Origin of the sequence: Ruegeria sp. R14_0 (genome assembly GCF_017743975.1) — a bacterium.
Taxonomy (GTDB): Bacteria; Pseudomonadota; Alphaproteobacteria; order Rhodobacterales; family Rhodobacteraceae; genus Ruegeria.
The window spans coordinates 504595-735280 of the sequence record NZ_JAGHRC010000002.1; the positions used below are offsets into that span (position 1 = coordinate 504595).

The 230686-nt window shown below is 58.0% G+C and carries 215 protein-coding genes, 3 tRNA genes and 3 riboswitches (2 of these 221 running past the window's edge); of the genes, 92 read left to right on the forward strand and 126 right to left on the reverse strand.

The window, feature by feature from the left end; genetic code table 11:
- A protein-coding gene (gene recQ, locus J7416_RS08605; protein WP_209224305.1) for a DNA helicase RecQ crosses the window boundary here: on the forward strand, positions 1–1858 show its 3' portion. Its footprint begins 182 nt before the window's first position; the window shows 1858 of its 2040 coding nt (coding positions 183–2040); the start codon falls outside the window, past its left edge; the stop codon is at positions 1856–1858.
- A gap of 33 nt (positions 1859–1891) precedes the next feature.
- On the forward strand, positions 1892–2662 hold the full coding sequence (yaaA, locus tag J7416_RS08610) for a peroxide stress protein YaaA (RefSeq protein WP_209224306.1): 771 nt from the start codon (positions 1892–1894) through the stop codon (positions 2660–2662).
- Here yaaA and J7416_RS08615 read toward each other — a convergent pair.
- The 6 genes from J7416_RS08615 to J7416_RS08640 form a co-directional block, all read right to left on the reverse strand.
- A complete protein-coding gene (locus J7416_RS08615) occupies positions 2653–3114 on the reverse strand; it encodes a VOC family protein (protein ID WP_209224307.1) in 462 nt (153 codons plus the stop codon). The genes yaaA and J7416_RS08615 overlap by 10 nt on opposite strands.
- Before the next feature lie 9 nt (positions 3115–3123).
- Positions 3124–5340: a response regulator gene (locus J7416_RS08620; protein ID WP_209224308.1), complete on the reverse strand. Its 2217-nt coding sequence runs from the start codon at positions 5338–5340 to the stop codon at positions 3124–3126.
- A 98-nt stretch (positions 5341–5438) separates the two neighbouring features.
- Entirely contained in the window at positions 5439–7481 is a 2043-nt protein-coding gene (locus J7416_RS08625) for a hypothetical protein (RefSeq protein WP_209224309.1), read from the reverse strand.
- Positions 7478–10240, reverse strand: a complete 2763-nt coding sequence (locus J7416_RS08630) for a DUF4159 domain-containing protein (protein ID WP_209224310.1) — start codon at positions 10238–10240, stop codon at positions 7478–7480. Before J7416_RS08630 ends, J7416_RS08625 begins: the two co-directional genes overlap by 4 nt.
- Complete coding sequence (locus tag J7416_RS08635; RefSeq protein WP_209224311.1) at positions 10237–11112, reverse strand: DUF58 domain-containing protein; 876 nt, start codon at positions 11110–11112, stop codon at positions 10237–10239. The genes J7416_RS08630 and J7416_RS08635 overlap by 4 nt, the downstream gene beginning before the upstream one ends.
- The gene (locus J7416_RS08640; RefSeq protein WP_209224312.1) at positions 11109–12116 is read right to left on the reverse strand and encodes a MoxR family ATPase; all 1008 of its coding nucleotides are present in this window, start codon (positions 12114–12116) and stop codon (positions 11109–11111) included. The genes J7416_RS08635 and J7416_RS08640 overlap by 4 nt, the downstream gene beginning before the upstream one ends.
- A 64-nt stretch (positions 12117–12180) precedes the next feature.
- Here J7416_RS08640 and J7416_RS08645 point away from each other — a divergent pair, with 64 nt between their 5' ends.
- Positions 12181–12759, forward strand: coding sequence for a DUF1285 domain-containing protein (locus tag J7416_RS08645; protein WP_209224313.1), 579 nt, complete (start codon positions 12181–12183; stop codon positions 12757–12759).
- Here J7416_RS08645 and J7416_RS08650 read toward each other — a convergent pair.
- Complete coding sequence (locus J7416_RS08650; protein ID WP_247744175.1) at positions 12756–13697, reverse strand: DMT family transporter; 942 nt, start codon at positions 13695–13697, stop codon at positions 12756–12758. The two genes, J7416_RS08645 and J7416_RS08650, sit on opposite strands and share 4 nt — an antisense overlap.
- A 176-nt stretch (positions 13698–13873) precedes the next feature.
- On the opposite strand from J7416_RS08650, the gene J7416_RS08655 reads away from it, so the two are divergent.
- Positions 13874–14623, forward strand: a complete 750-nt coding sequence (locus J7416_RS08655; protein WP_209224314.1) for a TIM barrel protein — start codon at positions 13874–13876, stop codon at positions 14621–14623.
- Positions 14624–14702: 79 nt separating this feature from the next.
- Positions 14703–14933, forward strand: coding sequence for a DUF2798 domain-containing protein (locus J7416_RS08660; protein ID WP_209224315.1), 231 nt, complete (start codon positions 14703–14705; stop codon positions 14931–14933).
- Between the two features lie 42 nt (positions 14934–14975).
- Here J7416_RS08660 and polA read toward each other — a convergent pair whose 3' ends face one another.
- The 3 genes from polA to J7416_RS08675 form a co-directional block, all read right to left on the reverse strand.
- Positions 14976–17774: a DNA polymerase I gene (polA, locus tag J7416_RS08665; RefSeq protein WP_209224316.1), complete on the reverse strand. Its 2799-nt coding sequence runs from the start codon at positions 17772–17774 to the stop codon at positions 14976–14978.
- 70 nt (positions 17775–17844) lie between these two features.
- The gene (locus J7416_RS08670; protein WP_209224317.1) at positions 17845–18315 is read right to left on the reverse strand and encodes a hypothetical protein; all 471 of its coding nucleotides are present in this window, start codon (positions 18313–18315) and stop codon (positions 17845–17847) included.
- An 82-nt stretch (positions 18316–18397) separates the two neighbouring features.
- Positions 18398–18574, reverse strand: coding sequence for a zinc-finger domain-containing protein (locus J7416_RS08675; RefSeq protein WP_209224318.1), 177 nt, complete (start codon positions 18572–18574; stop codon positions 18398–18400).
- Between the two features lie 87 nt (positions 18575–18661).
- Between J7416_RS08675 and J7416_RS08680 the strand changes: the two genes are divergently transcribed.
- Positions 18662–19654: an ABC transporter ATP-binding protein gene (locus J7416_RS08680; protein ID WP_209224530.1), complete on the forward strand. Its 993-nt coding sequence runs from the start codon at positions 18662–18664 to the stop codon at positions 19652–19654.
- Here J7416_RS08680 and J7416_RS08685 read toward each other — a convergent pair.
- The gene (locus J7416_RS08685; protein WP_209224319.1) at positions 19651–20115 is read right to left on the reverse strand and encodes a DUF1203 domain-containing protein; all 465 of its coding nucleotides are present in this window, start codon (positions 20113–20115) and stop codon (positions 19651–19653) included. The genes J7416_RS08680 and J7416_RS08685 overlap by 4 nt on opposite strands.
- A gap of 109 nt (positions 20116–20224) precedes the next feature.
- Here J7416_RS08685 and J7416_RS08690 point away from each other — a divergent pair, with 109 nt between their 5' ends.
- From J7416_RS08690 to J7416_RS08700, 3 genes are all read left to right on the forward strand, one after another.
- Complete coding sequence (locus J7416_RS08690) at positions 20225–23143, forward strand: error-prone DNA polymerase (protein WP_209224320.1); 2919 nt, start codon at positions 20225–20227, stop codon at positions 23141–23143.
- Between the two features lie 48 nt (positions 23144–23191).
- The gene (locus J7416_RS08695; protein WP_209224321.1) at positions 23192–23605 is read left to right on the forward strand and encodes a group III truncated hemoglobin; all 414 of its coding nucleotides are present in this window, start codon (positions 23192–23194) and stop codon (positions 23603–23605) included.
- Positions 23606–23710: 105 nt separating this feature from the next.
- The gene (locus J7416_RS08700) at positions 23711–24712 is read left to right on the forward strand and encodes a DMT family transporter (RefSeq protein WP_247744177.1); all 1002 of its coding nucleotides are present in this window, start codon (positions 23711–23713) and stop codon (positions 24710–24712) included.
- Positions 24713–24769: 57 nt separating this feature from the next.
- Here J7416_RS08700 and J7416_RS08705 read toward each other — a convergent pair whose 3' ends face one another.
- Positions 24770–25882, reverse strand: a complete 1113-nt coding sequence (locus J7416_RS08705; protein WP_170453530.1) for an S-(hydroxymethyl)glutathione dehydrogenase/class III alcohol dehydrogenase — start codon at positions 25880–25882, stop codon at positions 24770–24772.
- Between the two features lie 130 nt (positions 25883–26012).
- Here J7416_RS08705 and J7416_RS08710 point away from each other — a divergent pair, with 130 nt between their 5' ends.
- Positions 26013–26300 carry an I78 family peptidase inhibitor gene (locus tag J7416_RS08710; protein ID WP_209224322.1) on the forward strand — a complete coding sequence of 96 codons (288 nt, stop codon included), beginning with the start codon at positions 26013–26015 and terminating at the stop codon, positions 26298–26300.
- 61 nt (positions 26301–26361) lie between these two features.
- The gene (locus J7416_RS08715) at positions 26362–28014 is read left to right on the forward strand and encodes a DUF6504 family protein (RefSeq protein WP_209224323.1); all 1653 of its coding nucleotides are present in this window, start codon (positions 26362–26364) and stop codon (positions 28012–28014) included.
- 17 nt (positions 28015–28031) lie between these two features.
- On the opposite strand, the gene J7416_RS08720 is transcribed toward J7416_RS08715, so the two are convergent.
- A complete protein-coding gene (locus J7416_RS08720; RefSeq protein WP_209224324.1) occupies positions 28032–28757 on the reverse strand; it encodes an SDR family NAD(P)-dependent oxidoreductase in 726 nt (241 codons plus the stop codon).
- A 229-nt stretch (positions 28758–28986) separates the two neighbouring features.
- Here J7416_RS08720 and J7416_RS08725 point away from each other — a divergent pair, with 229 nt between their 5' ends.
- Genes J7416_RS08725 through J7416_RS08745 form a run of 5 tightly spaced genes read left to right on the forward strand, consistent with a single transcriptional unit; the run spans position 28987 to position 33193 of the window.
- Positions 28987–30318: an FAD-dependent oxidoreductase gene (locus tag J7416_RS08725; protein ID WP_209224325.1), complete on the forward strand. Its 1332-nt coding sequence runs from the start codon at positions 28987–28989 to the stop codon at positions 30316–30318.
- A gap of 19 nt (positions 30319–30337) precedes the next feature.
- Positions 30338–30817, forward strand: a complete 480-nt coding sequence (locus J7416_RS08730) for a hypothetical protein (RefSeq protein WP_348540258.1) — start codon at positions 30338–30340, stop codon at positions 30815–30817.
- Positions 30817–32040, forward strand: a complete 1224-nt coding sequence (locus tag J7416_RS08735) for an MFS transporter (RefSeq protein WP_209224327.1) — start codon at positions 30817–30819, stop codon at positions 32038–32040. Before J7416_RS08730 ends, J7416_RS08735 begins: the two co-directional genes overlap by 1 nt.
- Entirely contained in the window at positions 32037–32654 is a 618-nt protein-coding gene (locus J7416_RS08740) for a DUF3833 domain-containing protein (RefSeq protein WP_209224328.1), read from the forward strand. Before J7416_RS08735 ends, J7416_RS08740 begins: the two co-directional genes overlap by 4 nt.
- Positions 32651–33193, forward strand: a complete 543-nt coding sequence (locus J7416_RS08745; protein ID WP_209224329.1) for a DUF3833 domain-containing protein — start codon at positions 32651–32653, stop codon at positions 33191–33193. Before J7416_RS08740 ends, J7416_RS08745 begins: the two co-directional genes overlap by 4 nt.
- A gap of 54 nt (positions 33194–33247) precedes the next feature.
- Here J7416_RS08745 and J7416_RS08750 read toward each other — a convergent pair whose 3' ends face one another.
- The 12 genes from J7416_RS08750 to J7416_RS08805 form a co-directional block, all read right to left on the reverse strand.
- Entirely contained in the window at positions 33248–34261 is a 1014-nt protein-coding gene (locus J7416_RS08750) for a porin (protein WP_209224330.1), read from the reverse strand.
- A 379-nt stretch (positions 34262–34640) separates the two neighbouring features.
- Positions 34641–35783, reverse strand: coding sequence for an energy transducer TonB (locus J7416_RS08755; RefSeq protein WP_209224331.1), 1143 nt, complete (start codon positions 35781–35783; stop codon positions 34641–34643).
- Positions 35780–36157, reverse strand: coding sequence for a biopolymer transporter ExbD (locus J7416_RS08760; protein ID WP_209224332.1), 378 nt, complete (start codon positions 36155–36157; stop codon positions 35780–35782). The genes J7416_RS08755 and J7416_RS08760 overlap by 4 nt, the downstream gene beginning before the upstream one ends.
- Positions 36154–36519 carry a biopolymer transporter ExbD gene (locus J7416_RS08765; RefSeq protein ID WP_247744178.1) on the reverse strand — a complete coding sequence of 122 codons (366 nt, stop codon included), beginning with the start codon at positions 36517–36519 and terminating at the stop codon, positions 36154–36156. The genes J7416_RS08760 and J7416_RS08765 overlap by 4 nt, the downstream gene beginning before the upstream one ends.
- Positions 36512–37177, reverse strand: coding sequence for a MotA/TolQ/ExbB proton channel family protein (locus J7416_RS08770; protein ID WP_209224333.1), 666 nt, complete (start codon positions 37175–37177; stop codon positions 36512–36514). Before J7416_RS08770 ends, J7416_RS08765 begins: the two co-directional genes overlap by 8 nt.
- Positions 37174–37602 (reverse strand): hypothetical protein, encoded by a 429-nt coding sequence (locus tag J7416_RS08775; RefSeq protein WP_209224334.1) that lies wholly within the window; start codon positions 37600–37602, stop codon positions 37174–37176. The genes J7416_RS08770 and J7416_RS08775 overlap by 4 nt, the downstream gene beginning before the upstream one ends.
- 127 nt (positions 37603–37729) lie before the next feature.
- Positions 37730–40210, reverse strand: coding sequence for a glycoside hydrolase family 9 protein (locus J7416_RS08780; RefSeq protein ID WP_209224335.1), 2481 nt, complete (start codon positions 40208–40210; stop codon positions 37730–37732).
- A 23-nt stretch (positions 40211–40233) separates the two neighbouring features.
- Positions 40234–41166, reverse strand: a complete 933-nt coding sequence (locus J7416_RS08785; RefSeq protein ID WP_209224336.1) for a glycosyltransferase — start codon at positions 41164–41166, stop codon at positions 40234–40236.
- Between the two features lies 1 nt (position 41167).
- Positions 41168–42133 (reverse strand): glycosyltransferase, encoded by a 966-nt coding sequence (locus J7416_RS08790; protein ID WP_209224337.1) that lies wholly within the window; start codon positions 42131–42133, stop codon positions 41168–41170.
- On the reverse strand, positions 42123–43094 hold the full coding sequence (locus J7416_RS08795; RefSeq protein WP_209224338.1) for a sulfotransferase: 972 nt from the start codon (positions 43092–43094) through the stop codon (positions 42123–42125). Before J7416_RS08795 ends, J7416_RS08790 begins: the two co-directional genes overlap by 11 nt.
- Before the next feature lies 1 nt (position 43095).
- Positions 43096–43977, reverse strand: a complete 882-nt coding sequence (locus tag J7416_RS08800) for a sulfotransferase (protein WP_209224339.1) — start codon at positions 43975–43977, stop codon at positions 43096–43098.
- A gap of 79 nt (positions 43978–44056) precedes the next feature.
- Positions 44057–44857 carry a WecB/TagA/CpsF family glycosyltransferase gene (locus tag J7416_RS08805; RefSeq protein ID WP_209224340.1) on the reverse strand — a complete coding sequence of 267 codons (801 nt, stop codon included), beginning with the start codon at positions 44855–44857 and terminating at the stop codon, positions 44057–44059.
- A gap of 269 nt (positions 44858–45126) precedes the next feature.
- On the opposite strand from J7416_RS08805, the gene J7416_RS08810 reads away from it, so the two are divergent.
- Complete coding sequence (locus J7416_RS08810; RefSeq protein WP_209224341.1) at positions 45127–47349, forward strand: Wzz/FepE/Etk N-terminal domain-containing protein; 2223 nt, start codon at positions 45127–45129, stop codon at positions 47347–47349.
- Between the two features lie 57 nt (positions 47350–47406).
- Here J7416_RS08810 and J7416_RS08815 read toward each other — a convergent pair whose 3' ends face one another.
- The 4 genes from J7416_RS08815 to J7416_RS08830 form a co-directional block, all read right to left on the reverse strand.
- Entirely contained in the window at positions 47407–48714 is a 1308-nt protein-coding gene (locus J7416_RS08815) for a polysaccharide biosynthesis/export family protein (protein WP_209224342.1), read from the reverse strand.
- A 34-nt stretch (positions 48715–48748) separates the two neighbouring features.
- The gene (locus J7416_RS08820) at positions 48749–49324 is read right to left on the reverse strand and encodes a sugar transferase (protein ID WP_247744179.1); all 576 of its coding nucleotides are present in this window, start codon (positions 49322–49324) and stop codon (positions 48749–48751) included.
- A 497-nt stretch (positions 49325–49821) separates the two neighbouring features.
- Positions 49822–50034, reverse strand: coding sequence for a hypothetical protein (locus tag J7416_RS08825; protein ID WP_209224344.1), 213 nt, complete (start codon positions 50032–50034; stop codon positions 49822–49824).
- A 300-nt stretch (positions 50035–50334) separates the two neighbouring features.
- Positions 50335–51744 carry an oligosaccharide flippase family protein gene (locus J7416_RS08830; protein ID WP_209224345.1) on the reverse strand — a complete coding sequence of 470 codons (1410 nt, stop codon included), beginning with the start codon at positions 51742–51744 and terminating at the stop codon, positions 50335–50337.
- A 284-nt stretch (positions 51745–52028) separates the two neighbouring features.
- Between J7416_RS08830 and J7416_RS08835 the strand changes: the two genes are divergently transcribed.
- The 3 genes from J7416_RS08835 (at position 52029) to J7416_RS22625 (ending at position 55345) form a co-directional block, all read left to right on the forward strand.
- A complete protein-coding gene (locus J7416_RS08835) occupies positions 52029–53342 on the forward strand; it encodes an O-antigen ligase family protein (protein WP_209224346.1) in 1314 nt (437 codons plus the stop codon).
- A gap of 151 nt (positions 53343–53493) precedes the next feature.
- Positions 53494–54408: a sugar phosphate nucleotidyltransferase gene (locus J7416_RS08840; protein WP_209224347.1), complete on the forward strand. Its 915-nt coding sequence runs from the start codon at positions 53494–53496 to the stop codon at positions 54406–54408.
- On the forward strand, positions 54335–55345 hold the full coding sequence (locus J7416_RS22625; RefSeq protein WP_348540259.1) for an SDR family oxidoreductase: 1011 nt from the start codon (positions 54335–54337) through the stop codon (positions 55343–55345). The genes J7416_RS08840 and J7416_RS22625 overlap by 74 nt, the downstream gene beginning before the upstream one ends.
- A gap of 15 nt (positions 55346–55360) precedes the next feature.
- Here the strand turns inward: J7416_RS22625 and J7416_RS08845 are convergent, their stop codons facing one another.
- From J7416_RS08845 to rfbC, 3 genes are read right to left on the reverse strand one after another with little or no spacing between them, the layout of a single operon-like run.
- The gene (locus J7416_RS08845; RefSeq protein ID WP_209224348.1) at positions 55361–56683 is read right to left on the reverse strand and encodes an NAD(P)-binding protein; all 1323 of its coding nucleotides are present in this window, start codon (positions 56681–56683) and stop codon (positions 55361–55363) included.
- A 1-nt stretch (position 56684) separates the two neighbouring features.
- A complete protein-coding gene (locus J7416_RS08850; RefSeq protein WP_209224349.1) occupies positions 56685–57623 on the reverse strand; it encodes an NAD(P)-dependent oxidoreductase in 939 nt (312 codons plus the stop codon).
- 35 nt (positions 57624–57658) lie between these two features.
- Positions 57659–58189 carry a dTDP-4-dehydrorhamnose 3,5-epimerase gene (gene rfbC / locus J7416_RS08855; RefSeq protein WP_209224350.1) on the reverse strand — a complete coding sequence of 177 codons (531 nt, stop codon included), beginning with the start codon at positions 58187–58189 and terminating at the stop codon, positions 57659–57661.
- 319 nt (positions 58190–58508) lie between these two features.
- Here rfbC and J7416_RS08860 point away from each other — a divergent pair, with 319 nt between their 5' ends.
- Entirely contained in the window at positions 58509–59660 is a 1152-nt protein-coding gene (locus J7416_RS08860) for a glycosyltransferase (RefSeq protein ID WP_209224351.1), read from the forward strand.
- 67 nt (positions 59661–59727) lie between these two features.
- Here the strand turns inward: J7416_RS08860 and J7416_RS08865 are convergent, their stop codons facing one another.
- From J7416_RS08865 to J7416_RS08885, 6 genes are all read right to left on the reverse strand, one after another.
- The gene (locus tag J7416_RS08865) at positions 59728–60624 is read right to left on the reverse strand and encodes a zinc ABC transporter substrate-binding protein (RefSeq protein WP_209224352.1); all 897 of its coding nucleotides are present in this window, start codon (positions 60622–60624) and stop codon (positions 59728–59730) included.
- A complete protein-coding gene (locus J7416_RS08870) occupies positions 60621–61523 on the reverse strand; it encodes a metal ABC transporter permease (RefSeq protein WP_247744180.1) in 903 nt (300 codons plus the stop codon). Before J7416_RS08870 ends, J7416_RS08865 begins: the two co-directional genes overlap by 4 nt.
- The gene (locus J7416_RS08875; protein WP_209224353.1) at positions 61516–62274 is read right to left on the reverse strand and encodes a metal ABC transporter ATP-binding protein; all 759 of its coding nucleotides are present in this window, start codon (positions 62272–62274) and stop codon (positions 61516–61518) included. The genes J7416_RS08870 and J7416_RS08875 overlap by 8 nt, the downstream gene beginning before the upstream one ends.
- A complete protein-coding gene (locus J7416_RS22780) occupies positions 62274–62408 on the reverse strand; it encodes a hypothetical protein (RefSeq protein ID WP_280636827.1) in 135 nt (44 codons plus the stop codon). Before J7416_RS22780 ends, J7416_RS08875 begins: the two co-directional genes overlap by 1 nt.
- Before the next feature lie 156 nt (positions 62409–62564).
- A riboswitch (cobalamin riboswitch) is annotated at positions 62565–62776 on the reverse strand.
- 80 nt (positions 62777–62856) lie between these two features.
- Positions 62857–63816 carry an AraC family transcriptional regulator gene (locus J7416_RS08880; RefSeq protein WP_247744181.1) on the reverse strand — a complete coding sequence of 320 codons (960 nt, stop codon included), beginning with the start codon at positions 63814–63816 and terminating at the stop codon, positions 62857–62859.
- A 35-nt stretch (positions 63817–63851) separates the two neighbouring features.
- Complete coding sequence (locus J7416_RS08885) at positions 63852–64466, reverse strand: TetR/AcrR family transcriptional regulator (protein WP_209224354.1); 615 nt, start codon at positions 64464–64466, stop codon at positions 63852–63854.
- 106 nt (positions 64467–64572) lie between these two features.
- Here J7416_RS08885 and J7416_RS08890 point away from each other — a divergent pair, with 106 nt between their 5' ends.
- From J7416_RS08890 to J7416_RS08900, 3 genes are read left to right on the forward strand one after another with little or no spacing between them, the layout of a single operon-like run.
- Positions 64573–65721 carry an efflux RND transporter periplasmic adaptor subunit gene (locus tag J7416_RS08890; RefSeq protein ID WP_209224355.1) on the forward strand — a complete coding sequence of 383 codons (1149 nt, stop codon included), beginning with the start codon at positions 64573–64575 and terminating at the stop codon, positions 65719–65721.
- A 3-nt stretch (positions 65722–65724) separates the two neighbouring features.
- Positions 65725–68853: an efflux RND transporter permease subunit gene (locus tag J7416_RS08895; protein ID WP_209224356.1), complete on the forward strand. Its 3129-nt coding sequence runs from the start codon at positions 65725–65727 to the stop codon at positions 68851–68853.
- A complete protein-coding gene (locus J7416_RS08900) occupies positions 68850–69269 on the forward strand; it encodes a DUF2141 domain-containing protein (protein ID WP_209224357.1) in 420 nt (139 codons plus the stop codon). Before J7416_RS08895 ends, J7416_RS08900 begins: the two co-directional genes overlap by 4 nt.
- Before the next feature lie 222 nt (positions 69270–69491).
- On the opposite strand, the gene J7416_RS08905 is transcribed toward J7416_RS08900, so the two are convergent.
- Positions 69492–69567: transfer RNA gene (locus J7416_RS08905), tRNA-Lys, on the reverse strand.
- Positions 69568–69777: 210 nt separating this feature from the next.
- Between J7416_RS08905 and dapF the strand changes: the two genes are divergently transcribed.
- Both dapF and mtaB read left to right on the forward strand, forming a co-directional pair.
- The gene (dapF, locus tag J7416_RS08910; protein WP_209224358.1) at positions 69778–70620 is read left to right on the forward strand and encodes a diaminopimelate epimerase; all 843 of its coding nucleotides are present in this window, start codon (positions 69778–69780) and stop codon (positions 70618–70620) included.
- Positions 70617–71873, forward strand: a complete 1257-nt coding sequence (gene mtaB / locus J7416_RS08915; protein WP_209224359.1) for a tRNA (N(6)-L-threonylcarbamoyladenosine(37)-C(2))-methylthiotransferase MtaB — start codon at positions 70617–70619, stop codon at positions 71871–71873. The genes dapF and mtaB overlap by 4 nt, the downstream gene beginning before the upstream one ends.
- A 143-nt stretch (positions 71874–72016) precedes the next feature.
- Here the strand turns inward: mtaB and J7416_RS08920 are convergent, their stop codons facing one another.
- From J7416_RS08920 to petA, 3 genes are read right to left on the reverse strand one after another with little or no spacing between them, the layout of a single operon-like run.
- Complete coding sequence (locus tag J7416_RS08920; protein WP_209224360.1) at positions 72017–72802, reverse strand: cytochrome c1; 786 nt, start codon at positions 72800–72802, stop codon at positions 72017–72019.
- Positions 72803–72820: 18 nt separating this feature from the next.
- On the reverse strand, positions 72821–74152 hold the full coding sequence (gene petB, locus J7416_RS08925) for a cytochrome b (protein WP_209224361.1): 1332 nt from the start codon (positions 74150–74152) through the stop codon (positions 72821–72823).
- 14 nt (positions 74153–74166) lie between these two features.
- Positions 74167–74751, reverse strand: a complete 585-nt coding sequence (petA, locus tag J7416_RS08930) for a ubiquinol-cytochrome c reductase iron-sulfur subunit (RefSeq protein ID WP_209224362.1) — start codon at positions 74749–74751, stop codon at positions 74167–74169.
- 397 nt (positions 74752–75148) lie between these two features.
- Here petA and J7416_RS08935 point away from each other — a divergent pair, with 397 nt between their 5' ends.
- From J7416_RS08935 to J7416_RS08945, 3 genes are all read left to right on the forward strand, one after another.
- Entirely contained in the window at positions 75149–75709 is a 561-nt protein-coding gene (locus tag J7416_RS08935; protein WP_247744182.1) for an XRE family transcriptional regulator, read from the forward strand.
- Positions 75706–76239 carry a GNAT family N-acetyltransferase gene (locus J7416_RS08940; RefSeq protein WP_209224363.1) on the forward strand — a complete coding sequence of 178 codons (534 nt, stop codon included), beginning with the start codon at positions 75706–75708 and terminating at the stop codon, positions 76237–76239. Before J7416_RS08935 ends, J7416_RS08940 begins: the two co-directional genes overlap by 4 nt.
- A gap of 187 nt (positions 76240–76426) precedes the next feature.
- Positions 76427–76870 carry a cytochrome C gene (locus J7416_RS08945; RefSeq protein ID WP_209224364.1) on the forward strand — a complete coding sequence of 148 codons (444 nt, stop codon included), beginning with the start codon at positions 76427–76429 and terminating at the stop codon, positions 76868–76870.
- Between the two features lie 52 nt (positions 76871–76922).
- Here J7416_RS08945 and J7416_RS08950 read toward each other — a convergent pair whose 3' ends face one another.
- Positions 76923–77531 carry a glutathione S-transferase gene (locus J7416_RS08950; protein WP_209224365.1) on the reverse strand — a complete coding sequence of 203 codons (609 nt, stop codon included), beginning with the start codon at positions 77529–77531 and terminating at the stop codon, positions 76923–76925.
- Positions 77532–77587: 56 nt separating this feature from the next.
- On the reverse strand, positions 77588–78217 hold the full coding sequence (locus J7416_RS08955) for an FMN-binding negative transcriptional regulator (RefSeq protein ID WP_209224366.1): 630 nt from the start codon (positions 78215–78217) through the stop codon (positions 77588–77590).
- A gap of 53 nt (positions 78218–78270) precedes the next feature.
- A riboswitch (FMN riboswitch) is annotated at positions 78271–78470 on the forward strand.
- A gap of 71 nt (positions 78471–78541) precedes the next feature.
- On the opposite strand from J7416_RS08955, the gene J7416_RS08960 reads away from it, so the two are divergent.
- From J7416_RS08960 to cobO, 5 genes are all read left to right on the forward strand, one after another.
- Positions 78542–78982: a 6,7-dimethyl-8-ribityllumazine synthase gene (locus tag J7416_RS08960; RefSeq protein ID WP_209224367.1), complete on the forward strand. Its 441-nt coding sequence runs from the start codon at positions 78542–78544 to the stop codon at positions 78980–78982.
- A gap of 126 nt (positions 78983–79108) precedes the next feature.
- A complete protein-coding gene (gene aroC, locus J7416_RS08965; RefSeq protein WP_209224368.1) occupies positions 79109–80209 on the forward strand; it encodes a chorismate synthase in 1101 nt (366 codons plus the stop codon).
- Positions 80193–80855 (forward strand): HD domain-containing protein, encoded by a 663-nt coding sequence (locus tag J7416_RS08970; RefSeq protein WP_209224369.1) that lies wholly within the window; start codon positions 80193–80195, stop codon positions 80853–80855. Before aroC ends, J7416_RS08970 begins: the two co-directional genes overlap by 17 nt.
- A 44-nt stretch (positions 80856–80899) precedes the next feature.
- Positions 80900–81835 (forward strand): DMT family transporter, encoded by a 936-nt coding sequence (locus J7416_RS08975; RefSeq protein ID WP_209224370.1) that lies wholly within the window; start codon positions 80900–80902, stop codon positions 81833–81835.
- A 57-nt stretch (positions 81836–81892) separates the two neighbouring features.
- The gene (gene cobO, locus J7416_RS08980) at positions 81893–82492 is read left to right on the forward strand and encodes a cob(I)yrinic acid a,c-diamide adenosyltransferase (RefSeq protein ID WP_209224371.1); all 600 of its coding nucleotides are present in this window, start codon (positions 81893–81895) and stop codon (positions 82490–82492) included.
- A gap of 33 nt (positions 82493–82525) precedes the next feature.
- On the opposite strand, the gene J7416_RS08985 is transcribed toward cobO, so the two are convergent.
- The 3 genes from J7416_RS08985 to J7416_RS08995 all read right to left on the reverse strand — a co-directional run bounded on the left by J7416_RS08985 (position 82526) and on the right by J7416_RS08995 (position 85523).
- Positions 82526–82723: a hypothetical protein gene (locus J7416_RS08985; RefSeq protein ID WP_209224372.1), complete on the reverse strand. Its 198-nt coding sequence runs from the start codon at positions 82721–82723 to the stop codon at positions 82526–82528.
- 208 nt (positions 82724–82931) lie between these two features.
- Positions 82932–84500 carry an alkaline phosphatase D family protein gene (locus J7416_RS08990; protein WP_209224373.1) on the reverse strand — a complete coding sequence of 523 codons (1569 nt, stop codon included), beginning with the start codon at positions 84498–84500 and terminating at the stop codon, positions 82932–82934.
- A gap of 156 nt (positions 84501–84656) precedes the next feature.
- Entirely contained in the window at positions 84657–85523 is an 867-nt protein-coding gene (locus J7416_RS08995; protein WP_209224374.1) for a branched-chain amino acid aminotransferase, read from the reverse strand.
- Positions 85524–85681: 158 nt separating this feature from the next.
- Between J7416_RS08995 and J7416_RS09000 the strand changes: the two genes are divergently transcribed.
- From J7416_RS09000 to J7416_RS09030, 7 genes are all read left to right on the forward strand, one after another.
- A complete protein-coding gene (locus J7416_RS09000) occupies positions 85682–86194 on the forward strand; it encodes a MarR family transcriptional regulator (protein ID WP_209224375.1) in 513 nt (170 codons plus the stop codon).
- Positions 86191–86892, forward strand: coding sequence for a response regulator (locus J7416_RS09005; RefSeq protein WP_209224376.1), 702 nt, complete (start codon positions 86191–86193; stop codon positions 86890–86892). The genes J7416_RS09000 and J7416_RS09005 overlap by 4 nt, the downstream gene beginning before the upstream one ends.
- Before the next feature lie 69 nt (positions 86893–86961).
- Positions 86962–87888 (forward strand): histone deacetylase family protein, encoded by a 927-nt coding sequence (locus J7416_RS09010; RefSeq protein WP_209224377.1) that lies wholly within the window; start codon positions 86962–86964, stop codon positions 87886–87888.
- Positions 87885–88127 carry an exodeoxyribonuclease VII small subunit gene (locus tag J7416_RS09015; protein ID WP_058272726.1) on the forward strand — a complete coding sequence of 81 codons (243 nt, stop codon included), beginning with the start codon at positions 87885–87887 and terminating at the stop codon, positions 88125–88127. The genes J7416_RS09010 and J7416_RS09015 overlap by 4 nt, the downstream gene beginning before the upstream one ends.
- On the forward strand, positions 88128–88994 hold the full coding sequence (locus J7416_RS09020; protein ID WP_209224378.1) for a polyprenyl synthetase family protein: 867 nt from the start codon (positions 88128–88130) through the stop codon (positions 88992–88994). It begins immediately after the preceding gene.
- Between the two features lie 14 nt (positions 88995–89008).
- Complete coding sequence (dxs, locus tag J7416_RS09025) at positions 89009–90937, forward strand: 1-deoxy-D-xylulose-5-phosphate synthase (protein ID WP_209224379.1); 1929 nt, start codon at positions 89009–89011, stop codon at positions 90935–90937.
- Positions 90938–91189: 252 nt separating this feature from the next.
- Complete coding sequence (locus J7416_RS09030) at positions 91190–91624, forward strand: hypothetical protein (protein ID WP_209224380.1); 435 nt, start codon at positions 91190–91192, stop codon at positions 91622–91624.
- A gap of 438 nt (positions 91625–92062) precedes the next feature.
- On the opposite strand, the gene J7416_RS09035 is transcribed toward J7416_RS09030, so the two are convergent.
- Together J7416_RS09035 and J7416_RS09040 are read right to left on the reverse strand one after the other, a co-directional pair.
- The gene (locus J7416_RS09035; protein ID WP_209224381.1) at positions 92063–92683 is read right to left on the reverse strand and encodes a cysteine hydrolase; all 621 of its coding nucleotides are present in this window, start codon (positions 92681–92683) and stop codon (positions 92063–92065) included.
- Complete coding sequence (locus J7416_RS09040; RefSeq protein ID WP_247744183.1) at positions 92680–93141, reverse strand: MarR family winged helix-turn-helix transcriptional regulator; 462 nt, start codon at positions 93139–93141, stop codon at positions 92680–92682. The genes J7416_RS09035 and J7416_RS09040 overlap by 4 nt, the downstream gene beginning before the upstream one ends.
- Positions 93142–93517: 376 nt before the next feature.
- On the opposite strand from J7416_RS09040, the gene J7416_RS09045 reads away from it, so the two are divergent.
- Both J7416_RS09045 and J7416_RS09050 read left to right on the forward strand, forming a co-directional pair.
- Positions 93518–94477 (forward strand): TauD/TfdA family dioxygenase, encoded by a 960-nt coding sequence (locus J7416_RS09045; RefSeq protein ID WP_209224382.1) that lies wholly within the window; start codon positions 93518–93520, stop codon positions 94475–94477.
- A 95-nt stretch (positions 94478–94572) separates the two neighbouring features.
- A complete protein-coding gene (locus tag J7416_RS09050) occupies positions 94573–95184 on the forward strand; it encodes a class I SAM-dependent methyltransferase (RefSeq protein ID WP_209224383.1) in 612 nt (203 codons plus the stop codon).
- Here the strand turns inward: J7416_RS09050 and J7416_RS09055 are convergent.
- The 3 genes from J7416_RS09055 to J7416_RS09065 all read right to left on the reverse strand — a co-directional run bounded on the left by J7416_RS09055 (position 95115) and on the right by J7416_RS09065 (position 96757).
- Entirely contained in the window at positions 95115–95840 is a 726-nt protein-coding gene (locus J7416_RS09055; RefSeq protein ID WP_209224384.1) for a tyrosine-type recombinase/integrase, read from the reverse strand. The two genes, J7416_RS09050 and J7416_RS09055, sit on opposite strands and share 70 nt — an antisense overlap.
- Positions 95807–96538 carry a DUF6538 domain-containing protein gene (locus J7416_RS09060; protein WP_348540260.1) on the reverse strand — a complete coding sequence of 244 codons (732 nt, stop codon included), beginning with the start codon at positions 96536–96538 and terminating at the stop codon, positions 95807–95809. The genes J7416_RS09055 and J7416_RS09060 overlap by 34 nt, the downstream gene beginning before the upstream one ends.
- A gap of 143 nt (positions 96539–96681) precedes the next feature.
- Positions 96682–96757, reverse strand: a tRNA-Thr gene (locus J7416_RS09065).
- Positions 96758–96932: 175 nt separating this feature from the next.
- Here J7416_RS09065 and J7416_RS09070 point away from each other — a divergent pair.
- From J7416_RS09070 to J7416_RS09100, 7 genes are all read left to right on the forward strand, one after another.
- Complete coding sequence (locus tag J7416_RS09070; RefSeq protein WP_209224386.1) at positions 96933–97766, forward strand: helix-turn-helix domain-containing protein; 834 nt, start codon at positions 96933–96935, stop codon at positions 97764–97766.
- Entirely contained in the window at positions 97763–98761 is a 999-nt protein-coding gene (locus J7416_RS09075) for an ArsJ-associated glyceraldehyde-3-phosphate dehydrogenase (protein ID WP_209224387.1), read from the forward strand. Before J7416_RS09070 ends, J7416_RS09075 begins: the two co-directional genes overlap by 4 nt.
- Positions 98758–100023, forward strand: coding sequence for an organoarsenical effux MFS transporter ArsJ (arsJ, locus tag J7416_RS09080; RefSeq protein ID WP_209224388.1), 1266 nt, complete (start codon positions 98758–98760; stop codon positions 100021–100023). Before J7416_RS09075 ends, arsJ begins: the two co-directional genes overlap by 4 nt.
- Positions 100020–101051 carry an ACR3 family arsenite efflux transporter gene (gene arsB, locus J7416_RS09085; protein WP_209224389.1) on the forward strand — a complete coding sequence of 344 codons (1032 nt, stop codon included), beginning with the start codon at positions 100020–100022 and terminating at the stop codon, positions 101049–101051. The genes arsJ and arsB overlap by 4 nt, the downstream gene beginning before the upstream one ends.
- 327 nt (positions 101052–101378) lie before the next feature.
- Complete coding sequence (locus J7416_RS09090) at positions 101379–103172, forward strand: DUF4422 domain-containing protein (protein ID WP_209224390.1); 1794 nt, start codon at positions 101379–101381, stop codon at positions 103170–103172.
- A 371-nt stretch (positions 103173–103543) separates the two neighbouring features.
- Positions 103544–108028 carry a glycosyltransferase gene (locus tag J7416_RS09095; protein ID WP_209224391.1) on the forward strand — a complete coding sequence of 1495 codons (4485 nt, stop codon included), beginning with the start codon at positions 103544–103546 and terminating at the stop codon, positions 108026–108028.
- Positions 108021–109361, forward strand: coding sequence for a class I SAM-dependent methyltransferase (locus J7416_RS09100; RefSeq protein ID WP_209224392.1), 1341 nt, complete (start codon positions 108021–108023; stop codon positions 109359–109361). The genes J7416_RS09095 and J7416_RS09100 overlap by 8 nt, the downstream gene beginning before the upstream one ends.
- A gap of 83 nt (positions 109362–109444) precedes the next feature.
- On the opposite strand, the gene glf is transcribed toward J7416_RS09100, so the two are convergent.
- Genes glf through J7416_RS09115 form a run of 3 tightly spaced genes read right to left on the reverse strand, consistent with a single transcriptional unit; the run spans position 109445 to position 112282 of the window.
- The gene (gene glf / locus J7416_RS09105) at positions 109445–110593 is read right to left on the reverse strand and encodes a UDP-galactopyranose mutase (protein ID WP_247744184.1); all 1149 of its coding nucleotides are present in this window, start codon (positions 110591–110593) and stop codon (positions 109445–109447) included.
- 1 nt (position 110594) lies between these two features.
- Positions 110595–111485 (reverse strand): hypothetical protein, encoded by an 891-nt coding sequence (locus tag J7416_RS09110; protein WP_209224394.1) that lies wholly within the window; start codon positions 111483–111485, stop codon positions 110595–110597.
- Entirely contained in the window at positions 111482–112282 is an 801-nt protein-coding gene (locus J7416_RS09115; RefSeq protein ID WP_209224395.1) for a glycosyltransferase family 25 protein, read from the reverse strand. The genes J7416_RS09110 and J7416_RS09115 overlap by 4 nt, the downstream gene beginning before the upstream one ends.
- Before the next feature lie 549 nt (positions 112283–112831).
- Here J7416_RS09115 and J7416_RS09120 point away from each other — a divergent pair.
- Together J7416_RS09120 and J7416_RS09125 are read left to right on the forward strand one after the other, a co-directional pair.
- Positions 112832–114628 (forward strand): ABC transporter ATP-binding protein, encoded by a 1797-nt coding sequence (locus tag J7416_RS09120; protein ID WP_209224396.1) that lies wholly within the window; start codon positions 112832–112834, stop codon positions 114626–114628.
- Positions 114629–114890: 262 nt separating this feature from the next.
- A complete protein-coding gene (locus tag J7416_RS09125) occupies positions 114891–118079 on the forward strand; it encodes a matrixin family metalloprotease (RefSeq protein ID WP_209224397.1) in 3189 nt (1062 codons plus the stop codon).
- A 286-nt stretch (positions 118080–118365) separates the two neighbouring features.
- Here the strand turns inward: J7416_RS09125 and J7416_RS09130 are convergent.
- A tRNA-Arg gene (locus tag J7416_RS09130) sits at positions 118366–118442 on the reverse strand.
- A gap of 114 nt (positions 118443–118556) precedes the next feature.
- On the opposite strand from J7416_RS09130, the gene J7416_RS09135 reads away from it, so the two are divergent.
- Both J7416_RS09135 and J7416_RS09140 read left to right on the forward strand, forming a co-directional pair.
- Positions 118557–119582 carry a LacI family DNA-binding transcriptional regulator gene (locus tag J7416_RS09135; RefSeq protein ID WP_209224398.1) on the forward strand — a complete coding sequence of 342 codons (1026 nt, stop codon included), beginning with the start codon at positions 118557–118559 and terminating at the stop codon, positions 119580–119582.
- A gap of 3 nt (positions 119583–119585) precedes the next feature.
- Positions 119586–120800, forward strand: a complete 1215-nt coding sequence (locus J7416_RS09140) for a crosslink repair DNA glycosylase YcaQ family protein (RefSeq protein WP_209224399.1) — start codon at positions 119586–119588, stop codon at positions 120798–120800.
- A gap of 7 nt (positions 120801–120807) precedes the next feature.
- Here the strand turns inward: J7416_RS09140 and J7416_RS09145 are convergent, their stop codons facing one another.
- Positions 120808–121500: a fumarylacetoacetate hydrolase family protein gene (locus J7416_RS09145; protein WP_209224400.1), complete on the reverse strand. Its 693-nt coding sequence runs from the start codon at positions 121498–121500 to the stop codon at positions 120808–120810.
- A 431-nt stretch (positions 121501–121931) separates the two neighbouring features.
- Complete coding sequence (gene hpaR / locus J7416_RS09150; protein WP_209224401.1) at positions 121932–122366, reverse strand: homoprotocatechuate degradation operon regulator HpaR; 435 nt, start codon at positions 122364–122366, stop codon at positions 121932–121934.
- 196 nt (positions 122367–122562) lie between these two features.
- Here hpaR and J7416_RS09155 point away from each other — a divergent pair, with 196 nt between their 5' ends.
- A complete protein-coding gene (locus J7416_RS09155; protein ID WP_209224402.1) occupies positions 122563–123333 on the forward strand; it encodes an HpcH/HpaI aldolase/citrate lyase family protein in 771 nt (256 codons plus the stop codon).
- A gap of 4 nt (positions 123334–123337) precedes the next feature.
- Here J7416_RS09155 and J7416_RS09160 read toward each other — a convergent pair whose 3' ends face one another.
- The gene (locus J7416_RS09160) at positions 123338–124480 is read right to left on the reverse strand and encodes a DUF3095 domain-containing protein (protein ID WP_209224403.1); all 1143 of its coding nucleotides are present in this window, start codon (positions 124478–124480) and stop codon (positions 123338–123340) included.
- 141 nt (positions 124481–124621) lie between these two features.
- Here J7416_RS09160 and J7416_RS09165 point away from each other — a divergent pair, with 141 nt between their 5' ends.
- The 3 genes from J7416_RS09165 to J7416_RS09175 all read left to right on the forward strand — a co-directional run bounded on the left by J7416_RS09165 (position 124622) and on the right by J7416_RS09175 (position 127986).
- Positions 124622–125794 carry an MFS transporter gene (locus tag J7416_RS09165; RefSeq protein ID WP_209224404.1) on the forward strand — a complete coding sequence of 391 codons (1173 nt, stop codon included), beginning with the start codon at positions 124622–124624 and terminating at the stop codon, positions 125792–125794.
- A gap of 23 nt (positions 125795–125817) precedes the next feature.
- Complete coding sequence (locus J7416_RS09170; protein ID WP_209224405.1) at positions 125818–126852, forward strand: glycosyltransferase family 4 protein; 1035 nt, start codon at positions 125818–125820, stop codon at positions 126850–126852.
- Between the two features lie 111 nt (positions 126853–126963).
- Positions 126964–127986, forward strand: coding sequence for an aspartate-semialdehyde dehydrogenase (locus J7416_RS09175; RefSeq protein ID WP_209224406.1), 1023 nt, complete (start codon positions 126964–126966; stop codon positions 127984–127986).
- Positions 127987–128090: 104 nt separating this feature from the next.
- Here the strand turns inward: J7416_RS09175 and J7416_RS09180 are convergent, their stop codons facing one another.
- Positions 128091–128627 carry an SRPBCC family protein gene (locus tag J7416_RS09180; RefSeq protein ID WP_209224407.1) on the reverse strand — a complete coding sequence of 179 codons (537 nt, stop codon included), beginning with the start codon at positions 128625–128627 and terminating at the stop codon, positions 128091–128093.
- A 103-nt stretch (positions 128628–128730) separates the two neighbouring features.
- Positions 128731–129381: a carbonic anhydrase gene (locus tag J7416_RS09185; RefSeq protein ID WP_209224408.1), complete on the reverse strand. Its 651-nt coding sequence runs from the start codon at positions 129379–129381 to the stop codon at positions 128731–128733.
- Between the two features lie 144 nt (positions 129382–129525).
- Between J7416_RS09185 and J7416_RS09190 the strand changes: the two genes are divergently transcribed.
- The 3 genes from J7416_RS09190 (at position 129526) to J7416_RS09200 (ending at position 132095) form a co-directional block, all read left to right on the forward strand.
- Positions 129526–129915 carry a hypothetical protein gene (locus tag J7416_RS09190; RefSeq protein ID WP_209224409.1) on the forward strand — a complete coding sequence of 130 codons (390 nt, stop codon included), beginning with the start codon at positions 129526–129528 and terminating at the stop codon, positions 129913–129915.
- Positions 129916–129978: 63 nt separating this feature from the next.
- Complete coding sequence (locus J7416_RS09195; protein WP_209224410.1) at positions 129979–131361, forward strand: leucyl aminopeptidase family protein; 1383 nt, start codon at positions 129979–129981, stop codon at positions 131359–131361.
- The gene (locus tag J7416_RS09200; RefSeq protein WP_209224411.1) at positions 131358–132095 is read left to right on the forward strand and encodes a C40 family peptidase; all 738 of its coding nucleotides are present in this window, start codon (positions 131358–131360) and stop codon (positions 132093–132095) included. The genes J7416_RS09195 and J7416_RS09200 overlap by 4 nt, the downstream gene beginning before the upstream one ends.
- On the opposite strand, the gene J7416_RS09205 is transcribed toward J7416_RS09200, so the two are convergent.
- From J7416_RS09205 to J7416_RS09275, 15 genes are all read right to left on the reverse strand, one after another.
- A complete protein-coding gene (locus J7416_RS09205) occupies positions 132092–132442 on the reverse strand; it encodes a DUF2794 domain-containing protein (RefSeq protein WP_170426184.1) in 351 nt (116 codons plus the stop codon). The two genes, J7416_RS09200 and J7416_RS09205, sit on opposite strands and share 4 nt — an antisense overlap.
- A 76-nt stretch (positions 132443–132518) precedes the next feature.
- The gene (locus tag J7416_RS09210; protein WP_209224412.1) at positions 132519–134183 is read right to left on the reverse strand and encodes an iron ABC transporter permease; all 1665 of its coding nucleotides are present in this window, start codon (positions 134181–134183) and stop codon (positions 132519–132521) included.
- A 120-nt stretch (positions 134184–134303) separates the two neighbouring features.
- A complete protein-coding gene (locus J7416_RS09215) occupies positions 134304–135521 on the reverse strand; it encodes a phenylacetate--CoA ligase family protein (RefSeq protein WP_209224413.1) in 1218 nt (405 codons plus the stop codon).
- Between the two features lie 19 nt (positions 135522–135540).
- The gene (locus tag J7416_RS09220; RefSeq protein WP_209224414.1) at positions 135541–136374 is read right to left on the reverse strand and encodes an ABC transporter ATP-binding protein; all 834 of its coding nucleotides are present in this window, start codon (positions 136372–136374) and stop codon (positions 135541–135543) included.
- A gap of 70 nt (positions 136375–136444) precedes the next feature.
- Complete coding sequence (locus J7416_RS09225) at positions 136445–137728, reverse strand: ABC transporter substrate-binding protein (RefSeq protein ID WP_209224415.1); 1284 nt, start codon at positions 137726–137728, stop codon at positions 136445–136447.
- 74 nt (positions 137729–137802) lie between these two features.
- Positions 137803–138879, reverse strand: coding sequence for a branched-chain amino acid ABC transporter permease (locus J7416_RS09230; protein WP_209224416.1), 1077 nt, complete (start codon positions 138877–138879; stop codon positions 137803–137805).
- 3 nt (positions 138880–138882) lie between these two features.
- Positions 138883–139140: a hypothetical protein gene (locus tag J7416_RS09235; RefSeq protein ID WP_209224417.1), complete on the reverse strand. Its 258-nt coding sequence runs from the start codon at positions 139138–139140 to the stop codon at positions 138883–138885.
- Positions 139141–139142: 2 nt separating this feature from the next.
- Positions 139143–140129 carry a branched-chain amino acid ABC transporter permease gene (locus J7416_RS09240; protein WP_170426197.1) on the reverse strand — a complete coding sequence of 329 codons (987 nt, stop codon included), beginning with the start codon at positions 140127–140129 and terminating at the stop codon, positions 139143–139145.
- Positions 140130–140158: 29 nt separating this feature from the next.
- Positions 140159–140977, reverse strand: coding sequence for an ABC transporter ATP-binding protein (locus J7416_RS09245; protein ID WP_170426199.1), 819 nt, complete (start codon positions 140975–140977; stop codon positions 140159–140161).
- Positions 140967–141230 (reverse strand): hypothetical protein, encoded by a 264-nt coding sequence (locus J7416_RS09250; protein WP_209224418.1) that lies wholly within the window; start codon positions 141228–141230, stop codon positions 140967–140969. Before J7416_RS09250 ends, J7416_RS09245 begins: the two co-directional genes overlap by 11 nt.
- Positions 141227–143200, reverse strand: coding sequence for an AMP-binding protein (locus J7416_RS09255; RefSeq protein ID WP_247744185.1), 1974 nt, complete (start codon positions 143198–143200; stop codon positions 141227–141229). The genes J7416_RS09250 and J7416_RS09255 overlap by 4 nt, the downstream gene beginning before the upstream one ends.
- A gap of 203 nt (positions 143201–143403) precedes the next feature.
- Positions 143404–143799, reverse strand: coding sequence for a hypothetical protein (locus J7416_RS09260; protein ID WP_209224420.1), 396 nt, complete (start codon positions 143797–143799; stop codon positions 143404–143406).
- Positions 143800–143874: 75 nt separating this feature from the next.
- Positions 143875–144273: an 8-oxo-dGTP diphosphatase MutT gene (gene mutT, locus J7416_RS09265; protein WP_209224421.1), complete on the reverse strand. Its 399-nt coding sequence runs from the start codon at positions 144271–144273 to the stop codon at positions 143875–143877.
- Entirely contained in the window at positions 144270–145496 is a 1227-nt protein-coding gene (argJ, locus tag J7416_RS09270) for a bifunctional glutamate N-acetyltransferase/amino-acid acetyltransferase ArgJ (protein ID WP_209224422.1), read from the reverse strand. Before argJ ends, mutT begins: the two co-directional genes overlap by 4 nt.
- Positions 145497–145501: 5 nt before the next feature.
- A complete protein-coding gene (locus J7416_RS09275; protein ID WP_209224423.1) occupies positions 145502–146350 on the reverse strand; it encodes a peptidylprolyl isomerase in 849 nt (282 codons plus the stop codon).
- Positions 146351–146526: 176 nt separating this feature from the next.
- Here J7416_RS09275 and secA point away from each other — a divergent pair, with 176 nt between their 5' ends.
- From secA to J7416_RS09290, 3 genes are all read left to right on the forward strand, one after another.
- Positions 146527–149244 carry a preprotein translocase subunit SecA gene (gene secA / locus J7416_RS09280; RefSeq protein WP_209224424.1) on the forward strand — a complete coding sequence of 906 codons (2718 nt, stop codon included), beginning with the start codon at positions 146527–146529 and terminating at the stop codon, positions 149242–149244.
- 99 nt (positions 149245–149343) lie between these two features.
- Entirely contained in the window at positions 149344–150267 is a 924-nt protein-coding gene (locus J7416_RS09285; protein ID WP_209224425.1) for a hypothetical protein, read from the forward strand.
- Positions 150268–150291: 24 nt separating this feature from the next.
- Entirely contained in the window at positions 150292–151848 is a 1557-nt protein-coding gene (locus tag J7416_RS09290; RefSeq protein WP_209224426.1) for a phosphate ABC transporter substrate-binding/OmpA family protein, read from the forward strand.
- A gap of 3 nt (positions 151849–151851) precedes the next feature.
- Here J7416_RS09290 and radC read toward each other — a convergent pair whose 3' ends face one another.
- The 13 genes from radC to dnaK form a co-directional block, all read right to left on the reverse strand.
- Positions 151852–152607, reverse strand: coding sequence for a DNA repair protein RadC (gene radC, locus J7416_RS09295; RefSeq protein WP_209224427.1), 756 nt, complete (start codon positions 152605–152607; stop codon positions 151852–151854).
- Between the two features lie 35 nt (positions 152608–152642).
- The gene (locus tag J7416_RS09300; protein ID WP_209224428.1) at positions 152643–153377 is read right to left on the reverse strand and encodes an ABC transporter permease; all 735 of its coding nucleotides are present in this window, start codon (positions 153375–153377) and stop codon (positions 152643–152645) included.
- A complete protein-coding gene (locus J7416_RS09305) occupies positions 153374–154102 on the reverse strand; it encodes an ABC transporter ATP-binding protein (RefSeq protein ID WP_209224429.1) in 729 nt (242 codons plus the stop codon). Before J7416_RS09305 ends, J7416_RS09300 begins: the two co-directional genes overlap by 4 nt.
- Entirely contained in the window at positions 154099–154773 is a 675-nt protein-coding gene (gene tenA, locus J7416_RS09310; RefSeq protein ID WP_209224430.1) for a thiaminase II, read from the reverse strand. Before tenA ends, J7416_RS09305 begins: the two co-directional genes overlap by 4 nt.
- Positions 154770–155705, reverse strand: coding sequence for an ABC transporter substrate-binding protein (locus J7416_RS09315; RefSeq protein ID WP_209224431.1), 936 nt, complete (start codon positions 155703–155705; stop codon positions 154770–154772). The genes tenA and J7416_RS09315 overlap by 4 nt, the downstream gene beginning before the upstream one ends.
- A gap of 20 nt (positions 155706–155725) precedes the next feature.
- Entirely contained in the window at positions 155726–156688 is a 963-nt protein-coding gene (locus J7416_RS09320; RefSeq protein WP_209224432.1) for a HesA/MoeB/ThiF family protein, read from the reverse strand.
- Positions 156685–157281, reverse strand: coding sequence for a thiamine phosphate synthase (locus J7416_RS09325; protein WP_209224433.1), 597 nt, complete (start codon positions 157279–157281; stop codon positions 156685–156687). Before J7416_RS09325 ends, J7416_RS09320 begins: the two co-directional genes overlap by 4 nt.
- Entirely contained in the window at positions 157278–158042 is a 765-nt protein-coding gene (locus tag J7416_RS09330; RefSeq protein WP_209224434.1) for a thiazole synthase, read from the reverse strand. Before J7416_RS09330 ends, J7416_RS09325 begins: the two co-directional genes overlap by 4 nt.
- Positions 158043–158045: 3 nt before the next feature.
- Complete coding sequence (thiS, locus tag J7416_RS09335; protein ID WP_209224435.1) at positions 158046–158240, reverse strand: sulfur carrier protein ThiS; 195 nt, start codon at positions 158238–158240, stop codon at positions 158046–158048.
- Entirely contained in the window at positions 158224–159201 is a 978-nt protein-coding gene (locus tag J7416_RS09340) for an FAD-dependent oxidoreductase (RefSeq protein WP_209224436.1), read from the reverse strand. Before J7416_RS09340 ends, thiS begins: the two co-directional genes overlap by 17 nt.
- Complete coding sequence (gene thiD / locus J7416_RS09345; RefSeq protein ID WP_209224437.1) at positions 159198–160001, reverse strand: bifunctional hydroxymethylpyrimidine kinase/phosphomethylpyrimidine kinase; 804 nt, start codon at positions 159999–160001, stop codon at positions 159198–159200. The genes J7416_RS09340 and thiD overlap by 4 nt, the downstream gene beginning before the upstream one ends.
- Before the next feature lie 45 nt (positions 160002–160046).
- A riboswitch (TPP riboswitch) is annotated at positions 160047–160153 on the reverse strand.
- A gap of 131 nt (positions 160154–160284) precedes the next feature.
- The gene (dnaJ, locus tag J7416_RS09350) at positions 160285–161439 is read right to left on the reverse strand and encodes a molecular chaperone DnaJ (RefSeq protein WP_209224438.1); all 1155 of its coding nucleotides are present in this window, start codon (positions 161437–161439) and stop codon (positions 160285–160287) included.
- 74 nt (positions 161440–161513) lie between these two features.
- Positions 161514–163424 (reverse strand): molecular chaperone DnaK, encoded by a 1911-nt coding sequence (gene dnaK, locus J7416_RS09355; protein WP_209224439.1) that lies wholly within the window; start codon positions 163422–163424, stop codon positions 161514–161516.
- Positions 163425–163636: 212 nt separating this feature from the next.
- Here dnaK and J7416_RS09360 point away from each other — a divergent pair, with 212 nt between their 5' ends.
- Positions 163637–164239, forward strand: a complete 603-nt coding sequence (locus tag J7416_RS09360; RefSeq protein WP_209224440.1) for an alpha-ketoglutarate-dependent dioxygenase AlkB — start codon at positions 163637–163639, stop codon at positions 164237–164239.
- On the opposite strand, the gene J7416_RS09365 is transcribed toward J7416_RS09360, so the two are convergent.
- Positions 164236–165063, reverse strand: coding sequence for an ABC transporter permease (locus J7416_RS09365; RefSeq protein WP_209224441.1), 828 nt, complete (start codon positions 165061–165063; stop codon positions 164236–164238). The genes J7416_RS09360 and J7416_RS09365 overlap by 4 nt on opposite strands.
- A 122-nt stretch (positions 165064–165185) precedes the next feature.
- Between J7416_RS09365 and cysQ the strand changes: the two genes are divergently transcribed.
- From cysQ to J7416_RS09400, 7 genes are all read left to right on the forward strand, one after another.
- A complete protein-coding gene (cysQ, locus tag J7416_RS09370; RefSeq protein WP_209224442.1) occupies positions 165186–165983 on the forward strand; it encodes a 3'(2'),5'-bisphosphate nucleotidase CysQ in 798 nt (265 codons plus the stop codon).
- Positions 165983–166783, forward strand: a complete 801-nt coding sequence (locus tag J7416_RS09375; protein ID WP_209224443.1) for a manno-octulosonate cytidylyltransferase — start codon at positions 165983–165985, stop codon at positions 166781–166783. Before cysQ ends, J7416_RS09375 begins: the two co-directional genes overlap by 1 nt.
- A gap of 69 nt (positions 166784–166852) precedes the next feature.
- A complete protein-coding gene (galE, locus tag J7416_RS09380; RefSeq protein ID WP_209224444.1) occupies positions 166853–167836 on the forward strand; it encodes a UDP-glucose 4-epimerase GalE in 984 nt (327 codons plus the stop codon).
- A 55-nt stretch (positions 167837–167891) separates the two neighbouring features.
- A complete protein-coding gene (locus J7416_RS09385) occupies positions 167892–168902 on the forward strand; it encodes a glycosyltransferase family 2 protein (protein WP_209224537.1) in 1011 nt (336 codons plus the stop codon).
- 146 nt (positions 168903–169048) lie between these two features.
- Complete coding sequence (locus J7416_RS09390) at positions 169049–170035, forward strand: glycosyltransferase family 2 protein (RefSeq protein ID WP_209224445.1); 987 nt, start codon at positions 169049–169051, stop codon at positions 170033–170035.
- Positions 170032–171732, forward strand: a complete 1701-nt coding sequence (locus J7416_RS09395; protein WP_209224446.1) for a beta-1,6-N-acetylglucosaminyltransferase — start codon at positions 170032–170034, stop codon at positions 171730–171732. Before J7416_RS09390 ends, J7416_RS09395 begins: the two co-directional genes overlap by 4 nt.
- Positions 171733–171738: 6 nt before the next feature.
- Positions 171739–173184: a nodulation protein NodH gene (locus J7416_RS09400; protein WP_209224447.1), complete on the forward strand. Its 1446-nt coding sequence runs from the start codon at positions 171739–171741 to the stop codon at positions 173182–173184.
- Here J7416_RS09400 and J7416_RS09405 read toward each other — a convergent pair.
- The 8 genes from J7416_RS09405 to J7416_RS09440 form a co-directional block, all read right to left on the reverse strand.
- Positions 173168–173686 (reverse strand): L,D-transpeptidase family protein, encoded by a 519-nt coding sequence (locus J7416_RS09405; protein WP_170468274.1) that lies wholly within the window; start codon positions 173684–173686, stop codon positions 173168–173170. The two genes, J7416_RS09400 and J7416_RS09405, sit on opposite strands and share 17 nt — an antisense overlap.
- Before the next feature lie 57 nt (positions 173687–173743).
- A complete protein-coding gene (locus tag J7416_RS09410) occupies positions 173744–174529 on the reverse strand; it encodes an ion transporter (RefSeq protein WP_209224448.1) in 786 nt (261 codons plus the stop codon).
- Positions 174530–174544: 15 nt separating this feature from the next.
- A complete protein-coding gene (locus J7416_RS09415; RefSeq protein ID WP_209224449.1) occupies positions 174545–175774 on the reverse strand; it encodes an RsmD family RNA methyltransferase in 1230 nt (409 codons plus the stop codon).
- Between the two features lie 39 nt (positions 175775–175813).
- Positions 175814–177646, reverse strand: a complete 1833-nt coding sequence (locus J7416_RS09420; protein ID WP_209224450.1) for an ABC transporter ATP-binding protein — start codon at positions 177644–177646, stop codon at positions 175814–175816.
- On the reverse strand, positions 177643–179481 hold the full coding sequence (locus J7416_RS09425) for an ABC transporter ATP-binding protein (protein ID WP_209224451.1): 1839 nt from the start codon (positions 179479–179481) through the stop codon (positions 177643–177645). Before J7416_RS09425 ends, J7416_RS09420 begins: the two co-directional genes overlap by 4 nt.
- 191 nt (positions 179482–179672) lie before the next feature.
- Complete coding sequence (locus J7416_RS09430; RefSeq protein ID WP_209224452.1) at positions 179673–180827, reverse strand: CCA tRNA nucleotidyltransferase; 1155 nt, start codon at positions 180825–180827, stop codon at positions 179673–179675.
- Complete coding sequence (locus J7416_RS09435) at positions 180824–181429, reverse strand: CoA pyrophosphatase (protein WP_209224453.1); 606 nt, start codon at positions 181427–181429, stop codon at positions 180824–180826. The genes J7416_RS09430 and J7416_RS09435 overlap by 4 nt, the downstream gene beginning before the upstream one ends.
- Positions 181413–182390 (reverse strand): Hsp33 family molecular chaperone HslO, encoded by a 978-nt coding sequence (locus tag J7416_RS09440; protein WP_209224454.1) that lies wholly within the window; start codon positions 182388–182390, stop codon positions 181413–181415. Before J7416_RS09440 ends, J7416_RS09435 begins: the two co-directional genes overlap by 17 nt.
- 76 nt (positions 182391–182466) lie before the next feature.
- On the opposite strand from J7416_RS09440, the gene J7416_RS09445 reads away from it, so the two are divergent.
- The gene (locus J7416_RS09445; protein WP_209224455.1) at positions 182467–182910 is read left to right on the forward strand and encodes an NUDIX hydrolase; all 444 of its coding nucleotides are present in this window, start codon (positions 182467–182469) and stop codon (positions 182908–182910) included.
- Here the strand turns inward: J7416_RS09445 and J7416_RS09450 are convergent.
- On the reverse strand, positions 182907–184181 hold the full coding sequence (locus J7416_RS09450) for a SpoIIE family protein phosphatase (RefSeq protein WP_209224456.1): 1275 nt from the start codon (positions 184179–184181) through the stop codon (positions 182907–182909). The two genes, J7416_RS09445 and J7416_RS09450, sit on opposite strands and share 4 nt — an antisense overlap.
- A gap of 148 nt (positions 184182–184329) precedes the next feature.
- On the opposite strand from J7416_RS09450, the gene J7416_RS09455 reads away from it, so the two are divergent.
- Positions 184330–184653 carry an Hpt domain-containing protein gene (locus J7416_RS09455; RefSeq protein WP_209224457.1) on the forward strand — a complete coding sequence of 108 codons (324 nt, stop codon included), beginning with the start codon at positions 184330–184332 and terminating at the stop codon, positions 184651–184653.
- 23 nt (positions 184654–184676) lie between these two features.
- Here the strand turns inward: J7416_RS09455 and J7416_RS09460 are convergent, their stop codons facing one another.
- The 3 genes from J7416_RS09460 to J7416_RS09470 form a co-directional block, all read right to left on the reverse strand.
- Positions 184677–185558: a glycosyltransferase family 2 protein gene (locus J7416_RS09460; RefSeq protein WP_209224458.1), complete on the reverse strand. Its 882-nt coding sequence runs from the start codon at positions 185556–185558 to the stop codon at positions 184677–184679.
- 105 nt (positions 185559–185663) lie between these two features.
- Entirely contained in the window at positions 185664–186890 is a 1227-nt protein-coding gene (ilvA, locus tag J7416_RS09465; RefSeq protein WP_209224459.1) for a threonine ammonia-lyase IlvA, read from the reverse strand.
- A 58-nt stretch (positions 186891–186948) separates the two neighbouring features.
- On the reverse strand, positions 186949–187716 hold the full coding sequence (locus J7416_RS09470; RefSeq protein WP_209224460.1) for a hypothetical protein: 768 nt from the start codon (positions 187714–187716) through the stop codon (positions 186949–186951).
- A gap of 142 nt (positions 187717–187858) precedes the next feature.
- Here J7416_RS09470 and J7416_RS09475 point away from each other — a divergent pair, with 142 nt between their 5' ends.
- The 3 genes from J7416_RS09475 (at position 187859) to msrA (ending at position 190286) form a co-directional block, all read left to right on the forward strand.
- Entirely contained in the window at positions 187859–189085 is a 1227-nt protein-coding gene (locus tag J7416_RS09475; RefSeq protein ID WP_209224461.1) for an argininosuccinate synthase, read from the forward strand.
- A 149-nt stretch (positions 189086–189234) separates the two neighbouring features.
- Positions 189235–189516: an SCP2 sterol-binding domain-containing protein gene (locus tag J7416_RS09480; RefSeq protein ID WP_209224462.1), complete on the forward strand. Its 282-nt coding sequence runs from the start codon at positions 189235–189237 to the stop codon at positions 189514–189516.
- Positions 189517–189614: 98 nt separating this feature from the next.
- Positions 189615–190286: a peptide-methionine (S)-S-oxide reductase MsrA gene (msrA, locus tag J7416_RS09485; RefSeq protein WP_209224463.1), complete on the forward strand. Its 672-nt coding sequence runs from the start codon at positions 189615–189617 to the stop codon at positions 190284–190286.
- Here msrA and J7416_RS09490 read toward each other — a convergent pair.
- Both J7416_RS09490 and J7416_RS09495 read right to left on the reverse strand, forming a co-directional pair.
- On the reverse strand, positions 190283–191155 hold the full coding sequence (locus J7416_RS09490) for a ribokinase (RefSeq protein WP_209224464.1): 873 nt from the start codon (positions 191153–191155) through the stop codon (positions 190283–190285). The two genes, msrA and J7416_RS09490, sit on opposite strands and share 4 nt — an antisense overlap.
- A 3-nt stretch (positions 191156–191158) precedes the next feature.
- Positions 191159–193414 (reverse strand): NADP-dependent malic enzyme, encoded by a 2256-nt coding sequence (locus tag J7416_RS09495; protein ID WP_209224465.1) that lies wholly within the window; start codon positions 193412–193414, stop codon positions 191159–191161.
- A 161-nt stretch (positions 193415–193575) separates the two neighbouring features.
- On the opposite strand from J7416_RS09495, the gene mutS reads away from it, so the two are divergent.
- On the forward strand, positions 193576–196191 hold the full coding sequence (mutS, locus tag J7416_RS09500; RefSeq protein ID WP_209224538.1) for a DNA mismatch repair protein MutS: 2616 nt from the start codon (positions 193576–193578) through the stop codon (positions 196189–196191).
- Positions 196192–196249: 58 nt separating this feature from the next.
- On the opposite strand, the gene J7416_RS09505 is transcribed toward mutS, so the two are convergent.
- Positions 196250–196813 (reverse strand): nucleotide exchange factor GrpE, encoded by a 564-nt coding sequence (locus J7416_RS09505; RefSeq protein WP_170468241.1) that lies wholly within the window; start codon positions 196811–196813, stop codon positions 196250–196252.
- A 10-nt stretch (positions 196814–196823) separates the two neighbouring features.
- Positions 196824–197888 carry a heat-inducible transcriptional repressor HrcA gene (gene hrcA / locus J7416_RS09510; RefSeq protein ID WP_209224466.1) on the reverse strand — a complete coding sequence of 355 codons (1065 nt, stop codon included), beginning with the start codon at positions 197886–197888 and terminating at the stop codon, positions 196824–196826.
- A 112-nt stretch (positions 197889–198000) separates the two neighbouring features.
- Here hrcA and rph point away from each other — a divergent pair, with 112 nt between their 5' ends.
- The 4 genes from rph to J7416_RS09530 are packed head-to-tail and all read left to right on the forward strand — an operon-like array spanning position 198001 to position 200826.
- Complete coding sequence (rph, locus tag J7416_RS09515; protein WP_170426296.1) at positions 198001–198714, forward strand: ribonuclease PH; 714 nt, start codon at positions 198001–198003, stop codon at positions 198712–198714.
- Complete coding sequence (rdgB, locus tag J7416_RS09520) at positions 198711–199325, forward strand: RdgB/HAM1 family non-canonical purine NTP pyrophosphatase (protein ID WP_209224467.1); 615 nt, start codon at positions 198711–198713, stop codon at positions 199323–199325. The genes rph and rdgB overlap by 4 nt, the downstream gene beginning before the upstream one ends.
- Positions 199315–200469 (forward strand): radical SAM family heme chaperone HemW, encoded by a 1155-nt coding sequence (gene hemW / locus J7416_RS09525; protein WP_209224468.1) that lies wholly within the window; start codon positions 199315–199317, stop codon positions 200467–200469. The genes rdgB and hemW overlap by 11 nt, the downstream gene beginning before the upstream one ends.
- 3 nt (positions 200470–200472) lie before the next feature.
- Positions 200473–200826, forward strand: a complete 354-nt coding sequence (locus tag J7416_RS09530; RefSeq protein ID WP_209224469.1) for a YbaN family protein — start codon at positions 200473–200475, stop codon at positions 200824–200826.
- Here J7416_RS09530 and J7416_RS09535 read toward each other — a convergent pair.
- From J7416_RS09535 to J7416_RS09565, 7 genes are all read right to left on the reverse strand, one after another.
- Positions 200816–201712, reverse strand: coding sequence for a ParB/RepB/Spo0J family partition protein (locus J7416_RS09535; RefSeq protein WP_209224470.1), 897 nt, complete (start codon positions 201710–201712; stop codon positions 200816–200818). The genes J7416_RS09530 and J7416_RS09535 overlap by 11 nt on opposite strands.
- A gap of 20 nt (positions 201713–201732) precedes the next feature.
- Entirely contained in the window at positions 201733–202533 is an 801-nt protein-coding gene (locus J7416_RS09540; protein WP_170426306.1) for an AAA family ATPase, read from the reverse strand.
- Positions 202526–203140, reverse strand: a complete 615-nt coding sequence (gene rsmG / locus J7416_RS09545) for a 16S rRNA (guanine(527)-N(7))-methyltransferase RsmG (protein WP_209224471.1) — start codon at positions 203138–203140, stop codon at positions 202526–202528. The genes J7416_RS09540 and rsmG overlap by 8 nt, the downstream gene beginning before the upstream one ends.
- Positions 203137–205005, reverse strand: a complete 1869-nt coding sequence (gene mnmG, locus J7416_RS09550) for a tRNA uridine-5-carboxymethylaminomethyl(34) synthesis enzyme MnmG (protein WP_209224472.1) — start codon at positions 205003–205005, stop codon at positions 203137–203139. Before mnmG ends, rsmG begins: the two co-directional genes overlap by 4 nt.
- Before the next feature lie 12 nt (positions 205006–205017).
- Complete coding sequence (gene mnmE, locus J7416_RS09555; protein WP_209224473.1) at positions 205018–206304, reverse strand: tRNA uridine-5-carboxymethylaminomethyl(34) synthesis GTPase MnmE; 1287 nt, start codon at positions 206302–206304, stop codon at positions 205018–205020.
- A gap of 30 nt (positions 206305–206334) precedes the next feature.
- Positions 206335–207606: a transcription termination factor Rho gene (gene rho, locus J7416_RS09560; RefSeq protein WP_209224474.1), complete on the reverse strand. Its 1272-nt coding sequence runs from the start codon at positions 207604–207606 to the stop codon at positions 206335–206337.
- 221 nt (positions 207607–207827) lie between these two features.
- A complete protein-coding gene (locus tag J7416_RS09565) occupies positions 207828–208277 on the reverse strand; it encodes a CopD family protein (RefSeq protein ID WP_209224475.1) in 450 nt (149 codons plus the stop codon).
- Between the two features lie 404 nt (positions 208278–208681).
- Between J7416_RS09565 and J7416_RS09570 the strand changes: the two genes are divergently transcribed.
- Genes J7416_RS09570 through dnaQ form a run of 4 tightly spaced genes read left to right on the forward strand, consistent with a single transcriptional unit; the run spans position 208682 to position 211416 of the window.
- The gene (locus J7416_RS09570) at positions 208682–209281 is read left to right on the forward strand and encodes a nucleoside triphosphate pyrophosphatase (protein WP_209224476.1); all 600 of its coding nucleotides are present in this window, start codon (positions 208682–208684) and stop codon (positions 209279–209281) included.
- Positions 209278–210111: a shikimate dehydrogenase gene (locus tag J7416_RS09575; RefSeq protein ID WP_209224477.1), complete on the forward strand. Its 834-nt coding sequence runs from the start codon at positions 209278–209280 to the stop codon at positions 210109–210111. The genes J7416_RS09570 and J7416_RS09575 overlap by 4 nt, the downstream gene beginning before the upstream one ends.
- Complete coding sequence (gene coaE, locus J7416_RS09580; RefSeq protein ID WP_209224478.1) at positions 210108–210701, forward strand: dephospho-CoA kinase; 594 nt, start codon at positions 210108–210110, stop codon at positions 210699–210701. Before J7416_RS09575 ends, coaE begins: the two co-directional genes overlap by 4 nt.
- Complete coding sequence (gene dnaQ, locus J7416_RS09585; RefSeq protein ID WP_209224479.1) at positions 210694–211416, forward strand: DNA polymerase III subunit epsilon; 723 nt, start codon at positions 210694–210696, stop codon at positions 211414–211416. The genes coaE and dnaQ overlap by 8 nt, the downstream gene beginning before the upstream one ends.
- Positions 211417–211443: 27 nt before the next feature.
- On the opposite strand, the gene secB is transcribed toward dnaQ, so the two are convergent.
- Both secB and J7416_RS09595 read right to left on the reverse strand, forming a co-directional pair.
- Positions 211444–211941 carry a protein-export chaperone SecB gene (gene secB / locus J7416_RS09590; RefSeq protein WP_170426326.1) on the reverse strand — a complete coding sequence of 166 codons (498 nt, stop codon included), beginning with the start codon at positions 211939–211941 and terminating at the stop codon, positions 211444–211446.
- A 54-nt stretch (positions 211942–211995) separates the two neighbouring features.
- Complete coding sequence (locus J7416_RS09595; RefSeq protein WP_209224480.1) at positions 211996–212496, reverse strand: FxsA family protein; 501 nt, start codon at positions 212494–212496, stop codon at positions 211996–211998.
- Between the two features lie 107 nt (positions 212497–212603).
- Between J7416_RS09595 and J7416_RS09600 the strand changes: the two genes are divergently transcribed.
- Genes J7416_RS09600 through J7416_RS09610 form a run of 3 tightly spaced genes read left to right on the forward strand, consistent with a single transcriptional unit; the run spans position 212604 to position 214881 of the window.
- The gene (locus J7416_RS09600; protein WP_209224481.1) at positions 212604–213263 is read left to right on the forward strand and encodes a Tim44/TimA family putative adaptor protein; all 660 of its coding nucleotides are present in this window, start codon (positions 212604–212606) and stop codon (positions 213261–213263) included.
- A complete protein-coding gene (locus J7416_RS09605) occupies positions 213260–214294 on the forward strand; it encodes a murein transglycosylase A (RefSeq protein ID WP_209224482.1) in 1035 nt (344 codons plus the stop codon). The genes J7416_RS09600 and J7416_RS09605 overlap by 4 nt, the downstream gene beginning before the upstream one ends.
- On the forward strand, positions 214294–214881 hold the full coding sequence (locus J7416_RS09610; RefSeq protein ID WP_209224483.1) for a Smr/MutS family protein: 588 nt from the start codon (positions 214294–214296) through the stop codon (positions 214879–214881). The genes J7416_RS09605 and J7416_RS09610 overlap by 1 nt, the downstream gene beginning before the upstream one ends.
- Here the strand turns inward: J7416_RS09610 and J7416_RS09615 are convergent.
- The 3 genes from J7416_RS09615 to hslU all read right to left on the reverse strand — a co-directional run bounded on the left by J7416_RS09615 (position 214878) and on the right by hslU (position 218602).
- Positions 214878–216098: an MFS transporter gene (locus J7416_RS09615; protein WP_209224484.1), complete on the reverse strand. Its 1221-nt coding sequence runs from the start codon at positions 216096–216098 to the stop codon at positions 214878–214880. The genes J7416_RS09610 and J7416_RS09615 overlap by 4 nt on opposite strands.
- Positions 216095–217195 (reverse strand): alpha/beta fold hydrolase, encoded by a 1101-nt coding sequence (locus J7416_RS09620; RefSeq protein ID WP_209224485.1) that lies wholly within the window; start codon positions 217193–217195, stop codon positions 216095–216097. Before J7416_RS09620 ends, J7416_RS09615 begins: the two co-directional genes overlap by 4 nt.
- Positions 217196–217294: 99 nt before the next feature.
- Positions 217295–218602, reverse strand: a complete 1308-nt coding sequence (gene hslU / locus J7416_RS09625) for an ATP-dependent protease ATPase subunit HslU (protein ID WP_209224486.1) — start codon at positions 218600–218602, stop codon at positions 217295–217297.
- A 197-nt stretch (positions 218603–218799) separates the two neighbouring features.
- Here hslU and J7416_RS09630 point away from each other — a divergent pair, with 197 nt between their 5' ends.
- Positions 218800–219201, forward strand: coding sequence for a DM13 domain-containing protein (locus J7416_RS09630; RefSeq protein WP_209224487.1), 402 nt, complete (start codon positions 218800–218802; stop codon positions 219199–219201).
- A gap of 116 nt (positions 219202–219317) precedes the next feature.
- Positions 219318–220559 (forward strand): MFS transporter, encoded by a 1242-nt coding sequence (locus tag J7416_RS09635; RefSeq protein ID WP_209224488.1) that lies wholly within the window; start codon positions 219318–219320, stop codon positions 220557–220559.
- On the opposite strand, the gene hslV is transcribed toward J7416_RS09635, so the two are convergent.
- Complete coding sequence (gene hslV / locus J7416_RS09640; RefSeq protein ID WP_209224489.1) at positions 220556–221107, reverse strand: ATP-dependent protease subunit HslV; 552 nt, start codon at positions 221105–221107, stop codon at positions 220556–220558. The two genes, J7416_RS09635 and hslV, sit on opposite strands and share 4 nt — an antisense overlap.
- Before the next feature lie 199 nt (positions 221108–221306).
- Between hslV and J7416_RS09645 the strand changes: the two genes are divergently transcribed.
- Positions 221307–221501, forward strand: coding sequence for a DUF1127 domain-containing protein (locus J7416_RS09645; protein ID WP_209224490.1), 195 nt, complete (start codon positions 221307–221309; stop codon positions 221499–221501).
- A 61-nt stretch (positions 221502–221562) separates the two neighbouring features.
- On the opposite strand, the gene J7416_RS09650 is transcribed toward J7416_RS09645, so the two are convergent.
- From J7416_RS09650 to J7416_RS09680, 7 genes are all read right to left on the reverse strand, one after another.
- On the reverse strand, positions 221563–221925 hold the full coding sequence (locus J7416_RS09650; protein ID WP_209224491.1) for a Lin0512 family protein: 363 nt from the start codon (positions 221923–221925) through the stop codon (positions 221563–221565).
- The gene (locus J7416_RS09655) at positions 221922–222272 is read right to left on the reverse strand and encodes a Lin0512 family protein (RefSeq protein ID WP_209224492.1); all 351 of its coding nucleotides are present in this window, start codon (positions 222270–222272) and stop codon (positions 221922–221924) included. Before J7416_RS09655 ends, J7416_RS09650 begins: the two co-directional genes overlap by 4 nt.
- A gap of 96 nt (positions 222273–222368) precedes the next feature.
- On the reverse strand, positions 222369–222689 hold the full coding sequence (gene trxA, locus J7416_RS09660; RefSeq protein ID WP_209224493.1) for a thioredoxin: 321 nt from the start codon (positions 222687–222689) through the stop codon (positions 222369–222371).
- 59 nt (positions 222690–222748) lie between these two features.
- Positions 222749–226102 carry a double-strand break repair helicase AddA gene (addA, locus tag J7416_RS09665; RefSeq protein WP_209224494.1) on the reverse strand — a complete coding sequence of 1118 codons (3354 nt, stop codon included), beginning with the start codon at positions 226100–226102 and terminating at the stop codon, positions 222749–222751.
- Positions 226099–229026: a double-strand break repair protein AddB gene (gene addB, locus J7416_RS09670; protein WP_209224495.1), complete on the reverse strand. Its 2928-nt coding sequence runs from the start codon at positions 229024–229026 to the stop codon at positions 226099–226101. The genes addA and addB overlap by 4 nt, the downstream gene beginning before the upstream one ends.
- Positions 229019–229705, reverse strand: coding sequence for a nucleotidyltransferase family protein (locus J7416_RS09675; RefSeq protein WP_209224496.1), 687 nt, complete (start codon positions 229703–229705; stop codon positions 229019–229021). The genes addB and J7416_RS09675 overlap by 8 nt, the downstream gene beginning before the upstream one ends.
- Positions 229702–230686: the 3' portion of a phosphotransferase gene (locus J7416_RS09680; protein ID WP_209224497.1), read on the reverse strand. The gene runs 20 nt beyond the window's last position; the window shows 985 of its 1005 coding nt (coding positions 21–1005); its start codon lies beyond the right edge, outside the window — the gene reads right to left on this strand; the stop codon is at positions 229702–229704. The genes J7416_RS09675 and J7416_RS09680 overlap by 4 nt, the downstream gene beginning before the upstream one ends.

The window sequence follows — 230686 nt, forward strand, 5'->3', positions numbered from 1 at the left end:
GATCTCACCACTGATTGCCCTGATGCGGGATCAGGTACGCGGCTTGCAGGAAGCCGGGGTGGAGGCGGGCGCGCTCACATCCGGCAACACCCCCGAGGAAACCGACGCGGTGTGGGAAGCGCTGGAAGCCGGGCGGCTGAAACTTCTCTACATGGCGCCTGAGCGTCTGGCCGCCGGGTCGGCGCTGGGAATGTTGCGTCGGATCAATGTCAGCCTGATCGCTGTTGATGAGGCCCATTGCGTCAGCCAATGGGGCCACGATTTCCGCCCCGACTATTTGCGCATCGGGGAACTGCGCCGCGCGCTGAACGTGCCCCTGGCCGCTTTCACAGCGACTGCGGATGCCGAAACTCAGGACGAGATTGTCGAGAAGCTGTTCGACGGCACAGCCCCCAACAAGTTCCTGCGCGGGTTCGATCGGCCCAACATTCACCTGGCCTTTGCAGCCAAGGACGGTCCGCGCAAGCAAATCCTCGACTTCGCCGGGGCGCGTAAAGGTCAATCCGGCATTGTCTATTGCGGCACGCGCAATAAAACCGAGGTGCTGGCCCAAGCCTTGCGGGCCGAGGGGCACTCGGCCTGTCACTATCACGGCGGGATGGAAGCCGACGATCGACGCATCGTCGAAACCCGCTTTGCCCGCGAGGACGGCCTGATCGTCGTCGCCACCGTCGCCTTTGGCATGGGGATCGACAAACCCGATATCCGCTGGGTCGCCCACGCGGACCTGCCCAAGTCGATCGAGGCCTACTATCAGGAAATCGGCCGCGCCGGTCGCGACGGCGGCCCCGCTGAAACGCTGACCCTGTTCGGCCCCGACGATATCCGCCTGCGCCGCTCGCAAATCGACGAAGGGCTGGCGCCGCCGGAACGGCGCATGGCGGACCATGCCCGCCTGAACGCTCTGCTCGGGTTGGCCGAGGCGCTGGAATGTCGCCGACAGACCCTTCTTGGGTACTTTGGCGAACAGATCGAACCCTGCGGCAAATGCGATCTGTGCGACACCCCGCCCGAGGTGTTCGACGGCACCACCCCGGTCCGAATGGCCCTGTCTGCAATCCTGCGGACCGAGGAATGGTTCGGCGCGGGTCATCTGATCGACATCCTGCTGGGCAACGAGACCGACAAAATCCGCGCGCGGCGTCACGATGAGTTGTCTACCTATGGCATCGGCAAAGACTGGTCGCGGCCACAATGGCAAGCGATTTTCCGGCAGATGATGGGCCATGATCTGGTTCGCCCTGACCCCGAACGCCACGGCGCGCTGCAAATGACCGAGGCCGCCAAGCCCATCCTGAAGGGCGAGGCGCAGATCAACCTGCGCAAGGACACGCTGCGCAAAGCTGGTCGCCGCCCTGCGGTCAAAATGATGGTGTCCGAGGAAGACGCCCCATTGCTGTCTGCGCTCAAGGCAAAACGACGCGCCCTTGCGGAATCCGCAAGAGTCCCGGCCTATGTCATTTTCCCCGACCGCACGCTGATCGAAATGGCCGAAAAACGCCCCAAAACGCTGGACGACATGGCCCGCATCGGAGGCGTTGGCGCAAAGAAACTGGAACGCTACGGTAATACTTTCCTGGAAGTCATCGCAGGCGAAGTCGAAACCGTACACCCCGCCCGCCGAAAGCTGGCGGGTCGGGATCAGGGTGAAATCTACGACCGTTTGCTCGAAGTGCAGTCGCAGCTGTCACGCGGCCCGGACGGGATCGACAAGCCGCTGACCTGCTCGGCCTCGCAACTGGCCAAGGTTGCGCAGCTTCGGTCGGACGACCCTCGGTCCATGGAAAACGTGCTGGGTGATCGCCGTCACGAAAGGTTTGGGGCCGCCTTTCTGGACGTGCTGCGGCAGACGGACTAAATAACCCGGATCAGGCAAGGAACGAGGGCGGATATGCTGGTAGTGATTTCCCCGGCCAAACGGCTGGACTGGGCAGAGCGGGATGTTGAGGTGACGCAGCCCGACTTTCAGGACGATGCCATCCGCCTGTCAAAGACCGCCCGCAATCTGACGCTCGGCGATCTGAAAAAGCTGATGGACCTGAGCGATGATCTGGCGCGTCTGAACCGCGACCGCTATCGCGCCTTCGCGGATACGCCAGAGGGTGAATTGACCCGCCCCGCCGCGCTGGCCTTCGCGGGCGACACCTATCAGGGGCTTGAGGCTGCCTCGCTGGACGCCGATGAAATGGCCTGGGCCCAGGATCACCTGCGCATTCTGTCGGGTCTTTATGGCGTGCTGCGCCCGTTGGATGCAATTCAGCCCTATCGTCTGGAGATGGGCAGCAAGCTGAAAACCCGTCGCGGAAAGAACCTCTATGAATACTGGCGAGATCAGCTCAGCAAGGCGCTGAACGTACAGGGGGCCGAGATCGGGTCGGATGTGCTGGTGAACTGCGCCAGTCAGGAATATTTCGGTGCTGTTGACCTCAAAGCGTTGAAACTGCGCGTGATCACGCCCGTGTTTATGGAAGACAAAGCCGGTACGCCCAAGATCGTCAGCTTTTTCGCCAAGAAAGCGCGCGGTGCGATGGCGCGCTACGTCATCCAGCACCGCCTGACCGACCCCAAAGGCCTGTTGGATTTCGACAGTGGTGGCTATGAATACCGTCCCGATCTTTCAGAGGAAAACAAACCGGTTTTCGTACGCCCCTATCAGGCCTGATCCAGCATTGATGGGTCGTAGGCGACCAGTTCGACGGTGTTGCCCTCGGGGTCTTCGGTGAATATTCCCCGCCAACCAATCCAGCCGAAATGCTCGACACGATAGGGTTGGCCCAAGCGATCATACCAGCGCATCACGGCTTCTTGCTCTTCGAAGGGCAGAGACAAGGCGATGTGATGCAGGGACGATCCGCCGCCTGTAACCGGTCTCTGCGAACCTGTTGGGTGCAGCCCTGGTCGCGGCGCCGCTGAGTGGTGAAACAGAGCCAGAACTTGAGTGTGGCCACCATAACCCGGTGCGATCTGAAAAAAGGTGATCGCGCTGTTGTGGTCCCCGTTCAGCCGCTTCAGGCCGATTACGTCTTCGTAGAACACCACCATCGCGCCCATATCGGCGCAACGGATGGCGATCTCACCCAAGGCGCGGGGCTGAAATCCACGATCTTCGCTCATGACCTGACCCTAGTCGGGCGAAACACCGGGGGCAACAAGCGGCGCGCAATCCTGTGGCTTATGAGACTGAACCATTTGATGAATTTTCTGTTTCTGCAGCGGTTTGGTCAGATAGTGATCCAGCCCGGCCGACAGGATGCCCTGATCGTCGCCCGCCATCGCATGGGCGGTCAGGGCGACGATGGGAACATGCCGCCCGGTCTCAATCTCGCGCCGCCGGATTTCCCCAGTGGCCTGTTTCCCATCCATTTGGGGCATCGAAATATCCATGAAGATCAGGTCGGGTTCGAATTCGAGATGCGCCTGAACTGCTTCAAGACCGTTTCCTGCAAAGCGCAATTCAATGTTCAGATCCTTGACCATTTTCTTGAGGATCAACTGATTGGTCCGGTTATCTTCGGCCGCAAGAACCCGCATAACGCGTTGGTCCACGTCGGGTGCAGCGGGATCGGTTTGCTCAGTGGGCGTGGCAGCAGGCAACTGCTTCTCGGTTGGCCTCGACTGACCCAGTGCCATCAGGCGCGCGTAAAGCTCGGCCCGTGGGATTGGCTTTTGCAGCACCCCGTCGATCAGATCGCGGGCAGGATGCGCATGGATGACACCGGGGTTGGCCGACATCACCACGACAGGCAGATCACTCCAGCCCCGTTCCTTTAGGGTGACCGCCAGTTCCAGCCCGTCCATGTCTGGCAGATCATGATCACACAGCATCAGATCAACACTGTTGTCCAACGCGGCCAAAGCCTCGCCCCCCGACGCGCAAACGGTAACTTGCGACCCCAACCGCCCCAGTTGTTTGGACAGGATTGCACGATTGGCTGCAAGATCCTCGACGATCATCACGTGGCGCAGGCGACCATCCAGATCCGGCGGCTCGGGCTGGGGACCTTCGGCCGTGGGCAACGAGATCCTGAACCCGAAACATGACCCCTGCCCCGGTTCGCTGTCGACCCATATGGTCCCGCCCATCAGGGTTATCAGACGCTTGGTGATCGCCAACCCCAGGCCTGTCCCTTCAAAAGCGCGGTTTCGTTCGTCTTCGACCTGATTGAATTCGCCAAAAATGTGCCCGATCTTGTCCTTGTCGATGCCGATGCCCGTGTCTTCGATTGCGACGTGCACATCACAGGATTGCGTATCTGGGTTCGGCACTCCGGTGACCCGGATCAGAACATGGCCTTCGGAGGTGAACTTGACCGCGTTACCGACAAGGTTGGTCAGAACCTGCCGCACCCGTCCCGGGTCGCCCACAAACAACGTCGGCAGGAACAGGTCGTAATCCACCAACAACGTCAGCCCCTTGTCGCGCACACTAGGCTGCAGCAGCATTGCAACTTCGAGGATGCAGCGTTCGAAATCAAACTGTTCGGGATGCAACGTCAGCTTGTCGGCTTCGATCTTCGAATAATCCAGAACGTCGTTGATGATCACCAGCAGCGCTTCGCCCGAGTTTCGGATGGTGTTGAGATACAAGCGCTGCTCTTCATCCAGAGGCGTTTCGGACAGCAATTCGGTCATCCCAACGATGCCATTCATAGGCGTTCGGATTTCATGGCTCATGTTCGCCAAAAAGGCGGATTTGGCGCGGTTGGCGGCCTCGGCCCGTTCGCGGGCGGCATTCAGTTCGGCCTCGTGCCGGACAGAGGCCGTGATGTTCAAAGCCAGGCTGACAACGTCGCCACCGTGCCCGCGCTGATCGATCAGCTTGATATAGTGTCCATTCCACAGGCGAATAACCTCGGGCTGCGGGTGCGGTATGGCCCAGCGTTGCAACAACCTTTGTCGCCAATCGCAAGGTGCTTCTGACCCGATATCGACCAGACCTTCGGTGGTCATGATCTCTAGTATCCGCGGATAGGTTACGCCCGGCGCGACCTCTTCCAGCCCTTCAAACACGCTCAGATACGCGGCGTTGGCCCCGATAAGGCGGCTGTCTTCATCAAAAAACGCAAACCCGTCCTGAATGGTCTGGATCGAGTGCCACAAACGGCGCTCGGCCACTTCGATCTTGGCATTGGCGACGGTCAGATCGGATTTGACCTTTTCATTCTCACCGCGAACCGTTTCCACTTCGGCCTGAGTTTCGCCGATGCGCTTGGTCAGAGCCATCGCATGCAGGCCCAGTTTGCGGTTCGCGGCCGACAGTTCGGCCTGTTTCATTTCCAGCAGACGTTCAGCCGCAAGCCGCGCGCGCCGTTCCTGTGCCAGTTTTCCTGCAAGACTCATCTGTGCTGATCCCGGGATACTTTGCGCACAGCATCCGGGTAGAGCGTGAAGAACTGTTTAAACCCATGAATGAAGATCAGAGTAATCGAATTGACCGGCTAGCGGCGACCCTCGCGCAGCCACCCGGCCAGAAGGAAGCCACCAGCCAGCAGCAAGACAAGCCAGGGCGGCAGCAATCCAGCCTGCGTCACGTCACGCGTTTCATAGGCGTCGCGCGGGGTCAGACCGATCCAACCTCGACCGGACGCAGGACGCCCTGCGCGCACGTTGCGGATCGAAGGTAATCCATCCTCCAGACGCACAGCACCGCCGCGCAGTTCTGCCATCACCGGATCCAGTATGTCAGACGTCGCAATCGTACGCTCAAACTCTTTGGGCGCGGCAGGTCCCAGGCCAATAACCGTGGACTGATCCCCTTCTTCAAGGCGGTACAAACCGATTTCAGGCCCGAAATACAACGCTTCAAACCGGCCCGGCGAGACCTCTTCCAGAGTAACCTCCTCGGTTTCGCCGTTCGGGCGGGTCACGGTTACGGGCCCAACCTCATCACCCAGCGTCTGCCGGATAATACGCATCACCTGACCATTGGCTTCGGCCCACAGGGCCTCTTCTTCAAGCTCGGGCTCTTTCATCATCCAGTGCGCCAGCCTGCGCAGCAGCTCCAATTGCGGGCCACCACCTTCAAAGCCACGACTCCAGAGCCAGGCGTGATCCGAGGCCAACAGGGCCACACGGCCTTCGCCCACACGGTTCAGCACCAGCAGCGGGCGTTCATCGACGCCGGTCATCAACACCTCACCCGTGCGGTGGTTGACGTCGATCTGGCGCAGCCACGCGCCCCAATCCTCAGAGTCGCCCAGATCCGTCGTAACCGGATGGCGATGCCCCAGATCGGTGACCATCGGTACAAAGCGTTCCTCGATCACGCGCGCGGTGGGTTGGGCAGGCAGGATAGGTGCCAGCGGAGAGCGGAAGATGCTGTCAGCACTGGCAAAGTCAGGTCCCGCGGCGATCAGAACCGCCCCACCGTCGTTGATGTAATTGGTGACATTGTCCAGATAGATCGCAGGCAGAATGCCACGACGCTTGTAGCGATCAAAAATGATCAGATCAAAGTCATTGATCTTTTCCAGAAACAGCTCGCGCGTTGGGAAGGCAATCAGCGATAGCTCATCCACCGGTACGCCATCCTGTTTCTCGGGGGGGCGCAGAATGGTGAAATGGACCAGATCGACCGAGCTGTCGGATTTCAGAAGGTTCCGCCATGTACGACCGCCCGGATGCGGCTCGCCCGAGACCAGTAGCACGCGCAGCCGGTCGCGCACGCCATTCATCTGGATCAACGCGGTGTTGTTGCGGTCGGTCAACTCGCCCTCGGCTTGCGGAACCGTGAATTGAAGCACGTTGCGCCCGCCATGGGGCAACGTGACGGGCAGCTCGACATCCACACCGATAGGAATCGTGAATTGCTGCGCCTCGCCGCCATCAACCGAAATTTCCAGCGGCGCAGACGTGGCACCGGCAGGGGCGGCACCGCTGTCTTCGACCCGCAGCGTCAGCGTGACGGGTTCGCCGATAATTGCGAATGCGGGCGCATTGCGGACGATCAAGCGGCGATCCCAGTCGGCTTCACGGCCCGTTTGCAACAGATGCATGGGCGCGGGCAGGTCCGGTGCCTGATCAGCGTCATGCACGATGCCGTCCGAGACGACCAGAATACCCGCGATACGAGCGCGCGGCTCTTCGGCCAGTGCCTCGTTCAGGGCCGCCATGACCTGGGTACCTTCATCTCCGTCACCATCGCCGACGCGGATACGACGCAGTTCCGTGTTATCGCGGGATTCTATTTCGACCGCCAGTTCCTCTGCCGCTTGTGCCGTTTGCTCTGCCCGGTCCGACAGGGTTTGGCTGGCGCTTTCATCCTCGATCATCAGGACGATGTCGGTCAGCGGAGCGCGATCTTCGATCTGATAGACAGGACCGGCCAGCGCCGCGATCACGACCAGCGCCGCCAGCGCGCGCAAGGCCCAGCCGGACAACCCCCGCCAGAGCGCCAGAATAACGCCAGCCACCGCAATCGCAGCAACCACAGCCAGAACGGGCCAGGGGATCAGCGGATCAAAGATGACGGTTCCAGTCATTGTCCCAACCTGTCCAGCAGCGCAGGCACGTGCACCTGATCCGATTTATAATTCCCGGTCAGCACGTGCATAACCAGATTGACGCCGAAACGGTTGGCAAGCTCGCGCTGCCGCTCACCGGCATATCCACGGCCCACGGGCAAAAGTGCCTGACCGTTGCGATCAACGGCCCAGGCTGCCCCCCAGTCATTGCCGCCGATCACAACCGGCGTCACGTTGTCATTGAGATTGCGGAACGGCATGCCCTCGATCTGTTCCGCATCCACCGGCGCGGCCTCAACCCAGACCTCGGTACCAGCGTATCGGCCCGGGAAGTCCTGCAGCAGGTAGAAGGCGCGGGTCAGAACATGGTCACCGGGAATGGGCTCTAACGCGGGAATATTCAGCGGCGCTGCGATCTGTTGCAGCTTGCGCCCATTCGGGCTGGCCGCCCCGAACCGCGCGACATCAGCATCACGCGTGTCGAACAGGATCATGCCGCCCGAGCGCAGATAGGCGTTGAGCTTGGCATATGCCTCGTCGGAGGGTTGCGGCTGATTGGGTGAGATCGGCCAGTAGAGCAGAGGAAAGAAGGCAAGCTCATCCCGTTCCAGATCAACGCCGATAGGGTCAGCCGGTTCAACCGAGGTTCGATAGAACAGCGTCTGCGCCAGCCCGCGCATGCCGGCGGCGGCGACGTCGTCAACTTGTGCGTCACCTGTCAGAACATGGGCCAGAACCAATTCCTTGGTCGCGTTCAGCGCAAAATCCGTATCCTCAGGTGTCTGCGCCTGCGCCTCAGGGACCAGAAGCATCGCGCCCAAGGCCACCGCGGCAGCCTTGGCCAACCCAAGCCGTCCGGACAACGCCAGCGAGGCGATCACATCTACCGTCAGCAACAACAAAGCGAGGCTCAGCAGAATGCCCCCGATGGGCGTCTCGGTGCTGATCTCTTGCCCCTTGATCGGCACGTCCGAGGGCCAGACTGCAGGGGTCAGCACGGCCTCATCACTCAGAACGTTGCGCGCCAGTTTCTGTTTGCCGCTTTCATACAATCCCGGTCGCAATTCAGGGCCAATGTCACCCGTTACCAGCTCGACCCCATCGACACCCGCCAGGTTGCCCGCGTCGGACAAGGAACCGAAACCATCCATGACCTGAATCGGCTCCCAAGTGGTGCCCTGCAGCTGCGATTCCTGCCGGGACTTTGCCGCCGAAGCCACCGCGAGCCGGTCCAGCATTTCGACAAACAGGCCGGACAGCGGCAAAGTGGACCATTCAGCATCCGCCGTCACATGGAACAGAACAACCTGCCCCAAACCCAAGGCTTTGCGGGTCACCAATGGCGTACCGTCCGACAGTGAAGCAATGACCCGTTCCGCCAGATTAGGGTCTGGTTGCGCCATGACTTGTGTTGTGACCGTCACGTCGTTCGGAACCTGCAAGCCATAAAAGGGCGAGTTCTCGGGGAACGGTGCAAGACCCTTGGCCTCACCCCAACTCATCGCGCCGCCTACCGAACGTCCGCCGCTGCGCAGGCGTACCGGCAGCAGCGCATCCTCGGCATCACGGCCCAGATCGCTTGCGGCCATGCGCGGACCGGCAAAGCGCAGCAGCAAACCGCCCTGTTCGACCCATTCAACCACCGCCGCCTGTTCCGTCGCTGACAGCTTTGCCACATCGGCCAGCACGATCACATCCGGGTTGGCAGGCAGAACCTCGGTCAGCCCACCGTCAACAAAATCCGCGGTGGGGATCAAAACCTGCGTCAGATAGTGCAGTGGCGACAGCAGCTCGAGACCCTCGCGGTTCAGCGTTCCGGCAATCAGGGCGACCTCGCGTCGCCGCAGGCTGTCATCGGTCAGCGTCACCGCCCCGGCCGAGCGTTGGCCCTGAATTTCGAACCGGGTGATACGAGCCCGCAGCTCTGACGGCAGGGCCAGTTCCACCTGTGCCTCGGTCTCGCCACCGGTGAACTCCATATCTACCGATTGCAGGACGCGCATCGCGCCGGCGGGGTCCCGACCTTGGGCCAGAATCGTGATGCGTTCCGCTGGGCCGGGTTCTGCCCGCTGTGCGGCCAATTGGATCACCCCGTCCTGATAGGTTGCTGGCAGGATTGCAACGGCGGGCGTCGGGGCTTGATACACCGTCACCTCACCGCGCGCGCGCAGATCCGACAGGATCGCATCATGCCCATCGTAGCTGAGGCGATCGCTGAACCAATGGGTATCAAAGCCGCCCTCGACCTGATCCAGGGCTGCAGTCGTTTGATCTATCTGCGCGCCTGTGGGTTGCCACGGCATCGGAGCAAGACCCGGCAAGCGACCCCGCCATGCCTCAGCCGCTTGGAACACGGGTGGTTCGGGCTCGGTCAGGCTCAGAATGGCCACCGTGCGGCCCGCACGTCCGGCCTCGGTCAGTTGCGCGTCGATCTGGTCGAGTGTGGCGGACCAGCGCGTCGCCCCTGCCCAGCTGGCATCCAAAACCAACAGCAAGGGCCCCGATCCGGCTTGGTCGCGTGACGGGTTCAGAACGGGACCCGCCAGCCCTATGATAATCGCCGCAGCTGCCAGCATCCGCAGCAGCAACAACCACCACGGGGTGCGGTCCGAGACACTCTCATCATCCTTCAGCCCCAGTAGCAGCGTCACTGCAGGAAAAAGTCGGCGGATTGGCGCAGGCGGCACGGCGCGCAGGATCAACCACAGGATCGGCAGGGTCAGAAGACCCAGCAACACCCATGGTGCGGTAAAGCCGATACCCGCCAGAACCGTCATCCCGTTCCCCCGTCAAGCGCCCGATAGAGCCACAACAGAGCCGCTTGCGCGCTCTCGCCGGTATGATGAAGCCCCAGCTGCCAGCCCGTTGCACGACACAATTGCGTCAACGCATCCTTTCGTACGGCCAGCCGCTCAAGATAGCGGTCCCGCAGGTCACCGGCTTTGAGGGTTTCGTGACGGACGGACCCACCGACGCTTTCAAAGATCGTGCGCCCGCGATAGGGAAACGTTTCCTCTCCGGGATCGAGAACCTGCAAAACCAGCCCCCGCACACCCCGGTCTGCGGCTTTGGTCAGGGCCAGCTCGACCTCGTCCATTGGGCCGAGAAAATCAGAGATGAATACCGCCCGCGCATGTGGAATCATGGCGCGATGTTCAGGCGGCGCATAGTCACTCTCGGCGTCCTCTGACCAGGCTTGCGCAAGGCGAACAATCTGTGCGTTGCCACGTCGCGGCGGCAGAGTTGTGCCGGTCAGGCCCACGCGCTCTCCTCCGCGCACCAGTAGGATCGCTGTTGCGAGCCCCAGCAAACGGGCGCGATCAGCCTTGGTGGGCAGGTTCTTGTCAGAGGCAAATCGCATCGACGCGCCCTGATCCACCCACAGCATCACTGACTGGGCAATCTGCCATTCGCGTTCGCGGACGAATTGCTGATCGCCCCGCGCCGAACGGCGGTGGTCGATCATCCTGCGGCTGTCCCCGATCTGCGCGGGACGGTATTGCCAGAAATCATCGCCCAACCCTGCACGACGGCGACCGTGATCGCCCAGCAAAACCGTTCCCGCCAAGTGTTCGGCCCGCGCCAAAAGCGGCGGTAGCCGCGACGCCTCGGCTTCGGATCTTTCGCGAAGGGTCAGCGCGGCATTCACGCCGCAGCCTCGGTGCGGACGAGACCGGCGGCTGTGGATTCGATCAGATCGGCCAAGCTGTCACCCCGCGCGCGCGCCGCGAAGTTCAGCGCCATACGGTGGCTGAGAACGGGGCGTGCCATGTCCAGCACATCCTCGGCATTCGGGGCCAGCCGCCCTTGCAGCATGGCCCGCGCGCGCACCGTCATCATCAACGCCTGTGCCGCACGGGGGCCGGGGCCCCAGGCCACGGTCTCGGCGACACGCTCGGATACACCGGCTTCTTCGGGGCGGAAGGCGCGGACCAGATCAAGGATCAGTTCAACGACTGAGTCGCCAACTGGCATCCGGCGCAGCAACACCTGTGCCGCAAGCAGCTCTTGTTTGGTGAAAATCTCGTGCGCATCGTCTTCCTCGACGCCGGTTGTGGCCAGAAGGATATCGCGTTCGGTCTGGCGATCCGGGTATTCCACGTCGATCTGGACAAGGAACCGGTCCAATTGCGCTTCGGGCAGCGGATAGGTGCCTTCCTGCTCGATGGGGTTCTGCGTCGCGAGCACATGGAATGGCTCGCCCAACGAACGGTCCTCACCAGCCACGGTCACCGTGCGTTCCTGCATCGCCTGCAACAGTGCCGACTGTGTACGCGGGCTGGCGCGGTTGATCTCGTCCGCCATCAGCAGCTGGCAGAAGATCGGGCCGGAAATAAACCGGAAGTGACGGCTGCCATCTTCGGCCGTGTCCAGAACCTCGGACCCCAGAATGTCAGCGGGCATCAGATCCGGCGTGAATTGAATACGGTTGCCGTGCAGGCCCATCACCGTCGACAGCGTTTCAACCAATCTGGTCTTGCCCAGACCGGGCAAACCGATCAGCAGGGCGTGCCCACCGCACAGCAGCGCGGTCAGGGTCAGGTCCACGACCCTTTCCTGTCCGATAAAGCGGCGGGTGATCGAGGCCTTGGCCTCTTGCAGTTTGGCTTCCAGCGCTTCGATCTCGGACACGAGGTCGGCAGGTTCGGTCATGACTTTCCCTTCCGTGGACTATTATGATTGAAGTGTATCGCGCGAAAAGGAAATGGCAAAAGTAATGAGCGGACAAAAACCTGTGACACCTTCCCCTGATGGCATTGCGGCATCAGTCAAAGCGGCCAAAACACAGGGTTTGCCGCCTGTTCACCTGTGGAATCCTCCGTTTTGCGGCGATCTGGACATTCGAATAGCAAAAAATGGGTCTTGGTCTTATCTAGGCTCGCCCATCACCAGGTTCGAGCTTGTGAAGCTTTTTTCCTCAATTCTTAAGAAAGAAGGCGAGAAATACTTTCTCGTGACCCCGGTCGAAAAGGTGGGAATCATTGTCGAGGATGCGCCATTTGTTGCCGTAGATTTTGATGCTGTGGGCGAAGAAGAGGCGCAAAGCCTGACCTTCACCACCCATGTAGGCGACACCGCAACGGCCGGGCCGGACCATCCAATCCGTATTGTTATTGATTCAACGACAGAAGAACCGTCTCCGTACGTATTGGTTCGCGCAAACCTTGAGGCACGCATAGATCGCAAAAGCTTCTACCGACTTGTGGACATCGCCACCCACAAAGATGGATGGTTCGGCGTCTGGTCCGGCGGGCAGTTTTTTCCGCTGATCCGGTCCGAGGATTTGCCGGACTAGGCGGCTTTTGGTGACCTGCGCTCTTGCGCCAGTACAACTGCCACGGCCACGATCCCAGCCCCCAGAGCGCGGGTCCAGTTCCATTCGTCCCCCAACACCAGCATGATCAGCATCACGTAAAAGGGTGCGATGTTGATATGGAAAGACGCCAGCGCGACGCCCAGCTTTCCGACGGATGCAATGAAGAACACCTGGCTCAACCCCATCGCGACCAGAGCGTAGATCACGAGCATACCGACCTGTTGCGCATCAATCGCAGCGGTCGGCATGACGTCCATCCCCATCTGCGCCGCCGCACCGAACAAAATCAGCGCCATCACCAGACCGCCTGCAAAGGTGATCGTGCTGCGCCCGGTCTGGCTGAGCTCGGGAAAGTCCCGCGCTGTCGCCATGCTGGCCCAGCAGAACAGGCCGGTCGATACAATGGCGCAGACCGCGCCCAGCCCCAGCTGGGCCGGAGCCACGGCGCTGGTGGCGATCAGGCCGCCAATGATCGACACAAGAACGCCGACGGCAAAGTTCCACCGCAGCCGACGCATCCCGGTGGCCAGTTCAATAAGAGTGGCAAAAAGTGGCGCGCAAGATGCGATGATGGCCACGGTCACAGGGTCTGTCAGCTTTTGCGCCAGAATAATCAGGAACATCCCCGACCCAAGAACCCCGCCCACCAGTAAGGCATGCCTCCATCTGGCCCGCAAAACTCTTTGCGGTCCGTCGATCAGAAACCAGATCGGCACCATCACTGCCACCGCCAGCGCCAGCCGTGCCACGAACAACGCGACCGGCGGCCAAGTCTGCAGCAGCACCTCGGCCGCCGGAAAACCAGCCGCCCAGGTCAGCATGGAAGCCACGGCCAAGCCATTGCCCGGCAAAGCAGGGCTCTGCCCTGTGGACACAGAGATAGTGTTCCCGCGCACGGGGTCCGGGCTCATCGCCATCGTGTTCAAACCTTCTGTTGGCACGGCGCCTAAGAAATGATTCGCCGCGATATCGGCAACGTCTCTGATTCAACCGATGCGATCTGGTCGAATTTCGACAAACTGTCGTTTTCAGTCACTTTCCCTGGAATCTTCACGCAGATAAGGTCCACCCGTCAGCTATCCAAAGGCCCCATATGCCAAAATTCGCAGCGAATGTTTCCCTGCTTTTCTCAGAGCTTCCGTATCAGGAGCGGTTTCAAGCCGCGGCAGAAGCCGGGTTTCAGGCCGTCGAAATACTGTTCCCATACGATGTGGCAGCCAAGGAAACCCGCCGCGCGTTGCTGGCCAACGGGCTCGAGCTGGTTCTGATTAACGCCCCGCCACCCAATTACACCGGCGGCGCGCCCGGCTATGCCGCCGTCCCCGGTGGCGAGGCCCGGTTTCAGTCCGATATTCGCCGCGTCCTCCGCTATTCCGAAGTGTTGCGCCCGGGTCTGATTCACATCATGTCCGGCTATACCTCAGGCCAGGATGCGTTTGAAAGCATGGTACAAAACATGCAATGGGCGGCCGATGCCGCGCCGGGGCAGCAGTTCACGATCGAGCCGCTGAACCCTATTTCGCAACCTGACTATTTCCTGAACGATTACGATCTGGCCATTCAGGTTCTGGATCACGTGGACCGCCCGAATGTCGGCCTGCAATTCGACAGCTTTCACGCCCATATGATCCATGGCGACGCCTTGGCGGTCTGGGAAAAACACCGCTCCAGAGTAGTGCACGCCCAGATCGGGGCCGCCCCCAACCGATCCGAACCCGGCCACGGACCAACGGATTTCAAACGGCTTTTCGCAGCGTTTGATGCCTCGGGCTATTCCGGTTGGGTCAGTGCGGAATACACGCCATCCACGCGCAGAACCGAGCATTCCCTCGGCTGGATGTAGCACACGCGCGCCTATTCCGTCTGGAAATCGGGAGGAAAATCCCTAAAACCGGGGCATTGCAACCCCAAGGATGCCTGCCATGATCCCTGCCCGCTTTGCCAATGCCGTGTTCAGCCTGATCATGTCCGGCCTGATGTCCTGTATCGTGACCGGCATCGCCACAGTCAAAGCGGTGGGGCTTGGGCCATCCACTTTAGGCGACTGGATGGCGTCCTGGGCCTTTTGCTGGCCCATCGCTTTCGCCGTGATCCTAACTCTGGGCCCAACCGTGAAACGACTGGTCCAGGGCTGGGTCAGACCGCAGGACTGACCCGCTGCGAAGAGGGCCCGCCGGGCCTGATGAGCAGCGCTGCTAGTGCGCCTCAGCCCAGTTAGCCCCTTGTCCGGCATCGACGCTCAGCTTGACGTCCAGTTTAACCGCTGGGTCCGAGGCACCCTCCATGACATCGCGCGCAACATCAATCACCTTGTCCACCGCATCTTGGGCCACTTCGAACAGCAATTCGTCATGCACCTGCAACAGCATCTTGGCCGGCAATCCGTTGATTGCATCCGGCATCCGCACCATGGCGCGCCGGATCACATCCGCCGCCGTCCCTTGAATCGGCGCGTTGATCGCCGCACGGCGTGAGAAGCCCGCATGCGGCCCCTTGGCATTGATCTCAGGCGTGTGGATTTTGCGCCCGAATAGGGTTTGCACATAGCCGTGCTCTTTGGCAAAGGCGACCGTGTCGTCCATATAGGCTCTGATACCCGGGAAACGTTCAAAATAGCGGTCGATGAATCCCTGCGCCTCGGCCCGCGGGATGCGCAGGTTGCGCGCCAGACCAAAGCCCGAGATGCCATAGATCACACCAAAATTGATCGCCTTGGCCTGACGGCGAATATCCGGCGTCATCTCGTCCAGCGGCACGTCAAACATCTCGGACGCGGTCATGGCGTGAATGTCCAGCCCATCGGCAAAAGCCTGCTTCAGGGCAGGAATATCGGCAATATGGGCCAGAATCCTAAGCTCGATCTGACTGTAGTCGAGGCTGACCATCACGTTCCCTGGCTCGGCGATGAAGGCCTCGCGAATGCGCCGCCCTTCCTCGGTCCGCACCGGGATGTTCTGCAGGTTTGGATCGGTTGAGGCCAGGCGGCCTGTGTTTGCTCCGGTGATCGAATAGGACGTATGCACCCGGCCCGTATCGGGGTTGATATGGGTCTGCAGCGCGTCTGTGTAAGTCGATTTCAGCTTGGACAATTGCCGCCAGTCCAGCACGCGGCGGGGCAACTCATGCTCGGTCGCCAAATCCTCAAGAATGTCAGCCCCGGTCGAATACTTCCCGGTCTTACCTTTCTTGCCGCCCTCAAGGCCCATCTTGTCGAACAGAATCTCGCCCAACTGCGCAGGCGAGCCGACATTGAAGTTCTCACCCGCCAGTTCGTGAATTTCAGCCTCTAATCCGGCCATTTTCTGGGCAAACGCGTTCGACATGCGGCTCAGCACATCGCGGTCGACCTTGATGCCGTGCATCTCCATTTCTTTGAGAACCGGCACCAGCGGGCGTTCCAGCGTTTCATAGACCGTGGTCACCTGCACCTGATGCAGTTGCGGTTTGAACAGCTTCCAGAGGCGCAGGGTGATATCCGCATCCTCGGCGGCATAGGCTGTGGCCTCGTCAATCGGCACCTTATTAAAGGTGATCGCCGACTTGCCCGAACCCAGCAGCGGTTTGATCGGGATCGGCGTGTGGCTGAGATAGCGCTCTGACAGCGTATCCATGCCGTGCCCATGTTCGCCGCCATGCATCGCGTAGGACATCAACATCGTGTCGTCGATCGGTGCCACGTCGACACCATAACGTGCGAAAATCTTGGCATCGTATTTCATGTTCTGCCCGATCTTGAGGATCGACGGGTCCTCAAACATCGGTTTCAGCAAGGTTAGAGCCTCTTCCACTGGCATCTGCCCCTCGGCTAACGCGTCAGAGCCGAACAGATCATCCGCAGCCCCATCGCGGTGGGTCAGCGGAATGTAACAGGCCTCTCCAGCCTCCACGCACAGAGAGATCCCGACCAAGTCGGCGATCATTTCGTTCAGACCGGTGGTTTCCGTATCCACGGCGACCCAGCCGCGCTCATAGGCCTGATCGATCCACTTCTGCAGTGCACCTGCGTCGCGCACGCAGTCGTACTTGGACGCATCAAAAGGAATGGCCACGGCCTCGGCTTCCTCGACCACCGGAGCAGGCGCGTCGGCGATCACCGGGGCTTCGGCCCCCAGCTTATCCGCGATGCGCTTGGTCAGGGTGCGGAACTCCATCTCGGCCAAGAATCCCAAAAGGGTTTCGGCATCGGGGTCTTTCACCTCAAGATCATCAAGGCCGAAATCCAGCGGTGTGTTTTCGTCCAGCTGCACCAGCTTTTTCGACAGCTCGATCTGATCGCGTTTTTCGATCAAGGTCTGACGGCGCTTGGGCTGCTTGATCTCTTCTGCGCGGTCCAACAGCGTTTCGAGATCACCATATTCGTTGATCAAGAGCGCCGCCGTTTTGACCCCGATGCCCGGAGCGCCCGGCACGTTATCTACCGAATCTCCGGCCAGCGCTTGCACATCGACGACACGTTCCGGGCCAACGCCAAATTTCTCGACCACGCCATCGCGGTCGATGCGCTTGTTCTTCATCGCATCAAGCATTTCAACGCCACCACCGACCAGCTGCATCAGGTCCTTGTCGGAACTCACGATGGTCACACGCCCGCCCGCCTCGCGCGCCTGAACGGCGAGGGTCGCGATGATGTCGTCAGCCTCGTAGCCTTCCAGCTCTTTGCAGGCGATGTTGAAGGCTTTTGTCGCCTCACGGGTCAGCGGCATCTGCGGGCGCAAATCCTCGGGCATGGCCTCGCGATTGGCTTTGTAGAGGTCATACAGATCATTGCGGAACGTGTGCGAGCCCTTGTCAAAGATCACCGCCACATGGGTCGGCGCATCCGGGCCTGCGTTTCCCTCGACATATTTCTGCAGCATGTTGCAGAAGCCTGAAACGGCCCCGATCGGCAACCCGTCCGATTTCCGCGTTAGCGGTGGCAGTGCGTGGTAAGCGCGAAAAATAAAGGCCGATCCGTCGATCAGATGCAGGTGACATCCTTTTCCGAAATTGCTCATGCGCGCTCTCCCTGTCGGTCAGGAATGGTTCTGCCACAGGGCCGCGCGGGTGGCCAGTCAAGAACGTGCCTTAGCCGCCAAACAGCCCCGAGAAGAAATCCGAGAAACTGTTCAGCAATGCCATGATAACCAACACTCCAAGGAACGCGAAAAAGGCGAAAGCAAAGAACTGGAACAGGATTGCCCCGGTTCCGATGACCATCCCGGCGATTGCCGGGCGCCGCTTTTCGTGTCGCAGCAGGCCGATAACCGAAACAACAATTGCCAGCCCGCCCAGCATGGCAACGCCGATCCGAAGGAAATCATCCAGATCACGCGCGCGTGCCACTGGCTCGGGTTGCTCGAGGCCTGCCGCGGCCCGAAGGGTGGATTTGCCGATCTCGGCGGCCAATTCACCCAGGGACACTCCGGCGGATTGCTGTGGCGCGAACGGCCCCGCCCAGAAAACAAAAAGAGCCGCAAAAAGGGATAGCGCGGCAACGCAAAACCCAATCCAGCCGAAGATCGGGTTGCCCGAGTCCTGAACGGTCGCGTCTGTCATCACACTCACCTACGATGGTTGTGCTGAAAATCTTCGACGGAAATCACGGCGAGAATTTGGCGAAACGCGAGTTTAAGGGCAATCAGCCCTGTTCTGTGCCTTTCAGAACATATTTGCAGTCGCAATAAGGGCACTCGACCCAGCCGGTATCTTCGGGAATGCACAACCAGACACGCGGGTGGCCCAATGCACCTTCGCCGCCGTCACAGGCGACGCGGGTGGTCTCGACGATCTTGGTTTCGGGCGCTTCGATTGTCACGGCTGGCGATCCTTCACTGGTTGTCGGCCTCGCGGGCATGCATTAGGTGCGTTTATGAGCGATGAGCAAACCGGGGGCAAGGGTCTCATGACCGATGCGGCAATCAGGATCAGTGGACTGCGCAAAACCTATCGGGGCGGCAAAGGCCAGCCCGAGAAACAGGCGCTGAAGGGCATCGACCTGACCATTCCACGCGGGTCGGTGTTTGGCTTGCTGGGGCCAAACGGCGCCGGAAAATCGACACTGATCAACATCCTTGCCGGCCTGGTGGTGAAATCGGCGGGGTCCGTGACGATCTGGGGATTCGATCAGGATCGCAACCCGCGCCAGTCCCGGGCGGCAATTGGCGTCATGCCGCAAGAACTGAACCTGGATCCTTTCTTCACGCCCCGCGGCGCGCTCGAGGTTCAGGCCGGGTTGTACGGAGTGCCCAAGGCCGAGCGGCGCAGCGACGAGATCCTCGAACTGGTCGGCCTCAGCGACAAGGCCGAAGCCTATGCCCGCACGTTGTCCGGCGGGATGCGACGGCGGCTGTTGCTGGCCAAAGCGCTGGTGCATCATCCCAAAATCCTGGTGTTGGACGAACCCACCGCAGGCGTGGATATCGAATTGCGGCAGATGTTGTGGACCAACGTGCGCAAGCTGAACGAACAGGGCATGACCATCATCCTGACCACCCACTACCTGGAAGAAGCGCAGGAGATGTGTGATGAAATCGCCATCATCAACCACGGGGAAAAGATCGCGCAGGACAGTACGGCCAACCTGCTCAGCCGCATGGACAGTCGCACTATGGTGATCGTACCTGATGGCCCTGTTGTTGATCTGCCCGCGTCAGACGGCGTCGACGCCGCTTTGCGTGATGATGGGAACCTGGTTCTGCAATACCGCAGTGCCCAGACCAGCGCCGAACAAGTGCTGGAATCCGTTCGCACTGCAAATATCCGCATCCGGGATGTCCGCACCGAAGAGGCTGATCTGGAGGATGTGTTTCTTGCTCTGACATCCGGCCGCGCGGACGATGTCCCGCCCGGCGATCAGGACCAACCGCACCGTGGGATGCATCGGGTCAAGCTTTAGGCCCGGTCGACCCGCGCCTGATAGCAATTGTTCCGCGCGGACCGGACGTGGATATAGGCCACATCCAGGCGGGCAAATATGTCTTCGATCCTCGCACTTATCTGATCCGTGGGCGTGATCGACCCGGTTCCATAGACGATCCGGTCATCCTCTCCATACCCCTTGATCAGGTAGTCGGGTGAAGAGGTTAAAATCTCGGGCATCCCATCTCCGCTATGCCGATTACAGGGGGCCGCACACAGAAAGATCGGGCCGGTTTCGGCGTAGGGATGTGGCTCTAAAAAAGGTCTATGGGCCAATATCAGCATCTCTTCGCCTTCGGGAATGTTTTGCAGACAATGGCGGCAAGGGTTGCCGGTGCCGGTCGAAACAGACCGTTCTGGTACAGCGCCGTAGGCATCCGGCCCGCCTGCCTGAAGGGCGCGCACGTCGTCAGTTGGTAATGCGGTGATCTTGAACATCTCGGGTCTCCTTTTTCGCGACCTTGCCCAGCGCTGCAAACTCAATCGACCCGTTTCCTGCGCAAAGGACTCGAAAAAGAACAAAACGTGAATATAATATGGAATCGCCATGTATGCCGAACTGTCGATCACGTCGAACTTCACCTTCCTCACCGGGGCCTCGCACCCCGAGGAGTATATGGAGCGTGCCGTGACCCTCGGCCTGCCCGCCATCGCGATTGCCGATGACAACTCGGTTGCCGGGATCGTCCGCGCCCATACCCAAGGGCGCGAGATCGCCCGCAAGGTGCGCGAACGGCTCGAGTGGGAGGGGCAGAACACCTCCATCGGCCCGCCCTGCCCCGACCATATCCCGAAACCGCCGTCCTATCCTGTCCACGCAGTGCCCCGCCTGATCCCGGCCGCGCGGCTGATCTTTACCGACGCGCCCACCGTCACCGCCCTGCCGCTGAACCGGCAGGGCTGGGGCAACCTGTGCCGCATCCTGTCCGCGGGTCGCCTGCGTGCCGAAAAAGGCGATTGCATCCTGCACCTGTCCGACCTGTTTGAGTTCTCCGACGGCCTCCACCTGCTGCTCTGGCCACAAGCGGATCGGTCCCAGGGCGGCGCGGGCGCGTGGCGGACACAGGCGCAACAGATGACGCGCCGCTTTGCCGGGCGGATGCATCTGTTGATGCATCCCCGCTATGACGGTGCTGATAACGCGTATTTCTCTTTGTTAGAGATTGAATCAAAACAGCTCGGCCTCCCCACCCTCGCCAGCGCCACGCCACTGATGCATCACGGGGCCCGTCGCAAACTGGCTGATGTGGTGACCGCCATTCGCCTGCGGCGCAAGGTCGACGATCTGGGCCGCGACGCGTTGACGAATGGAGAACAGCGCCTGCGGTCCGAAGCCGAGATGCTGCGTATCTTCAAAGGGCGCGAGGGCGCTGTTGCCCGCGCCCATGCGCTCAGCGAAGAACTCACCTTTTCACTCGACGAGCTGCGCTATGAATATCCCAGCGAAGGCAGCGAGCAGGAAACCCCGACCCAACGCCTGCACAGACTGGCGCATGAAGGGCTGAAATGGCGTTACCCCGCAGGCGCATCGGAAAAGGCCAAGAAGATGCTGGACCACGAGCTCACCCTGATCGGCAAGCTCAAATACGAGCCCTATTTCCTGACGGTCCGCGACATCGTCAAATTCGCCCGATCGCGCGATATCCTGTGTCAGGGACGCGGGTCAGCGGCGAATTCAGTCGTCTGTTTCTGCCTCGGCATCACCGAGGTCAGCCCCGAACTGGGCACAATGGTCTTCGAACGTTTCGTCTCGGAAGCCCGCGATGAGCCGCCCGATATCGACGTGGATTTCGAACACGAACGCCGCGAAGAGGTGATACAGCACATCTACGACCGCTATGGCCGCGAACGTGCGGGCCTCTGCGCCACGGTCGTGCACTATCGCGGCAAGCGCGCCATCCGCGAGGTCGGGCGCGCGATGGGGCTGACCGAAGATACGATCTCGGCGCTCTCATCACAGCTTTGGGGTTTCTTCTCGACCGTCGGGCTCGAGGCGCACCGGATGCGCGAGATTGGCCTCGACCCCGAGGATCGCCGCCTGAAACAGACTCTGTCATTGGTGTATGAGATCGACGGCTTCCCCCGCCACCTCTCACAGCATGTGGGCGGTTTCATCATCACGGAGGGGCGTTTGGACGAACTTGTCCCCATTGAAAACGCCACGATGGAGGATCGCACGGTCATCTGCTGGGACAAGGACGACATCGACAGTTTGGGCATTCTCAAGGTCGATGTGCTCAGCCTCGGCATGCTCACCTGCATCCGCAAGGCGTTCGACCTGATCAGCCAGCACCACCAGACCGGCTATACGCTCGCCACCCTGCCGCCCGAAGATCCCAAAGTATACGACATGCTGTGCAAAGCGGACTCGGTCGGCGTGTTTCAGGTGGAGTCACGTGCACAGATGAACTTTTTGCCCCGGATGCGGCCGCGCAATTTCTACGATCTGGTGATCGAGGTCGCCATCATCCGCCCCGGTCCCATTCAGGGCGACATGGTCCACCCCTATATCCGCCGCCGAAATGGTGAGGAAGAGGTCAGCTTCCCCTCGGACGAGTTGGGTGAGGTGCTGGGCAAAACGCTGGGCGTACCACTGTTTCAGGAACAGGCGATGCAGATCGCCATTGTCGGCGCGGGGTTTACTCCGGAACAGGCGGACCGGCTGCGGCGGTCTCTGGCGACGTTCAAGAAGCATGGGTCCGTCAGCGAATTCCGCGCCCTGTTCCTGCGCGGTATGAAACGCAACGGCTATGATGACGATTTTGCCGAGCGCTGCTTTTCGCAGATCGAAGGGTTCGGATCCTATGGCTTCCCCGAAAGCCACGCGGCCAGCTTTGCGCTGCTGGTCTATGCCTCAGCCTGGATCAAATGCCATCACCCCGGCATTTTCGCCTGCGCGCTGCTGAATTCACAGCCGATGGGGTTCTACGCGCCGGCCCAGATCGTGCGCGATGCGCGCGAACACGGGGTACAGGTGCGCCCGGTCTGCATCAATGCCAGCTTCTGGGACAATGTGATGGAACCCGACGGCCATGGCGGGCTGGCCTTGCGGCTGGGTTTTCGCCAGATCAAAGGCCTCAGCGAGGAAGACGCCAGCTGGCTCACCGCCGCGCGCGGCAACGGTTACCATCAGGTCGATGACGTCTGGCGCCGTGCGGGCCTTGGCCCTTCGGTGATCGAACGACTGGCCGAGGCCGATGCCTTCGCCGCCTGCGATCTGACCCGGCGCGAGGCGTTATGGCAGGCCAAGGCGATTGCCACCGCAAAACCTCTGCCGCTGTTCTCGCAGGATCTGGAGGGTGAGGCGCTGGACGAGCCCGAAGCATACCTGCCGCAGATGACATTGGGCGAGCAGGTGGTCGAGGATTACGTTGCCACCCGCCTCAGCCTGCGGGCGCATCCCGTGGCCCTACTGCGGCATATCCTGACACCAGACCCGCGCGACAAAACCACGCCTGTTGCCTGACGCCTGAACCGGTTATCCGCCCTGTACAGAGTCGAAATCGGACCCAAAATGACCAGACCCATATTGCCGCCGCGCTTTCCTGCAACGCCCGATCAGATCAACGCGCAGGTCCGCGCCTTTTATGCCCGCGTGCGCGAGGACGCAGTGCTGGGTCCTGTGTTCAACAAACACGTCACCGACTGGCCCGCGCATGAGGACAAGATCGCCGCCTTCTGGCGCAATGCGATCCTGTATGAGCGCAGCTATGACGGCAATCCACAGCGGACCCATATCGAACGGCCGGACATACAGCCCGAGATGTTCGCCCATTGGCTGGATCTGTTCGAAGAGGTCGCGGCTCTAACGCTGCCCCCGGACACCGCCACCCCATGGGTCGCTCTGGCACGGCGCATTGGCGTCGGAATGAAAGCCGGAGTGCAATCGGCGCGCCAACCCAAGGATGCACCCCCGATCCTGCGATGATCACCGATCATAGCGGCCTTGCAATGTTAGCGGTAAATTAGGGGCTATGCGCGCCGCCAAAATGGGTTTACTCAAGGGCAAGCCAGCCGCAGCAGTCGCACTGCGATGGCACGTCACAACACCGAGACATCACCCGAGGCCGCACCGATGAGCACTCAGAACTCCACCCTTCGGGGACTTGGCTATGCATTTGTGGGCTTTGCCGTCTTTGCCAGCCATGACGCATTGATCAAAGCGTTGGGTGCCACCTATTCGGTGATGCAGATCATCTTTTTCGCCACGCTGTTTTCCTTTGTGCCGATGGCGGTGTCCATGCTGGCCGATCGAACGCCCAGCAATTTCCGCCCCCATCATCCTTGGCTGGTAATGCTACGTTCGGCCCTTGTGGTGACGGCCATGTCCTGTGCGTTCTACGCCTTTTCGGTCCTGCCCCTGGCCGAGGTCTATTCGCTGCTGTTCTCGTTCCCGCTGATCGTGACCGTCCTGTCGATCCCGATTTTGGGCGAGGTCGTCCGCGCCCAGCGTTGGGCCGCGGTGGGTGTTGGGTTAATCGGCGTCCTGATCGTTCTGCGCCCCGGCGCGACCGAGATCACGCTGGGCCATCTGGCCGCACTGACGGCTGCGTTCTGCAGCGCCTTCGGATCGGTTCTGGTGCGCAAGATCGGGAATGAGGAACGGTCCGCCGTCCTGATCCTCTATCCCATGCTTCTGGCCATCGTCGTCATGAGCGCAGCACAACCCGCCGTGTATCAGGCCCCGTCCCTGCTGCATTTGGCGATGATGGCGCTGGTCGGTCTGTTTTCCGTGATCGCGCAGCACCTGATCATTCTGGCCTATCGCGCTGCGCCTGCCGGAGTTGTTGCCCCCAGCCAGTACAGTCAGATCATCTGGGCCACGATCTTTGGCATGGTCTTCTTTGGCGAGCGCCCGGACATCTGGGTCGCGGTGGGTGCCAGTATCATCATCGCGTCCGGCGTGTTCGTCGTCTGGCGGGAAAGCCGGACAGATGTTTCGTCGAATAAACCGGTTCTCAAAGTGCGGTCTCCGCGCGCAGACACGGGTGCTTCGGCAAGACCGACCCGCAACAGTGATACAGACAAAGAATAACAGCGCGCTCGAAAGCGCGCCGCTCAATCTGTTTGCTCCGATGTAGAGCCTGTTTGGTCAGTAAACGACCACCGAGCGGATGCTCTCACCCTTATGCATCAGGTCGAACCCGTGGTTGATATCGTCCAGCCCCATGGTGTGGGTGATCATCGGGTCGATCTCGATCTTGCCGTCCATGTACCAGTCAACGATCTTGGGCACATCGGTCCGGCCGCGCGCGCCACCAAAGGCCGTGCCGCGCCATGACCGACCGGTGACCAGTTGGAATGGACGGGTCGAGATTTCGGCACCGGCAGGGGCCACGCCGATGATGATCGATTCACCCCAGCCCTTATGTGCCGATTCCAGCGCGTCGCGCATCACGCCAACATTGCCGGTGGCATCGAACGTATAGTCCGCACCGCCTTTGGTCAGGTTGACCAGATAGGGCACCAGATCACCTTCGACCTCTTTGGGGTTCACAAAGTCGGTCATGCCAAACTTGGTGGCCATCTCGACCTTGGCCGGGTTCAGGTCGACGCCAACGATTTGATCAGCGCCGGCCAGACGCAGACCCTGAATGACGTTCAGGCCGATGCCACCCAGACCGAAGACAATGGCGCGGCTGCCGATCTCGACCTTGGCAGTGTTGATCACCGCACCGATACCGGTAGTCACGCCGCAGCCGATATAGCAAATCTTGTCGAACGGTGCGTCCTCACGCACTTTGGCCAGCGCGATTTCAGGCAGAACCGTGTGATTCGAGAAGGTCGAGCAGCCCATGTAGTGCAGGATCGGATCACCATCCAGCGTCGAAAAGCGCGATGTGCCGTCCGGCATCAGGCCTTTGCCCTGCGTTTCACGGATCGCCTGACACAGGTTGGTCTTGGGGTGCAGACAGTATTCACACTCGCGACACTCCGGAGTGTAAAGCGGGATCACGTGATCGCCCGGCTTCAGGCTGGTCACGCCCGGGCCGACCTCGACCACGACGCCTGCGCCTTCGTGCCCCAGAATGGCCGGAAACAGGCCTTCGGGGTCGGCACCCGACAGAGTGAACTCATCGGTGTGGCAAATGCCGGTTGCTTTGATCTCGACCAGAACCTCGCCCGCCTTGGGGCCTTCGAGGTTCACATCCATCACTTCCAAAGGTTTGCCCGCCTGAACGGCGACGGCGGCACGGGTACGCATGGTCGTTGTCTCCCTGTCTTCTTTGTTCCGACCCTGCGTCAATTACAGAGCGTTTTCAACTGCGCTTTGGTGACAGGTTGGCTAATTATTTGATATTGCAGTAACGACACTGTCAGAAGGAGAAACGCCAATGTTCCGATTTATTCCCGCTCTGGTCCTGCTGGCAGCCTGCGCCGAGACAACTGCGCCGGTCGAGACTCTGGCATCGACGGACGCCGCCCCGGTTGATCTGGCATTTTGTCAGGGCGAAGCCTTTGCCGATTCAATTGGCCAACCGGTGTCGACCATCCAGGCTCAACTGCCGGAACGGTCGCGCGTGCTGGGCCCCGATGACATCGCCACGCAGGATTATCGCATCGACCGGCTGAACGTTTATGTGACCGGTTCGGGGATCATTCAGCGCCTGACCTGCGGGTAAGCGTGGACTCGGGCGCTGATTCTCGGATAAGAACAAAATAGGAACATTTTGATGTCTGCCGATGCCAAAACGCCGAATACTCTCGCTATGGTTCCCCCGTCTGGGGGCTGAACGGCTGATCCGCGCTGCGCGGGGGCTGCACAGTGGTCCTTTGGCCGTGGTTGCCGAACAGTCGAACATGCAAGTGATCACTTCGCTGAATGTGGACGCGCAGACCGCCGGGCTGCGTGTGGGTCAGCCTGTGCGCGATGCCCATGCCATGTGCGCGTCCCTGATTACCCGCCACCGCAACGCCCCGGCCGAGGCGGCGTTCCTGACCGCGCTGCGTCGCTGGGCGGGCAAGTTCAGCCCCTGGGTCGCCGAAGAGGCCCCGGATGGGCTGGTCGTCGACCTGTCGGGCTGCGCCCATCTGTTCGGTGGGGAAGAACCGCTGCTGAGCGTGATCGAAACCGATTGCGCTGATATGGGTCTCAGCGTGCAGATGGGCATTGCCGACACGTTGGGGGCCGCCTGGGCATTGGCCCGCTATGCGGGGCAAGAGGCCACGTCCGACCGCAACGGCGACGCCATCAGTCAGGAGGCCCGCGCCACCCGCGCCCGGGCCTCTAAACGGCGGCATTGGACCAAGGGCGGGGCCGCGCCACAAGTGATGGCCCTAGGCGGTGGTGCGCGCATTGCTGCGCCGGGGCAGTCTTATGGCGCGCTCAGCCCCCTGCCCATCGCGGCGCTGCGGCTTGAGGATCAGGTCGTCGCGCAACTGAACCGTCTGGGCCTGCGCCGGATCGGCGATCTTCTGGGCCAGCCGCGTGCCTCTCTGGCGCGGCGGTTTGGGCGCGGGCTGGTGCTGCGACTGGATCAGGCCATGGGTAGCGCACCTGAACCGGTTTCCCCTGCCCGTCCCCCGCATCACTTTGCAGTGCGCATGACCCTGCCCAATCCGATCGGTTTGATCGAAGACGTGATGGCCGCTGTTGATCGCGTGCTACCAACGCTTTGTGCGAAGCTGGAAGAGAAGGCGCGCGGCGTCCGCACTCTGCGGCTCGAGGCGCATCGCGCCGATCAGGCTGCCGAGGTCATCGAGGTCGGCCTGGCTCGTCCAACCTATGACAAACACCGCATTCGGCCTTTATTAGAGATGAAAATTGACAAGATCGATGCGGGCTATGGCATCGATATGCTGCGACTTGAGGCGGTACAAACCGAACCCATCCACGCCCGCACCGTAGCCGGTCATGCCGAGGCACGCCGCGTGGCCCGCGAGCGGCTGGAGGGCAATACCGCCGTCGAAGACCTGATCGGCAAGCTGGGCGCGCGGGTTGGACTGGATGCGATCACGCGGCGTCATCCAGCGGCCTCACACATCCCCGAGAAAACGGCGCAGACGCTGGCAGCAGCTTGGTCGGAACCGGCGCGCGACTGGCCCGCTCCGCCGCGCCCGCGCCCTTTGCAGATGTGGCAACCCGAACCTGTGATGGCCCCTGAAACCCCCGATGTACCCGCCGCCTTTCGCTGGCGCGGGCGCGACTGGCAGTTGGCGCAGGCCACCGGCCCGGAACGCATCGCCCCGGAATGGTGGCTGGACGACCCCAACTGGCGCAGCGGCGTACGCGATTACTGGGTGGTGGTGACGGAACAGGGAGAGCGGCTATGGCTGTTCTACGGCCACGGCGGCACCATGTCGGCTGGTTGGTTCTGTCAGGGGCAGTTTGGTTAAAATCGCCTAAGTAGAGACTATTTTCCGCGATACACCAACCAATCCGGCAGGTAATCGAGTAATCGGACCACCCAGGAAAACGGGGCCGGGAAATCGGTACGGAACCGACGGCGCGACATCGCCTTGAGCACCCGATCCGCCGCATCTTCGGGCGTCATCAGCATGGGCATCTTGAAGTTGTTTTTCTCGGTCAGCCGGGTCTTGATGAAGCCGGGATTGACGATCCGAACGGTCACGCCGGTACCGGCCAGATCAAACCGCATCGTCTCGGCTAGCGACACCAGCGCCGCCTTGCTGGCCGCATAGCCAACAGCCGCGGGTAAACCACGATAGCCGGACAGTGACCCGATCAGCGTAATGTCCCCCCGACCCGCGCGCACGAGCCCGGGCACCGTTTCGCCCAAGACACGCAGCGCACCAAGATAGTTCACGTCGGTCATGGACAGCACGGCATCGGTATCCCAGTCAGCCGATTTCATCGGCTCATAAGCACCAGCGTTATAAACCAGCCCGTCCACCGCTCCGACCTCTGCCACCGCACTACGCACAGCATCCAGATCGGTAACGTCAAAGGGGACAGCACGCGTATTCGGCAATGCTTCGCAGATCTCGGCCAACCGCGCCGCATTGCGCGCCGACAGAATAAGACTGGCCCCCTGACGGCTGAGCGCTTCGGCCAGACACCGGCCCAGCCCTTCGCTGGCACCGATGATCCAATAGGTTTTTCCGTCAAAACTGCTCATGCGTGGGGTATCCGGGACGCCGGGTATAGCAAGCCCGGTTTTGGTTTCGTTTTCCTTAATAGGTTCTGGAGGTTTTACGAACCGGATACGCAGCTGGATCACGTCAGCGCAACATTTAACTCAGGTTAATCTAAACCAGCTAGGGCAATGAAAAAAATAATCAAACGTGATTGATCCGCAGTCGGCGTTGCTGCGTAATCCTTTTAAAATGTCGCACTAAGAGGATCACATGTTCGACGAACCGCGGGGCGTACGCAAGAAAATCGCAATTGTAGGTGCAGGCATTTCAGGTCTATCCGCAGCTTACTACCTATCAGAAAACAACGATGTAACAGTCTATGAGGCCGAACCTCGGCTTGGGGGACACGCCCGGACGGTGATGGCGGGCAAGAATGGCGATCAACCGGTCGATACCGGGTTTATCGTGTTTAACTATTCAACCTATCCCCACCTGACCAAGCTTTTCGACGAACTGAACGTCCCCGTCATTAAAAGCGAAATGAGCTTTGGTGCCACGATCGATGACGGTCGTCTTGAATATGGCCTGAACAATCTGCGCACCCTGACAGCGCAAAAGCGTAACCTGATGCGTCCGGCCTATTACAAGATGATTTCGGACATCCTGCGCTTTGGCAAAGAGGCCCCGCAAGCCGCCAAGGACGACGAAACCACAATCGGTGAGCTGATTGATCAGCTGCGATTGGGCCATTGGTTCCGCCACAACTATCTGATGCCGATGTGCGGCGCGATCTGGTCCACGCCGGTGGAATTCATCGACCGTTTCCCGGCCCGCTCGCTGGTGCAGTTCTTCCAGAACCACGCCTTGCTGGCCGGAGATCGGTCAAAGCAACATCAATGGTGGACAGTCAAAGGCGGCAGCATCGAATATGTCCGCCGGATCGAGGCGGCATTGCGCGCCCGTGGGTGTGAAATCCGCGTGGCCTCTCCGGTACAGCACATTCACCGGGACAGTCTGGGCGTCACTGTCCACAGCGAGGGTCAGGCGGATCTTTATGACGAGATCATTCTGGCCACCCATTCAGACCAGGCACTGGCCATTCTGGGCGACAGCGCCACGGACGAGGAAAAAGCCGCCCTTGGCGCGATCAAGTATCAACCCAACAAAGCCGTATTGCATTGCGATCCGGGTCAGATGCCGAAACGGCGGGCCTGCTGGTCCAGCTGGACCTATCGCTCGCAGGCCGGAAACGTTGGTGTGACCTATTGGATGAACCGCCTGCAGAACATTCCGGACAGCGATCCGATGTTTGTGACGCTGAACACTCAGGCGCAGATTCCCGAAGACAAAATCTATGACGAGGTCGAATTCGCGCATCCGGTATTCGATCACGCGGCCCTGAAAGCACAGGGACAAATCCGCGGGATGCAGGGACAGAACAACACCTGGTTTGCTGGTGCATACAACCGGCATGGTTTTCACGAAGACGGGATTGCCAGCGCGATGCATGTTGTCGAGCGGTTGAAGGGCACCCCGCAAACGATCGGAGCTGACAATGGCAATCTTGCAAAAGACCCGGCCATCCCTGTCCCGGCCGAGTAATTCCCTGTGGAGCGCAGCGGTGTTGACAGTGATGCTGCTGGCCCCCGGAGGCCTGGCTGCATCCACGGTGGCGACCCAACTGCCGAACGCCGAACTGCGCGGAACCGCGACGTTCCGCTATCTTGGCCTGCCAATCTATGATGCCAAGCTGTACACACCCGGCGGTGCGCCATTCAGCTGGAGCGAAGACTTTGGCCTGCAGCTGACCTACAGGCGCAACATCAAACAGAAAGCGCTGGTTGAATCGACGCTGGATGAGATGACGCGACAGGGCAACAGCGGAATGACGCAGGCCCAGTTAGAGTCATGTTTTCAAACTGTCGGCAAAGGCGACAGCTATCTGGCGGTGTCTGAGGGGCCGAACAAGGTTGGTTTCTGGCGCAATGGGCGAAAGACCTGCACCTTGTCGAGTCCCGGCGTAAAAAAGACGTTCATGTCGATCTTTCTTGGCGACAACACACGGTCGGCCAGCTTTACCCGGCAGTTGAAGGGCCAGTGATGCTGTATCCCAGGGTCAGCCTTTATGCGCTGATGCTCGCTGCGGCGGGTATTCCTCTGTATATCCACCTGCCGCGTTTTGCAGCGGTCAACCTAGGGATCAGCCTTGGGGTGATCGGCACCGTGTTGTTGGTGATCCGGCTGGTGGACCTGGTGCAAGACCCGTTGATTGGTTGGGCGATAGACCGCTGGCCGGCTGGCCAGTTGCTGTTCGCCGCGCTTGCTGCGCTGGGTCTTGCGGTGGGCTTTCCGCTGCTCTTTGCCTTGCCCGAAGGTGCAAGCGTAACCTCGCTGATCCTGATCCTGATCCTGCTGTTCTCTGCCTACAGTCTTGGGACCATCCTGCTATACGGCCGCAGTGCCACGCTGGCCAAAAAGGCTGACGCCAAAGAGCTGATGACACTGGCGGCGTTCCGAGAAGGCGGCCAGTTGGCGGGCGTTGTCATTGCCGCCAGCGCCCCGGCATTGTTCGTGGCCTTGGGGGCGGGTGCACAAGGATATCCCGCATTCGGGCTGTTCCTGGGCGTTCTGTCCGTCGTGACCATTGCGCTGACCTTTCCAATGTGGCGGCGCACGCCGATCACCGGTGACGGTTTGTCCTTTGCCGGGTTAGGGCAAGCCGGGGCGCTGCGCCTGCTGGCTCTGGCGTTGGTGAACAGCCTTCCGGTGGCCATCACCTCGACCCTGTTTCTGTTCTTTGTCGAAGACCGGCTGCAATTGCCCGGCAAAGCTGGCCCGTTGCTGATCCTGTTCTTCCTGAGTGCAGGGGCCAGCGTGCCGCTCTGGGCGCGCCTCAGTAATCGAATTGGCCCGAAACAGACTCTGATTATCGCTATGCCCTTGTCGATCGCCAGCTTCATCGGGGCCGCACTGTTGCCCGCGGGCGAGCTGTTGGGCTTTGCCCTGATCTGCCTCGCCTCGGGCGCGGCCTTGGGGGCCGACATGGTGGTCCTGCCCGCCATGTTCTCGGTCGTTTTGACCCGTGCCGGCCTGAACGCATCGGCCGCATTTGGGTTTTGGTCTTTTGCCGGCAAGCTGGGCCTTGCGCTCGCTGCCTTTTTCACTCTGCCCCTGCTGGAACGCAGCGGGTTTACGCCCGGACAGACAAACTCTGCACAAGCCCTGGATACACTCAACCTGGCCTATGCGGTGCTGCCCTGCATCCTGAAACTCGGCGCGTTCGGCATGGTCCTGACGCTGCCCACGGAGGTCTCAGCCAAATGAAAACGCTTGTTGTAATACTGCTCGCCACCCTTGCCGTGTTTGTGGCCAAGAACCGGTTTCTGAGCTTTCGCTCGCAATCGCCGTCCGATTACACCGGCACCGGGCCCACATTTAAGATGAAAGAGGCCTTGAACGGAGAGATCCTGTCCGAAGGGCTGATCTATGGGCCCAACGGAAAGATGTCGAACAGCTTTGTCGCCCGTATGGTGGGCGAATGGGACGGCAACACCGGCACGCTGGCCGAGTACTTCACCTATTCCAACGGCAAACAGATGACCCGCAAATGGTACCTGACACTGGGCTCCGGCAATACCTTCACCGCAACGGCGGATGACATTGTCGGCGAAGGTAAAGGCACAATATCGGGATCGACCGTCAAGCTGACCTATCGGATCATCCTGCCCGAAGACGCTGGTGGCCATACCTTGGACGTCACGGACTGGATGTACCTCACCGAAAACGGCGTGATCATGAACAGGTCCGAAATGCGCAAATTCGGCATCAAAGTCGCGGAACTGATCGCCACGATGCGCCCCGCGCCCGAAGTACAGTCCGCCCATGTCAGTGGTGCGAATGGGTACGATGCGGATGCCGAGCAAAGGCCGATACAATGATGCGGCGTCGGTTTCTTATCGCGGGGCTTGGGATCGCTGGCCTTGCTGTTCTGACCGCCTGCTCGGCTAAGCCGCGTGTTCCAAAGACGTTCCTGTCAGATCGGCAGTTGAACCTGGAAGAGTTCTTCGAGGGCAAAACAGTTGCCTATGGCCAGTTCCAGGACGTGCTGGGTAATGTTCCGCGCCGCTTCACGGTGGATATCGACGGCACATGGGATGGTGAAACGCTGACCCTGGTCGAAGATTTTGTCTATGATGACGGCGCTACGGAACAGCGAATCTGGACCCTGACCAAAACTGGCGAGGATACCTGGACCGGTACCGCCCCCGGCGTTCTGGGCACGGCCAGCGGCGTCGAACGCGGCGATACGTTCAACTGGAAGTACAAAATTGACCTGCCTGTGAAAGAAGGCACCATGCGGGTCAACTTTGACGACTGGATGTGGCTGCTAGAGGATGACCGCTTGCTGAACCGGGCCTATGTCTCGCGCTTTGGCGTCCGGCTGGGTGAGGTCATTTTGTTCTTCGAAAAGAAGTAACAAAAAAGGGCGGACCTTGTGGCCCGCCCTTTGAAAACTCAGGTCCCGATCAACTTAGAAGTTGAACTGCGCACCAAAGTCAGCGCGGATGCGGCCGTCGGCATCACCCGTTTTGATTTCGCCGACACCACCGCGCAGCGATGCACCGCCGCCCAGATCGTAGATAACGCCGACACCGATGTTGCGCTCGTCTTCGTCAGCCGAACCGTCACCGTAAGCAAACTGCAGGGTGGTCGCAGCGCCAAGGTTATAGGCCAGCGACAGACCGTATGCAGTGCCGTTCTCGGCGTCGTTCACAACGTCATCGTCTGCGACGAACAAAGTACCCGAGAAGTCACCGAATTCCGCACCCAGGGTCAGAACGGTCAGCGACTGTTTTTCGCTGGCGCTGTTCACAGATGCTTTGGTTTCACCATAGGCCAGAGCAGCGGTGATGTTGTTGAAGGTGTAGGTTGCGCTAACGTCCCAACGGTCGCCATCCTGCGGAACACCGTCGACTGCGAAAGTCGCTTGGTCATACGACGCGCCAAAGGCGAAGTCGCCGACTGCGTACTGGAAGAACACAGCGTTGGCACCCGAACCGGTCGAGGTGTACTCGAGGAACTCGTAGTTCACGCCCGAATACTGACCCAGGAACTCTTCCAGACCGGGCTCATTACCGAAGTAGTTTGCCAGGTTGTCGAAGGAACCAGCAACGTTGCCCGCGTCAACACGCAGACCACCGTAGATGACCGAGAAACGCGCGCCGTTCAGACCGGCGCGTTCCTGCTCACCATTGCCAGAGTTGTCGTCAGCCTGCAGACGAACGCGGGCCTGAAACTCAACGCCGCCATCGGTTTCGGCGGTGCCATCGATGTTCAGGCGGAAACGCGAGACCAGGATGGTGTTGTCGGTGTCAACGGTCGCGGTACCAGTTGTACCGGTAGCGGTGTCGATGTTCGTTACGGTTCCGGTGCGGTCTTCTTCGTAACCGATACCAAAACGACCGTAGCCGCTGAAGCGGACGTCAGCTGCAGCAACGCTTGCAGTTGCGACCAGAGCCGTCGATGCAATGAGAAGTTTTTTCATGGTAAACCCATAAGTTTTGAGAGGAGTGCAGCCGCCAAGGCGACTGCGGGCCTATTCGGACAATTTCCGAGCGTTTGCAATTGTTTCGCCGGATTTCAATTGGATCAAACTGATACTTGTGGCATCTTTGCAAATGCAGAAAAACAGCAGGTATCCAAATTCTTAAGTAATTACGTGTATTTCGTAGTCAGCTGTGTTTCGTTACAAAGATTTGATCACAGAAATGCGACGACACCCCTTTAAATGCCAAATTTTTTACATGTCGGCAAATCCAGCAAAACGGTGGCTCACGGTACGATCGATTTTGCCCGGTGATTCAGGCGAAATTCCGCTCAAAGGCCTTATTTTTAAGCACGAATTGGCGTATGCAACCCGCTGGTCAGTTGCTGGTATAGAAGAAGGACAGCTTGCGACTGACACCCCCTGGCGGCAGCGGAAATGGCGAGGCCGCCTGCACCTGCGCACGGGCAGCGCGGTCAACTTCGGCCGATCCAGAGCTGTCCACGATATCAACCCAGGCCAAGGTGCCATCCGGGTTGATCTCAAAAAACACCTTTGCGAACCCGCGAGCCGACACAAAGACCACCGGAGCCCGGTTCAGATGGACCAGAACCTCACCGGCATAGTTGGTCGTGTCCGAGTTTCCGGGTCCGCGCCCGCCCGAACGGCTGCCGCTGTTGCCCGTTGAAAACGCATCCAGACCTTCACGTCTGTAAGCATAGAGGGGCGACTCGACCTCTTCGGATGGGAATTGCAATGCGCTGAAATCCCGCGCGCCGCCCTGCACGCCTCTGCGTTCAGGCACCGGTTGGCGTTCTGGACGTTGGGGTCGGATCGAGGACGTTACCGCCAGTTCGGTCCCATCTGTCGCGGCGTCGGGCGCGGGTTCTGTCGAAGCTTCGGGGCTCTCCGGATCAATCGCCTCAGTTTCCAGCGGAACGACCGGAATCGCGGTTTCGGGTGCGGGTGCAACCGGCAGTGCCGCCAGCTCCTGCGGCTCGGGGGTTACCGGTTGGACCTCGGTTGCGACCTCGGGTTGGGTAACATCTGCTTCAGGGTTGCCTTCGGGCAACTCCGTCACAGTTTCCGGTTCCACCTCGGGGGTTTCTTCGGCCTCATCACTGGCGACGGCCGCGCCCTCGGAGGTATTTTCGGTCTCTAACACGTCCGGTTCGACCGGTTCGGTGACCACCGGATCGACGATTTCCGCCTCACCAAGATCGGGCGCAGACACCTGCTCGGGGTTATCCGAGGCCACGAGCGCCTCGCTAACCGGGATCTCGGGCTCTTCGGGTGGCGTTTCCAGCGGCGGTTCCGGTTCTTCGGCCGGCTCAGGCTCAACCGGATCGGCGATAACCTCGGCCAGGTCTTCGAACGTCGTGCTCAGCTCGACGGACTCAGTCCCCGTGGGGCCGGACAGATCGCTGGCAGGGCGCGGAGCGGTAAAGCTTAACCCCATAAGGTGCAGGATCAACGACACCAGAATGGCGACCGCTGCAATAAAGGCCGACCGCCGGATCATTCCAGGGCCTTCTCGGTCACGACCAAGACCGATGTGGCGCCCAGACGGCGCAACGCCCCAGTCACCTCAATCAGCCGAGGTCCGGGGGCGTTCCGGTCGGGGACAATCCGTACGGCCTCTGAGCCGCGTCCCTGCATATGGGTTTCGGGGTCGGTTGGTGTGCCGCGAAAACTCAGCGTGCCATCCGCATGCAGGATCAGGGCGTCCGGCGGTTCGCGGCCTTCAAGCTCGGCCGTGTTCACCAGTTCAAGGTCAGGATCCAGCGGCGGTGCCAGCGTGCCGGTCAGCAGGAAAAAAATAAGCATCAGGAACACGACATTGATCAGCGCAATCGTCGAGTCGCGTTTGCGTTTGGGCCGCCTGTACCTGATCATTCCAGCACCAGAACGCTAAGCCCTTCGCGTCCGCGCAGACGGACCAGCACATCGATAACACGCTGAGCGGTCGTGTCCGGGTCGAGACTGACCAAAACCTGACCTGTTTCCAACTGCGTCTCAAGATCGCTCAGGGACACGGGTTGCCCGTTCAGCACCAGCCGCTCGGTGCCCAGCTGCAAAAACAACCGCTCGGCCGGCGTGTCCGAGCTGGCACTGCCGCCAACCGCATTGCTCAGCTCGATCTCACCGTATTTCGAAAACGTCGAGGACAGCATGAAGAACAGCAACAGCAGAAAGATCACGTCGATGAGCGGCGTCATCGACATCGGACGTCTGACAAAGGGTGCCGCGTTACGCATGTCCAGGCGCGGCCGCCATGGCCCGGCCATCATCCGCCTGCGGAACGGCCTGACCCGGCACCAAAATGGTCCGCAGCGCCTTGTCCGCAAAAACCCGTTCGCGCGCGGTGCGGCTCTCGAACCATGACAAGACCATCGAGGTCGGCATTGCCACGGCCAGCCCCACGGCGGTCGTCAAAAGCGCCACCCAGATCCCACCCGCCAGCAGCGACGGATCAACAGACGAGCCTGCCGATTGCAGGCTCTGAAATGCCTCGATCATCCCCAGAACAGTTCCGAACAACCCAAGCAACGGCGCAAGCTGGGCCACGGTATCCAACAGGCGGAACCCGCGTTCCAGACCGGCCAGCGCCAGACCGGCCTCGGCATCCAGCCGTTGATCCAAACCAGGTGTATCAGGTGCCTCCATCGCGACCTGAACCAGCGGGGCCAAGTAGCTGCGGCTTTGGGCCAGGCGCGCACGAGCGGTCTGAGCGTCACCTGCATCCCAGGCGGCCAGCGCTTCGGACAGGACCCGGTGCCGCCCGACGCCAGACGCCGCAAACTGCCAGAACTTATAAAGCGTGACCGACAGGGTCACCACCGACATTGCGATCAGGATGGCAACGACCGGCCCGCCCAGATCCAGGATTTCGCGCAAGGCGTCAAAGGGGCTCATCCGATCAACTCCACATCTGTACGACTTTGCAGTTTCAACCCGTCCTCACATATCGAACTGTCCTCACCGGCCACGGTGCAGGTGTTGGTGCCATTAATCAGCGCGCGACCGACCGAGCTGCAGGCCATGCCCGGCAAATCGAATTGGCGCACCCGAAGGCGATCAGCAGGAAGATCACGGAAATTGAAAAGCGAGAAGCTCACCACACTGCCGGAGGCATCAAAAATCACTGTTTCAAAACTGGCTTCGTCGATGGCCGTTCCGGTTTGGTTGTCGACCACAAAGGTCAGGCGACAAGACGAGCCCACATCCTGAGCGGTATTCAACTCGACCTGAAGGCCACCCACAGCCTCGGATTGCGCCACGGCCACGACGGGCAGAGCACAAAGTGACAGAACAGCAAAAACTGGGCGGAGAAACAACATTGGCGCGCTCCCGTTTGTTCAACGCGGACATCAAGGCCGGCGAAGCTCCGCTGGCGTTCCGTTAGACATAATCGCTGCGGGGGACAGGCGAAAGGGGGGGCGACACCTTTGTGAAAACAGGCCGAATTCAGCCCGACGTGGTCACAGCGCAGGCAATCAGCCATTCCATGGCGTTGGACTTCATTCCATGCTCGGCCGATATCGCAATGCTGCGGCTTTCAAACACTTGGGTGTATATGGGCCAGTCATCCTGGCTGAACGGATAAAATGCGCCTGCGGTTTTGCGTTTTTCCCAACCATGCATCTTGCCACCGGCCACACCAAAGCTGATTTGCCCGGGAATTGGCCCTGTGCCCATCGGGTCCGTCAACAATGGGTCGGCGAAGGTACGGTGACCAAGCCCCTGAACAAAGCTGACATTGGCCGGGTTACAGCCCAGACCAAACCACATGCCTTCGACGGCGGCGTCCAGCATCTGCTGTGGCATCTTTCGGTTGGCGGCATAGTACAGTGCAAAATGGTTGGCCCGCCAATTCGAGCCTGGACCAAAGCGCAACCACCCCCGGCCCCAAGGGTAAGTATCAGTGTTGTGGAGGCCGAAATCGCGCCCCATGCGCTTGTCGTTCAGGGCGCGGGTCTTGATCCAGCCTTTGATCGTTTCGGAAATCGCCTGCTGGGTTGGGCGCCCCTCGCGGCCCGCCTGGACATAGTCGAGACCGGCATTGGCCAGCACGTCTTTCTTGATCCCAGGAATCGGCTTGTCCGACTGCGGATCAAATGGGTTGTGATCCTCGAACACCTTGCCTGCACTGGCATCGGCACTGGCCCTGTAAACGGGGGCGGCGGCGGCAACCCGAGCGCGTGAGACAACCTCGTGCGGCTCATCAGACGCCTGGCTTTCTGCCCAGCGCCACGCTTGCAAAGCTTCGTCAATCAGGGCCTCACCCAGCACGCTGTCGCCGCAGGTTGCCTTGACCACGTGCCCCAACTTGGCGGCCCCATAAGCGAACTTGTAGGCGGCCCAAGGTTCGGGACCATAGGCATAGGTGGTCTGGGCCGGATTCCAGGAAACAGACCCTAATATGCCACTTGCCGAGTATTCTACGCCTCCGATAATCGCGCCGTCGGCACCTTGGGTTCTGCGCCAAAGCGAGATACCCCAAAGCGCCTCATGGATAAGGTCGGGCAGAACAGTGTTGCCATCCCCCTGATCCTGATCACCTTTTGTGGCGCGAACGTCCGGGTGCGCGAAAGGCTTTCCGCTTTCCGGAATGTTCAGGTTCAAGGCACGAATATGTTCGAAGCTCTCGACAAGATCGGCCATGTGATAGACCGCATCCATATGCTGAATACGCCGGTCCCAGTCACCGGCGTCATGCCAGCCACCCCAGGCGCCGGGATTTTCCGCCGCCCCGCCTGAATGTTTCATCAGCTCTTTTCCGGCATGAGCCTTGCCAAAGCCCTCGCCGGTATCGCCCAGCTTCACATCCGTCTGCCACACAGTCAGCCCGTCCTGCGGGTGACCATTGCGCGGGCGCGTTCGGCCCTCACCAAACGGTTCGGTGATGGCGCACCCGGAACGCTGATGGTAGTACCAACGTGCCGCCAGTCTTAGCGCTTCGTCATATGGGGTTGCTGAAACTTCGAAAGGGAAAGACACGCCCATCCCGTCGACCTGCAGGCGGTACTCTCCCGCATGATCCAGGCCCGTAAAGTCGGCCTCATAGATGTCGCAACCGTTGAAATTCTGGTCCTTGCGGTGAGGCTCTGCCGCTGGTTTCGCAATTGTTAAGTGACCAGACAGCACTTCGGCCCCGTCGGTCACCGACAGCACACGCCAGCTGGTGTTTTCCGACAAAAGGGCATCGGTATTGCCGGGGCTGCCATTCGCATCATGACCCCACCAGCCGCCGACATATCCCTTTTTAGAGCCTGATATTGGATAACCCAACTGACAAACATGCAAGGCTTCGCTGAACGTATCCTGCGTTTTGTTGTGTTCGATGGCATTTATTGACGGGCCCTCAATACGCACCGCCGAGCCCATTGGGATCGCGCGATCCAGCTCGAAGGTCAGCATATGCCGTTTGGTACTGTCCCATTCCCGTACGCCCACCGACCGGGTGCGGATCGGCGCCGTCTTACGATAAAGCGACACGATCCCTGCAGGTGCACCGTCGACAGTGATCTGCCAGTTCCTGGCATGGTCGGCCTGAGCTAGTTTGGGTTGGTCCTCATGCCCTTGCCGAAATCCGTTCAATTGGCTGGATTTGACGACCGCAGGCCATGCGGTGAAGACCTGTGGTTCAGTCACATTCAGGTCACCCGAGAAATTGCCTGCTGATCTGTTCAATTTACCGGACGACCCAAATGGATCTGACGGATCCAGCCGCCATCTGACCCGATCCTCCGGCGAAACAGGAACGGATGCCGATTCATCAAAAACAGTGTCTATTAAAGTGACTTGAAGCGTGTTGTCCCCGATGAATCCCACTGCGGCTTCGGGCACCTCTTGCGCCGCAGCAACCGAGACCAGCGCTTGCGCAAACGGAGCCGTTGCCGCCACAGCGGTTCCCTGCAACAACAGCACGCGTCGCGATAGCTTCATTGCCTACCCTCTTGTCGCACGACTCAGGCCCTCCGGTCCAAACTGCGCATAAAGCGCCATATCAGCTTGGGTCTGAGAACGCTGTCAGGATACATAAACATCCCGCAGACACCTTCAAACAGAGCACGCGGTTTGCGCCCGTATTGATACTGATTGCGGACACCGGACCAAAAGACGTCGATCTGCCGTGCGCGCAGCAGGCGGCGCAGTTTGGGGCCGAACCTTTGCTGCATCGCAGGGTTGGCCGCCACCTTTTCGATACTGGCCACACGGCGGGCGAACGCCGGGGCGCGGGTTTTGAAATTCGCGCCGCTGGCAACCTGTCGGTAATACAGCAAAGCCGGCCCTTCCATCACGTGGAACGGGCCGATCAAAGCTGCGCGGCACCAGAACTCCCAATCCTCACCATTGGTCAGGCTGGTGTCATATCCGCCGACCTGCCGCGCAACATCCGTGCGCAACGCCAAAGCGCCCCCGTTGACCACAAAGTTCTTTCGCAAAAGCGCGGCCAACTGGTCCTGTTCAGGAACCAGCAGACGATTGTCAGTTCCACGCATCTCGTCGCCCTGAATGCTGATCCTTTGAACCCCACTCAACGCCGCGACCGCACCCGAAGACGACAAGGCCTGCGAGTAGAGGCGCAACGCGTCAGGGTGCAAAAGGTCGTCGGCGTCCAAAAACAAGACCAGCGGTGCCTGGGCCAGAGACAGCCCCAGATTTCGCGCCGCGCTGACACCCTTTGCAGGGCCCGACCGCACCGAAAACCGTGCATCACGCCGAACAAACCCCTCGATAATCTCGCGGGTGCTGTCAGTCGAACCGTCGTCGAGGCAGATCACTTCAAAGCTGGGGGCGGACTGGCGGCACACGCTGTCCAACGTCTCAGCGATGAAACGCTCCATGTTGCGAGCGGGGATGATGATCGAAAAATCGGGATATGGATCGGGCTGATCCATGTCAGTGCCCCCCGGGCCGATCAGCCGCAACGGCGGACGAGCTGTATTCGGCAAATTCAACATGTGCCAAAGCCGCCAGCATCCCTGCGCCGCGGTACACCTCAAGCACACCGCGATACCACCTGGAGCGAGAGCCAAACCCAAGGCACAGACAGGTCAAACACCCCCAACCAATCGCGCCAACTCCTTTGACAACGCGCATGGCTACGCCCTGGCGGCGGATCAATGCGATGCGGCCCAGCGTGTTGCCCTTGCGAAACCAGCGGCGTCCGATCCAACGCAGCGTTGTGCGGCTTTCGGGAACGTCATCCCAAACCAGCGCTTGAGCGGCAGCTCGGATCGTGCCGCCGGACTCACGCAACCGGGTATAGAACTCTTCGTCTTCGCCACCTGTGATGTTGAAGCGCGGATCAAACCGCAGGCCGAGCTTGCGCACAACGTCCGCATCCACCATCGAGTTATTGGTTGCCGCCGAATTGATCCGCGCCCCTTGGTTATAGGGACCCATGCGAAACAGGCTCAGCGCCTCGACCCAGCCGGGTGGTGGCTGCCTGAATTTGGGCTCGACGGGTCCCTGAACAGCCACGGTATCGGGCAAAGCAATTGTGCCCAGCATCTCTTCTAGCCAGGTTTCCGAGACGGATTCATCATCATCCAGAAACGCGATATAGTCAGCGTCAGCAGGCACCTTGGCCAAACAGCGATTGCGCGCAGCCACAATGCCACGCGTGGGTTCAACGGCATAGATCACCGGCCAGTGCGTCAGGTCCTGGATATCCCCCAACGTCTGTTCAGCCAGCGCGTCGGGCGCGTTGTCGACAATCACCAGCGTGACCCATGCCAGCCGGTCCCGGATGACCTGCGCATTCAGCGATTGGATCAGAGCCTTCAAACCCTGCGGGCGCATGAAGGTCGCAATGCAAATCGCAACATGAGGCTGGGTGTATTTGCGAAGATCAGCGCTCATAACCGGCCAGCTCCAATGCAGATCCGGCAAGCTTGTCGAACTGCGCCTTTTTGGCGTCGGGCCATGCAGCCCAACGCTTGACGGGGTTGAAATCGGCGGATTTTTCTTCGGGCTGCCAGCGTTCGGCGTTTGTCGCCTTGGACCGCGACGAGCCGCGGACGGGCATCTGGTCGATCTCGTCCCATGGAAACTGGTCCGCAGCCAGCCCGGCATGATCCAGCATCTTTCTGGCATGCCCATGGGTATCGGCAATGATGTCTTCGTAGCGGACGATCATCGTATCGTCATTTGCGTTCGGACCGCCCTGATCAAAGGTCATGATCGCCTCGGTTCCCAGCCGCCATTCATCCGCCAACTGTCTGAAATTCTTGGACGAGACAGAGAAACGCGAAAACGTCTTGAGCGACGAGTCGACCACATCCCGGCCATCGCGCAGGCACAGAATGATCTTTGCGTCCGGAAAGATGTGCCGGGCCAGCGACAAGTCCTGCACATGCGGACACTTCAGCAGAATACGTTTGTCACCTGCCTGCGCCTGCAGCTCGCGAAACCATGCGCCCGCCAGCATCGCCAGCACATCATACTTGCCCAGCACCTCGCGGTTTTTGGGAAAGTAGCGGATAAAATCACGTGTGAACGCTGCCGAGTCCCCGGCCGCGTGCAACAAGGGAAACTCGTACAGGCGGCCCGGATCTGCGGCCACATCGGGGTGCATCGATACCAGATCCCGGACAAAATTCGTACCCGACCGGGGCATGACCCCCAGCACGAGGATAGGCGGGTTGATGTCCCCCCGCGCACGACGCGCCAACGAAGCCAGGTGCTGGCCCTGTTCAGGCGAAACCGCAGGCAGGAAATCCTCTTGGTTCAGAAAGCGCGCGCCAAGAACACGCTTGGCCATGCGTGCGACCTGATTGATGCGCAAATCTCCGGCCATCTGGACAGTTTTTGACAGAGCCATGTCACCCAACCTTCTTCGTGCTGCCCGTGCACATATCGCGCCACGTGGCCCAGGGCAGGCTGTCACGCCCGGTCAGTTCTGCGACATATTCCATATCCGGCAGAAACAGGTCGGCCAGCATCTCGCGGGTTTCGTGTGTCGGAGGCGCGATCGTTGTCTTCAGGTGCTGCTTGTTCATGGACAGAGCCTGTTTCACGCCCGGCACTTCTTTGAGGTTCTTGACCAGACCCTTCATTCCCAGCGACCGCATCGCATCACCGCCATAGCGCAACGTTCGCTGAACCGTCGGATTCTTGTAGGTAATGTTCTCGTGGTGACGTTCCGAGATCGCACCCGGCTCGACCTCGCGCGGGATGTTCAGATGCGCGCAGATCCCGTCATAGGTCCCAAGCGGATCGGCTGCGACCTCTTCGGAAAACAAAAGCAGCAAGGCGTCGCGGTCAAAGAAATCCAGCCACGCTTCTATGTTCGCCTTGTAGCTGCTTTGTTGGCAATAGGCCGGGTTGTGCGGCAGCGCGGATTCAAAGGTGGTGCCGGGGGCGATGTGACCCTTTCGGATCTCGTGCATATGGTTCGAAAAGGCGCGGTCAATCGGATCCCTCAGAATACAGATCAGCCTGAGGTCAGGGTTGTATTCCCATGCCCGCTGCGCTGCATCGCGGCTAAAGAAATACGTCGGAGAACACTCGCCCTTGATGCAGTCATCGGGCACATCCTTAAAACAGCTTTCGTACCAAATATATCCGCGATCAAAATTCGCCGTAAAAAAATTCAGCTCTTTCGTCTCGCTCGTCACCACCGACGGATGTTCCGAGAGAACATGATGCAGCCAGGTCGTCGCCGCCTTTTGTGCACCAATTCCAATAAAATCGACCTTAGTCACCAGATAAAACCTTTTAAACACATCACCCTACGGCGACCGCAGGGTCAAATCGTACAACTCAACAGGCCCTAAAACGGGCCTATTTGCGTCCAAACCGTTTGGACACGTCTTTCCTCAGCACAAGGCTGAGCGCATGCGGCACCGTCTTTGCATACCGCTTCAACAGGTACGTCGGGCCTGTCGACACACGGTGCACCCATTCCAACCCCAATTTCTGCATCCACATGGGCGCCCGGGCATAATCACCGACAATATAATGATAACAGCCACCGCAGGTCACGACCCATGCGCAGTGTTTCAGCTTTGGGGCAATCCGCGCAGCAAAAAACTGCTCTTTCGGCTTGCCCAGCCCAACCCACAGAATGTCAGCCCCACTCGCGTTGATGTCAGCGACAACTTCATCCTCTTCGGACGGATCAAAATAGCCGTTGCGCCGACCCGCGATTTTCAGGCCCGGATACATCTCGGTCATGCGTTCGGCGCAGTCGCGGTTGATCTCTTCGGTACTGCCCAGCAAATAAAAGCTCAGCCCGTTGTCGACGGCGACCTTTGCGGCAGAGTGGATGAAATCCGTCGTCGCAGTCCGTTCCGGGATACCCGAGTCGCCGTAAGACATGCGTGATGCCCAGACGATGATCTGACCGTCTGCGTGGATGATATCAGCCGAGTTGATGACTTTGGCGTAGCTCTCGTCGCTGGCATAGGCGGAAATCGCGTGCGCATTGGAACTGAACACAGTCACCGCGCGATGCAGGCTTCCGGCACGACGCCGCTGAACGTCTTCCAGCATTGCCGATGTCAGCTCTTTATCGCTGGCGACCGCGACCGGCATACCCCCTACAAGTACGTGCGGTAATCGCATCTCGATCGACTTGTTCATCGTTACTCATCCTAAAACTACACAACAATCACTCGGCACGGAAATCAGGTTATCAAGCCCAGCGATTCTTACTAATAAATAAGTCTGAACTGCCCGGATTGTTGGCAAATTCAGCCCTGAAATGACTTCGTTTACGTCAGTCGACCCATATTTGACATCAATTAATGGTATCTTAGCACATTGTTGCCGTTGAGTGCAGATTTCTCTGTTGAACAGGCCTGTCTGGGCTTATGTTTCAATATATCCATGTTTCAAATTGTTTATTAGTGATGACTGATCAGTACCGAAGAGGATTGGATGTCGAGCTTTCCGGAGTAGGTCTTGCCTCGGCAGGCGATCCCGAGCTCAGAGTTTTGTCGAATATCGCGTGGGCCATCCGGCGATCCATATTGTGGATCCTTGGAATTGCCTTTGCGGGGGGCGTTTTTGCCTATCTTCTGACCTATGCATCCGACACCAAATATACATCCAGCGCGAAGGTCATGATCGAAACCCGCGTTCAGACCGAAACGCAGTTTACGCCACAAGTATCGGGATTGCCGCTGTCGCTGACCTCATTGGAAAGTGAGCTGCAGCTGCTGCGTTCGACCGATCTGATCGAAAGCGTCGTTGACCGCCTAGACCTGCAATCCGACCCCGAGTTTTCGGGCGACAGCTCTGGGTTTTCCCTGTCTCCCATTGCCATGGCGCGCGGACTGAAGAATGCAATCGTGGGCGCATTCAGCAGCTCAGACGACGCCGCGGACGGATCCGACGGTCAGACCGCAGAAGAACGCCAGCGCGAAGCAACCATCGAGAAACTGCTGACCTCGCGCCAAATCGAACAGGTGGGCGACACCTCGGCCGTGTATCAGATCCGGGTCACCTCGGAATCCCCACGCAAGGCGGCGAACATCGCCAATGGGCTGGCACGGGAATACCTGTCGGTTCTGACCCGGATGAAACGGGACGATCTGGAACAGTCGCAGCAATGGCTGGCGACCCGCATCGGTCAGATCCGCGAGGATCTGAATGTGCTCAGCTCGAACCTCGAAGCCCATTCAATCGAAACACCCTATACGCCGGATGAATACGCGACCATCAAAGCCCAGCGGATCAAGGCAGAGAAACGGTCTCAACTGGCCAGCGACGCTCTTTACGCGTTGCAGGAGCAAACAAACACGATCAACCTGCTGCGCGACAGCGGCAAAACGCAGGAAGCCTTCGATTTCGCCCTGTCCGCCGGACTGTTGCAAAGCGCAGGCGGCACGGCGGAAGAAAACACCGCTGCATTGGATGCCATCATCAAGGCATCTGAACAACAGATGGATCGGCTGAACACGCAACTGGCGTCCCTGAACCTCAGCATCAACACGTTCAAGGAACAACAGGTGCGGCAGGTTCAGCACGACTCGATCACCAAGCGCATCGAAAACGAAATCCTGGTCGCAGAGGCGATTTATCGGGACTTTGTGTCCCAGCTGGGCCGTCGCGCGGAACAGGGCGACTATCTGGATGCGGGCGCGCATATTATCGAAGCGGCACGGGTCTCGGTGGATCCATCCGAACCCAGACGCTCGCAAACCGCATTGGGTGTGATGGTCGCCATTGTCTTTGGCGGTATCGTCTGGACCGTCATGCACGAGCTGTTCCAGAAGCGCCTCAGAACCACGTATGAGCTGGAGAGCACAACCGGGATCAAATTGACGGCGATCATCCCCGAGGTCAAAAACGAACCGCCTTTCGAGACGTTCTTTACCAATAGCGGTCGGTTGGACCCCGAGTTGCTGCACTATGGGCGACGACTACTGGCCAGCAGCGATATCGGACTGCGCACCTTGCGCCACGATGGCGAGCCGCCTGTTGCGCAGACCAATGATTTGTTCTCGAAGAACTTCGATGCTGGCTCTGGACAACGTACACCTAGTGGCAATTGCATGATCTTCTCTGGCGCGTCGGCCGTTCCTGACGAAGGCAAGACCTCGACCCTGCTGTTGATTGGCACGGTCTGTGCGCAGGCTGGGTTTCGCACGCTGATCATTGATTGCGACACCGTGACCTCGACCTATCGCGACCTGTCGCAACTGACCGTGGACGCGTTGAAAAAGGCTTCAGCGCGACCAATGGTTCTGATGGACAACATTGTAGGGACACCGCAGGAAGGGCTGGATATCCTGCCCCTGGTCGGGGCACAGGACAATGAAACGCAATCCCGGTTGGCCGAGGACTTTCTGTGCTCACCGGCCTTTCTGAACCTTCTGCGTGAGCTGTCGGACTCGTACGAAGTGATCCTGCTGGACACACCGCCTTTGTTGCAATCAGTCGAGTCTGCCTATTTCTCGCAACTGTCGCAGCGCGTCATTCTGCTGACCCGGTGGAACAGCACGAACAAAAACGAAGTGCTGCAAGCCATGCGCGAGCTTGAGAACGCGGGCGTCCGGCCTTCGGCTCTTGTGGCCACGCGTGTCGATATGAAGAGTGTCCGCCAATACGGCGACCCCATTCTGGGCTGACGATTTCAGAAGATCTCGAAGCAATTGACGCCCGGCCAGACCTGACCGGGCGTTCGTTTATTCAGTCAGCGGAACATCTCCGGCGACTTCCTGTACTGCGATATCAAGGCTGTCGCCGGGCAGCAGCCGGGTCAATTTTTCCGCAGGCAAAGCCTGCAACTGGCCATCAACCACACGGTAGATCGTGACCTCGTAGTCGATGTCGGTGATCAGGTCCTCGGTGCCGATCTCGCTGGACGCACCGGCCAGGTACTTTGAGATCGTGTCCATTTGAACACTTGCATCACGAACCTCAAGACCCGCTGCACGGCGTTCCTGCAACAGCCGCAGGGTCCGTTCCTGTTCGTATTGCTCACGATCCCGCTTGAGCCGGGTCAGAACCAGACCTGTCGCTGCCAAATCCTCTTCGACCTCCAGCAATCGGGTCGCAGACAGAACCGTGGTTCGGCGCGTATCAGCCAGTCGTGAACCCGCTGTCAGTCCCCGTTCCGTCAGGCTAATGACCCGGGCTTCTTCCTCTTCGTCCGCGGCAAGCGCCTTGCCCAGTTCGAATTTCTGTTCTTCCAGAATGGACTCGCGTTCGGTCGCCTGCTCTGCGGCATCTTCAAAAAAAGCACGCTCTCCAGCTTCGTTTTCCTGATTGATCTTGCGAATCTTGATCTGTTCTTCGATCAACTCGGTCAAAACCTTAGCGGAAACCTTCACCTGATGCGGAGCCGGCGGCGGAAGGTCCTCGTCCTGCAGGATTTCGGTGCTGGCCCGCCAGATCTGCGCCAGCCCGTGCGCATGCTGCAGGGCGGCCTGACCGTAGGCAGTTTGCCACCGCAGCAGCTGGATCGGATCAATCGTGACATCATCGGCCAGCAATCTGCTGCGCACACCGCCCGCAAGAGCCACAGCTTCGCGGGCCGTTATCGTCGGACGAAAGTCGATCTGACCGGTGCGCGCCACATCTCCTCCGATGATGATCGGGCGGTAACCGTTGCGCGTGATCTCGATCTCATCCCCGTCAAGTTGGATGATGTAGATCTCGCCATTGGTGTCGTATTGTTTGACGATTTTGCCCGCAGCTTCCTGGCGAACCATTTGCTCAAGCCGGTCCAGCGACTGGCCCTGCGCGGGAAACTCGCCCAACCACTGAAGGTTGACGTTACCGTGGGCATCAATGGTTGCGTCAATGGACAGATCGGCCAGGCCGGTCAGGGACACCGTGACCTGATCGCCGGGCTCAAGATCAAAATCTGCACGCGCAGGCCCCGCGGAAAACGCCAGAAGCGCGGCACAGGCACAGGCCCCAAGAAGACCAGAAGGATGGCCGAACCATCCCGAGAAACCACGAAATTCAGTTTTGCTTCTGTTTGTCATGTCGAAACACCATACCGCCATTGGCTGCCTGCAATCAGCGTCCTGTTCCGTTGCAGACCGCTCCGATGGTTCGGAAAAGAATTTTCAGATCGACCCAAAACCCGATGTTGCGGGCATACTCGCTGTCAAAAATAGCGCGATGGGAAAACTCGACCTGATTGCGTTTGGAGACCTGCCAAAGCCCGGTAATACCCGGACGCATCAGGTTGTAATCCAGCCCCGGATAAAGTGGCTGTTGCTCGGGCATCATGGGGCGCGGACCAACCAGGCTCATGTCTCCGGTCAGTACATTCCAAAGCTGCGGCAGTTCATCCAATGAGGTCGCGCGGATAATCCGACCAAATCTGGTGACGCGAGGATCGTTTTCCAACTTCTGCTTTGTTTCCCATTCCGCTGCAGCGGCCGGGTTTTCTTCTAAATGTTTCTTGAGGAGGCGATCCGCATTCGGAACCATTGAGCGGAACTTGAGGAACCCAAATTCTTGCCCCCCAAGGCCGACGCGCTTTTGCCGATAGATCGCGGGACCACCATCAAGCTTGATCACCAAAGCAATCAACAGCATCAGCGGCAACACGAATGGTGCCCCGATCAATACCAACACGATGTCCATCAGACGCTTGCCTTTGACGGCGTAAAAACTGCTTAGACTGAAAAACTCGTCTGAATTCTGCGTAGAGCTTTGACTTGATTGGTAAAGATTGGTGTCTTCTATTTCAAAAGAACCTCGTATTTGGTTCATTGTAACCCCCACAAACTAACACTCGGACAAAAATCACACGAACATAATCAATAACGTCGCGCGATATGCCCGTTAACAATGCGACCCAAAACAACGGGTCACACCTGGTAACGCACACCTCACTTTCCGCTCAATAGATCGGGGGCTCGACACCGAATAATTGCGACGGCCCGCCAACTGCTCCCCGACTCAACTTACACGAAGGACGGGGTTAATAATGTGAAGATGATCGCACTTCTGGCACAGGGTGACAACTTGTTTGTTAACAAATAGCGATAACAGCCAAGGCCTCGCCTAATTTTTGACAGGTTGGGTTTCCGATCCGAAACCCGTGCGGCAGCTTAGGAAAAACCCGCCAAATCGGCCAATCAGTTTTCGGTTTTCATGGGAAGTTTGCTGATGATTTTCAGCCGGAGTTTGCTGCTGAACACCACGTGAAGGGCCGCGATCAGAACAGGTGCGCAGCATCCGATCAGAAGCGCGCCGACCACTGCCATGCCAGTACTTGTCCCGGACATGAGAAGCGCGGCAAAGCATATTGCGGCGATCAGCGGACCCGACAGTAAATAGACTACGACCATTTCGTACTACAGCTCTTGCTCACGGTTTTTCGTAACGTTCCTGCGTCTGCCTACTATGCGTGTCAATTGTGCGCTTTTTTGGGCGGTTATCCCGGGGACTTTAAGGACCCAAACCCGTCCGCAAGCACATCAATTTTTTCGCATATTACCATAACACCAAATATGTCAGACACCGACATAACTGTGGTGCAAAGTCTAAAATTGCAACTTACCTCGGCAAAATAACGCCACCAATTCGATGCGACGTTACGACAAAATCGTTAACTGTTTGTTAATTATAAATTAGTTGCCAATCACAACTCAGTTTAAGGCCAGCAACCTCTTGCCTTTTTGCCACACTACAACCGCTGCGATTTGGCGAAGACCCACCAGCGTCACAAACATCGCCCCTCCGCCCAGCGCCAGCAGGCTGAACTGAGCAGGCAAACCCAAAGCTGAATTTGCCCAAATGCCAAAGGGTGCAAAGGCCAGAAATCCGGCTACAGCCTTGGGAATCTCGCCCGACGGAATGCTGACCGGGTCCACTTTGCGGCCGATCAGATAAAACGCCCCAAAGCTAAAGATCGCGCTGATCAGGAAAGCCACAGAAGCCCCTGACGCGCCGAACAGGTAGATGATACCGAAAGACAAGATGACATGCACGACCAACGAGCAGAACGTGATGCCCAATTGCAAAGCCGTCTTCTTAGAACGGGAAAACGAAAAGCTGAAATAGGCGCCCTGCAGCCCCAAAGTAAACGAGGCCAGCGCCATGACACGCAGGTATCCTGCGGTCTGATCCGCAAAGGCAGGATCGAACAGCAGGTTGGAAAACACGCCCGCAGAACAGATGAGTGCCGCAACGATCGGCAATGAGATCAACATCAGGAAGGAGAAGTACCGGTTCAGCACGGCGTTCGACGACTGCGTTCCCTCTTCTTCCTGCGCCTGAAAAACCGACGGACCAACCACACGCGACAGGGTCGACATCGGCAGTCTGAGCGTGCGGGTCGCCAGTGACTGTGCAGCGGCAAAGTACCCCGCGAACTCCATCCCGGCCAGCAATGCCAGCAGCGATTGAGTCGACATTGCAAAGAAGGTTGATCCGGACGAAACAACGGCCAGCGGAAAGCCGAACCATAGGTATGTTTTCAAAGCCGTAAGGTCGGGCAACCCGATGCCGGACCGCCGCAGGGCGACCATCAGGGCGTATGCGCCGGGCAGAGCGGCACCCAGCGACATCCCGATCAGGGCGCTTTTGTAACCACCACCGTTTAAGACGAGCACAACTGCCAGCGCGACACCCAGTATATGCCGCAATAGCGTGACGGCGGCGTATTTTGGTCCTTCGTGATACTGGCGCAGGCAAGCTGTGCCCAGTTCGTGCATTGCATGACTGATGCAATAAATGGCGGCATAGAAGAACCCATCGACCCATGATCCCGGCAGCAACAGGGTCAGAAGGCTGGCCAGAACGAACAGCGCTACGGCCAGAATGGCACCCGCCCCCAATGTCGAGGCGATCGTCCTGCCCTGAAACTCTTTGGCGTGATGAAACCGACCAACGGCAATGGCGAGCCAGTGGAAGGTGAACGAGAACAGCAAATTGCCCAGCAATAGGGTCAGATTGTACCGCCCGAAATCCGCCGGACCCAAAACACGCGTCAGAACGATCAGGATCAAAACAGCAATAACTGCCGACAGCATTCTGGGCGCGAAATACCAGGTCATCGAAAACCGTTTGTCGTCATCAACTGCCGCAAGCTCATCCCTTGGACCCAATCACTTTTTACCAAACCGAAACCGTATATCTGTCTGTTAAGGCACAGCGGGAATGCGTTGTCCAATCTTGAGAGCCGTTATGTGCAGATGCAGCGCGCTTTGGGAAATCGGTCCAAAGATAGACAAGCGTCGTTCAGCTTTGTACGCTTTGCAGACCTGTCCGCGTGTTTCTGGATCGGGTGTGTTTTTGATTTTGTGCGGGGAATTGGTCCCATGATTTTTCTGATATAGCGATGACATCCGCTGACCGCAGCATACCCTATCGGCAGGGGTCAGGTGCCTCGTTCCATCATGTTGTATTGGCGGCTTGTCTTTGTTTTCTACTGCTTGTCGGCACGGACAGTGTGTCCATTGTGTTCTGGCAAATGGGATTGGCCAAAAAGATCGAAATCTTTGTCATGGTCCCCATTCTGGCGACCACGGTGCTGTATTACCGCCACCTGGTGCGCGGTGCCTTTGCCTCACCCGAACTCTCGTTGCTTGTCATTCTGGCATTCTTTTCAATCGCATGGAGCGACTATCCCATTTGGACATTCGAGCGTGCATTGCCGATGATCGTCACCACGGCCCTCGCCTTGTCGTTGGGTAGCATGATGTCGTTGCGGGGGCTTTTGCTTTTCATCGCTACGTTTTTTGCATTGGCCATGGTCTTGTCGATGGCGGCCATCATCGCATTTCCGCAGGCGCGCGGGATTCCACCTTGGGGTGACACCTGGAACGGGATTTACGTGCACAAGAACGGGCTTGGCCTGGCGTCAATGTGGGCCTTGCTGACCTGTTACTATGCTTCGCATCAATTCAGAGGAAAGCTAAAAACCGTCTTCATTTTCGCAACAATACTGGCGCTCTTCCTTTTGATCGCCTCAGAATCGCGAACGGCGCAGATTATCGCCCTGGTGTCGATGGCGGCCCTGATCACAAGTCAGCTTTTGCCGCGGCTCGAGACGATTTGGACGATAGGGTACATCCTGTTCGCAATCTTCATCATCGGTTTCGCGGCGTTCTTATTGGCGTCTACGATCGCCGAGCCGCTTTTTGCCCTGATCGGGCGCAAGCCCACCTTGTCCGAGCGCATACCGATCTGGGAATTGGTCTGGCCCAACATCATGGAGCGATTCTGGTTGGGCTATGGCTATGCCGCCCATTGGTTCGAAAGCGCACCGCATCTGAGCGTTTATTCCAGCCGGGCCAATCTGGGGTTTTTGCCCCACTATTCGCATAACGGTCTGCTGGAAACCTTCCTCAACACAGGTTTTATCGGGGTTTTCCTGCTGGCCTGCGTCTTTGCGCGGTTCTTTTTTTCGGTCTTCTACGGGCTGCGTTACATCCAACAGCGCGACGCGATTGTATTCACCTTCCTTCTTGGGATGACGTTCTTTTTCATCAACATCACCGAAAGCTCGATCCTGGACCGAATGAATGCCAGCTGGATCTTTTTCGTGGCGTTCACCACCAAAATGAATCTGGTCGCTAAAGCCCTGCAAGACAGCGCCAAAGCGGACTATGCCGCCAGACACCCTCGAGTTTCCAATATCGCCGCAAATTGATGCCAGAGGGCAAACTGTTTCCGAATGGAAACAAAAATCCCCTCATGTTTCGCACCTGCGCTGATTGACTCAAACCGCCACGGTAGTGTGCACTTTGAGCGTTCATAGTTTGAGTCTTTTTCTAATCGTCCAATCCTTTGGGGAGGCACCATTGAAGACAGCAATATTCGCAGGCGGCAAGGGCTCACGCCTGATCGAGGAAACCCGTGTACGCCCCAAACCCTTGGTCGAAATCGCCAACCGCCCGATCCTGTGGCACATCATGCAGCACTATTCGACCTATGGTCATCACGAGTTCGTTCTGGCGCTGGGGTACATGGGCGATCTGATCAAGCGCTACATTTCCGACCTGTGCCAGTACGATGGCAACCTGCGCATCGACTTTGCCAAGCGCGAGTTGTTTGGCGAGCCGGACTATTCCAATGGCGTGAACGATGTCGATACGCCGCCCTGGACCGTTGATCTGATCGACACCGGAATGGACACCATGACCGGGGGGCGCCTGGCTCGGCTCGAGCCCTATCTGGGTGGCGAGACATTCATGCTGACCTACGGCGACGGGGTGTCGAATGTCGATCTGGACGCGCTTCTGGCCTTTCACCGGTCACATGGAAAACTGGCGACCATCACCATGGTCCGGCCTCTGACCACCTTCGGGCATCTACAGGTGCGCGAGGATGGTCTGGTTGAAGGGTTCATGGAAAAGCCGGAAACCGCGGCTGACTGGATCAATGGCGGCTTCTTCGTGCTGGAGCCCGAGGTTTTCGACGCCGTCGCCAGCGTCAATGGCGACGAGATCATGTGGGAAGAAGGCCCCCTACCCAAACTGATGGAGCTGGGCCAACTGATGGCATACCGCCATCCCGGTTTCTGGTATTGTATGGATCACCTGGCGGACAAACGCCGGCTTGAGGAGATGTGGAAAAATGGCAACCGTCCGTGGGCATCATGGGAACATTCAGAACGTCCTGTTAACGGGTCATCTCGGCTACGTGGGGACGGTCACCGCCCCGGTCTTGGCCGAGGCGGGAATCCAGGTGACTGGGTGCGATATAAATCTCTTTGACCGGGCAGATTTCGCACCGGGCGGCGACATTCCCGACATTCCGAACATCGGCAAAGACATCCGCGATCTGACGGTCGAGGACCTGAAAGGGTTCGATGCCGTCGTTCATCTGGCGGCGCTGTCAAACGACCCGCTGGGCCAACTGCGTCCGGGTCTGACACAGCAGATCAACCACGAAGGCACGATCCATGTGGCCAAACAGGCCAAGGCGGCGGGCGTGTCCCGTTTCGTGTTCGCCTCGTCCTGCTCCAACTACGGCCGGGCGGGCGAAGATTTCGTGGACGAGAACGGAAAGCTCAATCCTCAGACCGACTATGGTGTGTCCAAGGTGCTGGCCGAACGCGATCTGAAACCGTTGGCGGATGAAACGTTCACGCCGACCTTCCTGCGCTTTGCCACGGCCTATGGCGCAAGCCCGCGGATGCGGTTCGACATCGTGCTGAACAATCTGATCGCGCATGCCTACACGTCAGGCCGAATTCTGATGATGTCGGACGGGACCCCTTGGCGGCCGATCATCCATGTCGAGGATATGGCCCGGGCCTTCCTTGCGACTTTGGAAGCCGACCCAAAAGTGATCTCGGGCGAGGCCTTCAACGTATGCCGTACCGAGAACAACTATCAGATCCGCGATCTGGCCGAGATCGTGGCCGATACCGTTCCCGGTGCGAAAATCGACTACGCCGCCGATGCCGGGCCAGACAATCGGTCCTACCGTGTCAGCTCTGCCAAGATCGAAAAGTGCATTCCCGGGTTCGAACCGAAATGGGACGCCGCCCGCGGTGCGCAGCAACTGTACGAAGCGGCCAAAGCCTGCGACCTGAAGGTCGAAGATTTCGAGGGCCGCAAATACAAGCGTCTGGCCCAGTTGGAAGCCCTGTTGCAGGAAGACCAACTGGATCAGGATTTTCGCAGAACCGTGCCGGCCGCATCGTGACCGGCACGTCCTGAGTTAAACAGCCTGGAGCGTTTCCGTAACGGTCCGGGCACCCCGTTCGCCGGATTTGAACGCCTCATCCGTCCACTGATAGCCCCACTCGCCAAACCGGCCGACATAGGTGATCCCAACCTCATCCAGCCATTTGTGAACGATCGGCAATGCGACTTCCCGGTCGAGGTCGAAGATGATGTTGGCATGGGTGATCAGACGGGCATCGGTGTGCAGGATTTCCTCATCCTCTTTGATCAGGCCGATTTTGACCAGATCGTCGATCACCGGCTGAATCAGATCCTCTGGCTTTACATCCAGCGGGCGGTACTTGTGCGAATAGTAGCACTCCGCCTGAATAGAGCCGCATCCCGGCGGGCAGGTCTTGGTCGACATCTTGTGCGGGAAGCTGAGGCGCGTGAACACGATGTCTTCGTCATAGATGTAGGTCCAGGTCGCGGGGGTGAAGTCATCACGCGCAAGACCCAGATTGACCGTGACACATGTCGTACAGGCCAGCTTGGCGGCTGCGTCCAGAACATGCTGCGGTGCGCCTTTGACCATCGGGATCAAGTCCGGCAGCGGAATGGATGAGATCAACTGGCCGTACTGCTCGGTCACACCATTTTCGAACTGAACGGTCTTTGCGACAGGATCGATCTCGACCACCTTGTGATCCAGATGCAGTTCGGTCTTTTCCAAGAAGGGTTTCAGGTACGAGATAAAACCGCCCTCGGTCGGATAGCGGAAATCGGTGATGTAGTGCACGTCGGGCGTTTCCGCGAAAATCGCGCCACGGATCACCTCGTCCATCGTTGGACGGTACAGCCGCGGTCCCATCCAGACCGTACTCATCTGATCGGCATCGACGGTGTGGTATTTCTTGCCGTACACGGCCGGGAAATGGGTGGCGAAGGTTTCACCAAAGACCGAGATCAGCCATTCCAGATAATTGGCCGGTTTCTCGACCACTTCCTTCTTGGACGCTTCGATAAAGTCGAGAATGCATTGCGTTTTCAACTCATCCGGCAGGTTGTGCAGGTTTGCCTGCGCCGGATGTTTGACCCACGCCCCGTGATAGTAGTTGTTCACATAAGCCTGCAGCTTTTCGTATTCGCCATCGACGTTCTCGGCAAACAGATCCTGAATACGCGGGTCTTTCGAGAATGAGATATGCGGGCCGTCATCAAAGATGAATCCGCTGTCATGAACGAAGGTGGCCGTGTGGCCGCCGGGAAATGAATTCTTGTCGTACATCCGTGACGGGATGCCCTGACCATGCAATTGATGGGCTGCGCCCAATCCGGCCATGCCGGACCCGAGAATGACTATGTTTTCGTTGCTCATATCAGTTTTCTTTCGCAATTTCGCGGCGCCACCAGGCGATGGTATCCGCTACTCCGGTTTCCAATGAATACTTCGGGGACCAGCCCAACATCTGATGCAGGCGCGTTGTGTCGGCCTCGACCAATGGAGGATCACCTTCGCGCGCCTCGCGGGCCCCAAGGCGCACCAAATCCTCAGCCCCGATCTGGCGGGCGATTTCGGTGATCAGGTCAGCCAAGGGGATGGCCGTGCCGCTGCCAATGTTGAACGGCCCTTCCAGATCGCTGGTCAGCAAGGCCACCATCGCGCTGGCTACGTCATCGACGTGAAGAAAATCACGCTTCTGCCGCCCATGCGTACACAGGGCCTCGCGCCCTTCAAGCAGCGAAACAATGACGTCCGCTGCAAGACGCCGGGGGTTTTCGCCCGGCCCATACAAGAAAAACGGCCGCGCCCAAGCGCCTGACAAGCCCAGCGCGGAACACATCCGGTCATAGGTGACCGACAGCCCTGCCTTTGCCGCACCATACTCGGTGGTCGGGGTCAGCGGGGTGACGCCTTCACTTAGCTTTTCAGGTTTGCTCCAGTCATATTCCATGCATGAGCCGCAAAACGTCACACGTTGACCGCCGGCTTCAGAAAACGCGAAAAGCAGATCGATTGAATGCTGCATCCAGCGGAAGTTATCCAGGGCTTGCTGGTTGCCCGGCCCCATGTACCAGGCCAGCGCCAGCAGGTGGCTGGGCTTGTGCGTCTGCAAAACCGCCGCCACTGCATCGGAGTCTGTCATATCAACCCGAACCCAATGCACATCCCCCGCAACCTCAGGATGAGGGTCGCTGCGATAGGTTGCGATCACGGAATGACCGGTGCTGGCCAACTGCTGGACGCACGCTCGGCCGATAAAACCAGCGGCACCCGTCACCAGAACCTTTGTCTTAACCGTCGTCGTACCTGTCATGCCAAGGTCTACCGTTCTGAGAATCTGTTTCGCCCTTAGGCCTCAAGCAGAGGCCAGCTCGCATCTTTTTCGGAAACAATTGTTACAGGAATTGGCCATTGTATGCCTAATGCAGGGTCATCGTATCGAATCCCCTGTTCGACACCGGGCGTGTAGAACTCGCTGGCGGAATAGAGCGCCTGCGCACCATCTGACAGGGCCAGATAGCCATGGGCAAACATCTCGGGCACGTACAGCGCTCGTCTGTTTTGCGCCGACAGTTCGACCCCGAAACTCTGCCGGTAGGTCGGGCTGTCAGGGCGCAGGTCAACGATTACGTCGTATATCGCGCCGGTAATGCAGCGCATGAACTTGGCCTCGGCCGCCGGGGCCTGCTGATAATGCAGCCCGCGGATGGTACCTTTTTTCTCGTTAAATGAGAGGTTTACCTGCGCGATCGCAGGCTTCAGCCCGTGTTCCTGAAACTCATTCGCGCAAAATGCGCGCGCAAAAAAACCGCGGTCGTCCGTGATTTCCTTTAGATCAACGACAAATGCACCCTTCAAAGGGGTTTCGGTGAAAATCATTAAACTCCCGCCTTTTTGAACGGCACGCGAAAAAACTACGCCAGTCGGCAGCCTTGAAATCGGGCAAAGACGTCCCGGCTGGTTCGCTTTGCAAGAATCTTAAAGAATACGCCTGACACCAAAACTTAAGCAGACACGGGTCGCGTTTTCCATAGTTTTCGACCCCGCCAACAGATAGCGTTCGCCGCGTGCGGAAAACTTGCTCAAACCGGCGGACGGGGCGCGCTCAGACAGGGTACCCGATCAGAAATTCTTTGAAACGTGGCCGTTCGGGGTGTGTAATATGTTCGAATTTGATTTTTCTTAAAGGATTATGCGTTTGACCAGCCCAGCCGCGTCCATACCAGCGTCCCGAGAGCTTTTGATTTTTTCCCAACGCAACCTGAACGACAATGTCTCGCGCTGTTCCGGTTTCGAGTTCGAGGACGTGCTTGCCGAGATCGAAACCGCGCAGATTATCGCACCCCGACGCGCCAGAGAACGCCAGTTGCCCTATGATCCAAAACGCTGGCTGTCCAAGCGGACGGATTTGTTTCGACATTGGCCCTCGGGCGTGCAGAAAACGCGGTTGGATCGGGACTATGACCTCTTCTTTTGCGACGTACAGAAACCCCAGGAGTTGCTTGTGCTGGATGCGATTCCCAATTGGCGGGAACGCTGTGGCCTTGCCATCTGCGTTCTTGAAGAGGTTTGGACCAGCGATCTGGAACGCCATATGCCTCTGGTTCGAACGCTGGCGGATTTTGACCTGATCGGCTGTGCATTCGCCGAAACCTGCGAGGCGTTGCAGCGCATCACCGGCAAGCCTGTCATTCACCTGCCGGGCGCAGCTGATATGGTGCGTTTTGCCCCTGATAGCCTGACGGCAGACCGGCCCATCGACGTCTATTGCATGGGTCGGCGGCGTCCGGAGATCCACGAGCGTCTGTTAAAGGTCATCAAAGAGCGGGCCGGATTCTATCTGTACGATTCAGCGACCAAACCTCCGATCGCGGCGGATCACGCCGTGCACCGCGATTTGCTGGCCAATCTGGTTCAGCACACCAAACTGTTCATGGTCGACATCGCCAAGATCGGCCACGCAGATCAAAAGCGTGGCAACGTGGCCTGGGGTCCCAGACATGTCGAAGGTATTGCAGGCGGGGCAGCCCAGATCGGATACGCACCAGAGTCCGAAGATTACCGCCGCTACTTCGACTGGCCGGAATCCGTTGTCCGGTTGTCCGAAGACCCCGACGAGGCGATCAGCCAGGTCGTTGCGCTGCTGGACGACCCGACCGAGCTGGACAGGATGCGCCGGATCAATCTGGCCGGAGCGCTGGCAAAACATGATTGGCTGCATCGTTGGGCTCAGCTGCTGGACCATCTGAACATCGCACATTCAGAAGGGATGGCGCGGCGCAGCGAAACCCTGTCACAGATTTCTGCGCGTCTGTCGCTGGCTGACCAGCAGATACCAGCGGCAGAATAGTCAGCAGCTCAGTGAGACTACCGATCAGCGCGAGGCGGTAAAAACACCACCTCGCGCCTTTTTGGATTTAGCTGGCTGTCTCGGGTGCCAGAGCGTTCAGCAATGTGCCCAGATTGTGCTGGAACATCGCCAAATAGCTGGTGGCCGGACCACCACGCTCGGACAGGGCGTCCGAGAACAGACGACCGCCGATTTCGATACCAGTTTCGTCCGAGATTTGCTGAACCAAAGCCGGGCTGGTGATGTTTTCGACAAACAGCGCGGCCACACCTTCGGATTTCAGCTGGTTGATCAGAACGGCCAGTTCTTGCGCGGAAGGTTCGGCTTCGGTGTCGATGCCGACGGGCGCAAGGAACGTCAGGCCATAGGCATCCGCCAGATAGCCGAACGCGTCATGAGCGGTGACGACAGTGCGGCGGTTTTCAGGCAGTTTGGCAAGCACTGCCTTTGTATCCACATCCAGCGCCTCAAGCTTGGCAATATAAGCGTCGGCGTTTGCCGCGATCTGATCGGCGTGCTCGGGCATCGCTTCTTTCATCACATCGGCCACGTTGGTCACGTAGATCACGCCATTCGTCAGCGCATTCCAGGCGTGCGGGTCAATCTCGCCCTCGACCTTGATCGGAGTGATCCCGTCAGTGGCGATGTGAACGGTGCCTTCGGTGCCCGACTCGGCGATCAGTGTATCGGACCATGTCTCGAACCCCAGACCATTGACAAAGATGATGTCCGCCTGGGCCACAGCCTTGGCGTCGGCAACCGACGGCTGGTAAACATGCGCGTCGGCATCCGGGCCAACGATGGTGGTGACCGTGGCCAGATCGCCCACGACCTCTTCGACCATATCGCCAAGGATCGAGAAGCTGGCGACAATTTTCACATCATCGGCAGCCAGGGCCGGAAATGCGGCCAAGGCAAACGATGTCGACGCGATGCCGGCATAGAGGGATTTCAAAAGGGTCATTGTGCTTTCTCTTCTTGATGAATTTGCGCAACAGGGGTTTCTGTGGAAACGGACGGTTTGCGCAGCCGTCCGCCAAAACCGAGGGGGCCGAAAACGGCCGAAAATATAAAGAACCCGCCTGCGACCAGCACGATGGCCGGGCCAGAGGGCGTGTCCGGGAACAGGTAAGACAGGGTCAGCCCGATCCAGCAGCTGGAGACGGCAAAGACAAAGCCCAGAAACAATTGCCCCGTAATCGTGCTGGCCCAATAACGCGCCGCGGTGGCGGGCAATATCATCAGTCCAACAGCCATCAGCGTGCCCAGCGTCTTGAACGCAGCCAGCAGGTTCAGAACCAGCAACAGCATGAACCCCTGATCCACCAGCCATGGGCGGCGTGTCTGGGTTTCAAAAAACACCGGATCGCAGGTACTGACGATGAGCGGACGCAGCAGAAAGGCAAAGGACACCAGCGTCACCATCGCCACCCCGCCTACCAGCATCATCGAGGCATCGTCGATCCCAAGGATCGAGCCGAACAGAAAGCTTTTTAGCGGAACAGCAGACCCGGCTGCCGACAGGATGAAGATACCGACCGCCAGCGCGATCAGGTATAGCGAGGCGAGGCTGGCATCGCTGCGCAGGATCGTCCTGCGCGCCAACAACGCGGTCAGTATGGCCACGCCAACCCCCGCGATCAGGCCGCCGATCAGCAGTGACATCACCGACAGACCCGCGGTCACGAACCCGATGACGATGCCCGGTGTAATCGCGTGCGCCATGGCTTCGCCCGCCAGCGACAAGCGGCGCAGCACCAAAAAGGCCCCCACTGGCGCGACCGAAGCTGACAAAACCGTGGTCGCTACGAAGGCGCGGCGCATGAAGGCAAAGCTCCACATTTCAGTGAGCAGGTCAAACATGGGCAGGCTCCGACGCTGTGGGGACACCGCGGAACATCCACGCGGCCTGGCTTTCGGACAGATAGCCCTGAGCGACCAGCCGGTCGGGCGTTAGCACATCGCTGACGGAACCGTGGGTGGCCTCTTGCCCGCCCAAAAGCAGGGCGTGACTGCAATGGTCCAGCACCGATGACAGGTCATGCACCACCAACACCACCGCGCGGCCTTCATCTCGCCAGCGGCGGATGATCGACAGCAGATGTGCCTCGGTGCTTTGGTCGACAGCCGCAAAGGGTTCGTCCAGCAGGATCAGCGGCGCATCCTGCATGATGACGCGGGCAAACAAGGCGCGCTGCAGTTGCCCGCCCGACAGTTGGTGCAACGGCCGGTCGGCGATATCCAGCACGCCTGCCTCATCCAGTGCTGCGGTCATCCGGTCGCGCGCGGCACGGTCCAGGCCGCCGCGGAACCCAAAGCCGCGCCATGCGCCCATCGCGGCCAGATCCCGCACACGAATGGGAAAGCGCCGATCGAACTCGGTCATCTGCGCCAGATAGCCAATTTCACCGGGGCGTCCGCTGGGCCAGTTCAATTGGCCGCCAAGCGGGTCCATCAGTCCCAGCAGCATCTTGACGAAAGTGCTTTTGCCCGACCCGTTGGCGCCCAGAACGGCGAGGGTCGAACCGGCCTCGATGTCCATGGACAGGCGGCGAAACAGGGTCAGATCACGATAGCCGAGTGTCAGGTCGCGGAGTTCCAGAACAGCTGACATCAAATCACCGCCAAAATTGCGAGCCACTGCAGCGTCGACAAGGCCAGCGCGCCCGCGACCAGCGCCGCAATGCTGTATTCCGTCAGACACCGCCCGCGTGGGTTGGCGTCAGGCTCCGATGCCCGCCGTGTCATCGACCAGCCCCGCAAACGCGGCCAGGTCGGAAATTAGATCTCTGCAATCGCACAGGCGTCGCCTCCTCGGTACGGAAGGGGGCAAAGCGAGCGCACGGTTTTGAACGGTAAGGACCGCTTGAAACATTGTCATCTCCCTCTGGGACACCCCGCCCAGGTTTAAATACTTCGGATGGCAGGTCTCCTGACTTGCGGGTCAACGCTGTCCCGATCCTTCCCAGGCACTTGCCCAGTGGACGATCTCGGGTCGCTCACCACCTACAGTTGCGGGGGCAGTCACGGAATTGGCCGTTTGATCGGGCCGCACCGTATTCCCTTTTATCCCGATCCGCGGAACGCGGGCGGGAACCATCACGGCGACAAAATAGGAAACAACTTGATTCGACAAGAGGGCGCGTTACTTCATGTGGTTGGTCATGGCGCGTGGTCAGGATCTGAATACCCTGCGTCAGGCTGAATGCGACGCCCTGTAAGCGCGCGGCGTCATCCCCACCACCTGCTTAAAGCTGCGCGTAAAATGTGCCTGATCGGAAAAACCGCATGCAAGCGCTATGTCACCGAGTGGCCGCTGCTCATTTTCCATCATTTTCATGCCCTGCTCGATCCGATAGGCCATGACATATTGCATAGGTGTTGAGCCGAGCGTTTCCTTGAATACACGGGCAAAATGAGACGGGCTCATGCCTGCTTCTGCAGCCAGTTGGTCAACAGTGATGGTCTGGTCCAGATGGCCCTGAACATATGTCAGAACGCGCTGGTAATGCTTTGAGGTGAAGCGCGCCGACAGCTCAACGTCTTCCACGCGGCGTTTTCCGAATTTCTGCAGCATCTTGACCAAAAGCACCCGGCTCATGGCCTCGAACATGACAGCCGAAGACATGTCATCGGACGCCAGCGCATCCCGCAGGATAACCCCGGCGGCACACAGATCGGCATCTGAAAACTGGGGCAAATCCTTGAACTGTTGTGGATCTAGCAACATCCCAAGCTCGGCCTGTGCAAACCGCTCGACCTTTGCTGGGTCCAGGGTGATGACGATCACGTCGGATGGCCCGTGCCACTGCCACCCCGAGCGAACCCCAGCCGGGGTCACGATGACCTCATCCTTGCGAAAGATGAAATCCCGCAGTTTGCCGTCCCGCCAGTTCTGGACGCGGTGTTCCTCGGTCTGCAGGTTCAAGAGGACATGGTGTTCCTCGAACACCTCTTCCGGCATGCGATCCGGCGCGGCCTGAAAATACCGAACGGACATCAGCCCTGCTGCCGACTGACGCTCCATCGCGTCGCTGTTCAACAGCGGCGCAGAGGGGTAAATATCGGCGTATTTCAGCGGCAAGGTCGTGATCCCATGATGGTCGGTCAACGGCTGGCAGATTGCTTGGAAACTGACAGACCTGCTGGAATTCATCAAGAAATCGCTGACCAGCTGCAGAACATATGCGGTCAGCGGGCCAGCAACGAACTGAAAACAAAGTCTTCCAGACCATCAATGATCCGGGACATGGGTTTTTCAGACAATACACTTCGGTATGCGCTGCCTTCCAGGACTTCTATCACCAGTTGCGAAGTCTGAAACGTATCGGGAACCGCACGCAAATCACCATCTTTTATTCCGCGGCTCACCACCGCCTCAAGCGCACGGGTCAGCTTTGCCCGGTTTTCCATGAACAACTGCGCAATGTCAGGTTGACGCAGCGCTTCGCTTGAGATTTCCAGGGTCAAAATGACGTTCTCTGCCACCGCAAGATACTTGGCATAGGCCCTCATGAATTTCCTCAGAACCGTCGGCCCGGGGGCCTTGGACTCTAGAATGCCCAAGAACTGGTCCAGATCGCTTCGCTCCAGCATTGCAATCTCGACAAGCACATCGTGCTTTCCGCCGAAGTGGTTGTAGAGGTTGCCGAGGCTTACGCCTGCCTTGTTCGCAATGTCCCGAACACCGGTCTGATGGTAGCCACGCTCAAGGAAACAGATAACCGCCGCCTCCAATATCTGGTTGCGCCGCTTGGCCGTCGACCTTTCCCGGACAGAGCCCGGGTTTTTTGCATCTTTTGACATTCTATTTTTTTCACATTGAACGAACGAACGATCGTTCATATTCTAAGTCATCTCAACACGCGTCACAAGGCGCAATTGATTCGACGACGCAGAGAAAGACAGATTTATGGCCGATACATCCTTGGACGTTGCGCAAAGACCGGGCCGACGGTGGCTTTGGATCGGGCTGTCGCTGGTGCTGTTCATCGCGATTGTCATGGTGCTGTTCGACACCGAAGACACAATCGATGTTCAGGCAACCAGCGCCCCACCCCCGCCGCAAACCGTAACTGTGGTAACCGTCGCCCCGGAGACGGTTCAGGCGCAGGTGTCGGCCTTTGCCGAAGTGCGACCCCGTTGGGACGCCGAGCTGCGATCCGCCGTCTCTGGTCGCATCACGACTGTGCACGATGCCGCTTTGGACGGGGCGGAAGTGAAACGGGGTGCGCGCTTGTTCTCAATCGAAAGTGCCCCTTATCAAAGCGCGGTTGCTGCAGCCGAGATGGAGCTTGAAGAGGCTGAACTGCTGCTGCTGCGCGCACGAAACAACGTGACCGTTGCGCAGCGCCAGTTTGACCGGGATGAAAAAGAGCCGCCCAACGATCTGGCCGTGAACCTGCCGCAGCTGCGTATTGCCGAGAAAAGCGTGGCAGCCGCTCATGCACGCCTGAATGCGGCGCGAAACGAACTGGCGGAGACAGAGGTCACCGCCCCCTTTTCCGGTTATGTGACCCGCCGCTTTGCCAGCCTTGGACAAACGGTCAGCCCGGGCGATGCCCTGATACACCTCTCGGACAACCGCCAGTTTGAACTTGTTGCCGAACTCAGCCAGGCGGATTGGACCCTTTTGGATCACCCGATTTCGGGTGCCATTGCGGATCTGAGCCAACGTTCAGGAGGTACCCTGGGCAAGGCTCAGGTTCGGCGCGGAGGTGGGTTTCTGGATCAGAACACACGGCAAATGCGCGTCTTTCTGGACATTACCGCGCCGGATGAACGCATCCTTGCCGGCGACTTCCTGCGTGTCAAAATTCCGGGCCGCAGCATTGCAAACACGGTGACCCTGCCCGAAAGCGCCCTGACCCGCGCCGGGTATGTCTGGCTGGTCGGTGACGACGACCACCTGCAAAGGATTAGCCCGAACATTCTGTTCCGCAGCGAAGGTACGCTCACGATACCGGCACCCGAAGGGCTTGGTCCGTGGCGCGTGGTTCGGACCCCATTGGCATCGTTCCTGCCGGGGCAACGCGTCATGCCACAGTCTGTCGAGGGATAAGTCATGCACGCCCTGACCTCTTGGTTCATTCGCAATCCGGTTGCCGCCAACTTGATGATGGCATTGATCCTGTTCCTCGGTGTGCAGACGCTTCTGAGTATCAGGATCGAAGGTTTCCCGCGTATTCCGCCCGAAAGCGTCACAATCTCGATCGGCTTTCCGGACGCGACAGCCGAACAGGTCGATGAACTGGTAACTCAGAAGGTCGAACAGGCGCTGGAGGGGCTGGAAGGTGTGCGCAGCGTCACCTCGCAATCCCAGAACGATCTGAGTTTCGTCACAGTCCGCCGCGCGGGCGGCGAAAAGCTGCAGGACGTTCTGGATCGGGTCCGTATCCGCATCGACGGGTTGACCGACCTTCCGGAAACCGCGCGCCGCCCGGTGATCGAGGCGTCCGCATTTGATTTCCCGGCTCTCTACCTGAACCTTTACGGCGAGACGGATCCGGCCACGTTGCAAAGCCTTGCCCAGCGCCTCAAGGAAGAGCTGCTGGCACAGCCGGAATTGTCTCGTCTGCAGATATGGGGATTGATCCCACGAGAGCTGCGGATCGAAATCGACCCCGCCCTGTTGCGTCACTATGGGCTGACCGTTTCGGATGTGACCCGCGCTATCGAGGAAAACTCGCTGACGTTTCAGGCCGGTCGGCTACGGACCGAGGGAGGCACGATCTTTTTGCGCGCTGACGATCGGGCCAAATACGCGCCGGAATATGCCGCCCTTCCGGTGATTGAACGCGACGACGGGTCATTTGTTCCCCTCGGCGACATCGCCAAGATCGAAGACGGATTTCAGGATGGCGAGTACTTGTTTCGCCTGAACGGCAAGCAGACAGTCGGAATGGAAGTTCTGGTCGGCCAAAAGGAAAACCTGCTGGACATCAGTGATGTCGTGCGCAGCACAGTGGATGAGTTCAGCCGCCAACTGCCCTCGCAGGTTCAGGTCGAGGTCTGGGGCGACAGCGCCGGTTACATCTCGGACCGTCTGGCGTTGCTGCGCTCGAACGGGGTGCAGGGGCTGATCCTGGTAACCCTGATGCTGTCGGTGTTCCTCAACGTGCGGCTGGCATTCTGGGTCGCCATGGGCATTCCTGTCTCGGTCATGGGGGCGCTTGCGGTCTCGGGCTCGAAATGGGTGGATTACTCCCTGAACGATGTCACGACCTTTGGCCTGATCATCGCGCTGGGTATCCTGGTCGATGACGCTGTTGTCGTCGGCGAAAGCGTTTTCGAAGAACGCCGCAAGGGTAAGGACCCCATCAAAGACACCGAACGCGGTGTACACCGTGTGGCCGTCGCCACCGTCTTTGGCGTGCTCACCACGATTGCGGCATTCTTTCCCATGCTGCTGATCGACAATCCGCTGGGCAAAGTGCTGGCCGGGTTTTCCGGCATTGTGATCCTGACGCTGATCTTCTCGCTCATCGAAAGCAAGTTCATCCTGCCCGCCCATCTGGCGCAGGTGTCGATGGGCCAAGAGCGTCGGTACCTGCTGACACGACTTTGGGGACGCGTGCAGGATGCTGCCCAAGGTGGGCTTCACTGGGTCCGGGATCGCATCTACCAGCCGATGTTGGTTGCCGCGGTGAACCAGCGCTATGCCGTTTTGATCCTGTTTGTTTCTGCCGCAACGCTGGGGCTTGGCCTGATGTACAAAGGCAAAGTCAGGACGGTGTTCTTCCCGGAAGTTCCCGGCCAGATCATCACGATGAACCTTGAAATGGACGCCCGTGCGCCCTTTGCACTGACCCGGTCAAATGTGAACCGGATCGAAGCTGTATTGAACGAGTTGAATGCAGAACTTGCCGAAGACGCGGGCATGGCTTCGCCGCCCATACAGACCGTGTTCACCACCGTCGACAGCGCGGGCAGCGCACAGATTTATGCCGAGATGATTCCGGTGGCCGAACGTCCAGACGTTCCAATCCTCAGCGTGGTTCGCCAATGGCGCGACCGGGTCGGCGCTGTCGAAGGCGCAACCGAGATTGAATTCACTGGATCAGAGGCACTTGCCGGGGGCTTCCGTATCCGCCTGGCGTCAAAAGACGAAGACTTGCTGAGACAGGCCAGCGCCGAGATGAAAAGCTTTCTGTCAAACATCGAGGGCGTCGCCAATGTCCGGGATGGATTGGCCGGCGGACAACCCGAGCTCAAGCTCCGCCTGCGCCCCGATGCGCGGCACCTTGGGTTTAATACTGAGACGCTGGCCAGGCAGATTGGTTATGGCTTCGGCGGGGCCGAGGTGACCAAGGTCAGACGTGACGGATCCGAAATTCGGGTGGTCGTGCAAAACGCGCGGGAAAACCGGGATACGCTCGCTGATCTGATGCAGACCCGACTGCGCAGCGCCACCGGCAAATGGGTACCGCTGGAAACCGTCGCCGAGATCCAAGGCACTTACGCCTCCGGAACCGTCGACCGACGCGACGGCAAACGCATGAACATCGTGGCGGCCTCGATCGACCGCGGTCTGGTGTCCCCCGAAGAGGTTGGACAGGCGGTGTTCGAGCAACTGGCACCCCAGCTTCAAACAAAATTCCCCAGCGTGACCGTCCTGCCCGCCGGTGAGTTGGAAGAAATGTCCGAGATCAGCGATGGTTTGAGGCGCGCGCTGCTGTTGGCTGCAATCCTAATCTATGTGTTGATGGCTGTACCGTTGAAAAGCTATTGGCAACCCTTCGTCATTCTCGCGATCGTCCCTTTCGGCTTCATCGCGGCGGCTGTTGGTCACCTGATCATGGGTGTCTCGCTGTCGCTGTTCTCGTTCTTCGGGATGCTGGCGCTGACCGGTGTCATTGTGAACGACAGTCTGGTCATGATCACCCGCTACAATCAGGCGCGTGACGAAGGTCAGACCGTGAAATTGGCCTTGAAAAGCGCAGGCGTCGGCCGCTTCAAGGCGATCTTTCTGACGACTGCAACAACTGTGATCGGCCTGCTGCCCTTGCTGACCGAAACGTCCGAGCAGGCTCAGTATCTGATTCCTGCGGCAATCTCGTTGGCATTCGGCGAGCTTTTCGGCACCGCGCTGATGCTTCTTCTGGTGCCGGTACTGATTGCCATCTCAGAGGACGTCATCGCGGTTTTCAAACCCACTCGCCCGCAACCAGAAAACTTGAGGAAAAAGGCATGAAACACAAACTCCTGGCCGCTTCGCTCGCCCTTTCGGCAATGACGATACCCGTGGGTGCCGAAGGCCTGAATGTGAGCGTGGAAGGCATACGCAACGCCAAAGGAAACATCGTAATCCTCGTGTATGACGATGCAAAAGCTTTTGACAGCCTGGATGTCTGGGGTGCCATCGACTACGCCCAGATCCCATCCAAGAAGGGCGGTATCAGCCACAAGTTCGCCGACCTGGACGCAGGCCCATACGCGGTGCTGTTGTTTCATGACGAAAACAATGACGAAGAACTGAACATGACCGCCACAGAGCTGCTGGAAGGCATTGGCGCGTCAGGCGCACCAAACGCTCAGGACGTACCTGACTTCAAGGCGGCATCGGTCTGGCCAGGCGACATCAAAGTTCGTGTCCATTACGGCAACTAGCGAGCTTTGCCGACAGGTTGATACGTACCGCAGCAGAATGTTCTGCCGTTGTATCATTGGCCTGTCGGGCTTGGATGGTCTCTGATCTGATTGCAACGGCCGATTCCGCAATCGACAAACACACCTCCCATTTGAGTTGCGAGTTCGACTGAGCAAACCTTGCTGAAGGGTTCGTCAGCTTCGGAACCAAGTCCCTGCGAGGGAAGGAGAAGTTGAAAAAAGTGGTGAGCCGTGCAGGATTCGAACCTGCGACCCACTGATTAAAAGTCAGTTGCTCTACCAACTGAGCTAACGGCCCACTCTTTTGTTGGATCTTTGCGATCCGTGGCGCTCTTTAAGGCATTTTCCCGACCGGGTTCAAGACCTTATTTGCACCTCGTTTCGCCAGGGTAATCAGTGTTTCCGGCGACCCGATAGGCGGCCTAATTAGGCAGGTGGCGCGGGGGGGTCAACCCCTTTTTTCAGGAATCTTCTCCGCAGGGTGGATTCCTTTCCTGACCATCGTTATATGCCCGCCATGCGACAGACACACGACACCGGTTTGCCCTTCATGAAGATGCACGGGCTGGGCAATGACTTTGTCATTGTGGATGCGCGTGCGCAGTCTATTCAGATCACTTCGGCCCTGGCGCGGGGAATCGGTCATCGGCAATTTGGTGTCGGCTTCGACCAATTGGCCGTTATCGAAAACGGCAAAGCGGATGCCCATTTGGTGTTCTACAACTCGGATGGCTCCACCTCTGCGGCCTGCGGGAATGCCACGCGATGTATCGCAAGGATCCTGATGCAGGAAACGGGGAAAACCGAACTCACGCTGACGACCGAGCGCGGCACTCTGTACGCAACCGACGCCGGAGACGGCCTGACCTCGGTCAACATGGGGCAGCCGCAGCTGACCTGGAACGAGGTTCCGCTGGCCGAAGAGGTCGACACCCTGGAATTGCCGATCGAAGGCGCACCGACTGCGACAGGAATGGGCAATCCGCACTGCACCTTCTTTGTCGAAGACGCCGAAGCGATCCCGCTGACCGAATTCGGCTCACGTTACGAGCATCACCCGCTTTATCCTGAACGCACCAATGTGCAGGTCGCGCAGATCATCGGCCCAGACCACATTCGCATGCGCGTGTGGGAGCGGGGTGTTGGGATCACGTTGGCTTCAGGCTCGTCTTCCTGCGCCACGGCCGTTGCGGCCGCGCGCCGCGGACTGACCGGGCGTAAGGTGCAGATCGACCTCGATGGCGGTACCATCTGGATCGATTGGCGTGACGACGGTGTCTGGATGACCGGCCCGACCTGCCACGTCTTCAACGGCACCCTTACGCCGGAGTTCCTGGAGAGCCTGGGATGAGCGCTCCCAAATTCACCACCCTGGGCTGCCGCCTGAACGCCTATGAGACCGAGGCGATGAAAGAGCTGTCGCAGCAGGCAGGCCTCAGCAACGCGGTTGTGGTCAACACCTGCGCAGTGACGGCCGAGGCCGTGCGCAAAGCCCGGCAAGAGATTCGCAAGCTGCGCCGGGAAAACCCCGATGCACGGCTGATCGTGACGGGCTGCGCCGCCCAGACCGAGCCCGAAACCTTTGCTAAAATGGAAGAGGTCGACGCGGTCATTGGCAATACCGAGAAAATGCAGCCCGCCACCTGGAAGGGCATGGCTGCAGATTTTATCGGACAGACCGAGGCGGTACAGGTCGATGACATCATGTCCGTCACCGAGACCGCTGGTCACCTGATCGACGGCTTTGGGACTCGTTCCCGTGCCTATGTGCAGGTCCAGAACGGCTGTGATCACCGCTGCACCTTCTGCATCATTCCCTACGGTCGTGGGAACTCGCGCAGCGTCCCTGCAGGCGTTGTGGTGGATCAGGTCAAACGCCTGGTCGACCGCGGGTACAACGAAGTCGTCCTGACCGGTGTTGACCTGACCTCTTGGGGCGCAGACCTGCCCGCACAACCTAAGCTTGGTGATCTGGTGATGCGGATTCTCAGGCTGGTGCCCGATCTGCCGCGCCTGCGGATCAGTTCAATCGATTCGATAGAGGTGGATGAGAACCTGATGCAGGCGATCGCGACCGAGCCGCGCCTGATGCCCCACCTGCATCTGTCTCTGCAGCACGGGGACGACCTGATCCTGAAACGGATGAAGCGCCGCCACCTGCGTGACGATGCCATCCGCTTTACCGAAGAGGCCCGCAAGTTGCGCCCTGAGATGACCTTTGGCGCCGATATCATTGCCGGCTTTCCGACCGAATCCGACGCGCATTTCGAGAACTCACTGAAACTGGTGGCCGAGTGCGATCTGACTTGGCTGCACGTGTTCCCTTATTCCAAACGCGACGGCACCCCCGCCGCCCGCATCCCGCAGCAAGTCAATGGCAATGTGATTAAGACCCGCGCCGCTCGTCTTCGTGCGGCTGGCGAAGCACAGGTCGCAAGACACCTGCAGGCCCAAATCGGCAAAACCCATCACATTCTGATGGAAAACCCGCAAATGGGCCGGACTGAGCAATTTACCGAAGTCACCTTTAAGGTGCCTCAAACCGAGGGTGAGATTGTGACAGCGGCGATCCTTGGCAAAACGGGCAACCAGCTTAAAGCCTGATCCGCACTTCATCTGGCCAAAAATATCCCGGGGTTGAATTGGCCGCAGGCCAAGAAGGGGCTGGCCCCTTCTATCCTCTGACAACAAAAAAACCCCCGAGACCAGTGGCGCGGGGGTTTTTTGAATTAAGCTTTTCAACCGGATCAAACGGTCTTTTTGCCCTTCACACCGGCCCACAAACGTTTGTTGACCAGGTACAGCAGCACCGACAGGACCGACAGGAAGATCACACCAACGAAGCCCGAGTATTTGCGCTCCATCATCTTCGGTTCAGCGGTCCACATCAGGAAGGCTGCGATGTCCTCGGACATGGCTTCAACGGTGGCGGGGTGGCCATCAGCGAATTCAACCTGATCATCGGACATCGGCGGCGCCATCGAGATCCAGCCTCCGGGGAAGGCTTTGTTCTCATACAGAATGGTACCTGCCTCTTCTTTCTCTTCACCGGTGTATCCGTCCAGCAGCGACGCGATGTATTCCGCACCGCCCATACCTTTGAACAGTTGGTTGATCCCAAGACCGTAAGGTCCGTGGAAACCGGCGCGGGCCTTAGCCATCAGGCTCAGGTCCGGTGCGCCAACACCGTTGTTTGCCGGGAAGTGGTCGGTCGGGATTGCCGGGCGGAAGTCATCCAGCTCGGGGTCGAACACCTCGAAGTTGTCCGCTGCGTAGGCGATCACTTCTTCTTCGGAATAGCCCAGCGCTTCGAGATCACGCAGAGGGACATATTGCAGGCCGTGGCAGGCCGCACAGACCTCGGTATAGACCTGTAGACCGCGCTGCAGCTGGTTTTGATCCCAGGTGCCAAACGGACCTTCAAACGAGAAGTCGAAGTCTTCGATGTGCTGGTCGCCGCCACCTGCTGCGAAGGACGCAGCAGGGGTAAGGGCCAAGGCAAACGCGGCACCGATTGCAAGTTTCTTGAACATGGTTTCCGGTCCCTCTTCTTACTCGGCCGGCGTGGCTTCGGCGTCAGCCTTGCCATAATGCGCGTTGAAGTCTTCTTCGATGGTCTCGGGCTGCGGCAGCGGCTTCTCGATCACACCAAGGATCGGCAGGATCACCAGGAAGTAGGCGAACCAGTAAGCCGACGCGATCAGCGAGAAGGTCGCATAGGGCTCTTCCGCGGGCATCGCCCCCAGCCACATCAGGGCGAAGAAGTCGATGATCAGCAGGTAGAACCACCATTTGAACATCGGACGGTACTTGCCCGAACGTACGGTCGAGGTATCCAGCCAGGGCGCCAGCGCCATTGCCAGAATCGCACCAAACATCGCCAGAACACCAAAGAACTTGGCGTCGATGATGCCGCCAGTGATGAAGCTGGCGAACTGAACTACCCAGACCTCACCGGTAAAGGCACGCAGGATCGCGTAGAACGGCAGGAAGTACCATTCGGGCACGATGTGTGCGGGCGTGACCAGCGGGTTGGCTTCGATGTAGTTGTCCGGGTGGCCCAGATAGTTCGGCATGAAGCCGACAACCGCCCAGAACACAACTAGGATCACGGCCAGTGCGAACAGGTCCTTGATCACGAAATACGGCCAGAACGGCAGCGTGTCTTTCTCGGCATCGGCTTTCGACGTGCGGCGAACCTCAACACCCGTGGGGTTGTTGTTGCCGGTGGTGTGGAAAGCCCAGATGTGCACGATGACCAGCGCCGCGATAACAAACGGCAGCAGGTAGTGCAGCGAGAAGAAGCGGTTCAGCGTGGCGTTGTCCACAGCGGGTCCGCCCAGCAGCCAGGTCTGGATCGCTTCACCTACAAATGGGATTGCGCCAAACAGGCCGGTGATCACGGTCGCACCCCAGAAGGACATCTGACCCCAGGGCAGAACGTAACCCATGAAGGCGGTGCCCATCATCATCAGGTAGATCAGCATACCGATGATCCACGTGATTTCACGCGGGGCTTTGTACGACCCGTAGTACAGGCCACGGAACATGTGGATGTAGACCGCAACAAAGAACAGCGAAGCGCCGTTCATGTGCAAATAGCGGATAAAGTAGCCACCATTCACGTTGCGCATGATGTGCTCGATGCTGGCGAAAGCCAGGTCAACATGCGGGGTGTAGTGCATCACCAGAACGATACCGGTGATGATTTGCAGCGCCAGGCAGAACGCCAGGACGATGCCCCAGATCCACCACCAGTTCAGGTTCTTGGGGGTGGGGATCATGATGGTGTCGTAAATCAGGCCGACGATGGGCAGGCGGCTGTTCAGCCACTTCTCGCCGTTTGTCTTCGGCTCGTAATGATCGTGGGGAATTCCGGACATAAGTTAGGTCTCCCTTAGCCGAGCTTGATGGTGCTGTTGTCCACCCATTCCGCAGGGGGAACAGGCAGGTTTTCAGGTGCGGGGCCTTTGCGGATACGTCCGGCCAAATCGTAGTGCGATCCGTGGCAGGGGCAAAACCAACCGCCGAAATCACCGGCGTCGCCCAGCGGGACACAACCCAGGTGCGTACAAACGCCCATCTGGACGATCCATGCACCGGGCGCTTCGCCTTCGGGCGACGGCATCACGCGGTTGGCGTCGGTCGCAGGCGCATCGGCGCTCAGGTTGAAGTTACGCGCCAGCGGATCCGGCAGTGCGCCAACGCCTTCGGCGTCCTGCTCTTGTGCTTCCTGAATCTCGGCACCGGTGCGGTGGCGGACAAACACGGGCTTACCCAGCCATTTGACGGTCAGCTGGGTACCGGGTTCAACGCCGCTCACATCCACGCGGATCGAGGACAGCGCCTGAACGTCTGCCGATGGGTTCATTTGGTTGATCAGGGGCCATACGGCTGCACCCGTCGCAACGACACCTGCGCCGCCTGCGACGTAGTAGAGGAAATCTCTGCGGGTGCCTTCGTGGTCTTCTGCGTGGGACACGAGGTTTTCTCCGATTCCGGCGCCCGGAGGATACCGGGCAAACATGCATCAGCACCGCATCAAAGCGGCGTCTCATCGCGGCTATCTAGCCGGGAGAAATCGGTTCGTCCAGCGGTCATAGGCGCGCAGTGCGCCACATCCGGGCTTTCATGTCACAACGAGGGGCTAATTTTTCAAGATATGGACCTGATTTTCGGAAAAAACACGCCAGCAACCTTGCACCCCGACCGTGTGATTCGAATCGCCGGATTGAGGCACATTGATGCTGTCCCGATCGCGCTCCTAGTGGTCGCGGCACGTGCCAACCCGTTGGAAATATAGTCGGGCAAAGGGTGATTTGCGCTTTGTTTCATCATGCCGCTTGATCATTGCGTCATATTCGGGAATATTCCCTAATTTGAACGTAACGTCGAATCCCGCCTCGGACAAACTGGCCGCACATCTGCGAGGATTGCGGGAACGCCACGGCATGACGCTGGATGCGCTGGCTGGCAAAACGGGTTTAAGCCGCGCCACCTTGTCGCGAATTGAGAAAAACGAAGTCAGCCCGACCGCTGAGACGCTTGGACGTCTGGCCACGGTCTACGCGCTGCCAATTTCTCAGCTTCTTGCACCGTTGGAGCAGAGCTTCCAGCCGATCGTTCGACGGCTGGACCAACCGGTCTGGACCGATGCCACGCAGGAGTTTGAGCGCCGTAACGTTTCGCCGCCAAGCGGGCAGCTTTCGGTTGAGATGATCGAGGGGACCTTGGGCGCGCAGCAGCGCATTGCCTACGATGCACCTGCGATTCCGGGGCAAGAACACCACCTGTATGTCTTGTCCGGACAGATCGAAATCACGGTCGAGGGGAAAGCCCATGACCTTCGCCAAGGGGATTGCCTTCGCTACATCCTGTTCGGTGAGACGGTTTTCAAAACGACCCATTTGCCCTGTACCTATGTGATCGCCTTGTCATGACACATCAGCCACCTTTCGTTTCGCGCCTTACCCCATCAGACATCGATGAAAACCTGACCGACCTTTGCCGCGTACTTGTCGACAGTGTCGCCGACGGGGCTGCGATCAGCTTCATGATGCCTCTTGACCAAGAAACAGCCGCGCGGTTCTGGGCGGATGACGTCAAACCAGCTGTGGAAAAGGGCGAGCGGCACCTGTTCGGCGCGTTTGCCAAGGGCCGCTTGATTGGCACGGTCCAGCTGTTGCTCAGCATGCCACCCAATCAGCCCCACCGGGCGGAAATCTCGAAGATGATCGTTCATCCTATGGCCAGACGCCAGGGATTGGGTAAAGCCCTGATGAGTGAGGCGCTGGCCGCCGCGCAAGACGAGGGCAAAACTCTCGTCACCCTGGACACGCGGACAGGCGATGTTTCGGAATCCCTTTACAAGTCTGTCGGGTTCGAACCCGCGGGTATCATCCCCGATTTCGCATTCGACCCGGATGGCCAATCCCGCCACGCGACAACCTATATGTACCGATATCTTTGATTTTACGCCTAAAGTCACCCGGCGTTCGGCGCGTTACTATCGGATGCTCGCCAAGGGCCGAATGGACTTGGAAAATCTGATTTAAAAATACATATTTTACAATAGCTTAGGCAGGTATGATTTCGATTGCACTTCGCTCGTTAATGGGTGAAAGGCCGGGACAATACAACCTTAGCAGGATGTCCCCATGCCTAAATTCTTTGCACCCCTTCTGACCTTCGCGCTTGCTATTTCATCTCAGGCTTTGGCCGCCGGTGATCCGGCAAAAGGCGAAAAGCTCTACAATCGCTGTTCCTCGTGCCACGCGATCATCAAAGATGGCGAGGTTTTGGTCAAAGGCGGCATCACCGGCCCAAATCTCTATGGCGTTGTCGGACGCGTGGCCGGCACCGAATACGACTATCTGAACGGCAGCGAACGCCTGCCTGTGGGTATGTTCACCGACGACATGATCCGGGCAGGTCAGGAAGGGCTGGTTTGGACCGAGGAAAACATCGTCGCCTACTCGAAAAACCCGATCGTGTTTATTCAGGAGTATCTGGACGACAAAACCGCGCGTCCGAATATGAGCGTTAAGCTCAAAAAGGGTGCCGACGACATCGCGGCCTATCTCGCCACATTCAGCGAGTGATGGCCGTCTCTGGTCGCCCTGGTGTCAGGGCGATCAGCGCGCCAAATCGCGGTCAGGCCGGCGGTTGCGTTGCAACCATGCTGGGACGCAAAGCAAACGTTTCGTACCAGGCTGCCAACGCGTCATTTCCCTTGCGCCAACCGCGCGCGTCATGACGGAAATCAAGGTAGCCAAGCGCACAAGCCACCGCGACCTGCCCCATATCGAGCTGTCCTGACAAATGCGCCATCCAGCGCTGGTTCAATGCAGCGCAGGCGCGTTCGATCTTGGTCCATTGCGCATCGGACCAATCGTCCCACTGCTTGTCCTCTGGCCGCATCCGGCCCTCATAAGTGATCAGCAACGCCGCATCCAGAATTCCATCGGCCAGCGCTTCAAGTGTCAGCACATCCCAATGCCGCGGCCCGTCCTGATACAGCCCGGCCTGCGCGCGATCGTTCAGAAATGAGCAGATGACCCGGCTATCAAACAGCGTCGGCCCGTCAGGGCGTTCCAGCGCAGGCACTTTGGTCAAAGGTGCCTTGGCCAGCAGCGGCTCGGCCGGAGACATCGGAGTCGTCGCGGTCGTCATCAACTCGACATCCTGCAACTGATCGGTTTCGTGCAGTAAAACCATAACTTTACGCACGTACGGCGAGGTTGGGCTGAAATAAAGTTTCATGAGCAATCTCCCTGACTCGGCGGAACCTTACAGGACAGGATGCAAAACAAAACCCGTCAGTTGCTGCCCTGATCGGCCTGCGTCATCAATTTTTGCAGAGCCTCCAGTTCAGAGCCGATGCCATTATGCGCAATTTGCCCGGCTGCGCTTTCGCGTGCAGCGTCGGGTTTGTTCTGATTCAGTTTCCAGGTGCCCTGAATGTCATCAATGCGCAAACGGAACGGCACGATCATACGCATCATCCGCTCCAGCGCATCCGCGCTCATTTTTTGTGTGGTCCACGGGGGTTTGGGCAGCAAACGTGCCTCGTAAAAAGCGGATTGGCGGTCCAGAAGGTCCAGCAATTCCTCCTGCGGGCGTTGCTCTAGCTGGCCGGTCAGGTGAACGGCAACATAATTCCAGGTCGGAACCTGATCCTCGACCCCATACCAGTCTGGTGAGACATATCCATCCGGCCCGCTCACCGCGATCCGGGCGGGCCCGGGCAATCGCAGCGCGCGTGCAATCGGGTTCGACCGGACCAGATGCAACTCAGCGCAGGTGCCATCTTCAGACACCAGAAACGGCACGTGGCTGATTAGCGGAGCAGACTCTGTCGACACAGCCAGAACACCAAACGCGCGATCGCGTGCGAAAGAAATGTGGCGCGCGGTTTCTTCCGCTCGAAAGGCTGGATTAGGGTGCATGGCGGTCCTCCTGCAAAACCTCTTGCAGAATGGCCGTGGCCTTGGCAAGGTCCGCACGTTCTCAGGGCGGGGCGAAATTCCCCACCGGCGGTATGCGGGCTATGACCCGTAAGCCCGCGAGCGGCCCAGCAGTGTCCACGATCCGAATAGTGGGAACCGGTTTTCGGACAAATTGTGGAACCACCAAAGGGTGTCAGCAGATCTGGTGAGACGCCAGAGCCGACGGTTACAGTCCGGATGAAAGAGAACGTGCAGCGTGCCGCCCAGCGGCATGTCTGTTCGTGATCGCCTTGGGTGACGTGTCTGTTACGAGAGGAGATTACGATGACACACACCCGCTACGCTTTCATCAAGGCCAATTGGCATTCCGATATCGTCGACCGTGCGCTGGACGGGTTCCTCGAACTCATTCCCGCTGAACAGGTCGATGTCTTCGACGTCCCCGGCGCGTTCGAGATGCCGCTACTGGGCCGCGATATGGCCAAAACCGGCCAGTACGCCGCCGTGGCCTGCGCCGCTTTTGTTGTCGACGGCGGCATCTATCGACATGACTTCGTGGCCCAAGCGGTCGTGGACGGGCTGATGCGCGCCGGGCTGGACACAGGTGTGCCCGTCCTGTCCGTTTCCCTGACGCCGCACCAATACCAAGAGACCGACCATCACAACGCCATCTATCGCGCGCATTTTGTTGAAAAGGGCCGAGAGGCTGCAAAAGCAGCGCTGATGATCACGAAAACCCGCGCCGAAATCGCAGATGCCGCCTGATCTTCATCTTTTCAAAAAATACTCAAACACGCTGCCCGGCGGGCAGCGTGACACCGGCCCAACCGCAAATCCGCTTGAGGCCAAGGGCCTTGCCCGCTAATCACGACGCGCAAAGGAGCATGCCCCATGTCGATGAACAGCTTTGGCCACCTCTTCCGCGTCACCACCTGGGGTGAAAGCCACGGACCCGCACTTGGTGCGACGGTCGACGGCTGCCCGCCGGGCGTTGAGGTTGACGAGGCGATGATCCAGCACTGGCTGGACAAGCGCAAACCGGGTCAGAACAAATTCACCACCCAACGGCGCGAACCCGATCAGGTGAAAATCCTGTCCGGCGTTTTCGAGGGTCAAACCACCGGCACACCGATTCAGCTGATGATCGAGAACACCGATCAGCGCTCGAAGGACTACGGCGATATCATGGACAAGTTCCGTCCGGGTCACGCCGACATCACCTATTGGCAAAAATACGGGATCCGCGACTATCGCGGCGGCGGGCGCAGCTCGGCACGTGAAACCGCATCGCGCGTCGCGGCAGGTGGGTTGGCGCGCGAGGCGATCAAGCAGATTGCGCCGAATGTGCAGATCACCGGTTACATGACCCAGGTCGGACCGCATAAGATCGACCGGGACAATTTCGACTGGTCCCAGATCGAACAGAACCCGTTCTGGGCGCCGGACGCTCAGGCCGCCGACGATTGGGCCGCATATCTGGACGACCTGCGCAAGTCGGGCAACTCGGTCGGCGCGGTGGTCGAGGTCGTGGCCCGCGGCGTGCCTGCGGGAATCGGTGCGCCGGTTTATGCCAAGTTGGACACGGATTTGGCCTCTGCGATGATGTCGATAAACGCGGTTAAAGGCGTTGAGATCGGTGAAGGTATGGCGGCCGCCGAACTGACGGGCGAGGCCAACGCGGATGAGATCTTCATGGGCCAGAACGGCCCCCAATACAGCTCGAACCACGCGGGCGGCATCCTTGGCGGCATTTCGACCGGTCAGGACATTGTCGTTCGATTTGCGGTCAAACCGACTTCGTCCATCCTGACGACACGCAAGACCATCACCAAATCTGGCGAAGAAACCGAGATCATCACAAAAGGCCGCCACGATCCTTGCGTGGGCATCCGTGCCGTACCGGTGGGTGAGGCGATGATGGCCTGCGTGATCCTCGACCACCTGCTGCTGCACCGCGGCCAGATCGGAGAGAACCGTGGACGGATCGGCTGATCTGCGTACGCGCCTGCGCACCATTGTTGCGCAGCGAATGGAAACCGACCCGGCCCATGATCTGGCGCATTTGGATCGGGTTTGGGTGAACGCACAATCCATATCAGACGACCAGACCGACATGCCCGTGTTGCTGGCCGCTGCCTATCTGCATGATCTGGTAAACCTGTCCAAGGACGATCCCAATCGGCACCTTGCCTCGCGCAGATCGGCGGAAGACTCAGAGCCTATTCTTGCCAAACTGGGCTATTCTCTGGACCAGATTGCCGCGATCAAACACGCGATTGAGGCACATAGCTTTTCCGCCAATATCACGCCAGAGACACCCGAGGCCTGCATCCTGCGCGATGCCGACAGGCTGGATGCATTGGGTGCGATTGGTATCGCGCGGAATTTCTCAGTCTCTGGTGCTTTGGGCCGGTCGCTTTACGATCCGGCGGACCCGTTTGCGGCTGACCGCCCGCTGGACGATCTGCACTTCTCGATCGACCATTGGAAGGTCAAGCTGTTGCGCCTGCCGGGCGACATGCTGACGGATGCCGGCAAAAAGATCGCACAGCGCAGAATCACCCGTATGATCCGCTTTCTGGAAGAATTCGCGCACGAAATCGGCACCCCGCTGCCGCCTGATTGGACAAATCTCTAAACGACACGTTGATCTTTCCCGGCCAAAAGCGCAGGTTCGCGCCGATGGCAAAACCCTTAACATCGCATCGACCCGTATTGGCCGTCGCTCTGAAAACGAGCGCGGTGTTTCTGTTCACCGTCATGGCGTCGATCGTCAAAGCACAGTCTGACCACTTCCCTCCGGGCGAGATGGTGTTCTTTCGCTCTTTATTCGCCATACCGGTGATTATGATGTGGCTGATCGCGCGCGGAGAATTGGCGCAGGGTTTCAAAGTGCGCAAACCCATGGGCCATTTCTGGCGCGGCGTTCTGGGAACCACCGCAATGGGGCTGACATTCACCGGTCTCGGCCTGATCCCCCTGCCCGAGGCCACGGCAATCGGGTACGCCACACCGATCTTCACCCTGATTCTGGCGGCCATCATGCTGGGTGAACGTATCCGGGCCATTCGGATCGCCGCCGTAGCCATCGGCTTGTTGGGTGTTCTGATCATGATCTGGCCGCGACTGGGCGGCAACAACATGGAGACCGCCGCCACCATTGGCGCGCTGTGTATTCTGGGCGCGACCGTCGCCCGAGCCTTTGTGCAGATCCACATCCGGCAGTTGGTGCAGGTCGATCACCCTGCCGCCATCGTGTTCTATTTCTCGATGACGGCGACCATTCTGTCCGGGCTGACCATCTTCTGGGGCTGGGTCGTGCCTACCTGGGAACAGGCGGCCTACCTGATTCTGGCTGGCCTGATCGGGGGCGTGGCCCAGATTCTGGTGACCTCATCCTATCGCTTTGGTCAGGCTTCGATGCTGGCGCCCTACGACTATACCTCGATGCTGTTTGCGATTGTCATTGGCTATATCTGGTTCAGCGAGTTGCCGACATTGGTGATGCTGGCTGGCGCGGCACTGGTGATTGCGGGCAACATCGTCGTGATCTGGCGCGAACATCAGCTGGGGTTGGAGCGCGGCAAGGCCCGCTCGGTCACGGACCCCAAAGGGTGACTTTACCTTTCGCAAACTTCGCTTAGGTTGACCGCAACATCAGGAAAGGTTCCGCAGATGAGCGACGCACAAGATCACAAGGAAAAGATGCAGAAGGTGCAGGCCAAGCACCGCAAGAAAGTGTCCGAGGCCGTCGACCCGGATCGCGGTCTGGTTCTGATCAACACCGGCAAGGGCAAGGGCAAATCCTCGTCCGCATTCGGGGTTGTGATCCGCGCGTTGGGCTGGGGACAGAAGGTTGCCGTTGTGCAGTTCATCAAGGGCAAATGGAAAACCGGTGAGCGGCGGTTCTTTGAAGAACGCGATCTGGTCACCTGGCACACAATGGGCGAAGGGTTTACTTGGGACACCCAGGACCGCGAGCGTGACATTGCCGCCGCAAACGCCGCCTTCGACAAGGCCCGCGCCCTGATGTCCAGCGGAGAGTATGATCTGGTCGTACTGGACGAGATCAACATCGCCCTTCGCTATGAATACCTGTCAGTCGAGCAGGTGATTGACGGGCTTAATGAACGGTCTGACAAGACCAGCGTGTTCCTGACCGGGCGCGACGCTCCGCAGGCTCTGCGCGAGTATGCCGATCTGGTCACCGAAATGACCGAAGAGAAACACCCGTTTCAGGCCGGAATCAAAGCCCAGCGTGGTGTGGATTTCTGAATATCAGAGCCTAATCAGTCCCAATTGGGGCTGCTAAGCCTGCGGGTGTTCGTTCAGAAACCTGACAGACCCGCGTCGGCTTGCGGCGCTGTCTGGCAGGGTTCTTTCGTCTGTTTCGGCGTCTATGGCTTTGGGCGCGTCGACATAGGCGCAATAATCGCCGTTGCAGTTGCAGCCGCAGGCTGTGGCTGCCTCGTGTCGTGCCATGATTTCGTCAAGCGGATCGCCCATCATCAAACCCTACGCATGCGTCGTTTCCGAGGCGGCGGCGTGCCCTCACTGTGCAATGCGCTATGCACGCAGACCGCCTCGAAATCCTGTGCTGGATGCTAGCACATCTGGCCTTGGGCTTTATCTGATTATTTTTGTCGGAATTTTCAAGGGGAAATGAAAGCGCGCCGAATTGTTGATCGGCGCGCGCGGGTATCTGCCCAAGCGATCAGATCGCTTTGGTCTGCGGGTCCAGGGTGACCGACCAAAGCTCGGTATCGGCGCGGTCCATCAGGCGCACGGTCATCTGCTGGGTGTTGCCGTCAATGTCGACCAGACCAAAGAACTGCAAACCGGCGCTGGGCGGCAGGTTTGCGCCTTGCTCTTCGCTAGGTGCTTTGACGAACTTCACCTCGGGACCGAACGTGCCGTCCAAGCCGTTCGGACCGAACGTTCCGGCATGCAGCGGACCGGACACAAACTCCCAAAACGGCTCAAAATCCTGAAATTGTGCGTTGTTAGGGTCATAGTAGTGCGCTGCTGTGTAGTGCACGTCCGCCGTGAACCAGACCGTATTGGTGATGCCCGCGGTTTTGATGAACCGAAGCAAGTCAGCGATTTCCAACTCGCGTCCCTTGGCCGGTCCGCTGTCACCGTTCGAGATCGCCTCGGCCCCGGCCTGTTCCTTCCAGTTATCCCAGACGATCAACCCGATGGGCATATCTGACGCGATCACTTTCCAAGTGGCTTGCGACGACGCCAGCTCGCGCTTGAGCCACGCCAGCTGTTCAGCGCCCAGGATGCGCGACTGATCGGTGATCTCATCCTCCATCGACGGACCGTTGGGCCCGCGATAGCTGCGCAGGTCCAGGAAGAACACGTCCAGCATCGGACCGTAAGAGATCTTGCGATAGACCCGCCCCGGCTCGGCCGGTGTGAACCGCAGCGGCGTCATCTCGTGAAAGGCGCGACCGGCGCGTGATTGCAGCACATGCACGGACTTCTCTGTATAGCAATCGTCCGAGATCAGGTCTTTGGCATCGGACCAGTTGTTCACGACCTCATGGTCATCCCACTGGAAGAACGTCGGGCAGACGGCATTCATGGCGCGCACATGATCGTCCATCAGATTGTATTTCCACTGGGCGCGAAACTCGTCCAGCGTTTCAGCCACTTTGCGTTTTTCGTCGATCAGGGTGGTGTTTTTCCAGATCACCTGCCCGTCTTTTTCAACCTCGTCCTTCATCGGACCATCGGCATAAACCGTGTCACCCGAATGAATGAAAAAGTCCGGCCGATGCTGCGCCATGGTGGCGTAGGTACGCATACCGTCGTCATCGATGCCCCAGCCCTGCCCGGCCGTATCCCCAGACCATGCAAACCGGATATCGCGGCGCGAGGTTGGCGCGGTGCGGAATTGGCCAACAATAGGCTCTGAAACAGCGTTGATATCGTTCAGATCGGCGGCGACAAACCGGTAGAAGATATCCTGGTCCGAAGGCAGCCCGTCCACCAGGCGCTTGATGGCCATGTCGCTATTTGGGATCGCATCCATCGGGGTCAGTTGACGCGCATCAGCAAAGCTTTCGGTGGTCGAAACCTCCATCATCACGCGGGCCGGACGATCAGTGCGTGTCCAAATTATCCCAGAGCTAGTATCGACATCGCCGGATTGAACGCCGTGGGTAAAGACCGGACGCCCATTGGCTCGGCTGATCGAAGGGGCCGCAAGCGCTGCGGCAAAGGCTGTGCTGCCGGCCAAAAAGGTCCGACGATTTGGGTTAAGGATACGGGACATGGGGCTCTCCTGTCTGGTGGTCCATTACAGATCACGGGATTAGTGAGCCTTACTGAGCCGTCTGTTTGTAAAACAATCGGCTCAGTTTCTTGAAGCTATCATAATGATATTGTGACGCCTGTGGATAAACTGTTGCAGACGTCTATGGCGTTGGGATCAGGCGCGGACCAACGCCTCGTAATCCGAAGCGATTTCGCGAGTCAGGTCGCCGACCTCAAACGTGTAATCGCCAATCTGACCAACCGGAGTGACCTCGGCTGCCGTACCGGTCAGCCAGCATTGTTCGAAATCGGCCATTTCTTCCGGTTTGATGCGGCGTTCGTGGACGGTGATGCCTTTGTCCTTCAGCATCTGAATCACCGTCTGGCGTGTGATGCCGTTCAGGAAACAATCGGCCAGCGGGGTGTGGACCTCGCCATCTTTCACAAAGAACACGTTCGCGCCGGTCGCCTCGGCCACATATCCGCGCCAGTCCATGAACAGCGCATCCGAGCAGCCTTTGGCCTCTGCCTTATGCTTTGAGATGGTGCAGATCATGTACAGACCGGCGGCCTTGGCGTGCACCGGAATGGTTTCAGGGCTTGGCCGTTTCCATTCCGCGATGTCCAGCTTGGCACCCTGCATCTTGGCATCGCCGTAGTAGGCACCCCAGGGCCAGACCGCGACAGCCATCCGCACCGGGTTTTTGGCCGAGGCCACACCCATATCCTCGCCCGATCCGCGCCAGACCAGCGCGCGGACATAGGCGTCCTGCAGACCGCTGGCCTTCAGCGCTTCTTCCTTGGCCGCCTCGATCTCGTCCACCGAATAGGGCATCGGCATGTCCAAAGCCTCGGCCGAGGCGATCAGACGCTCGGAATGTTCCCGGCTTTTGAAGATCTTGCCGTTATAGGCGCGCTCACCCTCGAACACCGAGGACGCGTAGTGCATCGCGTGGGTCAGAATGTGCACATTTGCTTCGCGCCAAGGCACCAGTTTGCCATCCAACCAGATGACGCCATCACGATCATCATACCCCGCCATGCGAAACCTCCTGATCCGGGATCAATTTTCGATTGTTGCGTAAATTAAGTCCGCTTCGGACATAAAGTTGCGCAAAAACTGCGATTCGATACCTGTCCACTCTTGGAATGTCAATAAGGCTGACATAAACTCGGCCAGAGTAACGAATGAGGCATACCATGTCGGATACCCGCCCCGCCCCGGCGTTTGGGGGCGAGAGCCTTTTGTTCTTGACCGACGAACAGTTGCGGCAGGGGATCGAGGCCATGTTCTTCGCCTATCGCGGCTTTACTGCCGACCCCGATCGCATCCTGACCGAAATGGCCTATGGACGGGCGCATCACCGGGCGATTCACTTTATTAACCGCGCGCCGGGGACCACGGTCAACAACCTTCTGGCTATACTCGGCGTGACAAAACAGTCTCTGAACCGGGTTTTGCGCACGCTGATCGAGGACGGTCTAGTCGAAAGCCGGGTCGGGTCTGTGGACAAACGCGAAAGACACCTATTTCTGACAGAACAGGGCAAGGCGTTAGAGGCCAAGCTGTCCGAGGCCCAGCGCGTTCGAATGCGGGCCGCGTACAAAGAAGCGGGGCCCGAGGCTGTGTCAGGGTTTCGTAAAGTGCTTGAAGCAATGATGGATACTGATATGCGTCATGCCTACACGAAACTGCGGGATACCACCTCATGAGCGATATGGACGCCCATCTGCTGATCGTCGACGATGACGAGCGTATTCGTGATCTGTTGAAGAAGTTTCTGATGCGGAACGGGTTTCTGGTGACGGCCGCGCGGGATGCGGCCCATGCGCGGCGGGTGTTGTCGGGGTTGGATTTCGACATGATCGTTCTGGATGTGATGATGCCGGGCGAGGATGGTGTCAGCCTGACCAAGGCCCTGCGCGAGACCCACGCGACACCGATCCTGCTGCTGACCGCACGCGGCGAGACCGAGCACCGTATTGCAGGGCTTGAAGCAGGTGCGGACGACTATCTTGCCAAGCCATTCGAGCCGAAAGAGCTGTTGCTGCGGATCAACGCGATCCTGCGGCGGATGCCGGAAACGCCGGCGCAAGATACCGCGGCGAAAATCCTGCACCTTGGCCCGATCCGCTATGACATTGAGCGGGGAGAGATGTGGCAAGGCGAAGACCCGGTGCGTCTGACCGCGACGGAAAGCCAATTGATGAAGATCTTCTCAGCTCAGCCCGGAGAGCCGATCAGCCGCGCCAAACTGGTCGAGGATCTGGGGCGCGACAAAGGGCAGGCGCAGGAACGCGCGGTGGATGTGCAGATCACGCGTCTGCGTCGCAAGATCGAACAGGACCCGAAGCAGCCGCGTTACCTGCAGACCGTCCGCGGCGCTGGATACATGTTGGCACCGGATTGATTTAGCCGCTGCGCGGCATTTTCTTGCCTTCGGCGAGGATATTTTTGGCCAGATGAAGATGGGATCCCGATGACAACCGCCCTTTTGACCCATGCCGATTGCCTTGATCACGTGACACCGCAAGGCCACCCCGAACGGGTGGCGCGGTTGGAGCATATTCTTCACGCGCTGGAAGGATTGGACCTGAAACGCGTGACAGCCCCAATGGCGGCCGATGACGACCTTTTGCGCGTGCACCCGGAAAGCCATATTCGTGACATCCGAGATAGAAGGCCGGAGGACGGCTTTTCCCAGATCGATGGCGATACGTTTATGTCGCCGGGGTCTGTGGACGCAGCCTACAGGGCAGCAGGCGCTGCCGTGCGCGCAGTGGACATGGTTTTGGGCGGCGAAGCGCCGAACGCGTTTTGCGCCATTCGCCCGCCCGGCCACCATGCCGAGACCGAAACGGCTATGGGATTCTGCCTGTTTGGAAACGCCGCGTTGGCCGCCAAACATGCATTGGATCATCATGGGTTGAAGCGTGTGGCCGTTGTGGATTTCGACGTGCACCACGGAAACGGCACGCAGGACCTGCTTTGGGATGAGCGACGTGCGCTGGTGATCACCAGCCAGCAGATGCCCTTGTGGCCCGGGTCGGGCCGCCCCGATGAAACGGGCGCATATGAAACGGTCCTGAATATACCTTTGGCCCCGGGTTCAGGCGGCGCGGAAATGCGCGCAGCTTATGAAACGCAGGCCTTCCCGCGTCTGCGCGCGTTCAAACCCGAGTTGATCATTATTTCGGCCGGGTTTGATGCCCATCAGGACGATCCGCTGGCCAATCTGAACTGGTCCACGGGCGATTTTGCCTGGGTCACGGCTGAGCTGTGCCAGATCGCCGATGAGCTGTGTCAGGGCCGTATCGTCTCGACTCTGGAAGGCGGGTATGATCTGAACGCATTGGCCGAGGCCACTCGTGCCCATGTGGAAGAACTGATGAAGGCAGCCAGATGACCGATACTCCTGTTGATCAGATGACATTCGAACAAGCGATGAAAGAGCTTGAGGCCGTTGTCGGCCAGTTGGAGCGTGGGGACGTGGCGCTGGATCAATCCATTGCGTTGTACGAGCGCGGTGCCGCGTTGAAAAAACGCTGCGAAGATGAGCTGAAGCGGGCCGAGGAAAAAGTGGCGGCAATCACGTTGGACGCCAACGGGCAGCCAACCGGGACGACCCCTGTCGAAGGTCAGTAAATGTTCAAGGAAATTCTGGCGCAGGACGCCGCGCGGATTCAGGCGCAGTTCGATCTGGTTCTGAGAGCGCTGGACGATCTGGATGTGACCCGCGCAATGGCATACGCCACGCAAGGCGGCAAAAGGCTGCGCGGGTTTCTTGTGTTGGAAAGCGCCAGGTTGCATGATGTCGACCCTGCGCAGGCGATCTGGCCCGCGACGGGGATCGAGGCGCTGCACGCCTATTCGCTGGTACATGACGACCTGCCGTGCATGGATGATGACGATCTGCGGCGCGGACGTCCGACCGTACATGTGGAATGGGATGAAGGGACTGCCGTTCTGGCCGGGGATGCCCTGCAGACTTTGGCTTTTGAGCTGTGCACCCGTGCCGAGGTTGGAAATGCCGAGGTGCGCGCCAATTTGGCTCTGACACTGGCCAAAGCGAGCGGCGCGCAGGGAATGGTATTGGGCCAGGCGCTGGACATTACGGCCGAGACAACACCTGACCCTCTGACACTTGAACAGATCACCCAACTGCAGGCCGGCAAAACCGGCGCGCTGATCGAGTGGTCGGCCTGTGCAGGAGCGCGGTTGGCCCTGGCCGATCCTGATCCCTTGCGCCGATATGCCCAAGCGCTTGGACTTGCTTTTCAAATCGCGGATGACATCTTGGATGTTGAGGGCGATGCCGAAAAAGCCGGGAAGCGCCTGCAAAAGGATGCCGATGCAGGAAAGGCCACGTTTGTATCCCTGCTGGGCCTGGACGCGGCGAAGGCTCGCGCGGCCCAACTGGTAGATCAGGCCTGTACCGCTCTGGATGGATACGGAGCACAGGCAGAAACCTTGAAGGACGCGGCCCGCTTCGTTATTGCCCGGGACAGCTAAGCCAGGAACGCCAAATGTCTGACCGCCCGAACACGCCCTTGCTGGATCTTGTGAACCGCCCTGCGGATCTCAAGCAGTTTTCGGACGCGCAGCTGCACCAAGTGGCGCAGGAGTTGCGGTCCGAGACGATCTCGGCCGTATCCGTCACCGGCGGACATCTGGGCGCAGGCCTTGGCGTGGTCGAACTGACCACCGCGCTGCATGCCGTGTTCGACACGCCGCGCGACAAGATCGTCTGGGACGTCGGGCACCAGTGTTACCCGCACAAAATCCTGACCGAACGGCGGGACCGTATCCGCACCCTGCGCATGAAAGACGGCCTCAGCGGCTTCACCAAGCGCAGCGAAAGTCCCTATGACCCGTTTGGTGCGGCGCATAGCTCGACCTCGATCAGTGCCGCGCTGGGTTTTGCTGTCGCCCGTGATCTGGGGGGAGTGACCCCCGAAGGTCTGGGCGACGCGATTGCAGTGATTGGCGATGGATCAATGTCTGCGGGTATGGCCTTTGAGGCGATGAACAACGCAGGCCACCTGGGAAAACGCCTGATCGTTATCCTGAACGACAATGACATGAGCATCGCCCCGCCGGTCGGTGCGCTGTCCAGCTATCTGTCACGGCTCTATACCGAGGCCCCGTTCCACGATCTGAAAGCCGCAGCCAAAGGCGCGGTCTCATTGCTGCCGGAACCGTTCCGCGAAGGGGCCAAGCGCGCCAAGGAAATGCTTAAGGGCATGGCGATGGGCGGGGCATTTTTTGAAGAACTGGGCTTTAGTTATATCGGCCCCATTGACGGGCACGATATGGATCAGCTGTTGCCAGTCCTGCGAACGGTCAAGGCGCGGGCGACCGGTCCGATCCTGATCCACGTACTGACGAAGAAGGGCAAGGGCTATGCCCCCGCCGAGCAGGCCCGCGACAAGGGACATGCCACGGCAAAATTCGACGTTGTCACCGGCGAGCAGAAAAAAGCTCCGTCCAATGCACCGTCATATACGTCTGTCTTTGGCAAAACGCTGGTCGAAGCGGCAGGCCGGGACGATAAGATCGTCGCCGTCACGGCTGCAATGCCGGATGGTACGGGCCTGAACCTGTTTGCAGAACGCTACCCCTCGCGCTGTTTCGACGTCGCAATTGCCGAGCAACACGGTGTCACCTTTTCCGCCGCATTGGCCGCTGGCGGCATGAAGCCCTTCTGCGCAATGTATTCGACCTTTCTGCAACGTGGTTACGATCAGGTCGTGCATGACGTTGCTATTCAGCGCCTTCCGGTGCGCTTTGCAATCGACCGCGCGGGTCTGGTCGGCGCAGACGGCGCGACCCATGCAGGATCGTTCGACATCGCCTATCTTGCCAACCTGCCCGGCATGGTCGTGATGGCCGCGGCGGATGAGGCCGAGCTGGTGCATATGGTGGCGACTGCCGCTGCATATGATGACGGCCCGATTGCATTCCGCTATCCGCGCGGCGAAGGGGTTGGCGTTGACCTGCCGGAACAGGGCGAAGTTCTTGAGATCGGCAAGGGACGCATCATCCAAAAAGGCGCGCGCGTTGCGCTGCTCTCGTTTGGCACACGGTTGGCAGAGGTGCAGAAAGCGGCTGAGGCCCTGGCTGCGCGCGGAATCACTCCGACCATCGCGGACGCCCGTTTCGCGAAACCCCTGGATCGCGACCTGATCCTTGATCTGGCCGCCAACCACGAGGCGCTGATCACCATCGAAGAAGGTGCCATCGGCGGCTTTGGCAGCCATGTTTCACAGCTATTGGCGAATGAAGGCGTATTCGATCAGGGTCTCAAGTACCGCTCGATGGTCCTGCCCGATATTTTTATCGACCAGGCCAGCCCTGCGGATATGTATGCCGTTGCCGGGATGAATGCCGAGCAAATCGAGGCCAAGGTGCTGGCGGTTCTCGGTGTCGCCACCATCGGTGAGAAACGCGCTTAAAGCGCAGAGTTGAGCGCCCTGGGTGAGACGCAACCAAAACGGGGCAGGCGCCGCGAGGCCAGCGCCGCAGGCGCGCGATCCCCAAGTGGTTGCGTTCGAATGCTTTCTTGGCAAAGTTTCAGAGTCCGTAGATTGGAAGTGAGTCCCTGGGAACACAGAACGGGTTCTCGTCCCGGCGCGACATTTCTGCCAGCCCGCTTTTTTGTTAGGTGTTCAAAAAACGAAAATTCCACCCTTTGAGCAGGCGGGCGGATGAGAAAGATGATGGCAGCGCTGGCGGCGCTCACTCTGGCGAGTGTTCCGGCAGCGTCAAAAGAGATACAGGTCGGCAATGATCGGGGCGGACGGATCGTGGATCGCATGGTCCAGATCGAAATTGCCAACCGGACCCAGGCACAGTTTCGGATTACCGGAGATTATTGCCACTCCAGCTGTACCATGCTGTTGGGGGCAGATGACGTCTGCGTGTCCCCGAAAACAGTGTTCGGGTTCCATGGACCCCACCGTGCAAACCGTACAAAAATGACCACAGATGAGTTCGACAGAAAAAGCGTCTCGCTGTCCAGATATTACCCCAGTCCGGTCAAAAGCTGGTTCATGTCCAAGGCCAGATTCGCAGGCCCGAATGAACTTTTGTATGTATCTGGCGAATACCTGATCGGCCTCGGCATAAAGGAATGCGCCTGAGCGTCGAAGGCAAAAAGATCAGTCGGGCAACCCGGCATGGCTTCAGTGAGATTGAGAAAAGTGGTGCCTCAAGAGAGCATTTTATCTAAAATAGTTCATAAGTATATGAAAATAAACATTATCGCAAGGCCCTCAGTTTCCCTGTGTCGCGTTTTGTGTCACCTTCATTGAGGCTAGTGGACCTGATTTTAAGTCTTCTGACATCTTCGGTGTAAACGAAGCGTTTTTCAGAGGGTTCGTCACCTCAAAAGGCGAGTTAACATTCGCTGCGCCGAATGCGTCAGTGTGCCGTGAGCCCATTGCTGCTGTTGCCAGCCTACTTGGCTGCTGCGCTTGCGCTCGTCCAGTTCGGTTGCATTGCAGACGTTCGAGGTTTGGGTAACGAACTCACAGGACGCGGACTTAGCTGCCTTCCGAGCTTGAAAGCCCAACGTCCGTTCAACAAATCACCACACCCGCTAACGACATCCGTTCTTCGGCGCTTTCCGTCGGGGCGGCTGAGAGAGTCCCATCCTTCACGACGGTGACGTGATAGCCTCGATTTCTGGCCGCCAGCGCCGTCTTTTGGACACAGTAATTCATGTCCAAACCAACAAGACGTAGCCTGCCGACGTCGCGACTCTCAAAAAGAGCATCCAGTTCGCCCGTTTCGAATGCATCCTGCACGCGCTTAACAAGCACATGGTCGGGTAGTGATGTGAAAGCCTCGGCAATTTCTGTCCCGGCGCTGCCTTCTAGTGCTTGCCCTTTCATCATGAGCCTCGCTACCGTCTTTGTAGAAGGGATCGACCATTCCTGACGCACGGCGATGATGGGATTGCCTTGCGCACGCGCAGCTTCTGCTTCCGCAAGAATGACGGCTGCGGCGGCTTCTTTTGCAGCCTTCGAGTAAGGACCGCATTGCCAGAATATTGACTGTAGATCGATCAGCAGAAGTGCTGATCCATTCCGGTCCGGTATCGTTTCTCCAACACTGACCGCGCCAATGCGTCTTATACCGTTGCCGAGCCAGAGTATGAGTAGCAAGACGGCAGCGGCCAAGAAAACACCGAGAGTCATTCGCTCTCTCCTGCTTGGGTTTTTAGTCTGTCCGCCACTGCGAGCACGACCTCAAGCGCCGTGGAAATTTCTTCACTGCTTAGGCTCGAACCAACCCTCTCCATAAGCTTCAATTCGTTCGAAATGATCTCTTCAATGAGGGTACGACCATGATCGGTCAACGCCAGGATTGGAGAGCGTTTGTGGCGAGGATTTGGGCGTTGCTCGACCAGGCCTGATGCCAGCGTTTCATTGCACATTATCTGAACGTATTGCCGTTTGATTTCGAGCCTTGCAGCAATCTCTGGGACGGTCTGCTCTCCATATTTGTCCAGCATCTCCAGAACGGCCCGCATACGGACTGTAAGGTTTGTTCCAACTAAACCCGCTTCAACGCAAGCTTCCGCGGCCTGCATCAAGGGGCGTGACATCCAAATCAACTGGTGAAGGTGCTTTTGTTTCATAATGACAATATACATGTCATTATGACAACTAAAATGTCAATTCTCAGATAATTCAGACTTTGGTGTATTGTGCAGCATTCGATGCTTTGGGCTCTCCCCCGCCATTCTCTGCATGCGGGATCAATGCCTGTTGTCAGTAGGTTGGCCGACATCACATCAAGCTGCCACTACTTCTGAGCGATTCCTTAGGGTTTGTGTCGCTAGTTCGCCGTACTTTGTGCTCCTTTTCCGAACACACGACGGACCAATTCAAGAGGAGAATTCCACAGAGAAGTGTTAGGAACAAATCTGACTATGGCAGCCGGTAATCTCGCACCGGTTTTGCCAATGTGGAGAAGTGGGAAGGAGTGAAAATGACCAGCGAAGCGGGCGCAGCAGTCAGAACTATTGCTTGAAGCTACTTGCTCACCGCCTATTCCCACGGATTGCCCGAATTGTGCTAGTGTGTAGATCGAATAAGCAAGCATCTGAGGCGGGTATGGAAATTAATCCAATCACCGGAACATTCGGAGCTGAGATTTCGGGGATCGATCTGTCCTCTGAGATATCGGAGACACTAGCGGAGGCTTTGCGTGATGCGCTGGCCAAGCATCTGGTAATTGTCATGCGCAATCAGCCACTAGGCCCCGACCAACAGCAGGTGCTGACCCGGGTTTTCGGTGAGCCATCGGTCAACCCCTACGCGCCAGGGCCAGATGCACACCCAGAGATGACATCAATAATAAAAGAGGCGGATGAACGTACCGGAGTGTTTGGAGGCGGCTGGCATACCGATCTGAGTTTTCTTGATAACCCGCCGGGCGGCTCAGTGCTGGTAGGGATCGACATTCCGCCTTATGGCGGCGACACAATGTTCTGCAGCCAACAAGCTGCTTGGGACAGCCTGCCGGAAGCCATGAAAGACCTTCTGGAAAATCGCGATGCGATCCATGTGGGAAAGCCATATGGAATTAGATGGGCCCCACCGGTTGAAGAACAAGCGATGAAAGAGTCGACCAAACGAAATGACCCCGATGCAGATCGCGAGCGTTTCCACCCAGCCGTCATGATCCATCCGGTGACAGGCCGAAAGAGCCTTTATATCAATCCAACCTACACGCACCGGTTGGACGGCCTGACCGAGGCACAAAGTTCACCGATATTGAACCAGTTGTTTGAACATTGCACACTGCCGGAACACTGCCTGCGACTGCGTTGGAGCAAAGATATGGTGGCAATTTGGGACAACTATTCAACCCAGCACTACGCGATCAACGACTACCACGGTTTCCGGCGCGAAATGCGTCGCGCGACGTTTCAAAGCGCAGGCATCGACGCCTGGCGCGGCAAAACATCGGCGCGAGCATCCTGAAGGCGATATTCCCGTTGAGCCATCAGATTGTGCTGCTGTGCGGAGGTTGCTGCAATCTACTTGCTTATTATGAACAGCCAGACGACACATAACCTATGTCCAGAGAAGCTGACCAAATCATAGGTTTGTATCGTCGACACGCACAGGCTTGGGCCCATCTTCGAGGCTCGGAGCTTCAAGAAGAGGTTTGGCTCGAAAAATTCGTTCAACTACTACCTCCCAGTGGTTCAGTTTTGGACATCGGCTGCGGTTCTGGAAAGCCAATTGGTCAATATCTGTTTGATAAAGGTTGCGCGGTCACTGGAATCGACTCCTCTCCTGAGTTGATCGAGATTTCGCGAAGAAACTTACCAGAGTGTGACTGGTTGATTTCAGATATGCGTGACCTGCAACTAGACAGGAAATTCAATGGCATCATGGCGTGGAATAGTAGTTTTCATCTGACACCAAATGGTCAACGCCAAATGTTCCCGGTCTTTGAACGGCATGCCACGCCTGCGGCCGCGCTTATGTTCACAAGCGGACCAAGCCACGGAATTGCAATTGGTGAGTTTGAGGGGGAAGCTCTCTACCACTCCAGTCTAGATAGCGAAGAATATCGTGCATTGCTGGACGGGCACGGCTTCGATGTCATAGATCACATCGTCGAGGATGAGCGTTGCGGTCTACATACGGTTTGGCTCTGTCGATACAGGGATACTGCTTGAGGTCGGATAGGCACATCACCGACAACTTTGCTCATGTGTTCATGAAGAACTCTGATCGAGAAGCCTGTCCCATAGCAAGCGCCAGTTCCCTTGTTGGTCCAACCTAGGATCGAGTTTCGGATTTCCTGCGGAACCTCGGCTTCCCGCAATCTGTCTTGCATACTATGACGCAAGCAATGGGAAGTTTTTTTATCTTTGTCTTCGATCTGTAACCCATCCAACCACTTGTTGATTGTGTTTGAAGCATGGACCGCCAAATTTTCCGGTGGGGAAGCATTAAGATTGATGTAGCGAGGGAACAGGAAGCCCTTGTTGGTGCCTTTCTGAGCGCGTTTAGCTGCCCACAACGCAGTGCCGACTAATAGAACCAACCGGGTTGAAGGGGCTGTTTTGAGCGAACGTACCTCAAATTCCTTAAGAATGACATGAGGATATTGCCCGTCGAGAACCAAATCCTCCACCCTTATCGCAACGGCTTCGGCCATTCTCATACCTGTGTCGGACAGGATGGCAACAATCCAACGGACGTCATCGTCACTGTCAAAACAAGCCCGCTGAATCAGTCGTACTTCAACATTAGTGTAGGGCAGCTTGTTCTTTCGATCTTTCCCTTTCTCTGGGATTAGTAGTGACTTGAAGATTTCCCGATCCTGCAATTCAAATTCACGGCAGATCGTCGAAAAATGGGGCGTATGTCGTTCAGGCGTCGAGTAACCGTGTCCGTCTTGTTCTCCCGTTCCTCAAGGAGATACCGCACAAAGCCAATCGCATGTGTTCGTGTATAGCGATCAACGGGCAGGTCTCCACACACGGATATGAAATAGTTGACCACACGGGAACGGCCAATTCCTTGCCGACTCTCCGGGTCTTCCCCTGTCAACTCAAAGTACCTTTTCAGCCCTTCTGATAGGAACATCGGGGGTTTCTCCCCAAAGAACAAATCGGCTGCTCGTCTGTGGATTAGCGGAAGGTCGTTTTGCCAGTTTTCTCGCTGGTCTTCAGGCCGAAAGGTACCCGCCTTAATGCGTAGATCATCCAGAAAATTATCTACCTGAAGTTCATCGCCAGTGTACTCAACGGATTGTCCGGGTCTGAGGCCGTAAGTGTCCAGCATAGCAATTGCAGCCGAAATGACTTCTGGGCCTGCTGCAACTTCACCGTTTTTGACGCTTTTCCAAAACTCATCTTGTTCTGTGGCCTTTCTGTGGGCCAAAGCTGCCGCCTCTTTGCGGTCTTTCATTTGAAGGGAGAAGTAGATTTCGTTCCGCTTGTTTAGCTTTGGGTAGTGCTTTCGAACCTCTTGGGAAACTCGCCTGCGGAAGTACCAAACGCCATTTGGGTTCTTCTGTTCGATGTATCAGGCCATTACCAGAATCGCTGCTGCTTCGAAGATGATCAGGGGCATTATGGCACCCCTCGCGTCACCATTTGTGTCACCTCTAAAGGGTCACATTTCCCGTGAAAACCCTTATTTTTATGATGTTTTTGCGAAAGCACTGGTGCCTCAAGAGGGACTCGAACCCCCGACCTTGTCCTTACGAAGGACCTGCTCTACCAGCTGAGCTATTGAGGCAAGCGAAGGTCCGTTTAAACCTTCGTTCGAATGCACGCAAGCCTCGTTCTGCGCGATTTCTTTGTGCTGATCCCACATGACAAACGGCGTCGGTATCCAGTTTCCAGTGTGAACTTTTTGTAACGGTGCCGATTGTGGGTTGCTGTTTGATCTGTATTTCAATATTTCATGAAATATGATAGAAGAGATCACCAACCAACTGTCCATTCTGGGCCACCCGCAGCGTATTTCTGTGTTTCGCATGTTAATGCGACGGTTTCCTGACACCGTTCCGGCCGGAGAGCTGGCGGAGGAGCTTGGGATCAAGGCAAGCACCTTGTCGAACTACCTCAACGCGCTTCAGCGGTCGGGGCTGGTGAAACAAGAGAGGTCGGGAACGTCTCTGCTCTATTCGATTGAAATGAACAACGTGCAGCAAATGCTCGACTTTCTGATCGTCGATTGCTGCCGTGGTCGCCCTGATATCTGCATGCCCTTTTCCAAAGGAACTGAGACCATGACTGATCGGAAGTTCAACGTATTGTTTTTGTGCGTCGGCAATTCTGCCCGCTCGATCTTTGCCGAATCCCTGCTGCGTTCGCTGGGCAGCGATCGGTTCAACGTCTATTCAGCTGGGACGCAACCTTCATCCGAGCTCAACCCATTTGCCGTGCAAGTCCTAAGCGACAAGGGGCACGACACATCGGTTCTGCGATCCAAACATATGTCCGAGTTTGCAGAACCCGGCGCGCCCGAGATGGATTTCGTTTTCACCGTCTGCAATCAGGCCGCGAACGAGGAATGCCCCGCGTGGGAAGGCCAACCGATCAGCGGCCACTGGGGCATGCCCGACCCGGTTAAGGCCGAAGGCACGGACGCAGAGAAAAGTCTTGCCTTTCAAAACGCTTACGGTGCGCTCAAGCGCCGGATCGAGGCGTTTACCTCTTTGCCGGTCGAAAGCCTTGACCGGATCGCCTTGCAATCTGCTGTCGATGAAATCGGCAGAAAGTCTATCGAGGACACAAAATGACCACTTACGCGGTAAACGGCCTGGGCCGGATCGGAAAACTGGCCCTGAAGCCGTTGCTTGAAAAAGGGGCGAAAATCGCCTGGATCAACGATGGCGTTGGCGACCCAGAGATGCACGCGCATCTGCTGGAGTTTGACACCGTGCACGGGCGTTGGGATGCCACGTTTGACCATGACGCCGACAGCGTCACGATCAACGGCACCCGCCTGCCATTCATTGGTACCAAGGACCTCAACGAACTGCCGCTGGACGGCGTCGATGTGGTGATTGACTGCACAGGCGTCTTCAAGACCGAGGCCAAGTTGGCGCCCTATTTTGAGGCTGGCGTGAAGAAGGTTGTCGTCTCGGCCCCGGTCAAAGATGGCCCGACCGCTAATATCGTCGTGGGCGTCAATGACGGCACCTATGATCCCGCCGTCCACCAGATCGTCACGGCGGCATCCTGCACCACGAACTGTCTGGCCCCCGTCGTCAAGGTGATCCACGACAACCTGGGCATTCGCCACGGGTCCATGACCACCATCCATGACGTGACCAACACCCAGACCATCGTGGACCGCCCTGCAAAGGACCTGCGCCGGGCGCGGTCGGCGCTGAACTCCCTGATCCCGACCACCACAGGCTCGGCCACCGCGATCACGCTGATCTATCCCGAGCTCAAAGGGCGGCTGAACGGCCATGCGGTCCGTGTACCACTGCTGAACGCCTCGCTGACCGATTGCGTGTTCGAAGTTGAACGCGAAACCACGGTCGAAGAGGTGAACGGGTTTTTCCAGGCCGCAGCAGAAGGCGAGCTGAAGGGCATTCTGGGCTATGAAACCCGCCCGTTGGTGTCGACCGACTACACCAATGACGAACGCTCTTCCATCGTGGATGCACCGTCGACCATGGTGGTGAACGGCACGCAGGTGAAGATCTATGCCTGGTATGACAACGAGATGGGTTATGCCCATCGTCTGGTCGATGTTGCCTTGATGGTCGGAGCCTCGTTGTGACCGACCGGCCCGAAGGTTTGTCGGCCTATATTGCGGTCACGGCGGCCTATTGGGCCTTTATGCTGACCGATGGGGCCCTGCGTATGCTGGTGCTGCTGCACTTTCACACGATGGGGTTCTCGCCGGTGCAGCTGGCTTACCTGTTTGTTCTCTATGAAATCGCAGGCATGGGCACCAATCTGGCTGCCGGCTGGATCGCCGCGCGCTTTGGGTTGACCTCAACGTTGTATGCAGGCTTGGCACTACAGGTCGGAGCCCTTCTGGCCCTGACTCAACTAGACCCTAATTGGGCGATTCCGGCCAAAGTGGTCTTTGTCATGATCGTCCAAGGGGCCAGCGGTGTGGCCAAAGATCTGGCCAAGATGTCCTCGAAATCTGCCGTGAAACTGCTGGCCCCCACAACGGGCGGCGGGCTGTTCCGTTGGGTTGCCGTGCTGACCGGGTCGAAGAACGCGGTCAAGGGTCTGGGCTTCCTTCTGGGTGCTGGCTTGCTGGCGACGGTGGGCTTTGTGTGGGCGACTCTGGCTATGGCGATCGTGCTGGCGGTCATTCTGGTCGCCGTCTTCGTATTGATGCCCCCCGGCTTGCCCAAAGGGCGCAAAGGCGCGAAATTCTCCGAGGTGTTTTCGAAATCACCCAACGTGAACTGGCTGTCGGCGGCGCGCGTGTTCCTGTTCGGCGCACGGGACGTGTGGTTCGTGGTCGGTATCCCGATCTATTTCTACGCCGTCCTCTCCGACGGCACCGAAGAGGGCAACCGCGCCGCGTTCTTCATGATCGGCACCTTCATGGCCGTTTGGGTCATCCTCTACGGTGCCGTTCAGGCCAGCGCCCCAAAGATCCTGCGCGCAACCGAACGCACAGAAAGGGAACTCATCCACGCAGCGCGCAACTGGGCCGCCGCCCTGTTTTGTGTGCCTGCTGCCTTGACGGTTGCGGTTCTGCTGTCTTCCGGCCCCGAGACGTGGCTGACCATCACTCTGGTCGTGGGCCTTCTGGCCTTTGGGGCCATCTTCGCGGTCAACTCATCGCTGCATTCCTACCTGATCCTGGCCTTCACCAAGTCCGAGCGTGTGACGATGGATGTAGGCTTCTACTACATGGCCAATGCGACTGGCCGTTTGGTCGGAACGGTCCTGTCTGGTCTGACCTACCAAATCGGCGGGCTGCCCCTGGTTCTGGGCACAGCCGCCGTTATGGTGGCCTTGGCCGCCCTGACATCCGGCAAGCTGACCGATCAGCCCAACGAGGCGTATACATGAGCATTTTCGAACGGTACCTGACCGTCTGGGTCGCCCTCGCGATGGTTGGCGGCGTCCTGATTGGGCTGGCGGCCCCTGGTTTGGTTCAACTTGTCGCTTCGGCCGAAGTGGCCAGCGTCAACCTGGTGGTAGCCCTGCTGATCTGGGCCATGGTCTATCCGATGATGGTCGGCGTCGATTTTGGCGCCGTCGCAGGCGTTGCACGCCAACCCCGCGGGTTGATCGTGACATTGGTGGTCAATTGGCTGATCAAACCCTTCACCATGGCCTTTTTGGCTGTTCTGTTCTTTGACTACGTCTTCGCGCCTTGGATTGAGCCCGCCGACGCAGCCCAGTACACCGCCGGGCTGATCCTTTTAGGTGCCGCACCCTGTACCGCGATGGTGTTCGTCTGGTCGCAACTGACCAAGGGCGACGCGACCTATACGCTGGTACAGGTTTCCGTAAACGACCTGATCATGGTGGTGGCCTTTGCGCCCATCGTAGCCTTCCTGCTGGGCGTGACCGACATCCAGGTTCCGTGGCAGACTCTGGTTCTGGCAACTGTGCTTTATGTGGTGCTGCCCCTCATCGCCGGTCTGATCACCCGCAAGAAGCTTGGCTCGCAAGAGGCCATCGACGCCTTCTCAGCTCGCGTCAAACCCTGGTCGGTGATGGGGTTGATCGCCACCGTCGTCATCCTGTTCGGCCTGCAGGGCCAAACGATCTTGGCCAAACCACTGGTCATCGTACTGATCGCAGTACCAATCCTGATCCAGAGTTATGGCATCTTTGCCCTGGCTTATGGCGCGGCCTACGCCCTGAAAGTTCCGCACCGGATCGCCGCGCCCTGCGCCATGATCGGTACGTCCAACTTCTTTGAACTGGCTGTCGCCGTCGCCATCAGCCTGTTCGGCCTGAACTCGGGCGCTGCATTGGCTACAGTTGTAGGGGTGTTGGTTGAAGTGCCAGTCATGCTGTCTCTGGTCGCATTCGCCAACCGCACGCGGACAAAGTTCCAGGTGAGTGCTGCGCGCCCTCAACCATGACAGTAAAATTCCTTCTATAACTCTGGAGCAGAGTGTTTTTTGTAAGATTGCCTATCTTGGGAGAGGTCGCACGCTCGTTGTGAACCCTTTGTTTGAAACTGGGCAAACGGCCAAACTCGTTCGGTAAATGAAAGTGTCAAAAGCCCCGCAAAAGCGGCGGTTGCAGTTGCGAGAACGTGCCATTGACCCTGAGAGGCAATGACAATAAGTCTTGCCTCACAGTAGTCTTTTGGACAACGATTTCAGTCTCTGCCTCTATTCCGAGCCCATCCAACGACCATCGGGCATCAGGTACAGGCAACTGGGTCGAAGGAAAGCGCGCGAACAATGATAAAAACCGACGTATTCGTTGGCGTTTGCTATCACAAAACTGCACCAGTCATAAAAACGGAAGTACTTCGACCGATTCAAGTGGGCGCAGCTCTAACTGATCAAGTGCTTGATTTTGCCCTACAGGACAATACCGGCAACAACATTTCACACAAGAACAAGCAATGGTGTGAACTGACTGCCGCGTATTGGATGAGACACAATGTCGACGCCCAGTACTATGGGCTCATGCATTACCGACGTCTTCTGGCGGTCTCCCCTAAGATCAAATCGGACAGATCTTTTGTCTCGGCTGGGGCGAAAGACTATCAGAAGTTCGGATGGAATGACCAATTGATCCGAGATGAGATGTCGAAAACGGACATCCTGACACCGCCGACATACAGCATTTATCCTGTTGGCCTTCCAGACTGCATCATGACAAACTACAACATGTATGCGCGGGACCATTTTATTCGCGATCTTGACGCATGTATTGATGCTAGCCGAAACGCAGATCAGCAGGTTTTCCCATACCTGCTTCAAACTCTAAAGGACACAAAGACCCGTTTCGGCAATATCTTCGTAATGAAGCGGGATCTATTCTTTGAGTACACGGATTGGATGTTCGGTATTCTAGAAGAAACCGAGCGAAAGCTGGACACTGCCCGGTACGACCCTTATCAGGCTCGGGTCATCGGTTTTTTAGCGGAGCGATTGACTGAAGCGTATTTCCGTTATGCAGCTTCTGTGCATGGATCCAATATCACAGAGAAGCGTCTCGTATTTTTGGCCAAACGCCCCCAGCCCGCCCGGTTGACCCAAGCGCTGTCCGAAGCAAAGACATGCGTGGAGCACAAAAAGAGGTCCAATGAGGCATCTCTGACGCCGATCAACGTCGCATTTGCAATTGATGAAGGGTATGCCGAACATGCCGCGGCCTCATTGCATTCAGTTTTATTGAGTGCTGTTCAGTCAGAAAGATACCACAGTTACTTTTTTCACAAAGGCGATCTCAGCAAGACTTCCCGCCAATGGCTTCAAGACATCGCAGACAGATATTGCGCAAACGTCTCATTTATCAAAGTACCCGTAGACGATTTGCGCTGGTTACCAATGAACCGCCCGCATATCTCTTTGACTACGTACTATCGACTGGTCATGCACAAGTACTTACCAGACAACGTGCATCGCATCATCTACCTGGATGCCGATACACTTGCTATTAAACCTCTTGAAGAGCTTTGGGATGTAAATTTGGATGGCTGTATAATAGCGGCCGCCCCTGACGAAGGCGGTGCTGCGCAAAACCGCCGGCTTAAGCTGAGTACCAAACACAAATACTTCAACGCCGGGGTTCTGGTGCTGAACGTTGAACAGCTCCGTGTGTTCGACCTCAAAACTCAGGTGCTTCGCGCATTTGAGGACCGTGGAGAATTCATCACTCTTCAGGATCAGGACCTACTGAATATCATCTTCGAGAATAGTGCCGCACCGCTGGACCTGAAGTGGAATGTGAACAACCGAATTTTCGTTAAGAATGAATTGGACCCGGCCTATTCAGACGATCAAGCTGCGGCAGCAGCGAAACAGCCTGGGATCCTTCACTTCACGGACTCGAAAAAACCGTGGCACAATACGTGTTACAATCCATTTTATGAGCTCTACTGGTTCCACAGGAGCTCTACACCCTGGGCAGAGTCGCGACCCGCAAAGTTCAAACGAGTTTTGAAACGCAGCCTTTGGTGCCGTCTGAACAAAAGATATCGCCAAAACCTGAGTGACGCCCAAGACGTCCCGGCGCAGCGTTGATGCGCCCGTCGCATATCCTGGATTCCAAGTGCTGCAAACGAGACGATGCACTGTTTGTCCCATCACCTTAATCCCGCCGCCTTTTCAAAGGCTTGAATGTGTTCATTTTTGCTCGGATGTGGCATTGTATATCCTACGTGTTTTCAAGCAGATGAATTGCAACCCCAGGTTGAATCGTCGTTGATCAGTCATTGCTATTTGTGTCGCAATCTGATTTTAAGCGGCCACACCGCAAAGGTGTGAAAAACCGTTCAGAATGTGTTGCGCAAACCCTAAAACGGATCAGGTGAAACTTGGCAGTATTTGTTTGGCGATCATCAGCCACACGAACAATCTTCAAAAATCGATAGTGGGAGACCTCGGGTAACAGCATGGAAAAAACTCGGGATGTTAAAAACCGTTCCAAGCGGGTAATCGGCGCAGATATTCATCTGACAGAAGGTAGGGAACGGATTTCAGAACTACTTTCCTTGCTGCAATATCTAAGATCGTACAACGAAGATTGGCAGCTGGCACTGACCGGATTTCGAGACCGCAGCTGTGACTATCTTGTCTGGAATGACGTCGAAGACCGAGGCCTTGGGCAATCGGTCACTTACCTCCCCTACACAGACTATTGCCGCCGGTTTCCATTTCAAAAAAGATACGCCGACCTTTGGTTTGATAACCAGTCATCCGTCAGTGATATTCGGGCGCAGAAACACCTTGCGCTAGAAAATCCAAGCTACAGCCGTACAGTCTTGTTCGTCACTTATATGCACCCTTGGAAACCCGAGGGGAACTCAAGACTTATGCTGGATTGGCTAGAACAATTCCGAGCGGCTGGGTACAGAATACACTTGCTTTACTATGCGGGTGATGCGCCCGGCACTGTAACGCCACAAATGCGCTCGGCTGCCCGGGAGATGTGCGACGTCTATCTGGAAGTTCCGGTCACTTCGAACATGGTCGGCTGGAACAACAATGGCCTGAACGTAAACGTTGACGATTGGTGCGGCCCAGAGCTTCTTGATGAAGTATCAAATTTGGCTCGCAAATTCTCATACGATATGGCCTTTGTGAATTACGCCTTTCTGTCTGCTGTGCTTGATCGGGTTGCTGCTTATACACACAAGGTGCTTTTAACGCACGATCGCTTTGAGAACCGAAATAAGAGGCTACTCGAACAAGGCCTTTCCGAGTCTGCTTGGATGAGTCTCACGATGGAGGGTGAAACGCTTGCGAGCGAGCGAGCTGACTCTGTCATCGCATTGCAATCGGATGAAGCAGAGTATTTCCGTGAACTGGTTTCAGATCCGGAAAAAGTGCGGGTGATTTCTCCTGTTTTACCGTGGCAGCCTCAACCTGCCAAACAGGCGCATCCGAAGCTGCGTATTGGGTATTTTGGCTCACAAAACTGGATTAACGAGCAAAACCTGGGCGACTTCATGTCCGAATGGATGAAGCTTCCGGAACTTCGTAACAACAGTGAGTTCGTACTTGCTGGTGGTGTTTGCGAGCAGCTCGACAGATTTATCGAAGCCTCTGTTTTAAAAGCCGCAAAACCTCGCCTCCTTGGTAAAGTTGAGGACCTAAACACGTTCTTCAAGGAATGCGACATTGTCATCAATCCGGAACGAGGAGGAACGGGGCTGAAAATCAAGAGCCTCGAAACAATGTCACATGGTATGCCATTGTTAAGCACCGCCGCGGGTACTGTAGGTTTCGGCAGCAATAGCATATACCATTCGTCGGAAGACATAAGCCAACTGGTCGTTCGCGTTGCAGAAATTGCTGCAAACAGGGAACTGGTAAAAACTGCGGAGCAAGAAACGCGAAGCGTTTATGAAAACTATTTTGAACGGAGCAAGACCGCTGTGTCAGAATTGATCGGGACCGATGCGTCAAAAACTAGTCTGATTCCAGCAAAGCAGGATTGGCCACCAAAGCCACGCCATGTCCAAATTCGCTCAACACCGTATGTGAACGAGAACGCGGCGGACTATCATTTCGATCAGTTCAGGACTGTCGCCCAACGGGTTGATCTCAAAGGTAAGCGAGTTCTTGAAATTGGCAGCGATTACCATCTGATCAGCGCGCGACTATTTGTCGAAAATGGTGCGAAATCCGTCACTGCGACAAATATTGGCGATTGGAAAAGCGACGAACCACTTCCCGAAGGCGTTACCTTCCGCGTCGGTGATATGGGCCAGATGGACCTCGAAGAGGGTGGTTTTGATCTGATCTACGGTATCGCGATCCTAGAACACATCCCTGACTTCAAAGGCGTTGTAGATGCATGCAAACGCTTCCTGGCACCGGATGGCGTGATTTACCTTCAGGGTTGCCCAATGTGGGGTGGATCAATTGGCCACCATGTCTGGTTTGAACCGCAAAACAGCGAAGACATGCGCATTCGTTTTGCAGCCGGCGGGTCAAAAACCAGCACAAGCATGATGTATCGGTTCACAGACAAAGAAGCCAATCCAATTCCGGATTGGTCACATTTGACACATTCTCCCTCGGAACTCGCCGATATGCTCGCGCGTGACGGTGTCCCGGAAGATCACGCAAACGGCATTGTTGACTATGTCTACAATCTTTCAGGGGACGCAATCGGGTCTTGCTCAAATTTCAAAACTGCTAGCGAAATCGTCAATGCATTTCGTCCAGACTTTGACGTTGCAGCCGAGTCTTGGGCATTCGAAGAAGAGAAGAACGAGCACTACGTAGAAGCGCGCAAAAAATATAGTCACTACGACCTTGATACTATTGGAGCCGAACTCTGGATGCGACACCCTGAAGAACGAGAAAAGTTGGAGCTCAATTCACCCAAAGTTTCAATTATTGTACCAATCTACAATATGGAAGCTTATCTTGGAGAGTGTCTCGACAGCATTCGCGCTCAGGATTATCCATCGATCGAAGTCATTCTGGTGAATGACAAGTCTACCGACGGCTCATTTCCCATTGCTGAGCGAGCGTCTATTGACGATGATCGCATCAAACTGGTCAATCACACAGAGAATTGCGGCCTAGGTATCAGCCGCAACACGGGCGTTCGCGAAGCAACGGGCGAGTATCTGTTCTTCTTGGATGCAGACGATGTGCTGTCTGGCCCGTCCGCAATCCGTGATCTGGTGAATACGGCCCGCTCGACAAATAGCGAGATCGTCGTTGGCCGTGCGAACAGGTTCACGACTGGCAAAGACGCCGAACCTTTTGACGAAGTCCATGAAAGCAAATCAAGCCAGAGCGAAAAAACCAGCTACTCGGGTATTGAGGCATTTCATGCAACGTTTGGGCAAAGCGATTCAGGTTATCTGCCGATGCGTGCATGGGGTTACCTGTTCAAGGCCGACCTATTCAAGCGCGCGAAGCTGGCCTTTCCAGCAGGCGCTCATGAAGACGTCGGAATTGTCCCAGTTCTCTGTTATCTCTCAAATCAAGTGTTTTACCTCAAAGAGCCTGTCGTAAACTACAGGTTCAGGCCTGAGAGTATCTCAAACACCGTCTGGGACGGTGGCAAAGCAAGCGATCTCCTGCACGTATGGCGTCATTTCAAAGAGATGCTAACAGCATTTGGACTGGAAGAGGAAATTGGTTATTCCGCATTGCTTACTGCACAACAAGCTATGTGGAAAATCCAAATAAACTCTGTACCGCCCGAAGAGCGCCGCGAAGTATGCGCCAATCTTGGGCAGATTTTGAGCGACGCAACAAACGTAAAATCGAAGAATACACTGGTTAGTGTTCTCGATCACTTTACCGAGACAATGGATCGTTTGGATGCCTCGGAAGAGCTTCGCCGAACCGCGCTCGGCATGCTGCCGACAGATACTGTGATTAACTACTATCGCGAAAAGCTTGCCCCAGGCTCGTCAGTTATGGCACCCCAATCGGGTGACCAAGTCTCTGAGGATAGTTTCCAACAGAAGTTCCTTGAAAACGACACCAAGGCAAATGACCTTCTGAATCAGTACCAACTGTATACGGACAACACCTCGAAGAACTATCCCAGCATGCTGACAGAAGCCGACAAGGCGGTCTACTATGACGCTGGTCGGACGTATCGCGGCCTGGGGACTATCGTGGACGGTGGTTGTTTTGTTGGCGGCACGACGCACCATTTGGTTCAGGGCCTCAAGCACAACCTGAAGTTCGAAATGAACGACCCCCGACTCGACAAGATCATAAAAGTCTATGATCTGTTTCTGATCGATGAAGACTATATTCGCGACCACCTGCAAAGGAACTTTCCAAAAAAGACCTTCAAGATAGGTGAGAGTTTCGAAGGCGTGTTCCGCGAGCAGATGTCGGCCGACGAACAGTTTTTGGAAGTGTTCCCTGGCGATGTCATGAAATCCGGGTACACCTTCGAGGAACCAATCGAGATTTTGGGTGTGGACTTGTGCAAGGCGTTGCCTGTCACAGATTACGTCGTCAGAAACTTTTTCCCACGCGTGATTCCAGATGGGCTGGTTCTGCAACAGGACTTCATTCACGAATTTCATCCCCACATTCACCTATCGATGTTGCGCCTAGACGATTTCTTTGACCTTGAAGCAGAGATGAAATGGGGTGGCAGCGTTACATTCCGACTAAAGAAGGAAATCACGCCACAGGTAATTGAGGAACGGTTTGGAAAGGATGATTCTTGGTTTAAAGACGCCGAGACGAACATAGGGCTGTTGGAAGACTTGATCTCTCGGACGTTCTACGATGAGAACCGCTGGGTAATGATATTGACGCTTGGATTTTACTATTGGTCCATTGGTCAGCAGGAAAAAGCAAAAGAAACATATGAGCGTGCTGTTCGTGAGTTCCCGCAATTCACACCGAGCGACATAACCAAAGGTCACCTTTACAATGAGTGATGCCGAGAATCCTCAAACAAAGATAGCTCGAGAAGCGCTGGAGTTACTTGACGCAGTCCCAGAGACTCCTACCGGCAACAGATACCTTTCTGAGGCAGAAGCCCGCGACATAATCAATGAGATGCTGGAGGATTTGACCGAGGGCACTGTTGAGCATACTTATTTGTCGGGTCACCAAAAAAGGTTGGCAGAAACTCTTTCAGTCATACCCAAGGCGCCACATGAGAATGCGGCCTTTTTGGATATCGGCTGCTTCGGTTACTTTGGCTACTGGGCAAAGAAATATCTCGGTTACGGCCACATCGTCGGAACCGAAATGCCGCTTGATACTGGAGAGCCCAAGTCCACACGAGAAGTTTCTTGCAAGGGTGAAACCGTTAAATTCGAAGTGTTTCACTTCAATTTGACGGAAGCGGAATGGCCAGATATCGGCCAGTTCGATACTGCTATTTGTCTGGAAGTTCTGGAACACGTTGACCATGACCCTTCTGGTGTCATGTGCCGACTACGCGGCCACATGAAGCCAGATGCAAACTTGGTTTTTTCGGTACCCAATTGTGTGTCTTACAAGTCATTGTCAGAGTTCCTGTCCGGCATGCCTCCATGGACCTATTGGTTCTATAATCCGGATCTGTCTCACGAACCGCGGCACTCGCTGGAATACACGCCGTTTTTGGCATCACTTGTTCTGCGCGCGGCGGGTTTCGATCTGCAATCTCTTAAGACGATAAATGCTTACGGAGATCCAGACTCTGTTGCTGAAATCTACGAAATTGGAGAGTCTCTGGGGTCGGATCCTCGGATGTTTGGCGATACGATCATCACATCGGCCTCCATATCGGAAGGCGAACCGCCGGTTCGTTTCCCGGATGCAATTTACAGTGGCGAGGGATACTACAAATCGACCTGGCCACTAATCGACAAGATAAAGAGGGCAAAAGTGGAAAAAACTAGCTCGCACAAAACTCCGCAAGATGCGGAAAACCTTGAAAGAAAGATTGATGAACTGAAGTTGGCTTTGGAAAGGGCCACCTCGGATGCTCGCCGTAAGGAGCTTCAGATCCAAGAACTGACCTATCTGTTGCATGCTGCTGACCGCCGCCCGCCGGAAACGATCAACACCCCAACAGACAACCGGGCTCTTCTGCTTTATAGATTGCTTTCTCCAACCCGCATCCAGTTTCTTGCAGAACGTGGATCCCTGCCCGAGGAGACCAATTGGAAGCGTCAAATGATCAGACATCCGCTCCGTGTTTCGGAATGGAAGGGCTTAAAGCGACTGCTGCGTCGTGTTGAACGTGGTGAATACAAGGGCGAAGTTGACCGACTCTAAGCCGTCAACTTGCAACCTGTGTCTGTCCCTTAGGCACTACATCCAAAGGGACGGACACGGAATTTTTTGGCTGTGAATGAATTCTAAACGACTGAAACCAAGAACGGTTTGATTCTTTCGTTCTTGGATGCCGTTTCTAGCACGGCCTTAGCCGTATCGAGCGCTTCACGGATCGTCACATCCATATCCAGATACCGATAAGTTCCCAAGCGACCGACAAATGTCACGTTTTGGGTCTTTTCGGCCAAGGCAACATACTCACCCAACAGCGCTTTTTCCTTCACCTGTCGGATTGGGTAATAAGGTATGTCCTCCGGGCCAGCCGCGCGGGAAAACTCGCGGTAACACACCGACCCTTCATGTGTTTCCCACGGAGCAAAGTGTTTGTGCTCGGTGATCCGGGTAAAGGGCACATCTTCTTCGCCATAGTTCATCACGGCGCAGCCCTGATAGTCGCCGTCATAGGTGAAGCGTTCAAAGTCCAGCGTACGATAGCCCAGCCGCCCCAGTTCGTAGTCGAAATAGCCGTCGAGCGGGCCGGAATAGAACACGTGGTCGAAACCATCGCCCATGCTGCGGTCAAACGTGGTGTTTAGTTTCACCGCGATCCCTGGATGGTCGAGGATACCGGCAATCATGTCGGTATACCCATTTTCGGGCATGCCCTGGAATTCATGGAAAAAGTAGTTGTCGTCGTAGTTGAATCGCACCGGAAGACGCTTGAGGATCGACGCGGGCAGCTCGGACGGGTGACACCCCCACTGTTTGATCGTGTAGCCCTTGAAGAACGCCTCATAGAGATCGCGGCCGACGAACCGCAACGCCTGTTCTTCAAAGCTCTGCGGGTCGGTGATGGATGTGTCAGCCTGTTCTTGGGTGATAAACGCGTGCGCTTCGTCCGGGCGCATAGTCTTGCCAAAGAACTGGTTGATCGTGTGCAGGTTCACCGGAAGCGAATAGACCTGACCCTGAGACGTGGTTTTGACGCGGTTCTTGTAGGGCAGGAAGTTGGCGTAACGGTTTACGTACTGCCAGACCTCTTTGTCGTCCGTATGGAAGATATGCGGCCCATAGACATGCACCATGACACCGGTATCCGCGTCGCGTTCCGTGTGGCAATTTCCCCCGATATGGTCACGGCTGTCGACCACGGTGACGTCATGGCCCTGTTCCGCAAGTTCCCGCCCAATCACGGCACCGGACAGCCCGGCCCCAACCATCAAAAACCGCATCTCAGGCACTTTCCTGTTTCAGCGAAATTGTCGTCATGTCGAGCGGCTTGATCAACTGGCGGCGGGCGATCTTGAATATGCCCGAGCGCGCCTCGCTGGTGCTGCGGAACTTCGGCAAGACCGACATCCAGGCCCGGCACATCCGCCAGCCCACCGTCAAACGCCCGGAAATCGGTTGCCCACCTTGCAGAATCGCTGCGAAAACAACTGGAACCGTGCGGCGCGACAAATCGAACATCTCTTTCAATACCGCTTCTTCTTCTTCGGAACTCAGATTGTTGGACGCCGCCATCGCCGCTTTGAGGTTCTTGCCGATAGGCCGCGTGTGGTGCATCGCGATTTCATCAAGAATCGCGGTTCTAAAGGCACCGGCTTCAGCCCATCGACACCAGATATAGTCCAGGCCATATCCGCTCATCGTGCCCTGAAACAGGGGCAGAGCTTTCTTCAGGATGTCCTTGTGCAGGCAGGGGGCCATGATCTCGATATAGTTGGTGTAACGCAGCACAAACCCCGGGCATTGGCTGAACACGAAGTGCGAGAAATAGCTGTCCGGGGTCAGCGACGGCTGCGCGATGCGCAACCCGTAGACCTGCATTGCGTCAAACAGCGCATTTACGTCTGCAGCGCCAATGTCCAGATCGTCATCCGGCAACCAGTAGAAATCATACTGCTCCAGATCGCGATCAGAAAGCGTCTTGAACAGGCCATCCCACTTGCCGCCCTTGACCAGAACGGCCTCAACGCCCGGCTCAGGCGTGAACGCAGCAAACGCCTCATCCGAGAAATAGCTGATCAGAAGATCGAAAGCACGATCTTCATAGGGAATTTCCTGCCACCGATGGTGCAATGAGTTGTTGCCCGCACGGACAACCACAAGGCTTTTCTTCATACGCGGTTCCGAACCCGATTATCGGCCCGCATCAGGGGGCCGAGCCCTTCGATCATGTCCGGGTTCAAAGGATGGCTCAACCGTCCATGAGTGAATTTGGCCTGATACATCAGGTTGCGCACAAATCTGGACAAGGGAGAGCCGGGCTTCGTCCGGCGTCGGCAGTGGTCAATCGTGCTTCTGAATTCCTCGCGCTCTGCGATCATCTTTTCTGCAAGTGTCAGAATGGGTACGTTGTGCTCCCAATAGAACTTCAAGTCGATATCAATGGGTCGCGCGATCCGAGCGTCCAGCGCAAGCAGTCTCGCTGCGGCTTTGCGACCGATGACGTAACCCGTGGTTCTTGGTGGGAGATGATCAGAAAGAACAAGGTTTTGGTCCGCGACAGACTTGATCACTTGTCCGTTTTTTCGTGAGACTCCATCCAACTTGATCATTAAATCTTCGAATTGAGCTCCATGTGCAAAAATCTCTTCCAGAAACGGTCGGGGATCCTGCACAAAAGTCGCGTCATCCTCCAGAACAAGGCTCACAGCGTCCTGTGATTCCCCAATTTTTTGCCAGATTCTGCGATGACCCAATGTGCAAGCGACTTCATTGCGGCTCAGCGGTCGCTTGAACTTAATTCGGTTCATTTCCGCATCATAAAGGCTCTGCCAGTCAGAGCTATTCATCTGGTCGCCGGAAATCGCATCGCAAAACTCATGGCTCAACCCGAGGCGATCAAATTCATCTTTACAGGAACGCCGACGCTCGAGGTCGTTGGGTAGACTTAGAATGACAGCCTTGATCAACACTTTGCTTTAACCATTAGTCCTTTCATTGCGTTCCTATGGGCCATGTGACCCGAGTACAAGCATAAATGAACGACCCTTTTGTTCTTGGTCCTGATCGAATACTCGCGGCAGAAATCCGCTTAGTAGAAACCAATACGCCAGCTCCTAGATGGCCACACAAATATACATCAGAACTTCATCGTATGCGGTACATAAACATATCACAATGAAACTATGAAAAAAATCACTGGCGGAGCAATCCCGGGTGGTGAATTCGCTCGAAAAGTCTCGGCGGCATTTGTCAAAGGCGCGCGTTTGCCCATTCTGAGCCCGCGGTTCTAGCGCACAAATCAGAGGCGCCTGGCGACGTGATATGCTGGTAAATGGACTGGCATGATCAAACATATCGACTTCAAAGACTTGCGCCCGCCGGTGCGGGTGACTATCTGGCTGAAGCTTCGCACAACTGTCGTACTGGACAATCCTGTCGCGTCATTTGATCTGCCCTTTAGCCTGAAACGATTGTAGGGTAACTGAGCGAGCGCATGATTTCATGATTTGGAGACTGCAATGATTAAGCGTGCCTGGACCGAATGGCGATCAGGCTATATGGGACGCCTCGTCACCGAGAGTTTTTTTGCTCAAGGTCCCCTGTATGCAGTAGCCATCGTTGCGATGATAGCGGTTGCGGCTACCACCGCCGGCTCGGCGTTCATGATGGAATACATCGTGGATGCGATGACCAGCCCGGATATGCGCCAATGGGCGGGTGTGATCGCCTTGGGTGTCGTGCTTCTTTTCCTGACAAAAGCAGTCGCGTCTTATGTTCAATCCATCTATTTGGCACGCGCGGGTAATCGGATTGTCGCGATGCAACAAGACCGCGTGTATCGTAAGCTCCTTAGGCACGGAGTATCCTTCTTCGCTGAAAATGAGTCCTCTGACCTACTGATGCGCACAACGAATGGCGCGCAGGCTGCGCGGCAACTGATTGACGTTCTTGTGACGGGCTTTGTTCGCGACGCGCTTACCCTTGTGGGTCTGGTCGTCGTAATGGTGTACCAACAACCTGTTTTGTCGGTAATGTTCTTTGTTGTCGGACCCATAGCACTGTTGGGTGTGCGCTATCTTTTGAAAAGTGTGCGCTCGATTATGCAGCAGGAATTCAAATCGCTCGCCGAAATTATTAGGGTCCTTCAAGAAACTTCTGCAGGCATAAAAGTGATCAAGGTGTTCTCGCTGGAAGACAGGATGATCACACGTATGGATACTGCTATCCGCAAGGTCGAAGAGCGCTCCAACGATATCGCCAGACTTCAGTCCATAGCCAGCCCACTGATGGAGTTTCTGGCTGGCTTGGCCGTTGCGGGTGTGCTCGTCGTATCGACAATTGGTATCGCTGGGACCGCGCAACCGACGGCAGGGCAGTTGATGTCGTTCATCACAGCGCTTCTGATGGCCTATGAGCCCGCAAAACGCTTGTCCAGAATGAGAGTGCAAATCGAAGCCTGTATGGTTGGTGTTGGATTGTTGTTCGGCTTGTTGGATCAAGAAGACACAATGCAAGAAGCCCCCGAGCCGCACGATCTGCTTGACGGGCCCGGTGAAATCACACTGCGAAACGTGACATTTGGTTATCAAGGATCTCTGCCCGTAATTGAAAACATGAACCTGACCTTTGAGGCTGGAAAGACCACGGCCTTGGTGGGTCAATCTGGCGGCGGCAAGTCCACTATTTTTGGGCTGGTCATGCGGTTTTATGATCCCGACGAGGGCAGCGTTGAAATTGATGGTCAGGACCTGAGCGGTGCAAGCTATGCATCTTTGCGCCGAAAGATCTCGTATGTCGGACAGGACACTTTCCTGTTTTCAACCTCAATCATGGAAAACCTGCGGTGCTCCTCGCCGGACGCCACGGATGAAGACGTCATCTCAGCGGCCAAAGCCGCCCATGCCCATGACTTTATTTGCGATTTGCCAAATGGCTATGACACACAAGTTGGCGAAAATGGAACTTTCCTGTCCGGGGGACAAAAACAGCGCATCGCAATTGCACGCGCAATCTTGAGGAATGCCGAAATATTGCTCTTGGATGAGGCCACCAGCGCACTGGATGCAGAGTCCGAAGCGTTGGTCAAATCGGCTCTGGATGCCCTAACCCAGAACATGACGGTAATTGTGATTGCGCACCGACTATCCACTGTCCTGGAAGCGGACAAGATCATGGTTGTGCAGGACGGGGCTGTGGTAGAGGAAGGCAATCTGGACGAGCTGATGGAGCTGAAAGGAAATTTCCGCAATCTGTTCGATCAACAGTTCAAAAAGCGCGCGAGTGATACGAAAGCAGAGGCCGAATTGACAGAGTGATTTCGGCCCTGCTCACTTTCTGAACATCACATACACAGACGTGCAGTTTACCGGCTGCCTAGGATATAATGCGGTACGCCAAAACCCATCCCATATTTCGATTTGTTAGCTCATACTTACACCGTTGAACTTGTGTTTGGTCTTGCACCCATACAATCCTGGGTTTAGCTGACGTGAGATCACACCCCTCCTCGCCATATTGTTGACAGATTGCGAATAGACGGTGACGGAAAATCCTTACTTAGTGAATTGAGGCACGAAGATGCGTACATATATACCCGGTCCTCCTGTTGGTTCCCCACTTAGCTCAATTCAGGGATTGGTGGCCTATGGTGATGGTCAGGACAACACGGTTACAAACATCACTTTTTCTTTCCAGCAGCGCAATGGAACACAAGCTTGGACAGAAGCATACAAGCAGGAATTCAGGGCCGCGTTGGCTGTGTTTGAAGCCGTTGCCAATATCAAATTCACTGAAATCAATTCTCCAAGTGCCGATCTGGTAGAATACATTTCTCCAAGTTCGTTTTTTGATAACCCCGGCGTCTTAGGATACCATTACACGCCGGGCGATGGCCCGTCAGAAGGCAATTTCAACACGGGTTTCTGGAGAGCCGGCGCGCAAAGCAACGGTGATCCCGGCGGGTTTTTCTTTACAACAATTGTGCATGAAATCGGGCATGCTCTTGGACTGGCACATCCACACGATACAGGTCTGGGAACTACCGTCATGTCTGGCGTGACTTCAAGCTTCGGTTCGTTTGGGGATGCCAACTTAAACCAGGGCGTTTACACGGTAATGTCCTACAATGACGGCTGGACGCAACAGAATGGCCTTCTGCCGGTGTCCGCAAATCATGGTGCATCCAGAAGCCTAGGCACTCTTGATATCGCAGCTCTGCAAAACATGTATGGCGCAAACACAACCGCCAACTCTGGCAACAACACTTATGTGCTTTCGGCAGCAAACGTAGCCGGAGTCGGGTACGAAGCCATCTGGGATACAGGTGGAACCGACATGATCGCCCACAACGGAAGCCAATCCGCGATCATTGATCTCCGTGCTGCGACGCTGGACTATACCAACACTGGTGCCGGGGTCGTTTCCCACGCCGCCGGCGTCAAGGGTGGGTTCACAATCGCTCATGGTGTTGTAATCGAAAACGCATCCGGCGGATCTGGAGACGACACGATTCACGGAAACGACGCCGTCAACGATCTGAGGGGTCACAACGGGAACGACACGATTCACTCGGCCTCAGACGGAACCAACAACAACACAATTTACGGCGGCTATGGCAATGACACCATCTACGTGGCAAACGGGAGGGGTGCCGATACGGTGCTTGGTGATTTCGACAACGACACCGCCATTGTCACAAGTAACGCGGGTATTTTCTACGGTGGATCCGGTTTTGATACCGTCAGGTTCGTAAGTGCCATAAGCAACTACCTTTTTCTAAATAACGGAACCACCTACCAATTCTTCAACCTGATAACGCGCGTTACATTTTCCGTCTCCAACGACGTGGAGCAATTCCAGTTTGCTAACGGGGCGCTGCAATATTCAGCCCCAGGGCTGGCTCCGGCTATGGCAGTTCAAGATATCGAAACAAACGGAACTGTACTTCAATACGCCTCACAAGGTGCATACCTTCTGGACGGAGGCACACTGAACATTGGCCTCATGTACGAAGGTAGAATCGTCGGAAATCAGACCTTTGAGGGCTGGCAAGCCATTCAAGCGCAAGCCTACAATGGTGGGTACAGGGTTCTTTGGAAGAATATTGATGGGCGCTTGACGGACTGGACGGTCAACGCGCAGGGTCGCTTCGAGTCTAATGCCGGCGTTACAAACGTTGTTGACGTGGAGAGTTTGTTCGGCGTCGACCTGAACTCGGATGGTACAATCGGCCACACAACCCGAACCATTGAAACAGACGGGTCAACAAACTTGTCGGCCTCAACGCATGGGTACTACCTGATCGGTGCAAGCACGCGGATCAAATTCAATGGCGAAGATGTGGGGCCGGACACTTTCCCGGGTTGGCAGGCTATACACGCCGAGGCCAAAGACGGCGGATTCGTCGTCTTGTGGAAATCCGGGCCGGACCAGTATTCCGTATGGACACTAAACGGATCAGGCCAATACCAGAGCCATGTGTCGGTCGACAACATCGTTGATCATGAGCTTCAATTTAACTTCGACTTTAACTCGGATGGTACAATCGGCCACACAACCCGAACAATTGAAGCAAACGGGGCAACAAGCCTGTCTGCTTCAACGGAAGGGCATTACGTGATCGGCGCAAGCACGCGGATCGTATACAATGAACAAGAGGTGGGGCCTGATACCTTTCCGGGTTGGCAAGCTGTCCACGCCGAAGCCAAAGACGACAAGTTCATTGTCTTGTGGAAATCTGGATCAGGTCAGTATTCCGTTTGGACCCTGAATGGTACAGAAGAACCAGGCAAATATGAGAGCCATGTGGCAGTCGACAACATCGTTGATCAAGAGCTTCAATTTGGCGTTGACCTGAATTCAGACGGCACAATCGGACACACAACCCGAACCATCGAAACAGATGGGGAAACAAACCTGTCTGCCTCAACACACGGGTACTATCTGATCGGCGCAAGCACACGGATCAAATTTAATGGCGAAGATGTGGGGCCGAACACCTTCCCGGGTTGGCAGGCTATACACGCCGAGGCCAAAGACGGCGGATTCGTCGTCTTGTGGAAATCCGGACCGGACCAGTACTCCGTATGGACACTAAACGGATCAGGCCAATACCAGAGCCATGTGTCGGTCGATAACATCGAAAAGACGGAACTACTTTTCGACGGCGACTTGGATAACAATGGTACGATCGGGTACGTTCCAACTTCTATCGAGTCCGCCGGATCAACCACATTGTCCACTGGGAACCAGGGCACATACTTGCTCGGCGGTTCAAAAGAGTTCGAATTCAATGGAGCGAATGTCGGTCCAGACAGTTTCACTGGTTGGTCTGCGATTCACGCAGAGGAAACCGCAAACGGATATCGCGTTTTGTGGAAAGGTGTCGCCGGCAACTATGTTGAGTGGACCCTTGACAGTGATGGTCAATATGTCAGCCACACAGCAATCGAAAATGTCGAAACCGTCGAAAATTTCTATGGAGCTGATATTGATGAAAACGGCCTAACTGGACCTGCTCCTACCAAAGAGGCCCCAAAAGCTCTGTTGGCTATCGTTGAGGGTTCTGATGAGTTCGAATTCCATACGCAACCGAGGGATCGTCAAATACAACCTGACCAATTGGAAGAATTGAACATTGGAAGAACTCCTGCGATCGCCGAGGCAATTGAGGCCGGGCCGAAGGGCGGTACTCCCGATGGTGTTTTTGAGGTCGTAATTGAGCCTCTCCTATCGGATTTGCTTCAGGAAGATTCTTTCTGGCTTTGACTCGCGGCCTGAGAAATGCCACCGACCTTGGTTGGTTTTCTCAGGTTTTTTCGTCCCCAGGCGTCTCAATTTGCTTAAGCTCCAACCTGCGTCGTGTGTCGCCTGTCGTGGGCTAATAAGTCCTTTGGAATTTGGCGCTGGTAGTGCGCTCTACCTCCAAGCTATTCAAAATGTTTGATAATCATTCTTATTGGTCCGTATCTGAACCAGTTCTTCGACATGTGTCACCTATCGGGGTACAGGAAGCTTCTAAGGTATGGAAAGCACATACTTTTTTAGAATACTCTGGCGACCCCGGCAGGATTCGAACCTGCAACCTGCCCCTTAGGAGGGGGCTGCTCTATCCAGTTGAGCCACGGGGCCGTGCAAGGCTCTCTGTAGCTTGGTTTTTCGGGGTTGTCATCGCCTTTAGGCGGTGGTTGTAAAACTTGCGCTGTTCACGCTACCATCCGGCAAAACAACATCGCAGGTGCCCCAGTGACAACAGATACCAAACGCCCGCTTACCCTTCGTGATGTCTCGGAGGCGTCCGGAGTGTCGGAAATGACGGTCAGCCGGGTTCTGCGAAACAGGGGCGATGTGTCGGACGCCACACGCACCCGCGTTTTGGCCGCCGCGAAAGAGCTGGGGTATGTTCCCAACAAGATCGCAGGCGCGCTGGCCTCCAGTCGGGTAAACCTTGTCGCGGTGATCATCCCGTCATTGTCGAACATGGTGTTTCCTGAGGTTCTGACCGGCATCAATCAGGTTCTTGAAGACACCGAGCTGCAACCCGTTGTCGGCGTCACCGACTACATGCCGGAAAAAGAAGAAAAAGTTCTGTACGAGATGCTGTCTTGGCGCCCATCTGGCGTAATCATCGCCGGTCTGGAACATACGGATGCAGCACGGGCGATGCTGGACTCGGCTGGCATTCCGGTGGTCGAGATTATGGACACCGACGGCAAGCCGGTGGATGCGATGGTCGGGATTTCTCATCGCCGAGCGGGTCGCGAGATGGCGCAGGCAATCCTGAAGGCAGGCTATGAACATATTGGGTTCATGGGCACCAAAATGCCACTGGACCACCGCGCGCGTAAGCGGTTTGAGGGATTCACCGAGATTCTGGGCAAACACGGCGTCGAAATTGAAGATCGCGAGTTCTATTCGGGTGGTTCAGCCCTGGCCAAGGGTCGCGAGATGACGCAGGCCATGCTGGACCGCTCACCGGATCTGGATTTCCTGTATTACTCCAACGACATGATTGGGGCTGGCGGGCTGTTGTACCTTTTGGATCAGGGCATCGATGTGCCGGGGCAGATCGGTCTGGCCGGGTTCAACAATGTCGAACTTCTGCAAGGCCTGCCGCGCAAGCTGGCGACAATGGATGCCTGCCGGTTGGAGATTGGCCGGAAAGCCGCCGAAATCATCGCCGCACGACTGGCCGACCCCAATAACGAGATCGACTCTCGCGTGACCCTCACACCCAAGATCAGCTTTGGCGACACGCTAAAGCGGCGTTAAAAAATGGCGCTGCAGCGGCTGGACAACCGAACGGCCCGCGCGCTGTTCATGGATCGCCACGCGCTGGCTGAACCGCCGTCAGGCGGGGCCAAAGGCGCGGAGTTGCTGGACTTGATCCACCGTCTGGGCTTTGTACAGCTGGACAGCATCAATACGGTCGCGCGCGCGCATGACATGATCCTGTTCTCGCGGCGGCCCTCCTACCGTGCCAACAACCTCAAGCGCCTCTACGAACGCGACAAGGCTCTGTTTGAGCATTGGACCCATGACGCAGCTGTCTTACCAATGGCGTTCTACCCCCACTGGCACTTGCGATTCCAGCGCGACGCGGGTTTGTTGAAATCCCGGTGGAAGAACTGGCGTCGAGACGGATTCGAGCGGCAGTTTGACACCGTCATGCAGCACATCCGGGACCATGGGCCGGTGTCCTCGTCTGATGTTGGCAAGGACGAAAAGAAAGGCTCCGGAGGCTGGTGGGACTGGCACCCGTCAAAGACGGCGCTGGAGTACCTGTGGCGCTCTGGCGCGCTCACAGTCATCGGACGGCAGGGATTCCAAAAACGCTATGATCTGACCGAACGTGTAATCGACACCCATCTGTGTCCCGGCAACATGCCCTGCGATGCGGAGGCAACGGTTGACTGGTTGTGCAACGCGGCGCTGGATCGGCTGGGCTTTGCGACCTCTGGCGAGCTGGCTGCGTTCTGGGACACGGTTTCAGTCCACGAGGCCAAAGCCTGGTGCGAACAGGGGCTGATAAGGGGCGAATTGGAAGAAATCGAGATCACCTGCGCGGATGGTAAGCTGCGCAAAGTGATCGCCAGACCGTCTGTTTCCGAGATGGCCGAGGCCGCGCCGCGTCCGTCGGGCCGGATCCGCGTTCTCAGCCCGTTTGACCCCATGCTGCGCGACCGTGCCCGCGCTGAACGGCTGTTTGGTTTCTACTATCGGATCGAGGTGTTCGTTCCGGCCGCCAAACGGACTTACGGCTATTACGTGTTCCCGCTGCTCGAAGGTGATCGGATGATCGGGCGTATCGACATGAAGGCGGACCGCGAAAACGGCGTTCTGAACGTCATTTCCCTGTGGCCTGAACGATCCGTGCGCTGGTCCGAGGCACGCACCCGCAGGCTAGAATCCGAACTCGACCGGGTCCGCCGATTTGCCAGCCTGGATCGCGTTGACTTTGCCCCGGACTGGCTGAAAGACCCAAAATAGAGCCTGTTTAAGGCGTCAGAGTCAGAGAGATTGGCTGCAAGCCGTCGATCCCACCTTCAAGGACATCGCCCGCCTGCACAGGCCCGACACCTGCGGGGGTTCCGGTCAGGATCAGGTCTCCGGGCCGCAGGTGATAGAACCCAGACAGGTGGCAGATGATCTCGTCAATCTTCCAGATCAGTTCTTCCAGAGTAGCATCCTGACGAACCTCGCCGTTCACGCTCAGATGGATGCGTTTGCTGTCACTCGGGGCCCAATCCGCTGAACGGGTCAACGGGGCAAACACCGTGCCGTTTTCCAGATCTTTACCCAGATCCCAGGGGCGTTGCTTGTTCCGCTCGCGGATTTGCAGATCGCGGCGGGTCATGTCCAGAGCACACCCATAGGCATAAACGGCCTCCATCGCCTCAGCGCTGTTGGCCCGGAACACGGATTTGCCGATGGCGACCGCCAACTCCATCTCGTGGTGGAAGTTCTCGGTGCCCGGCGGATAGGGGACAGTTGCCCCCGACAAAACCGCGTTAGGGGCAGATTTTGTAAAGTAGAACGGGGCCTCGCGATCGACCTCATTGCCCATTTCAGCGGCATGCGCCGCATAGTTTCGGCCGACGCAGAAAATGCGGCCCACTGGATAGGTCGCCTCGACACCCTCAACCGGAATTGAGATCGGGTCAGGCAAAGAGAACAGGTTGTCCGGCATAAAGGCCCCCTAACTGCGACACGCAGGTTGTTTCTAAGGCGGCTGGGCCGCCCAAACAAGCGGTCTGCGATCACCCTGACAAGAGTGGAGCTGGATACGCGCCGTTCACAATTAAGTTTCGCACCTTGGAACCTGCTCGGGTCGAGCTACCTCTGGTTGTAGTTGAAATGCCGCAGTCCGGACGCTGAAACCGCGATCGGGCGAATCCGTATCAGAGAGCGACAGCCAAAGATCGCCACCCCCACATGATCTTTGCGCTGGATGTCCGCCTTATTTTCAGGTCGGCCGCTTCTCTGAAGCGTGAGCCGGATGGACCGGGGTACCCCCATTCGTCCGGCCACGGGCCAGACGCGAAGTCCAGTAATAGTCTGGCCACCCCGCCAGAGGATACCCCCTATCACTCTGGCGGGGACCGTATTTATGACACGTGATCAGGTTTTGAGATTGTTCAGCTCATTGAGCAGATCCAGCAGCGCCTCATGGCGGTCGGGGCCAAGCTTGGTTTTGATGTCTTCGGCCAGATGCAATGTCACCTGCATGTTGTCCTGGATGATTTTCTCGCCCTTGGCGGTGATGTCCACGATTTGGCGGCGCTTGTCGTCAGCATGGGCGCGCCGGCGGATCAGGTCTTTGGCTTCTAGCTTTTGAAGTATGCGGGTCAGGCTGGGCAACAAAAGGCATGCCCGATCCGCGATATGCGTCGGCTCTTGCGGACCGTCTTCTTTCAGAACGCGTAGCACGCGCCACTGCTGTTCGGTGACACCCGCATCGGCCAGCATGTTACGAATGGGCCTCATGACCCTTTCGCGTGCCCGCAACAATGCAATCGGCAATGAGCGGGACGTTTTAGGCAAGTCACTGGTCATATGAAATTTTGGCCGAAATCCGTGCGAACTGCAACTCGGCATAAAAGACGGCTGTTTTCGGCGTTTCATAGCCCAATTCGGCACTTCGTGCACATTGCACCAAAGACATTGACCTTTTTCATGGGATGGCCATCACTGACTCAACGGAATTTGCGGGGCGATCGCCCGCTCGTTGACTCACGCAGGAGGTCCAGCCATGCCAGTCCCAACGAACGGCTTCAAACAGGCTCTAAAACAGGGCAAACGCCAGATCGGTTGCTGGATGAGCTTTGCCGAAGCCATCACTGCCGAGATCATGGGCACCGCCGGGTTCGACTGGCTGGTCATTGATGGCGAGCATGCGCCGAACGACATACGGTCGATCCGGGACCAGTTAATGGCGCTGGCGGCCAGTGACTCACATCCGGTGGTCCGTGTGCCGGTAGGTGACACCGCATTGATCAAGATGGTGCTGGATGCCGGGGCGCAAACGGTTTTAGTGCCGATGGTTGAAAGCGCCGAACAGGCGCGGCGACTGGTGCGGGACTGTCGCTATCCACCCACGGGCGTACGCGGCGTCGGCGCCATGGCCTCACGCGCCACGATGTACGGCACCGTTACCGACTACATCCAAGGCGCGGATGACCAGATTTGCCTGCTGGTCCAGGTAGAAAACCGCGCGGGAATCGCAGCACTGGATGAGATTTTGCAGGTCGACGGGATCGACGGCGTCTTTATCGGCCCCGCCGATCTGTCTACGGATATGGGCCTTCAGGGCAACAGCGCCGACCCCGAGGTGCGTGCTGTCATTGCCGATGCGATGACGCGGATCAAAGCCGCAGGCAAAGCCCCCGGCATTCTGGGCACCAATGACGAGGCGACCCAAGCCTATCTTGAGATGGGCGCGCAGTTCCTTGCGGTTGGCATTGATGTCATGTTGTTGGCGCAGACGTCCCGTGCTCTGGCGGCAAAGTGGAAGGCGAAGTAACGCGCTAGGCCTGCATCGCGGCCGCTGCTTGCGCGTAACCGCCCGATGCTCCGTCGACAAAATGCACGTGATCGTCTCGCGTTGCTGAGGGAACGAAACAGGTCATCATCGCCTCATCCTGTGCATGCAGGCCGTACCTGATCTTGCCCTGCCCGCGCGCCTGTTCCAGCATCATCTGAATCTGCGCCAGCGTGGGCGGATCGCAATCCAGCGTCATTTTTAGCCCGTCATCGAATTTGCGGTAGTCGGCATTGCGGCTGACCATACGCTTGTAGTGCTCGGGCTCGAAGTTGCCCATCCGCTTGCCGGATTTGAACAGCAAGGCAATCAACAAATTCTCGCCCAGCAATTTGATCCGCCGCAGCAGCAAGCTGCGCCCTGCCCGCGACACCCGCGCATCAAGCCCGACATCCGGCGGTGGCCAACTGATCGGTGGACCGTTTTCCGGCACCGGATGTCCAGAACGATCCAACCCTTCCGAAGCCCGCAAGACCGAACGCGCCAGATCAGAAAAATCGCTTTCGGTTGCATTTGCCGTAGGCTCCACAACGACCGAGACGATCTGGCCATTGCGCGCCCGGCTATTGGACCAGCGACAGGACAACCCGTTCAGGTCGGGCAATGCACCGGGGCCAGAGGCCGGGACGGTAAACTGGCCCGCTTTCATCTGCGCCTCGGCCCAGGCCAAACCGCCGCCTGAAAACATGGCGTAGTCCACCCCGTCCGAAGGCGCATAGCGCGCAACCCGCAGGTCTTTGCCCGCCTTACGGATCTCAGCCACGGGCACCAGGGCGGCCCGCAGAGAAATCGAAAACTCTTCATCCGCCCAGCGCCGAAGGTCTGCCAGGACTTCTTTGGCCGTGTCGATCTGGCTTGCCGGCACTGCAAAGCCTGCCCCATCTCCGCCAAAGACATATGGGAAATCTATGCCCCGCAGCGCGTTGATCATGGCCGAGATCACCGCCGCGCCGACCATGTTCACAGTCTTGTAGCGGCCATTCGCGATCTCTCCGGTGGAATCAACGATGTCGGCCACGCCCAACGCCCAGTCGCCCGGCACCGCGGAAAACCGCGCGGGCTCGACGAGGCGGGTAAAATCCCGCAACAGGGGAAGGCTTTCATAAAACGCGGCCTGAGCGTCCTTCATGGGTACCTCGGGTGTTGGACACGGATAACGGTAGCTCAAATGTGACCGCTGTCCGGCAAAAACAGTATAGCACACGCGCTTGTGTGTGGCACCGGGACATGCCAAGCATTTTTGCAAGCAGAAGGGGAAGAGGCGCGGTTCATGAAGACAGGTCTGGTGGTGTTGTGTCTGGGCTACGTGCTCAGCCAGTTTTTTCGCGCCTTTCTCGCGGTACTAAGCGTCGATCTTGGGCGCGACATCGGCGCCACCCCCGAGGACCTGGCCTTTGCCTCCGGACTTTGGTTTCTGATCTTTGCCGCCATGCAACTGCCGGTGGGCTGGGCGCTCGACCGTGTCGGACCGCGCCTGACAGCTGCTGTTCTGCTGCTGGTCGGAGGCGCAGGCGGCGCGGCCCTGTTTGCCGTAGCCCAGACGCCGTTTCATATCGCCCTTGCAATGGGGCTGATCGGGGTCGGATGCTCGCCTGTCCTGATGGCCTCATACTACATCTTTGCACGGGAATATCCGCCTGCAAAGTTCGCGACATTGGCCGCTGTGATGCTGGGCGTTGGATCTGTTGGCAACCTTGTCGCGTCCTACCCAACCGCACTGGCAGTGGAGCTGATGGGATGGCGAGCAACCATGTGGGTGCTGGCGCTGTTCTCGGGGGCTATTGCGCTGGGCATCTGGGCCACTGTCCACGATCCAAAACGGGTTGAGACTGAACACAAGGGCTCGGTTCTGGATCTTCTGAAAGAGCCCGCCCTGTGGGCTATCCTGCCGCTGATGCTGGTCGCCTACGCCCCATCGGCGGCGACGCGCGGCCTGTGGGCTGGCCCATATCTGAGCGATATCTTCGCCCTCAGCACAACGCAAATCGGGACGGCCACCCTGATCATGGGGGCTGCCATGATTGCGGGGACCTTTGCCTATGGGCCGCTGGACCGCCTGTTGGGTACGCGGAAATGGGTGATTTTCGGCGGCAACGCGCTGGGCGCGGCAGGGCTGGTTCTGATGTGCCTGTGGATCGACAATGCAGTTTGGCTGTCCGTGGCTCTGATGGCGGTCATCGGGTTCCTGGGAGCCAGCTTTCCGGTTATCATGGCCCACGGTCGGGCGTTCGTCGCGCCTCATCTGGTTGGGCGTGGCATGACCTTGCTGAACCTCTTTGGCATTGGCGGCGTGGGCCTCGCGCAATTTGTCACCGGCCGCATCCATGCCGCCACGGTGGACATCAGTCCAACTGCGCCCTACACAGCGATATTCGGCTTTTTCGCCGTAACGCTGGCCATAGGCTGCGTGATCTATCTGTTCAGCCGGGACAGCGTTGACTGATCCCGGCACCTTCAGGAGCATCCATGTCCGACCCGCGTGTCATTGCCCCCAATCTCAAACGTCGACTTTCGGGCGTGACGGCAACGATTGCGCGACTGGTACCGCTGCAGGTGCAATGGATCGACATCGCCGCAACCGGTCCGGGCCTGCCCGTTGATATCCCGCATATCCCACTGGGTCGCCTGCCCTTTCTGTCGCGCAAAACCCTGCGAGTCTGGCACGCGCGGCGCAATACCGAGATGTTGCTGGGCCTGATCCTGCGCAACATCTTCCGCCTGCGCCTGAAACTTCTGTTCACCAGCGCCTCGCAGCGGGCGCATAGCGGTTACACCAAATGGCTGATCGACAAGATGGACGCCGTGGTGGCCACCTCGCGCAAGACCGCCGGGTATCTGGAGCGTGATGCGCAGGTCATCATGCACGGGATCAACCTGCAGGATTTCACCCCGCCCGAAGACAAGGCCGCGGTTCGTGACCGGCTGGGTCTGCCGGATGGGCTGCTGCTGGGGTGCTATGGCCGCATCCGTCACCAGAAAGGCACCGATGCCTTTGTCGATGCGATGATTGATCTGTGCGGGCGATTTGAGGACGTCCACGGCGTTGTTATGGGTCGTGCAACGGAAAAACACACCGGATTTCTGGCCGAGTTGAAGGAAAAGGTGGCCGAGGCGGGGCTGTCCGACCGCATCCTGTTCATGCCCGAGGTAACCGTCGATCAGATTGCCGAGTGGTATCAGGTTCTGGATCTCTTCATCGCACCGCAACGCTGGGAGGGTTTCGGTCTTACGCCGTTAGAGGCGATGGCTTGCGGGGTGCCGGTCGTAGCTACCGACGTGGGTGCGTTCTCCGAGATCGTGACTGATCCGTCGCTGGGCCGCGTTGTCGAACCGGGCAATATCCCCGCTTTGGCTGATGCCGCTGCTGAAATGCTGGAAAACCGCGATTCCCTTGCGCATTCAGGGAAAGCCGCCCGCGCCCATGTCGAGCAGGATTTCGACATCAATACCGAGGCCAAAACCCTTGTCGCCCTCTATGAGCGGCTTCTGAACGGCACGTGACGCGATTTGTCGCCTCAAATCGGTGTCATTGAGCGAAATATGCCCCGAAAACTCTTTTTTCTTTGCTGCAACGCGGCTATGAACGCGCGTCCTTAACTTTGGAGACATGAAATGGGCTATCGCGTCGTTGTCGCCGGCGCCACGGGTAACGTGGGCCGCGAAATGCTGAACATCCTGGCCGAGCGCCAGTTCCCGGTCGATGAAATTGCCGCTCTGGCAAGCCGTCGTTCGCTGGGCACAGAGGTGAGCTTTGGCGACAAGACACTGACGACCCAGGACATCGACACTTTCGACTTTACCGGCTGGGACATGGCGCTTTTCGCCATCGGCTCGGACGCAACCAAGACCTATGGCCCCAAGGCGGCCGCGGCGGGTTGTGTGGTGATCGATAACAGCTCGCTCTATCGCTATGACCCGGACATTCCGCTGATCGTGCCGGAATGTAACCCCGAGGCGATCCACGACTATAAAAACAAGAACATCATCGCGAACCCCAACTGCTCGACCGCGCAGATGGTTGTCGCGCTGAAGCCGCTGCATGACCGCGCCAAGATCAAGCGTGTCGTCGTGTCGACCTATCAGTCGGTTTCGGGTGCTGGTAAGGATGGCATGGATGAGCTGTGGGATCAGACCAAAGCGGTCTATAACCCCACGACCGAAGTGCCGCCGAACAAGTTCCAGAAGCAAATCGCATTCAACGTCATTCCGCAGATCGACGTCTTCATGGAAGACGGTTCGACCAAGGAAGAGTGGAAGATGGTTGTGGAAACCAAAAAGATCGTCGATCCGTCGATCAAGGTCACAGCCACCTGCGTTCGCGTTCCGGTCTTTGTCGGCCATTCCGAGGCCGTGAACATCGAGTTCGAGGAATTCCTGGACGAAGACGAAGCGCGTGACATCCTGCGCGAAGCACCGGGTATCATGGTGATCGACAAACGTGAGGCCGGTGGCTACGTCTCGCCGGTGGAATGCGCGGGCGACTTTGCTACGTTTATCAGCCGTATCCGTCAGGATTCGACCGTTGAGAACGGTATCAACCTGTGGTGCGTCTCGGACAATCTGCGCAAAGGCGCTGCCCTAAACGCGGTCCAGATCGCCGAACTGCTGGGCCGTGAGGTCCTGAAGAAGGGCTAAGCGCTTCCGCGTAACCGGCTTTAGAATTGCCTAAGCCTCGCCCCTAACAGGGCGGGGCTTTTCATTTTGGGATAGCTGGTTTCGCGGGCACCGGGTGCCGCCCTTTACCCCTGCCCCTCGACCAGGACTTTCAGGTTCGTCAGCCCGCGCTCATAATCGCCGCCAACCCATTCATCCATCATCAAACCCATCCAGCGCGACATCGGGTTCATGCCCAGATCGCTTTCAAATCCCCAGGTGACCTGTGTCTGGTCGCCCTCGGGCGTCAGGTCAAACGAAGCCGAAGCCGTCCCCATCGGACCAAAATCCAGGGCTGTTTTGACAGTCTGGTCCGGGATGCTTTCTACGATTTCCTGCGAGCCCGAGCCGACCTGCGGATGATCCGAGGCCCACTTGAGCGTGTTGCCAACTCCCGCCTCTGGTCCGCTATAGGACAGTTGCGTTTCCGGGTCGCGCGACAACCAGGGCGACCATTGCTCGGTCTCTTGCATGGAATTCACGTAGGGAAAGATCGCGCTGGCGGGCGCGTTGATCGTGATGCTGCGTGACAATTCCGCCTTACCGGGCAGCAGATAGGACACGCCAACTAAAACAAGAATAAGAACAATCAGACTGACAAGAACACGTTTAATGAATCGCATGATACGCTCCTGATCCTGAGACTATGCGTCGAGCATATCAAAAAATGGCGCAAAATCAGAGGTCTGATCCACGCCATTTGAATGTCTTTAGAATTTGACTGGCTTAAACGGCCACAAATTTCTTTTCATTGGGGTCATAGCACTGCAACCCACCTTCACCGATATCCGTCCACAGACCGTGCAGGCTGAGCGCCCCGCTTTCCACCGCAGAGGACACAAACGGGAAGGTCATCAGGTTCTCCAGCGAAGCAACGACGGCCTGCCGTTCGAATTGACGCGCCTGCTCGACACTGTCCTCGATATCGGCGACCAATTCGTATTTCGGCTTTAGAATGTCCATCCAGCGACCCACAAAGCTCTCTTTGGCTTCCAGATGGGGGGCATGGCCCTTGCACATGTCGATGCAGCCCTGAACGCCGCCGCATTGCGAGTGGCCCAGCACGATCAGGTGCGCAACCTTTAGGGCAGTGACCGCATACTCGATAGCCGCACTGGTACCATGGTGATCGCCATCGGGCGCATAAGGTGGAACAAGGTTGGCAATATTGCGGTGAATGAAGAATTCACCCTGATCCGCGCCAAAGATCGACGTTACATGGACCCGGCTGTCGCAGCACGAGATCACCATCGCACGGGGGCGCTGGCCTTCGGTTGCCAAGCGGCGATACCAGAATTGATTTTCCGTGTAAGTCGTGGCTTTCCAGCCGTGGTAACGCTTGACCAGATAGGCCGGCAGTGGCTTGGCTAAGTCCATTATCAAGTCCCAGTTCTTATCGTTATTGGTTGCTGTACTCTGAATTCGCGGAAAATTCGACCCATTTTCCTGAAACAGCGCAAGGTTTTGCAAAGGGATTTACTGCAACTCTCCGACTGTGCCGTGGGGGCATGGAATATTGGGGTGAATGAGGTGGATACGATTATCACGCTTGAACACAAGGAAACCGTTCGTCTGGATTTGGACCGGTTGAATGGGCTGTACAACCAACTTGGCGACAAAAACGCGCTGGATATCCTGTGCCGCACGGTCGAGGAACTGGCTGTGCGCCTGTCAAACTGCGAGCGGTTCTGGCGCCAGCGCGACTGGGCCGGGCTGCGCAAATGCGCGCGCTCGCTGGTGGCCATTGCTGAACAGATCGGCATGACCGCGCTGGCTCGTGTGGCTGGCGACGTGGCGCAATGCGTCGATGCCGGGGACGCGGTGGCAACCGGGGCCACACTGTCGCGCCTGATCCGGGTCGGTGAAAAGTCGCTGACCGTGATTTGGGACCAGCAGGATCTTTCGGTCTGACAGGGCTTGCGGACGGATCGTGGGCGGCTAGGCTGGGCGCAAATCGAACAGCCCGAGATGCTCATGACCCTGTCCTTCGCCCCGCCATCCGAAACGTCGCTGCCGCTGCACGTGATTGCGCAACCCGATCTGGACGATTGGTTGAAAGATCAGCCGGAACAGATCGCGCAATGGGTCGAAGCCGGTGGTTTTACCGGGGCGATGGGAAAGGTTCTGTTGATTCCGGGGCCGGACGGTGCGCCTCAAATGGCGTTGGCGGGCTATGGCAAAAACAGCAGCCGGGCGCGCAAACGTTTCCCGCTTGCCGCCGCCGCCGAGGCCTTGCCCAAGGGCAATTATCACATTGCGTCGGGCGTACCTTCGGATGCGCTGAGCACCGAGTGTCTGGGCTGGTTGCTGACGGGATACGCCTTTGACCGCTATGCCAACCAATCACCCGCCAAGGCGCGTCTGGTCGCGCCCGATGGCGTGGATGCTCAGCGAATCGAGGTTTTGGCCAATGCCGAGGCGCTGACCCGTGATCTGGTCAACACTCCGGCCTCGGATATGGGACCTGATCAATTGCAGGCTGCCGCTGAGAATCTGGCCCAGGAATTTGGCGCTACGTGCGACGCCGTTGTGGGCGATGCGCTATTGGAGCAGAACTTTCCGATGATCCACACGGTGGGACGCGCCGCGGCGCAAGCCCCGCGTTTGATCAAGATGACATGGGGCACAACCGGGCCCAAGCTGACATTGGTGGGCAAAGGGGTTTGCTTTGACACGGGCGGGCTGAACCTGAAACCGGGAAATTCGATGGCCCTGATGAAGAAGGATATGGGCGGCGCGGCCAATGTTCTTGGGCTGGCGCGGATGATCATGGCCTTGAAGTTACCCGTGCAACTGCGCGTTTTGATTCCAGCCGTCGAGAACTCGGTTTCCGGCAATGCCTTTCGCCCCGGGGATATTCTGACCTCGCGCAAGGGACTGACGGTCGAGATCAACAACACCGACGCCGAAGGGCGGTTGGTGCTGGCTGATGCCCTTGCGCTGGCGGATGAGGGTGAGCCCGACCTGATCATCTCGATGGCGACGCTGACCGGCGCGGCGCGGGTGGCGGTCGGTCCAGATCTGGCACCTTTCTACACCGACGACGACACTGCGGCGAACGCATTGGCCCGCGCTGCCGCGCAGGCTGCCGATCCGGTCTGGCGGATGCCCTTCCACGAACCCTACGAGACCATGATCGAACCCGGCATTGCCGATCTGGACAACGCGCCTGCAGGCGCATTCGCAGGCTCGATCACAGCCGCCTTGTTCCTGCGGCGCTTTGCAGGTGAAAGCCGCTATATGCATTTCGACATCTATTCCTGGCAGCCGGGCAAAGCCCCCGGTCGCAGCAAAGGTGGCCTGGGTCAGGGACCGCGCGCCTTGCTAACCGCCCTGCCCGAGATCCTGGGTCTGTGACCCGCGCCCGTGTCATAAGGCCTGTCGTCGACCTGCTGCGCTCGCCCGATGGTCCTCGGGACCGGCAGTTGTTGTTCGGGGATACGGTCGATGTGGTTGAAAAAACCGACGGTTGGATCCGATTAGTCGCGGACAAGGATGGCTATCCCGGATGGGTTGCCTCGGATCAGCTGGGGCCGGAGGCATCCGCGACTCACTGGATCACCGCGCCCGCGACCCATGCCTATGCGAAGCCGGATATGAAAAGCCCGGACCGGGTATCGCTGAGTTTCGGCAGCCGGGTGCAGATTTTGTCGGAACAGGGCCGTTTTCTTGAGACCGAGCTGGGCTTTATCCCGGCCATACACGCCAAACTGACCGAAACGCGGCTAACCGACCCGGTCACCGTGGCCGAACTGTTCTTGGGCACACCCTATCTTTGGGGTGGCAACAGCCGGCTCGGCATTGACTGTTCGGGTCTGGTGCAGGCCGGGTTGCTGGCCTGCGGCATCCCCTGCCCCGGCGACAGCGGCGATCAGGAACGTGAGTTGGGCAGTGCTCTGCCTGCAGGGACCGAGCCAAAACGGGGTGATCTGTTGTTCTGGAAGGGCCACGTGGCCTGGGTCTATGGCGATAACATGCTGCTGCACGCCAACGCTTACCATATGGATGTGACGTTTGAGCCGATGGATCAGGCGATTACACGTATTCTGGAACAAGGCGACGGTCCGGTAACGGCCCACAAAAGGCTCTAGTCCAGATCAACGGACCGGATCAGTTTTCGTTCCAGCACGCGCAGCACTGTTCGCAGGTCATGGCCGCGCTTTAGGATGCGGCCGTCCATGCCCACCACCGAATACATCCCCTGCCTGGATCGCAGGCGCGGGTGTTTTTCGACCCGATAGATCGGATGTTCCGCAGTACGTCGGAAAATGGAAAACACCGCCATGTCGCGCAGGTTGGAAATACCATAGTCACGCCATTCTCCGGCGGCGACCATCCGGCCGTAAACGGACAGGATATGTGACATCTCGCGCCGGTCGAACGCGACGGGCATCTGGGCCGAGTTTGCAGAAAACCGGCTGGGAGGCTGCATGTTCATACCCTCAGCCTTGCCGGAAAACGCGTTTGAATCAAGCCTGCAGCCGACCGGTGTGGCATTTTTGGATCGGAGCGCGCTAACGTCGCCCGACCTGTCGGCAGATCAGAATCACCGGCAAAAGCCCGACGGCAAGGATCACCAGAGACGGTACAGCAGCCCCCTCCAACCGCTCATCCGAGGCCAGACGATAGGCCTGAACCGCCAGAGTATCAAAGTTGAACGGGCGCATGATCAGGGTCGCAGGCAGCTCTTTCATCACGTCGACAAAGACAATCAGCAATGCCGTCAGCAGCGACGGCGTCAGGATCGGCAGGTGGACCCGGCGTAAGGTGCCCAGCGGCGATTGGCCCAAAGACCGGGATGCCGCGTCCATATTGGCGTGCACGGTGCTTTGACCCCCCTCATATGCGCTGAGCGCGGCAGCCAGAAAGCGCACCATATAGGCCGCCACCAACAGCCATATCGACCCGGTGACCAGCAGCCCAGTTGAAACATCAAACGTCTCGCGCATCCACGCATCTAATGCGTTATCGAATCTGGCAAAGGGCACCATCAGTCCGACGGCAATTACGCCCCCCGGCACGGCATAGCCCAGCCGCGCCAGATATCCTGCGCTGGATGATCCGCGCCCTGGACGCAGGCGTTGGAAGAATCCCACGCAGATCGCTGCACAGACGGTGACAACCGCCGCCACTCCGGCCAGTGTCAGTGAGTTCTGGATGAACCCAATATAGCGCCGCGACAACAGGTTCTGTTCCGAAGTCAGTCCCATTTGAATCAGGATGAAAACCGGCAGCAGGAACCCAAGCAGCACCGGAATGGCGCATAGGGTAAAGGCCGCGGCGGACTGCCAGCCCTTCAGTTGCGCCGACGGTAAAGAGGCATGGCTTTTGCCCGCCTGATAGTATTTCGCCTTTCCGCGCTGCATCCGCTCGACCACGGCCATGACCAGTGCGAACCCCAACAGGCACAAGGCCAGTTGCGCAGCAGCGGCACGGTCTCCGATCGAGAACCAGCTGGTATAAATGCCGGTCGCAAAGGTCTGAACGCCAAAATAGGCCACTGTGCCGAAATCGGCGATGGTCTCCATGATCGCCAGCAAGACACCGCCCGCAATGGCCGGGCGCGCCATTGGCAGCGACACGTGCCAGAACGCCAGCCACGGGCTTTTGCCCAACGCACGCGCGGCCAGAAAGGCGGTGGCGCTTTGTTGCAGAAACGCGGCACGGGCCAGCAGATAGACATAGGGATACAGTACGAGGATCAGCATCACCGCCGCGCCCTCGGTCGAGCGGATCTCGGGGAACCAATAGTCGCGCGGCCCCCAACCGGTCACCTGCCGCAGTGTGGTCTGTACAATCCCGGGATGGTCCAGAATGAATGTATAGGCGTAGGCCAGCACATAGGCCGGGAAAGCCAGAGGCAACACCAGCGCGATTTCCAGGAAGCGTACCCCCGGAAAACGGGTCATCGTCACCAGCCACGCCGCACCCACACCGATTGAGAACGTGCCAGCAGCAACGAGAACCACCAAAATAACGGTCGTCAGCGCGTAGCCCGGCAAAACCGTCTCTAACAAATGCGAGACCGTATCTGTCCCACCTGTTACCGCCGCCAGAACAACGGCAACCATCGGCAACAGACAGGCGGCAGCAACCAAATAGGCCACAATGGCCACCAATCGGGTGCCCAGCACGCCGCGATTGCGCGTTCCGTGTTCTGAATAGTCGATTTCGGCCATGGACCCGGGTTGTGACTGGCGTTGGCTATTGATCAGCCTTTAATCGACCAAAATGCTAAGAAACACCAGTCTGCGGGGGAACAATTCTGCGGCACATACTGCCGCAGACGTGTTTTGCACTCATTCGTAGACCCTCTGATCCTCGATCACCAGCCCATCCTTGGGCAGCGATCCAGGAGCGACAACCTCGATAGCGCCTTTCAGCTTCAGAACCTCGGCCACGGATTTGGCATAGGCCATATCGTCCCCGCCCGCGCTTTCGATCTGAACGGTCATGGTGTCCATCTCGCCCTGACGGGCTGCGATGACGCGGGCTTTGACGATCTCGTCGTGCTTGTCGACAAGGGCTGCCACCTGTTCCGGTCGCACGAACATGCCTTTGATCTTGGTGGTCTGGTCCGCACGGCCCATCCAGCCCTTGATCCGCAGGTTGGTTCGACCGCAAGGGGAAACACCCGGCATGATCGCGGACAGGTCACCAGTGGCAAAGCGGATCAGCGGGTAATCAGGATTCAGAGAGGTTACCACAACCTCACCCACGTCGCCGGGTGCCACTGGTGTTCCGGTGCCCGGAGTGACGATCTCGACGATGACGTGCTCATCAATGATCATCCCTTCCATCGCGGCGCTTTCATAGGCGATATTGCCCAGATCGGCCGTGGCATAGCATTGCAGGCAGGAAATACCCCGGTCGGCATAGTCCTGACGCAGGGACGGGAACAGAGCCCCGCCGCCGACAACGGCCTTTGTGAATTCAAGGGCCACGCCCATGTCATCAGCTTTGTCCAGAATGACTTTGAGGTAGTCCGGCGTGCCTGCGTAAGCGGTACAGCCAACATCCCGGGCCGCAGTCACCTGCAATTCGGTCTGTCCGGTACCCGCTGGCAACACGGCCGCGCCAACAGCCCGTGCGCCGTTTTCAAAAATCATCCCCGCTGGCGTCAGGTGATAGCCAAAGCAGTTCTGAACGATATCGCCCGGACCCACGCCCGCCGCATTCAGAAACCGCCCCATGCGCCACCAGTCGTGATCCGTGCTGCCCGGTTCGTAGATCGGACCGGGGGATTGGAACACATGATGAAAGTGACGCGCCGGCTTGACGGTGAACCCGCCAAACGGAGGGCGCGACGTCTGCGCCTTGGCCAGATCGGACTTTCGCAGAACCGGAAGTCTGACCAGATCGTCGGCCGAGGTCACGGCATCCGTATCCACATCGGCCAGATGCGCGGCAAAACCCGGCGCGGACAGGGCGCGGCTGATCTGAGTGCGTATCGCCCGCGCCTGATCGGCGGCACGTTCATCGGCTGATCGGGTTTCGAGTGCGTCGTAATAGGTCATCGCCAGATCCTCCATTCCCTTACAGCCACCTCTTGCGGCGGCGGTAAGATCGCACGTCACGGAAACTTTTGCGGCCTTCATCGGACATGCCCAGATAGAATTCTTTCACATCCGGGTTTTCGCGCAGGTCGGCGGCGGGACCGTCCATAACGACGCGCCCCGATTCCAGAATATAGCCGTAATGCGCAAACCTTAGAGCCACATTTGTGTTCTGTTCGGCCAGCAGGAAGGACACGCCCTCTTTCTCGTTCAGGTCCTTCACGATTCCGAAAATCTCTTCGACCAGCTGCGGCGCAAGACCCATCGAGGGTTCGTCCAGCAGGATCGTTTCGGGTCGCGACATCAGGGCCCGGCCCATCGCGACCATCTGTTGCTCACCGCCCGAGGTGTAACCCGCCTGCGACCGGCGGCGTTCCTTGAGGCGGGGGAAATAGGTATAAACCAGTTCAAGGTCCTGCTGAATGGCCGCCTTGCCATCCTTACGGGTATAGGCCCCGGTCAGCAGGTTTTCTTCAACGGTCAGGTGTTCGAAACAATGGCGGCCTTCCATCACCTGGATGACGCCCTTTTCAACCAGATCGGCGGGATCGCTTTCATGCACGCTTGTACCGCGATAAGTGATCGTCCCTTTGGTGACCTCGCCGCGTTCCGAGTGCAGCAGGTTGGAAACAGCCTTCAGCGTTGTCGTCTTGCCCGCGCCATTTCCACCCAACAGGGCCGTAATACCGCCCTTGGGTACGGTCAGGCTGACGCCTTTCAGAACGAGGATCACATGGTTGTAGATCACCTCGATATTGTTGACTTCAAGCAGGGTTTCCGCCTGCACGTCAGTGGTTTGAGCCGCATCCAGCATCCGGGCATGTCCTCGTGCGTGTGTTTGGGTCGGGGCGGCAGCTGCCCGCCACCCCGAAAGTCAAAGCGCCTTAGTTGCAGCGCGTTTCGATGTTGTTTTCTGCCGCGTATGCAGCCGAGTCCTCGGCGATCAGGGCACCGATCACTTCGGCATCGGTCGGCTTAAAGTCCTGAACCGTGTTCCAAGTCTTGGCCGACGCATCCCACTGGACGACACCAACCAAACCTGGGCCACCGTGGTTTTCACAGGTGACCGTGAACTCGGGGCCAAAGCCGCCCATACCAAGCGCATCCATTTTTGCGTTGGTCATTTCCAGAGCTTCCATACCGTCCCGCATCATCGCAGGGGTGATGTCGGCGACACCGTGGATCTCTTGTGCCGTCTTGATCGCCTCGGCAGCCAGCATCGCGGCATAAAGGCCCCGGTTGTACTGCACCGTGCCCAACTGATCCCCGGCACCCGCAGCTTTGCCTGCATCGACAACAAAGGTCTGCAGATCGCCATAGACCGGATAGTCCTTGCCCAGGCCGGTGAAGGTCAGAGCCTTGTATCCATTGGCCTTTTCGCCAGCAGGTTCGACGTCAAATTCGGCACCGGACCACCAGACACCGATGAAGTTTTCCATCGGGAACCGGATGTTTGCAGCTTCTTGCACGGCGACCTGGTTCATGACGCCCCAGCCCCACATGATCACATAGTCAGGCTTGTCGCGGCGGATCTGCAGCCACTGGGACTTTTGTTCCTGTCCCGGGTGATCCACCGGCAGCAATGCCAGCTCATACCCATACTTCTCGGCCAGGGTTTCCAGGGTGCGGATCGGCTCTTTGCCGTAGGCAGAGTTGTGATAGACCAGCGCGATTTTCTTGCCGCTCAAGTCGCCGCCATTCTGCTCGAGCAGATAGTTGATCGCGCCCGAGGCGCCGTTCCAGTAGTTCGCCGGGTAGTTGAATACGTGGCTGAACACCGTGCCATTTGCCGCCGAGGTACGGCCATAGCCCATCGTGTGCAGCGGGATGTTGTCCGCGGTCACTTTGGGGATCAGCTGATAGGTGATACCGGTGGACAGAGGCTGATACACCAGAGCGCCTTCGCCCTTGGTGGACTCATAGCACTCAACACCTTTTTCCGTATTGTATCCGGTTTCGCAGGACACAACGCGGATCGGTTCGCCGCCAACGCCGCCGTCGCGTTCGTTCAGCAGGGTGAAATAGTCGTTGTATCCGTCCGAAAACGGGATACCGCCCGCAGCATATGGTCCGGTCCGATAGCTGAGATCCGGGATCACCAGATCCGCCATCGCCGGCCCTGCGGCCATCAGGGCGCTCAGCGCCATGGTTGCCAGTGTCTTGTTCATCGGGTGTCTCCTCCCTTGGTTAGTCCGATGTTGGGTTCGGGCTTGCGCCGCCCGTCTTATGATTGGGCCTACCCCTAGTGGGGGAACGGCCAGAGTCTGAGTTTCTCTTTCGCCACGCGCCACAGCTGCGCCAGACCATGTGGTTCCAGGATCAGGAACATGATGATCAGCGCGCCGACGATCACCAGTTGCAGGTGTGCCACGATATCGGTGGGCCAGCCCAGGACATCGACGCCGACAACTTTCAGGACCACCGGCAGCAAAACAAGGAACGCCGCGCCTGCAAAGGACCCAAAAATAGACCCTAATCCGCCGATAATGATCATGAACAGCACCAGGAATGATTTCTGAATTCCGAACACTTCGCCAACTTCGACCGCACCAAGGTAGACTGCAAAGAACAGCGCGCCAGCGATGCCGATGAAGAATGAGCTAATGGCAAAGGCGCTCATCTTGGCCTTCAGCGGGTTCACCCCGATAATCTCGGCCGCGATGTCCATATCGCGGATCGCCATCCAGGTGCGCCCGGTGGTGCCACGTGTCAGGTTGCGGGCAATGATGGCGCTGATGGTCAGGAAGATCAGGCAGAACAGATAGGTGGCCGAGGCCGAGGCGTTGGGACCGGTAATGATGATGCCGAACACGTCACGCTCGGGGGCGTTGATCTGACCCGAGGCCGAGTAGTTATAGAACCACGGAACCCGATTAAACAGCCAGACCAGAAAGAACTGCGCCGCCAGTGTGGCAACCGCCAGATAGAAGCCTTTGATCCGCAGGCTCGGCAGACCAAACAGCACTCCGACAATTGCGGTGATGCCTCCGGCAAGAAGGACATGGATGAACATGCTGACATCGGGAAAGGCCGTCATCAGCTTGTAACAGGCATAAGCCCCCACAGCCATGAAGCCCCCGGTGCCCAGCGAGACCTGCCCGCAATAGCCAACAAGGATGTTCAAACCGATCGCGGCAATCGCGTAGATCAGGAACGGCAACAACAGCGCGTTGGCCCAGTAGTCATTGATGATGAAGGGAATGATCCCAAACGCAACTGCCAGAACCACGTAATAGCGATACCGGTCGAACTTGATCGGGAAAGTCTGGCTGTCATCCACGTAAGAGACTTTGAAGTCTCCGGCCTCACGATAGAACATGTCTTACTTTCCCCATTCTTCCTGCGCCCGGTTCCGGGCTGCGGCGTCCAGTTGATTGGACCCTTTGGCATATCCGCTCGCCTCTGAGGCGCGCACGAGTTTCAGGTAGGCCAGAATGCCCATGACCAATCCGGCAAAGGCCAGGATCGCGGCGATCGTCAGCTGGCTTGGGCTCAGATCGTCCGAAGTCAGGGCGATATACCCAAAAGCCCAGAACCCGGCCCACGAGATGACGTTGATGATGGCGATCAGCTTTTGCATCGCTACACCCTCTCGATGATCTTCTCACCGAACAGACCTTGCGGTCGGAACACGAGGAAGATCAGCGCCAGCACATAGGCGAACCAGTTCTCGGTCGCGCCGCCGACCAGCGGGCCAATGGCGAATTCGAACAGTTTTTCGCCCACGCCGATGATCAGGCCACCCACGATCGCTCCGGGGATCGAGGTGAACCCGCCCAGCATCAGCACCGGCAGCGCTTTGAGCGCGATCAGCGACAGTGAAAACTGCACGCCCGACTTGGTTCCCCACATGATCCCCGCGACCAGTGCCACAAACCCTGCGACCGACCACACCATGATCCAGATGAAGTTCAGAGAGATACCAACCGACAGCGCCGCCTGGTGATCATCCGCCACGGCCCGCATCGCGCGGCCTTGTTTGGTGTACTGGCTGAACGCGACCAGCGCGGCCACCAGCAGGGCAGCGATGATTGTCGCCACGATGTCCAGATTGTCGATGAAGAAGCCGTAGCCAAAGATGTTGAACGTGCTTTCATCAATCCAAAGGTTGATGCCCTGCGGCAGACCCACATCCAGCGTCTTGATCTCGGACCCCCACATCAGGTCTGCCACGCCTTCAAGGAAATAGGCCAGACCGATGGTCGCCATGAACAGAATGATCGGCTCTTGCCCGACCAGATGACGCATGACGAACCGCTGCACGGCCCAGGCCAGCAGCACCATCACCGCCATCGTCAGGAGGATCGCCACAATGGCCGGGACGTTCCAGCCAAAGTAGTGGATATGCGTCCCGAATATCGCGTTGATCAGATGCGAGAACGGCACCTGACCATTCATGATCCCCACCAGCGTCATCGCCGCGAACAACGCCATAACCCCCTGGGCATAATTGAAAATTCCCGAAGCCTTGTAGATCAGCACAAAGCCCAGAGCCACCAGCGCATAGAGAACCCCGGCCATCAGACCGTTGAGGATAACCTCCATCGCAAAAACGAGTTGTTCAGGCATGTGTGCCCCCTCTCATGTCTGTCAGATGGTCAGTCATGGCTCACCCCCAGATAGGCATCGATGACTTCCTGATTGTTGCGCACCTCGTCCGGGGTGCCGTCGCCGATCTTGCGGCCATAATCCATCACGACCACGCGGTCGCTCAGGTCCATCACAACGCCCATGTCGTGTTCGATCAGGGCAATCGTGGTGCCGAATTCGTCATTCACGTCGAGGATAAAGCGGCTCATATCCTCTTTCTCTTCGACGTTCATGCCTGCCATCGGTTCATCCAGCAGCAGCAGCTTGGGCTCGGCCGCCAGCGCGCGCGCCAGTTCGACGCGTTTCTTCAGGCCATACGGCAGGCGGGACACCGGCGTCTTGCGGATGTGCTGGATTTCAAGGAAATCGATGATCTTCTCGACCGCCTCGCGGTTTTCAACCTCTTCAGCCTCGGCTTTGCCCTTCCAAAAGGCCTGCTGAAAAATGTTTGTTTTCATATAGTTCAACCGACCAGTCATCACGTTGTCCAAAACGCTCATGCCTTCGAACAAGGCGATGTTCTGGAACGTCCGGGCAATGCCCTGCCGCGCAACCTCATAGGGGCGCATCGGCGGGCGCTTTGCGCCATGAAACCAAACCTCGCCTTCTTGCGGGACATAAAACCCGGAAATCACGTTCAGCATCGAGGATTTACCGGCCCCGTTCGGCCCGATGATCGCCCGAATCTCACCTTCGCGAATATCGAACGAGATATCCTTGATCGCCACCACACCACCAAAGCGCAGGGTGATGTTCTTCATCTCCATCACCACGCCGCCGATTTTGCGGCCGTCCTCGGTGACATAACCTTCGGAATTATCCAGCATCATTCGCCCACTTCACAACACGATTCAGAAAAAGGCAGCTGAGAACACCCGCGCCGAGATACCCATAGATAGCACCGCCATCGAAAGCCTTCGCAGGATAAGCAACGGCGCACATAAAGCCGACGACCCCGCCAATAGCAACGCTGACAACATAGGAAAGGGTGCCTGAAACTCGCTCTGAAAAATAGACGACTGCTCCAGCGCCAATGCCCATCGACAACGCAACGATCAATATTGGCAAAATGAAACTCATTCCGCCGCAACCTTGTGCTGCGCAACCGGCACAACCGGCGCATCGACGATCTCAAGCGTGGCCGAGATCGAACCCTTGCGCCCATCCTCATAAGTCACTTCGGTGGTGGTCGAGACCGTTTGGGAGCCGTCATAAAGCGCGTCGATGATGTCCTGGAACTTCTCTTCGACAAAGCGGCGGCGAACCTTTCGGGTCCGGGTCATCTCGCCATCATCCGCGTCCAGTTCCTTGTGCAGCACAACAAAGCGATGAACCTGGCACCCCGACAGCATCTCGTCTGCCGCCACGGACTTGTTCACCTCTTCCACATGGGCCTTGATCGTCTCTAACACGCGGGGATGACCTGCCAGTTCTTGATAGGATGCATACGCCACGTTGTTGCGTTCGGCCCAATTCCCAACTGCCGTCAGGTCGATATTGATGAAGGCCACACAACGATCCTTGCCGTTTCCGAACAGCACGACCTCAAGAATATCCGGATAAAACTTCAGCTTGTTCTCGACATATTTCGGCGCGAACATCGACCCGTCAGCCATTTTGCCCACATCCTTGGCGCGGTCGATGATCCGTAAATGGCCCGAGCCCTCTTCGATGAACCCGGCATCGCCGGTCGCAACCCAACCTTCTGCATCCTTGGTCGATGCGGTGGAATCCGGGTTGTTGAAGTATTCGACGAACACACCCGGTGATCGGTAATGGATCTCTCCATTGTCGTCGATCTTCAGCTCCACATTCGGTGCCGGCACGCCTACGGTATCCGCGCGCACCTCGCCATCCGGCTGCACGGTGATAAACACAGTCGCCTCGGTCTGGCCGTAAAGCTGCTTTAGGTTGATACCAAGCGAGCGGTAGAAATCGAAAATCTCCGGTCCGATCGCTTCACCTGCCGTGTAGCCCACGCGGAAGCGGCCATAGCCCAGCGTATCTTTCAGCGGGCCGTATACCAGCATATTGCCCAGCGCATATTTCATCCGGTCGCTGAAACCGACAGGCTTACCATCCAGCAGCAAGCCGCCAACCTTCTTGGCGTGCGCCATGAAGTGATGGAACATACGCTGCTTCAGCTTGCCCGCGTCTTCCATCCGGATCATCACATTGGTCAGCTGCGTCTCGAAAACACGCGGCGGGGCGAAGAAATAAGTCGGCCCGATCTCGCGCAGGTCGGTCATCATCGTGTCGGCGCTTTCCGGGCAGTTCACGCAGAAGCCGCACCAATAGGCCTGACCGATGGAAAAGATGAAATCACCTACCCAAGCCATCGGCAAATAGGACAGAATATCCTCGTCCCGGGTCAGGTGGTCGAACTCAGCCGAGTTCTTCGCGCTTTCGATCACGTTGCGGTTCGACAGCACCACGCCCTTGGGCTTGCCAGTCGTTCCGCTTGTATAAAGCATCACGCAGGTGTCGTCGTAGGTGATCGCTGCGATGCGCTTGTCCAGTTCGGCATCAAACCGCGCGTGGCCCGCGCTGCCCTCGGCCATAATGTCATCCAGCGCGTTCATCTGGCTATGGTCGTATTTCCGCATCCCCCGCTTGTCGGTATAAAGGATGTGTTTGACCTGATGCAGATTTTCCTGAATCTCGATGACCTTGTCGACCTGCTCCTGATCGCCGCAGACCACATATTTCGCGCCGCAATGTTCCAGAACATAGGCCATCTCTTCGGCAACCGAGTCCTGATACAGGGGAACCGGAACCGCACCCACCATCTGCGCGGCCACCATCGACCAATAGTGCGCCGGACGGTTGCGACCTATGACGGCGATGTGGTCGCCTTGTTCGACGCCCAGTTCCAGAAACCCCAGGGCAATCGCACGGACTTCTTTGGCTGTTTCAGCCCAGGTCCAGCATTGCCAGATTCCGAATTCCTTCTCGCGATACGCCGGAGCATCTCCGAATTGCGTCGCATTGCGTTGTAGAAGCGCCGGAAGGGACTGCAACCCTTCGGCGCCCGACTGCGTCTGAGCCAATCTTTCTCTCCTCCCCATCCGACCCCTCCCCGGGCCGGAAACGGCGGACCCGAGGATCAACCCCGGACGCCAACGCCCCGATTAAGGGACGCTTGCACGATCAGCGTCAAGTTTTGCCTGATGTTTTCTCAATTCTTACGAATTGTAACAGGGGTGAAGGAGGGATGTTTCGTTTTGAGCAAAATGAAGAACAAATTTGTCTTTCAAAGGTCTTTCTTGGAAAGTCCTTGTTCAGCCTTTCTCATCATTGTGATTTTCATATCACGCTCTTGGTTCTTTCTGGCCTCGTCGAACTGGCTTAACTCAAACTCAAGTTGTCGAGCAAAAGCGATCCTTCTCGATCCGATCAGGCCATGGATTGCAGCGATGGCAACAGCCAACAGCGCCGCCAACAACACCCAGGCAATCGTAGGGCGTATCTGCAAAAATTCGGCCAAGGGTAGGAATGTAAGGTCACCAAACCAAAACAGGACGACCATCAGCGCGGCAAAACCAGCAGAAAGAACAAGGGTGATCTCAGAACCGATATTGCGACCCGACCGCTTCGCGATTTTGCTGCGTTCAGAGACAGTTATTCGGGAAAAATCTATTTTAGACATGCCAACAGAGCTCTGCAATGCGCCCGATCCGTGTATTCGGCGAACGCTACAAAGGGCCAGCTATACGCTCAACATTCACAACCAATCCCGCAAAATCGGGATCAGCGGCACATCCGCTTCTGGCATTGGGTAGTTCCTCAGATCATTCGCACGCACCCACTTCAACGCCTGACCCTCTTTCGACTGCGGGATACCCTCCCACTTACGGCAGGCAAACAGAGGCATCAGCAGGTGGAAATCGTCATAGCTGTGGCTGGCAAAAGTCAGCGGCGCGAGGCAGGAGGCCCAGGTGTCGATACCCAGTTCCTCATGCAATTCGCGGATCAGGGCGGCCTCAGGAGTTTCGCCAGTTTCGATCTTGCCGCCGGGGAATTCCCACAACCCGGCCATGGATTTGCCCTCGGGCCGTTGGGCCAGCAGGACGCGGCCCTCGATGTCGATCAGGGCCACGGCAGACACTAGTACGGTTTTCATGAACGATAATCCGCGTTGATCTCGATATACCCGTGGGTCAGATCGCAGGTCCAAACGGTGGATTGACCCTTACCCAAACCCAGATCGACCGCGATCACCAAATCCTGACCTTTCATGTATTCGGCGGCGGCATCCTCGCTGTAACCCGGGCTGACCCAGCCTTTTTCGGCGACCAAAATGTCTCCGAAGGAAATGCTCAGCAGGTCGCGATCTGCCGCGGCACCGGACTTACCGATGGCCATCACGATGCGCCCCCAGTTGGGGTCCTCACCCGCAATCGCAGTTTTCACCAGCGGTGAGTTTGCAATCGCCAACCCATGCACCTTGGCATCTGCGTCCGAGGCCGCACCCGTCACACGGATTTCCACGAACTTCGTCGCACCTTCCCCGTCGCGCACCACTTGCTGCGCGAGGTCCAGCATCACACTTTCCAGCGCCTCGGCAAAGGCAGCGTTGCCCGTGGCATCCACGCCCGACGCACCGGTTGCGCATAACAAAAGGCAGTCCGAAGTCGATGTGTCGCTGTCCACCGTGATGCAGTTGAACGTGCGATCCGTCTGTGCGCCAAGCATGGCCTGCAGCGCCGATTGCTCGACCACCGCATCGGTGAAGATGTAAACCAGCATCGTCGCCATATCCGGCGCAATCATACCCGATCCTTTGGCAATCCCCGCAATAGAGACTGTTTTTCCGTCGATCTCGACCTGCGCGCTGGACCCTTTCGGGAAGGTGTCGGTGGTCATGATCGCCCGCGCAGCATCCTCGATGGCGTGGCGGCTTAGGCCTGCCTTGAGCGTTTCAAGCTGTGCCACGATCCGATCGTGGGGCAGCGGCTCGCCGATCACACCGGTGGACGAGGTAAAGACCCGTTCCACCGGAACACCCGTTGCCGTCGACACCGCTTGCGTCACCTCGGCCACCGAGGTCTGACCGTAGTGGCCGGTAAAGGCGTTGGCGTTGCCCGAGTTCACAAGAATCGCCGCCGGTCCATCGCTGGGACCGCCGATCTTGTCCTGACAATCCAGAACCGGGGCCGCGCGGGTGGCCGAGCGTGTGAACACCCCGGCCACTGATGTGCCTGGATCAAGTACCGCCAGCATCACATCTGTTCGGCCCTGATAGCGGACACCTGCCGCAACGGTGGCAAAACGCACACCGTCAATGGCAGGCAGATCGGGAAAGCCCGCTGGCGCGAGCGGCGAAACCTTGGTGATCGTGGCCACGGGGCTTACTCCTGAATCAGGTCGATCTGGCGAATGACCTCAGGACCGGTACCATCCAGCGCCGGGCGTTCGATTTGTGCCGTCTGGGTCAGTTCGTCGATTTTGGCCTGAATGGCTTCTTGTTGAATGGTTTGGGCCAGTTGATCCCGCACAGAGTCCAGCGTCGGAGCTTCGGACTTGCGGGTGTCATTCAGGATGATCACGTGCCAGCCAAACTGAGTCTGAACCGGGTCCGAGATCTGGCCTTTGTCCAGCCCAACCACAGCGGTTTCGAATTCAGGCACCATGCGGCCCTTGCCGAACCATCCCAGCGACCCGCCATTGGGGCCGGAGGGACCAGTGGACTTTTCCTTGGCCATTTCAGCAAAATCAGCCCCATCATCCAGCTGTGATTTGATGTCCTTGGCCGCGTCCTCGGTCTCAACCAGAATGTGGCTGGCGTTGTACTCATCCTCACCCTGGAAATCACCGAACTCTGCGTCGTAGGCGGCTTGGATCGCCTCATCGGTCAGGGCACCGTCAAGCAGCGTATTCACTGTCTGCACCGCCTGCATTGACCGGCCTTCGTTCTCAAGCCCCAGCTGGTTCAGTTTGCTCAGCGACTCTTGCTGCTGGGCCAGCAATTGCTGCTGAATCAGCTGCTCGATGATGAATTCATACAGAACATCATCTTCGATATCGGCATAGTTTGGCGGCAAAGCAGCCACAGCAGCGATCACGTGACCCAACGTGATCGTGTCACCGTTCACTTTGGCGACAACAGTGTCCGCATCTGGCTTGGTTTCGGCGGCCAGCGGCAGCGCCATCACGGCAACCAGAGCCAGCGATGGCAAAAAAGTGAGGCCTTTGGGCATGGAATCATCCTATTTTCTTGCCGCGACAGGGCGCGGCGTTGACACTCTGGAACCTGCCGCTTACATCGCTTTGAAGCCTTGGACAGGGCCGCCTTTCACCCCCCGTATCTATGGGTTGCGCGCAAGGTGGGCAAGCCTGTCGCAACCAAGACAAGAACAGATCCGCTGGAGTGAACATGCTGGGACTCGGAACGCTCGCCAAAAAGGTGTTCGGAACACCGAACGACCGCAAGATCAAGGCGACCCGCCCCCTGATCGAAAAGATCAACGCGCTGGAGCCCGAGTTCGAGAAACTGTCGGATGACGGTCTGAAGGAAAAGACCGAAGAGCTGCGCAAACGCGCGTTGGATGGTGAAAGCCTGGATGATCTGCTGCCCGAAGCCTTTGCCAACGTCCGCGAAGGCGCGAAACGTGCGCTGGGTCTGCGCGCCTTTGACGTACAGCTGATGGGCGGTACATTCCTGCATCAGGGCAACATCTCGGAAATGAAAACGGGTGAGGGCAAGACGCTGGTCGCGACCTTTCCGGCCTATCTGAACGCGCTGACCGGTAAGGGCGTGCACGTCGTCACCGTGAACGAATATCTGGCCAAGCGTGACTCAGAATGGATGGGCAAGGTGTTCGCAGCCCTTGGCATGACCACCGGCGTGATCTGGTCCGGTCAACCCGACGACGAAAAGATGGCCGCTTACAAGAGCGACATCACCTATGCCACGAATAACGAGCTGGGTTTCGATTATCTGCGCGACAACATGAAGGCGGATCTGGAACAGGTTTACCAGAAGCACCACAATTTTGCGATTGTGGACGAGGTGGACTCGATCCTGATCGACGAGGCGCGGACACCGCTGATCATCTCGGGGCCGTCGCAGGACCGTTCGGACCTGTACACCGCCATTGATGGCCTGATCCCGTCTCTGAGCGACGATCACTTCACACTGGACGAGAAATCCCGAAACGTGACCTTCACCGACGAAGGCAACGAGTTTCTTGAGCAGCAACTGATCGCAGCCGGTCTGATCCCCGAGGGCCATTCGCTGTATGATCCCGAAAGCACAACGGTCGTTCACCACGTGAACCAGGGCCTGCGCGCGCATAAATTGTTCACCCGCGACAAGGACTATATTGTCCGTGACGGCAACGTGGTTCTGATCGACGAATTCACCGGCCGGATGATGCCGGGCCGCCGTTTGTCTGAAGGTCTGCATCAGGCGATCGAAGCCAAAGAAGGCGTACAAATCCAGCCCGAGAACGTGACGCTGGCCAGTGTGACCTTCCAGAACTATTTCCGCCTCTATGACAAGCTGGGCGGTATGACGGGTACCGCGCTGACCGAGGCCGAGGAATTTGCGGAAATCTATGGTCTGGGCGTGGTCGAAGTTCCGACCAATAAGCCGATCGCCCGTCTGGACGAAGACGATCAGGTCTATCGTACAGCTGGTGAAAAATACGGCGCGATGATCGAGCAGACCAAAGAAGCGCAGGAAAAGGGCCAGCCGGTTCTGCTTGGCACGACGTCCATCGAGAAATCCGAACTGCTGAGCCAGATGCTCAAAAAAGAGGGCATCGAACACAATGTTCTGAACGCCCGTCAGCACGAACAGGAAGCACAGATCGTTGCTGATGCAGGACGTCTGGGCGCGGTGACCATCGCCACCAACATGGCAGGCCGCGGCACCGATATTCAGCTGGGCGGCAATGTCGAGATGAAGGTGCTGCAGGCGCTGGCCGAAAACCCCGAGGCCGATCCGGCCGAGCTGCGCGCCGCGGAAGAAGCCCGCCACGCAGAAGAAAAAGAAAAGGTTCTGGCTGCCGGTGGCCTGTATGTGATGGCGTCTGAACGCCACGAAAGCCGCCGCATCGACAATCAGCTGCGCGGTCGTTCGGGTCGTCAGGGTGACCCGGGCCGTACTGTGTTCTACCTGAGCCTCGAAGACGACCTTATGCGTATCTTTGGCTCGGAACGTCTGGACAAGGTTCTGACCACGCTGGGCATGCAAGAAGGCGAGGCGATCGTGCACCCCTGGGTGAACAAGTCGCTGGAACGCGCGCAGTCCAAGGTCGAAGGCCGTAACTTCGACATGCGGAAGAACGTTCTGAAATTCGACGACGTAATGAATGACCAGCGGAAAGTTGTCTTCAGCCAGCGGCGCGAGATCATGTCCTCAGATGACCTGTCCGAGGTCGTGTCTGATATGCGCGAACAGGTGATCGACGACCTGATCGACGAATATATGCCGCCGAAATCCTACGCCGACCAGTGGGACACCGACGGCTTGCATGAGGCGGTCAAGGACAAGCTGACCATCGATGCACCGGTTCAGGACTGGGCCGCCGAGGAAGGCGTGGATGACGAACAAGTCCGCGAGCGTCTAATAAACGCCGCAGACGAGATGATGGCGCAGAAGGCTGCCGCTTTCGGCCCCGAGAACATGCGCAATATCGAAAAGCAGGTTCTGCTGCAGACCATCGACAGCAAATGGCGCGAGCACCTGCTGACGCTGGAACACCTGCGCTCGGTCGTTGGGTTCCGCGGCTACGCCCAGCGCGACCCGTTGAACGAATACAAGAACGAAAGCTTCCAGCTGTTCGAAGGCATGCTGGATTCTTTGCGCGAAACCGTGACACAGCAATTGTCGCGCGTCCGCCCCCTGACCGACGAAGAGCAGCGCGAGATGCTGGCGCAAATGCAGGCACAGCAGGCACAGGCACAACAGGCGGTCGATAAGGCCGCAGATCGGGCCGAAGCCGTGGCCGAAGCAAAGGCTTCGGGCGATGCGCGCCCCGGCTTTGTCGAAGATGATCCTTCGACCTGGGGCAACCCGTCGCGCAACGATCTCTGCCCCTGCGGGTCTGGCAAAAAGTTCAAACATTGCCATGGTCGGCTGACCTAAGGTCACCCTTACCCGACACAATGAGTCCGCCTCACGGCCACATATTGGCCGTGATTCAGCATCACATTGCGACTCGCTCCTTCAACTGGGGAGGGTGATTTGTTCGTAATAAAGAATTACGTGACCACTGGCGGCACTGTGGCTTGCGCCCTGGCCATTGGTTACCTGATGCAAAATGGATGGCCCGCGCATTCGGAAGAAGCGCAGGTGCAGTCAGACGTGGTTGCCAACCAGTCTTCGCTTATCGCGGGTCTGCAGGATGTTGTACTGACCTCCTCATCTCCGGACTTGGATGCGACACCCGGCGCGCGCCCCGTGCAACGCGCTCTGCAACCCAGCCGGTCGACACCCTCTGCCCCCTCGAAATGCGCGCTGAGCGCACGTGCACACGCCGCACCCGGCGCATCTGCCCGTCTGATCGTTAAAGCCCCTTGTCACGGCAATGAACGGATTGAGGTCCATCACAGCGGGTTGAAAGTCACTCAAAAAACGGATCGGAACGGCCGTTTGGATCTGACGATCCCGGCCCTGTCGGAATATGCCATTTTTCTGATCTCAGTCGACGATCAAACCGGGACCGTTGCCACCACTCACATCCCGGATATCGCCGATTACACTCGCATCGCTTTGCAATGGCAGGGGGACACAGACCTGCAAATCCATGCGCTGGAATTTGGGGCCAGCTATGGCAGCGCGGGCCACGTCTCGGCCGATACGGACACAGACGGGGCGGGTGAAGTCGTGCATCTGGGCCAGTCAGGTTTCGGAGACGCGCAGAATATCGAAGTTTATTCGGTCTCGGCATCCCAAGGCGGTCAATCGGGCGCAATCGAGTTAACCGTCGAAGCCGAGGTGACCGACGCCAATTGCGGCCGGGATTTGGCCGTGCAATCGCTGGAACTACGCGAGGATCGCCGCCTGCGGTCACGCGATTTGACGCTGACCATGCCGGATTGCACACAGACCGGTGAGTTTCTGGTGTTGAATAATTTGCTCCAAGACCTGACAATCGCGGCAAACTAAACCGCAGGCAGGCTCGGCTTTCTTATGACATTTCTTCGTGTGGCAGCGGCTACACTGATTTCGGCAATTCTGGCATCACAGGCCTTTGCGCAGGACATTACCCTGACCTCGCAGGACGGCAAGGTCGAGATCACCGGCAACCTACTAAGCTTTGATGGCGAGTTTTACCGCGTAGAGACGCAATTCGGCGAACTGACCGTAGATGGATCGGGCGTCACCTGCGAGGGGCCCGCCTGCCCCAGCCTTACCGATTTTGTGGCAGAAGTTCGGTTTTCCGGCTCGTCGGTCATGGCAGAAAAGGTCCTGCCGGCGCTCATTGTCGGCTTTGCTCAGCAAGAGGGTCTGTCAGCGACACCACAGCCTTTGGGTGCCGGTGCTTTTGCCTATGACCTGCACAAGACAGGGCGCGACGCCCCATTAGGCCGGTTCTATTTTAGCCCGGGCAATACGGGCGGCGGTTTTACGGATCTGGTCGCTGATCGAGCGGATATCGTTATGGCGTTACGTGAAATCCGCCCTTCGGAACAAGAGGCTGCGCAAACGGCGGGGCTGGGCGATCTGGCAAAGGCGCGTCGATCACGGGTCATCGCTCTGGATGCGCTTGTCCCAATCGTGGCGCGCGACAACCCGGTCCGGCAGATCTCACCAGCTGACCTTGTGCGCGTTCTTTCCGGGGAAATCGACAATTGGTTTGATCTGGGCGGGCCGGACGCGCCAGTATCGCTGCATTTGCCGGATGCCGGCTCGGGCCTGGCTCAAGGGGTCGAGGATCGACTGCTGGCACCCGCGCAGGCAACACTCGCCCAAGACGTTGTGCGCTATAGCCGCAGCAGTGATCTGGTACACGCCGTATCCGATGACCCCTTTGCCATCGGGATCGCCAGCCATGCCGAGGTCGGGGCCGCGCGCGCCTTGCCGCTGAGCGGCGGATGCGGTCATGCCCTGGTTGCAACTCGGCAGTCCATCAAGACCGAGGACTATCCGCTGACCTCTCCTATGTTCCTGTATTTGCCAGAGATTCGCCTGCCGCGGATCGCGCGGCAGTTTCTGGCCTATACCCAAAGCGCTGAGGCCCAGATGGCGATCCGCAAAGCAGGGTTCGTGGATCAGGAACCCGAAACCATGCGCATTGGCCTGCAAGGCGATCGATTGGCAAACGCAGTGGTGTCCGGCGGACCCGAGGTTGGGCTGGAAGAGTTGCAACGCATGATCAATACGTTGCGCCCCAAATCCCGCTTGTCGTTGTCGTTCAGGTTCGAAGCTGGCTCATCACGCCCCGACGCGCAATCCCGATCGAACATCCGTCAACTGGCCCAGGCGCTGGAATCCGGGGCCATCGATGCCCGCAAACTGACCTTTGTCGGCTTTAGCGATGGGGACGGCGCGGCGTCAGCGAATGCCCGGATTGCGATGCTGCGGGCCAGAACGGTGCGCAACGCAGTCATCGCTGCCGTGGAAACAGCCATTCCCGACAGTATCGAGATTGCGGTGGACGCTTTCGGAGAGGCAATGCCCATGGCATGCGATGACACCGAATGGGGCCGAAAGGTTAATCGCCGGGTCGAAGTCTGGGTGCAATAAACCCTATAGATACCCTTCGGACCGAAAGCTCAGCTCGTTCGATTTACCGATGATCAGGTGATCATGCAGCGTCAGGCCCAGCGCGACGCAAGCATCCTGAATTCGGTTCGTCATATCGATATCCGATTGCGAGGGCGTGGGATCACCCGAAGGGTGGTTGTGCACCAGGATCAGGGCCGAGGCGTTCAATTCCAACGCGCGTTTGGCAACCTCGCGCGGATAGACTGGTACGTGATCTACGGTGCCTTTGGCCTGTTCTTCGTCTGCGATCAGTACGTTTTTTCGGTCCAGGTAAAACACGCGGAACTGCTCGGTCTCGCGATGCGCCATGGTCGTGTGGCAGTAGTCCAGCAGCGCATCCCAACCTGATATCACATGCCGCTGCATCACCCGTGCGCGGGCCATGCGATGGGCGCAAGCCTCAAGGATTTTCAGATCGGTGATGACGGTGTCCCCGACCCCTTTGATCTGCCGCAACCGTTCCTCGGGCGCGGTGAGGACGCGATTGAAGTCGCCAAAGGTGTCCATCAATGCCCGCGCCAGCGGTTTCACATCCTGCCGCGGAATCGAACGGAACAGAACCAGTTCCAACAGCTCATAGTCCGGCATCGCCGCAGACCCGCCTGACATGAACCGTTCGCGCAGTCGTTTACGGTGGTCTTTGATGTAGGACGGCAAGCGACCCTTGGGCAGCGGCTGCACTGGGGCTTCGTCCGTTTCAAACAGCATCGGGGCTTCGGCAAAGGCGTCCTGTGTCATGAGGCCACCCTGCCGCAGAATCGGTTTCTGAATGGTTAACGCGCCTCGCCCGCCATGCGGGTCGTGGCACGCCGAACAATCAGGTGCAGCAGGATCGAGAACACCCCCAGCGTAAGCATCGCTGCAAACATCAGATCCGTCTTTGCCCGCCCATTGGCCAGCAACATCAGATATCCCAGCCCTTGCGAGGACCCCACCCACTCACCAATCACCGCCCCGATCGGCGCATAGACGGCGGCCAAACGCAGGCCCGACGCCAATGATGGCAAGGCGGCGGGAATACGAATGTGCCACAACACCGCGCGCGGGCTGGCCTGCATGGTGCGCGCAAGGTCCAGATACCCGGGCGGCGTCCGCATCAGACCGTCGAAAAAGGATGATGTAATCGGGAAATAGATGATCAGCACCGCCATCGCGACCTTGGACCACAGGCCGTACCCCAGCCACAGGGTCAGCAAAGGGGCCAGCGCAAAAACCGGCAGGGCCTGAGTGAAAACGAGCGTCGGCTGAACCAACACCCGTGCAGCGCGAGAGTTGGCCAGTTGCAATGCCGTGACCACCCCCAATGCCGTGCCGCAGGCAAGACCAATAATGACCTCGACTGCCGTGACCCATGTGTGTTCTGCGATCAGCCAGCGGTTCTGCCACCATGTCTCAGCCACCAGCGCCGGTCCCGGCAGGATGAATTTCGGCAGACCGGTGAGGGACACAATCCCCTGCCAGATCGCCAGCGCAAACAGTGTGGCAGCAAGCGCAGAGAGCAACTTCATGCTGCTTCCGCACGCAACAGGCGCAGCAGCGCGCCCTGCGTTTCCAACGTTTCAAGGTCATCAACCTTGCGCGGGGCTGGTGCGCGCGGCGGCTGGCAGGGCGTCACGCCCATCTGCGTCATGACCACGATGGATTGGCCCAGCCGAGCAGCCTCGGCCGGGTCATGGGTTACCAGCAGAACCGTGCGGTCGTGCAACGCCTCGGCCGCAAGGTCCTGCATATCCGCGCGCGTGCGGGCATCCAGTGCCGAAAAGGGTTCGTCCAGCAACACGATGGGACGGTCCTCCATCAATGTCCGGGCCAGCGCAACACGTTGGCGCTGCCCGCCGGAAAGCTCGGCTGGTTTCTTGCCCATATGGTCTTCCAAGCGCATCCGTTTGATCAGCCGATCCCTGCGGGCAAGATCGGGCTTTTGCCCGCGCAGCCGTGCACCCAGGCAGACATTTTGCGCGACTGTGGCCCACGGTAAAAGCAGATCGTCCTGCGCCATATACGCAACCCGACCCTGCACCGAGTCCCCGTCACTGGCGGTGATTTTTCCGTCAAACACTGCACCGGTTTCCAGACCGGCAATCAGGCGCAGAATGGTGGTTTTGCCAACACCCGATCCGCCCAACAGGCAGGTCCACTCCCCTGTCGCAAGGGTCAGGGTCAGCGGCGCGAACAATGGCGCGCCGTTGATGGTGGCGGACCCGTTGATGGTCAGGTCGGGCGTAGGGGTCACGGGGTCAGGCCCATTTGCCAGAAATTGACCTCTAGCTCGGTTGCTGTTCGGAAGGTCTGGCACAAACGTTGCCAGCGCGGAGAAGTCTCATAATTTGGACCAATACGCCTTGTTAGAGCCTGATTCAGCAGTTCGCCAACCGCGTTGCAGGCCTCTTGGTAGTCCAGACCCGCATAGGTGTTGATCCAATCACGGTAAGTGTCCGAGGTCGCCTCGGTGGCCAGCCGCGCGCCGATCTCTCCATAGCCCATCACGCAGGGCGCAAGAGCGGCCAAAAGGTCCAGCAAATCGCCGCTATACCCGGCCTCAAGCACAAAGCGGGTATAGGCCAGGTTTTCCGCGCGTTCCGGTGTGTCGAACAGCTCTTGGCTGGAAATCCCTTCGGCTTCGCAGATCCCGATATGCAGCTGCATTTCCTCAGCCACCAGCGCGTTCACGGTCGCAACTGCGGTCAGCATCTCGGCATGTGTTTCCGATTTCACAACCGCCAGCGCCCAGGCGCGGGAAAAGTGGATCAGGAACACGTAATCCTGCCGCAAATAGTGCAAAAACGCCTCTCGCGGCAGGGTGCCGTCTTTCATCCCTTCGACAAAGGCGTGGCGGGTATAGTCCCGCCACGGCCCCTGCGCGGCATCACGCATCAGCGCGAAGGCTTTGCCATAGTCGCTCATGGCGCAGTCACATCGACCGAGATGGCACTGACCGGGTTGATGCTGTCGATCATACCGCTGTCTTTCAGGAAGGCTTCGAACCGGGCATAACGGCCCGCGTCGAAACCTGCCGGGCGCAACGCAAAGCGGGGCAGCGTGTCGACCCATGCGCGCGCGTTCAGCTCATCCTGCAGCTCGGGCGAGGTCGCAGCGAAGATTTCCCAGCTTTCTTCGGGGTTGTTGACGATGAACTGTGTCGCCTTCTCGGTCGCGGCCAGAAAACGGGCAACCTTGTCGGCGTCCATCGTATCGGGGTTGGCGACATAAATCAGCTCATCATATGGCGGCACGCCTTCTTCCTCGATGTAAAAGCAACGGCCCGCAACGCCTTCGATATCCATTTGGTTCAGCTCAAAGTTACGGAACGCGCCGATCACGGCATCCACCTGACCGGTCATCAGCGACGGCGACAGCGAGAAGTTGACGTTGATCATCTCGATATCGTCCAGCGCGACGCCATGGGCGTTCAGCATGGCGCTCAGCACGGCCTCTTCTACACCGGCGACAGAGAAACCGACCTTCTTGCCCTTCAGATCACCCAGCGTTTTGATCGGACCATCCTTGAGGACCAGCAGACAGTTCAACGGTGTGGCGACAAGAGTGCCGACGCGTTTTAGCGGCAAACCCTCGTGGATCTGCAGGTGCAATTGCGGCTGGTAGGACACCGCCAGATCGGCTTGGCCGGCGGCAACCAGACGTGGCGGGGCCGATGGATCGGCCGGGGGCACGATTTCAATCTCAAGCCCTTCATCGGCAAAATAGCCCTTTTCTTGCGCCACGATGATGGGGCCGTGGTCGGGATTGACGAACCAGTCCAACAGGACGGTCATCTTGTCCTCGGCCCAGGCTGGCGCGGCGGCCAGAAGTGCAATCGCTGTGATCAGCTTTTTCATGTCTCGCGTTTCCTTTTCATTCACGAGGTTGAGGCCGCGACGAGGACGATCTCGCCCGGCCAATCCGGTTTTAGTTTTTCCGCAGCACGCCAGGCTCGCAGACCTGTGGCACAGCAAAGGGCCAGTCTTTGACTTTTATTAGGCTCTATATCGATGGTATCCGGCGCCTGGCGATGGGCTTTTGGATGAATGGGCTGGGGGGCTTCATCCGGGTCGCGCAGTTCTATGATCAGATCATCCGCAGTCAGTTGGCTCGCTGAGATGAATGAGAAATGATCAACAGGCTCTGGCGCGTCGTCGAACCGAAACGTGCTGCTGCGCAGGGTGCGGGCATCTAATTGTGCCAATTGCCCCAAAGGCGACGGCTCAAGCCCCAGGATCACCCCTACCGCCATCTGCGCCTGCATCGCGCCGATCATTGCGACCACCGGACCCAGCACTCCGGCACTGGCACAACTGGCCCCGCTGTCCGGCGCATCCGGAAACACGGCCCGCAAAGACGGCGCACCACCGCAGAAGCCACCAACATAGCCCGACAACCCCAGAACCGAGGCACTGATCAGCGGTTTGCCCAGGACATGGCATGTATCGGACAGAGTGTAGCTTGCCGCATAACTGTCTGCGCAATCGAGGATGATGTCGGCCTGCCCGACAAACTCGGCAGAATTTTCGCTTGTTAGAGCCTGTTTCGCGGCGATTATTGAGATTTCGCCGTTCAAAGCAATGCATCGTTCGGCGGCGACCGCGGCCTTGGGGCGACCGCAGTCCTCTTCGGTGAACAACGTCTGTCTATGTAGGTTCGACAGCGCAACCTCATCGCGGTCCATGATGGTGAGCTGGCCAATCCCTGCGCCAGCCAGCAGCGGCAGGACAGGGGCGGCCAGCCCTCCGGCTCCGACCACCAGAACCCGCGCTGCAGACAGACGAGCCTGACCGCCTTCACCAACCTCAGGCAGGATGATTTGACGAGCATAACGGCTCATCTGGTGGCCTCGATCCACGCGCGCACCCGCGCCTCGGGATCTGCGTTCAGCGTGATATCGGTCACGACGGAGACTATGTCTGCACCGGCCTGCAACACACCCGGCGCACGCTCGACACTCATCCCGCCGATACCGACCAGCGGAATCTCCCCCACGCGCGCTTTCCATTCGGTCACGCGGGGCAGGCCTTGCTGTTCCCATTTCATCTTCTTCAGGATCGTCGGGTAAACCGGTCCCAAAGCGACGTAGTCGGGGTCCATGGCCAGCACGCGCTCAAGCTCATCATCGTCGTGGGTCGAGACACCCAGTTTCAGGCCCGCGTGGCGGATCGCTGCCAGATCGGCGTCGTCCAGATCTTCCTGCCCCAGATGAATCCAGTCGCACCCTGCGTCGATGGCTGCCTGCCAATAGTCGTTCACCACCAGAACGGCCCCATGTTCGCGGCACAGGTCACGAGATACCTCAATCTGCTCGCGCACCACCGCACCGGGCTGGTCCTTGATCCGAAGCTGCACCAGCTTCACACCCAAAGGCAGCATCCGGCGCAGCCAGTCAGAGTGGTCGAAGATCGGATAAAACCGGTCGAGCCTCATGACAGAAACGCCTTTCCAATCACAGGAGTCGAGGGTTCGGCCATATCGCGCGCCTCGATCGGGTCGGCTTGATGGGCCAGTTGCCCGGCCTCAATCGCCAGCTTCATCGCTTTGGCCATCATCGCCGGATCTCCGGCGCGGGCCACGGCGGTGTTCAGCAGCACTGCATCAAAGCCAAGTTCCATCGCGCGGGCCGCATGGCTGGGCAGACCAATTCCTGCGTCAATCACCAGCGGGACGTCCGGGAATTCCGCGCGCATCGCACGGAGGGCGTATTCGTTGTTCAGCCCCCGACCTGACCCGATGGGCGCGCCCCAGGGCATAAGAACCTCACACCCTGCCGCCAGCAGACGTTCCCCCACGATCAGATCGTCGGTGGTGTAAGGAAAGACCTGAAACCCGTCATCGGTCAGGATGCGCGCGGCCTCGACCAGTTGGAACACGTCGGGCTGCAGGCTGTCCGTGTGGCCGATCAGCTCCAGTTTGATCCACTTGGTGTCAAACACCTCACGCGCCATATGGGCGGTGGTCACGGCCTCTTTCACGGTGTGGCAGCCCGCCGTGTTGGGCAGGACCAGAACCCCCAGATCACGGATCATCTGCCAGAATGTCTGACCCGCGCCGGATTCGCGTCGCAGTGAAACTGTCGCCACACCAGCACTGCTATCGCGAAAGGCCTGCTCCAAGATCGCCGGGCTGGGATATTGCGCCGTTCCCAACATCAAAGGGTTCGGCAACTGCATGCCATAGAACTGTTTCATCGCTCAGCCCCCTTGCATCGGGGCGACAACTTCGACCCGATCACCATCTTTGATCTTGTGGGACATGCGCAGGCTAGAGGGGACAAAATCCTCGTTCACTGCCGTGGCGACGCGGCCCGAGAACCCGACCTCTTGCAATAGGTCCGAAAGGGTTTCGGCACGCACCTCGCGCGATTCACCGTTAAGCACAATCTTCATCGACCAACTCCGAGTGTATGTTGTGCAACGCCAAGTCGGCCACGCCCTGCGCCAGCGCAGGCGCCAGAAGGTAGCCGTGGCGATAAAGGCCATTGGCGAAGATCGTTCGCCCCAGCCGCCGAATACGCGGCAGGTTGTCGGGAAAGGCAGGGCGCAGATCGACACCGATCTCCAGCACTTCGGCCTCGCCAAACGCCGGGTTCAGCGCATAAGCCGCGCTGAGGAGTTCCAGTAGCGAACGCGCCGTGATCCGGCTGCTATCCTCGGATTCGATCATCGTCGCGCCCAGCATGTAGACGCCATCGCCGCGCGGCACGATATAAAGCGGCACCCGTGGATGAAGCAGGCGCACAGGCCGGGTCAAGGTCACATCCGGGCAGCGGATCACCAACATTTCGCCCTTCACGCCGCGCAGGTCATGCAGGTATTCGCGCGCCTGCAAACCACGGCAATCAATCGCATTCTCCAACTGCGTTGGCGCCACGCATTGGTGAAACATGACCCCGTCATCCTGAAGCTGTTGGACCATATCCTGCAGCGCCTTGCGGGGGTCCAAATGAGCCTCGGCACCAAAGTAGAGACCATGGGTGCATGAGCACAAATCAGGCTCTAATTCGCATATTTCATCACGATTTGCCTCCGAATACCCCTCCGTTCGGCGCGCAAATCGGCGTAGGTCTGGCAGGTCCCGCGGACTTGCAACCACCAGCGTTCCGCACCTGTGAACCTGAGTGCGCGAGGACCACCAGTCGATGGCTCTTTGCCCAAGGCGCAACACGGGTTCCTCGGCGTTTTCAAACTCGCACCAGGGGGCCAGCATGCCGCCAGCCCACCATGAACAACCATGCGGGCCCGGCGAGCCGGCTGGATCGAACACTTGCACCTTGGCTCCGCGCGCGACCAGTTCGGATGCGACGGCCAGACCAGCCACACCTGCCCCTATGATCGACCAGACTGTCATGCGGGCCAAACCTGGTGAAAGTGGTGCACAGGCCCGTGACCCTGTCCGATATTCAAGGCATCGGCCTTGGTGATTGCGCCCTGAAGATAGCGATGCGCGTCGGCAACAGCGCGGTCCAAAGACAGTTCTTTGGCCAATCCAGCCGCAATGGAAGAGGATAAGGTGCAGCCGGTTCCATGGGTGTTACGCGTCTGTTGGCGCGGGGCCTGGTACGCACCGATCACGCCATCGGCTGAAACCAGAATGTCGTGGCAAATTTCGCCTTCGCCATGCCCGCCTTTCATTAAGACAGCATTGGCACCCAAGGCGCACAGATCGTGGCCTTGTGCGATCATCTGTTCCCGATCAACTGCAGGTCCAACCCCCAACAAACAGGCGGCTTCGGGCAGGTTTGGGGTCAATACGGTAGCACGCGGCAAAAGAACGTCGCGCAAGGTCTGTACGGCCTCTTCTGCCAAAAGCGCATCACCAGATTTGGCGATCATGACCGGATCCAGAACAACAGGTCCCTGAAACGCGGCGATACTATTGGCCACGCAGTGAATGATCTCTGGTGTCGCCAACATACCGATCTTGATTGCGCGCACGTTCAAATCGGACAAAACGGCCTCGATCTGGGCGGCGATGACATCAAGCGGAATACCGTGAACAGAGGTGACCGCCCGCGTATTTTGCGCCGTCACAGCAGTGATCACGCTGGCCCCGTAGACACCTAACGCGGACATCGCTTTGAGGTCGGCTTGAATTCCGGCCCCTCCTCCGCTGTCGGATCCTGCAATTGTTAAGGCAATGGGTGCCATTTCGTTGCTCCGGTTCAAAAGGGGCAACGGGCATAAAAAACGTCTGTGCACTGCGAGACCGTTCCCTACGCCGGTATTGCCCGGATCAGGTTCGATGGGTTAGCGCAGCTGCGCCTCTCAGCCCTATAGACAGGGCACCCCAACGGTTGGGCAGACAATCTCAGGGGATGTACGGGGAATCAAGGGCCAATTTTGGCGCAGTTGATGGTGAAACTGGACTTATGAAAAGCAAAGAGCCGATCCCACGGGACCGGCTCTTGCGTGGTATTCAAATAAGGCCGTTTCAGCCCTTCATGCCGTCCCAGAAGGATTTGACGGATGAGAAAAAGCTTTTGGATTCCGGGTGGTTGTCTTCGCCCAGATCGTCAAACTCACGTAGCAGCTCTTTCTGGCGGCTGGTCAGGTTGACCGGGGTTTCCACAGCCAGTTCGATGAACATATCCCCCACGCCGCCACCGCGCAGGGCAGGCATGCCTTTGCCGCGCAAACGCATCTGACGCCCCGACTGGCTGCCAGCCGGGATTTGCACACGACCACGTCCACCATCGATGGTGGGCACCTCGATGGAACCGCCCAGCGCGGCCTTGGCCATGCTGACCGGAACCCGGCAATAGAGGTTCACACTGTCGCGCTCGAACAGTCTGTGATCCGAGACTTCGACGAAGATGTACAGATCGCCCGGAGGGCCACCGCGCATCCCGGCCTCACCCTCGCCCGCAAGACGGATGCGGGTGCCGGTTTCGACGCCTGCAGGGATGTTGACGGACAGCGCGCGCTCTTTTTCAACGCGACCTGCGCCGTTACAGGATTTGCAGGGGTTCTTGATGATCTGACCCAGACCCGAACAGGTCGGACAGGTGCGTTCGACGGTAAAGAAACCCTGCTGCGCGCGCACCTTGCCCATGCCGGAACAGGTCGGGCAGGTTGTGGGCTCTACCCCGCCTTCGGCACCGGTCCCATCGCAGGCCGAACAGGCCACCGCGGTCGGGACATTGATTGTTTTCTGCAGCCCGGCATAAGCGTCCTCAAGCGTCACGCGCAGGTTATAGCGCAGGTCCGACCCGCGCGCCGCACGGCGTCCGCCACCGGCCCCACCACGTTGCCCGCCCATGAAATCGCCGAACAGGTCGTCGAAAACATCCGAAAACGCGCTGGAGAAATCGCCCTGACCGCCAAAACCGCCACCAGGACGGCCACCGCCGCCCATGCCGTTTTCAAAAGCGGCATGACCAAACCGGTCATAGGCGGCTTTTTTGTCGGCATCGCGCAGCACATCATAGGCTTCGTTCGCTTCTTTGAACTGCGCCTCGGCATCCGGGTTGTCTTTGTTGCGGTCGGGATGCAATTCCTTGGCCTTCTTGCGAAAGCCTTTCTTGATCTCGTCCGCCGAAGCGCCCTTGGATACTCCGAGCACCTCGTAGTAGTCGCGTTTTGACATCAGTTCTTCCTTCTGCCTCAACGTAAATAGGCCGGCCCGGCGAGCGGACCGGCCCACATTGGCCCGGTTACCCGTTATTTACGTTTGTCGTCGTCCAGATCTTCGAACTCGGCGTCGACAATGTCATCATCACCGGCCGGAGCAGCATCAGCTGCCGCAGGCTCATCTTCGGCCTCTTCGGACTGCGACTTATAGATGGCCTCGCCCAGCTTCATGGCGGCTTCGGTCACGTTCTGAATGCCCGACTTGATCTTGTCGGCATTTTCGGTTTCCAGCTCGTCTTTCAGCGCGGCAATCGCCAGCTCGATGGCTTCGATAGTGGTCGGGTCGACCTTGTCGGAATGCTCTTCCATCGACTTTTCGGTCGAGTGGATGAGGCTTTCCGCCTGGTTCTTGGCGTCGACCAGTTCGCGGCGTTCCTTGTCGGCTTCCGCGTTCTCTTCGGCGTCCTTGACCATCTTTTCGATATCGTCATCCGACAAGCCGCCCGAGGCCTGAATGGTGATCTTCTGCTCTTTGCCGGTGCCTTTGTCTTTGGCCGAAACCGAGACAATGCCGTTGGCGTCGATGTCAAAAGTCACCTCGATCTGAGGCATGCCGCGCGGTGCGGGCGGGATATCTTCGAGGTTGAACTGACCCAGGATCTTGTTGTCCGCAGCCATTTCACGCTCACCCTGGAACACGCGGATGGTTACGGCGTTCTGGTTGTCCTCGGCGGTCGAGAAGACCTGAGACTTCTTGGTCGGAATGGTCGTGTTACGGTCGATCAGACGAGTGAACACGCCACCCAGCGTTTCAATACCCAGCGACAGCGGGGTCACGTCCAGCAGAACCACGTCTTTGACGTCGCCCTGCAGAACACCGGCCTGAATGGCGGCGCCCATGGCAACCACTTCGTCCGGGTTCACACCCTTGTGCGGCTCTTTACCGAAGAATTTGGTGACCTCTTCGATCACTTTCGGCATCCGGGTCATACCACCGACCAGAACAACTTCGTCCACGTCAGCAGCCGACAGACCGGCGTCTTTCAGAGCAGCCTGGCAAGGCTTCATCGACTTTTTGATCAGGTCCGCGACCAGCGATTCCAGCTTGGCACGGGTCAGTTTCATGACCATGTGCAGCGGCTGACCGTTCGACCCCATCGAGATGAACGGCTGGTTAATCTCGGTTTGCGAGGTCGAGCTGAGCTCGATCTTGGCTTTCTCAGCGGCTTCTTTCAGACGCTGCAGGGCCATCTTGTCGGATGACAGATCGACACCGTGTTCCTTTTTGAACTCTTCCGCCAGGTAGTTGACGATGCGCATGTCAAAGTCTTCACCACCCAGGAAGGTGTCGCCATTGGTCGACTTGACCTCGAACAGGCCATCGTCGATTTCCAGAATGGTCACGTCGAAGGTACCACCACCAAGGTCATAAACCGCGATGGTTTGGGTTTCTTCTTTGTCCAGACCATAGGCCAGAGCAGCTGCTGTCGGTTCGTTGATGATCCGCAGCACTTCCAGACCGGCGATTTTACCAGCGTCTTTGGTGGCCTGACGCTGTGCGTCGTTGAAGTATGCCGGAACGGTGATAACCGCCTGCGTGACTTCCTCACCCAGATAGCTCTCGGCGGTTTCCTTCATCTTGCCCAGAGTGAAGGCCGAGATCTGGCTTGGGGAGTACTTTTCACCGCGGGCCTCAACCCACGCGTCGCCATTTCCGCCATCGACGATGGCGTACGGCACCATTTTCTTGTCTTTTTCGACTTCTGCATCATCCACACGACGACCGATCAGACGCTTAACGCCAAAGATCGTGTTGTCGGGGTTGGTGACCGCCTGACGTTTTGCAGGCTGACCGACCAGTCGCTCATCTTCGGTGAAGGCGACGATCGAGGGCGTGGTCCGCGCCCCTTCGGCGTTTTCGATAACCTTCGGCTGCGAGCCGTCCATGATGGCCACACACGAGTTGGTGGTTCCGAGGTCAATCCCGATTACTTTTCCCATATGTTCAATCCCTTTCTCTTCAAGGCGATGTCCCGAGGTCCGGACCCGTTATGGCATCTGGCCCCGATCTGTTTTGCGCAACAGCTCTACACCATCGCGCGTCCCGGCGTATATAAGGGCGAGACGAAAAGCCTGCAAGCGGTGTGAAAGGCAGGTTTTCGGGAATCTGTGGCCTTTTTGGCAAGGTTTTGGCAAGGATTGGGGAATCTTGGATGGCGCGGCTGCTCTTGCGCGGATTTGACATCAGAAAAGCCTATCTCGACGTTGCGGCACAAACGCAGCTGATCGAGGACTTGCGCCCGATTCTTAGGTCTGCACCATTGTTCCGACCCGTCACTCCCTCGGGCAAGGAAATGTCGGTTCGGATGACCTCGGCCGGGGCACTGGGCTGGGTCACCGACAAAAGAGGCTACCGATATCAGGCGCAACACCCCAAAGGCATGGAGTGGCCGGGAATACCGGATAGCGTTTTAGATATCTGGCGCGCTTTAGCCAGCCCCGAACGCGACCCCGATTGCTGTTTGATCAACTATTATGGGGAAGATGCCCGCATGGGTCTGCATCAGGATAAAGACGAGGCTGATTTTTCCTGGCCGGTACTGTCTATTTCGCTGGGCGATGATGCGCTGTTCCGCATCGGCAATGAAACCCGTGGCGGCAAGACAGAGTCCATTTGGCTGAATTCCGGCGATGTCGTTCTCATGGGCGGCCCGGCCCGCCTGACCTATCACGGGGTGGATCGAATCCGGTTCGGATCATCCAAGCTGTTGCCCAAAGGCGGGCGGATCAACCTGACATTGCGCGTCGCAAGTTAACTGCGCGCGCCCCAGCTTTTGGACACGTGCTGACGTGTGAAGAAGATTCCCAGCAACCCGATCAACAGCAGAACAAGACCAACCCAAAGTGGGTATTCCCAATTCGTGTTGCGCGGAAAGTAGTTGCGAAACACGAAACCGCGACACTGATCAATGATGTGAAACAACGGATTCCAGATGAACATGGTCAACGTGAGGCCTCCCAAGCTGTTTGCGACAAACATCTTGCCTGAAAAGATCATTTGAATTCGCCGATACACGGTGGACGTTATCCCCACAAATGTTGGAAGCCATGGTTTCAAAGCCATAAATACGACGCCAATTGCGCAACCTGTGAACCATGCCAGCACCAGCATATAGAACGCGCCGCCCGGGTCTTGAATTTCCAAAGGCTCGATGGTGACATGATAGACAAAGAGAATAACAAGTATTGAGACCACTTGGGTGTACAACGCCCCGAAAGCTGTCGCCAAAAGGCCAACCATCATGTTCATCGGCGAGTGCAGCATCATCGGGTTGTTTCCGGTAGCAACCCCGGACACGGTGCTTACGGCTTTTACGTGCGTTAGAAAAAGAAAAACCCCGGACAACAAAAACAGGATCGGATTTCCACGTATCTTTGCAATTCCCGTCAGTTTCCCGATCAGGGTCATAATCAGGTAAAAGACTGTAACCAAAGCAACAACTTGCACAATATTAATGAGCACAGCGAGAACGGCATTCGAACGCTGAGAGCGGATACTGCGCACAACCGCATGATAGATGAGCTCAGAGGTCGTGAATGCGCCACCGACCAGTGACTTATTTCGCTCAAAATAAAACACGTGAACACTCTTTCCCGCTGAATTGCCTGCAAATTGCCACGAATTTCTTGCCGTTCCGTAACCGCCGCATCATAAGGCCGTCAGAGATTTCAATCAATAAACCGCAGGAACGGAGCATTTTTGTGACCTATGACGCCCTTATCCCCGTAATCAGACGTCTGGCGTTGGAAGCAGGGGACACGATCATGCAGATTTATGAGGCAGATGACTTCGACGTTAAAGTCAAATCCGATGCCAGCCCCGTGACCGAGGCGGATGAGGCAGCCGATGCACTGATCTCGGCCGGGCTGCGTAAGGCATTTCCCGACATCCTGTTGGTGACCGAAGAACAGGCCGCCTCGCATTCCGAAAAAGGCGAGACCTTCCTGATCGTTGACCCTTTGGATGGCACCAAGGAATTCATCAACCGGCGTGGTGATTTCACGGTGAATATTGCGCTGGTCGAAAACGGTGTGCCGACGCGCGGCGTCGTCTATGCGCCCGCGCGGGGCCGGATGTTCTATACTCAGGCCGACGGTCAGGCGGTCGAAGAAACCGGTGCGTTGGACAAAGAAAGCGTTGGTGAAGTGACGCCAATATCAGTGTCTAACCCAAACAATTCAGCGCTTTTGATCGTGGCTTCGAAGTCACATCGCGATCAGGCGACCGAAGATTACATCAACAAATACCAGGTTCAGGACAGTAAAAGCGCGGGCTCGTCGCTGAAGTTCTGCCTGGTGGCGACGGGTGAGGCCGACCTGTATCCCCGTGTGGGCCGCACAATGGAATGGGATACTGCCGCGGGCCACGCCGTTTTGGCCGGTGCCGGCGGCAAGGTTGTCCGTTTCGACGACCATACGCCGCTGACCTATGGCAAGGACGGCTATGCAAACCCGTTCTTTATCGCCTACGCTCCGGGTGTTGAATTGAAGGAAGCCTGATGTCCGTACTTATTGCCATCCCCGCGCGTTATGCTTCGACCCGCTATCCCGGAAAACCTCTGGTTCCACTGACAGGCGCAAATGGCAACGCCATGACACTGATCGAACGATCCTGGCGTGCCGCCTGTTCCGTATCCGGCGTGGATAAGGTGGTTGTGGCCACCGATGACGACCGCATCCGCGATGTGGCCGAGGGGTTCGGGGCCGAAGTTGTGATGACTTCAGAAACCTGTGGAAACGGGACCGAACGCTGCGCCGAAGCACACCAGACTCTGGGCGCAGGCTATGAGATCGTCGTGAACCTGCAGGGCGACGCGCCGTTGACACCGCACTGGTTTGTCGAGGACTTGATCGCCGGGCTGCGGTCCGCGCCAGACGCCGGGGTCGCGACGCCTGTTCTGCGCTGTGACGGCGATGCGCTAAACAGCCTGCTGAATGACCGCAAACATGGGCGCGTCGGCGGAACCACTGCCGTCTTTGCGGCGGACCACAGCGCAATGTATTTTTCGAAAGAGGTTGTGCCATTCACTGCTGAGTCATTCTCGGGCGACGCGCCCACACCCGTGTTCCACCACGTTGGTGTCTATGCCTATCGCCCCGATGCGCTGGCGGCCTACCCAACCTGGCCAGTGGGGCCGCTTGAGCAGCTTGAAGGCCTTGAACAGCTGCGCTTCATGGAAAACGGCCGCAAGGTTCTCTGCGTCGAGGTCGAGGCCAAAGGGCGCCAGTTCTGGGAGCTCAACAACCCTCAGGACGTACCGAAGCTTGAAGAGATGATGGCGGCCATGGGGTTGGATTGACCCTTTTTCCCCCTGCAAATTTCAATGAAATCGCTTAGCAGGGCGCTGAACTGAATTATGGAACAAAGAATGAAGAATATTCTGGTCACCGGCGGTGCCGGCTACATCGGATCCCACGCTTGTAAGGCACTGTCGCAGGCTGGGTATACGCCCGTGACCTTCGACAATCTCATCACCGGCTGGCAAGACGCGATAAAGTTCGGCCCGTTCGAGCAGGGCGATCTTTTGGACCGCGCCCGACTGGATGACGTATTCGCCAAATATGAACCCGTGGCCGTAATGCATTTCGCCGCCCTCAGTCAGGTGGGAGAGGCGATGTCCGAGCCGGGCAAGTACTGGTCGAACAACGTGACCGGATCTCTGAACCTGATCGAAGCGGCAGTGGCAGCCGGATGCCTGAACTTTGTTTTCTCTTCGACCTGCGCCACTTATGGCGAGCACGACAATGTGGTGCTGGATGAGGATACGCCGCAACTGCCGCTGAATGCCTATGGTGCTTCGAAGCGCGCGATCGAAGACATCCTGCGCGATTTCGAGGCCGCGCACGATCTGAAACATGTGATCTTCCGCTATTTCAACGTGGCAGGCGCAGACCCGGAAGGACAGGTAGGCGAGTTCCATCGCCCCGAGACCCATCTGGTGCCGCTGATGCTGGATGCCATCGACGGCAAACGCGATGGGCTGACAGTGTTTGGAACGGATTATGACACGCCCGACGGCACTTGCATCCGGGACTATGTACATGTGTGTGATCTGGTCGACGCCCACGTACTTGGGCTGACTTGGCTGGAACAGGGCAAAGGAAGCCGCGTGTTCAACCTTGGCACAGGATCGGGCTTTTCCGTGATGGAGGTGATCAGCCATTCCCAAGCCGTCACCAATCGCGACGTTCCGTACACCGTCGGACCGCGGCGGGCCGGGGATTGCACCAAGCTGGTCTCAGGATCGATCCGAGCTGGTCAAGAGCTGGGCTGGTCGCCAAAAAGATCCACGTTAGAGACGATGATTGCGGACGCATGGCGCTGGCACCAGAACGGCCACTACGACAAATGAGGCAAACGTGACTGGTACAGAGGAAGATACACTTCCGCCCATCTCATGGGTGCAAATGTACCGGTTGCGACTGAAACGGCGGCGTCTGCTGTGGCGATCCTTTCGCAGCCGTCATCAACTGTCGTGTCTGGTGGATCGGACGCAGAGTATCGGGCGCAATGACATTCTCGCCTTCACCACGTTGCGCAACGAGATCACGCGCCTGCCCTGGTTCCTGCACCACTACCGCGCGCTTGGTGTGGATCACTTTCTGATCGTCGACAATGGCAGCGACGACGGCTCAGTCGCTTATCTGAACGATCAACCCGACGTGTCGGTATGGCAAACCCGCGACAGTTATCGCGGATCACGCTACGGTTTGGACTGGCTGACATGGCTGCAAATGCGTTACGGGCATGACCACTGGTGCCTGATGGTCGATGCGGACGAGTTGCTGATCTACCCTGATCACGACACGCGATCCCTGCGCGATTTGACGCATTGGTTGGACGCACAAGAGCGCACCGCTTTTGGAGCGCTGATGCTGGACCTTTATCCCAAATGCCCGCTGGGGGTTGACAGCTACGACCCTCAAACTGATCCGACCAAGGTTCTTGCATGGTTTGATGCAGGCCCCTACCGAGCCACCCGGCAAAGCCCGCTTGGAAATCTTTGGGTCCAAGGCGGCGCGCGCGAACGCATGTTCTTTGGCAATGCACCACGTCACTCGCCGACTCTGAACAAGATTCCCTTGGTGCGCTGGTCGCGGCGCTACGCATATGTGAACTCGTGCCATTCCGCCTTACCGCGCCACCTGAACGCCGCTTACGCAGGTCCGAGCGACCCGGCGCCTTCCGGCGTTTTGCTGCATACCAAGTTCCTGCCCGAAGTCGTGGACAAATCGAAGATCGAGAAACAGCGCCGACAGCACTTTCACGACCCGGATCAGTTTGCGGATTACTACGACAAAATCAGCCAGCGCCCCGTGATGTGGACTGCAGACTCGGAGTCTTACACCGGTTGGAGAGATCTGCAGCAGCGGGGCCTGATGGGAATAATCAACTGGGAAAGTCACAGATCGGGCTAACGGTTTTTAAAGTCGTTGCTTCGAAAGATGGAAAAATGGCATAAAACGGCAATTGTCCGGCACCACTCTGGCTTGTTCAGATCCCGGGCACGCTCGCGTTAGGGAAAAGGTTGGGCAGTCGCGTGGGCCTATTGGATTCATACCGGATGAGACTGCGGCGCAAGCGCCGTATCTTGCGCTGCCTGCGAAGACGGCGCGATCTTGCTCCGGTGTCCGTCAGGACGGATCAGATAAGGCGCAAAGACATCCTTTTGGTCAGCGTGATACGGAACGAAAAAATCCGCCTGCCGTATTTTCTGGATTACTATCGCAAGCTGGGTATCAACCACTTTCTGTTCGTGGACAACAACAGCGACGACGGTTCGCGCGAATATCTGGCGGATCAACCCGACGTGTCGGTCTGGCGGGCCGACGCAAGCTATAAACGGGCAAGCTTTGGGGTCGACTGGTCGAATTACTTGCTGCGCAAATTCGCCCATCGCCACTGGGTGCTGACGGTCGACCCGGACGAGTTCTTTATCTATCCGTTCTGCGACACACGTCCGATCCGCGCGCTGACCGATTGGCTGGATGGCTGTGCGGTGCGTAGCTTCAGCGCGATGTTGATTGACATGTACCCCGAGGGACCGGTCGAAGACGCGATCTATACCGAAGGGCAAAACCCATTCGAAATCGCCAAGTGGTTTGATACCGGAAACTATACGATCACCAAAAATCCAACCTACGGAAATCTCTGGATTCAGGGCGGGCCGCGGGCGCGGGTTTTCTTTAGGGATACCCCCAAGAAAGCCCCTGCGCTGAACAAGATTCCGCTGGTAAAGTGGGACAAACGCTATGTCTACGTCAGCTCGACCCATTCGCTGCTGCCACGCGGTTTGAACCAGGTCTATGACGAATGGGGCGGTGAAAAGACCAGCGGCGGCTTGCTGCACGCCAAACTGATCAGCACGCTCAGCGACAAGGCCCGCGAAGAGATGGAGCGCGGCCAACACTACCACGGCTCGGGCGAATACCGGGCCTATGCCGAGCAATTGCAGGAAAAACCGGTGTTCTGGTGTGACACATCCGAAACCTACATCAACTGGCGCCAGCTTGAGATTCTGGGCCTCATGTCGAAGGGAAACTGGGCATGAGTGGCCTTGGCGTCATCATGCTGGTCCACACCGCGCTGAACCGGGCCGGACAGGTCGCGCGGCATTGGACGGCCTCGGGGTGTCCGGTGGTGATCCACGTGGATCGCAAAGTTTCAACAAAGACCTATGATGAGTTTGTCGCCGCCTGCGCCGATGATCCGCTGATCCGGTTTTCTGACCGCCACGTCTGTAACTGGGGGGGATGGGGCATCGTTGCAGCATCGCAATCCGCCGGGGCACTGATGCTTGAGACCTTCCCGGATGTGCACCACATCTATTTGTCTTCGGGGGCCTGCCTGCCGCTGCGACCGGTGGATGAGCTGGTGAACTACCTGGCTGCCCGGCCGCGCGTGGATTTCATTGAAAGCGCGACGACCGCAGACGTCAGCTGGACCATCGGGGGCTTGGATCAGGAACGCTTTACCCTGCGTTTCCCATTTTCATGGCGCAAGCAGCGTAAATTGTTTGATGCATATGTGAAACTGCAGCGCGCGTTGGGTATGCGCCGCCGCATCCCCGAGGGTCTGGTCCCGCATATGGGCAGCCAATGGTGGTGCCTGACGCGCCAAACCCTTTCCGCAATCCTGCAGGACCCGAACCGCAGGATTTACGACCGTTATTTCCGGCGCGTCTGGATACCGGATGAAAGCTATTTTCAGACTCTGGCCCGGCTGTATTCCACGCATATCGAAAGCCGGTCCCTGACTTTGTCCAAGTTCGACTATCAGGGCCGCCCGCATATTTTCTATGACGACCACCTGCAGCTGTTGCGCAGGTCGGACTGTTTTGTGGCCCGCAAAGTCTGGCCCAGCGCGGATCGTCTGTATCAGGCCTTTCTGACCGATCAGGCCGGGGCTATGAAACCCACGGAACCGAACCCCAGCAAGATCGACCGGGTCTTTTCCAAGGCGGTTGAGCGGCGGACACGTGGGCGCGACGGCCTGTATATGCAAAGCCGCTTTCCCCGACATGGCAATGAAAACGGGCTGACCTCGTCGTCTTATGCAGTCTTTCAGGGCTTTGCCGAACTGTTTGAGGACTTTGAGCCCTGGCTTGCCAATGTCACCGGCACCCGGGTTCACGGCCACCTGTTCGCCCCGGATCGCGCAGAGTTCGCCGGAGGGGAGACCATCATCAACGGCGGTCTCAGCGATTGCGCGACACTGCGGGACTATAACGCAACCGCGTTCATCTCGAACCTGATCTGGAACACGCGAGGCGAAAAGCAGTGTTTTCAGTTCGGCCCGGCGGACACGCAAAAGATCAACTGGTTCCTGGCTCGGGACAAGAATGCGCAGATCTCGGTCATCACGGGGGCCTGGGCCATCCCGCTGTTCCGGTCGAACAGAAATTTCGCCGATATCCGGGCCGAGGCCGCCCGCTTGCAACAGATCGAGACCAAGCAGCTGGAGATCCTGTCTTCAGTCTGGACCAAGGCCCGTGTGCGTACCTGGTCGCTGGCGGATTTTGTCGAAGCACCGGGCGAACCGCTGCAGACCGTCGTTGAAGAGACCGGTACAATACCCACAAACCATCTGACCGAAGCACCAAAAATGGTCGATCTGACCGGATTTGGCAAGTTTTTGCAAAACCTCAAAAACCAAGGCATGCATCCCTATCTGATGGGCGACTTCCCACCGGATGATGTTTTTGCCAACCGGGTTCGGCCTTACCGAAAACCCTATCTGGTGCAATAGACCGGTATGACGCCCCAATTCGACTATTTCATTATCATTGCGGCCATGCGGACCGGGTCCAACCTGCTCGAGGCTAATCTGAACGCGATCGAAGGCATCACAAGCCATGGCGAGGCGTTCAATCCCCATTTCATCGGTCGGCTGAAGTCCGAAGAATTGCTGGGTGTGACGTTGGAAGAACGCGATAGCGATCCTTCCACGCTGCTGCAGGCAATCCGGCAGGCACCGGGTGAGTTGAACGGCTTTCGCTTTTTTCAGGGCCACGATCAGCGCGTGTTAGAGCCTGTTTTGAATGACCCTCGCTGCGCCAAGATCATCCTGACCCGCAATCCCGTGGACAGCTATATCTCTCTGAAAATTGCGCGAGAGACCAAGCAGTGGCAACTCAAGAACATCAAACGCCGCCGCGAGGCGCAGGTCGAATTCGATGCTGAGGCATTTGTGAAATACCTCAATCGCCAGCAGGAGTTTCAGCTGTCCCTCACGCACCACTTGCAGAAAAGCGGCCAGGTCCCGTTTCACATCGCCTATGACGACCTGAACCAGATCGATATTCTGAACGGGCTGGCTGCGTGGCTGGGTGTTTCGGGCAGGTTATCGGCGATTGACGATACGCTTAAACCCCAAAACCCGGACCCGGCACTGGCCAAAGTGACAAACCCGGACGAGATGGAGCAGGCCCTGTCACAAATTGACAGCTTCAACCTGCACACTGCACCGAATTTCGAACCGCGCAGGCGCCCTATCGTTGCGAATTACATCGCGACTCCAAGGACACCGCTGATGTTCATGCCAATGCGCGGCGGAACAGAGGGACCGGTCTCAAATTGGATGGCTGCGCTGGATGCCGTTGGCGTTGACGAGTTGCTGACCAACCAAAACCGAAAGCAGACGCGCCACTGGCTCCAAACCCATCCCGGTCATCGGAAGTTCACCGTGCTGCAGCATCCGCTGGCACGGGCCCACCATGCGTTTTGCCGCCATATCCTGAACACCGGACCAGGCGCTTATTTGAAAATCCGGCACTTTCTGCGCAACCGTCTCAAAATCCCGATCCCGGGTCAGCTGCGCGACGGAAACTATCCCGTCGAACAGCATTACGAGGCTTTTTCCGCGTTCCTGACGTTTTTGCGCCAGAACCTGGCCCTGCAGACGTCCGTCCGCGTGGATGGATCCTGGTGCAGCCAGTCCCGCGCGTTAGAGGGGTTCGCGGGCTTTGCCCATCCGGACCTGATCCTGCGCGAGGATGAAATTATAACAGCTTTGCCTGATCTTGCACGGCGTATGGGGCACACTAACCCGCCCAAACCGGAATCGGCCGCGCCTGATACCCCGTTCATTCTCACCGACATCTATGACGACAAGCTCGAAGCGCTGGCTGCCGAGGCATACCAGCAAGACTATGTGCAATTCGGATTTGACGCGTGGAAACCGCTTAGGGGCGCAGAGTGATCAGCGTACCTCGGCTTACCATCGAATAGATCTCTTCCATCTCGTCATTCTTGACGGCGATGCAGCCCGCGGTCCAATCCGGCGTCTTTTTGGCTCGCTTGCGCTCTTTGCGGCGGTTCGGCTGTCCGTGGATAAAGATATCTCCGCCCGGATGTACTCCGGCGGCCTTGGCTTGTGCGATATCTTCCGAATTCGGATACGAAATCCCCAGCGACAGGTGATAGCGGCTGTTCGGGTTGCGGCGGTCGATCAGGTATGTGCCTTCGGGCGTCCGACCATCACCCTTCTTGGTTTTGGTTCCGTTCGGCGCAAAGCCAAGATCGACCCTGTATTCTTTCAGGATCTTCTCGTGGTGCAAAAGATATAGCTTTCGCGCACTCTTGTTGATGACCAAAGAGGTCACCTCGGGTCCATCATAAGTCAGAAATCTGGGGCTAGCCGAGGCACAAGCTGAGAGGCTCAGCGTTGCCATTGCGCCCAATCCAAATGCTCGACGATCCATGTTCACTGCCTGCTGCTCTTTTTTTGCTTATTATGCCAGAAAACGAAAAAACTGAAATCACTTTTTGATGTATTGCTGCTCTGTCAGGCGGCGCTCAATGCTTTCCAGCCGTTCCAGAACCTCATCGCGATAGGCATCGGTTTTGACTTCGTCCTCGGCGTGGTGGGCATCCTGCATCGAGTTCACGATCAAACCGACCAACAGGTTTACCACCGCAAAGGTGGTGACCATGATGAACGGAACAAAGAACAGCCAGGCGTAGGGGTAAACCTCCATCACTGGCCGCACGATGCCCATGGACCAGCTTTCCAGCGTCATGATCTGGAACAACGTATAGGCCGACAGGCCCAGGTCGCCGAACCAATCTGGGAAAGACTGCGAGAACAGTTTGGTGGAAATCACGGCACCGATATAGAACAGGATCGCCATCAGAAGGAACACGCTGGCCATACCCGGCAGGGCCGAGATGAACCCTTCGACCACGCGGCGCAGGCGTGGAGCCACCGAAATCACACGCAAAACCCGCAGGATCCGCAACGCCCGTAGAACCGACAGAGCGCCAGCGCTGGGAACAAGGGCCACACCCACAATCACGAAATCAAAGATGTTCCAACCGCTGGTGAAGAACCTGCGCCCGGTGGCAATCAGCTTCATCGCAATTTCTGCTACAAAGATGGCAAGGCACAGCTTGTCGAGCAATACGATCGCCGGACCGGCGATTTCCATCAGTGTTGGCGACGTCTCCATCCCCAAAAGCACCGCATTGAACATGATCACACCGGTGATGAATTTCCCGAAAATCGGGGCTTCGATAATGGGTAGCAAGCGTTGGGCGATCCCCATTCGGGTGGTCTCCTGTCAGGTTTTTGGGTTCGAAGTGAACCGAGCGGCGAGTTCGGTGTGTGACGACCATCGAAATTGGTCAACGACTTGTACCCATTCAAGGGTGTAACCCGCATTAACAAGCATTTTTGCATCCCGCGCGAACGTTACCGGGTTGCACGACACATAGGCGATCACAGGGCGCAGGGCCTGCGCCAGCTCGGCCACCTGTGCCTCGGCCCCGGCGCGTGGCGGGTCGATCACCACGGCGTCAAAGGACTTCAGCTCGTCCGGCATCAACGGACGCCTGAACAGATCACGCGCCTCGGTCGTCACCCGTTTCAGGCCCTGAGCTCTGCGCCAACCCTGATCCAGTGCCTGCATCATGGCAGCTTCGCCTTCGACGGCATGAACTTCGGCAATCTCGGCCAATGGCAATGAGAATGTACCGCTGCCCGCAAACAGGTCGACAATGCGCTTAGAGTGGCCCACAACCTCGGAAACGGCTTTTAACAGAGCCTGTTCTCCGTCCTTTGTAGCCTGGAGAAATGCGCCGGGCGGCGGTACGACCCCGGCCAAACCAAAACGCTGAACAGGCGGTTCACGCATGGCAAGGACTTCCCCATCCCAGCTGAGCCGCGCCAGACCGTGCTTTTCCGTTGCTTGCGCCAGGGTCAGTTCCAGCGGGCCATCCAACGGCTTGCCGCCCTTGACCGCGACATCCAGCCCGCCTTCGGACAGGGTCATCGTAACCGCCAACACGCCCTTGCGGCTGCCGCCCAGAACGGCCAGCGCTTCGGCCACTGGAATGGCGGCGATCAAAGCGGGGTCCAGCAGATGGCAATCGGGGATTTCGGTGATCGTGTCCGAGGCGCGGCCGTGGAATCCGGCCAGCGTGCCCTTTTTGGTCCGTCTAACGGCAATCGTGGCCCGGCGACGCGACCGCTCGGGCGAGGTATGGATCGGGCGCATCCGGGCCTCAAGCCCCTGCGCAGCCAACGCAGTGCGGACCACTTCGACCTTCCAATCGGCAACGAAATCGTCTGCAGCGTGTTGCAACTGGCATCCGCCGCAGGATTTGTAGTGCCGACACGGGGCCTTGACCCGCTGATCCGAGGGTGTTTCGACGCGAATATCGCTTAGAACCTGACCCGCCAACGTGCCCGTCACCACTTCTCCGGGCAAGGTGCGCGGAGCGAAAACAGGGCCGTCAGCGATGCCGTCGCCCTGATGACCTAGGCGGGTAATGGTATATGTCTGCGTCATGAGGGGCCTGATACCGGGGGTTGGCCCGCAACAAAACCCTTATTCCGCAGCTTCTGCCTGAATGAACCCACCCGACTGGCGATGCCAGAACCGTGCATAAAGACCGCCCTGATCCAGCAGAGCATCGTGGGTGCCGACCTCTACAATGCGACCCTGTTCCAGAACGATGATCCGGTCCATCTCACTGAGCGTGGACAGACGGTGCGCAATTGCCAACACGGTCTTCCCCTGCATCACCCGATGCAAGGCTGTCTGAATCGACGCCTCAACCTCGGAGTCCAATGCCGAGGTTGCTTCGTCCAGAACCAGGATGGGCGCGTCTTTGAGGATTGCGCGCGCCAAAGCGATCCGCTGACGCTGACCGCCGCTCAGCTTCACGCCGCGCTCACCCAGATGCGCGTCATATCCGGTCCGCCCTTGTCCATCCTCAAGGCTGAGAATGAACTCATGTGCTTCCGCCTTTTGGGCTGCCTCGATCATCTCGTCTTCAGAAGCATCGGGGCGGCCATAGAGAATATTCTCGCGCGCCGAGCGGTTAAACATCGCGGTTTCCTGCGTGACCATGCCGATCTGGCGACGCAGGCTGTCCTGCGTCACACCAGAGACGTTCTGCCCATCAATCAGGATCGCGCCCTTTTCACCGTCATACAGACGCAAAAGCAACGAAACCAAGGTGGATTTCCCTGCGCCCGAGGCGCCCACAATGCCCAGTTTCTCGCCCGGGTGCACGGTCAGAGTCACGTCTGATACGCCACCAACATCGCGGCCATAGGCAAAGCTGACATGGTCAAAAGTGATCTGGCCTTGGGGCACAGTCAGGTCCGTCGCACCGGCCTGATCCTCGACCCTTTCGCGCCGGGCCAGCGTCTTCATACCATTCTCGATCTCGCCCACATTGGCGTACAGTCCCATCAGAGTGAAACTGACCCAGCCGGTCATCTGAGCAATGCGGATAGATACGGCTCCTGCCGCCACGATATCCCCAGCGGTTGCGGTGCCGACCTGCCACAGCCACAAGGTCGCGCCGATCAGCAAAACGGGCAGCACCCCGGCCAACAGCATCAGGATCAGACGAAAGCTGGCGGACAGGCTGCCGAAGGCCAGCATCTTGTCGCGCAGATCGACCATCGAATTCCGCGCCACCTGATCCTCGAACTCGGAATGGGCGAATAGCTTGACGGTCTTGATGTTGGTGATCGTGTCGACGACCTGACCTGAAACCATCGCCCGCGCACCGGCTCGCGCGGCCGAGCGTTGACGGATGCGGGGCAGATACCAGCGGATCAACAGGAAATAAACGATCAGCCAGGCCGCAAAAGGCAGCATGACCAGCGGATGAATAGACCCTAACAAAAGCAATGAGCCCACAAGCGAGGCCAGAGCAAACACAATCGCACTGATGGTTTCCGACACAACCGACGCCATCGCATTCGACGTTTGCATCTGTTTCTGCGCAATGCGCCCTGCAAAGTCGTCGTCGAAATAGGTGACCGACTGACCAAGCGTCCAGCGGTTCAGCTTGGCCAGAACCAGCGGCGTGATGTTTGGCATGACGATATAAGCGTTTGAGTACGCCGAAAGCCCAAACAAAACCGGACGCAGCAACATGAAAAACGCCACGGCCCCCAACAGCATCCAGATGTTGGACGCGGTCAGAAACGCGTCTGGTCCGCTTGACGTCGCGATATCAATCACGAAACCCAGAACCCAAGCCGTTCCCGCCTCCATCGCCCCGGCCATGGCCGAGAAGAAGGCTGCGACAAAGATCATCGGCCAGGCACCGGACAAACTCCAGCGAATGAACGCCCCCAGCGTTTGCGGCGGGGGCGTTTCGATGTTCTTGAACGGGTTTATGAGGTCGGTCAGCTTCATTCAGCGGCCTCCGGGTTGAGGAACCCGCCGGATTGCCGCGCCCAAAACTGGGCGTAAAGGCCACCATGCGCCAACAGTTCCGAATGCCCGCCTTGCTCGACAATGCGACCACCATCCATCACCAGAATGCGGTCCATTTGAGCAATGGTGCTCAGCCGGTGGGCAATGGCGATCACGGTTTTACCTTGCATCATGCCGTAAAGAGTTTCCTGAATCGACGCTTCGACCTCGGAATCTAGGGCAGATGTCGCCTCATCCAACAACAAGATCGGCGCATCCTTCAGGATCACCCGCGCCAGCGTGACTCGTTGCCGTTGACCACCGGACAGTTTCACACCGCGTTCACCCACATGCGCGTCATAGCCGGTGCGCCCTTCGGGGTCCTGCAGATCGAGGATGAACTCATGCGCCTCGGCCTGTTTGGCGGCGGCGATCATCTGTTCCTCGGTCGCATCGGGACGGCCATAGAGGATGTTGTCGCGCACAGACCGATGCAGTAGGGCACTGTCCTGCTGAACCATACCGATATGGCTGCGCAAACTGTCCTGCGTCACCTTGGCGATGTTCTGATCATCGATCAGGATGGCCCCCTGTTCGACGTCATAAAACCGCAAAAGCAGCTTAACCAGGGTCGATTTCCCGGCCCCGGACCGCCCGATCAAACCAATCTTCTCACCCGGGTGGATGGTCAGATTGATGTGGTCCAGACCACCGGTTTTGCGACCGTAATGGTGCGACAGGTCCTGAATGTCGATCTGGCCATTGGTCAACTGCAGGGGCTTGGCATCAGGTGCATCCAGCAGGTCGATGGGCTGGGCAATCGTCTCCATCCCCTCGGCGACGACACCAAGCTGACGGAAGAAGCTGGTCAGCGCCCACATGATCCAACCGGTCATCGCGTTCAGCCGCAACGTCAGCGCTGTCGCTGCCGCGACCACACCGACAGACGCGCTGCTCTGCATCCACAGGGCAATCGCCCAACCGACGACGCCAACAATCAGCAGACCGTTCAGGGTGACCAGAACTGCGTCCATGATGGTGAAAATCCGCATCTCAACCTGAAAGGTGCGGCGGGTTTCCTCGATGGCTTCGCGGGCATAATCCAGCTCTTGCTCGTCATGGGCGAACATCTTGACCGAGTGGATATTGGTGTAACTGTCCACCACCCGACCTGTCACAGCCGAACGCGCGTCCGAGGCCGCCTGCGACGCGGGACCCACCCGTGCAACTGTCCAGCGCACCAGTAAAGCATAAAGAACCAGCCAGATTAGCAGCGGCAGCAACAGGCGCGGATCCGCCGCCATCAGCAAGACCGCCGCACCAATCAGATAGGCGATCGAAAACGAAATGGCGTCAAACACCTGAAACACGGCCTCACCCGCAGCAGGAGGCGTTTGCATGATCCGGTTCGCGATGCGCCCGGCAAAATCGTTCTCGAACCAACCAACCGATTGGCGCAGCACGTGTTTGTGCGCGCGCCAGCGGATCAGCGTGCCAAAGTTCGGCAGGATCGTGTTGTTCAGCAGCAGCACATCGACGACATGCAGTATGGGACGCAACAGCAACACAAAAACTGCCATCAGGATCAGCTCGGTGCCGTGGGCCTGCCAAACCTCGGCAGGGGATCCAGACAACAGGTCAACCACGCGACCCATATAGTAGATCAACCCGACCTCTACCGCCGCAACGATGATCGAGATCAGCCCTGCCCAGAAGAACACCCGCATAAACGGCTGCGAGTAATCCAGCATGAAGGGCCACAACCGCGTCGGCGGTGTGTCGGTTTCCTTGTAGTCGACAAAAGGGTCAACGAGGTTTTCGAAATAGCGAAACATGGAGAGTGCTCCGGTTGAGCAGAAAATAAGTCATGCGAAGAAAGATGGCGCCAGAACACCACCCCTACGGGTCAAAGTGTTCCAGCCTTAGCTGTCCCAGATCCCGTAATACATTCGCATCCCTCCATTCATGTGACAGGGGCAAGTAACCATAAACCAATATAATTGTCATCCCCTTTTGAGACCTCAAATTAGCCGCCCAGCAAATCTTTGCGGTCCAGCGTGAAACCTGACGCGATCCATTGCGCTTCTAGTTCGGCCAGTTTCTTGCCCAGCGCGGGGCCGGTAAATTCGGGGATCAGATCGGCAGCTTTGATCGGGAACGTCGCAGTTGCGCCGGCTTGAAGGTCCTGACGGATCGAGTCTGACCACGGCTGTTCGAGAAAAGCACAACGCAAAAGTGCCTCGTTCAATCCGCCCGCTTCGCCATAGCGAAATCCTAGCTCGGCAAAGCTTGCGGGGCCTGCCGCCTCATCCCGCATACGGGTCAGGCGTTGTAACTGTGCCCGACTGAGGCGCAGGGTCCTGGCAACCTCGGGCGGTGCAATGGCCGCCAGTCGGCGCACCGACTCCGGTTCCGCACCCGCCTGCTGTTCCAGTGCGATCAAAGGCGCCAGAGCGCGATCATCAGCCCCCGGCAAAAGCTGCGCCAGAACACCGGCGCTGCGCATTGCCGCCACGGACGGCGCAGGGTCAGGTGCACACAGCAGCTTCAAAAGCTCTGCGCCGACACGTTCGCGCGACAGCCCCGCCAACCCATCAAGGTTCGACGCAATTGCAGCCAGCGCATCAGGATCAAACCCGGCCTCAGCATCCCCGTACCAGGCATGAAAACGGAAATACCTCAGAGAGCGCAGGTAATCCTCGCGAATGCGGTGCGCGGCGGTTCCGATGAACCGGACGCGGCGCGCCAGCAGATCCGGCAAACCGCTCAGAGGATCAAGAACAGTGCCATCAGGCCGCGCGTAGATCGCGTTCATCGTGAAGTCGCGGCGGGCGGCGTCCTCTTCGACCTTGTCCGAAAACGCGACAACGGCGCGGCGGCCATCGGTTTCCACATCGCGGCGGAATGTGGTGATCTCATGCGGGATGCCTTTGCTGACCACGGTGATCGTGCCGTGATCAATCCCCGTCGGAATCGCCTTGAGCCCTGCATTTTCGGCCAGTTCAACCACTTTGTCGGGCCGCGCATCTGTTGCGATGTCGATATCTGAAACTGGAGCCCCCAAAAGCGCATTACGCACGCATCCGCCGACAAACAGGGACTGGAAACCGGCATCGGTCAGAGCTTTGCACACCCGTTGCGTTGCAGGTTCGGACACCCAACTTTCTGCGATCTGCGTCATTCGTTGATCCGTGCTGCCAATCCCCGCAGGATGCGTGCTGTTGCGCCCCAGATGTAATAGGGGCCGAAAGGAACAGTGAAGTAATACCGCCTTTGACCCCGCCAGCGGCGCGATTCAACGATATAATTCGCGGGGTTGAGCACATGTTCAAGTGGAACCGAGAATACTTCGGCCACTTCGCCCGGTTCGGGCACGGATTGGAAAGGTTCGCGCAGGATCGCGACAACCGGCGTAACGGTGAAAGACGTCACCGTCTCGTGCGTGGGAAGGTGTCCCAGAACCTGGGGCATTTCCGGCGGCAGACCAATCTCTTCGCGCGCTTCGCGCAGCGCGGTGGCGGTCACATCCGCATCACCTTCGTCCTGCTTGCCGCCGGGAAAGGCAATTTGTCCCGGATGATGCTTCAAAGCCGAGGATCGTTTCGTCAGGATCAAACGCGGAACGCCATCCGTAACCGAGATCGGAACCAGCACGCCGGCAGGGCGCAACTTGCGACCCTCGGGCAGAACGAAGTCGGGGTTCAGGTCGAAATCGCTCGACCCGTGGCCGGGGCGGCGCAAGGCCGCCCTCAGCTGATCAGTTGGATCAGGCGTCGTCAGCATCAAAGCCGACCGTGGCGGGATCCAACACGTAATGCGCGCCGCAGAACTGACAATCGGCGGTTACCTTACCTTCGGGCGTGGTCATCTTTTCGATGTCCTTGGCGGAATAGATCGACAGGCTTTGCCGCACACGGTCTTCGGAGCAGGTACAGCCGAACTGCACCGACTGTGCGTCGTAGACCCGCGGCTGTTCTTCGTGAAACAGCCGGATCAAGAGATCGGTGGGCGCAACGGACGGACCGATCAGTTCCAGGTCCTCCACCGTATCCAGCAGGATGTTGACGCGGCCCCAGTTTTCCCCCTCATCACCGTCGACCAGGTCATCAGCGGTCAGGATGTTGCCGTCCCCCTCGCCCGACGCAACGAATGGCGAAGCCTTGGGCATGTGCTGCAGCATCACACCGCCCGCGCGCCAATGTTCGCCGACACCGGGTTCGGTCGATTTGCCAAAACTCAGCGAGAACCGCGTGGGCAACTGTTCGGACTGGGCGAAATACGCCTCAGCGCAAGCGCTCAGGGATCCACCGGCCAGCGGGGTGATCCCCTGATAAGGCTGCGTACCCTCGCCCTGATCGATCATGATCGCAAAATACCCATCGCCCACCTGATCGAACGGCGCACCGTCGGTCAGGCGATCCCGGTCGAAACTGGCATAGGCGCGGATACGAGCCGGTTCGCCCTCGGTCTTGGGGGCAAAGTAGTCGGTTGCAATCATGCGTACGGCCCCTTTGGACTGGACCTGCAACGACAGCTTCCAGCGCAGCGAAACAGTCTGGCCGATCAAGGCGGTCAGCAGGGCCATCTCGGCCACCAAGGCTTCGACCTTCTCGGGGTAGTCATGCTGTTTCAGGATGCCGTCAAGAACGCCATCCAGACGGGCCACGCGGCCGCGCATGTCAGAGACATCGAGTTGAAAGGGCAGGACGGTGTCGTCCCACGCGATTTTTGTTCCAAGAGACATGGGGTTTCCTTAAACGCCACAGGTTGGCATACCGCCAGCATATAGGTCGAACTATTCGGGTTGTAAGGGGCCATACATGATCAGACGGTTTGGTGAAACCCCTCAGGCCGGGCGAAGATATACGCGCCGGGTCGGAGTTTATGCACTTTTACCCCGCGGCAGAAGCCTGCTGCTGACCTGTCAAACACAGCCCGGGCCAGACCTGCAATTGCCCGGTGGCGGCATTGATCCCGGCGAATCGCCCATTACCGCACTGCACCGCGAAGTGTTCGAGGAAACAGGCTGGCTGATCGCCGCGCCGCGTCGCGTCGGGGCTTTTCGCCGGTTCACCTTCATGCCGGAATACGATCTCTGGGCCGAAAAGGTCTGCCTGATCTATCGCGCCCGCCCGGTTCGGCCTGTGGGCCCGCCGACCGAACCGTTTCACGATGCCCTGTGGATGGACACCGCCGACGCGGCACAGATGTTGGGGAATGCGGGTGATCGCCACTTTGCGGCGCAGCATGAACAACGGCTTTAGTGGCCGTTGTATTCAAAGAAAACGGCCGAGACGTCATCATCCATTCCACTGCCCGGGGCCATCGCCTGGGTCAGCCGCCAGAACATGTCGTCCAAGAACTCTGTGCCACTGCGACCGGGTCCGCAATCCAGTGCCATCTGGCGCAAACCCTCTTCTTCCAGCAAGCCACCATCCGCCAGAGGGCATTCCGTAAACCCGTCTGAATACAACAAAAGCCGGTCGCCGGGCCGCATATAGAACTCAGTCCGTTGAAAACTGACATCCGGCAGCAACCCGATCGGCAAACCACCCTCACCCAGAAATTCGGTTCTGCCATCCTGACGCAGCAACAACGGGTGCGGGTGCCCGGCCTGCACCATTTTCACGTGCCCGTTGCGCAGATCGACAATGGCATAGACCATCGTAAAATACTCTTCGATTCCGGTATCAGCCATCAGCCGCGAATTCAGAGTTTCGGCCACTTCCTCTGGCGGCAGCAGAGCATAGAATTTGTCAAAGCGCCGCTCCATCGCGACGTTCTGTTCAAAATGGCTGCTGGACAGGTAACTGCCCAGACGCGCCGTCATCATGGCCGAGGTGATACCGTGGCCGGACACGTCGATACTGTAAAACCCCAATCTGTTGACGCCCGGTGAGAACATACCCACCAGGTCACCACCGATATGCCCGCAGGGCTTCAGCAGCATGCTGACCTGGGACTTGCCAAATTGGCGCGTCAGTTCGGGCACCAGAGAGTCCTGGATCTTGCGTGCCTGAATCAGATCCTTGTCGATCGCGTCGTGCGCCACGCGCAGCTCTTCCAGCGCGGATTCGATCATCTGATTCTTGCGCGACAGTTCACGCTGCATGTCCAGAATACGCGCCCCGGCCGAGATACGCGCGCGCAGCTCGTCTGCCTCAAGCGGTTTGATCAGGAAATCATCCGCACCGGCATCCAGACCACGCGCGACTTCCTGCTTTTCGCTTTTTGAGGTCAACAGGATGAAATAACTGTATTGTTTGCTGTCCAGCGCGCGAAACGCCTTGCAAAAATCCAGCCCGCTCATCCCGGGCATAACCCAATCGCTTAGTACAAGGTCCGGTGGATCGGTGGCGCACAATTCAATGGCAGCGTCACCGCTATCAGCCTCAAGAACCTCAAACCCCCATTTTTTCAACGATGCGACCAGAATGCGGCGCTGCAGGCGGCTGTCGTCAACGACAAGCACCTTCTGAATCACACCAAAATCCAGTTCCGATCTGGTGTCTGCCTGACTGACCTCTGCCACCATAACCCTCTGCACAGCAACGCATATTGGAATACTGTGACCCTATCGCGGGGCTGTTTAATATAGGATGAAGGTCAGAAATGAACCCGCTTAACCTGCCCTTTACTGATTTCGAACTAAGAAAAAGCATGGCAGGCAAAGCGAGAATGGCATGATCAACTGGTCCAGGGTCAGACAACTAAGGGACGAAGTTGGCGCCAGCGAGTTTGATGAGGTCGTCGAGATCTTTCTGGATGAGGTGCAAGAGGCCCTGATGCGCCTCAGCAAAGACAAACTGCGCGTCGAGTTCGAACAAAACCTGCATTTCGTCAAGGGCAGTGCTTTGAGTCTGGGGTTCGAAACCCTGGCAAAGCTCTGTCAGGACGGTGAACGGCAGTCGGCACAGGGGCAAAGCCAAACGGTCGATCTGCCGGGTATCCTCGACACCTTCAAAAACTCGTCCGTTGAATTTAAATCAGGGCTTGCCAGCCTCTGACCGCAATGCGGCCGCTTCGCAGGCTAAAACTGAACGGGAAAACCTTCGGGAAAACGGAATTTCTTCAGGTCGAACTGCATGCCCCGGTCATGGGTAAAATAGCCATCATCCATCGACTTGAGCGTCTGCAAGGCTTCTTTCCTGCACTGTTCGACACAGTCTTTCAGCGGCAGCTCGGCTGCATTGGTCGACTCTCGCGTCAAGCGCCTGAAGCGCCGGGTCCGTCGACGCCAGCCAACAATGCCGACGGACTGACCCGGGGATTTCCTGATTTTTACCCCTTCTGCCATGGTTTCATCCACCAGCGGGGACCGTTCCTGTTCTCGGCGCTGCATTTCCTTCCAGTTTCCGTAATGGAAGTGCATGTTGAACAGTCCCGGCAGCAGGTCAAAGCTGTCATGCATGATCCCGTGCCCGCCGGTCCCGAAGGATACCCGGCGTTGTACCAGACAGGGTTTTGAATAGGGAATTTCGAACACGCAAAACTTGCTGTCGGTAATCAAAGCGTCCTGTTCGTCGTTGTCCAAAGTAGCGATCAGGTTGAATCCCACCGCACCCGCCGCGTTTTCCTCAAATTCAAAGGGGTAGTCGATCAATAGACTGCCATCGACCGTCATCAGCAGCTCATCACAATCCGAAACAATGACCCGATCATAGAACTGGGTCAGCATGGCGGAAAAACCCGACAGCATTCGCCAGCGGGCGTAGTCGAAGGATTGATGCAACCCATCGCGCAGAATGGCGATTACATTGCAGCCCTCACCAATGCGATCAATCTCGGGGTCGGCTCCATGTGACAGGATATAGACATTCTCGCGGCCAAGCTGGGCGGCGTAATATGCGACCCATTTTTCGAGGTACCAATAGTCACGCCTAACCATGGTCACTGCAGCAAGCGGTTTCATATCTCCGCTTTCCAGTCACGAACGTCCTGAATTGCCTAGGTGAATTTCATCCAACCAGCAAGATCGTCAACGCGCAGGTGGTGGCGACTGTGGCACGAAGCGCGCTCAGATCACGAACTGTGCCAGTGTTTCGTCTTCGGTGATGTCGGTATAGGTAAACCCCGCATCGTCCAGATGCGCGAACAGGCGCACGAAATTCTCGGGCTTGCGGGTTTCGATACCGATCAGGACCGAGCCAAAATTGCGCGCCGATTTCTTCATGTATTCGAACCGCGCGATATCGTCCTCGGGACCCAGAATACCCAGAAACTCTTTCAACGCGCCGGGGCGTTGTGGCAGGCGCAGAATGAAGTACTTTTTGACCCCAGAATAGCGCTGTGCGCGTTCCTTGACCTCGGGCAAACGTTCAAAATCGAAATTCCCGCCCGAAGTGACGCAAACAACGGTCTTTCCGCGAATAAAGCTTTGAATATCGCCCAGCGCCTCGATCGCCAGAGCGCCCGCCGGTTCCAGAACGATGCCTTCGACATTCAGCATTTCAATCATCGTGGTGCAGATTCGGTCTTCGGACAGGACCAGCACGTCGGACAAGTGGCGGGATTTCAGCAGCTCGAACGGCGTTGCACCGATCCGACCAACTGCCGCGCCATCGACAAAACTGTCGACGTGATCCAGCGACACCGGATGCCCTGCCGCCAGAGCCGCGCGCAAACAGGCCCCGCCGTTCGGTTCGACAAAAAGGCAATGGGTGCGATCGCCAAACCACGTTGCAACACCGGATGACATGCCACCACCGCCGACCGGCAACAGGACATGGTCGGGCATACGACCCAACTGTTCTTCAATTTCGACCGCCAATGAGGCTTGGCCTTCGATCACATCCTCATCGTCAAACGGCGACAGGAAGTGCCCGCCCTGCTGGGCACACCAGCCCTGGGCCGCGGCCAGCGTGTCATCGAAGTAGTCCCCGGTCAGGTGGATCTCGATATTGTCGCCGCCGAAAATGCGCGTTTTCTGGATTTTCTGTTGCGGCGTTGTCACCGGCATGAAGATCACACCGCGCACGTCAAGGTGCTTGCACATATAGGCCACGCCCTGAGCATGGTTTCCCGCGCTTGCGCAAACGAACAGCTTTTGGCCCTGCTGCTTGCGCATCGCATTGAACGCGCCGCGGATCTTGTACGACCGCACCGGGCTTAGGTCTTCGCGCTTTAGCCAGATATCGGCCCCGTAGCGGTCAGACAGATGGGCATTCCGCTGCAGAGGCGTTGCCGGAAACACAGAGCGCATCGCCTGTTCGGCAGCGCGGGCGCGGGTCATGAAGTCAGTCATGACGGTTTCACTGCCGCATCACTGCCGAAAGGGCAAGGAATACATCTGTGTACCCAACTCAGGTGAGTTGGCGCTTTTCGACAAAGAGCCCGTACATGGTGGTGAAAAGGCTGACATTGATCATCGGAAGAACCAGCGTTCCAAAGAACACCATCAGCAAGACACCCAAGACCGGAATGAACACGAGAGCCGAGAAAACAAGCTGCACAAGCATTTGAAACAAAAAGGTCACGACCAGCAGAACCAATATGGAACCCGAGATGCCCGTTGTGCTGTTCCAGGCCTCGGAAATTGTGATGGGGTTACCTATCGCAGCTGCAGGCAAGATGATCGACAACCTGTAGAAACATACAATCAGAAAAACCGCATAAACCGCCGTCAGAATGATCGACAAACCTGCCAAACCCTGGCCCAGAACTGCGAAAACCAAACCCATTGGCAACCACGCAATGGCCAGAAGAATACCCAGCATCAGAATACGTCCCAAATAGGCAAGAATTCTGTCAAATCTGAAGGTCGGAAGAATACCGCTTGGGTATTCTTCAAGCAGGATGAAGCGGTGCCAGGAAACGGCGATCCAGAACATCGTGACAAAGATCACCACAACCAGACCCAGAACAAACAGGAACACAGATGCCGCAGACGTGCCCGCAGGCAATCCTTCGGCGCTGTCATCAAGCGCCTCCAACGGTATCCCGGAAACCATGAACAAGCCCACGATAAGCGCAGTGGCAATCAAAGCGGGACCAATTGTGATCTGCAAAACCTGTTTGAGGTTTCCAAAAACCATCCGAACCGAATGGACGAAAATCTGCCAACCCAACATCCGAAAACTGCCCTTCTCAACCAATTGTTGTTTTGTATACGAATGTTTCAGCGCAATTCGCGCCCTGCGTCAACGCTGATAACTTGCCCCCGCGTCCAAAACCCGCTAGGGGCCAGTCGTTCTACGCATAAAGGGAAGTCAGATGTCCGCGCCCAAGAAAGTTGTTCTGGCCTATTCCGGTGGCCTTGATACCTCGATCATTCTGAAATGGCTGCAGACCGAGTATGGCTGTGAGGTCGTTACCTTCACCGCCGATCTGGGTCAGGGTGAGGAACTGGAACCCGCCCGCCAAAAGGCCGAAATGCTGGGGATCAAACCTGAGAACATTTATATCGAGGACATCCGCGAAGAATTCGTGCGCGACTTTGTTTTTCCAATGTTCCGCGCCAACGCGCAGTACGAAGGCCTTTACCTGCTGGGCACCTCGATCGCGCGACCGCTGATTTCCAAACGTCTGGTCGAGATCGCCAAAGAAACCGGTGCCGATGCCGTGGCGCATGGCGCAACTGGCAAGGGCAACGACCAGGTGCGGTTTGAACTGGCTGCCTATGCTCTGAACCCCGACATTAAGGTGATCGCGCCGTGGCGTGAGTGGGACCTGACCAGCCGGACGCGTCTGTTGGAATGGGCCGAAGCGCATCAGATTCCGATCGCCAAGGACAAGCGCGGTGAGGCGCCCTTCTCGGTCGATGCCAACCTGCTGCACACCTCGTCCGAGGGCAAGGTTCTGGAAGACCCGGCCGATATGGCACCCGATTATGTCTATCAGCGCACCGTTCACCCCGAGGACGCGCCGAATGAGCCCGAATTCATCGAAATCGGCTTTGAAAAAGGCGACGCGGTCAGCATCAATGGCGAGGCGATGAGCCCGGCCACGATCCTGACCAAGCTGAACGAATACGGCGGCAAGCACGGCATTGGTCGTCTGGACCTGGTCGAAGGCCGGTTCGTTGGTATGAAATCGCGCGGCATCTATGAAACACCCGGCGGCACCATCTTGTTGGAAGCGCATCGCGGAATTGAATCCATCACCATGGACCGCGGCGCGATGCACCTGAAAGACCAGCTGATGCCGCAATATGCCGAGCTGATCTATAACGGCTTCTGGTACTCGCCCGAGCGGGAAATGCTGCAGGCCGCGATCGACAAATCTCAGGAACACGTCACCGGCACCGTCCGTGTGAAACTGTACAAAGGTCTGGCCTCGACCGTCGGCCGCTGGTCCGATCACTCGCTGTATTCCGAAGAGCACGTCACCTTCGAAGATGACGCCGGTGCGTATGATCAGAAAGACGCCGCGGGCTTTATCCAGCTGAACGCCCTGCGTCTGAAACTGCTGGCTTCACGGGAAAAGCGCCTGTCCAAGTAACTCGGATCATCACTGCAAAGACAAACCCGGTGGCCACGGCCTGCCGGGTTTTTCTTTGCCTACGCGCGACTGTCAGTTCCAGTAGCGTCATCCTTGCCAGTTTCACCTGTTTTTATTTACGCAAAGGTCAACAGGGAAAAGGGAACACCATGCTTCAGGACATCGCTGACGGAATCCAAAAGGGTTTGAACGGTAAGACATTTGATGGCTCGCTCAAGTTCGATTGCGGCGACGATGGGGTGATCGTTCTGATGGACAATCAGGCCACCACACAAGATCAGGATACCGATTGTACGATCCGTATTTCACAGGAAAACCTGACCAAGCTGCTGACCGGCAAGCTGAACCCGATGACGGGCGTGGCGCTGGGTAAGCTCAAGATTTCGGGCAATATGGGCGTGGCGATGAAGCTGGGGCAGCTGCTGGGCTAAGCGCCGATAAACTCGTCTCACCAGCGCGTGACAAACGATGTCAGCGGATTGCAACAGCCAAAAAGTCCGGGCAGCCTGATCCCAGAAGGAGATCTGCCATGAACCGGACTGCTTACCTCGATTTCTTTAAACCTACGCTTCTGTTTGTCCTTATTGCGCTTGCCGCGATGTTGCGCGCCCTGCCCGCGCCTGCCGCAGGCACGGAAACCCTGACGGTTGCCGGAGGATGTTTTTGGTGTGTCGAATCCGACTTTGAATCCGTACCCGGCGTGATTGGGGCCGTCTCGGGCTATACCGGCGGTAAATCGGCCAATCCGACCTATGATCAGGTTTCCAAAGGGGGCACCGGCCACTACGAGGCCGTTCAGATCACGTTCGATCCGGCCCGCGTTTCCCGGGAAACGTTGCTGAACATGTTCTTCCGCTCGGTCGATCCAACGGATGCGGGCGGTCAGTTCTGCGACCGCGGCGACAGCTATCGCACGGCAATATTCGTCTCTAACGCTGGGGAAAAGACGCTGGCGCAAAAGGCTAAGGCCAATGCACAGCAGGCCTTGGGTCAGACCGTTGTCACTCCAATTCTGGACGCAGGTGCCTTTTATCCGGCCGAGGCTTACCACCAGGACTACTACAAAGGTGACAAGCTGGTGCTGACGCGCTTTGGGCCCAAACGTCAGAAGAACGCGTACAAAGCCTACCGCAAGGCCTGCGGACGCGACGCACGTGTCAAGCAACTGTGGGGCAGCAACGCACCCTTTGTCGGATCCTAAGTGAAACGGGCCTCAAGCACCTCTTTGAGGTCCGGGATCACATCCGCCGTACCGTGCCGCGTGACCATCAGGGCCGCGGCACGATTTGCTTGTGAGATGGCCTGAGGCATCGGCAGCCCCCGATCCATACCGGCCAGAACATAGCCCGTGAAGGTGTCCCCCGCACCGGTCGTATCCACGGCTTTTACCTTGTGCGCCGGAATCTCCAGCACCTCGCCATCTTTGGGAAGATACCGTGCACCTTTCGACCCTAGCGTCACCAGAACATGCTGTACCGGCAGATCGGATACCGACAATCCCGTGCTTTCACGCAGCTGTTCCGCCTCTACCTCGTTCAGGATCAGAAAGTCGAGATAGGGCAAGACGGCCTGTACCGCATCGGCCTGAAACGGTGCCGCGGCATAGCAGACGGTCAATCCCAAATCGCGTCCCATGCGGGCAGCCTCGACCTGAGCGTTGGTTTCGTTCTGCATAACAAGCAGATCGCCCGGAACAGCCTGCGACAGCGCCTGACCCAGCTGATCCTGCGCGATGGCGTGGTTCGCTCCGGGATACAGAATGATCTGGTTTTCGCCCTCAGCGTCCACGGCAATGATGGCGTGACCTGTCGGCACGCCGACCTGCGCGATGAACCGCGTGTCGACGCCATATTCGGTCATGCGATCCAGCGCCCAGCGCCCATCCGACCCAATGCCACCAATATGCGCCACCCGGGATCCGGCCCGCGCCGCAGCGACGGACATGTTCGCGCCTTTTCCGCCCAGAAACCGCTCAAGGTTCAGGGCGGCCAGGGTTTCACCGGCACTGGGCAGATGCGGCAGGCCATAGACCATATCCGCATTGATCGAGCCTAGGTTCCAGATCGTCACGGCTTATCCAATATCGCAAGCGGCCAGAATGGCCATGTTCAGGATGTCATTCGCGGTCGACACGGTCGAGCAAATCTGGATCGGCTTGTCGATACCCGAAAGGATCGGGCCAATGACTGTGGCCTCACCCATCTCTTGCATCAGCTTGGTCGAGATCGAGGCCGAGTGGCGCGCAGGCACGATCAGGATATTGGCCGGCCCTGTCAGGCGTGAGAACGGATAAGCCTCTTGCTGATCGACGTTCAGCGCAACGTCCACGGTCATCTCACCTTCGTACTCAAAGTCGACACCGCGTTGGTCCAGAACCTCAGGCGCGACATGCATCTTCTCGGCACGCTCGGACACCGGATAGCCAAAGGTCGAGAAGCTGACAAAAGCCACACGCGGTTCCAGACCCATGTGCCGGGCGACTGCGGCGGACCGTTCCGCGATGTTGGCCAAATCGTTTTCGTCCGGCCATTCATGCACCAACGTATCGCCGATCAGAACGATACGGCCCTTGTGCAGCAACGCAGTCACGCCAACCGCACCATGTTCGGCATCAGCATCAAAGACATGATTGATCCGGTCCAACACATGCGCGGACTTACGTGTGGCGCCTGAGACCATGCCATCGGCGTGACCGTGCGCCAGCATCAGCGATGAGAATACGTGGCGATCCGTTGCCGCAAGTCGGTGAATGTCCTTGCGGTCAAACCCCCTGCGCTGAAGTCGCTTGTACAGGAAGTCTTTGTAAGTATCGAGGTGCGTGGTCGTGGCGGCGTTAATCACTTCCAACTCGCGCACCGCGTCGCCCAGACCGGCGGCTTCCAGCTTTTCCTTGACATCGTCAGGGCGGCCAACGACCAGCGCTTTGCCAAATCCGGAACGCTGATACATCACCGCTGCGCGCAAGACGCGGGGATCGTCGCCCTCAGCAAAGATCATCCGGCTTTGGGCGGCACGGGCACGGGCGTTCAGGCCGCGCAGGATGCTGGCGGTCGGATCCATGCGGGATTTCAGGCTCAGCTCGTACGCATCCATGTCGATGATCGGACGCCGAGCCGCACCGGTATCCATCCCCGCCTTGGCGACGGCGGGCGGAATACGGTGGATCAGACGCGGATCGAACGGGGTTGGGATGATGTAATCCCGGCCAAACGTCAGCGACTTGCCATAGGCCATCGCAACCTCATCCGGCACATCCTCGCGCGCCAGATTGGCCAGCGCATGGGCGCAGGCTATCTTCATTTCGTCGTTGATGGCGCGGGCGTGAATATCCAAAGCGCCACGGAACAGGTAGGGGAAACCCAACACGTTGTTCACCTGGTTCGGATAGTCGCTGCGTCCGGTAGCGACGATGGCATCAACACGTACTTCGTGCGCTTCTTCCGGAGTAATCTCTGGATCCGGGTTCGCCATCGCAAAAATCACCGGATTGTCAGCCATGCTGGCAACCATATCCTGTGTGACCGCCCCTTTGACCGACACGCCAAGGAAGACGTCCGCGTCTTTCATTGCGTCTTCCAGAGTCCGCAGATCAGTGGTGATGGCATGCGCCGACTTCCACTGGTTCATACCCTCGGTCCGGCCCTGATAGATTACACCCTTGGTGTCGCAGACAATGCAGTTCTCGTGTCGCGCGCCCATCGCTTTGAGCAGTTCGATACAGGCAATACCCGCAGCACCCGCCCCGTTCAGAACGATCTTCACATCCTCGATCTTCTTGCCCGAAATGCGCAGCGCGTTCAGCAATCCCGCCGCACAAATCACCGCTGTACCATGCTGATCGTCATGGAAGACAGGAATATCCATCTCTTCCTTCAGACGCTGTTCGATGATGAAACACTCCGGCGCCTTGATGTCTTCGAGGTTGATGCCCCCAAAAGTCGGCCCCATCAGGCGCACGGCGCGGCAGAACTCATCCGGATCTTCGGTGTCCAACTCGATATCGATCGAGTTCACGTCGGCGAACCGTTTGAACAGGACAGATTTCCCCTCCATCACCGGTTTTGAGCCCAGCGCGCCCAGATTGCCAAGGCCCAGAACCGCGGTCCCGTTCGAGATCACCGCCACCAGGTTGCCCTTGTTGGTATAGTCATAGGCCGTCTCGGGCGCTTCGGCGATGGCTTCACATGGAACAGCGACGCCGGGACTGTAGGCCAGCGACAGATCGCGCTGCGTGGTCATGGGAACGGTGGCCTGCACCTCCCACTTGCCGGGGGTCGGGTCGAGGTGAAAGGCCAGCGCCTCTTCTTTAGTGATCTTCGCTTTGGGCATGGAATGGGTCGTTTCTTTACATCTGCGGGACTTTCGCCTCATAGCGCAGGCGCGCGCTTGTCTCAACGACAATACTTTTCACCTTTCGTCCAGAAGGGTGGATTTGTAAGGTCGCGACCGGAATACGCCAGAAGGGGGCCACCTTGTCCACAGTCACGCCGATGATGGCGCAATATCTCGAGATCAAAGAGGCCCATGCCGATGCCCTGCTGTTTTACCGTATGGGCGACTTCTACGAGATGTTTTTTGAGGACGCCGTGAACGCCGCCGAGGCGCTGGATATCGCCCTGACCAAACGCGGTAAACACAACGGAACCGACATTCCGATGTGCGGCGTGCCGGTGCATTCCGCCGAAGGGTATTTGCTGACACTGATCCGGAAAGGGTTCCGTGTTGCCGTTTGCGAACAGATGGAAAGTCCCGCTGAGGCGAAGAAAAGAGGCTCTAAATCAGTCGTAAAGCGCGATGTCGTGCGTCTGGTGACCCCCGGCACGCTGACCGAGGATGCCCTGCTGGAAGCCCGCCGCCACAACTTTTTGGCAGCTTACGCCGAGGTCCGGGATGACGCTGCGCTGGCCTGGGCCGATATCTCAACCGGGGCGTTTCACGTGATGCCTTTGACATCCGTGCGCCTCAGCCCGGAACTGGCGCGGCTGGCCCCGTCAGAACTGATCGTGGGCGATGGTATGGAACAGGCCCTGCAGGAAACGGTACGCGATCTGGGGATTTCGCTGACCCCGATTGGGCGAGCCAGTTTCGACAGTACTGCGGCGGAAAAACGCATCTGCGGATTGTTTCACGTGGGTGCGCTGGATGCGTTCGGCAATTTTGGGCGCGCCGAAATCTCGGCCATGGGCGCGCTGATCGACTATCTGGAAATCACGCAAAAGGGCAAACTGCCCCTGCTGCAAACCCCACTTAAGGAATCCGAGGACCGCGTGGTCCAGATTGACGCCGCCACTCGGCGCAACCTGGAACTGACCCGGTCCCTGTCCGGCGGCCGCGCCGGGTCGCTGCTGTCGGTGGTTGACCGGACCGTAACGCCGAGCGGCGCACGTTTGCTGGAACAACGCCTGTCCAGCCCCTCCCGCAATCTGGACGTAATCCATGCCCGGCTCGACGCCGTGAGTTTTGCCGCCGAGGACAGCCTTACCGCCTCGGACCTGCGCGAGGCACTGCGGAAAACGCCCGATCTGGACCGGGCCTTGTCTCGTCTTTCGCTGGACCGTGGTGGTCCCCGCGATCTGGCCGCTATCCGCAACGGTCTGACCCAAGCGGCAGCGATTGCCGGGATTTGCGACGCTCAGGACCTGCCGGTTCTGCTGGCGACCGCTTTGCAAAATCTTGTCGGCTTTGACGATTTGCTGAATCTGCTGGACAAAGCTCTTGTCGCCGAACCGCCCCTTCTGGCGCGCGATGGCGGCTTTATCGCCCCCGGTTTTGACGCCGAACTGGACGAGGCCCGCACCCTGCGCGACGAAGGCCGCTCGGTCATTGCTGGGTTTCAGCAGAAATATGCGGAACATACCGGCATCACTTCGTTAAAGATCAAGCACAACAACGTACTGGGCTATTTCATCGAAACCACAGCCACCCATGCCGAGAAAATGCTGAACCCGCCGTTCTCTGAGACCTATATCCACCGCCAAACCACGGCCAATCAGGTGCGATTCACGACCGTGGAACTGTCCGAGATCGAAACCCGCATCCTGAACGCCGGAAATCTGGCGCTTGAGATCGAAAAGCGGCTCTATCAAAGGCTATCTGACAAGATTCTGGCCCTCGCTGCCCGCCTGAACCAAGCTGCCCGCGGGCTGGCCGAGCTGGATCTCACGACCGCCCTCGCCGATCTGGCGCGCGGCGAAAGCTGGTGCCGCCCGCAAGTCGACACATCGCGCGCCTTCGATGTGCAGGGCGGTCGCCACCCGGTCGTCGAACACGCACTGCGTCAGCAAAACGGCGATGCTTTCATCGCCAACGACTGCGATCTAAGCGCTGACGAAGGCGCGGCGATCTGGCTGCTGACCGGTCCCAACATGGCCGGTAAATCAACCTTCCTGCGTCAGAACGCCTTAATCGCGCTGCTGGCCCAGATGGGCAGCTATGTCCCGGCCGAACAGGCGCATATCGGCATGGTCAGCCAACTCTTCAGCCGCGTCGGCGCGTCTGATGATCTGGCACGAGGGCGTTCGACCTTTATGGTCGAGATGGTGGAAACCGCCGCCATCCTCAATCAAGCAGACGACCGTGCCCTTGTCATTCTGGATGAAATCGGCCGTGGTACGGCCACCTATGATGGCCTGTCCATCGCCTGGGCTACGCTGGAACACTTGCATGCCTCCAACAAATGCCGGGCCTTGTTTGCAACACATTATCATGAGCTCACCGCTCTGGCCGGAAAACTGGAAGGCGTCGAAAACGCCACCGTCGCGGTGAAAGAATGGGAAGGCGAAGTCATCTTCCTGCATGAAGTCCACAAAGGCGCAGCCGACCGATCCTACGGTGTACAAGTCGCCCAATTGGCCGGACTGCCCGCATCGGTCGTTGAACGCGCCCGTATCGTACTGGACCAGCTGGAGAAAACAGAACGCGAAGGCGGCAAACAAAAAGCACTGATCGATGATCTGCCTTTGTTTTCGGCTGCGCCACCTCCCCCACCACCTGCACCCAAGGCATCACCTGTCACTGACATGCTTGACGAAATTCTGCCGGACGAACTGACCCCGCGCGAAGCACTCGACCTGGTCTACAAACTGAAAGAGGCGGCCAAATCCTGACCGCCCCTTCATCTTTTCAAAAATACTCTCGCCGAAGGCTTGGCTTCGATGAAGCCAATCAGCTTGCAGGCGTTGAAGACACGCCAACCTGCGCCGGACGCAGCAGCCGATCGTGCAGCATGAAGCCCTCGGCCGAAACCTGAATGATGTCACCGGCGCGGGTGCCGGGAACAGGCGCTTCGAACATAGCTTCGTGGATATTCGGATCGAACCGGTCGCCAACTTCTGGCGTGATCACTTCAATCCCGTGCTTCTGGAACACATCCTTCAGCGCGCGCATAGTCAGTTCGACACCTTCCAGAAGAGGTCCTGCCACTTCTTTCTGCTCGTCGGTCGCGGCCTCAAGCGCACGTTTCATGTTGTCGTAAACCGGCAGCATGTCACGGGCCAGTTTCGAACCGCCATACTGTTCCGCATCACGGCGGGCCTTGTCGCCCCGCTTGCGCGCGTTTTCTGCATCCGCCAGGGCGCGCATGAATTTGTCCTTGAAATCGTCCCGCTCAGCACGTAGCGCATCAATTTCCAGCGCCTCTTCGCTGATCTCGGCAAATTCCTCGGCCAGCTCTTCCGCCTCGGCGGTTGCGATATCGTCCAGAAAATCTTCGTTCTTGGGCTCTGCCATCTCTTACCCTCTAGCTCCGGTCGGAAATCAGTTTGCCGACCAGTTGCGCCGTATAATCCACGATCGGCACGATCCGTCCATAATTCAGACGCGTGGGCCCGATGACCCCAACCGCACCAATTATCTTTCGATCAGCGTTCATATATGGAGACACCACCAAAGAGGAACCCGAAAGTGAGAAAAGTTTGTTCTCAGACCCGATAAAAATGCGCACACCCTCGCCTTCCTCGGTCAATTCAAGGAATTCGGCGATGTCCTGCTTGCGTTCGAGGTCATCAAATAAGGTTCGGATTCGGTCCAACTCTTCGGCTTCACCCGGTTCTCCCAACAGATTCGCCCGCCCACGCACAATCAAACGGGCCGAGTCGGTCCCGTCCCCGTCCCACGCGGCCATGCCACTTTCGACCATCTCACGGGCAAGGACATCGATCTCTTGTTTTCGGGCTTTGATCTGTGTCTGCATCTGCCGGCGCACGTCACTGAGCGTACGCCCTTCGATCAGGGCGTTCAGAAAATTCGCCGCCTCGCGCATAGAACTGGGCGTCTGACCTGGTGGAGGCGTGAAGAGGCGGTTTTCAACGTGGCCATCCCCAAAGACCAGAACGACCAGTGCCCGGTCATGGGCCAAGGACACGAACTCGATATGTTTGATTTCGGTCTCATGCTTCGGCGTCAGAACCAACGATGCGCCTTGTGTCACGTGTGACAAGGCAGACCCCACACGGTCCAACATTCCGCCCACATCGCCCGCGTTAGAGCCTAATGTCTCGTCTAGTTTTTGCCGGTCATCAGCGCCCAGATCACCAACTTCCAACAATCCGTCGACGAACATCCGCAGCCCCTGCTGCGTTGGAATCCTTCCCGCGCTGACATGTGGACTGTCGAGAAGGCCCAGAAACTCCAGATCCTGCATGACGTTTCGCACGGTCGCGGCGCTGACCTTCTCCGACAACGTGCGGGTCAGCGTGCGACTTCCGACCGGTTCCCCACTGTCCAAATAGCTCTCAACGATCAGCCGGAACACCTCGCGTGACCGGTCGTTCATTTCGTCCAGAACTCGTGTTGCTTTGCTCATCGGCAATCCTCTGCTGGATTGGCATTAAATCGCAGGCGCATGAAAGGTCAATCGGGGTTGCATCCTAAGGCACGGGGACGTTATCCCCAAGCCAGCAAACAAAGGATTTTCCATGCGACCCTCAGGACGTGATCTAAATGAAATGCGCGCGGTTTCCATTGAAACCGGCTTTACCAAACATGCCGAAGGTTCCTGCCTGATCAAAATGGGCGATACCCATGTTCTGTGCACCGCAACGATCGAGGATCGCGTGCCACCGTTCATCAAGGGTTCGGGCCTGGGCTGGGTCACCGCCGAATACGGCATGCTGCCCCGCGCGACCAACACCCGCATGCGGCGTGAGGCAGCATCAGGCAAGCAAGGCGGCCGCACTGTCGAAATCCAGCGCCTGATCGGCCGTGCCCTTCGTGCAGGCGTGGACCGCGTTGCCCTGGGTGAGCGTCAGATCACCGTGGATTGCGACGTGATCCAGGCAGATGGAGGTACGCGTTGTGCTTCGATCACTGGTGGCTGGGTTGCGCTGCGCCTTGCGGTGAACAAGCTGATGAAGGCAGGCGATGTCATCACTGATCCGCTTGTAGATCCTGTCGCCGCGGTCTCCTGTGGTATCTATGCCGGTCAGCCGGTGCTGGATCTGGATTATCCCGAAGACAGCGAAGCAGGCGTCGACGGCAACTTCATCATGACCGGTTCCGGCAAGCTGATCGAAGTGCAAATGAGCGCCGAAGGTTCGGTCTTTAGCCGCGCGCAGATGGACCAGTTGATGGATCTGGCTGAAAAAGGTGTGGGCGAGCTGGCGGCGGCACAAAAGGCCGCCACCGCATGACCCGCAAGTTCGACAGCGACAGGCTGCTGGTCGCCACGCATAACAAAGGCAAGCTCGAGGAGATGGCACATCTCCTCGAACCCTTTGGTGTGACGGTTGTTGGCGCGTCCGAGATGGACCTGCCCGAACCCGAGGAAACCGAAGATACATTCGTCGGCAACGCCCGGATCAAGGCACATGCCGCCGCACAAGCCACTGGCCTGCCTGCCCTGTCGGACGATTCCGGGATCACCATCGACGCGCTGGACGGCGCACCAGGTGTTTACACCGCCGATTGGGCGGAAACTGGCAATGGCCGCGATTTTCTGATGGCCATGACCCGCGCCCACAATGAGCTCGAGGCAAAGAACGCACCGCATCCGCGCCTGGCTCAGTTTCGCAGCACACTGGTGCTGGCCTGGCCCGACGGCCATGACGAAGTGTTTGAAGGTGTTGCCCCAGGTCATCTGGTGTGGCCCATCCGTGGCGAGGGTGGTTTCGGCTATGACCCGATGTTTGTTCCCGAGGGGTACGACATTACCTTTGCCGAGATGGATCGCTGGGAAAAGAACAAGATCAGCCATCGCGGCCGCGCGGTTGAGATGTTCGTGAAAGGCTGCTTTGGCGGATGATTGGCGCAACGGGGGCTTTGGCCTTTATGTGCATTGGCCATTTTGCGAGGCCAAATGCCCCTATTGCGACTTCAACAGCCATGTTTCAAAGAAAATTGATCAAAAACAATGGCTTACGTCGTATCTGAGTGAGTTGAAACGTTCCGCAGTGGACACACCGGACCGTGTTTTGAACACCATTTTCTTTGGCGGCGGCACGCCCTCTCTGATGGCGCCGGAAACCGTTGAAGCGATCATTGCGCAGGCCCGCACTCTTTGGCGACCAGCCAATGATATGGAAATCACGCTCGAGGCGAACCCCGGTTCAGTCGAAGCCGGACGGTTCGCCGCTTATCGCGACGCGGGTGTCAACCGGATCTCGATGGGCGTTCAAGCGCTGAACGACGAGGATTTGCGCCGTCTGGGTCGTATCCATACCGTGGCCGAGGCTCGCGCGGCCTTTGACATCGCACGCAACTGCTTTGACCGCGTCAGCTTTGACCTGATCTATGCCCGCCAGCATCAGACGCCAGACGCGTGGCAGGCCGAATTGACCGAAGCACTGTCAATGGCTGTCGATCACCTGTCCCTGTACCAGCTGACAATCGAGGACGGCACAGCCTTTGGTGACCGCTATGCCGTTGGCAAACTGCGCGGCTTGCCCGAAGATGACAGCGCCGCAGACATGTACCTTGCCACGCAAGAGATTTGCGAGGCACACGGGTTGCCGGCCTATGAGGTTTCGAACCATGCCCGCCCGGGTGCGGAATCACTGCACAACCTGATCTACTGGCGCTATGGCGACTATGTCGGCATCGGTCCCGGCGCTCATGGGCGCGTGACGCTGGGCAGTCAGAAGCTGGCGACCGAAACCTATCTGTCCCCCGCCGCATGGCTGGACGCAGTATCCAAAGGAACGGGTGAAAAAGAACGCACCCTGCTTTCAACCCAAGATCAGGCAAACGAATACCTTATGATGGGTCTAAGAATCGCAGAGGGGCTAGATATTGATCGATACAATGCTCTCTCTTCAACACCGCTACCAGAAAACATACTGAACGACCTGCAAGACATCGGCATGATAGATCGGTCAAACGGCCGTCTGATCGCCACCAAGGACGGGCGCGCCGTGCTGAATGCGGTTATCCGCGAACTGTTGGGATAAAACATGCAGTACCTCTGGGCCGCGTTGGGATTGCTTTGCGTCGGACTGGCCGTCATCGGGGTCGTCCTGCCCTTGCTTCCGACCGTTCCATTCCTGCTCTTGGCGGCATTCTTCTTTGCCCGGTCATCCTCGCGCCTGCACACATGGCTGATCACACATAAGACCTTTGGTCCGATGATCCTGGACTGGCAGCGATCGGGGGCTATACGTCCGACCGCAAAAAAGGCGGCCACGCTATCCGTCGCCGCCGTCTTTGGTTTGTCTGTTGTACTGGCGCTGCCGTCCCACGTTCTGATCATTCAGGCCGTCGTTCTCAGCTGCGTGATGATCTTTATCTGGACCCGCCCTAACGGCTGAGTTTGGCGCAAAGATCGTCGAGCTGATCCAGATTTTCGTAGGTCAAAACCACCTGCCCGGTCTCGGATCCCGCCTTATGGTTGATCGCGACTTTCATTGCCAGGATCGCCGAAAGGTCCTTTTCCAGTGCACGCGTGTCTGCGTCTTTGCCCGCATTCAGGTTTCTGGACCGCGGTGCCGCTTGCGGAGCGTCCCCCTGCTGATGTTTCTTCACCAGCGCTTCGGTCGCGCGTACTGACAGGCCATCTTTCACCACAATCTTCGCCAGCTCAGACGGGTTTTCAGCAGTGATCAATGCCCGGGCGTGCCCGGCGGACAGTTTGCCTTCGATCACCAGTGTTTGAACGTCCATAGGCAGTGAAAGCAGGCGCAAAAGGTTGGCAATATGACTGCGGCTTTTTCCCAAAGCCTCGGCCAGTTTTTCCTGCGTATGACCAAAACGGTCCATCAACTGCTTGTAGCCGGCCGCCTCTTCCACCGCGTTCAGATCGGCGCGCTGGATATTTTCGATGATCGCGACTTCCAGAACCTCTGTATCGTCGAACTCGCGCACGATGACTGGGATTTCGTGCAACTGCGCCATCTGGGCGGCGCGCCATCGGCGTTCGCCTGCGACGATCTCATATTCGCCACCGCTGATTTCCCGGACGATCAGAGGCTGAATGATGCCTTTTTCTTTGACCGACGCTGCCAGCTCGTCCAATTGGTCGGGCGAAAACGTCCTGCGGGGTTGGTTTGGGTTCGCACGCAGCTTTTCAATTGGAACTTTCATATCCGGGCGACGCGGCTCTGTCGGCTTCAAACCTTCTGAATCCTGCGTTACATCCGCCATCAAAGCGGACAATCCCCGGCCCAAACCTCTGGGTTTTGCTTTTTTGGCGGCCACGGCGCCCTCCTCAATGCCGCTTAGGCGGCTTTCTTGTTCTTGTGCATGACTTCCCGGGCCAGATGTCGATAGGCCATCGCCCCCAACGATCCCGAGTCATACTGAAGTACGGGCAAGGCATAAGACGGAGCCTCACTGACCCGCACATTTCTGGGTATCTTGGTTTTAAATACCATCTCACCCAGATTGTCACGCGCGTCTTTTTCGACCTGGCGGGACAAGTTGTTGCGGTTGTCATACATCGTCAACACAACACCTTCGATTCTGAGGTCCGGATTCGCGGTCTGACGGACCTCTCGAATGGTCAGCATAAGTTGCGACAATCCCTCCAAAGCGAAGAACTCGCTTTGCAGCGGCACCAGAACGGAATGCGCCGCAACCATTGCGTTTACCGTCAACAGATTTAGCGAAGGCGGGCAGTCGATCAGAACGAAATCCAGGTCAAACTTGTCGATTGCCGTCTGACGCAAGGCGTCGTGCAGCAGATAACTGCGCTTTTCGTTTGAAATGAGTTCGATATCGGCCGAACTCAGGTCGACCGTGGCCGGGACCACAAACAGGCCTTCGATCTCGGTTTCCTGAACAACGGCCTCCAGCGGTGCGTCATCCAAAATCAGGTCATAGGTCGTCCAGTCCCGGTCCTCGACCCCCAAACCGGTTGACGCGTTCCCCTGAGGGTCCAGATCTACGACCAGAACTCTGCATCCGGCCTCCGCCAGTCCGGCGGCAAGGTTTATCGCTGTTGTGGTCTTTCCGACCCCGCCCTTCTGATTGGCAACCGCTATGATCCGGGGCCCTGAGGGACGAGATAAATCAACCACGTGTGACTCCTTTGATCTTAAGGATAACGGCCTGAGGCTCAGTTAAACTTGTAATCGGGTCAACGTCGAAATTCCATTCCCTCTGCGCCTCTTCCAGCTCTTTTTTCCACCTTTCGCCTTTCGGCAGCAACGCAAGCCCTGATTTGCTTAGATGTCTGTCACAAAAGGACAATAGTTTGGAAAGATCCGCCAACGCACGCGCAGAAAGAATGTCGGCATTCAAGGGATCAACTGCTTCGATTCGCTTGGAAATAACACGGCAATTCGCCCGGCATTCCCGGGCAACGTTGCGCAGAAAAGCAGACTTGCGTTGATCACTTTCAACAAAGGTAAACTGGGCATCCGGCGCCTCTTCGATCGCCATGATGGCGCAGACCATCCCGGGGAAGCCACCGCCACTCCCTAAATCCACCCAGGACGCATATGGCTGCGCGCAGCGATACACTTGAACGGAATCCTTGATATGGCGGTTCCAGATATCTTCCAGACTGTTGCGGGAAACCAAATTTATCTTTGGATTCCACTGTTTCACAAGTTTCACATAAGCGGACAGGCGATCGAATGTTTCACGTGAAACATCCAAATCGCGAAAAATCGCCTCGCTCATGCCCTTCGAACCTTTTGATCGCGGCGCAGTTTGGCCAAGACCAATGTCAGTGCTGCAGGCGTAACACCCTCCACCCGACCTGCTTGCGCAATATTCTCGGGTTTTGCATCGGAAAGCTTTTGTTTCATCTCTGAAGACAACCCTTCAAGAGCGAAATAGTCAAAATCTCGCGGAATCTCGTAAGACTCATCGCGTTTCATCGCCTCAACGTCTTTTTGTTGCCGCGCAATGTAATTCGCATACAAAGCGTCACGTTCAACCTGTCTGCGTATTTCTTGGTCAACGCTTGCGATTTCAGGCACAAGCGGGATCAGGTCGTCAAATTGAACATCCGGAAAGGCCAGAATCGCCATTCCATCCCTTCGGTTTCCGTCCTGATTGACATTGATCCCAGCGGCACGGACCTCTTTTGGCGTGAATGTCTGATCTGTCAGCTTTGACTTGGCAGCCGTCAGTTTTTTCATTTTTTCAGAGAATTTCGCCTGCCTCTCTGCTCCCACACACCCGATATCGAGCCCGATCGGAGTAAGGCGCTGGTCGGCGTTGTCCGCACGTAATGAAAGCCGGAACTCCGCCCGCGAAGTGAACATGCGATAGGGCTCTGCCACTCCGCGCGTTGTCAGATCGTCAATCATCACGCCGATGTAACTGTCCGCCCGCGTGAAATGAATGGGATCCTGCCCTTTTGCTTTCAGGGCTGCGTTCAGTCCGGCAACGAGACCTTGAGCTGCTGCTTCCTCGTATCCTGTGGTCCCGTTTATCTGGCCCGCTAGATATAGTCCCTCGACGTCCGGCAGCGCGAGTGATGACGTCAAAACACGCGGGTCAACGTAGTCATATTCAATTGCATAACCGGGCTGCAATATTTCTGCAGCTTCAAGGCCCTTTATCGAACGCACATAATCGTGCTGCACATCCTGGGGTAAAGACGTTGAAATCCCGTTCGGATAGATCGTGTGATCGTTTACACCTTCGGGTTCAAGGAAGATCTGATGGGAGTCCTTATCTGCAAAGCGAACGATTTTATCTTCAATTGACGGGCAATAGCGTGGTCCCACACCATCAATATGGCCGCCATACATTGCGGAGCGCGACAGGTTCTTTTCGATAATTTCATGGGTCCGCGCATTCGTATGCGTGATTCCGCACGAGATCTGGGGCGCTACAACCTTGGTCGACAGGAATGAGAACAGAGTTGGTTCGTCGTCTCCGTCCTGGCGTTCAAGCTCACTCCAATCGATGCTTCGCCCATCCAACCGGGGTGGAGTTCCAGTCTTCAGTCGCCCCAATGGCAACTCAAAGCTATCCAATCGTTCGGCCAATTTCACGGATGGGCGGTCCCCCATGCGTCCACCCGGGCGCGAGACGTCGCCGATATGGATGACCCCACGCAAGAACGTTCCCGACGTCAGAATGACCGTTTTTGCTTTGATTTCTGCGCCGTCCGCCAACTTGACGCCAGTAACGTGATCCCCCTGCATCAAGAAATCAGTGACCTCGCCAGTCACAACGGTCAGGTTGCGTTGCTTGTCCGTCTCTTTTTGCATTGCTGCCCGGTACAAGGCACGGTCAGCTTGCGTTCTGGGGCCCTGAACGGCTGGACCTTTGCGGCGATTGAGCAAACGAAACTGGATACCGGCCTGATCAGCGACGCGGCCCATTACGCCATCCATAGCATCGATTTCCCGGACCAGGTGGCCTTTACCCAAACCACCAATAGCTGGGTTGCAGGACATCACACCGATATCGGATGCTGACAAAGTGACCAACGCGGTCGCTACACCCATACGGGCCGCCGCGTGGGCCGCCTCGGTCCCGGCATGACCAGCGCCAATAACAACAACGTCAAAATCTGAATGTTTCACGTGAAACACTCCTTACTTACCCAGGCAGAAGCTCGAGAAGATCTCATCCAAAAGATCCTCTACCCCTATTCTGCCAACCAAGGTTTCAAGGGCACGGATCGCCGTGCGCAGTTCTTCTGCAGCGATATCATACAAATCCGGGCCCGATTCCAGAACCGTCGTCGCCGCACGCAGAGCATCAATAGCTTTGAGCAAGGCAACCCTATGCCTTTCACGAGTAGCAATACCACTGCTTGTAGTCTTATTGCTAAGAATATACGAAATCTGGGAAATTAACTGATCTATCCCTTGGCCAGTTTTTCCGGACACTCCGTTTTCCGACTGATCCCGAAGGTCGGATTTTGGCAAGACCTGAATATCATCTTCCAGGACTCGGACACCCAGCGCTTGCGGGTCATCTGACAAGAAAACCCGTAGATCGGCTGCCTCAGCCCGTTTTTTGGCCAGTTCGATCCCCAAATTCTCGACATGATCTTTCGTCTCTCGCAACCCGGCAGTGTCCAGCAAGGTGACAGGCAGCCCGGCAAGGTCCATCCGCACCTCGATCACATCGCGCGTTGTTCCGGCGTATTCCGAAGTGATCGCCGCCTCTCGTCCCGCTAGGGCGTTCAGCAATGTAGATTTACCTGCATTCGGCAAACCGACAATCGCAACTTCGAACCCAGTTCGAATGCGCTCAGCGATCTTCACACCATCGGCCTCACGCTGTAGATCGGTCATCACACCGGACACCAGCGTGTTCACTTCCGGTGTCACATCGGTTGGAACTTCTTCGTCGGCGAAATCTATGACGGCCTCAAGCAACGACGCCGCGCGGATCAGATCGCGGCGCCACCGTTCGGCCAAAGTTCCCAGACCGCCAGCCAAGATTGTCTGAGCTTGCTTTCGCTGCGCTTCGGTTTCTGCATCGATCAGGTCCGCAAGCCCTTCGACCTGGGTTAGGTCCATCTTACCATTTTCCAATGCGCGCCGAGTGAACTCTCCAGGTTCTGCCAATCGCAGACCTGACATACCCGAAAGGCATCGCATGACTGCATTCACTGCAGCTGTGCTGCCATGTATCTGCAGCTCGGCCACATCTTCGCCAGTAAAACTAGCCGGGCCCTGAAAGGTCAAAACCAACCCATCGTCCAGCCGCGCACCATCATCGGCGTACAATGTACGCACCCGCATGCCTCGGGACGGCAATGTGCTTCCTGTCAAATCAGCCGCAGCAGAATGCGCCAAAGGTCCCGAGAGGCGGATGACCGCCACCCCGGCTTTGCCTTGCGCGCTGGCCAAGGCGAATATCGTATCCATTCGAAGGCCTCGCGTGGGTTAAGACCTGTATCAGGTGTTCATCGAGTCGAAGAACTCACCATTCGTCTTGGTCTGTTTCAACTTGGACAACAGGAACTCGATCGCATCGGTGGTGCCCATCGGGTTGAGGATGCGGCGCAGAACGAAGGTCTTGGCCAGATCGCCCTTGTCGACCAGCAGGTCCTCTTTCCGTGTGCCGGACTTGAGGATGTCGATCGCCGGGAACACCCGCTTGTCTGCGATCTTGCGATCCAGAACGATTTCCGAGTTACCGGTGCCTTTGAATTCTTCAAAGATCACTTCGTCCATCCGGCTTCCGGTATCGATCAGTGCGGTGGCGATGATGGTCAGCGAACCACCCTCTTCAATGTTCCGCGCGGCACCGAAGAAACGCTTTGGACGTTGCAGAGCATTTGCGTCTACACCACCGGTCAGAACTTTACCCGAGGACGGCACCACAGTGTTGAATGCCCTACCAAGTCTTGTGATCGAGTCGAGCAAGATAACAACATCTCGTTTATGTTCGACCAGACGCTTGGCTTTTTCGATCACCATCTCCGACACGGCCACGTGGCGGGTTGCTGGTTCGTCAAAGGTCGAAGACACCACCTCACCCTTCACCGAACGCTGCATGTCGGTCACCTCTTCGGGCCGTTCATCGATCAGCAGAACGATCAGATAGCATTCCGGGTGGTTCTGTTCGATCGAATGCGCGATGTTCTGCAGGATCACCGTTTTACCGGTCCGCGGCGGCGCCACGATCAGCGACCGCTGGCCTTTACCGATGGGTGCCACCAGATCAATCACACGGGCCGACTTGTCCTTGATCGTGGGATCCTCGATTTCCATCTTCAGACGCTCATCCGGATAGAGCGGCGTCAGGTTGTCGAACAGGATTTTGTGCTTGGCCTTTTCAGGATCTTCAAAGTTGATCTTGGTGACCTTGGTTAGCGCGAAATAGCGTTCATTGTCATCAGGCGCTTTGATCTCACCTTCGACCGTGTCACCGGTGCGCAGCGAATGCTGGCGGATCATGTCGGGTGAGACATAGATGTCATCCGGACCCGGCAGATAGTTCGCCTCGGGCGAGCGTAGAAAGCCGAAACCGTCCTGCAGAACCTCCAGCACGCCATCGCCGCCAACGGTCCAGCCCTCATCCGCGCGTTCGCGCAGGATCTGGAACATCATCTCGCCTTTACGCATGGTCGAGGCGTTTTCGATCTCCAGTTCTTCGGCCATCGCCAGAAGATCTTTGGGGCTTTTGGCCTTCAGGTCGGCCAGATTCAGGGCTTCAGTTGTCATGATATATACCTTCACCGCAGACAGCGCGGCACGAAGTGGAATTTCAGTACGGAAAATACGCCGCCCGGACGGGCGAGTTGATCCCTACATAAGCGCGACAGCGGCCCGAGTCAAACAGGCCTTCAAAGCGGTTTTCATTTGAACTGTATCGAAACACGCTGCCTCTCCCTTCGGTCGAACGCGTGTTTCAATGCATGGTGTGACCTAAAACGAAAACCGCTCTAGAACTTCAGAACGACCGCCAGGACGATGATAACCATCAAAACGGTCGGGACCTCGTTCATCATGCGAAACTGCCGCCCAGTGAGCTTGTTTCGGCCTTCTAAGAAATCCTTGCGCCGTGCCATCAGCCAGTGATGGAACCAGGTCATCGCGATAACGGCTGCCCCCTTGATCCAGGGCCAGGACCAATCCCATCCGACAATGCCCGGCGTGAACACCATGATCAGACCGCACACCCACGCTACGATCATTGCAGGGCGCATGATGACGCGCAAAAGCTTCTCTTCCATTTCAAAGAAGATGTCCTGCGCTCCGTCGACGGCTTGTGCCTTTTCTACGTGATACACGAACAATCTGGGCAAATAGAACAACCCGGCCATCCAAGAGATCACGGCCATGATGTGCAGTGACTTCACCCACGGGTAAATCGTGAAAAGAAGATCAGTCATTCTGGCTCCGGACGTTGCTCGGAACTCTCCCTAATAAAAAAATAAGAAAAGAAAAAGGAAGATGGTTTTGTAGGATGAGCAATTTCCGTGGATTACTTTTTTACTCAAGCCTTTTCCCCAAGTGGACAGAATTTCTGTGCGAGCAAGTGATTCTGTTGATTTTGAATTTTATTGATAAATATCAAATACTTGAATAACACTCCAGAAAAGGAAACTGGGGATAACTCATTGGGTAAGATGGGACATCCCGGTTTTCCCGTGCGACAAAGTTATCCTTGTCCCGAAAGGATGGGTTTCGGGCGACTCGGGTGAGATTTGAGCGAAATTCCCGGGGTTGCGTGTCAACCGGAAAACCATACAAACCATCCCAGAACGCTCAACGATTTGCTCAGGGGGTTTTCCACATGTCTGTCCCCATCATCCTAGCCTCGGGGTCATCCATTCGTGCACAGCTGCTTCGCAATGCGGGTGTGCCGTTTACGGTGCAAACTGCGCGGGTGGACGAAGACACGGCCAAGCGCGCGTTGCTGGCCGAGAATGCGCCACCGCGCGATATTGCGGACACATTGGCCGAAATGAAAGCCCGTAAAGTCAGCGATAAAAACCCCGGAGCGATGGTTGTGGGCTGCGACCAGGTGCTTGATTTTGACGGTCAGCTTCTGTCGAAGCCTGAAACGCCCAAGGACGCGCTGGCGCAATTGAAGGCGATGCGTGGCAAGCGGCACATGCTGTTGTCCGCAGCGGTGATCTATCAGAATGGCGAACCGATCTGGCGGCATGTGGGGCAGGTCCGTCTGCGGATGCGGATGAGCTCGGACGCTTACTTGCGCGACTATGTCGACCGCAATTGGGACAGCATTCGTCAAGCGGTTGGGGCTTATAAGCTTGAGGAAGAAGGTGTGCGCCTGTTCGCGACCATTGACGGGGACTATTTTAACGTCTTGGGTATGCCCTTGTTGGAGTTGCTGAATTATCTGGCCGTTAAAGGGATGATTGATCAATGAGTGAAACCCGAATTCCTCTAGCCGGAGTGATCGGGCATCCGGTTGCGCATTCGAAATCCCCTAAACTGCATGGGCATTGGCTAAAGACTTATGGTCTGGCCGGATTCTATGTCCCGATGGATGTTTCGCCTGAGGATTTGGAAACTGTTCTAAGAACCCTCCCGCAAGCCGGGTTCGTTGGAGCCAACGTCACCGTGCCGCATAAAGAGGCTGCTTTGCGTCTGGCAGATGAAGTGTCGGACAGAGCAAAAAGGATTGGCGCGGCGAACACGCTTGTGTTTCGGGATGATGGCTCAATCCATGCGGACAACACCGATGGGTACGGTTTTATGGAGAACCTGCGCTCTGGTGCGCCGGATTGGAACCCGCAGGATGGGCCCGCGGTGGTGTTTGGCGCAGGAGGCGCGGCACGCGCGGTTCTGCAGGCCCTGATCGATGCAGGCGTGCCAGAGGTTTTGTTGACCAATCGTACGCGAGCGCGGGCTGATCAGTTGAAAGAAGAATTCGGATCGCAGATCACGGTGATTGATTGGCTGCAGGCCGGGAACGTCATCGAAAATGCCGAGCTGGTGGTAAATACAACGTCGCTGGGCATGCAAGGACAGCCCGAATTGCGGGTGCCATTGGACGGGTTGCAGCCGGGTGCTGTTGTCACTGACCTGGTTTACGCGCCTCTCAAAACCCGGTTGCTGCAGACCGCCGAAGACGCCGGGTGTACCACGGTGGATGGTCTGGGCATGTTGCTTCATCAGGCAGTGCCGGGGTTTGAGCGTTGGTTTGGCCACCGCCCCGAAGTAACGGATGAGCTGCGCGCCACGGTGCTGGGATGAGCTTTGCGCTTGGCCTGACGGGCTCGATCGGGATGGGCAAAAGTACGACGGCGCAGATGTTCGTGGACGAAGGTTGTGCGCTTTGGGATGCGGATGCGGCGGTGCACAAGCTGTATTCGGTCAGAGGGGCAGCTGTTGAACCGATGCGCGCGGCTTTTCCAGACGCTGTGATCAATGGTGCGGTCAGCAGAGAGGCGTTGAAACACATCATCGCGGCCGATCCGGCCTCTTTGAAAGTGATCGAAGGAATCGTGCACCCCTTGGTGGCCGCAGACCGGGCCGCATTCCGCGAAAATGCTACGGCGGACGTTCTGGTGTTCGATGTACCACTGTTGTTTGAAACCGGTGGCGACGCGGCGATGGATGCCGTTGCCTGTGTTTCGATCCCGGCGGATGAACAGAAACGCCGCGTGATGGAGCGCGGGACGATGACCGAAGCGCAGTTCGAACAGATCCGCGCCAAGCAGATGCCGAATGACGAGAAATGCGCGCGGTCGGATTTCGTAATCGTGACGGATACGCTGGACCATGCCCGCGCGCAGGTGCAGGATGTGGTCAGGCAGATACGGGCGGGGATGGCTGATGCGTGAGATTGTACTGGATACCGAAACCACGGGGTTTGATCCCGAAAGCGGCGACCGGATTGTCGAAATCGGTGCAGTCGAGCTGTGGAATCACGTGGCCACCGGCGAGACCTATCACGTTTATATCAATCCCGAACGGTCGATGCCGGATGAGGCGTTTGGCGTACATGGTATTGGCCCCGACTTGCTGGAAAACCCTCGGCCGCCGGAAAAGGGCGAGGTTACGCTGAAGGACAAGCCGGTCTTTGCCAAGGTCGGTCAGGGGTTTCTGGACTTTGTTCGGGATTCCAAATTGGTGATCCACAATGCGTCGTTCGACATGAAATTCCTGAACGCGGAACTCAGATGGATGGGTCTGCCGACCCTTCCGATGGATCAGGCGTTGGATACGCTGGCGATTGCACGCAAACGATTTCCCGGCTCGCCTGCCTCGCTGGATGCGCTGTGCCGCCGCTTTAACATCGACAACACGAACCGCGTTTTGCACGGGGCGTTGCTCGACTCGGAAATTCTGGCCGAGGTGTATCTTGAGCTTATTGGCGGACGGCAGCCGGATTTCGGCCTGTCGACAAGCGCGGCGTCTGCTTCGGGTGAAGGCGATGATTGGCGTCCAACGGCGCGCGCCAATGCGTTGCCATCGCGGATAACCGAGGATGAGCGCGCAGCGCATGATGCTTTTGTCGAGAAATTGGGCGAAAACGCCCTGTGGACCCGCGCCTAGGCCCCTGCCCGGCGCGGGTGCAACCGATTAAGCTTCGGTTTTCTGAGCTTCGGCCTGACGGCGCATCAGCTCGTTGCGGTACAGTGCAACAAAGTCGATGTTGTCCAGGTTCACCGGTGGGAAGCCACCGTCGCGGGTGATGTCGCTGACGATGCGGCGCAGGAACGGGAACAGCATGCGCGGGCATTCGATCATCAGGAAGGGGTGCAGCTGATCTTCGGCCACACCTTCAATGTGGAACAGACCGCAATAGTCCAGCTCGCACAGGAACAGGACGTCTTCCATGCCCTTGGCTTTCGAGGTCAGGTTCAGCTTGACGGCAACTTCGTACTGATGCTCGGTCGGGCGCTTTTTGGCATCCAGGTTCACCTGAACGGCGATCTCGGGCTGAACGTCGCCCGACACGCCTTTTTGCGCCATCACGTTTTCAAAAGACATATCCCGAATGAATTGTCCCAGAACACGCATCTGGATCTGAGGGGCGGCCTGTGCCGCGGTGTTTTCTGCAGGGCTCTCGTCAGCCATGGATCTACTCCGAAAATGAAATTCGCCACTGCTTAGCAAGTTGGGCGCAACACCTCAATGCTGAGGCGGCCCTTCGACCCATTTGGATGGTTTTGACGGGTTCTGACGCGGGCGAACCTCGGTGAATTCGCCGTCGATCACATCATCCTGATCGAACGGGGCTGGTCCGGTGCGAAACTGCGCGCTGCTGCCCATCTGGAACTGCGTGATCGTGACTTTTGATTTCAGATAGCGGAACACGGCCACCCGAACGCCGGGAATAAGCAGCGCAAAGCCAACGGCATCGGTGAAAAACCCCGGCGTCAACAGCAAAACACCCGACAACAGGATCATGGCACCATGGGCCAGCGGCTCGGTCGGGTCGTCCAGTTCGGCAAAGGACCGCTGCAGATTGGCCAAAGCCATGCGACCTTGTGTCCTGACCAAAGCGGTACCGATCACGGCGGTCAGAACGACGATGGCAAGCGTCGGCCACAGACCGATAAGGCCGCCAACCTGTATGAACAGCGCGATCTCGATGATGGGCACCAATAAAAATGCCAAGAACAAGTACATTTGCGTTATCCTTTCCCATAGGCCGGGCTGTGGACTTGCCACCAACTGTCACCTACATAGTGGCATGAGGCTGCGTATACAAAGTCGCGGCCTGAAAAGAGGATGAAATGAACGAACCGATGATCCAGTTGCTGGTCCTGGCCGGAATTGCCGTTTTCCTGATCCTGCGCCTCAAAAGCGTGCTGGGCACTCGTGAGGGTTTTGAAAAGCCTCCCGTCCAGCAACAACCCGACACGAACGCATCGCGTCGCGAGTTCGAGGTGATCGAAGGCGGTCCGGATCATGACATCACCGACCATGTTGCCGAAGACAGCGAGCAAGCCCAAACGCTGGCTGCGATGAAGCGGGTTGAACCCAGCTTTTCCGTAACCGAATTCGTGCAGGGCGCACGCGGTGCCTATGAGATGATTGTCATGGGGTTCGAAAAGGGCAATCTGGATGAAATCCAGCCGTTCCTGTCCGAAGAGGTGTTCGATACTTTTGTCTCGGTCGTGGCATCCCGCGAAGACCAGGGGCTGACGATCGAGGCCGAATTCATAGGTGTGCGCGAAACCACGCTTGCTGATGCAAAGTTCGACAAAGATACGAACCAGGCGGAAATCACCATGCGGTTTGTGGGTGAGCTGACCTCGGTCGTACGTGATCGCGGCGGTGACATCATCGAAGGCAACCCGAACACCGTCAAACGCCAAAAGGACAGCTGGACCTTTGCCCGTGTCATGGGCTCGGATGATCCGAACTGGCTGCTTGTCGCCACGGACGCATGATTGGCGCGCTCCGGTCGCTTATACTGGCGGCGGCGATGACCACTGCCGCCAGCGCTGAACCTACGCGATCCATCCTGTCGTTTGACGACCTTGATGGCTGGGCTGCCGACGATCACGGGGCGGCCCTTTCGGTTTTTCTGAACACCTGCGGCGATCTGGATGACCCGGACTGGCAAGCGCTATGTGGCGTGGCCCAAACCTACAAGGCGGACGCCGCGCGGTCGTTCTTTGAACTGTTTTTCCGGCCGGTTCTTGTTGAGGACGGAGAAGACGCCCTGTTCACCGGCTATTTTGAACCTGAACTAGACGGCTCGAAAACCCGGACAGATCGCTTCAAATACCCGATCTACAAGATGCCGCCCGAGGCGCGTGCCGCTGACAAATGGCTCAGCCGGCGTGAAATCCTGACCGGGGACGCGATGCAGGGTCGCGGGCTTGAGATTGCCTGGGTGGATGATCCGGTCGAATTATTTTTTCTGCAGATCCAGGGCTCGGGCCGGGTCCGGTTGCCCGATGGCAGTGCCCTGCGCGTGGGGTATGGCGGTGCGAACGGGCACCCTTATCGTTCCATCGGGGCTGAACTGATCCGACAGGGCGCACTGGGCGCGCATGAGGTCAGCGCCCAGATGATCCGAGCCTGGGTGCGCAAGAACCCCGAGGCCGGCGCTGAGTTGTTGTTTCACAACCCCTCCTATGTCTTCTTCCGCGAAGTTTCGCGGGTGGCGCCCGAATTTGGGCCATTGGGTGCAATGAACCGGTCCGTTACGACCATGCGCAGCATCGCGGCTGATCCGGCCTATACCCCGTTGGGCGCGCCGGTTTGGGTTGAGAAAGACGGCAAGTCCCCCCTGCGCCGCTTGATGATTGCACAGGACACTGGAGCGGCCATTAAAGGCGCACAGCGCGCGGACATCTTCTTTGGTACAGGGGATGAGGCCGGAAAGGCTGCGGGGCGTCTCAAGGATCCGGGTCGCATGATCCTGTTGCTGCCGATCCAGCGGGCCTATGCCCTGTTACCGGATGAGTTCTGATGTCCCGACGCAAGCTGACGGCAGAAGAGGTCGAGCTGTGGCGGAAGGTCGCCAAACAAGCGGAACGCCTGCACCCTGAACTTCCGCAAACGGTTCATCCGGTTACCCTGCCCAAACCGAAACCGACCAAGACACCAAAGCCCCGGTTTGAAGCATTCGAGGTCGGGCAAAATGCCCAAGGCAAACCGGCGCGCAACGCGCTGAAGCCATCTGTTGGCGAAAGCCTGAAGGCGGGCCCGGTGCAGATGGATACCAAGGCGTTTGGCCGAATGAAGCGCGGCAAGATCAAGCCCGAAGGTAAGTTGGATTTGCACGGGATGCGTGTGGACACAGCTCATCCGGCGCTGATCCGGTTTGTACTGACGGCACAGGCATCAGGGAAGCGTCTGGTTCTGGTTGTCACCGGAAAGGGCAAGGACAGGGATGAACCCGGCCCCATACCCACCCCGCGCGGGGTCTTGCGCAATCAGGTACCACAATGGCTGGCCTTGCCGCCCTTGGCTCAGGCCGTGCTGCAGGTTGCCCCGGCCCATATCAGTCACGGCGGCGATGGCGCTTACTACGTCTATCTGCGCCGATCGCGTTAGAGCGTCGGCACAGCCCGTGAAACCCCGATCCAGACTGACAGGCATACGAGGATAAAGAATCCTCCGATCCACAGGAATTGGTCGTCCAGTGTGATCCCTCTGTCCAAAAGCACGCCGGTCAGGCCGGGGCCGATGGCGGACCCCAGTACCATGACGGCTGTTGCCATGGCCTTGATCGCCCCGATATGGCTTGTGCCGTAGAACTCGGCCCAGAACGCGCTGGGCAACGTGTTGTTGGCGCCGACGGTCAGGCCCAGAAACACCATTGCAATCATCGCCCCGGCGATTGAGCTTGTCATGCCCGCGACCACGAAGCCGATCGCAATGGGGATTTGGTAGAACGGCATCAACCGTGCGGTGCCCCATTTGTCCAACGCCCAACCCGCCAGGAACATCGAGATCAACGAAACAACCGTAAAAACGGGAAACAGCGCGACCAGATCGATATGCTGCCAACCTTTCACCTCGGCCAGATGAACCTGATGGAAGAAAAACGCGGTGATAAATGCGGATGGTCCCAACACAGCCGGGGCCATGAACCAGAAAAGCGGATGGAACAGCGTCTCTTTCCGAGTCCAGTGCCGCCCCATCATCCCGGTTGCCGCGTATTCTGCGGCCAGGCTTTGCGGTGTCCTTTCTTGCCGCAAGAGACGCGTAAGAACTGGGATCCCCATGACAACGATCGCTGCAGAGATCACCCACAGCCAGCGCCAATCCAAAAGCGTCATGGCAGCGACAAAGGCCAGCGGCAACAGCGCCTCACCCACTGCATAGCCGACCGAGGCAATCGATAAGGCCTTGCCGCGCGAAACAGTGAACCAACGCGCCATCGCGACCTGGGCCAAATGAGTGCTCATGCCTTGACCGAACAAGCGCAGCAGAAACACCACCACAGGCAACAGGACCAGCCAACTGTTCACGGCCATCGCCAGCGCCGCCACGGCCAGACCAGCCAGAACCGCCGGGCCCAGAACGCGAACGCGAAAGATGTCCGTCAACCCTCCGGCCCAGATCATCACCACTGCGGATACAGTCGTGCCCAGCGAGTACAGCCCGCCCCACGCTCCGTGGCTTAGGTCAAACTCTGCCCGGATATTTCCGGCAAAAACCGAGATAAAGAAGGTCTGCCCAAAGCTGGACAGAAAGGTCAGAAGAACACCCGCGCCCAGCCAGGTCGCGTTGTCCCGCAGGTATTGCTGCAGTCTGAACTGCGTCACGGGGTGGTGACCTGGGCCTGTCCTGTTTCAGTCAGAACAATTTCCGTGGCACCGTCCGGATTCCGCTCGCTGGGTGGGACCAGAATATCGATGCCAGGCCGATCCTCACGCCCAAACGTGTTGTTGACGCGACGCAACGAGCTGAGGATCGACAAGAGTGCCGGAGAGGTCGCAGCGACGAAATGCGAGGACTGGGCATCGCTGTTGAATGCGGTCGTGTCGATGACACTGATCGGGAATTCCTCAAGCGACGCGACTGAACTAATGTTTCCCAACCTCTGACCCTCATCCGTGCCGCGCAGGCGGGCCGAGATGTTCAGGATTTTATCCTTTTGCGAGACCATTACGATGAACGGGTCGGGCGGGTTATCGATACGTTTCATCTGTGATCGAAACAGATCGAGATCCAGGTCGGGCGAAATCAGCACGACGCCTTCGATGTTTCGATTGGCCCAACCGGGTTCCTGCAATTCGGCTTGCCGCATCATTTCCATCGACAAGGCACCGCCCATGGAATGGGCAACGAGAATGACGCGTTTGACACCCATGGACTTCAACTCGCGAATGGTTTGTTCCAACCCGTCACGCGCGAACAGCATGCTGTCCAGATCGTAGGCGTATCCGTAACCCGTCGCGCGACTTGGCCAGGAATAGACCAACGTTGATCCTGGCAAGCCGATGTCATGGGTCAATTGGGCCGCGCGAAAGATCGTTTCGGTTTGGGTCGAGTTATAGCCATGCACAAAGATCGTGACATCGTCCTCGCCGCGAAGATGCTCGCGCAGGCCGCTTGGTCCACTCAGCTCGGTAACGTTTGCCAGAACGAATTCTTTCTGGGGATTAGGGTTCGCGTAGGAAAACTTGAGCGTCCCGGGCGTGTGGCTTGGTGGCACCGAAACCGTTGTGTCCAGAAATTTGATCGTCTCGCCACGTTGGAAGCCATAGTATCCGTTCGCCTCGCGGGCCCGGCTGGTGCTGACAAAGATGGTTTCAGGCGTACCAATCGTCGCGGCCGAGGGCACGACTTCGGACACCGTCCGGTCGACGCAGGCGCTCAGCGAAATGGATACGAACAGAATGATAAAAATGCGCAGCACAGGTCAGCCCTCGGGGGTGAGTCGTGCATACGCTATCGCATTCTGGCCGCACGTCCAGCAGATGAACGTGAGTTTAGCGGCGAAATACGGCTTGTGGCGTTACAAAACGTAACGGCTGAGGTCCGTGGATTTGGTCAATTCACCCAGATTGTCGTTCACGAACTGCGCGTCAACCGTGATCTCGGTCCCAGCCTTGTCGGGTGCCACAAAGGAAAGATCCTCGAACACCCGCTCCATCACTGTGTAAAGACGCCGTGCACCGATGTTCTCGACACTCTGGTTCACATCTGCCGCGATGCGCGCCAAGGCGGCGATGCCGTCATCGGTGAAGCTGACCGTGACTTCTTCGGTGCCCATCAACGCCGTGTACTGCCGGGTCAGGGCGTTGTCGGTTTCGGTCAGGATGCGAACAAAGTCTTCTTCTGTCAGCGCGCGCAACTCCACGCGGATCGGCAGACGGCCCTGAAGTTCGGGTAACAGATCCGAGGGCTTGGCGATGTGGAACGCACCGGACGCGATGAACAGGATATGGTCGGTTTTGACCGGCCCGTGCTTGGTGCTGACGGTTGTGCCCTCGATCAGAGGCAGCAGGTCGCGCTGGACCCCTTCGCGGCTGACATCGCCGCCGCGCGCGTCTGTGCGGGCGCAGACCTTGTCGATCTCATCCAGGAACACGATGCCATTCTGTTCGACCGACTCCAGCGCCACTCGATTGACGATTTCATCATCCAGCAGCTTGTCAGCCTCTTCGCCGATCAGTGCGTCATAGCTTTCGGCAACGGTCATCTTGCGCTTCACGGTCCTACCGCCGAAGGCTTTGCCAAAGATATCGCCCAGGTTCATCATGCCCATCTGGCTGCCGGGCTGGCCGGGAATATCGAACATCGGCATCGGGCTCGAGGTGTCAGCCAGCTCCAGCTCGATCTCGGTGTCGTCAAGTTCGCCCGCCTTCAGTTTCTTGCGGAACATCTCGCGTGTGCCTTCGCGGGCGTCGGTGCCAGCGATGGCTTCGATCACGCGGTCTTCGGCGGCTTGATGCGCTTTGGCTTTGACATCTTCACGCATGTATTCACGGGTCTGCAGAATGGCAGCATCCGCCAGATCGCGCACGATTTGTTCCACGTCTCGTCCGACATAGCCGACCTCGGTAAATTTGGTGGCCTCGACTTTGATAAACGGTGCGCGGGCCAGCTTGGCCAGGCGACGGCTGATTTCGGTTTTACCAACGCCGGTGGGGCCGATCATCAGGATGTTTTTCGGATAGACCTCATCCCGGATATCATCGGCCAACTGCTTGCGCCGCCAGCGATTACGCAACGCGACGGCCACGGCCCGCTTGGCATCCTTCTGCCCGATGATGAAACGGTCCAGTTCCGAGACGATCTCGCGCGGGGTCAGGTCTGTCATGAGTGTTCTATCCAATTGTTTCGCACCGGAACCTAATCATACGCCACGAAAACACAAGCTGATCACAAAAATCTCACGCCAACACACGGGCTGAACACGGAAATTCGTGGTGATGTGAATCGCCAGCCGAGCGTTCGATGCGCATAGTCTTCGGCGACGGGCACGTTCGCCTGCAATCTGAAATGGAGACTCACATCATGATGACTCGTCGTTCGCTCTTTTTGAATGCCGCTGCTACCGGCGCCGCCCTGACACTGGCCAGTGCCAGCGGTGCTGTTGCCGGAGGCGCAAAGAAAAAGGGCACTTTCGAGGGCCGCTCGAAGCATATCACCACGGGTTCGGTCAAAGTGGTCAAAGACGGTGAGCGCTATATCGTTGAGCTGGGCGACGACTTTTCGCTGGACAATGGTCCCGACCCGCGCGTGGCCTTCGGCAAGGATGGCACCTATGACCCGAACTCGAAACTGGGCGCGCTGCTGAACCTGAAGGGTAAACAGAAATACGCTGTGCCGCCGACCATGGATATCTCGGGCTACAACGAAGTTTACATCTGGTGCGAAGTCGCTGGCGTCCCGCTGGGTGTTGCTGCCCTGTCGTAACCCAACAACGATTTGCGCCCGGAGGCCGGTGAAAAACCGGCCTCTGACAAGACGTTAGGTGGCAAAGCGCCTATCTGTTACACTCATCTGCAGGAACAAGTTCCGGGGTGCGTGTCATGACCAAGATTGCCAAGATCACACTGCTGTTCGTGGTGTTTGTGGATTTGATCGGGCAAGGGCTGGTCTTTCCCATCATCAACTCGCTCATCATGGAAACGAAATCCGGATTTCTGCCGGAAAGCACGCCGATGGGGCGACGCCATTTCTACTATGGTCTCGTGATTGGATGTTTCTTTCTGTCCTGGTTTCTTGGGGTGGTTTATGTCTCGAAGGTTTCGGACTCGATCGGGCGAAAAAATGCCTTGTTGGTTTGTTTGGGTGGAGCGCTGGCCGGGTATGCCATCACAATTGCTGCGCTTTACCTCAACAGCTTGGTTCTGCTGATCCTTGGTCGATCCATCACCGGTTTCACAGCCGGCAACCAACCTATCGCGCAGGCGGCGATGATTGATGGCAGCACAGATGCGGCCGATCGGGACCGCAACATGGGCTATATCATCACCGGGGTCAGCTTTGGCCTAGTCGGTGGCCCGATTATAGGAGCTGTTCTGTCTGATGCCGCCATTCTGGGCAGCTACGCCACGCTGAAGATGCCGTTCTATGGTGCCTTTGTTTTGGTGCTGATCGCGATCTTCCTGGTGACGTTCTTCTTCAAAGATACCCGCACCGAGCGCGCAGCATTCGTCTTCCGCCCGCGCGACATCACCGACAGCCTGATCGCGGTGCGCGATCACCCGATGGTTCTGAAGATTTTGCCAGTCTACGCGCTGTTCATGGTCGCCAATGTCACGTTCTACGTTTTCGTCGACAATTACCTGACCAGTGCCTGGGGATACGGTGTAATCGGCGGCAGCATGGCAATGGTGGTGATTGGCTTCGCGCTGGCGTTTTCCAGCACGTTCCTTGTGAAACCGGCGCAAGAGCGGTTCAGCAAACACAAGATCATCCAGACCTCGCTGGTGGTGATGGTGATCTGCGGCTTTGCTTTTGTTTTCAGCCCAAGTGCCGTGCTCAGCTATGTTCCGATCTTCTTTTTCTATTTCTTCTTCGGTGTGTCTTACCCAACGCTGCTGGGCCTGTTTTCGTCAAGCGTCAGCGAGGCGGACCAAGGCTGGGTCATGGGGGTTACGACAGCCGTCTTCTGCCTTGCGGGCGGCGTGATGTCCCTGATCGGCGGAGGGTTGATGAGCATCGACATCCGCGTGCCCTACTACATCGTCATCGCCACCGCCCTGTTGGGGCTGGTCGGCATGTATCGTCGCTGGAGAGGCAAAGAGATCTCGGCGCTGCTCGCCTAGATCGTCTCAACCGTCAGATTGCCGTTGGTGTAAACGCAGATATCTGCGGCAATCGCCATGGCCTCACGCGCGACCTGTTCGGCCGTTTTGTCGCTGTCCATCATCGCGCGCGCCGCGGCGAGGGCAAAGTTGCCACCCGATCCAATGGCGGCGACGTTGTGTTCAGGCTCCAGCACGTCCCCTGCCCCGGTGATGACCAGCAGATCGGTTCCATCCGTGACGATCAGCATCGCCTCGAGCTTTTGCAGGTACTTGTCGGTCCGCCAGTCCTTGGCCAGTTCGACCGAGGCACGGGCCAGTTGGCCGGGCGTAGCCTCGAGCTTGGCTTCCAACCTCTCCAGCAAGGTGAAGGCGTCTGCGGTCGATCCAGCGAATCCGGCGACAACTTCGAACCCACCGGGTGACAAGCGGCGCACCTTGCGCGCGGTTCCTTTGATCACGGTCTGGCCCAGGCTGACCTGCCCGTCACCGGCAATGACGACCTGACCGTCCTTTTTGACACCAATGATCGTGGTCCCGTGCCATCCGGGAAAGTCGTTGTCCGCCATGAAAGCCTCCGTGTTCTCACAGGGGGTATATATGGGCCGGGCGCGGGATCGGCGCAACCCGTTGCAAAACTGCCTAAAAGATATGCACAGAATGCAATTCGGGGTTACCAGACCAGCAATTGTGAGTCCGGCAACGCGGGATTACATGAGGCTCACAACCGACAACGGGTCGGCTGTTTCACAAAATAGGACCGGACACATGGCAACCACCGCAAACATCCATGCGCCGCTCGGAGCAGCTACCATCCTGCACGTAGTGGACGCCTTCTCGAACGCTTTCGAAGCCGTTGTTGAATGGAACGAGAGCCGCAAAACCCGCAAGCTTCTTTCCCAGCTGAGCGATACCCAGCTTGAGGATATCGGCTTGGTTCGCGAGGATATCGCAAAGCTCTGATCCCTCGACCGGATAACCCAATCGGAACAGCCGCCCGGACCCCCGAGCGGCTTTTTCTTTGTCAGCTTTGGATAAATTTGCCTGCCAGATCGGGCAGAAATGCCTCAATAGCGGCGGTGGCAATGACATGGCGAGTTCCCGCAGCGTCATCCGCAACATCCAGCCCGCCTTTGACGGCCCGCACCTCGGCCCGGCCCCGTGGCAGATCGGCGGCGACCTGATCGCAATCAACCGCATCGGGGTTTTGCACCGCAATCGTCACCTGAACCCGCATTTCCGTGTGGTCGATCCCCAGTTTGGAAAACAGCGTGATCGACGAGTGATGCAGCGCGTCCTGCACCGCGCGACGGGCCGCTTTGGTATAGTCCTGACCATAGAGGTCGTTCCCGGTGCCCATTTCCAGAATGATACGTTTCTCGGTCATTGAGCAGGCTCCATGTCGAATGAGACGATAACGGCGGCATTGGCGATGACCGTGCTGCCCTTGGTATGCGGCTTTTCGATATCGAGACCGCCCTGTGTGACGGTGATATTAGGCTGACCGTAGGGAAAGATCGCCTTCAGCGCTTCGGTATCCACTTTGTCGGGTTGCTGCACCCCCACCTCAGCGTCAATGATCATCGCTTCTTTGGGAAAGCCGAACAGTTCTGCCATGTTGACCGAATTGTGCCACAGCGCATCCTTGATCGCGCGCAAAGCGGCCTCGGTATAATCCTCGCGCCTGAGGGATGTGCCCATCCCGAACTCCACCAGAACCCGTGTCTTTGCCATTTCTCTTCCCTGTCCTGTCGGCCCGGTTTCCAGCCGATCGCAAAAAAAGGGCGCCCAAAACTGGACGCCCTTGTGTTCAGTGACATTCACATCAGATCAGATGGATTCGTCGATCCAGCTTTGCAACGCGGCCTTGGGTGCTGCGCCGGCGCGGTTCGATACGACCTGACCGTCTTTGAAGATAAACAGTGCCGGGATACCGCGCACGCCCATTGCAGCCGCTGCGTTCGGGTTGCTGTCCACGTCCACCTTGGCGATTTTCACCTTGTCGCCATACTCGGCTGCCAACTCTTCCAGAGCGGGGCCAATCTGCTTACAGGGGCCGCACCACTCGGCCCAGAAATCCACCACAACGGGGACATTGGAGTTTTTGACTTCGGCGTCAAAGGTATCGTCGGTAACGGCTACGGTCGACATATTCTGTCTCCTGAATGGGGTAACTCGGGAACTGAACGTAGGGGTCGGACTGGGGAAGGTCAAGATATCTGGGTACGACCCAACGCATCCGTCACAAGATCGTGTGGCAACCACATGAGCGTGGCCGTGCGGGTCCACAGGATTGCGGTTCGGATTTCATGGGTCGGATAGATCTGTGACATGGCCTGCGCATAAGCCCCCATTTGCCGTAACACACCCTCGGGGCAGGTCTGTGCGCTGTCCGGCACGGTCGCATTTGATTTGAAATCAATGACCTGGACCTCGGTATCCGTGACAATCAGCCGGTCGATAATACCATGCATTCGACGTCCGTTCAGATCGGCCGTTACCGGCACCTCTGCCAAAGCCTTTTCGGCAAAGACGGCCTGCAGATGGGGTGCGTCCAAAACGTCGCAGGCCTCGGCCAACAGCTCGTGCCGCTCGGGGTCTTGCATTTCGGGTAGAAGGCGGGCGCATAGCTCTGGCCAGCTGTCCCGCGCGACCGATGGCAAGTGTTCCAGCAACAAATGCAGGCGCGTGCCGCGCAGTTTTGCGGCCTCTTCATCCTGCCCCGCATCGCCAGGCAGCGCCTTGGCACCGCCAAGGTCCGACGGGCTGATGGTCTCGGGTTCCGCATCCGGCGCATTTGCCGATGTCAGAAATGACGGTGGCATATCCCGGTCGTCCACGGCCGCTTCTTGCGTTGCAACCAACGGTAATGCGTCCCAATCCCCGTGCGACAAGCGCAGGGTCTCTGTACCGGGCAATTGCACAGCCCCTGCCCGCTGCATCGCGGCCTGAACCATCAGATACCAGCTGTTGCCATCCTTGCCGACATCACCTGCGGCCCCGACAATCAACCACTTTTCTGCCCGTGTTAGAGCCACATACAACAAACGAAGCCGCTCATTCTCTTCCCGGGCGCGGGCTTCATTGCGGGCCTGAGCAATCAGCGCCGGAGAGGCATCTGCCGGCACTTTCCACAGCGGTGTTCCATCCCCAACCATAATCTCGGCATCGCGCGGGGCCTGCCGCTTGCCGGTATCCGGCAGGATTACAATCGGCGCCTCCAACCCCTTGGAACCATGCACCGTCATCACCCGGATCATGTTGCCCACACCGCTCATCTGGCGTTTGATTTCCAAATCGTCCGTCTGCATCCAGACAAGGAAACCCGTCAGGCTGGGAATGTCGGTGCGCTCATAAGCCAGCGCTTGGGAGAGCAGGGCGTTGATACCATCCTCGGCCTCGGCCCCAAGGCGACCCAGCAATTTGCGACGGCCGTCATGGCGGGTCAGGATACGTTCGATCAGGTCATAAGGGCGCAGAAAGTCGATTTGACCGCGCAGATCATTCAAAACGGCCAGCGTCTCGGGGAATTCGTCGGCTCGCTGGCGCAAGGCAGCCCACAGGAATTGTTCCTTCCGGCGGTGCGCCAGATCGAACAGTTCCTGCTCACTCCAGCCAAAAAGCGGGGATTTCAGCACGGTGGCCAGTGACAGGCTGTCCTCGGGTGTGGCCAGAAAGCTCAGCAGAGCAGCCAGGTCTTTAACTGCAAGTTCGGCACCAACTTTCAGACGGTCGGCCCCGGCGATGGGCAGCCCCTGAGCTTTGCAGGCGCGGATGATCTCGGCAAACAGGTCCGAGCGGCGTTGGACCAGGATCAGAAAATCCCCGGGCTGCACTTTGCGTCGGACAAACGTGCCGGGTTTGTCATCCTGGGGAATCGTCTCGCCGGTGTCGATCATATCCTTGATCGATTTGGCGACCTTCTCAGCCAGAATGACATTGTGATGCCGCGCACCGGGCCGATCGACGGGATCGGTCCAGTCGCTGTCGTCATCGTCTTCAACCTTTTCCACGACGGGCCACAGATCCACCCTGCCCGGCAAATCTGCTTTGAAGGCACGGTGCTGGCTGTCGAGAAACCCCGCTTCAGCCTGGTTTTCAAATAGGATGTCGACCAGGGACAGGATCGCGCCAGAGGATCGGAACGAGTATTCCAGCGTCATATCCCACAGTTTAGAGTCTGACTCGGCCAGTTTCCGTCCAAACTCCTCCTGCATCCGGTCAAAGGCCTGCGGGTCGGCGCCCTGAAAGGAATAGATCGATTGCTTCTTGTCGCCGACCACAAAAATCGTGCGCTCGACCCCGGACCGGGCCCCTTCCCCGCTGGTGAACTCCTGGGCCAGTTTTTCCACCACGTCCCATTGATCCGGGCTGGTGTCCTGCGCTTCGTCCACCAGAATGTGGTCGATGCCGCCGTCCAGACGGTACAATACCCACTCGGCCACCGCGGGGTCATTCAGAACCTGTCGCGCCCGCAGGATCAGATCATCAAAATCCAACCAACCCCGCACCTGTTTGCGCCGCTCGTATTCCGGCAAGAAGGCTGTGGCGAACCGGTGCAGGACATGAGTTTTGTGCGCTGCGATCAAAGCAAGCCGGTGTTCCCGCGCAGCCTCGACCCGCAGCATGAATGCTTCAAGCTGTGGCACCTGGCCCTCCAGCACCCCTTCGCGGAGGGCTTTGGTGGGGAAGCTGTTGATTTTGGCTGTGAACGGCTCTTTCGCTCCTTTTCCTGTCAAAAACACGCTTTCCAACATGGGAAGGCTGGTGATCCGTGCCTCGGTAAATGCCGCCAGTTTCGCCGCTGCCTTGGCGTCTTTAGGGCCGCTGCTGTTTAATGCAGGCAGGATGGTGCGGATCAGCTCTACTTCTCCACCCTGAAACACACGACCCAGCAGGGCATCTTCGTCAAAACCATCGGGCAACTCAAAGCGTTGCAGGACGTCGGACCAATCCAATGGCTGCGCAAACAGGTTGCGTTTTTGGGTGATCGCGGCCGTGAGATTGTCGAACCCGGTATCGGTGACAAAACGCGCGACATCCTCGATCAACTTGGCCTGCGGGCCTTCGGCGAAATCCTCGACGATCTCTTCCCGCAATAGGGCTGCCGCGCGGTCCTCCATTTCCGAGAATTGCGGGCTGACTCCGGCTTCAAGCGGGAAGCGTCGCAGCAAAGAGGCGCAGAACGAGTGAATCGTCTGGATTTTCAACCCGCCGGGCGTTTCAATCGCGCGGGCAAACAGGGTTCTGGCCTGCGCCAATCTTTCGGGGTCGATAACACCGGGGACACCCAGATCGGTCAGTTGAGCCAGCAGACCGTCATTATCCTTCATCGCCCATTCCCCAAGGCGATCAAACAGTCGGTTCTGCATCTCGCTGGCGGCGGCTTTTGTGTAGGTCAGGCACAGGATGTGCTGCGGCTGCACACCACCCAACAGCAAACGCGCCACCCGGTCGGTCAGAACCCGCGTCTTGCCAGATCCTGCATTCGCCGCCAGCCAGGTCGAAGCGTCGGGACGTGCGGCCTGCACCTGCCGCTCGGTCGCGTCGTTGCGGGCACTCATGTCAGATCCTCGGGCGTTGTGTCATCGGTGCGGTCCCACTCGCCAAACCGAGCCAGATGATCATAGTCGCCAATGTACGTGTCCTTGTGCAGCATCCGGCGGGATGAAAAGCCCTGGTCAGGCTCTAAATAAGCTGAAATCAGCTCTTTGAGCTCGGCCAGAACCTTGTCGGGCGGTTCTTTTGCCAGCGGAGCGGGCACCTCTTTGTAGCTGCCGCCCATGCCGATAAACACCGCCTCGGCCACCGGAAACGGATCGAACCCTTCGATGCCGCCCTGCTCGGCCATCATTGCCTCGATCAACAATTGTTTGTCGAACTTGGATTGCTGGCTTTCCGTCGGAGGAGCGCCGGTCTTGTAATCCACAATCCGCAGCGCGCCGCGGCTGTTGCGGTCGATCCGATCCGCGCGCCCGGCAATGGTAAAATCCAACGGCGACAGCACCAGTTTCATCGCGGCTTCAAAGGCCACGGGACCACCGTCACCACGCCGCGCGGATTCGGCCGACAGAAAATCGTCAGCGATGCGTTCCAGCCGGGCCAGCCACAGCTTGCGCGCCGTCGGCCATGCCACGTGTTGATCCAACAGAGCTTCCGCGCGTTTCAAAAAGTTCTCGCGGGTCAGCAAGGCGCTGTCCAGAACGCTGTCTTTGACGAAGTGTTCCAGGATTTCGTGGATCACAATCCCGCGCAGCAACGCATCCGGCGCCTGAACCAGCGGGTCCAGCGGTTTCAGCCGCAGTACGTGTTTGGCATAAATCGAGTACGGATCTCGGATCAATCGTTTGATCTCAGTCACGCTCAGCCGGTTGGGACGAGACGTTACCGGCGGCCGCGGTGATGGGCGCATCGCGGGTTCGATGTGAGGCGCTGCCTCCAACTGTTCGGTCCATCGCAGCCATTGCCGCCCGCGCGCACGCATTGCCGATAGCGCGTCCGGCCCACCCTGCCCCGGCAAACCTTGCAACAGGTTGGTCAACCGATTCAGCCAGCGCGACGGTACGGTTTCTGCATCATCGGACCGGGTCGCGCGGGTCAGCCAGACTTCGGGCGCGCCGATGGCCTGTTGAAAATCATGAGCGGACAGTCCGATCCGACGTTCGGGCAACAAAAGCCCGGCCTTGTCGCGCATCTGACGGTTCAGCCACGGGTCGGGAGCGGCGGCTTCTGGCCAGCTGCCTTCGTTCAGCCCGCCAAGGATCAGCAGATCAGCCCCCTGCACGCGCGCCTCAAGCGTGCCCCAGATCATGATGTGCGGATGCGGGGCGTCGCGGTCGCGGACCTCTTCGCCGGCCAACAGTGCACCTAGCAGGTCAGCAAAATCATGAGCGGTCATGGGGCCGCCGTGCTGCGCCTCATCCTCCAGCTTGGTCAATACGCCCAGTGCCTTTTGGCCTGCGTTCTTGTCCCATAACGTGCCGGTCTCTCCATCGCTTCCTGCGGAAATCGCTTCGGCAAGCTTGCGCAAGGCGAAAACCCAGTCGGATAAGGGACGTTGACCCGGGATCTGCTGATCGCAGAAATGCGTTGTCACCCATCGGACCCAATCCTCGGGCACCTCTTTGCGGATGGCAAATGCGGTCAGGCTGGTGCTGTCTGGGAATGGCGGACCGTGGCGGCGCAAGTCCAGTTCAAGATCGCGGGTGTGAAGTAAATGCGCCCCGCGCTCACCACCGTCGTGACACAGGGGGTGTTTCAACAACGTCAGCAGCGCCTCACCATCCAGACGCCGGGCAAACAAGCCCGCGACGTGGCGCAGGAACCGGCCCGGAGGCGACAACTGCAGCGGCAGACCGGCGCTGTCATCGGGCAGGATATTCCAGCGATCCAGCGCGGCGCTAACCTGACGGGTCAGCATCCTATCAGGTGTGATCAGCGCAGCGGTCCGGCCGGTTTCAGCGGCTTCGCGCAAACGCAGTGCGATGGCCAGCGCTTCGGACCGGGGAGACTGCGCTTCGACCAGCGTGAGGTCTTTGGTGGCGCCGTCCAGATCGGTCAGCTTCGGGCCTTCGGACATCCAGGCGTCAGTGATCGGGGCTGGGCGTAAAGCCAGTGATACCAATCTGTTCCGAGACGCCGAGGGTGCCGGATCATCAGTCCACGGGCGAACCTGGCCCGGCTCTAGTCCAAGCTGGGTCATCAATTTTCGGAACCGGTACTGAGGATGATCTTCCGACGTCAGCGCATCGTCCAACCCACGCCAGACATCCTCTGGCTGATCGAAATCATACCCAGGCAGGATCAAGGCACCCTGAGGCAAGCGGGCGACGGCTTCCATCAACATCAGCGTGGTCCCGCGCGACCCGGTCGAACCCGCAAGGATCACCGGATGCTGCGGGGGGGCGTCCTGCCAGCGTGTGATTAGGTTTTCCACTACCAGCCGTTGCCGCGCCTGTACGTCCAAAGCATCCAGGCTTGAGTCGATGAAGTGATCCGCGATCCCTATGAATGTCTGCGCCCGAGCCCAGTGTCCCGACATATCGCTGACGTCCAGCTGCCGGATCGCGTCAGGCGAAACGCCTTCGCCCTGCATCTCGTCGATCAGCGCAGCCAGGCTGTCAGACAGATCAAACAGCGACGACCGCGCGGCGAGATCGGGCTGTTGTTCCAACAGCTTGGCGATCAGCTGGGTCAGCTCCAGCCTACGGCGCAGCGGAGGAATGGCTGGCGGAATCTGCGCCAGATCCACACTTTCCCCCAGATCTGTGACAAGGGACAGGCGTGGCAAAAGACAAGCCGGACCCTGATCAAACAGGTCTCGGACCCGCCGGGCCATGCGCCGTGTGTTGACCACCAGCTGAACCCGCGCCAGAGCGTCCGGCGGGTGCGCGGCGCTGCGATCCCGAAGACCCTGGACCAGCATTTTCGGAAAGTCCGCTCCGGGTGGTACGGCAAAAACGCGCGGCGCGGGGCAGGGTTCAAACATTGGCGATCAGATCCTCGGCCAAGGCAATCCCTTCCGGATGGCCGACATCGCACCACCGACCGGGATAGATGCAGGCAAACAGGCGGTTGTTCTGGTGCATTTTATCCCACAGCAGGTTCAGCGAGAATGACGTCTCTGGGATGTCTAACAACCCTTCGGTTTTCATGATCTGGGCACCGCCATAAATCAGGGTGCCACCACGCGTGATCCGGCCGGTTGCATCCGCAGTGAAATCGCCTTTTCCAGCCTGCCCGACCGTCTGGCCCACCGGAACGCACATCAATAGCGCGTCCATTCGATCCGGGTCCCAAGCGTTTTGCAACAGGGTCAACGGGTTTGGCCCGGACCAGATTGCATCGGGATTAAGTGTGAAAACGGGCTGTGATCCCAGCAAGGGAAGCGCGGCGCGCAACCCGCCACCAGTTTCCAGTATCTGCCCGGCTTCATTGGACAACAGAACGCCCTTGGGGGCCAGATGCGCCTCTAGTTGTTCGGGCAAATAGTGCAGATTGGCCACCACGCGCGCGGGGTGCAGTTCGTCCACAAGGTCCAGCGCGTGGTCGATCAGCGGTCGTCCAGCGACCTCGATCAGGGGCTTGGGCCGGTCTTTCGTCAAAGCGCCCATACGGGTGCCAAACCCGGCGGCAAACAGCATGACGGCTTCGGGTGTTTGGGTCATTTCTGTCTGAGCCTGTCCAGGTTTTCAGGTGTGGGTGCGGGCAGGGCGCCGCGCACCAGATCAGCGACTGAGACCAGCGCGGGATGTTCCAGATCCCGCATCAGATGCGCCCAGGTCGCCGGGATCAGGTCGATGTATCCGGGTTTGCCATATTCGGTGGCCAGCCGTGCAAAGACGCCCAGAATCCGCATATTTCTTTGCGCACCCAAGACGGCATAGGCTGTGCGGAAGTCATGATCGTTCATCCCGGTCGCCGTAATGTAGCGGTTGACCATCTGCATCTCGGTTCCGGGCGAAACATTGCGGCGCACGTCCTGCAGCAGCGAAACCAGATCATAGGCTGGATGGCCCAGCATGGCAGATTGAAAATCCAACAAACCGACACGCTGTACGCCGGCGCGATCGGGCAGCCAGATCAGGTTTTCGGCATGATAATCCCGCAGCACAACGGTTTTGCTGCCCGAGGTTTCGCGATGCAAAATGTCCGAAAACCGGTTCTCGAACCGACTGCGCGCATCGGCGTCATGCGCGCCCTGGATCGCCTGCGCGTATTTGGTAAAAGACAGCGCGGCCAGTTCCGTCATGAGTGACGGATCATACGACGGCAGGGACAGGCTGGCTGCATTGCGCAGATCGACCAGAACATCTGTCGCCGCGGCGTAAAGCTCACGCTCTTTTCTGGGAGATTGTTCAAGCACGCGGGCAAAAAGATCGTCGCCGAGATCCTCAAGCAGGAGGAACCCGTAGTGAGAGTCCTCTGCGTAGATTTCCGGAGCGCTCAGCCCAAGGGACCGGAGGTACTCAGCAACGCGCACGAAGTCATCGACATTACCCACCTTGTCTGGTGGAGAATCCATCAGAACTGCCGTTTTGCCGGTGTCAGGATTGGTCAGCCGTTCGTATCTTCGGTTCGAGGCATCGCCGGCCAGTGGTGCGTGCTTTGCATTGGCCCATGGTGTCTGCGCGATCAGCGCTTCGGCC

Bases quoted from the DNA above. Each gene is read 5' to 3' on its own strand.
- J7416_RS09040 (WP_247744183.1), bottom strand. From the start codon at position 93,141: ATGTATATTGTCATTATGAAACAAAAGCACCTTCACCAGTTGATTTGG.
- J7416_RS22780 (WP_280636827.1), bottom strand. From the start codon at position 62,408: ATGACACGGCGGGCATCGGAGCCTGACGCCAACCCACGCGGGCGGTGT.
- J7416_RS09385 (WP_209224537.1), top strand. From the start codon at position 167,892: ATGTACCGGTTGCGACTGAAACGGCGGCGTCTGCTGTGGCGATCCTTT.
- J7416_RS08890 (WP_209224355.1), top strand. From the start codon at position 64,573: ATGGCCGATACATCCTTGGACGTTGCGCAAAGACCGGGCCGACGGTGG.
- J7416_RS09650 (WP_209224491.1), bottom strand. From the start codon at position 221,925: ATGACCGAGAAACGTATCATTCTGGAAATGGGCACCGGGAACGACCTC.
- J7416_RS08850 (WP_209224349.1), bottom strand. From the start codon at position 57,623: ATGACAGGTACGACGACGGTTAAGACAAAGGTTCTGGTGACGGGTGCC.
- J7416_RS08985 (WP_209224372.1), bottom strand. From the start codon at position 82,723: ATGGGCGATCCGCTTGACGAAATCATGGCACGACACGAGGCAGCCACA.
- J7416_RS08805 (WP_209224340.1), bottom strand. From the start codon at position 44,857: ATGAACAAGTCGATCGAGATGCGATTACCGCACGTACTTGTAGGGGGT.
- J7416_RS08900 (WP_209224357.1), top strand. From the start codon at position 68,850: ATGAAACACAAACTCCTGGCCGCTTCGCTCGCCCTTTCGGCAATGACG.
- J7416_RS08685 (WP_209224319.1), bottom strand. From the start codon at position 20,115: ATGTTCAAGATCACCGCATTACCAACTGACGACGTGCGCGCCCTTCAG.
- secB (WP_170426326.1), bottom strand. From the start codon at position 211,941: ATGGCTGACGAGAGCCCTGCAGAAAACACCGCGGCACAGGCCGCCCCT.
- J7416_RS09505 (WP_170468241.1), bottom strand. From the start codon at position 196,813: ATGGCAGAGCCCAAGAACGAAGATTTTCTGGACGATATCGCAACCGCC.
- J7416_RS09495 (WP_209224465.1), bottom strand. From the start codon at position 193,414: ATGCCCAAAGCGAAGATCACTAAAGAAGAGGCGCTGGCCTTTCACCTC.
- polA (WP_209224316.1), bottom strand. From the start codon at position 17,774: ATGAGCAATTTCGGAAAAGGATGTCACCTGCATCTGATCGACGGATCG.
- J7416_RS09215 (WP_209224413.1), bottom strand. From the start codon at position 135,521: ATGACCTATTACGACGCACTCGAAACCCGATCAGCCGATGAACGTGCC.
- J7416_RS08895 (WP_209224356.1), top strand. From the start codon at position 65,725: ATGCACGCCCTGACCTCTTGGTTCATTCGCAATCCGGTTGCCGCCAAC.
- J7416_RS08770 (WP_209224333.1), bottom strand. From the start codon at position 37,177: ATGAGCCCCTTTGACGCCTTGCGCGAAATCCTGGATCTGGGCGGGCCG.
- J7416_RS09015 (WP_058272726.1), top strand. From the start codon at position 87,885: ATGACCGATACTCCTGTTGATCAGATGACATTCGAACAAGCGATGAAA.
- J7416_RS09175 (WP_209224406.1), top strand. From the start codon at position 126,964: ATGGGCTATCGCGTCGTTGTCGCCGGCGCCACGGGTAACGTGGGCCGC.
- J7416_RS09460 (WP_209224458.1), bottom strand. From the start codon at position 185,558: ATGAAACCGCTTGCTGCAGTGACCATGGTTAGGCGTGACTATTGGTAC.
- J7416_RS09250 (WP_209224418.1), bottom strand. From the start codon at position 141,230: ATGAGTTTCATTTTGCCAATATTGATCGTTGCGTTGTCGATGGGCATT.
- J7416_RS09125 (WP_209224397.1), top strand. From the start codon at position 114,891: ATGCGTACATATATACCCGGTCCTCCTGTTGGTTCCCCACTTAGCTCA.
- dapF (WP_209224358.1), top strand. From the start codon at position 69,778: ATGCCCGCCATGCGACAGACACACGACACCGGTTTGCCCTTCATGAAG.
- cobO (WP_209224371.1), top strand. From the start codon at position 81,893: ATGAGCGACGCACAAGATCACAAGGAAAAGATGCAGAAGGTGCAGGCC.
- J7416_RS09635 (WP_209224488.1), top strand. From the start codon at position 219,318: ATGACCAAGATTGCCAAGATCACACTGCTGTTCGTGGTGTTTGTGGAT.
- hslV (WP_209224489.1), bottom strand. From the start codon at position 221,107: ATGGCGGACAACGACTTTCCCGGATGGCACGGGACCACGATCATTGGT.
- J7416_RS09320 (WP_209224432.1), bottom strand. From the start codon at position 156,688: ATGAGCCGTTATGCTCGTCAAATCATCCTGCCTGAGGTTGGTGAAGGC.
- J7416_RS08750 (WP_209224330.1), bottom strand. From the start codon at position 34,261: ATGAAAAAACTTCTCATTGCATCGACGGCTCTGGTCGCAACTGCAAGC.
- J7416_RS09340 (WP_209224436.1), bottom strand. From the start codon at position 159,201: ATGACAGTCTGGTCGATCATAGGGGCAGGTGTGGCTGGTCTGGCCGTC.
- galE (WP_209224444.1), top strand. From the start codon at position 166,853: ATGAAGAATATTCTGGTCACCGGCGGTGCCGGCTACATCGGATCCCAC.
- J7416_RS08920 (WP_209224360.1), bottom strand. From the start codon at position 72,802: ATGTTCAAGAAACTTGCAATCGGTGCCGCGTTTGCCTTGGCCCTTACC.
- J7416_RS08715 (WP_209224323.1), top strand. From the start codon at position 26,362: ATGCCAAAACGCCGAATACTCTCGCTATGGTTCCCCCGTCTGGGGGCT.
- J7416_RS09445 (WP_209224455.1), top strand. From the start codon at position 182,467: ATGATCAGACGGTTTGGTGAAACCCCTCAGGCCGGGCGAAGATATACG.
- mnmE (WP_209224473.1), bottom strand. From the start codon at position 206,304: ATGGATACGATATTCGCCTTGGCCAGCGCGCAAGGCAAAGCCGGGGTG.
- J7416_RS09210 (WP_209224412.1), bottom strand. From the start codon at position 134,183: ATGGCCGAAATCGACTATTCAGAACACGGAACGCGCAATCGCGGCGTG.
- J7416_RS08740 (WP_209224328.1), top strand. From the start codon at position 32,037: ATGAAAACGCTTGTTGTAATACTGCTCGCCACCCTTGCCGTGTTTGTG.
- J7416_RS09375 (WP_209224443.1), top strand. From the start codon at position 165,983: ATGTCCGTACTTATTGCCATCCCCGCGCGTTATGCTTCGACCCGCTAT.
- J7416_RS09565 (WP_209224475.1), bottom strand. From the start codon at position 208,277: ATGACTGATCTTCTTTTCACGATTTACCCGTGGGTGAAGTCACTGCAC.
- J7416_RS08645 (WP_209224313.1), top strand. From the start codon at position 12,181: ATGAGCGGACAAAAACCTGTGACACCTTCCCCTGATGGCATTGCGGCA.
- J7416_RS09235 (WP_209224417.1), bottom strand. From the start codon at position 139,140: ATGCAAAAGCTGATCGCCATCATCAACGTCATCTCGTGGGCCGGGTTC.
- rph (WP_170426296.1), top strand. From the start codon at position 198,001: ATGCGACCCTCAGGACGTGATCTAAATGAAATGCGCGCGGTTTCCATT.
- J7416_RS08655 (WP_209224314.1), top strand. From the start codon at position 13,874: ATGCCAAAATTCGCAGCGAATGTTTCCCTGCTTTTCTCAGAGCTTCCG.
- J7416_RS09030 (WP_209224380.1), top strand. From the start codon at position 91,190: ATGAGAAAGATGATGGCAGCGCTGGCGGCGCTCACTCTGGCGAGTGTT.
- J7416_RS08865 (WP_209224352.1), bottom strand. From the start codon at position 60,624: ATGACCCTTTTGAAATCCCTCTATGCCGGCATCGCGTCGACATCGTTT.
- J7416_RS09440 (WP_209224454.1), bottom strand. From the start codon at position 182,390: ATGTCTCTTGGAACAAAAATCGCGTGGGACGACACCGTCCTGCCCTTT.
- ilvA (WP_209224459.1), bottom strand. From the start codon at position 186,890: ATGACTGACTTCATGACCCGCGCCCGCGCTGCCGAACAGGCGATGCGC.
- J7416_RS08725 (WP_209224325.1), top strand. From the start codon at position 28,987: ATGTTCGACGAACCGCGGGGCGTACGCAAGAAAATCGCAATTGTAGGT.
- J7416_RS08820 (WP_247744179.1), bottom strand. From the start codon at position 49,324: ATGGACATCGTGTTGGTATTGATCGGGGCACCATTCGTGTTGCCGCTG.
- J7416_RS09410 (WP_209224448.1), bottom strand. From the start codon at position 174,529: ATGGGGATCGCCCAACGCTTGCTACCCATTATCGAAGCCCCGATTTTC.
- J7416_RS08705 (WP_170453530.1), bottom strand. From the start codon at position 25,882: ATGCGTACCCGTGCCGCCGTCGCCGTTCAGGCGGGCAAACCTTTGGAA.
- J7416_RS09170 (WP_209224405.1), top strand. From the start codon at position 125,818: ATGTCCGACCCGCGTGTCATTGCCCCCAATCTCAAACGTCGACTTTCG.
- J7416_RS09325 (WP_209224433.1), bottom strand. From the start codon at position 157,281: ATGAGGCTCGACCGGTTTTATCCGATCTTCGACCACTCTGACTGGCTG.
- trxA (WP_209224493.1), bottom strand. From the start codon at position 222,689: ATGTCGACCGTAGCCGTTACCGACGATACCTTTGACGCCGAAGTCAAA.
- arsB (WP_209224389.1), top strand. From the start codon at position 100,020: ATGAGCATTTTCGAACGGTACCTGACCGTCTGGGTCGCCCTCGCGATG.
- mtaB (WP_209224359.1), top strand. From the start codon at position 70,617: ATGAGCGCTCCCAAATTCACCACCCTGGGCTGCCGCCTGAACGCCTAT.
- J7416_RS08845 (WP_209224348.1), bottom strand. From the start codon at position 56,683: ATGAGCAACGAAAACATAGTCATTCTCGGGTCCGGCATGGCCGGATTG.
- J7416_RS08975 (WP_209224370.1), top strand. From the start codon at position 80,900: ATGGCAAAACCCTTAACATCGCATCGACCCGTATTGGCCGTCGCTCTG.
- J7416_RS08945 (WP_209224364.1), top strand. From the start codon at position 76,427: ATGCCTAAATTCTTTGCACCCCTTCTGACCTTCGCGCTTGCTATTTCA.
- J7416_RS09110 (WP_209224394.1), bottom strand. From the start codon at position 111,485: ATGAAGAAAAGCCTTGTGGTTGTCCGTGCGGGCAACAACTCATTGCAC.
- J7416_RS09290 (WP_209224426.1), top strand. From the start codon at position 150,292: ATGACATTTCTTCGTGTGGCAGCGGCTACACTGATTTCGGCAATTCTG.
- rho (WP_209224474.1), bottom strand. From the start codon at position 207,606: ATGACAACTGAAGCCCTGAATCTGGCCGACCTGAAGGCCAAAAGCCCC.
- J7416_RS08680 (WP_209224530.1), top strand. From the start codon at position 18,662: ATGACCGATGCGGCAATCAGGATCAGTGGACTGCGCAAAACCTATCGG.
- thiD (WP_209224437.1), bottom strand. From the start codon at position 160,001: ATGGCACCCATTGCCTTAACAATTGCAGGATCCGACAGCGGAGGAGGG.
- J7416_RS08885 (WP_209224354.1), bottom strand. From the start codon at position 64,466: ATGTCAAAAGATGCAAAAAACCCGGGCTCTGTCCGGGAAAGGTCGACG.
- J7416_RS08990 (WP_209224373.1), bottom strand. From the start codon at position 84,500: ATGTCCCGTATCCTTAACCCAAATCGTCGGACCTTTTTGGCCGGCAGC.
- dxs (WP_209224379.1), top strand. From the start codon at position 89,009: ATGTCTGACCGCCCGAACACGCCCTTGCTGGATCTTGTGAACCGCCCT.
- tenA (WP_209224430.1), bottom strand. From the start codon at position 154,773: ATGAGCGACTATGGCAAAGCCTTCGCGCTGATGCGTGATGCCGCGCAG.
- dnaK (WP_209224439.1), bottom strand. From the start codon at position 163,424: ATGGGAAAAGTAATCGGGATTGACCTCGGAACCACCAACTCGTGTGTG.
- glf (WP_247744184.1), bottom strand. From the start codon at position 110,593: ATGCGGTTTTTGATGGTTGGGGCCGGGCTGTCCGGTGCCGTGATTGGG.
- J7416_RS09595 (WP_209224480.1), bottom strand. From the start codon at position 212,496: ATGTACTTGTTCTTGGCATTTTTATTGGTGCCCATCATCGAGATCGCG.
- J7416_RS09220 (WP_209224414.1), bottom strand. From the start codon at position 136,374: ATGCTGGATGCGGCTCAAACCACTGACGTGCAGGCGGAAACCCTGCTT.
- J7416_RS09075 (WP_209224387.1), top strand. From the start codon at position 97,763: ATGACCACTTACGCGGTAAACGGCCTGGGCCGGATCGGAAAACTGGCC.
- J7416_RS09240 (WP_170426197.1), bottom strand. From the start codon at position 140,129: ATGCCTGAACAACTCGTTTTTGCGATGGAGGTTATCCTCAACGGTCTG.
- rdgB (WP_209224467.1), top strand. From the start codon at position 198,711: ATGACCCGCAAGTTCGACAGCGACAGGCTGCTGGTCGCCACGCATAAC.
- J7416_RS09480 (WP_209224462.1), top strand. From the start codon at position 189,235: ATGCTTCAGGACATCGCTGACGGAATCCAAAAGGGTTTGAACGGTAAG.
- J7416_RS09530 (WP_209224469.1), top strand. From the start codon at position 200,473: ATGCAGTACCTCTGGGCCGCGTTGGGATTGCTTTGCGTCGGACTGGCC.
- radC (WP_209224427.1), bottom strand. From the start codon at position 152,607: ATGACACAGGACGCCTTTGCCGAAGCCCCGATGCTGTTTGAAACGGAC.
- J7416_RS08700 (WP_247744177.1), top strand. From the start codon at position 23,711: ATGGCACGTCACAACACCGAGACATCACCCGAGGCCGCACCGATGAGC.
- J7416_RS09245 (WP_170426199.1), bottom strand. From the start codon at position 140,977: ATGCTGGATAATTCCGAAGGTTATGTCACCGAGGACGGCCGCAAAATC.
- J7416_RS09225 (WP_209224415.1), bottom strand. From the start codon at position 137,728: ATGAACAAGACACTGGCAACCATGGCGCTGAGCGCCCTGATGGCCGCA.
- J7416_RS09095 (WP_209224391.1), top strand. From the start codon at position 103,544: ATGGAAAAAACTCGGGATGTTAAAAACCGTTCCAAGCGGGTAATCGGC.
- J7416_RS09275 (WP_209224423.1), bottom strand. From the start codon at position 146,350: ATGCCCAAAGGCCTCACTTTTTTGCCATCGCTGGCTCTGGTTGCCGTG.
- addA (WP_209224494.1), bottom strand. From the start codon at position 226,102: ATGAGTGCCCGCAACGACGCGACCGAGCGGCAGGTGCAGGCCGCACGT.
- J7416_RS09395 (WP_209224446.1), top strand. From the start codon at position 170,032: ATGAGTGGCCTTGGCGTCATCATGCTGGTCCACACCGCGCTGAACCGG.
- secA (WP_209224424.1), top strand. From the start codon at position 146,527: ATGCTGGGACTCGGAACGCTCGCCAAAAAGGTGTTCGGAACACCGAAC.
- J7416_RS09155 (WP_209224402.1), top strand. From the start codon at position 122,563: ATGCCAGTCCCAACGAACGGCTTCAAACAGGCTCTAAAACAGGGCAAA.
- J7416_RS08640 (WP_209224312.1), bottom strand. From the start codon at position 12,116: ATGACCGAACCTGCCGACCTCGTGTCCGAGATCGAAGCGCTGGAAGCC.
- dnaQ (WP_209224479.1), top strand. From the start codon at position 210,694: ATGCGTGAGATTGTACTGGATACCGAAACCACGGGGTTTGATCCCGAA.
- rfbC (WP_209224350.1), bottom strand. From the start codon at position 58,189: ATGATTTTCACCGAAACCCCTTTGAAGGGTGCATTTGTCGTTGATCTA.
- petB (WP_209224361.1), bottom strand. From the start codon at position 74,152: ATGTCCGGAATTCCCCACGATCATTACGAGCCGAAGACAAACGGCGAG.
- J7416_RS08690 (WP_209224320.1), top strand. From the start codon at position 20,225: ATGTATGCCGAACTGTCGATCACGTCGAACTTCACCTTCCTCACCGGG.
- J7416_RS09185 (WP_209224408.1), bottom strand. From the start codon at position 129,381: ATGGACTTAGCCAAGCCACTGCCGGCCTATCTGGTCAAGCGTTACCAC.
- J7416_RS08960 (WP_209224367.1), top strand. From the start codon at position 78,542: ATGACACACACCCGCTACGCTTTCATCAAGGCCAATTGGCATTCCGAT.
- msrA (WP_209224463.1), top strand. From the start codon at position 189,615: ATGAACCGGACTGCTTACCTCGATTTCTTTAAACCTACGCTTCTGTTT.
- J7416_RS08810 (WP_209224341.1), top strand. From the start codon at position 45,127: ATGACTGATCAGTACCGAAGAGGATTGGATGTCGAGCTTTCCGGAGTA.
- J7416_RS09180 (WP_209224407.1), bottom strand. From the start codon at position 128,627: ATGCGATTCATTAAACGTGTTCTTGTCAGTCTGATTGTTCTTATTCTT.
- J7416_RS08955 (WP_209224366.1), bottom strand. From the start codon at position 78,217: ATGCACCCTAATCCAGCCTTTCGAGCGGAAGAAACCGCGCGCCACATT.
- J7416_RS08670 (WP_209224317.1), bottom strand. From the start codon at position 18,315: ATGACAGACGCGACCGTTCAGGACTCGGGCAACCCGATCTTCGGCTGG.
- J7416_RS09425 (WP_209224451.1), bottom strand. From the start codon at position 179,481: ATGTTTCGCTATTTCGAAAACCTCGTTGACCCTTTTGTCGACTACAAG.
- J7416_RS08825 (WP_209224344.1), bottom strand. From the start codon at position 50,034: ATGGTCGTAGTCTATTTACTGTCGGGTCCGCTGATCGCCGCAATATGC.
- hrcA (WP_209224466.1), bottom strand. From the start codon at position 197,888: ATGAGCAAAGCAACACGAGTTCTGGACGAAATGAACGACCGGTCACGC.
- J7416_RS08630 (WP_209224310.1), bottom strand. From the start codon at position 10,240: ATGACGGTTCTGGCGGGTATCGGCTTTACCGCACCATGGGTGTTGCTG.
- hslU (WP_209224486.1), bottom strand. From the start codon at position 218,602: ATGACAGACCTGACCCCGCGCGAGATCGTCTCGGAACTGGACCGTTTC.
- J7416_RS08815 (WP_209224342.1), bottom strand. From the start codon at position 48,714: ATGACAAACAGAAGCAAAACTGAATTTCGTGGTTTCTCGGGATGGTTC.
- J7416_RS09260 (WP_209224420.1), bottom strand. From the start codon at position 143,799: ATGTCTAAAATAGATTTTTCCCGAATAACTGTCTCTGAACGCAGCAAA.
- J7416_RS09605 (WP_209224482.1), top strand. From the start codon at position 213,260: ATGATTGGCGCGCTCCGGTCGCTTATACTGGCGGCGGCGATGACCACT.
- J7416_RS09645 (WP_209224490.1), top strand. From the start codon at position 221,307: ATGGCAACCACCGCAAACATCCATGCGCCGCTCGGAGCAGCTACCATC.
- J7416_RS09430 (WP_209224452.1), bottom strand. From the start codon at position 180,827: ATGACGCAGATCGCAGAAAGTTGGGTGTCCGAACCTGCAACGCAACGG.
- J7416_RS08875 (WP_209224353.1), bottom strand. From the start codon at position 62,274: ATGTCAGCTGTTCTGGAACTCCGCGACCTGACACTCGGCTATCGTGAT.
- J7416_RS09230 (WP_209224416.1), bottom strand. From the start codon at position 138,879: ATGTTCTATCGTGAGGCCGGAGACTTCAAAGTCTCTTACGTGGATGAC.
- J7416_RS08745 (WP_209224329.1), top strand. From the start codon at position 32,651: ATGATGCGGCGTCGGTTTCTTATCGCGGGGCTTGGGATCGCTGGCCTT.
- J7416_RS09450 (WP_209224456.1), bottom strand. From the start codon at position 184,181: ATGGTGGCAGAGGTCAGTCAGGCAGACACCAGATCGGAACTGGATTTT.
- J7416_RS09140 (WP_209224399.1), top strand. From the start codon at position 119,586: ATGGCGCTGCAGCGGCTGGACAACCGAACGGCCCGCGCGCTGTTCATG.
- J7416_RS08625 (WP_209224309.1), bottom strand. From the start codon at position 7,481: ATGACTGGAACCGTCATCTTTGATCCGCTGATCCCCTGGCCCGTTCTG.
- J7416_RS08710 (WP_209224322.1), top strand. From the start codon at position 26,013: ATGTTCCGATTTATTCCCGCTCTGGTCCTGCTGGCAGCCTGCGCCGAG.
- J7416_RS08780 (WP_209224335.1), bottom strand. From the start codon at position 40,210: ATGAAGCTATCGCGACGCGTGCTGTTGTTGCAGGGAACCGCTGTGGCG.
- J7416_RS09390 (WP_209224445.1), top strand. From the start codon at position 169,049: ATGAGACTGCGGCGCAAGCGCCGTATCTTGCGCTGCCTGCGAAGACGG.
- mutS (WP_209224538.1), top strand. From the start codon at position 193,576: ATGATGGCGCAATATCTCGAGATCAAAGAGGCCCATGCCGATGCCCTG.
- J7416_RS09675 (WP_209224496.1), bottom strand. From the start codon at position 229,705: ATGACCCAAACACCCGAAGCCGTCATGCTGTTTGCCGCCGGGTTTGGC.
- J7416_RS09070 (WP_209224386.1), top strand. From the start codon at position 96,933: ATGATAGAAGAGATCACCAACCAACTGTCCATTCTGGGCCACCCGCAG.
- J7416_RS09475 (WP_209224461.1), top strand. From the start codon at position 187,859: ATGTCCGCGCCCAAGAAAGTTGTTCTGGCCTATTCCGGTGGCCTTGAT.
- J7416_RS09470 (WP_209224460.1), bottom strand. From the start codon at position 187,716: ATGTTGGGTTGGCAGATTTTCGTCCATTCGGTTCGGATGGTTTTTGGA.
- yaaA (WP_209224306.1), top strand. From the start codon at position 1,892: ATGCTGGTAGTGATTTCCCCGGCCAAACGGCTGGACTGGGCAGAGCGG.
- J7416_RS09575 (WP_209224477.1), top strand. From the start codon at position 209,278: ATGAGTGAAACCCGAATTCCTCTAGCCGGAGTGATCGGGCATCCGGTT.
- thiS (WP_209224435.1), bottom strand. From the start codon at position 158,240: ATGAAGATTGTGCTTAACGGTGAATCGCGCGAGGTGCGTGCCGAAACC.
- J7416_RS09165 (WP_209224404.1), top strand. From the start codon at position 124,622: ATGAAGACAGGTCTGGTGGTGTTGTGTCTGGGCTACGTGCTCAGCCAG.
- J7416_RS08650 (WP_247744175.1), bottom strand. From the start codon at position 13,697: ATGGCGATGAGCCCGGACCCCGTGCGCGGGAACACTATCTCTGTGTCC.
- J7416_RS09145 (WP_209224400.1), bottom strand. From the start codon at position 121,500: ATGCCGGACAACCTGTTCTCTTTGCCTGACCCGATCTCAATTCCGGTT.
- J7416_RS09415 (WP_209224449.1), bottom strand. From the start codon at position 175,774: ATGACGCAGACATATACCATTACCCGCCTAGGTCATCAGGGCGACGGC.
- J7416_RS09610 (WP_209224483.1), top strand. From the start codon at position 214,294: ATGTCCCGACGCAAGCTGACGGCAGAAGAGGTCGAGCTGTGGCGGAAG.
- J7416_RS08720 (WP_209224324.1), bottom strand. From the start codon at position 28,757: ATGAGCAGTTTTGACGGAAAAACCTATTGGATCATCGGTGCCAGCGAA.
- J7416_RS09655 (WP_209224492.1), bottom strand. From the start codon at position 222,272: ATGGCAAAGACACGGGTTCTGGTGGAGTTCGGGATGGGCACATCCCTC.
- J7416_RS09100 (WP_209224392.1), top strand. From the start codon at position 108,021: ATGAGTGATGCCGAGAATCCTCAAACAAAGATAGCTCGAGAAGCGCTG.
- J7416_RS08695 (WP_209224321.1), top strand. From the start codon at position 23,192: ATGACCAGACCCATATTGCCGCCGCGCTTTCCTGCAACGCCCGATCAG.
- J7416_RS08615 (WP_209224307.1), bottom strand. From the start codon at position 3,114: ATGAGCGAAGATCGTGGATTTCAGCCCCGCGCCTTGGGTGAGATCGCC.
- J7416_RS09010 (WP_209224377.1), top strand. From the start codon at position 86,962: ATGACAACCGCCCTTTTGACCCATGCCGATTGCCTTGATCACGTGACA.
- J7416_RS08950 (WP_209224365.1), bottom strand. From the start codon at position 77,531: ATGAAACTTTATTTCAGCCCAACCTCGCCGTACGTGCGTAAAGTTATG.
- J7416_RS09315 (WP_209224431.1), bottom strand. From the start codon at position 155,705: ATGAAAAAGCTGATCACAGCGATTGCACTTCTGGCCGCCGCGCCAGCC.
- hpaR (WP_209224401.1), bottom strand. From the start codon at position 122,366: ATGACCAGTGACTTGCCTAAAACGTCCCGCTCATTGCCGATTGCATTG.
- J7416_RS09005 (WP_209224376.1), top strand. From the start codon at position 86,191: ATGAGCGATATGGACGCCCATCTGCTGATCGTCGACGATGACGAGCGT.
- J7416_RS09205 (WP_170426184.1), bottom strand. From the start codon at position 132,442: ATGAACATGCAGCCTCCCAGCCGGTTTTCTGCAAACTCGGCCCAGATG.
- J7416_RS09020 (WP_209224378.1), top strand. From the start codon at position 88,128: ATGTTCAAGGAAATTCTGGCGCAGGACGCCGCGCGGATTCAGGCGCAG.
- J7416_RS09050 (WP_209224383.1), top strand. From the start codon at position 94,573: ATGTCCAGAGAAGCTGACCAAATCATAGGTTTGTATCGTCGACACGCA.
- J7416_RS09090 (WP_209224390.1), top strand. From the start codon at position 101,379: ATGATAAAAACCGACGTATTCGTTGGCGTTTGCTATCACAAAACTGCA.
- J7416_RS08755 (WP_209224331.1), bottom strand. From the start codon at position 35,783: ATGATCCGGCGGTCGGCCTTTATTGCAGCGGTCGCCATTCTGGTGTCG.
- mutT (WP_209224421.1), bottom strand. From the start codon at position 144,273: ATGAAAACCGTACTAGTGTCTGCCGTGGCCCTGATCGACATCGAGGGC.
- J7416_RS09600 (WP_209224481.1), top strand. From the start codon at position 212,604: ATGAACGAACCGATGATCCAGTTGCTGGTCCTGGCCGGAATTGCCGTT.
- J7416_RS08790 (WP_209224337.1), bottom strand. From the start codon at position 42,133: ATGAGCGCTGATCTTCGCAAATACACCCAGCCTCATGTTGCGATTTGC.
- coaE (WP_209224478.1), top strand. From the start codon at position 210,108: ATGAGCTTTGCGCTTGGCCTGACGGGCTCGATCGGGATGGGCAAAAGT.
- J7416_RS08660 (WP_209224315.1), top strand. From the start codon at position 14,703: ATGATCCCTGCCCGCTTTGCCAATGCCGTGTTCAGCCTGATCATGTCC.
- J7416_RS08830 (WP_209224345.1), bottom strand. From the start codon at position 51,744: ATGACCTGGTATTTCGCGCCCAGAATGCTGTCGGCAGTTATTGCTGTT.
- J7416_RS09360 (WP_209224440.1), top strand. From the start codon at position 163,637: ATGGCGCGGCTGCTCTTGCGCGGATTTGACATCAGAAAAGCCTATCTC.
- J7416_RS09330 (WP_209224434.1), bottom strand. From the start codon at position 158,042: ATGAAACAGTTCTATGGCATGCAGTTGCCGAACCCTTTGATGTTGGGA.
- J7416_RS09400 (WP_209224447.1), top strand. From the start codon at position 171,739: ATGACGCCCCAATTCGACTATTTCATTATCATTGCGGCCATGCGGACC.
- J7416_RS09455 (WP_209224457.1), top strand. From the start codon at position 184,330: ATGATCAACTGGTCCAGGGTCAGACAACTAAGGGACGAAGTTGGCGCC.
- J7416_RS08995 (WP_209224374.1), bottom strand. From the start codon at position 85,523: ATGGCGGGGTATGATGATCGTGATGGCGTCATCTGGTTGGATGGCAAA.
- J7416_RS08760 (WP_209224332.1), bottom strand. From the start codon at position 36,157: ATGATCAGGTACAGGCGGCCCAAACGCAAACGCGACTCGACGATTGCG.
- J7416_RS09420 (WP_209224450.1), bottom strand. From the start codon at position 177,646: ATGAAGCTGACCGACCTCATAAACCCGTTCAAGAACATCGAAACGCCC.
- J7416_RS09405 (WP_170468274.1), bottom strand. From the start codon at position 173,686: ATGGATCGTCGAGCATTTGGATTGGGCGCAATGGCAACGCTGAGCCTC.
- J7416_RS08785 (WP_209224336.1), bottom strand. From the start codon at position 41,166: ATGGATCAGCCCGATCCATATCCCGATTTTTCGATCATCATCCCCGCT.
- J7416_RS08940 (WP_209224363.1), top strand. From the start codon at position 75,706: ATGACACATCAGCCACCTTTCGTTTCGCGCCTTACCCCATCAGACATC.
- addB (WP_209224495.1), bottom strand. From the start codon at position 229,026: ATGTTTGAACCCTGCCCCGCGCCGCGCGTTTTTGCCGTACCACCCGGA.
- J7416_RS08835 (WP_209224346.1), top strand. From the start codon at position 52,029: ATGACATCCGCTGACCGCAGCATACCCTATCGGCAGGGGTCAGGTGCC.
- J7416_RS08870 (WP_247744180.1), bottom strand. From the start codon at position 61,523: ATGTTTGACCTGCTCACTGAAATGTGGAGCTTTGCCTTCATGCGCCGC.
- J7416_RS08880 (WP_247744181.1), bottom strand. From the start codon at position 63,816: ATGAATTCCAGCAGGTCTGTCAGTTTCCAAGCAATCTGCCAGCCGTTG.
- J7416_RS09300 (WP_209224428.1), bottom strand. From the start codon at position 153,377: ATGAAGTTGCTCTCTGCGCTTGCTGCCACACTGTTTGCGCTGGCGATC.
- J7416_RS09195 (WP_209224410.1), top strand. From the start codon at position 129,979: ATGACCCTGTCCTTCGCCCCGCCATCCGAAACGTCGCTGCCGCTGCAC.
- rsmG (WP_209224471.1), bottom strand. From the start codon at position 203,140: ATGAGCGAGGCGATTTTTCGCGATTTGGATGTTTCACGTGAAACATTC.
- J7416_RS08795 (WP_209224338.1), bottom strand. From the start codon at position 43,094: ATGGCTCTGTCAAAAACTGTCCAGATGGCCGGAGATTTGCGCATCAAT.
- J7416_RS09630 (WP_209224487.1), top strand. From the start codon at position 218,800: ATGATGACTCGTCGTTCGCTCTTTTTGAATGCCGCTGCTACCGGCGCC.
- J7416_RS08765 (WP_247744178.1), bottom strand. From the start codon at position 36,519: ATGCGTAACGCGGCACCCTTTGTCAGACGTCCGATGTCGATGACGCCG.
- J7416_RS09035 (WP_209224381.1), bottom strand. From the start codon at position 92,683: ATGACTCTCGGTGTTTTCTTGGCCGCTGCCGTCTTGCTACTCATACTC.
- J7416_RS08735 (WP_209224327.1), top strand. From the start codon at position 30,817: ATGCTGTATCCCAGGGTCAGCCTTTATGCGCTGATGCTCGCTGCGGCG.
- J7416_RS09120 (WP_209224396.1), top strand. From the start codon at position 112,832: ATGATTAAGCGTGCCTGGACCGAATGGCGATCAGGCTATATGGGACGC.
- J7416_RS08775 (WP_209224334.1), bottom strand. From the start codon at position 37,602: ATGTTGTTTCTCCGCCCAGTTTTTGCTGTTCTGTCACTTTGTGCTCTG.
- J7416_RS09000 (WP_209224375.1), top strand. From the start codon at position 85,682: ATGTCGGATACCCGCCCCGCCCCGGCGTTTGGGGGCGAGAGCCTTTTG.
- J7416_RS09435 (WP_209224453.1), bottom strand. From the start codon at position 181,429: ATGCTGACGACGCCTGATCCAACTGATCAGCTGAGGGCGGCCTTGCGC.
- J7416_RS09570 (WP_209224476.1), top strand. From the start codon at position 208,682: ATGTCTGTCCCCATCATCCTAGCCTCGGGGTCATCCATTCGTGCACAG.
- J7416_RS09160 (WP_209224403.1), bottom strand. From the start codon at position 124,480: ATGAAGGACGCTCAGGCCGCGTTTTATGAAAGCCTTCCCCTGTTGCGG.
- J7416_RS08620 (WP_209224308.1), bottom strand. From the start codon at position 5,340: ATGAGTCTTGCAGGAAAACTGGCACAGGAACGGCGCGCGCGGCTTGCG.
- aroC (WP_209224368.1), top strand. From the start codon at position 79,109: ATGTCGATGAACAGCTTTGGCCACCTCTTCCGCGTCACCACCTGGGGT.
- dnaJ (WP_209224438.1), bottom strand. From the start codon at position 161,439: ATGTCAAAACGCGACTACTACGAGGTGCTCGGAGTATCCAAGGGCGCT.